This window comes from Arthrobacter sp. D5-1, from assembly GCF_017357425.1.
Taxonomy (GTDB): Bacteria; Actinomycetota; Actinomycetes; order Actinomycetales; family Micrococcaceae; genus Arthrobacter.
The window spans coordinates 2,169,189-2,399,874 of the sequence record NZ_CP014571.1; the positions used below are offsets into that span (position 1 = coordinate 2,169,189).

General features: G+C 62.2%; 206 protein-coding genes and 1 pseudogene (2 of these 207 only partly in view). 106 read left to right on the plus strand and 101 right to left on the minus strand.

The features are described 5' to 3' along the window. The 9 genes from AYX22_RS09870 to AYX22_RS09910 form a co-directional block, all read right to left on the minus strand. A protein-coding gene (locus AYX22_RS09870; protein WP_207597247.1) for a pyridoxamine 5'-phosphate oxidase family protein crosses the window boundary here: on the minus strand, positions 1–60 show its start. Its footprint begins 411 nt before the window's first position; the window shows 60 of its 471 coding nt (coding positions 1–60); the start codon lies at positions 58–60; the stop codon falls past the left edge of the window. Between the two features lie 495 nt (positions 61–555). After that, on the minus strand, positions 556–3,267 hold the full coding sequence (locus AYX22_RS09875; RefSeq protein WP_242703585.1) for an HAD-IC family P-type ATPase: 2,712 nt from the start codon (positions 3,265–3,267) through the stop codon (positions 556–558). 14 nt (positions 3,268–3,281) lie between these two features. Next, positions 3,282–4,064: a polysaccharide deacetylase family protein gene (locus AYX22_RS09880; protein WP_242703586.1), complete on the minus strand. Its 783-nt coding sequence runs from the start codon at positions 4,062–4,064 to the stop codon at positions 3,282–3,284. Positions 4,065–4,231: 167 nt separating this feature from the next. Further along, positions 4,232–5,677: a DUF4389 domain-containing protein gene (locus tag AYX22_RS09885; protein WP_207597250.1), complete on the minus strand. Its 1,446-nt coding sequence runs from the start codon at positions 5,675–5,677 to the stop codon at positions 4,232–4,234. A gap of 2 nt (positions 5,678–5,679) precedes the next feature. After that, complete coding sequence (locus AYX22_RS09890) at positions 5,680–6,444, minus strand: ABC transporter permease subunit (protein ID WP_207597251.1); 765 nt, start codon at positions 6,442–6,444, stop codon at positions 5,680–5,682. Next, complete coding sequence (locus AYX22_RS09895; RefSeq protein ID WP_207597252.1) at positions 6,441–7,424, minus strand: ABC transporter ATP-binding protein; 984 nt, start codon at positions 7,422–7,424, stop codon at positions 6,441–6,443. Before AYX22_RS09895 ends, AYX22_RS09890 begins: the two co-directional genes overlap by 4 nt. Before the next feature lies 1 nt (position 7,425). Then, positions 7,426–7,872: a universal stress protein gene (locus AYX22_RS09900; RefSeq protein ID WP_207597253.1), complete on the minus strand. Its 447-nt coding sequence runs from the start codon at positions 7,870–7,872 to the stop codon at positions 7,426–7,428. Beyond that, positions 7,872–8,339, minus strand: a complete 468-nt coding sequence (locus AYX22_RS09905; protein WP_207597254.1) for a flavodoxin domain-containing protein — start codon at positions 8,337–8,339, stop codon at positions 7,872–7,874. Before AYX22_RS09905 ends, AYX22_RS09900 begins: the two co-directional genes overlap by 1 nt. Continuing rightward, positions 8,336–8,665 carry a DUF3040 domain-containing protein gene (locus AYX22_RS09910; protein ID WP_207597255.1) on the minus strand — a complete coding sequence of 110 codons (330 nt, stop codon included), beginning with the start codon at positions 8,663–8,665 and terminating at the stop codon, positions 8,336–8,338. Before AYX22_RS09910 ends, AYX22_RS09905 begins: the two co-directional genes overlap by 4 nt. Positions 8,666–8,791: 126 nt before the next feature. Here AYX22_RS09910 and ppsA point away from each other — a divergent pair, with 126 nt between their 5' ends. From ppsA to AYX22_RS09925, 3 genes are read left to right on the plus strand one after another with little or no spacing between them, the layout of a single operon-like run. Then, positions 8,792–11,203: a phosphoenolpyruvate synthase gene (ppsA, locus tag AYX22_RS09915; protein WP_207597256.1), complete on the plus strand. Its 2,412-nt coding sequence runs from the start codon at positions 8,792–8,794 to the stop codon at positions 11,201–11,203. A 4-nt stretch (positions 11,204–11,207) separates the two neighbouring features. Beyond that, positions 11,208–14,375, plus strand: coding sequence for an HAD-IA family hydrolase (locus AYX22_RS09920; protein ID WP_207597257.1), 3,168 nt, complete (start codon positions 11,208–11,210; stop codon positions 14,373–14,375). After that, positions 14,372–15,397, plus strand: a complete 1,026-nt coding sequence (locus tag AYX22_RS09925; protein ID WP_207597258.1) for an ATP-dependent 6-phosphofructokinase — start codon at positions 14,372–14,374, stop codon at positions 15,395–15,397. Before AYX22_RS09920 ends, AYX22_RS09925 begins: the two co-directional genes overlap by 4 nt. A 65-nt stretch (positions 15,398–15,462) precedes the next feature. Here AYX22_RS09925 and AYX22_RS09930 read toward each other — a convergent pair whose 3' ends face one another. Continuing rightward, positions 15,463–15,885, minus strand: a complete 423-nt coding sequence (locus AYX22_RS09930; protein ID WP_207597259.1) for an Hsp20/alpha crystallin family protein — start codon at positions 15,883–15,885, stop codon at positions 15,463–15,465. Between the two features lie 220 nt (positions 15,886–16,105). Here AYX22_RS09930 and AYX22_RS09935 point away from each other — a divergent pair, with 220 nt between their 5' ends. After that, a complete protein-coding gene (locus AYX22_RS09935) occupies positions 16,106–16,363 on the plus strand; it encodes a DUF1508 domain-containing protein (RefSeq protein ID WP_207597260.1) in 258 nt (85 codons plus the stop codon). A 239-nt stretch (positions 16,364–16,602) separates the two neighbouring features. Here AYX22_RS09935 and AYX22_RS09940 read toward each other — a convergent pair whose 3' ends face one another. Next, positions 16,603–17,604 carry a zinc-dependent alcohol dehydrogenase family protein gene (locus AYX22_RS09940; protein WP_207597541.1) on the minus strand — a complete coding sequence of 334 codons (1,002 nt, stop codon included), beginning with the start codon at positions 17,602–17,604 and terminating at the stop codon, positions 16,603–16,605. Positions 17,605–17,853: 249 nt separating this feature from the next. Here AYX22_RS09940 and AYX22_RS09945 point away from each other — a divergent pair, with 249 nt between their 5' ends. The 3 genes from AYX22_RS09945 (at position 17,854) to AYX22_RS09955 (ending at position 20,059) form a co-directional block, all read left to right on the plus strand. Then, complete coding sequence (locus tag AYX22_RS09945; protein ID WP_347565838.1) at positions 17,854–19,056, plus strand: GAF domain-containing protein; 1,203 nt, start codon at positions 17,854–17,856, stop codon at positions 19,054–19,056. A gap of 104 nt (positions 19,057–19,160) precedes the next feature. After that, complete coding sequence (locus AYX22_RS09950; RefSeq protein ID WP_207597543.1) at positions 19,161–19,610, plus strand: universal stress protein; 450 nt, start codon at positions 19,161–19,163, stop codon at positions 19,608–19,610. Positions 19,611–19,612: 2 nt separating this feature from the next. Continuing rightward, positions 19,613–20,059, plus strand: a complete 447-nt coding sequence (locus AYX22_RS09955) for a pyridoxamine 5'-phosphate oxidase family protein (RefSeq protein WP_242703587.1) — start codon at positions 19,613–19,615, stop codon at positions 20,057–20,059. Positions 20,060–20,122: 63 nt separating this feature from the next. Here AYX22_RS09955 and AYX22_RS09960 read toward each other — a convergent pair whose 3' ends face one another. The 3 genes from AYX22_RS09960 to AYX22_RS09970 all read right to left on the minus strand — a co-directional run bounded on the left by AYX22_RS09960 (position 20,123) and on the right by AYX22_RS09970 (position 22,969). Next, positions 20,123–20,998, minus strand: coding sequence for a universal stress protein (locus AYX22_RS09960; RefSeq protein WP_207597261.1), 876 nt, complete (start codon positions 20,996–20,998; stop codon positions 20,123–20,125). Positions 20,999–21,097: 99 nt separating this feature from the next. Continuing rightward, a complete protein-coding gene (locus tag AYX22_RS09965) occupies positions 21,098–22,483 on the minus strand; it encodes an MBL fold metallo-hydrolase (protein WP_207597262.1) in 1,386 nt (461 codons plus the stop codon). 123 nt (positions 22,484–22,606) lie between these two features. After that, positions 22,607–22,969: an SPW repeat protein gene (locus tag AYX22_RS09970; protein WP_207597263.1), complete on the minus strand. Its 363-nt coding sequence runs from the start codon at positions 22,967–22,969 to the stop codon at positions 22,607–22,609. A 230-nt stretch (positions 22,970–23,199) separates the two neighbouring features. Between AYX22_RS09970 and AYX22_RS09975 the strand changes: the two genes are divergently transcribed. Beyond that, the gene (locus AYX22_RS09975) at positions 23,200–23,898 is read left to right on the plus strand and encodes a response regulator transcription factor (RefSeq protein WP_207597264.1); all 699 of its coding nucleotides are present in this window, start codon (positions 23,200–23,202) and stop codon (positions 23,896–23,898) included. A 4-nt stretch (positions 23,899–23,902) separates the two neighbouring features. Here AYX22_RS09975 and AYX22_RS09980 read toward each other — a convergent pair whose 3' ends face one another. Continuing rightward, positions 23,903–25,618, minus strand: coding sequence for a GAF domain-containing sensor histidine kinase (locus tag AYX22_RS09980; RefSeq protein ID WP_207597265.1), 1,716 nt, complete (start codon positions 25,616–25,618; stop codon positions 23,903–23,905). Between the two features lie 157 nt (positions 25,619–25,775). Between AYX22_RS09980 and AYX22_RS09985 the strand changes: the two genes are divergently transcribed. From AYX22_RS09985 to AYX22_RS10000, 4 genes are read left to right on the plus strand one after another with little or no spacing between them, the layout of a single operon-like run. Beyond that, positions 25,776–26,246 carry a pyridoxamine 5'-phosphate oxidase family protein gene (locus tag AYX22_RS09985; RefSeq protein ID WP_207597266.1) on the plus strand — a complete coding sequence of 157 codons (471 nt, stop codon included), beginning with the start codon at positions 25,776–25,778 and terminating at the stop codon, positions 26,244–26,246. Further along, on the plus strand, positions 26,243–26,707 hold the full coding sequence (locus AYX22_RS09990; protein ID WP_207597267.1) for a pyridoxamine 5'-phosphate oxidase family protein: 465 nt from the start codon (positions 26,243–26,245) through the stop codon (positions 26,705–26,707). The genes AYX22_RS09985 and AYX22_RS09990 overlap by 4 nt, the downstream gene beginning before the upstream one ends. 49 nt (positions 26,708–26,756) lie before the next feature. Next, complete coding sequence (locus AYX22_RS09995; RefSeq protein ID WP_207597268.1) at positions 26,757–27,824, plus strand: zinc-dependent alcohol dehydrogenase family protein; 1,068 nt, start codon at positions 26,757–26,759, stop codon at positions 27,822–27,824. A gap of 9 nt (positions 27,825–27,833) precedes the next feature. Beyond that, positions 27,834–29,768 (plus strand): heavy metal translocating P-type ATPase, encoded by a 1,935-nt coding sequence (locus AYX22_RS10000; protein ID WP_207597269.1) that lies wholly within the window; start codon positions 27,834–27,836, stop codon positions 29,766–29,768. Here the strand turns inward: AYX22_RS10000 and AYX22_RS10005 are convergent. Next, complete coding sequence (locus AYX22_RS10005; protein WP_207597270.1) at positions 29,707–30,129, minus strand: pyridoxamine 5'-phosphate oxidase family protein; 423 nt, start codon at positions 30,127–30,129, stop codon at positions 29,707–29,709. The genes AYX22_RS10000 and AYX22_RS10005 overlap by 62 nt on opposite strands. Before the next feature lie 208 nt (positions 30,130–30,337). Between AYX22_RS10005 and pta the strand changes: the two genes are divergently transcribed. After that, positions 30,338–32,404 (plus strand): phosphate acetyltransferase, encoded by a 2,067-nt coding sequence (pta, locus tag AYX22_RS10010; RefSeq protein WP_207597544.1) that lies wholly within the window; start codon positions 30,338–30,340, stop codon positions 32,402–32,404. Between the two features lie 2 nt (positions 32,405–32,406). Here the strand turns inward: pta and AYX22_RS10015 are convergent, their stop codons facing one another. Both AYX22_RS10015 and AYX22_RS10020 read right to left on the minus strand, forming a co-directional pair. Further along, the gene (locus tag AYX22_RS10015; RefSeq protein WP_207597271.1) at positions 32,407–32,865 is read right to left on the minus strand and encodes a universal stress protein; all 459 of its coding nucleotides are present in this window, start codon (positions 32,863–32,865) and stop codon (positions 32,407–32,409) included. Positions 32,866–32,932: 67 nt separating this feature from the next. Next, entirely contained in the window at positions 32,933–35,533 is a 2,601-nt protein-coding gene (locus AYX22_RS10020) for a cation-transporting P-type ATPase (RefSeq protein WP_207597272.1), read from the minus strand. 135 nt (positions 35,534–35,668) lie between these two features. On the opposite strand from AYX22_RS10020, the gene AYX22_RS10025 reads away from it, so the two are divergent. Then, the gene (locus tag AYX22_RS10025; protein WP_207597273.1) at positions 35,669–36,175 is read left to right on the plus strand and encodes a pyridoxamine 5'-phosphate oxidase family protein; all 507 of its coding nucleotides are present in this window, start codon (positions 35,669–35,671) and stop codon (positions 36,173–36,175) included. Here AYX22_RS10025 and AYX22_RS10030 read toward each other — a convergent pair. Next, positions 36,172–36,972: a universal stress protein gene (locus AYX22_RS10030; RefSeq protein WP_207597274.1), complete on the minus strand. Its 801-nt coding sequence runs from the start codon at positions 36,970–36,972 to the stop codon at positions 36,172–36,174. The genes AYX22_RS10025 and AYX22_RS10030 overlap by 4 nt on opposite strands. A 164-nt stretch (positions 36,973–37,136) precedes the next feature. On the opposite strand from AYX22_RS10030, the gene AYX22_RS10035 reads away from it, so the two are divergent. The 3 genes from AYX22_RS10035 (at position 37,137) to AYX22_RS10045 (ending at position 41,202) form a co-directional block, all read left to right on the plus strand. Next, positions 37,137–38,210: an acetate/propionate family kinase gene (locus AYX22_RS10035; protein ID WP_347565839.1), complete on the plus strand. Its 1,074-nt coding sequence runs from the start codon at positions 37,137–37,139 to the stop codon at positions 38,208–38,210. Positions 38,211–38,291: 81 nt separating this feature from the next. Continuing rightward, positions 38,292–40,706 (plus strand): phosphoketolase family protein, encoded by a 2,415-nt coding sequence (locus AYX22_RS10040; protein WP_207597275.1) that lies wholly within the window; start codon positions 38,292–38,294, stop codon positions 40,704–40,706. 37 nt (positions 40,707–40,743) lie between these two features. Continuing rightward, positions 40,744–41,202, plus strand: coding sequence for a DUF1003 domain-containing protein (locus tag AYX22_RS10045; protein ID WP_242703588.1), 459 nt, complete (start codon positions 40,744–40,746; stop codon positions 41,200–41,202). A gap of 48 nt (positions 41,203–41,250) precedes the next feature. On the opposite strand, the gene AYX22_RS10050 is transcribed toward AYX22_RS10045, so the two are convergent. Then, complete coding sequence (locus AYX22_RS10050) at positions 41,251–42,735, minus strand: multicopper oxidase family protein (protein WP_207597276.1); 1,485 nt, start codon at positions 42,733–42,735, stop codon at positions 41,251–41,253. Between the two features lie 76 nt (positions 42,736–42,811). Then, positions 42,812–43,138 carry a hypothetical protein gene (locus AYX22_RS10055; RefSeq protein ID WP_207597277.1) on the minus strand — a complete coding sequence of 109 codons (327 nt, stop codon included), beginning with the start codon at positions 43,136–43,138 and terminating at the stop codon, positions 42,812–42,814. On the opposite strand from AYX22_RS10055, the gene trxA reads away from it, so the two are divergent. Then, positions 43,137–43,568 carry a thioredoxin gene (trxA, locus tag AYX22_RS10060; protein ID WP_207597278.1) on the plus strand — a complete coding sequence of 144 codons (432 nt, stop codon included), beginning with the start codon at positions 43,137–43,139 and terminating at the stop codon, positions 43,566–43,568. The two genes, AYX22_RS10055 and trxA, sit on opposite strands and share 2 nt — an antisense overlap. On the opposite strand, the gene AYX22_RS10065 is transcribed toward trxA, so the two are convergent. The 5 genes from AYX22_RS10065 to AYX22_RS10085 form a co-directional block, all read right to left on the minus strand. Further along, positions 43,561–44,724, minus strand: coding sequence for a low temperature requirement protein A (locus AYX22_RS10065; protein ID WP_207597279.1), 1,164 nt, complete (start codon positions 44,722–44,724; stop codon positions 43,561–43,563). The two genes, trxA and AYX22_RS10065, sit on opposite strands and share 8 nt — an antisense overlap. A gap of 77 nt (positions 44,725–44,801) precedes the next feature. Beyond that, positions 44,802–45,008 carry a hypothetical protein gene (locus tag AYX22_RS10070; RefSeq protein WP_242703589.1) on the minus strand — a complete coding sequence of 69 codons (207 nt, stop codon included), beginning with the start codon at positions 45,006–45,008 and terminating at the stop codon, positions 44,802–44,804. 142 nt (positions 45,009–45,150) lie between these two features. Further along, complete coding sequence (locus tag AYX22_RS10075; protein ID WP_207597280.1) at positions 45,151–45,723, minus strand: flavin reductase family protein; 573 nt, start codon at positions 45,721–45,723, stop codon at positions 45,151–45,153. 2 nt (positions 45,724–45,725) lie between these two features. After that, positions 45,726–46,772 (minus strand): methionine synthase, encoded by a 1,047-nt coding sequence (locus tag AYX22_RS10080; protein ID WP_207597281.1) that lies wholly within the window; start codon positions 46,770–46,772, stop codon positions 45,726–45,728. A gap of 20 nt (positions 46,773–46,792) precedes the next feature. Then, positions 46,793–47,785 carry a DUF1852 domain-containing protein gene (locus AYX22_RS10085; protein ID WP_207597282.1) on the minus strand — a complete coding sequence of 331 codons (993 nt, stop codon included), beginning with the start codon at positions 47,783–47,785 and terminating at the stop codon, positions 46,793–46,795. A 120-nt stretch (positions 47,786–47,905) separates the two neighbouring features. Here AYX22_RS10085 and AYX22_RS10090 point away from each other — a divergent pair, with 120 nt between their 5' ends. Continuing rightward, positions 47,906–48,847 (plus strand): LysR family transcriptional regulator, encoded by a 942-nt coding sequence (locus tag AYX22_RS10090; RefSeq protein WP_207597283.1) that lies wholly within the window; start codon positions 47,906–47,908, stop codon positions 48,845–48,847. Positions 48,848–50,045: 1,198 nt separating this feature from the next. Here AYX22_RS10090 and AYX22_RS10095 read toward each other — a convergent pair. Continuing rightward, positions 50,046–51,017 (minus strand): helix-turn-helix domain-containing protein, encoded by a 972-nt coding sequence (locus AYX22_RS10095; RefSeq protein WP_207597284.1) that lies wholly within the window; start codon positions 51,015–51,017, stop codon positions 50,046–50,048. A 186-nt stretch (positions 51,018–51,203) separates the two neighbouring features. Between AYX22_RS10095 and AYX22_RS10100 the strand changes: the two genes are divergently transcribed. Continuing rightward, the gene (locus tag AYX22_RS10100; RefSeq protein WP_207597285.1) at positions 51,204–52,238 is read left to right on the plus strand and encodes a carbon-nitrogen hydrolase family protein; all 1,035 of its coding nucleotides are present in this window, start codon (positions 51,204–51,206) and stop codon (positions 52,236–52,238) included. Between the two features lie 497 nt (positions 52,239–52,735). Here AYX22_RS10100 and AYX22_RS10105 read toward each other — a convergent pair whose 3' ends face one another. The 3 genes from AYX22_RS10105 to AYX22_RS10115 all read right to left on the minus strand — a co-directional run bounded on the left by AYX22_RS10105 (position 52,736) and on the right by AYX22_RS10115 (position 56,054). Then, positions 52,736–54,022: a PLP-dependent aminotransferase family protein gene (locus AYX22_RS10105; RefSeq protein ID WP_207597286.1), complete on the minus strand. Its 1,287-nt coding sequence runs from the start codon at positions 54,020–54,022 to the stop codon at positions 52,736–52,738. A gap of 257 nt (positions 54,023–54,279) precedes the next feature. Continuing rightward, positions 54,280–55,086, minus strand: coding sequence for an amino acid ABC transporter ATP-binding protein (locus AYX22_RS10110; RefSeq protein WP_278251951.1), 807 nt, complete (start codon positions 55,084–55,086; stop codon positions 54,280–54,282). Next, entirely contained in the window at positions 55,083–56,054 is a 972-nt protein-coding gene (locus AYX22_RS10115; RefSeq protein ID WP_207597287.1) for an amino acid ABC transporter permease, read from the minus strand. The genes AYX22_RS10110 and AYX22_RS10115 overlap by 4 nt, the downstream gene beginning before the upstream one ends. Before the next feature lie 454 nt (positions 56,055–56,508). Here AYX22_RS10115 and speB point away from each other — a divergent pair, with 454 nt between their 5' ends. Next, positions 56,509–57,483, plus strand: coding sequence for an agmatinase (gene speB / locus AYX22_RS10120; protein WP_207597288.1), 975 nt, complete (start codon positions 56,509–56,511; stop codon positions 57,481–57,483). Between the two features lie 282 nt (positions 57,484–57,765). Here speB and AYX22_RS10125 read toward each other — a convergent pair whose 3' ends face one another. The 3 genes from AYX22_RS10125 to AYX22_RS10135 are packed head-to-tail and all read right to left on the minus strand — an operon-like array spanning position 57,766 to position 61,035. Continuing rightward, entirely contained in the window at positions 57,766–58,866 is a 1,101-nt protein-coding gene (locus AYX22_RS10125; RefSeq protein ID WP_207597289.1) for a low specificity L-threonine aldolase, read from the minus strand. A 28-nt stretch (positions 58,867–58,894) separates the two neighbouring features. After that, entirely contained in the window at positions 58,895–59,635 is a 741-nt protein-coding gene (locus AYX22_RS10130; protein WP_207597290.1) for an SDR family NAD(P)-dependent oxidoreductase, read from the minus strand. Continuing rightward, positions 59,632–61,035: a DUF6421 family protein gene (locus AYX22_RS10135; protein ID WP_207597291.1), complete on the minus strand. Its 1,404-nt coding sequence runs from the start codon at positions 61,033–61,035 to the stop codon at positions 59,632–59,634. The genes AYX22_RS10130 and AYX22_RS10135 overlap by 4 nt, the downstream gene beginning before the upstream one ends. A 307-nt stretch (positions 61,036–61,342) precedes the next feature. Here AYX22_RS10135 and AYX22_RS10140 point away from each other — a divergent pair, with 307 nt between their 5' ends. Both AYX22_RS10140 and AYX22_RS10145 read left to right on the plus strand, forming a co-directional pair. Beyond that, positions 61,343–62,242, plus strand: a complete 900-nt coding sequence (locus tag AYX22_RS10140; protein ID WP_207597292.1) for a LysR family transcriptional regulator — start codon at positions 61,343–61,345, stop codon at positions 62,240–62,242. Positions 62,243–62,531: 289 nt separating this feature from the next. Beyond that, positions 62,532–62,933: a hypothetical protein gene (locus AYX22_RS10145; protein ID WP_207597293.1), complete on the plus strand. Its 402-nt coding sequence runs from the start codon at positions 62,532–62,534 to the stop codon at positions 62,931–62,933. 39 nt (positions 62,934–62,972) lie between these two features. On the opposite strand, the gene AYX22_RS10150 is transcribed toward AYX22_RS10145, so the two are convergent. Next, positions 62,973–63,887 carry an ABC transporter substrate-binding protein gene (locus AYX22_RS10150; protein WP_207597294.1) on the minus strand — a complete coding sequence of 305 codons (915 nt, stop codon included), beginning with the start codon at positions 63,885–63,887 and terminating at the stop codon, positions 62,973–62,975. 645 nt (positions 63,888–64,532) lie between these two features. On the opposite strand from AYX22_RS10150, the pseudogene AYX22_RS10155 reads away from it, so the two are divergent. The 3 genes and pseudogenes from AYX22_RS10155 to AYX22_RS10165 all read left to right on the plus strand — a co-directional run bounded on the left by AYX22_RS10155 (position 64,533) and on the right by AYX22_RS10165 (position 68,510). Continuing rightward, a pseudogene (locus AYX22_RS10155) lies at positions 64,533–65,950 on the plus strand (amino acid permease). A 789-nt stretch (positions 65,951–66,739) separates the two neighbouring features. After that, entirely contained in the window at positions 66,740–67,417 is a 678-nt protein-coding gene (locus AYX22_RS10160) for an alpha/beta hydrolase fold domain-containing protein (protein ID WP_347565840.1), read from the plus strand. 94 nt (positions 67,418–67,511) lie between these two features. After that, positions 67,512–68,510, plus strand: coding sequence for a hypothetical protein (locus AYX22_RS10165; protein WP_207597295.1), 999 nt, complete (start codon positions 67,512–67,514; stop codon positions 68,508–68,510). A gap of 852 nt (positions 68,511–69,362) precedes the next feature. On the opposite strand, the gene AYX22_RS10170 is transcribed toward AYX22_RS10165, so the two are convergent. The 5 genes from AYX22_RS10170 to AYX22_RS10190 form a co-directional block, all read right to left on the minus strand. Continuing rightward, positions 69,363–70,556, minus strand: coding sequence for an acyl-CoA desaturase (locus AYX22_RS10170; RefSeq protein ID WP_207597296.1), 1,194 nt, complete (start codon positions 70,554–70,556; stop codon positions 69,363–69,365). 62 nt (positions 70,557–70,618) lie between these two features. Then, positions 70,619–71,332, minus strand: coding sequence for a GAF and ANTAR domain-containing protein (locus tag AYX22_RS10175; protein WP_207597297.1), 714 nt, complete (start codon positions 71,330–71,332; stop codon positions 70,619–70,621). A gap of 9 nt (positions 71,333–71,341) precedes the next feature. Next, the gene (locus tag AYX22_RS10180; RefSeq protein ID WP_207597298.1) at positions 71,342–72,028 is read right to left on the minus strand and encodes a GAF and ANTAR domain-containing protein; all 687 of its coding nucleotides are present in this window, start codon (positions 72,026–72,028) and stop codon (positions 71,342–71,344) included. Between the two features lie 164 nt (positions 72,029–72,192). Beyond that, entirely contained in the window at positions 72,193–72,927 is a 735-nt protein-coding gene (locus AYX22_RS10185) for a GAF and ANTAR domain-containing protein (protein ID WP_207597299.1), read from the minus strand. A 72-nt stretch (positions 72,928–72,999) separates the two neighbouring features. Further along, the gene (locus AYX22_RS10190; protein ID WP_207597300.1) at positions 73,000–73,230 is read right to left on the minus strand and encodes a zinc-ribbon domain-containing protein; all 231 of its coding nucleotides are present in this window, start codon (positions 73,228–73,230) and stop codon (positions 73,000–73,002) included. A gap of 472 nt (positions 73,231–73,702) precedes the next feature. Here AYX22_RS10190 and AYX22_RS10195 point away from each other — a divergent pair, with 472 nt between their 5' ends. The 4 genes from AYX22_RS10195 (at position 73,703) to AYX22_RS10210 (ending at position 78,244) form a co-directional block, all read left to right on the plus strand. Continuing rightward, positions 73,703–74,536 (plus strand): aldo/keto reductase, encoded by an 834-nt coding sequence (locus AYX22_RS10195; RefSeq protein WP_242703590.1) that lies wholly within the window; start codon positions 73,703–73,705, stop codon positions 74,534–74,536. Between the two features lie 286 nt (positions 74,537–74,822). Beyond that, the gene (locus tag AYX22_RS10200; RefSeq protein WP_207597302.1) at positions 74,823–75,134 is read left to right on the plus strand and encodes an antibiotic biosynthesis monooxygenase; all 312 of its coding nucleotides are present in this window, start codon (positions 74,823–74,825) and stop codon (positions 75,132–75,134) included. Between the two features lie 60 nt (positions 75,135–75,194). After that, positions 75,195–75,830, plus strand: coding sequence for a TMEM175 family protein (locus AYX22_RS10205; RefSeq protein ID WP_207597303.1), 636 nt, complete (start codon positions 75,195–75,197; stop codon positions 75,828–75,830). Between the two features lie 191 nt (positions 75,831–76,021). After that, the gene (locus AYX22_RS10210; RefSeq protein WP_207597304.1) at positions 76,022–78,244 is read left to right on the plus strand and encodes a catalase; all 2,223 of its coding nucleotides are present in this window, start codon (positions 76,022–76,024) and stop codon (positions 78,242–78,244) included. A 72-nt stretch (positions 78,245–78,316) separates the two neighbouring features. On the opposite strand, the gene AYX22_RS10215 is transcribed toward AYX22_RS10210, so the two are convergent. From AYX22_RS10215 to AYX22_RS10240, 7 genes are all read right to left on the minus strand, one after another. Continuing rightward, the gene (locus tag AYX22_RS10215) at positions 78,317–78,904 is read right to left on the minus strand and encodes a hypothetical protein (RefSeq protein ID WP_207597305.1); all 588 of its coding nucleotides are present in this window, start codon (positions 78,902–78,904) and stop codon (positions 78,317–78,319) included. 12 nt (positions 78,905–78,916) lie between these two features. After that, on the minus strand, positions 78,917–80,065 hold the full coding sequence (locus AYX22_RS10220) for a zinc-dependent alcohol dehydrogenase (protein WP_207597306.1): 1,149 nt from the start codon (positions 80,063–80,065) through the stop codon (positions 78,917–78,919). A 53-nt stretch (positions 80,066–80,118) separates the two neighbouring features. Beyond that, a complete protein-coding gene (locus AYX22_RS24045) occupies positions 80,119–80,646 on the minus strand; it encodes a hypothetical protein (protein WP_242703591.1) in 528 nt (175 codons plus the stop codon). Then, on the minus strand, positions 80,622–81,266 hold the full coding sequence (locus AYX22_RS24050; RefSeq protein WP_242703592.1) for an alcohol dehydrogenase catalytic domain-containing protein: 645 nt from the start codon (positions 81,264–81,266) through the stop codon (positions 80,622–80,624). The genes AYX22_RS24045 and AYX22_RS24050 overlap by 25 nt, the downstream gene beginning before the upstream one ends. Positions 81,267–81,594: 328 nt before the next feature. Then, positions 81,595–81,738 (minus strand): HAMP domain-containing histidine kinase, encoded by a 144-nt coding sequence (locus AYX22_RS10230; protein WP_207597307.1) that lies wholly within the window; start codon positions 81,736–81,738, stop codon positions 81,595–81,597. Positions 81,739–81,828: 90 nt separating this feature from the next. Then, positions 81,829–82,857, minus strand: coding sequence for a helix-turn-helix domain-containing protein (locus tag AYX22_RS10235; protein ID WP_207597308.1), 1,029 nt, complete (start codon positions 82,855–82,857; stop codon positions 81,829–81,831). A 189-nt stretch (positions 82,858–83,046) separates the two neighbouring features. Further along, the gene (locus AYX22_RS10240) at positions 83,047–84,297 is read right to left on the minus strand and encodes an ROK family protein (protein WP_207597309.1); all 1,251 of its coding nucleotides are present in this window, start codon (positions 84,295–84,297) and stop codon (positions 83,047–83,049) included. A gap of 250 nt (positions 84,298–84,547) precedes the next feature. Between AYX22_RS10240 and AYX22_RS10245 the strand changes: the two genes are divergently transcribed. From AYX22_RS10245 to AYX22_RS10280, 8 genes are all read left to right on the plus strand, one after another. Next, positions 84,548–85,684, plus strand: a complete 1,137-nt coding sequence (locus tag AYX22_RS10245) for a Gfo/Idh/MocA family oxidoreductase (RefSeq protein ID WP_089594926.1) — start codon at positions 84,548–84,550, stop codon at positions 85,682–85,684. Further along, the gene (locus AYX22_RS10250) at positions 85,681–86,724 is read left to right on the plus strand and encodes a Gfo/Idh/MocA family oxidoreductase (RefSeq protein ID WP_207597310.1); all 1,044 of its coding nucleotides are present in this window, start codon (positions 85,681–85,683) and stop codon (positions 86,722–86,724) included. The genes AYX22_RS10245 and AYX22_RS10250 overlap by 4 nt, the downstream gene beginning before the upstream one ends. Before the next feature lie 44 nt (positions 86,725–86,768). Beyond that, on the plus strand, positions 86,769–87,887 hold the full coding sequence (locus AYX22_RS10255; protein ID WP_207597311.1) for an ABC transporter permease: 1,119 nt from the start codon (positions 86,769–86,771) through the stop codon (positions 87,885–87,887). Positions 87,888–87,957: 70 nt separating this feature from the next. After that, a complete protein-coding gene (locus tag AYX22_RS10260; protein ID WP_207597312.1) occupies positions 87,958–88,947 on the plus strand; it encodes a sugar ABC transporter substrate-binding protein in 990 nt (329 codons plus the stop codon). A gap of 77 nt (positions 88,948–89,024) precedes the next feature. Next, positions 89,025–89,876 carry a sugar phosphate isomerase/epimerase family protein gene (locus AYX22_RS10265; RefSeq protein ID WP_207597313.1) on the plus strand — a complete coding sequence of 284 codons (852 nt, stop codon included), beginning with the start codon at positions 89,025–89,027 and terminating at the stop codon, positions 89,874–89,876. Next, positions 89,869–90,723: a sugar phosphate isomerase/epimerase family protein gene (locus AYX22_RS10270; protein ID WP_207597314.1), complete on the plus strand. Its 855-nt coding sequence runs from the start codon at positions 89,869–89,871 to the stop codon at positions 90,721–90,723. The genes AYX22_RS10265 and AYX22_RS10270 overlap by 8 nt, the downstream gene beginning before the upstream one ends. Continuing rightward, positions 90,720–92,216 (plus strand): sugar ABC transporter ATP-binding protein, encoded by a 1,497-nt coding sequence (locus AYX22_RS10275; RefSeq protein ID WP_207597315.1) that lies wholly within the window; start codon positions 90,720–90,722, stop codon positions 92,214–92,216. Before AYX22_RS10270 ends, AYX22_RS10275 begins: the two co-directional genes overlap by 4 nt. Positions 92,217–92,242: 26 nt before the next feature. Beyond that, entirely contained in the window at positions 92,243–93,256 is a 1,014-nt protein-coding gene (locus tag AYX22_RS10280) for a sugar phosphate isomerase/epimerase family protein (RefSeq protein ID WP_207597316.1), read from the plus strand. 411 nt (positions 93,257–93,667) lie between these two features. Here AYX22_RS10280 and AYX22_RS10285 read toward each other — a convergent pair whose 3' ends face one another. The 5 genes from AYX22_RS10285 to AYX22_RS10305 all read right to left on the minus strand — a co-directional run bounded on the left by AYX22_RS10285 (position 93,668) and on the right by AYX22_RS10305 (position 100,197). After that, entirely contained in the window at positions 93,668–95,287 is a 1,620-nt protein-coding gene (locus AYX22_RS10285; RefSeq protein WP_207597317.1) for a polyketide antibiotic transporter, read from the minus strand. Beyond that, positions 95,287–96,195, minus strand: a complete 909-nt coding sequence (locus tag AYX22_RS10290) for an ABC transporter ATP-binding protein (RefSeq protein WP_207597318.1) — start codon at positions 96,193–96,195, stop codon at positions 95,287–95,289. Before AYX22_RS10290 ends, AYX22_RS10285 begins: the two co-directional genes overlap by 1 nt. A gap of 198 nt (positions 96,196–96,393) precedes the next feature. Continuing rightward, positions 96,394–97,854 (minus strand): mycothione reductase, encoded by a 1,461-nt coding sequence (gene mtr / locus AYX22_RS10295; protein ID WP_207597319.1) that lies wholly within the window; start codon positions 97,852–97,854, stop codon positions 96,394–96,396. 154 nt (positions 97,855–98,008) lie between these two features. Next, the gene (locus tag AYX22_RS10300) at positions 98,009–99,001 is read right to left on the minus strand and encodes a D-glycerate dehydrogenase (protein WP_207597320.1); all 993 of its coding nucleotides are present in this window, start codon (positions 98,999–99,001) and stop codon (positions 98,009–98,011) included. After that, entirely contained in the window at positions 98,998–100,197 is a 1,200-nt protein-coding gene (locus AYX22_RS10305; protein ID WP_207597321.1) for an aminotransferase class I/II-fold pyridoxal phosphate-dependent enzyme, read from the minus strand. Before AYX22_RS10305 ends, AYX22_RS10300 begins: the two co-directional genes overlap by 4 nt. 430 nt (positions 100,198–100,627) lie before the next feature. On the opposite strand from AYX22_RS10305, the gene AYX22_RS10310 reads away from it, so the two are divergent. Both AYX22_RS10310 and AYX22_RS10315 read left to right on the plus strand, forming a co-directional pair. Beyond that, positions 100,628–101,728: a ferredoxin reductase gene (locus AYX22_RS10310; RefSeq protein ID WP_207597322.1), complete on the plus strand. Its 1,101-nt coding sequence runs from the start codon at positions 100,628–100,630 to the stop codon at positions 101,726–101,728. Positions 101,729–101,741: 13 nt separating this feature from the next. Next, positions 101,742–102,893, plus strand: a complete 1,152-nt coding sequence (locus AYX22_RS10315; protein ID WP_207597323.1) for an acyl-CoA desaturase — start codon at positions 101,742–101,744, stop codon at positions 102,891–102,893. A gap of 63 nt (positions 102,894–102,956) precedes the next feature. Here AYX22_RS10315 and AYX22_RS10320 read toward each other — a convergent pair whose 3' ends face one another. The 7 genes from AYX22_RS10320 to AYX22_RS10350 are packed head-to-tail and all read right to left on the minus strand — an operon-like array spanning position 102,957 to position 109,247. Beyond that, on the minus strand, positions 102,957–103,265 hold the full coding sequence (locus AYX22_RS10320) for a hypothetical protein (RefSeq protein ID WP_207597324.1): 309 nt from the start codon (positions 103,263–103,265) through the stop codon (positions 102,957–102,959). A 57-nt stretch (positions 103,266–103,322) separates the two neighbouring features. After that, on the minus strand, positions 103,323–104,090 hold the full coding sequence (locus AYX22_RS10325) for an SCO1664 family protein (RefSeq protein ID WP_207597325.1): 768 nt from the start codon (positions 104,088–104,090) through the stop codon (positions 103,323–103,325). Then, positions 104,090–104,644, minus strand: a complete 555-nt coding sequence (locus AYX22_RS10330; RefSeq protein WP_207597326.1) for a DUF3090 domain-containing protein — start codon at positions 104,642–104,644, stop codon at positions 104,090–104,092. Before AYX22_RS10330 ends, AYX22_RS10325 begins: the two co-directional genes overlap by 1 nt. Positions 104,645–104,668: 24 nt before the next feature. Further along, positions 104,669–105,361: a histidine phosphatase family protein gene (locus AYX22_RS10335; RefSeq protein WP_207597327.1), complete on the minus strand. Its 693-nt coding sequence runs from the start codon at positions 105,359–105,361 to the stop codon at positions 104,669–104,671. A 58-nt stretch (positions 105,362–105,419) separates the two neighbouring features. Further along, entirely contained in the window at positions 105,420–106,796 is a 1,377-nt protein-coding gene (locus tag AYX22_RS10340) for an aspartate ammonia-lyase (protein ID WP_207597328.1), read from the minus strand. After that, the gene (locus AYX22_RS10345) at positions 106,793–108,208 is read right to left on the minus strand and encodes an aldehyde dehydrogenase family protein (RefSeq protein ID WP_207597329.1); all 1,416 of its coding nucleotides are present in this window, start codon (positions 108,206–108,208) and stop codon (positions 106,793–106,795) included. The genes AYX22_RS10340 and AYX22_RS10345 overlap by 4 nt, the downstream gene beginning before the upstream one ends. Next, positions 108,201–109,247: a homoserine dehydrogenase gene (locus tag AYX22_RS10350; protein ID WP_207597330.1), complete on the minus strand. Its 1,047-nt coding sequence runs from the start codon at positions 109,245–109,247 to the stop codon at positions 108,201–108,203. Before AYX22_RS10350 ends, AYX22_RS10345 begins: the two co-directional genes overlap by 8 nt. 157 nt (positions 109,248–109,404) lie before the next feature. Here AYX22_RS10350 and AYX22_RS10355 point away from each other — a divergent pair, with 157 nt between their 5' ends. Next, on the plus strand, positions 109,405–110,439 hold the full coding sequence (locus AYX22_RS10355; protein WP_207597331.1) for an AAA family ATPase: 1,035 nt from the start codon (positions 109,405–109,407) through the stop codon (positions 110,437–110,439). Between the two features lie 6 nt (positions 110,440–110,445). Here AYX22_RS10355 and AYX22_RS10360 read toward each other — a convergent pair whose 3' ends face one another. Then, the gene (locus tag AYX22_RS10360) at positions 110,446–111,474 is read right to left on the minus strand and encodes a DUF808 domain-containing protein (protein ID WP_207597332.1); all 1,029 of its coding nucleotides are present in this window, start codon (positions 111,472–111,474) and stop codon (positions 110,446–110,448) included. Positions 111,475–111,681: 207 nt separating this feature from the next. Here AYX22_RS10360 and AYX22_RS24305 point away from each other — a divergent pair, with 207 nt between their 5' ends. The 10 genes from AYX22_RS24305 to AYX22_RS10405 all read left to right on the plus strand — a co-directional run bounded on the left by AYX22_RS24305 (position 111,682) and on the right by AYX22_RS10405 (position 122,913). Next, on the plus strand, positions 111,682–111,810 hold the full coding sequence (locus AYX22_RS24305; protein ID WP_278251952.1) for a hypothetical protein: 129 nt from the start codon (positions 111,682–111,684) through the stop codon (positions 111,808–111,810). Between the two features lie 166 nt (positions 111,811–111,976). Beyond that, positions 111,977–113,044 (plus strand): LacI family DNA-binding transcriptional regulator, encoded by a 1,068-nt coding sequence (locus AYX22_RS10365; RefSeq protein ID WP_207597333.1) that lies wholly within the window; start codon positions 111,977–111,979, stop codon positions 113,042–113,044. Between the two features lie 80 nt (positions 113,045–113,124). Then, a complete protein-coding gene (locus AYX22_RS10370) occupies positions 113,125–114,786 on the plus strand; it encodes an ABC transporter substrate-binding protein (RefSeq protein ID WP_207597334.1) in 1,662 nt (553 codons plus the stop codon). Between the two features lie 183 nt (positions 114,787–114,969). After that, the gene (locus AYX22_RS10375) at positions 114,970–115,947 is read left to right on the plus strand and encodes an ABC transporter permease (RefSeq protein WP_207597335.1); all 978 of its coding nucleotides are present in this window, start codon (positions 114,970–114,972) and stop codon (positions 115,945–115,947) included. A gap of 11 nt (positions 115,948–115,958) precedes the next feature. Further along, positions 115,959–116,894 (plus strand): ABC transporter permease, encoded by a 936-nt coding sequence (locus AYX22_RS10380; protein WP_207597336.1) that lies wholly within the window; start codon positions 115,959–115,961, stop codon positions 116,892–116,894. Next, a complete protein-coding gene (locus AYX22_RS10385) occupies positions 116,891–117,853 on the plus strand; it encodes an ABC transporter ATP-binding protein (protein WP_207597337.1) in 963 nt (320 codons plus the stop codon). The genes AYX22_RS10380 and AYX22_RS10385 overlap by 4 nt, the downstream gene beginning before the upstream one ends. Next, positions 117,850–118,944 carry an ABC transporter ATP-binding protein gene (locus AYX22_RS10390; RefSeq protein WP_207597338.1) on the plus strand — a complete coding sequence of 365 codons (1,095 nt, stop codon included), beginning with the start codon at positions 117,850–117,852 and terminating at the stop codon, positions 118,942–118,944. The genes AYX22_RS10385 and AYX22_RS10390 overlap by 4 nt, the downstream gene beginning before the upstream one ends. Then, the gene (locus AYX22_RS10395) at positions 118,941–120,491 is read left to right on the plus strand and encodes a glycoside hydrolase family 32 protein (RefSeq protein WP_207597339.1); all 1,551 of its coding nucleotides are present in this window, start codon (positions 118,941–118,943) and stop codon (positions 120,489–120,491) included. Before AYX22_RS10390 ends, AYX22_RS10395 begins: the two co-directional genes overlap by 4 nt. A 145-nt stretch (positions 120,492–120,636) precedes the next feature. Continuing rightward, positions 120,637–122,061: a glycoside hydrolase family 32 protein gene (locus tag AYX22_RS10400; protein WP_207597547.1), complete on the plus strand. Its 1,425-nt coding sequence runs from the start codon at positions 120,637–120,639 to the stop codon at positions 122,059–122,061. A gap of 123 nt (positions 122,062–122,184) precedes the next feature. Further along, positions 122,185–122,913, plus strand: a complete 729-nt coding sequence (locus tag AYX22_RS10405; RefSeq protein ID WP_207597340.1) for an SDR family oxidoreductase — start codon at positions 122,185–122,187, stop codon at positions 122,911–122,913. Positions 122,914–123,069: 156 nt separating this feature from the next. Here the strand turns inward: AYX22_RS10405 and AYX22_RS10410 are convergent, their stop codons facing one another. Both AYX22_RS10410 and AYX22_RS10415 read right to left on the minus strand, forming a co-directional pair. Continuing rightward, positions 123,070–124,521, minus strand: coding sequence for an SLC13 family permease (locus tag AYX22_RS10410; RefSeq protein ID WP_207597341.1), 1,452 nt, complete (start codon positions 124,519–124,521; stop codon positions 123,070–123,072). 12 nt (positions 124,522–124,533) lie between these two features. Beyond that, positions 124,534–125,652, minus strand: coding sequence for a PrpF domain-containing protein (locus AYX22_RS10415; RefSeq protein ID WP_207597342.1), 1,119 nt, complete (start codon positions 125,650–125,652; stop codon positions 124,534–124,536). Between the two features lie 227 nt (positions 125,653–125,879). On the opposite strand from AYX22_RS10415, the gene AYX22_RS10420 reads away from it, so the two are divergent. Beyond that, positions 125,880–126,818 carry a LysR family transcriptional regulator gene (locus AYX22_RS10420; RefSeq protein WP_207597343.1) on the plus strand — a complete coding sequence of 313 codons (939 nt, stop codon included), beginning with the start codon at positions 125,880–125,882 and terminating at the stop codon, positions 126,816–126,818. On the opposite strand, the gene AYX22_RS10425 is transcribed toward AYX22_RS10420, so the two are convergent. Next, entirely contained in the window at positions 126,819–127,595 is a 777-nt protein-coding gene (locus AYX22_RS10425; RefSeq protein WP_207597344.1) for a type 1 glutamine amidotransferase domain-containing protein, read from the minus strand. A gap of 128 nt (positions 127,596–127,723) precedes the next feature. Between AYX22_RS10425 and AYX22_RS10430 the strand changes: the two genes are divergently transcribed. The 5 genes from AYX22_RS10430 to AYX22_RS10450 all read left to right on the plus strand — a co-directional run bounded on the left by AYX22_RS10430 (position 127,724) and on the right by AYX22_RS10450 (position 133,245). Further along, positions 127,724–128,149: a ChaB family protein gene (locus AYX22_RS10430; protein ID WP_207597345.1), complete on the plus strand. Its 426-nt coding sequence runs from the start codon at positions 127,724–127,726 to the stop codon at positions 128,147–128,149. 174 nt (positions 128,150–128,323) lie between these two features. Next, positions 128,324–129,874, plus strand: coding sequence for an ABC transporter substrate-binding protein (locus tag AYX22_RS10435; protein ID WP_207597346.1), 1,551 nt, complete (start codon positions 128,324–128,326; stop codon positions 129,872–129,874). A 27-nt stretch (positions 129,875–129,901) separates the two neighbouring features. Next, positions 129,902–130,843, plus strand: coding sequence for an ABC transporter permease (locus AYX22_RS10440; protein ID WP_207597347.1), 942 nt, complete (start codon positions 129,902–129,904; stop codon positions 130,841–130,843). Further along, a complete protein-coding gene (locus AYX22_RS10445) occupies positions 130,827–131,672 on the plus strand; it encodes an ABC transporter permease (protein ID WP_207597348.1) in 846 nt (281 codons plus the stop codon). The genes AYX22_RS10440 and AYX22_RS10445 overlap by 17 nt, the downstream gene beginning before the upstream one ends. Beyond that, a complete protein-coding gene (locus tag AYX22_RS10450) occupies positions 131,665–133,245 on the plus strand; it encodes an ABC transporter ATP-binding protein (RefSeq protein ID WP_207597349.1) in 1,581 nt (526 codons plus the stop codon). The genes AYX22_RS10445 and AYX22_RS10450 overlap by 8 nt, the downstream gene beginning before the upstream one ends. Positions 133,246–133,252: 7 nt before the next feature. Here the strand turns inward: AYX22_RS10450 and AYX22_RS10455 are convergent, their stop codons facing one another. Continuing rightward, a complete protein-coding gene (locus AYX22_RS10455) occupies positions 133,253–134,065 on the minus strand; it encodes a hydrolase (protein WP_207597350.1) in 813 nt (270 codons plus the stop codon). Between the two features lie 224 nt (positions 134,066–134,289). Between AYX22_RS10455 and AYX22_RS10460 the strand changes: the two genes are divergently transcribed. The 4 genes from AYX22_RS10460 to AYX22_RS10475 all read left to right on the plus strand — a co-directional run bounded on the left by AYX22_RS10460 (position 134,290) and on the right by AYX22_RS10475 (position 137,850). Next, a complete protein-coding gene (locus tag AYX22_RS10460) occupies positions 134,290–135,756 on the plus strand; it encodes an APC family permease (RefSeq protein WP_207597351.1) in 1,467 nt (488 codons plus the stop codon). A gap of 16 nt (positions 135,757–135,772) precedes the next feature. Further along, positions 135,773–136,336, plus strand: coding sequence for a DinB family protein (locus tag AYX22_RS10465; RefSeq protein ID WP_242703593.1), 564 nt, complete (start codon positions 135,773–135,775; stop codon positions 136,334–136,336). Positions 136,337–136,442: 106 nt separating this feature from the next. After that, complete coding sequence (locus AYX22_RS10470) at positions 136,443–136,652, plus strand: DUF2945 domain-containing protein (RefSeq protein WP_207597352.1); 210 nt, start codon at positions 136,443–136,445, stop codon at positions 136,650–136,652. A 1-nt stretch (position 136,653) separates the two neighbouring features. Further along, positions 136,654–137,850 carry an FAD/NAD(P)-binding oxidoreductase gene (locus AYX22_RS10475; protein WP_207597353.1) on the plus strand — a complete coding sequence of 399 codons (1,197 nt, stop codon included), beginning with the start codon at positions 136,654–136,656 and terminating at the stop codon, positions 137,848–137,850. A 48-nt stretch (positions 137,851–137,898) separates the two neighbouring features. On the opposite strand, the gene AYX22_RS10480 is transcribed toward AYX22_RS10475, so the two are convergent. The 3 genes from AYX22_RS10480 to ligD (AYX22_RS10490) form a co-directional block, all read right to left on the minus strand. Next, positions 137,899–138,792, minus strand: a complete 894-nt coding sequence (locus AYX22_RS10480) for a glucose 1-dehydrogenase (protein WP_207597354.1) — start codon at positions 138,790–138,792, stop codon at positions 137,899–137,901. 143 nt (positions 138,793–138,935) lie between these two features. Continuing rightward, positions 138,936–140,210 (minus strand): cation:proton antiporter, encoded by a 1,275-nt coding sequence (locus tag AYX22_RS10485; protein WP_207597355.1) that lies wholly within the window; start codon positions 140,208–140,210, stop codon positions 138,936–138,938. Between the two features lies 1 nt (position 140,211). Next, positions 140,212–141,456 carry a non-homologous end-joining DNA ligase gene (gene ligD / locus AYX22_RS10490; protein WP_207597356.1) on the minus strand — a complete coding sequence of 415 codons (1,245 nt, stop codon included), beginning with the start codon at positions 141,454–141,456 and terminating at the stop codon, positions 140,212–140,214. A gap of 532 nt (positions 141,457–141,988) precedes the next feature. On the opposite strand from ligD (AYX22_RS10490), the gene AYX22_RS10495 reads away from it, so the two are divergent. Further along, a complete protein-coding gene (locus AYX22_RS10495) occupies positions 141,989–143,737 on the plus strand; it encodes a pyruvate dehydrogenase (RefSeq protein WP_207597357.1) in 1,749 nt (582 codons plus the stop codon). Between the two features lies 1 nt (position 143,738). Here AYX22_RS10495 and uvrA (AYX22_RS10500) read toward each other — a convergent pair whose 3' ends face one another. Next, positions 143,739–146,261, minus strand: coding sequence for an excinuclease ABC subunit UvrA (uvrA, locus tag AYX22_RS10500; RefSeq protein ID WP_207597358.1), 2,523 nt, complete (start codon positions 146,259–146,261; stop codon positions 143,739–143,741). Positions 146,262–146,485: 224 nt separating this feature from the next. Here uvrA (AYX22_RS10500) and AYX22_RS10505 point away from each other — a divergent pair, with 224 nt between their 5' ends. Next, positions 146,486–146,887 (plus strand): nuclear transport factor 2 family protein, encoded by a 402-nt coding sequence (locus tag AYX22_RS10505; protein WP_242703594.1) that lies wholly within the window; start codon positions 146,486–146,488, stop codon positions 146,885–146,887. Positions 146,888–146,917: 30 nt separating this feature from the next. Here AYX22_RS10505 and arfB read toward each other — a convergent pair whose 3' ends face one another. Beyond that, positions 146,918–147,337 (minus strand): alternative ribosome rescue aminoacyl-tRNA hydrolase ArfB, encoded by a 420-nt coding sequence (gene arfB, locus AYX22_RS10510; protein ID WP_207597360.1) that lies wholly within the window; start codon positions 147,335–147,337, stop codon positions 146,918–146,920. A 104-nt stretch (positions 147,338–147,441) separates the two neighbouring features. Between arfB and AYX22_RS10515 the strand changes: the two genes are divergently transcribed. Genes AYX22_RS10515 through AYX22_RS10530 form a run of 4 tightly spaced genes read left to right on the plus strand, consistent with a single transcriptional unit; the run spans position 147,442 to position 151,901 of the window. Then, complete coding sequence (locus AYX22_RS10515) at positions 147,442–148,266, plus strand: ABC transporter ATP-binding protein (RefSeq protein ID WP_207597361.1); 825 nt, start codon at positions 147,442–147,444, stop codon at positions 148,264–148,266. 44 nt (positions 148,267–148,310) lie between these two features. Further along, positions 148,311–149,291, plus strand: coding sequence for an iron-siderophore ABC transporter substrate-binding protein (locus tag AYX22_RS10520; protein WP_278251953.1), 981 nt, complete (start codon positions 148,311–148,313; stop codon positions 149,289–149,291). Between the two features lie 9 nt (positions 149,292–149,300). Continuing rightward, positions 149,301–151,451 (plus strand): iron ABC transporter permease, encoded by a 2,151-nt coding sequence (locus tag AYX22_RS10525; RefSeq protein ID WP_207597363.1) that lies wholly within the window; start codon positions 149,301–149,303, stop codon positions 151,449–151,451. Between the two features lie 54 nt (positions 151,452–151,505). Then, positions 151,506–151,901 (plus strand): hypothetical protein, encoded by a 396-nt coding sequence (locus tag AYX22_RS10530; RefSeq protein ID WP_089594989.1) that lies wholly within the window; start codon positions 151,506–151,508, stop codon positions 151,899–151,901. Positions 151,902–151,962: 61 nt separating this feature from the next. Here the strand turns inward: AYX22_RS10530 and AYX22_RS10535 are convergent, their stop codons facing one another. After that, positions 151,963–152,391 carry a hypothetical protein gene (locus AYX22_RS10535; protein WP_242703595.1) on the minus strand — a complete coding sequence of 143 codons (429 nt, stop codon included), beginning with the start codon at positions 152,389–152,391 and terminating at the stop codon, positions 151,963–151,965. 232 nt (positions 152,392–152,623) lie between these two features. Between AYX22_RS10535 and AYX22_RS10540 the strand changes: the two genes are divergently transcribed. Both AYX22_RS10540 and AYX22_RS10545 read left to right on the plus strand, forming a co-directional pair. Next, positions 152,624–153,106 (plus strand): pyridoxamine 5'-phosphate oxidase family protein, encoded by a 483-nt coding sequence (locus AYX22_RS10540; protein WP_207597364.1) that lies wholly within the window; start codon positions 152,624–152,626, stop codon positions 153,104–153,106. Between the two features lie 6 nt (positions 153,107–153,112). Continuing rightward, the gene (locus tag AYX22_RS10545) at positions 153,113–153,469 is read left to right on the plus strand and encodes a TraR/DksA C4-type zinc finger protein (RefSeq protein ID WP_207597365.1); all 357 of its coding nucleotides are present in this window, start codon (positions 153,113–153,115) and stop codon (positions 153,467–153,469) included. A gap of 1 nt (position 153,470) precedes the next feature. Here the strand turns inward: AYX22_RS10545 and AYX22_RS10550 are convergent, their stop codons facing one another. From AYX22_RS10550 to AYX22_RS10580, 7 genes are all read right to left on the minus strand, one after another. Beyond that, positions 153,471–153,731, minus strand: a complete 261-nt coding sequence (locus AYX22_RS10550; protein WP_207597366.1) for a hypothetical protein — start codon at positions 153,729–153,731, stop codon at positions 153,471–153,473. Positions 153,732–153,749: 18 nt separating this feature from the next. After that, on the minus strand, positions 153,750–154,763 hold the full coding sequence (locus AYX22_RS10555) for a fumarylacetoacetate hydrolase family protein (RefSeq protein WP_207597367.1): 1,014 nt from the start codon (positions 154,761–154,763) through the stop codon (positions 153,750–153,752). Between the two features lie 10 nt (positions 154,764–154,773). Beyond that, positions 154,774–155,850, minus strand: a complete 1,077-nt coding sequence (locus tag AYX22_RS10560) for an amidohydrolase family protein (protein ID WP_207597368.1) — start codon at positions 155,848–155,850, stop codon at positions 154,774–154,776. Next, on the minus strand, positions 155,847–156,971 hold the full coding sequence (locus AYX22_RS10565; RefSeq protein ID WP_207597369.1) for an FAD-dependent monooxygenase: 1,125 nt from the start codon (positions 156,969–156,971) through the stop codon (positions 155,847–155,849). Before AYX22_RS10565 ends, AYX22_RS10560 begins: the two co-directional genes overlap by 4 nt. A gap of 65 nt (positions 156,972–157,036) precedes the next feature. Continuing rightward, complete coding sequence (locus AYX22_RS10570; protein ID WP_207597370.1) at positions 157,037–158,044, minus strand: cyclase family protein; 1,008 nt, start codon at positions 158,042–158,044, stop codon at positions 157,037–157,039. Continuing rightward, complete coding sequence (locus AYX22_RS10575; RefSeq protein ID WP_207597371.1) at positions 158,041–158,982, minus strand: fumarylacetoacetate hydrolase family protein; 942 nt, start codon at positions 158,980–158,982, stop codon at positions 158,041–158,043. Before AYX22_RS10575 ends, AYX22_RS10570 begins: the two co-directional genes overlap by 4 nt. Next, positions 158,982–160,001, minus strand: coding sequence for a VOC family protein (locus AYX22_RS10580; RefSeq protein WP_207597372.1), 1,020 nt, complete (start codon positions 159,999–160,001; stop codon positions 158,982–158,984). The genes AYX22_RS10575 and AYX22_RS10580 overlap by 1 nt, the downstream gene beginning before the upstream one ends. Positions 160,002–160,271: 270 nt before the next feature. Between AYX22_RS10580 and AYX22_RS24055 the strand changes: the two genes are divergently transcribed. From AYX22_RS24055 to AYX22_RS10595, 4 genes are read left to right on the plus strand one after another with little or no spacing between them, the layout of a single operon-like run. Then, positions 160,272–160,931, plus strand: a complete 660-nt coding sequence (locus AYX22_RS24055) for an MFS transporter (protein WP_242703596.1) — start codon at positions 160,272–160,274, stop codon at positions 160,929–160,931. A gap of 18 nt (positions 160,932–160,949) precedes the next feature. After that, the gene (locus AYX22_RS24060) at positions 160,950–161,483 is read left to right on the plus strand and encodes an MFS transporter (RefSeq protein ID WP_242703597.1); all 534 of its coding nucleotides are present in this window, start codon (positions 160,950–160,952) and stop codon (positions 161,481–161,483) included. Positions 161,484–161,512: 29 nt separating this feature from the next. Beyond that, positions 161,513–162,481, plus strand: a complete 969-nt coding sequence (locus AYX22_RS10590; RefSeq protein ID WP_207597373.1) for a LysR family transcriptional regulator — start codon at positions 161,513–161,515, stop codon at positions 162,479–162,481. Between the two features lie 26 nt (positions 162,482–162,507). Beyond that, entirely contained in the window at positions 162,508–163,269 is a 762-nt protein-coding gene (locus AYX22_RS10595) for an SDR family oxidoreductase (protein ID WP_242703598.1), read from the plus strand. 31 nt (positions 163,270–163,300) lie between these two features. Here AYX22_RS10595 and AYX22_RS10600 read toward each other — a convergent pair whose 3' ends face one another. The 3 genes from AYX22_RS10600 to AYX22_RS10610 form a co-directional block, all read right to left on the minus strand. Further along, positions 163,301–163,819: a dihydrofolate reductase family protein gene (locus tag AYX22_RS10600; protein WP_207597375.1), complete on the minus strand. Its 519-nt coding sequence runs from the start codon at positions 163,817–163,819 to the stop codon at positions 163,301–163,303. Between the two features lie 17 nt (positions 163,820–163,836). After that, positions 163,837–165,108, minus strand: a complete 1,272-nt coding sequence (locus tag AYX22_RS10605; protein WP_242703599.1) for an MFS transporter — start codon at positions 165,106–165,108, stop codon at positions 163,837–163,839. A 171-nt stretch (positions 165,109–165,279) separates the two neighbouring features. Further along, positions 165,280–167,190 carry an FAD-binding monooxygenase gene (locus AYX22_RS10610; RefSeq protein ID WP_207597377.1) on the minus strand — a complete coding sequence of 637 codons (1,911 nt, stop codon included), beginning with the start codon at positions 167,188–167,190 and terminating at the stop codon, positions 165,280–165,282. A 181-nt stretch (positions 167,191–167,371) separates the two neighbouring features. Here AYX22_RS10610 and AYX22_RS10615 point away from each other — a divergent pair, with 181 nt between their 5' ends. Continuing rightward, positions 167,372–168,307: a 5'-3' exonuclease gene (locus AYX22_RS10615; protein WP_242703600.1), complete on the plus strand. Its 936-nt coding sequence runs from the start codon at positions 167,372–167,374 to the stop codon at positions 168,305–168,307. Positions 168,308–168,460: 153 nt separating this feature from the next. Further along, a complete protein-coding gene (locus tag AYX22_RS10620; protein ID WP_207597378.1) occupies positions 168,461–169,039 on the plus strand; it encodes a Clp protease N-terminal domain-containing protein in 579 nt (192 codons plus the stop codon). 437 nt (positions 169,040–169,476) lie between these two features. On the opposite strand, the gene AYX22_RS10625 is transcribed toward AYX22_RS10620, so the two are convergent. From AYX22_RS10625 to AYX22_RS10640, 4 genes are all read right to left on the minus strand, one after another. Further along, positions 169,477–171,438 carry an HNH endonuclease signature motif containing protein gene (locus AYX22_RS10625; RefSeq protein WP_207597379.1) on the minus strand — a complete coding sequence of 654 codons (1,962 nt, stop codon included), beginning with the start codon at positions 171,436–171,438 and terminating at the stop codon, positions 169,477–169,479. A gap of 116 nt (positions 171,439–171,554) precedes the next feature. After that, positions 171,555–173,240, minus strand: a complete 1,686-nt coding sequence (locus AYX22_RS10630) for an acyltransferase (RefSeq protein ID WP_242703601.1) — start codon at positions 173,238–173,240, stop codon at positions 171,555–171,557. 195 nt (positions 173,241–173,435) lie between these two features. Further along, on the minus strand, positions 173,436–173,666 hold the full coding sequence (locus AYX22_RS10635) for a hypothetical protein (protein ID WP_207597381.1): 231 nt from the start codon (positions 173,664–173,666) through the stop codon (positions 173,436–173,438). Positions 173,667–173,685: 19 nt separating this feature from the next. Further along, positions 173,686–174,576, minus strand: a complete 891-nt coding sequence (locus tag AYX22_RS10640; RefSeq protein WP_207597382.1) for a helix-turn-helix transcriptional regulator — start codon at positions 174,574–174,576, stop codon at positions 173,686–173,688. A 130-nt stretch (positions 174,577–174,706) separates the two neighbouring features. Here AYX22_RS10640 and AYX22_RS10645 point away from each other — a divergent pair, with 130 nt between their 5' ends. Further along, positions 174,707–175,750: an NAD(P)-dependent alcohol dehydrogenase gene (locus AYX22_RS10645; protein WP_207597383.1), complete on the plus strand. Its 1,044-nt coding sequence runs from the start codon at positions 174,707–174,709 to the stop codon at positions 175,748–175,750. Positions 175,751–175,831: 81 nt separating this feature from the next. Beyond that, complete coding sequence (gene hrpB, locus AYX22_RS10650; protein WP_207597384.1) at positions 175,832–178,480, plus strand: ATP-dependent helicase HrpB; 2,649 nt, start codon at positions 175,832–175,834, stop codon at positions 178,478–178,480. Here hrpB and AYX22_RS10655 read toward each other — a convergent pair. Beyond that, positions 178,477–180,108: an amidohydrolase gene (locus tag AYX22_RS10655; RefSeq protein WP_207597385.1), complete on the minus strand. Its 1,632-nt coding sequence runs from the start codon at positions 180,106–180,108 to the stop codon at positions 178,477–178,479. The two genes, hrpB and AYX22_RS10655, sit on opposite strands and share 4 nt — an antisense overlap. Continuing rightward, a complete protein-coding gene (locus AYX22_RS10660) occupies positions 180,098–181,555 on the minus strand; it encodes an APC family permease (protein ID WP_207597386.1) in 1,458 nt (485 codons plus the stop codon). The genes AYX22_RS10655 and AYX22_RS10660 overlap by 11 nt, the downstream gene beginning before the upstream one ends. Before the next feature lie 160 nt (positions 181,556–181,715). On the opposite strand from AYX22_RS10660, the gene AYX22_RS10665 reads away from it, so the two are divergent. From AYX22_RS10665 to AYX22_RS10675, 3 genes are all read left to right on the plus strand, one after another. Then, positions 181,716–182,333, plus strand: coding sequence for a TetR/AcrR family transcriptional regulator C-terminal domain-containing protein (locus tag AYX22_RS10665; RefSeq protein ID WP_207597387.1), 618 nt, complete (start codon positions 181,716–181,718; stop codon positions 182,331–182,333). 31 nt (positions 182,334–182,364) lie between these two features. Beyond that, positions 182,365–183,099: a M50 family metallopeptidase gene (locus AYX22_RS10670; protein WP_207597388.1), complete on the plus strand. Its 735-nt coding sequence runs from the start codon at positions 182,365–182,367 to the stop codon at positions 183,097–183,099. 159 nt (positions 183,100–183,258) lie between these two features. After that, positions 183,259–185,364, plus strand: a complete 2,106-nt coding sequence (locus AYX22_RS10675; protein WP_207597389.1) for an elongation factor G-like protein EF-G2 — start codon at positions 183,259–183,261, stop codon at positions 185,362–185,364. A 16-nt stretch (positions 185,365–185,380) separates the two neighbouring features. On the opposite strand, the gene AYX22_RS10680 is transcribed toward AYX22_RS10675, so the two are convergent. Further along, a complete protein-coding gene (locus AYX22_RS10680) occupies positions 185,381–186,046 on the minus strand; it encodes an alpha/beta family hydrolase (RefSeq protein WP_207597390.1) in 666 nt (221 codons plus the stop codon). Positions 186,047–186,122: 76 nt separating this feature from the next. Between AYX22_RS10680 and ligD (AYX22_RS10685) the strand changes: the two genes are divergently transcribed. Then, positions 186,123–187,148, plus strand: a complete 1,026-nt coding sequence (ligD, locus tag AYX22_RS10685) for a non-homologous end-joining DNA ligase (protein WP_207597391.1) — start codon at positions 186,123–186,125, stop codon at positions 187,146–187,148. A gap of 30 nt (positions 187,149–187,178) precedes the next feature. On the opposite strand, the gene AYX22_RS24065 is transcribed toward ligD (AYX22_RS10685), so the two are convergent. Then, the gene (locus tag AYX22_RS24065; protein ID WP_242703602.1) at positions 187,179–187,463 is read right to left on the minus strand and encodes a hypothetical protein; all 285 of its coding nucleotides are present in this window, start codon (positions 187,461–187,463) and stop codon (positions 187,179–187,181) included. Here AYX22_RS24065 and AYX22_RS10690 point away from each other — a divergent pair. After that, complete coding sequence (locus tag AYX22_RS10690; protein ID WP_242703603.1) at positions 187,456–188,313, plus strand: serine hydrolase domain-containing protein; 858 nt, start codon at positions 187,456–187,458, stop codon at positions 188,311–188,313. The genes AYX22_RS24065 and AYX22_RS10690 overlap by 8 nt on opposite strands. A 25-nt stretch (positions 188,314–188,338) precedes the next feature. Here AYX22_RS10690 and AYX22_RS10695 read toward each other — a convergent pair whose 3' ends face one another. From AYX22_RS10695 to AYX22_RS10715, 5 genes are all read right to left on the minus strand, one after another. Continuing rightward, complete coding sequence (locus AYX22_RS10695; RefSeq protein WP_207597393.1) at positions 188,339–188,959, minus strand: L-threonylcarbamoyladenylate synthase; 621 nt, start codon at positions 188,957–188,959, stop codon at positions 188,339–188,341. A 20-nt stretch (positions 188,960–188,979) separates the two neighbouring features. Beyond that, positions 188,980–189,846 carry an ABC transporter permease gene (locus AYX22_RS10700; protein WP_207597394.1) on the minus strand — a complete coding sequence of 289 codons (867 nt, stop codon included), beginning with the start codon at positions 189,844–189,846 and terminating at the stop codon, positions 188,980–188,982. Next, positions 189,836–190,807, minus strand: a complete 972-nt coding sequence (locus tag AYX22_RS10705) for an ABC transporter ATP-binding protein (RefSeq protein ID WP_207597395.1) — start codon at positions 190,805–190,807, stop codon at positions 189,836–189,838. Before AYX22_RS10705 ends, AYX22_RS10700 begins: the two co-directional genes overlap by 11 nt. Next, entirely contained in the window at positions 190,804–191,955 is a 1,152-nt protein-coding gene (locus AYX22_RS10710; protein WP_207597396.1) for a DUF2092 domain-containing protein, read from the minus strand. The genes AYX22_RS10705 and AYX22_RS10710 overlap by 4 nt, the downstream gene beginning before the upstream one ends. Before the next feature lie 75 nt (positions 191,956–192,030). Further along, positions 192,031–192,924, minus strand: coding sequence for a BadF/BadG/BcrA/BcrD ATPase family protein (locus AYX22_RS10715; protein WP_207597397.1), 894 nt, complete (start codon positions 192,922–192,924; stop codon positions 192,031–192,033). Positions 192,925–193,127: 203 nt separating this feature from the next. Between AYX22_RS10715 and AYX22_RS10720 the strand changes: the two genes are divergently transcribed. The 5 genes from AYX22_RS10720 (at position 193,128) to AYX22_RS10740 (ending at position 197,623) form a co-directional block, all read left to right on the plus strand. Continuing rightward, positions 193,128–193,859, plus strand: coding sequence for a GntR family transcriptional regulator (locus AYX22_RS10720; RefSeq protein ID WP_207597398.1), 732 nt, complete (start codon positions 193,128–193,130; stop codon positions 193,857–193,859). 1 nt (position 193,860) lies between these two features. Then, the gene (locus tag AYX22_RS10725; RefSeq protein WP_207597399.1) at positions 193,861–194,655 is read left to right on the plus strand and encodes an IclR family transcriptional regulator; all 795 of its coding nucleotides are present in this window, start codon (positions 193,861–193,863) and stop codon (positions 194,653–194,655) included. Positions 194,656–194,832: 177 nt separating this feature from the next. After that, on the plus strand, positions 194,833–195,618 hold the full coding sequence (locus AYX22_RS10730; protein ID WP_207597400.1) for an SDR family oxidoreductase: 786 nt from the start codon (positions 194,833–194,835) through the stop codon (positions 195,616–195,618). A gap of 38 nt (positions 195,619–195,656) precedes the next feature. Further along, entirely contained in the window at positions 195,657–197,330 is a 1,674-nt protein-coding gene (locus tag AYX22_RS10735) for an FAD-dependent oxidoreductase (RefSeq protein ID WP_207597401.1), read from the plus strand. After that, the gene (locus AYX22_RS10740) at positions 197,327–197,623 is read left to right on the plus strand and encodes a Dabb family protein (protein WP_207597402.1); all 297 of its coding nucleotides are present in this window, start codon (positions 197,327–197,329) and stop codon (positions 197,621–197,623) included. The genes AYX22_RS10735 and AYX22_RS10740 overlap by 4 nt, the downstream gene beginning before the upstream one ends. A gap of 51 nt (positions 197,624–197,674) precedes the next feature. On the opposite strand, the gene AYX22_RS10745 is transcribed toward AYX22_RS10740, so the two are convergent. Genes AYX22_RS10745 through kynA form a run of 3 tightly spaced genes read right to left on the minus strand, consistent with a single transcriptional unit; the run spans position 197,675 to position 200,724 of the window. Beyond that, positions 197,675–198,556, minus strand: a complete 882-nt coding sequence (locus AYX22_RS10745; protein ID WP_207597403.1) for a PaaX family transcriptional regulator C-terminal domain-containing protein — start codon at positions 198,554–198,556, stop codon at positions 197,675–197,677. 7 nt (positions 198,557–198,563) lie between these two features. Further along, complete coding sequence (locus AYX22_RS10750; protein ID WP_207597404.1) at positions 198,564–199,802, minus strand: aminotransferase class V-fold PLP-dependent enzyme; 1,239 nt, start codon at positions 199,800–199,802, stop codon at positions 198,564–198,566. A gap of 52 nt (positions 199,803–199,854) precedes the next feature. Then, complete coding sequence (gene kynA, locus AYX22_RS10755) at positions 199,855–200,724, minus strand: tryptophan 2,3-dioxygenase (protein WP_207593486.1); 870 nt, start codon at positions 200,722–200,724, stop codon at positions 199,855–199,857. Positions 200,725–200,832: 108 nt separating this feature from the next. On the opposite strand from kynA, the gene AYX22_RS10760 reads away from it, so the two are divergent. From AYX22_RS10760 to AYX22_RS10785, 6 genes are all read left to right on the plus strand, one after another. Continuing rightward, positions 200,833–201,351, plus strand: a complete 519-nt coding sequence (locus tag AYX22_RS10760; protein WP_207593487.1) for an HAD domain-containing protein — start codon at positions 200,833–200,835, stop codon at positions 201,349–201,351. A gap of 181 nt (positions 201,352–201,532) precedes the next feature. Next, the gene (locus tag AYX22_RS10765; RefSeq protein ID WP_207593488.1) at positions 201,533–202,738 is read left to right on the plus strand and encodes an inorganic phosphate transporter; all 1,206 of its coding nucleotides are present in this window, start codon (positions 201,533–201,535) and stop codon (positions 202,736–202,738) included. Beyond that, entirely contained in the window at positions 202,735–202,956 is a 222-nt protein-coding gene (locus AYX22_RS10770) for a hypothetical protein (protein WP_089595031.1), read from the plus strand. Before AYX22_RS10765 ends, AYX22_RS10770 begins: the two co-directional genes overlap by 4 nt. A 327-nt stretch (positions 202,957–203,283) precedes the next feature. After that, positions 203,284–204,063, plus strand: a complete 780-nt coding sequence (locus AYX22_RS10775) for a hypothetical protein (RefSeq protein ID WP_207593489.1) — start codon at positions 203,284–203,286, stop codon at positions 204,061–204,063. Continuing rightward, positions 204,060–204,947, plus strand: coding sequence for a hypothetical protein (locus tag AYX22_RS10780; RefSeq protein ID WP_242703301.1), 888 nt, complete (start codon positions 204,060–204,062; stop codon positions 204,945–204,947). Before AYX22_RS10775 ends, AYX22_RS10780 begins: the two co-directional genes overlap by 4 nt. Positions 204,948–204,960: 13 nt before the next feature. After that, positions 204,961–205,512, plus strand: coding sequence for a dihydrofolate reductase family protein (locus AYX22_RS10785; protein WP_207593490.1), 552 nt, complete (start codon positions 204,961–204,963; stop codon positions 205,510–205,512). A 4-nt stretch (positions 205,513–205,516) separates the two neighbouring features. On the opposite strand, the gene AYX22_RS10790 is transcribed toward AYX22_RS10785, so the two are convergent. After that, positions 205,517–205,981 (minus strand): hotdog fold thioesterase, encoded by a 465-nt coding sequence (locus AYX22_RS10790; protein ID WP_207593491.1) that lies wholly within the window; start codon positions 205,979–205,981, stop codon positions 205,517–205,519. Positions 205,982–206,141: 160 nt separating this feature from the next. Between AYX22_RS10790 and polA the strand changes: the two genes are divergently transcribed. The 4 genes from polA (at position 206,142) to rpsA (ending at position 212,835) form a co-directional block, all read left to right on the plus strand. Then, complete coding sequence (polA, locus tag AYX22_RS10795; RefSeq protein WP_242703626.1) at positions 206,142–208,784, plus strand: DNA polymerase I; 2,643 nt, start codon at positions 206,142–206,144, stop codon at positions 208,782–208,784. Positions 208,785–208,869: 85 nt separating this feature from the next. Further along, entirely contained in the window at positions 208,870–210,186 is a 1,317-nt protein-coding gene (locus tag AYX22_RS10800; protein ID WP_207593493.1) for a GNAT family N-acetyltransferase, read from the plus strand. A gap of 50 nt (positions 210,187–210,236) precedes the next feature. Further along, entirely contained in the window at positions 210,237–211,169 is a 933-nt protein-coding gene (locus AYX22_RS10805) for a polysaccharide deacetylase family protein (protein ID WP_207593494.1), read from the plus strand. Between the two features lie 184 nt (positions 211,170–211,353). Next, positions 211,354–212,835, plus strand: a complete 1,482-nt coding sequence (gene rpsA / locus AYX22_RS10810; RefSeq protein ID WP_026540604.1) for a 30S ribosomal protein S1 — start codon at positions 211,354–211,356, stop codon at positions 212,833–212,835. Positions 212,836–212,933: 98 nt separating this feature from the next. On the opposite strand, the gene AYX22_RS10815 is transcribed toward rpsA, so the two are convergent. Then, entirely contained in the window at positions 212,934–213,623 is a 690-nt protein-coding gene (locus AYX22_RS10815; protein WP_207593495.1) for a YigZ family protein, read from the minus strand. 22 nt (positions 213,624–213,645) lie between these two features. On the opposite strand from AYX22_RS10815, the gene coaE reads away from it, so the two are divergent. The 4 genes from coaE (at position 213,646) to AYX22_RS10835 (ending at position 219,583) form a co-directional block, all read left to right on the plus strand. After that, positions 213,646–214,884 carry a dephospho-CoA kinase gene (coaE, locus tag AYX22_RS10820; protein WP_207593496.1) on the plus strand — a complete coding sequence of 413 codons (1,239 nt, stop codon included), beginning with the start codon at positions 213,646–213,648 and terminating at the stop codon, positions 214,882–214,884. Between the two features lie 29 nt (positions 214,885–214,913). Next, the gene (uvrB, locus tag AYX22_RS10825; protein WP_011774759.1) at positions 214,914–217,013 is read left to right on the plus strand and encodes an excinuclease ABC subunit UvrB; all 2,100 of its coding nucleotides are present in this window, start codon (positions 214,914–214,916) and stop codon (positions 217,011–217,013) included. A gap of 168 nt (positions 217,014–217,181) precedes the next feature. Continuing rightward, complete coding sequence (locus tag AYX22_RS10830; RefSeq protein ID WP_207593497.1) at positions 217,182–218,207, plus strand: TerC family protein; 1,026 nt, start codon at positions 217,182–217,184, stop codon at positions 218,205–218,207. Between the two features lie 29 nt (positions 218,208–218,236). Then, positions 218,237–219,583 (plus strand): MFS transporter, encoded by a 1,347-nt coding sequence (locus tag AYX22_RS10835; RefSeq protein ID WP_207593498.1) that lies wholly within the window; start codon positions 218,237–218,239, stop codon positions 219,581–219,583. Here the strand turns inward: AYX22_RS10835 and AYX22_RS10840 are convergent. From AYX22_RS10840 to AYX22_RS10855, 4 genes are read right to left on the minus strand one after another with little or no spacing between them, the layout of a single operon-like run. Continuing rightward, positions 219,580–220,938 carry an alpha/beta fold hydrolase gene (locus AYX22_RS10840; protein ID WP_207593499.1) on the minus strand — a complete coding sequence of 453 codons (1,359 nt, stop codon included), beginning with the start codon at positions 220,936–220,938 and terminating at the stop codon, positions 219,580–219,582. The two genes, AYX22_RS10835 and AYX22_RS10840, sit on opposite strands and share 4 nt — an antisense overlap. Continuing rightward, entirely contained in the window at positions 220,931–221,443 is a 513-nt protein-coding gene (locus AYX22_RS10845) for a GNAT family N-acetyltransferase (RefSeq protein ID WP_207593500.1), read from the minus strand. The genes AYX22_RS10840 and AYX22_RS10845 overlap by 8 nt, the downstream gene beginning before the upstream one ends. 48 nt (positions 221,444–221,491) lie before the next feature. Further along, positions 221,492–222,862: a CoA transferase gene (locus tag AYX22_RS10850; RefSeq protein WP_207593501.1), complete on the minus strand. Its 1,371-nt coding sequence runs from the start codon at positions 222,860–222,862 to the stop codon at positions 221,492–221,494. Positions 222,863–222,872: 10 nt separating this feature from the next. Further along, complete coding sequence (locus AYX22_RS10855; RefSeq protein WP_207593502.1) at positions 222,873–225,407, minus strand: DEAD/DEAH box helicase; 2,535 nt, start codon at positions 225,405–225,407, stop codon at positions 222,873–222,875. 70 nt (positions 225,408–225,477) lie between these two features. Here AYX22_RS10855 and AYX22_RS10860 point away from each other — a divergent pair, with 70 nt between their 5' ends. From AYX22_RS10860 to AYX22_RS10880, 5 genes are all read left to right on the plus strand, one after another. Then, positions 225,478–226,257 (plus strand): trans-aconitate 2-methyltransferase, encoded by a 780-nt coding sequence (locus AYX22_RS10860; RefSeq protein WP_207593503.1) that lies wholly within the window; start codon positions 225,478–225,480, stop codon positions 226,255–226,257. A gap of 202 nt (positions 226,258–226,459) precedes the next feature. Beyond that, the gene (locus tag AYX22_RS10865) at positions 226,460–226,840 is read left to right on the plus strand and encodes a GntR family transcriptional regulator (RefSeq protein WP_207593504.1); all 381 of its coding nucleotides are present in this window, start codon (positions 226,460–226,462) and stop codon (positions 226,838–226,840) included. A gap of 65 nt (positions 226,841–226,905) precedes the next feature. Next, positions 226,906–229,833, plus strand: a complete 2,928-nt coding sequence (uvrA, locus tag AYX22_RS10870; protein ID WP_207593505.1) for an excinuclease ABC subunit UvrA — start codon at positions 226,906–226,908, stop codon at positions 229,831–229,833. Between the two features lie 68 nt (positions 229,834–229,901). Next, complete coding sequence (locus AYX22_RS10875) at positions 229,902–230,618, plus strand: HAD hydrolase-like protein (protein WP_207593506.1); 717 nt, start codon at positions 229,902–229,904, stop codon at positions 230,616–230,618. Beyond that, positions 230,605–230,686: the 5' portion of a lysophospholipid acyltransferase family protein gene (locus tag AYX22_RS10880; RefSeq protein WP_207593507.1), read on the plus strand. Its footprint extends 587 nt past the window's final position; the window shows 82 of its 669 coding nt (coding positions 1–82); its start codon is at positions 230,605–230,607; its stop codon lies beyond the right edge, outside the window. The genes AYX22_RS10875 and AYX22_RS10880 overlap by 14 nt, the downstream gene beginning before the upstream one ends.

The following is a 230,686-nucleotide window of genomic DNA, read 5'->3' on the forward strand; positions in this document are numbered from 1 at the left end:
CCTCCAGCAATCGTCCGGTTCAAGTACTTCTGCCTCAGGCACTATGTTCTTGTCGGTCATGTCGAGATCCTACGGTCGCTTTCCGGTCCCCAACAGGGCCCAAAGGCCCAAGTGATCCCGGAACGTCTTCCCCTGGCTCCAGGGAGGCGACTCCAAGCAAAAGCAAGAGCAATCCTACTTCCGCCAAGCCAGCACTAAAGTAGACCGCTTGCAATGCACTGAAGGGGATCAGTGCCATTTGAACGAATATCCACACGAGAATGGAATATCCCGCCGTGGCGGCCGCCATGGATGCCAATCCATGTCGCCTAAGAAGCAGGACGAAGGCCACCGTATGCAATCCACCGACGACAACTGCCAGCAGAAGCCCAGGAACCAGGTAGGTGGTGAATGGCGACCCGTCCAGGTACTCGACTGGGAGCTGGACCTCGGGCCGCAGATTACTCTTGTCCATTCCAGGCCACGATCCCCAGGCCATGACCAGGCCGCCGGCAATCGATGTGACCGCGACCAACGCTTGCACGGTCAGAAGCATCACTCGAATCATCGTTCCTCCTAAATGATGGTGTGTCGAAAACGTTTGTCAGCAGCCACAGCCACGGAAGCAACTACACCGGCACCCAGAATTCCCAACCACGTATCCGGTGCAAGGGGCGCGGTGTGGAAGAGGGCGTTCATGACCGGCAGGTAGGTTATTGCTGCCTGCCCTGCGAGCTGGACCAGGACTCCAACCACCAGCCAGCGATTGCTGAAAGGACGTAGTTTCCAGACGGATCGCGTCAATGACCGGCAGCTGAAGAGGTAGAAGAGTTGGACGACGACGAACAAGTTGACTGCGGCTGTCCGGGCCTCGTCAAGAGATGCACCGCGGGCAAGCTCGAACTCGAAGATCCACCATGTGCCGCTGACCAGGAGTACGGACACCAGCAACGTGCGGAACGCCAACCCCCATGTCAGCAGCGGGCGGTCCGGATCCCGGGGACCTCGGGTCATGAGTCCCGGTTCCTTGGGTTCGAAGGCCAGCATCAGGCCAAGAGCCACGGCTGTGGTCATGTTGATCCACAAAATCTGGGTAGGGAGGATAGGGAGGGGCCAGCCCATGATGATGGCCACCAGAATGACCAAGCCTTCGCCCATATTGGTGGGGATGGTCCAGACGATGAATTTGACCAGGTTGTCGAAAACGTTGCGCCCTTCTTCGACGGCGGCCTCAATGGTGGCGAAGTTGTCGTCGGCGAGGACAATGTCAGATGCCTCTTTGGCCACTTCGGTGCCGGCATGGCCCATTGCGATGCCAACGTTGGCTTGGCGAAGGGCGGGGGCGTCGTTAACGCCGTCGCCTGTCATGGCCACTACGTGGCCGTTGGACTGCAGCGCATGGATCAAGAGGAGTTTTTGGGCCGGAGATACTCTCGCGAATACCGAAGCTTCGTCGACGACGTCGGCCAGATGTTCTGCCGTTTTGCCCTCTAAATCGGCGCCTGTCACGATGTGGTCGCTGCCGCCGTCGAGCCCTACCGCGGCAGCGATGGCCTGGGCTGTCCCCGGATGGTCGCCGGTGATCATCTTGACCTTGATGCCTGCCGTCCTGCACGAACGTACCGCAGCAGCGGCAGCATTTCGCGGCGGATCGAACATCGCTTGCATACCGACAAACGTAAGGCCGCCAAGGCCGGCATCAGGGTCGATGGGGGATAGGCCTTTGGTCCGCGTCATTGCTGTTGCGAGTACCCGGAGCCCTTGGCCTGCCAGGTCGTCTGCAGCCTGAGTGATGACGCCGACATCGAGGGGCTCGGATTCACCCTTACTGCCCATTTGCCCGACGCATAGCTCGAGAACGCGTTCGATGCTTCCTTTCACCAACAAAAGGCCGTCGGCGTATCCCTCGTCGTCCCGATGGAGGGTTGCCATGAACTGGCGCTCGTGGGTGAAGGGGATGGTGCTGATCCTTGGGTGTCGGGCAAGGAACCCCTGAAGGTCTGCATGTCCCTTGCCGGCGGCCACAATCATGGCAGCTTCGGTGGGGTCGCCTCGTATCTGCCAGGTGTCATCCTGCTGGAAGACGGCGGAGTCGTTGCATGCAGCACCTGCAATAAGGCACCACGTCATGCTCGCATCGTTTCCCTCGGGGATACCTCCGAGGTCCCGGTGGCTTTCCCGTCGTCGGACGGAGCCGTCCGGGCCATACCCCACGCCCGTGAGGTCGTACTTGGCAGCGGGTGTCCACAGTGCAGCCACCGTCATTTGGTTTTCCGTGAAAGTTCCCGTCTTGTCGGAACAAATGACAGTTGTGCTGCCCAAGGTTTCGACGACGGGGAGTCGCCTGACAATGGCCCGGCGCTTGGCCATCCTCCCGACGCCGATGGCCAGGGTGACCGACACGGCGGCCGGTAGCCCCTCCGGTATGGCGCCCACGGCCATAGCGACGACGGACGTGAACATCAGTGCGGTTTCCTGCCCTCGTGCAAGCCCAACGACGAAAGCGCACGCGGACAGCGCAAGGATGGCAATAGTGAGCGTCATACTGAACTTAGCCAGCTTGCTGGTGAGCGGTGTGGGCACCGGCCGGACGGTACCGATCAACCGGTGAATCTCGCCGAGCTCGGTTTCCCCGCCGGTGGCAACGACCACTCCGGCTCCGCTGCCCGAAGTTACCAGCGTTCCCCCATAGACCATGTTGCGTCGATCGGCCACCGGAGTGCTGATGGGAAGGACAACCTCGTCCTTGGTTACTGTTTCGGACTCTCCCGTCAATGCTGATTCGTCTGCTTTTAGACCTGAAACGCGGACCAAACGGATGTCTGCGGGGACCTTGTCTCCGGCTTCCATGAGGACCAGGTCGCCAGGGACCAATTCGTCCGACGGGATCCTCAATCGCTGGCCGCTCCTGATCACCATACTCCGGGTGGGGACGAGCGCGCGCAACGCATCCAACGCCGCCTCGGCTCGTACTTCCTGAATCAGGCCAATGGTTGTGTTGACTGCAACTACGCCCAAAATCACGGAACTGTCCACGTACTCGCCCAAGAACACGGTCACGGCCGCTGCCGCAAGCAGGACATAAATCAAGGGATTATTGAACTGACGGGCAGCAGAACGCAGGAGGCTGTCGTGTTGGATGCCGGGCAGACGGTTGGGCCCATAGGTCACGGCGCGTACGGCCACGACATCCGGACTCAGCCCACGTGCGGCGTCCGCTTCGAGAAGCAGGACAACCTCGTGTGCCGGCAAACCGTGATGGGCAGCGTCCGTGGTGCCGTGATTCAAGCCGGCCGCCATGCCTAGCCAGCCAGTATCTGATCGAGGGTCGCTAAACTGTATCCGGCCGTCTTGATCTCTTTGATAATGCCGGGCAACGCGTCAGCATCCAGGGTAGTTCCGTCTTCCGGATTGGAACCTATGTGCATCAGGATGATGGCGCCGGGGCGAAGTCCGTCAACAACGCGCCGAAGGACTGTTTCCTGAGTGGCTCCGCCGCTGGTTCCCTTCCAGCCGAGAGTGTCCACGCTCCAGCGCACAGCAATATAGCCGAGCCTGTTGACCGTGGCGATGACCCGGGAATCCCGCTCGCCGAACGGGAACCTGAAGAACGGCCGGGGATCGCCGCCCGCAGCCAGGATCGCTGCTTCAGCTCCGCGAATCTCCTCGGTGATCTGCGCATCCGTCAGCTGTGTGAAACCAGGATGACTCATCGAATGATTACCCAGCCGATGCCCTTCGGCGAGGATCCGGTGCACGCTTCCGCTGCCTGCCTGGGCCCAGTTGCCCGTCAGGAAGAACGTTGCCCTCACGTGTTCCGCTGAAAGGGTTGACAGGATGCTGGGCAAGGCCGCTGAGTTGGCCCCGGCGTCAAAGGTCAGCGCGACCACATTCCCTGCTCCCGGCATTTCCTCGAGATCCCGTCCCAGCAGTGCTTCCGGCAGCGCTGCAACCGACGGTCCACCAGTCTCAGAGTCACCAGGCTCAGGCCCAACGCTCGGCGATTCATCCGGCTCCGGCGTATCTGTCGACGCACTTGGCGCAGGTGAACGTGAATCCGTGGTCGTGGTTGTTGTAGGCGTCATGGCCGACGTTGTCGTCAGCGGGCTTGGTGCTCCCTGTGGCTGCGCAGTGACCAACAGTATGATCCCTCCGGCGAGAATTACCAGGGCGAGCAAAACCACGACGGCGACCACTCGCCGTCGTACGTTTCTTCGCGACGCCGGTGCTACCGCGGGGGCGCGGCCGTCGTTCACGGCAGGCCGGCCCTTCCGTCAGGATTCGGGGGCTGCAGTGGCTCGGGATCGTAGGCACCCTGGTCCAGGCGGAAGGGCGGATACTCGTCGCGCAGGAGGGCTCCGTAGATAAGCACACGGTAGACCCATCGGTTGATGCCCATGATGAAGCCGAACAGGGGGCGCGGGTAGCTGCCGGTGAACAACAGGATTACCAAGGCGATGATCACCAGCAGACCCAGCAAGGACAGTCCTCCGCCGCGATCATTGATGACGCCGGCGGGCCCGTCCTCGGTTCTCCAAGCCCACGTCGCCGTTCCTGTGAACGCCCCCACGATCAGCAGATGCGGTATGAGCAGCAACCAGGACTTGACAAGAACAAGGCCCCGGGAGACACGCGCCGGATAATCCACCTGCAGGTTCGCCGGGTAGTCCGTCCGGGAGAGGCTGAACGGCGGATAGCGATCAGTCCCACCTACGCCGTAGGCGTAGAAAGCCACGCGCCAGTTCCAACGGAGGACGCCGACGTTGAAGTGAAAGAGGGACAGCGGGTAGCGGCCCGTGAAAAGGATGGCAAACCAGGCAATGATGCTGGTAACGGCGAACGCGAACCAAAGGAATACCAGCACGAAGAAATGGGGGATGGCGAGGAACCATTTCACCAGCCACATCCAGGGCGACAGTGCGGGGTCCAACTGGCCGGTGAAATGAAGCGGTGAGTTCATGGCGCTTGCCGCTGCGGAGCCTTGCGCTGCCGCAGATGTCGAAGGGGGCTGCCCCTGCGATCCTCCACCACGGCCCAGGCCTACGGCGCCCAACACCAGCAGCGGCACGCCGATCAGGATGGTCAGGACGCCGGCGAACAGCAGGCCAGTTGCTGCGGGTTTGATGAGGTCGGAACGGAAACCGGCTTGCAGGTCCGCGGAGACCCCGGCGCTGGCGTCAGCGTTCATCACCACCACCGTCCAATTGCCGGGAGCTATGTTCCACGTGAGCTCTTGCTCGCCCTGGCCGGACGCTGATGCTGCCCAGAACTGCCGGGCACCGGGCGCTGCGGGGGTGGATGATCCTGGAACGTCCCTGTACACAGGCCGGAAGGGCTGGAATTTCACGTCACGCAACTCAGTGCGGTGTACCCCTTCAAGGTATGCGTCCACCTCGTTTTGGGGTGCAATGCCGATGAACACTTCACGGCCGGGATCTGTCGCTTTGGCACGTAGCCTGAGGGTTCCGACGTCGAAAGGGAGCCTTTCGGGCGTGCCCTCGCCCACGGCATCGAGCTGGGGAGAGACCAATGCTCGGGACGAAACCGTGTACCGCTCTGTTGGGGAGGTGAAAAAGTCTCCGTCGTCTTGGGAAGTGGCGAGCCATGCCGCTGCCGCGCCCGCCGCTGCCATCGTGAAGCCGAGCAAAGAGAGAACGATGCCGACAACAAGTAGGACGATGTGACCCGGCTTTTTCATGGCTAGAGTTCTTTCCTGTTGAAGATCATCGTGGCAGCGCCGAGGGCAGCGGCGGCGGCGACAAGGCTGCTCACTGCAGGCCAAGCCGGCGAGACATGTTCCTGGCCGGCGGCAATCGCGGCTGCGATGCCGGGTACGGCTGCCGGCCCAAAGGTTGCGAGCGGATCCCAGGCGGCCCCCACGGCCAGCAGAGCGTAGATCCCCAGCCCTGTTCCAGCTGCCCCGGCCGGTGCCGGAATCAACACCGAGAACAGCATGGTGTAGGACAGTGCCAGTATCCCGTAGAGCAAGAGCAGGAACGCCGCGCCCCACAACTGCCCCGAGGGCGCGCTCCCGAAGGTTAACAGGGTGACGGCCCACGTGGTGAAGGTCCCCAAGGCAAACACGACCGTGATGAACACGGCATGCACGGATGCCTTCGCCGCGATGAAAGTTGCCCTTGATACTGGTTTGGTGAGTATGAAGGCGGCGGTGCCCTCGCGGATCTCGCTGGACACCACGCCGCCATACATGATGATGATGGTGAACAGGACGATTTGTGAGAGATTCTTTATCCACTGCCCGTAGGCGTCACTGAAAGTGGCATCCGGCAATCCCAACGAACCGGGCGCCGCGGCTGTGAGGGATCCCAGAAGTTCGGGAGTAATTTTGGCCAACGGCGGACCAACCACTGCGAAGAACATGACTATTGCGGGCAACACCCAAATCCGCCATGTCCGGCGGATTTCCTGGCCTTCCTTGGCGGCCAGTACCGAGAAAGTGCTCATTGCTTTCCCTTTCCGACAAGCTCCAGGAAGACCTCTTCAAGACCGGATTCAGCGTTTTCCATGCGAATGAGGCCCGTACCCTGTCTGCTGATCAGGCGGGGTATTTCACGCTGCGCGGTCTCTGTGTCCGAAACCCGGACTTCAATTTCGCCGCGCGGTCCGGGTTGGACTGAGACCGCCCAGTCCTGTTGTCCGAAAACTCCGGCGAGCGCTTCCGCCCCCTGACTGACATCGATGAGAATTCGTCGCTGTCCACGACGGGAACGCAGTTCTTCCATGGTGGATTGAGCCAGAACCCGTCCCTTGTCCAGAATTGCCACGGAGTCGCAGATGCGCTCTACGTCGCTGAGAATATGCGTTGAGAAAAATACTGTGGTCTTGCCGCGCAGTGCTTCAATGAAGTCCAAAAGCTCCCTGCGGCCTTCAGGGTCAAGAGCACTGGTGGGCTCGTCAAGCAAAAGCAGCCTTGGGGAATTGACCAGCGCCTGAGCTACGCCCAGCCGTTGGCGCATTCCCCGGGAATACTTGCCGATGGGTTGATCGATTCCCCTGAGTCGGACAAAATCCAGCAATTCCTCCGTCTTGGCATCCAACTCCGGTCCGTCAAGCCCAAACAAACTGCCCGCGAGCCGAAGCGTTTGCCGCGCGTTCATCCATTCATAGAACGCGGGTACATCCGGTAAATAACCTATGTTGTGGCGGATCGACGGCCCGTTTGTCATCGCGTCTTCGCCGAAAAGACGCAGTGAACCAGAACTCGCCCGGGTAAGTCCGCTCATGACCCGGAGGAAGGTGGTCTTGCCCGCCCCGTTCAACCCCAGGAAGCCAAAGATGGAACCCTCGGACACCTCCAGGTTCATGGCGTTGAGCGCGTGATTCTTCCCAAATGTCTTGGTCAGCCCCACCGCTTCAATCACCGCAGGCGCGCCAGTCACCGGTCCCCCTTGAGCTGCTGGGACGGACATCTGCCCTGTGGTCATCTTAGTGACCCTTCTCCGGGGAGTGGACCACCAGAACGGGACAGTGCGCGTGCGCAACGCAGGCCGAACTGACCGAACCCAACAGAAGTCCCCCAAAACCACCGTGACCGCGCCGGCCTACCACCAGAAGTGACGCATGCTTGCTGCCTTCAACAAGCCCGGCACGGGGAGACCGTTGAACAAGTCGGGAACTGACGTTCGGGGGCTTCTCAGTACCGAAAGCCTCCACAACTGCCTTATCGAGGCGTTCCTCCGCATCGTGGGCAAATCCATCTATGCCCATGGCCAGATATCCTTCGTATCCCAGCGGCATTTCCCAGCACCCCCACGCTTCAAGCGGGGCGTTAAGAGCCAGGGCAATGCGCTGTCCTTGGCGTAGGGCCTCCACCGATGCTTGGGATCCGTCGACGCCAACAATGATCTTGTTTGGGTCAAGCCAGCTTGCCATCACGCGCTCCTTTGGATTCCATGTGCTTTGGCAATGGCCAAGAGTTCTTCACCCCACGCAGTTGCGCGGGACGTCTCGCCGTCAAGCAAGGGCCCCTCAGTTCCCTTGACGTAGAAGGCCGCGGGCTTGGCAATAATGCTGGCTCCGGCCTCTTTAAGTGTCTTGGTGATTTTCTTGGCTGCATCACCGTGGATGAACAACTTGACCCTCGTATCAAAGCCGGCAGCAACTACTCCTGAAAGTCCACGGCTACCAAGCCGTGCCAGAGCCTCCATCGTCTTCTGGGTGGGGCGCCAACCATTGATGGGGCTTCCCACCACCAATAGGTCGCCAGAGGAGACATCTTCGGGTCGGAGCTGTCCGACGGGCAACACCTTCGCGTTGAGTGAGTTCAGGCCTGCTGCAATGGCTTCAGCGATCGACTTGGTGTTGCCAAAGCCGGAATCGTAAACGACGAGTGCTTTCATGACTGTTCCTTGTTCTTCTCGTGGGCGTTTGTCCGGGCGCGCGGCCTCCAGCGAAACGGGCGGTCACCCATGAAAAGGGTTGCCCAGTACGTTCCCCCACCCATCACGAGGAAACCCACCACGCCCAACGCCAGACTGCCAAGTGGGAAACTCACCAGCAGCAGTCCGAGCCCGCCGAGCGCAGCAAGGCCGCCTCGCTTAATGCCCTTCCAACGGCGTCGATCAAGGTCTTCCAGGCTCATGAGTGCTGCCAGCCTGGGGTCCTCCTCCAGAAGACCCTGCGAAATGTTGTCCAGTTCGAGCCGTTCGAACTCCGAAAGTGCCATGGTGTGCCTCCTGCCTTCCCTCCCAGCATGTGTGGTGCCGGAACCAGGAAACAGGGCCGAAAGTCACTCCGAGGTTCAGGACCAAAGACTCTGCCCGGGCTGTCCCGCATCGCCAAGAATCAAGGCATGCAGCCAGCCAGCGAAGAGTCACATGTCAAATGGTTTGAGGACATCGGAATGGGGGATGTTCCCGAAGTGGGCGGTAAGAATGCGTCACTGGGTGAACTCACCACATCGTTGCGCTCAGCAGGGGTGAAGGTCCCCGACGGCTTCGCGACGACATCCGGCGCGTACAGGAAATTCTTGGCTGCCAACGGACTCGAAGCGGTCATCAGCCATTCCATTAGTGAGCTTAAGTCAGGCAGGATGACTCTTCGCGATACGGGACATGCCATCCGCGAGTCGATGTTGGCAGGGGAGTTTCCGGGCGGGCTGATCGAGAGCATCAGGCAGAACTATCGGCGCCTGGGCGAACGGGCCGGGCAGGAGCGGTTGGCAGTAGCTGTTCGCAGCAGCGCAACGGCGGAGGACCTGCCGGATGCGAGCTTTGCCGGGCAACAGGAAACAGTCCTGAACATCTCGGGTGAGAGCGCACTCCTGGATGCCTGCCGACGTTGCTTTGCTTCCCTTTTCACTTATCGCGCTATTAGTTACCGGGAGATCAAAGGGTTTGGACACCTCGACGTGGCACTGTCCGTCGGTATCCAGCGCATGGTCAGATCCGACGTCGGTGCTTCAGGGGTGATGTTCTCCATCGATACGGAGTCGGGCTTTCCACAGAGCGTCGTCATCAGCGCGGCATGGGGATTGGGCGAGACCGTTGTCCAGGGAACCATTAACCCGGACAAATACCAAGTGTTCAAACCGTTACTGGAGAACCCCGCCCTGCTGCCAGTAATCGAAAGATCCGTGGGATCCAAAGAGCGGAAGATGATTTACCGCCTCGGTGGGACCGTCTCCACGAGGATGGTGGAGACCACCGACAAAGAACGACGCGCCACTGTTCTCCCGGACCACGACATTATCAAGCTCGCGCGGTGGGCCGTGTCGGTGGAAAACCATTACGGACGTCCCATGGACATGGAGTGGGCCAAAGACGGCGTCACAGGCGAGCTGTTCATGGTCCAGGCGCGACCGGAGACAGTTCAGGCCCAAAAAAGCGGGACGCTCTTCCGTATGTACCATCTGGCACAGGATGGCCGTCTCCTGGCATCCGGCGCTGCGGTCGGGAATTCCATTGCTGTAGGCCCTGTGTGCATCATCCGGGATGCCAAGGACATCGAAGCGTTCGTGGATGGGGCAATTTTGGTAACCCGGATGACGGACCCGGACTGGGTTCCGGTGATGAAGCGGGCAGCCGGCATCGTGACTGACCACGGGGGGCCTACCAGCCACGCGGCGATAGTCAGCCGCGAGCTAGGTGTTCCTGCTGTTGTGGGTACTGGGGATGCAACCGACGTGCTGGCAGGTAGCGAGGTTGTCACGCTCTCGTGCGCCGAAGGGGAAGAAGGCCATGTATATGACGGGATGCTGGACTTCGACGTAGAAGAGGTGGACACCGGGAGCATTGCCACAACGCGCACGGACATCATGGTCAACATCGCCAGCCCCGCCGCAGCTTTCACCTGGTGGCGTCTTCCCGCGGCCGGAGTCGGCCTCGCGAGGATGGAATTCATCATCAACAACTTGATCCGCGTTCATCCGATGGCCCTCATCCATCCGGAACTGGTGAACGATGACGCCGAGTCCGGAATTATTCAACAACTGACCAGGGACTACTCCAGTCCCGAGGAATACTTTGTCAGTGTCCTTGCCACAGGCATAGCCAAGATTGCTGCCCCTTTCCATCCGAAACCAGTGGTTGTCCGACTCAGCGATTTCAAGAGCAACGAGTATGGACATCTCATCGGAGGCAGCTTCTTCGAACGCCCTGAAGAAAACCCCATGCTGGGGTTCCGAGGGGCTTCCCGCTATTACAACAAGCACTACCGTGAAGCTTTCGCGCTGGAATGCCGGGCCGTGAAACGCGCGCGTGAAGGCATCGGGTTTTCAAACGTCATCGTCATGGTTCCTTTTTGCCGCACCGTGGACGAAGCGGACAGGGTGCTCAACGCGATGTCGGAAAACGGACTTGTGCGGGGGGAGCACGGGCTGCGTGTCTACATGATGTGTGAGATCCCTTCCAACGTAGTGCTGGCGGAAAAATTCGCCCGGCGCTTTGATGGATTCTCCATTGGCTCCAATGATCTGACCCAGTTGGTACTCGGCGTAGACCGTGATTCCGAGCAATTGGCGGGGCTCTTCGATGAACGCGATGAGGCCGTGACCACCATGATCTCCGAGGTCATCGGGAAGGCACATGCAGCAGGAATCCGGATAGGTATTTGTGGTCAAGGTCCAAGCAACCATCCGGACTTTGCGGAGTTCCTTGTTGGAGAAGGCATTGACTCGATTTCACTGAATCCCGATACCTTCATCCGGACGGTCCCCTTGATAGCTGCTGCAGAAAAGCACCTCAACCGGCCGGACCCAGTGTAGAGCCATGAAGGAATCACCCACGGCGGCTACGGCGAGACCCCCGTACGACGCGGTCATCTTCGATCTGGATGGCGTTGTCACCCGTACAGCCACGGTGCATCAGCTGGCCTGGCGCGACGCTTACGAGGCGATTATTGGCGATCCCAGGTTTCCCAAGGTCCATCCCGTGCGGCCGTTTACTTCATACGACTATTTGTCCTTGGTGGACGGCAAGCCCCGTGAAGTCGGGCTGATGAATCTGCTGGCGTCCCGGGGCGTCGTGGTTGACCTTGGCGTACCTGGCGATGCAACCGGTGACTGGACCGCTTACGGGCTTGGGAGGCTGAAAAACAGGGCATACCTCGCCCACCTTAAGAAGGACGGTGTGCAGGCTTACCCCGGAACATTGGAACTGCTGGACAGCTTGCAAACGGCCGGGGTTCCGGCGGGAGTGGTCACCTCGAGCCGCAATGCCACGCCTGTGCTTGCCGCAGCGGGAATGACGGAAACCTTTGCCGCCGTGGTGGACGGTACCATCGCCTCAAAATTGGGGCTCCCGGGCAAACCTGAACCGGATGTATTCCTGGAGGCGGCCAGGCGCCTGGGGGTTCCGCCTGGTCGCGCCGTGGTCATTGAAGACTCGGTGGCGGGGGTGACATCTGCCCGTCGAGGTGGATTCGGGCTTGTGGTGGGCATCGACCGGCAGGGGACCCGCCGACAACTCGAAGCAGCTGGTGCGCACGTGGTCCTCAACGATGTGGGCGAGCTGGACCTGGGCCTGGTCATGAGTGATCCCTGGCAGCTCACCTATGAAGGAACAGCGCCGGAACACGAAGGGCACCGTGAAGCCCTCACGACGCTGGGCAACGGATATATGGGTGTTCGCGGTGCTGTTTCCGAGGGCGGCCGGGAGTCGCGATATGCCGGCATGTATCTGGCCGGTGTCTACAACAGGGTGGTCGCCAGGATGGGCGGGGAATCTGTTATCGAAGAGCATATGGTCAACACGCCGGATTGTCTTCCCTTGGACTTATGCCTGGAGAGCGGCACTTGGTGGTCTGAGGGTGGCTTGAGGTTGGTGGAGGAACGGCGGACTTTGGATATGGGTCAGGCTCTGTTGATCCGTCATGTTCTCCTGGAAGCCCCGGACGGTCGGCGACTGGACGTCGTCGAAAGGCGCTTGGTGTCCATGGCGGAGCCGCACGTGCTGGCGGTAGAGACCCTCTTGACGCCCCTGGGCTGGAACGGGACAGTTTCGGTGCGGGCCGGCGTCGATGCCGGTACCAGGAATGCGAACCTGCCCGAGCCAGCCATGGGAACCCGTGTCCACCTGCGCGACAGGACCGCAGGAAGCCGCAGTGGCCCAAGCTGCAATCTCCTGGTCGAAGGTCAAACAAGCCAGAGCCAAATTCGTGTGGCGATTGCCTTCCACGCAGATGCTGCAGGCAATGCCGGGTTGCCTGGAAGGGTCAAAGCGTTCCACTACCTCACCTTTGACGTTGCGTGCACTGCTGGTGCGGCAACCGCCTTTACCAAGGTTGCCGCCGTCGTGACATCCCGGGACAAGCCCATATCGTCAGCGGGTTCGGCCGCTTCGGCCGTTCTGGCGCGGACTGGCACAAACTTTCAAGCTCTGCTCAGCTCCCACGTGGCCGCGTGGAAGCGCACCCTTCGTCCGTTCCTGGTGGAGCTCGACTCTTCCACCCAGGTCCAATTGGTCATGAACCTTCATCTTTTCCACCTCCTGCAAACCCTGACGCATCACACGGCAGAGCTCGACGCCGGTGTTCCGGCCAGGGGCCTTCACGGCGAGGGCTATCGAGGGCATGTCTTTTGGGACGAGCTCTTCGTCCTACCCGTACTTACGGCCAGAACCCCCGAGGTGGCCCGGGCACTGATCGAATACCGATGGCGGCGGCTTCCGGCAGCAAGGCAAGCGGCGTCCAAGCTCGGTTTGCCCGGAGCAATGTTCCCGTGGCAAAGCGGCAGCGACGGCACCGAAGAAACTCCGCATTGGCTCTACAACGCCAGGTCGGGTCGCTGGGTGCCGGACCATTCTAGGATGCAACGGCACGTGGGGCTCGCGGTTGCCTTCAACGTCTGGGAGTACTTTGAAGCCACTGGTGACAAGGCTTGGTTCCTGCGCAAAGGAGCAGAACTCGTTGTGGAAGTGGCGCGCTTTTTTGCTGCCATGGCGGCATATGACCACAACGATGACCGCTTCCACCTGAAGTGCGTTGTGGGCCCGGATGAGTACCACACCCGCCGTCCAGGGGAGCCCGATCCTGGCCTGGATGACAACGCCTACACCAACGTCCTGGCGGCATGGACCTGCGAGCGCGCCGCAGAGATTCACGGGATGCTGAAGGGCCATGAGTTGGCTGACCTCACGGAGCGTTTGTGCATCACGGCCGACGAGGTGTCGTTGTGGAAGCGGGTTTCCCGGAGGATGTTTGTTCCGTTCCACGCCGATGGTGTCATCAGCCAGTTTGATGGATACGACGCGCTGGAAGAACTTGATTGGGACAAGTATCGCCGGGTGTACGAAAACATCGAGCGACTGGATCTCATCCTTGAAGCGGAGGGCGACGACGTCAACCGCTACAAACTCGCGAAGCAGGCCGATGTGTTGATGTTGCCGTATCTCCTGGGCCATGAGGGGCTCCGCGAGTTCATGGGGCGACTTGGTTACGCCATGTCCAGCGAGCAACTGGACCGGACTGTTGAGTACTACTTGGCCAGGACCGCTCACGGTTCCACACTGAGCCGAGTTGCCCATGCCTCTGTCTTGGCTTCTGTGGACCCCGACCGGGCATGGGATAGCTTTCGTGAGGCCTTGGACGCAGATCTCGATGATACGCAGCACGGGACAACAAAAGGGGGCATTCACCTGGGTGCCATGGCAGGTTCCATAGACGTGGTTCAGAGGAGCTTTGCCGGACTGAAGTTGGGGCGGAATGGTTTGTCGTTCACGCCGTGCATGCCAAGGGGATTGCGCGCGGTTGCCTTTCACGTGAGGTACAGGGGACATTCGCTGAAGATCCAGCTGCAGGGTGGTCGCCTCCGGGTATCGTCCGCGGATTGCGAGGCCGCTCCTATTTCTCTTCGAATGGAAGGGCAGTCTGTCATGTTGGCTCCCGGGGAGACCAGGAGTTTCAGGATGAATCCTGGCCAAGGGGTGTCCCGGTCATGAGGCGCTTGGGGATTCTCACAAGTGGTGGTGACTGTCCGGGTCTGAATGCTGTCATCCGAGGGGCAGTTCTCCGGGGGACTATCAGCCACGACTTCGCGTTCGTTGGATTCCGGGATGGGTGGAAAGGTGTCCTGGCTGACGATCTCAGCCCTCTGCCAAGGTCTGCGGTGCGGGGGATTTCCGGTCTGGGTGGCACCATGCTGGGGACGTCCCGGACCAATCCTCTGCGGGGCGGCGGAGCGGCGACAGTGAGCCAATCACTGTCACGGCACGGTGTGGACGGGCTGATCGCGGTAGGGGGTGAAGGCACCCTTGCGGCGGCCCGCATCTTGTCAGAGCGGGGAGTCAACGTCATTGGTGTACCCAAAACTATCGATAACGATTTGGGCGCTACGGATTACACCTTTGGATTCGACACTGCCGTGCAGACGGCTACCGAGGCAATCGATCGCCTGCGCACCACCGGGGAGTCCCATCATCGGTGCATGATTGCTGAGGTTATGGGAAGGAATGCAGGGTGGATTGCCTTGCATGCGGGTATGGCCTCCGGCGCCCATGCGATCCTTATCCCCGAGCACAGGGTTTCCTTGGAGCAAATAGCCGCGTGGGTAGGGTCGGCGCATAAACGCGGCAGGGCCCCATTGGTAGTGGTTGCTGAGGCCTTTGTACCTACGGGTCAGGAGGCGCCGTATTCGCCAAGGGGTCTGGATACCTTTGGTAGGCCACGGCTTGGCGGCATCGGAATGAAGTTGGAAGGTCTGTTGCAGGAGATGACCGGGATCGAGACCAGAGCCACCGTCTTGGGACACATCCAGCGCGGGGGCGCACCCACGGCTTTCGACAGGGTCCTTGCCACCCGATTGGGCATGGCTGCGGTCACTCTCGCGGTCGAGCACAAGTGGGGCACCATGGTCTCCCTGAAAGGCACCGACATCACCGATGTGCCCCTCGCATCGGCTCTCGGGGACCTCAAGACCGTTCCAGAGGCACGTTTCAAGGAAGCAGAAGCCTTGTTCGGATAGCGGGAAAACCCTTGGCAGAAACCTTCTCCTGGATTGGGCCCGGCAGGTTACCGGGCCCAATCGCACTATTCCTTGGTGATGGGGATTCTTGACGCTGACGTCTTTTCGATCTGCTCGGGAATCGGTGCCCTCACTTCAAGCACACCGTCCTTGTACGTAGCAGTTACATCGCTTTCTTTCACTCCCTCCGGAAGCGGTACCCGACGAACAAATGATCCATAACGGAACTCTGAACGGTAGCTGTCCTTTTCCTTTTGTTCCTGCTTTTCCTGACGTTCCGCTCTAATAACCAGCGTCCCGTCGGTGACCGTGATTTCTGCATCCTTTTCCGGATCGATTCCGGGCATCTCGGCGCGGACAACCAAAGTGTTGCCGTCCACTAGCTCTTCCACACGGATCGCGGCTGCGCCCGTATCGCCGTCGAACAGCCGCTCAAGCATGTCGAGGGGTGAGCGTCGCGTATCGAACCACTTCATCACGTCCGTCATTTCAACCTCCTGTGGTATTGCCGAACCGGAGCTTAGGCTCCGTAGTTCCAGAGTCCGCCGCAGGGCTCATGCACTCCAGAGTCCAAGGTCCTGCGACAGGACCGGGAACCGGAGAATCGGGACTTCCGGCCCTTACGACGTATCCCTGTTTGCGGGCATGCTGATGGAAGGCATAGGCGGACCGAATGCCGCGATCGGCAAGTGCAGAAGGGGCGGCCCCATGAATGGGATCTTTGAGCTTTTTACGGACGGCAATGCCAACGTCAGGTTCCGGCTGGTGGACTCCGAGGGACGGGAACTCGCAGTCTCGTGCTCGTACGTAGACAAGGACTCTGCGGTGCAGGGCATCTCTCAGGTGCGTGAGTGCGCAGGGATGGGCTTGGTCCAGGACCATTGTTCGCCTACGATGCAGGCCGACACGAAGTCCTCAGGCGGCCGGATTCCTGCGGATGGGCAGATGCGCAGGGCTGCCGAATGAAGATCGAACGCATTCCTGAGGAACCGGAACTCCGACCTCAACGCCCATCTGAGACGGTCGAGCCAGCGACGGGCAATCGGGGCCGGCAACCGCAACGCGGAAGGGGCCGATCAGTCCCACAGAATCCGTTGGTCCAGCAGTTGTTTCGGCTGGGCAAGCGACGCGAGGACGCGGAAGCGAAGCTCGAGAAACGGTTCGCTAAGAAAAAGAAGACCTAAAGCCCGGAGCACGCTGACCCTTCATGGAATCCTCAACACGGCGGCTCCAGTGATTCTGTCATTCGCGAGGTCGTCCAAGGCCTGGTCGGCAGCTGCGAAGGGGTATGCCGTGGTGGTGGGAATCAATGGCATGTCCGCTGCGAGGGCGAGCAATTCAGTTCCGTCAGCCCTCGTGTTGGCGGTGACGCTGCGTATTTGCTTCTCATAGAAGAGCTCGTCCGCATAGTTAATGGCTGGAATATCGGAAAGGTGAATGCCCGCGACTGCAAGAGTTCCGCTCCTGTCCAACGCCCGCATCGCGAGAGGTACCAAGTCGCCGACCGGTGCGAAGAGAATGGCTGCGTCCAGCTTCGCCGGGGGAGCGTCGAACGCACTGCCGACGTACTCTGCACCCAGACTTCGGGCCAAGACCTGGGCCTCCTCGGATCGTGTCATGACGAAGACCGACGCTCCTGAATGGATTGCGATTTGCGCGGTCAGGTGGGCGGAGCCGCCAAAGCCGTAGATGCCCAATCGGCCACCTGGGGGAAGGGACGCCCGTTTCAGGGCACGGTAGCCGATAATTCCCGAGCACAGGAGAGGCGCTGCCTTCTCGTCGCTGAAGTGGGGAGGGATGGCGTAAGCGAAGTCCTCTCTGACCGTCATCATTTCCGCGAAGCCGCCGTCACGGTCCCATCCCGTAAATACGGGGCTGCTGCACAGGTTCTCGGCACCTCGCCGGCAATAGCTGCATACCCCGCATGTACCGCCGAGCCATGCGACGCCCACTCTGTCGCCGGCTTCAAACCTGCCGCTACCCGGGCCGGACTCCACTACGCTTCCCACAGCTTCATGACCTGGAACAACCCGCGGATGGCGCGGAGGAAGGTCACCTTCAGCCAGATGCAGGTCCGTGCGGCAGACCCCGCACACATTGACCCGGACGAGTATCTCGCCCTCTTCAGGTCTCGGTACGCGCTTGGTCCCTTGCTCCAACGGGTGAGTCGATGTGCTTCCGGGCCTTCCAACCCACCACGCCTTCATCATGTCTGCCATGCATACAAGCGTCACGCTGGCGTGACCCGGCAGCAAGAGTCAAAAGTCCTGCAGGAGATGTTCTTGTATCCACATGAGTCCCTTAGACTCGGCAAAGGAGCACTCTCGCCTGACACTAGGGAGGCACGAGCTGTGGGCGCAGATCAACCGTGGAGGTCCCCCCTGAAGTCGCGTGTGAATACGCTCCTCAGCGAATTCGTGGAGCGGGCCGACGAATTGCTTCATGCCCAAGAGCAAATGAATACGCTACTTGATGCGGTCATGTCCATGGCGGATGAATTGAGCTTGGAAGCCGTCTTGGACCGGGTGGTCACGTCAGCCTGCACCTTGGTGGATGCGAGATACGGTGCCTTGGGTGTCATCGGTGCGGATCAGCAACTTAGCCACTTCATCACTGTGGGAATTGACGACGAGGGCATCAGGTCAATTGGTGATCTGCCGACAGGTCACGGCGTATTGGGCCACTTGATCCGGGAACCCCAGCCCTTGCGACTCCACGACCTTGGCCAGCATCCAATGGCAATTGGATTCCCCAGCAACCATCCACCCATGAAAACTTTCCTCGGCGTACCCATCCGGGTCCGCGACGTCGTCTTCGGCAACTTGTATCTGACGGAAAAGAAGGACGGGCTGGATTTCACCGCTGCCGATGAAGAGTTGGCTGTTGCCTTGGCGGCGGCCGCCGGGGTTGCCATCCAGAACGCCCGTCTGTTCGACGAGAGCCACCGCAGGCAACGGTGGCTCGAAGCCGGTGTGGAGTTGGGGAGCCTGCTGATCGCAAACGACTTCGACGACGGCGGCAGTCACCTTGACCTCGTGGCCGAAACGGCCCTTCGAGCGTCGGAATCCATTCTTGCTGTCGTGGCGGTCCCGGCGTCCGACGGAAGAGTGCTGTGCAGGTCGGCGATTGGGGTGCAGGGCCTTTACGCCGGGCAGGAGCTCACCGGTTCGGAGATCGTGTTATCCGTTATCGAAACCGGGGAATCCCGCGTTGTGAAGGACCCTCATCACGTTCTTGGCATTGACCTGACGGAGAAGCTGGGCCCGGTGCTTGTATCGGCTTTGGGGCATCGCGGAACGGACAACGGAGCTCTCCTGTTGGCCCGCGGTATCGGGGCTCCCGCCTACACCCGTTCGGATGTTGATTCCAGTGCACTTTTCGGCAGCAGAATCGGGTTGGCATTGGATCTTGTCCGTGTGAGCGCCCTTCGGCAACAAACCGTGGTGCTGTCGGACCGAGAGCGCATTGCGCGCGACTTGCACGACTTGGTGATTCAACGCTTGTTTGCTGCGGGATTGGGAATCCAAAACCTCAAGCGATTCTTGGAGGATCCGGCTGCGTTGGAGCGGATGGCGGCCCTGACCGAGGAACTGGACGAGACTATCCGCACGCTGAGGTCGACCATCGAAGAACTCAGGTCCGCAGAAAAGACTCGCTGAGGCCCGCGCTATTGTGACCTTCGGCCCTGTTCCCTGGTAGGCGTTCACGCCATTCTGGCAAGACTGAACGTTATAAGTTCAGGAACGCCAGAGTGCAGGAGGACATGATGGGCATAGATAGATTGCCGGGCAGGGTCGTTGTAGGTGTGGATGGATCGGAGGCATCTATTGAGGCCCTCCGCGAGGCCCAGCGCTTTGCCGTCCCGCTGGGGGCGACCGTTGAGGCTATTGCATATTGGGATTTCCCGCCGGTCTACGAAGGCTACGTTGCCATGGGCATCACCGGTTTTGAGGAGGCTGCCGGGCAAGTCCTGAAGGAGTCAGTCGAAAAGGCATTCGGCATCGACGTGCCTGACAACGTCATTTCCCATCTGGAACAGGGCCATCCCCGGCAAGGACTGATCAAAGCAAGCCGCGGAGCAGAGATGGTGGTGGTCGGGAGGCGTGGCCACGGCGGATTTGGTGGTCTTTTAATGGGCTCGGTCAGCTCCGCCTGCGTCGCCCACGCGCATTGCCCGGTTCTTGTAGTGCATACCCCCGAAAAGGAAGCATGAAAATGAGCATGCCCAGCAGCCAGGAACCTGTGCGCATTGATGGTGCCAGACACGTCAGTGAAGACCTGAGTGAGGTGCAGTGCTGGGAGAAGCTGCATTCGCATGACACAGGACGGGTAGGTTTCGTCCACCACGGTCGGGTCATGATCTTGCCTGTCAACTACCTGGTTCACGATCACGCCGTCTACTTCCGCACCTCGCTCGAAGGGTTGCTTGGTGGGCCGGTGGCAAGAATGCAGACATCTTTCCAGATCGACGATGCCAGGGCTGATCGAAGCGAAGGGTGGTCGGTGTTGGTCAGCGGGTCCTCGTCCCATGTTGTTGAGCGGGAGTTACTCACGCGCCTTTGGGGCCAGATGACGGCAGAGCCGTGGGCCGGAGGGGACAGAGGTCTCTTCATCTGTATCCAGCCCAGCATCGTCACGGGCAAGCACGTATATCTCGCCTAGCTGACACCGACAAAGTGCGGGCTTACCCGGCGAGCCCGCACTTTCAATCCCGCCGTATAGGGTCTAAGTGGTGCTTTCGTCGGAGTGCTTGACCGGACTGATCCGCGCGATAATCGTGGGACACGGTAATTTGGTGAGAACCGCATGCGCTGTCGAACCCAACAAGAGGCGTTTGAAGGTGCCCCGTCCGCGGCTGCCAACCACCAGCAATTGTGCAGTGGCCCCGGCCGCGAGCAGCGCTTCGGCGGGCCGTGTGTGGGTGTCGAGGACCTGGTGCACCACCAAATCCGGGTACTTGTCTGCCAATCCGGCGACCGTCTCGGCCAAGACGACGCGCTCTTCTTCTGTAATGACCTCAAAGTAGTTGGTGCGGGGTACACCGCGGGTAACCCACGGTTCCGGTGTGAGGAAGGCGTGGAGAACAGTCAGCTCCTGGCCCTGGCGGTCTGCCTCCGCCGCGGCGAATGCGACGGCCTGTGTGGACTCTTCAGAACCGTCCACTCCGACCACAATTCCTTTGCGGTTTGTCATGTCGTGCTCACCGATGACTGCTACGGGACAACGTGCCACGGCAGCAACCTGCAAAGCGCGATCGGTCAACGAACCGCCAGCCCAGCCATGGCCGGAACCAATAACCACCATCGCGGCCTTTTTGGACCTCTTGCCCAGGGCATAGCCAGCTCCGCCCGAGACGAGGTCCGTGGTGACCTTGACGGTGGGTTCCATCTTGGCGGCCCGGTCCTTCGCAGCAGCAAGAAAGTTGATGCCGGATTCCCGGATCCACTCGTTGTACCCCACACTATCGTACGCCCAGCGGTCATCCACGGCATGGACAAGCTGTACCGGCAGCTTCAAGGTGGCTGCTCGACGCATGGCCCATCCCATGGCAGCCTCGCTGCTGGGTGAATCGTTGACACCGACGACAATTGCTTCATTCATGGCTGGGCCCGTTCTTCGTTGATGGGTTCCCCGGACCTCGGCCGGGGCCTTGTTGCCAGTTTGTACCGGCGTCATAAGACCGGTTAGGGCCGGAAGTCATTATTCCGGTGTGGCGATGGAGACGGTCTCCTGGTATTCCGGGACGCGGGCCTTCCACCCCAATTCGTGCTTGATGCGGAGGCGAAGCGCTTCGGATGCATCCGGCTCTCCATGGGTGATATACGTCATTCGTGGGGCTTGGGGGGCTGAATGCATCCATCGGATAATGGCGTCCGAATCGGCATGCGCGCTGAAACCTTCCAACTGGACCACCTCAGCCCTGATCTTGACGTCTTGCCCATAGACCCTCAATTCGCGCGAACCCGCCGCCAGCGCTGCACCCCTGGTGCCGGCCGCTTGGTATCCGCTGAGGACAATCGCATTGTTGGGGTCATTGCCGTACGCCTCGATGTGATGCAAAATCCGTCCACCCGTCAACATCCCGCTTGCAGAGATGATGATCATGGGGCCACCCCTGAGGTTCAGGAGCTTGGAATCGTCCGCCGTCCGGGTCATGACGGCCACCTGGTACATATCCTTGAATTCTTCCGGGCGCAGGCGGTGTTCGTCCGGATGCTTCTGGTACATATAGGAAGCATCGATGGCCATGGGGCTGTTGAGATAGACGGGAATATCCGGAATGGCACCATTTCTGCGAAGCCGCGCCAACTGAAGCATGAGCGTTTCGGCCCGACCAACGGCGAATGCCGCAATCAGAATGACTCCTCCCCGTTTGGCCACGCGGGAAACCACCTCGCCGAGTTCAACTTCCGGGCTGCTGGCTGGATGCGTCCTGTTGCCGTAGGTGGATTCCGTCACCAACACGTCGACTGCTTCCAGCTCCCGGGGAGGATACATGAGGGGATCGTCGTCGCGGCCCAGGTCGCCCGTGAAATGAATGGAGTTTCCGCCCACCTGGATCTGAAGCTGCGCTGCTCCCAGAATGTGACCGGCGGGTACGAACGTGGCCTCGACGCCGCCTCCGAGGTCGAGGGGCTCGTCGAACACAACGGGGTGAAAACTGTTGAGCGACTTTACGGCATCGGCCGCTGTATAGAGGGGCAGCGCAGGGGTGTGGATTGACGATCCACGGTGATCGGCGTACCTGGCCTCTTCTTCCTGCAGGTGTCCGCTGTCGGGCAACAAGAGTTTGCACAGTTCATTCGTCCCGTGAGTGGCATAGACAGGACCTCTGAAACCATCCTTCACCAGCTTGGGAACAAAGCCCGTATGGTCCAGATGGGCGTGCGTCAGCAGGACTGCATCAATGGAGGCAGGGGATACGGGGAAGGGCTGCCGGTTCCGCAGGCGCAGCCGTTTGTAGCCTTGGAACAGCCCGCAGTCCACCAGGATTCGTGTTCCGCGGAAGTCCACAAGGTAGCGGGAGCCGGTAACGGTGTCCGTGGCCCCCAGAAAGCGGAGCGCTGCTTGGTTAATGCTGGCCATGGTGATTCATCCATCTTCAAAGAAGTTAACGACGCAAGGCCGCGGACCAACGTCCGGGCTGAAGCAGTTGATTATTAAGCCATTGGCGCCGCGGTGATGCGGCGCCAATCAGCCGTTCGGCGATTAGTGGGTGGACGCCACGTGGTGGTGCCGGTATTCCTCAGTACTGGGTTTGATCGCGAGCGCTGTGACCACCAGTGCCACTCCGCCAGGTATCCATGCGCTCCAGGCTGCTCCTGTTGCCGAAGTGAAATTCCCCACCCACGGGGCCAGCAGGAGGGCTGCTGCCACTATTGCCTGGCCCCACTCGGCGGCGGGCATTCCGGGCATGGCCAGGTTCACGGCACCTCCAATGACCAGCAGGACGCCGAGGATGACCATGATCGCCGTAGACGATCCTTCTTGCCTTGTCCAAAGGACGGACAAAGCTGCGTAGGCTCCGGCAGCGACGACAGTCCAGTCCTGCCATCGAGTCCATTTCTCCATGTGGATCAATCTCCTTTTTATTGTCTGACACTGCACTCTTCACTGGGTGCTTCCTGTGTCTTGTTCTTCCAGCGTCGGCACCTGGTCCCGTTCCCAACAGGGCCGAAAGTCACGTCCCGATGGAGGGTCCTTGGACCCTTGTGGCCATGACTGTCCGTCAGCGAGAATTTGGCAGAGCCGCCCGCACAGGCCAAAGAGAATGCGGTCATTGACCGTGGGACAGGAGAGTCATGGATCGCCCGGAAACAGCTGGCCTAAGAAGCGGTGATTCCCCCGGAGAACCAATCCGCGTCTTCATCCTCGACGACCATGAGTTGGTGCGTAGGGGTCTCCAGGAACTGTTGGAAGGTGAAGGTTTCGCGGTGGTGGGCATGTCCGGATCTGCCGAGGAAGCGACGCGTCGGATTCCGGCGTTGCACCCGGACGTCGCTGTACTTGACGCACGGTTGCCTGACGGGACGGGAATTGAGGTTTGCCGGGATGTGCGTTCAGTCGACCCTTCGTTGAACTGTCTCATACTCACCAGCTACGACGACGAACAAGCCCTCCGCGGCGCTGTCCTTGCCGGTGCCGCCGGGTACGTCCTGAAGGAAATCGGCGGAATGGACCTGCTTGGTGCCCTGCGCAAGGCAGCCAAGGGCGAGTCGTTGTTCGATGAGGCCGTCAAGACGAGGATCATCCAGGGCCTCACGGAGCCGAAGAAACAGGATCCCCGAGTCTCGTCCCTCACCCCGCAGGAGCGCCGGGTCCTTGAGTTCGTTGGACAAGGTATGACCAACCGCCAGATCGGAGAGGAAATGCTCCTGGCAGAGAAGACGGTCAAGAACTACGTCTCATCCCTGTTGGCCAAACTCGGGTTTGAACGCCGAACCCAGGCTGCGGTTTTCATGGCACATTCTCCCGAAGATGACGCCGGGAACCGGCGCTGAGGGATCAGGCTAACGGGACCGACCATGTCAGCGACGTCCCCTTGCCTGGTGCGCTGGCGACGTTGTAAGTGCCGTTCATTTCCGCTGCCCTGCGAGCCATGTTTGTTAAACCGTTCCCCGGCGCCGGATCCTTGAAACCGCATCCATCGTCCACCACTTCAAGTGTCAGCCGGCCTTCCTGGACTGCCACCGAAATATTGATGGACTGGGCTCCTGAATGACGCGCCGCATTGCTGAGGCTCTCGGTGAGAACAGCCAGCAGGTGTTTGATCATGGCTTCGTCATTCAGGGAATCAACGGGGCCGGCCAAGGTCAGATGTGGCGCGTAGGGCAAGGACTTGGCGCCGGCCTGAATCGACTGGAGGATGCGGCCGCTCAATGGCTCCCGCTCATGGGTACTGGCTTGGAGGGAGTAGATGGTGTTGCGTAGGTCGCGGATGCTGGTGTCCAGCTCTTCAGTAACTGAGTCGATCCTGTTCAGGGCAGACTCGCTGGTCGTAAAACGGCGGAGGCTCTGAACACTTAACCCTGCAGCGAAAAGCCTTTGTATCACCAGGTCGTGAAGATCCCGGGCGATCCTGTCCCGGTCGGAGAACACCACCACTTGTTCCCGAAGCCTGTGAATCCTTTCCAGCGCCAGCGCGAGGGCCACATGTGAGCCGAAGACTGCCCCCATTTCGACGTCGGTCTTGGAAAAATTTCCTGTGCCTGGATTACGGGCAAGGATCAGGAGTCCATGATGGGCTCCTTGGGCGCTGAGATCGATGATGAGGAGCTTCGCTGGCCCGCCATTCTCCGCTATACCGAGGAGCTCCTTGGAGTCATCAAGGCAAACAGCCGTCCCATTTCGTCCAACCCCAAGGACCTCCGGGGCTGCCATTGTCAATGACATGCCGGCGAAGTCAGCGCCGGGTTTCCCTGCCGTACCCGCCACTACATAAGCTCCTCCCTGAGAAGTGGGGACCAGGATCAAGGCGAGATGGGATGCAGATTCCCGTAGAGCCCTCGCAGCGATCAGGTCCAGTGCCGAGTTCTCAGCCTGCTCACCTTGTTCGCCGCCCAGCATTCTTCCCGTGATGTCCATGCAGGCTTCGAGCCAGGATGCCCGACGTCTGGCGTCTTCATACAGCCGGGCGTTCTCGATTGCCACGCCGGCCGCCGCAGCCAAAGCCACGGCAAGGTCCTCGTCCTCCGGCGTGAAGTCCCCGCCGCCGTCCTTTTCGGTCAGGTAGAGGTTTCCGAACACCACGTCCCTCACCCGCACCGGAACTCCGAGGAACGACTTCATGGGCGGATGGTATTGCGGGAATCCGTAGGCTTTCGGGTGTTGGCCCAGATCGTGGAGGCGAAGCGGCGCAGGCTCGGTGATGAGCAGGCCGAGCACGCCGTGCCCGGTAGGGAGGGGTCCGATCCGTTCGGCGAGCTCTCTGTCTATCCCCACGGTGATGAAATGGCTGAGTGCGTTGTCCTCGCCAATGACGCCCAAGGCCCCATATCGGGCATGGAGGAGCTGGCAGGCGGAGGTCACCACGCGGTGGAGCACTGCTTCGAGGCTCAGGTCTTCTGCCACGGCGACTACTGCTTCGAGTAGGCCCCGCGTTCTTTCCTGTGCCTGTAACAGCTCCCCGGCTCGCCCAACGAAGTCCTTCAACAGGTCGTCAATCGGGATCCGCGGCTCAGGCTTCGGCTGGCGGGGCCCGGGAGCTTCGGATTCGTTCACCAGTGCCTTTCGAAGAACGTATGAGATTCTGCGACGGGGCCGGGCGGCTCCTTGCTGCCAGACTACTCTGGCGCTTCTGAACCGGCTACGGCGCGGGGCGGCGCGTGCGGGCCTTTGTGCCCTGTTGTCCCGGCGCCCCCAGGCCTACGGTCTAACCATGACGAACAAACCTACGGTTCCGGAAGCTGAGATCCTGGACAACAAGCAGTGTTGGGAGCTGCTGCGCAGTGTCTCAGTGGGCCGCCTCGCAGTCTGGGCGCAGGACCATCCCGACATCTTTCCCATCAATTACAAAGCAGACCACGGCACGCTGGTCTTCCGCACTGGCGAGGGGAGTAAACTCCACGCTGCCCTCAGCGCCACACCGGTAGCGATGGAAGCCGACGGAGTAGACCCAACGTCGGGAATCGCGTGGAGTGTGGTGGTCAAAGGCAGGGCAGAGAGCATCAAGCTGACCCAAGAGGTGCTGGACACCGTCGGTCTGCTGCTTTTCCCGTGGCAGGCCGGGCGGAAGGACCATTTTGTCCGTATCGTTCCCACTTCGTTGACCGGGCGCCGCTTCAAAGTGACACCGCCGCTGACGTGGTGGAGTCCGCTCGACGACGCCACCAGGGCGGGTTTGGAATGAGAACACAGCCAAGCGCCGCCGTCGAACGTCTCGCTCCGGACGAATGCTGGGACCTGTTGGCGCAGACCAACGTTGGCCGGCTGGCCGTCCTGGTGGACGGACATCCCGATATCTTTCCAGTGAATTATGTGCTGGATGGTGACAGCATTGTGTTTCGAACCGGTGTGGGCACCAAGTTTTGGAGCACACTGACAACCCCCTGCGCTCTCGAAAGTGATGGCTACCGGGCCTTGGGCGGAAAGGCGTGGAGCGTCGTTGTCCGAGGGCAGACACACCTGATACTCGACCGTCAGGACAGAGCCGACGTCGACGCCTTGGGACTGGATCCCTGGCAACCAGGCAACAAGGACTGCTACCTAAGGCTGACTCCTGATGCCGTCACTGGGCGGCGCTTCAAGACCAAACGGCCAGACCTCTGGGGGACCCCCTTGAACGACGCCCGACTGGGCGTGTTCCACTAGCGCAAACGCCCAATCTTTCAGCCAGGCACAACAAGGACGGAATCACACAATGAAGGCACTCGTCTACGGTGGCCCCGGAGAAAAGTCCTGGACGGACGTTCCGGATCCCGTCATCCTTCAGGCCACCGACGCAATCGTGCGCATCGACACCACCACCATTTGCGGTACAGATCTGCACATCCTTAAAGGTGATGTCCCTGCGGTCCAGCCGGGTCGCATCCTCGGGCACGAGGGGGTGGGGACTGTCACCGATGTGGGGAGTTCAATCAGTTCGCTCCGCACGGGGGACAGGGTGATCATCTCCTGCATCAAGTCCTGCGGACACTGCGGCAATTGCAGGAAGGGCCTGTTTTCCCACTGCCTCGGTGACGAAGGACAGGCAGGAACCGGCTGGATCTTCGGCCACCTCATCGACGGTACGCAGGCCGAATTCGTCCGGGTTCCCTATGCAGAAAACTCCCTGCACAAACTGCCCCGCGGCGTCACCGACGACGAAGCCGTGATGCTCTCCGACATCCTGCCCACAGCCTTCGAAATCGGAGTCCAGGCCGGGCACGTGGCCCCAGGTGACGTCGTGGCCGTCGTGGGGGCAGGGCCCATCGGCCTGGCGGCTATGGCAACAGCCGGGCTCCACGGTGCGGCAACGGTGGTGGCCATAGATCCCGACGAGGGCCGCCTCGCGAAGGCCCGTGACTTCGGAGCCACGCACACGGTCAACCCCGCCAAACCCGGGTGGATCGCGGAAGTTCTCACCCTCACCGACGGGGCTGGGGTGGACGTGTCCATGGAAGCAGTGGGAATACCGGAGACCTTTGACATGGCCTTGCGCCTGGTCCGCCCCGGCGGGTACGTGGCCAACATCGGTGTCCACGGAAAACCCGTCGAACTGCCCCTCCAGGATCTGTGGATTCAAAACATCAACATCAGCATGGGTCTGGTCAACACCAACACCACCCCGATGCTGCTTCGCCTGGTGGCACAACACAAGCTCCCCGCTGATAAGTTCGCTACCCACCATTTCGGCCTGGAACAGATCATTGATGCCTATGACACGTTCTCGCGCGCGGCGGAAACAGGTGCCCTGAAAGTTGTTCTCAGCCGCACCCCTCACGACTGATCAGCGGACATGACACGACGCCTGCTGCACTCGGCCTTGCGCTTTCCGTTAGTGACAGCAACCTTTGTGGTGCTCGTCGCAGTCGCGGTCCTGACAGTCATCGGACTGATACCGGCGGCCCAAGGGCTGGCGAGCATCTTCGCCCTCAGTGTTGCACTCTACCGGGCAGGCACCATGCTCAAAGGGCTCCTGCACGGACGCTGGGGCATTGATCTCCTGGCCGTGATGGCTATTTGCTCGACAGTTGCGGTGGGGGAATACCTGGCATCCCTCATCGTGGTTCTGATGCTGACAGGCGGCGAGGCGCTGGAACAATTTGCCCAAGGCCGCGCCACCAGGGAGCTCCGTGCGCTCCTGGACCGGTCCCCGCGCAACGCGCACCGCGAACGGCCCGGAATGTCCGTGGAGGATATCCTCGTGGATGCCGTGGTTCCGGGAGACGTGCTGCTGGTCAGGCCTTCAGAGTTGGTTCCGGTGGACGGTACCTTGCTGTCCGACGTCGGAATCTTTGATGAGTCAGCGCTGACAGGCGAAAGCCTGCCTGCAGAGCGAACCAAGGGCGACCTGCTGCTCAGCGGCACTGTCAACGGGGCCGATGCCGTGCGTATGAAGGCCACGGCCACCGCAGCGGATTCGCAGTACAGCCAAATAGTTGCCTTGGTTCAGGAAGCCGCGGCAAGCCGTGCGCCGACGGTACGGCTTGCTGACAAATATGCTGTGCCGTTCACTCTGGTCGCCTTGGTGCTGGCCGGCGCTGCGTGGTTCTTCAGCCAGGATCCAAGACGGTTTGCTGAGGTTCTGGTGGTAGCCACCCCGTGCCCTTTGCTGATTGCTGCACCCGTCGCGTTCCTCGCGGGGACCAGCAGGGCCGCACATGCCGGCATCATCGTCAAAAACGCGGGGACGCTTGAGCAACTCAGTAGAGTCAAGACCGCCGTCTTCGACAAGACGGGGACCCTCACACAAGGCAACCCTTCCTTGGCTGGAATCCGGGTGGCCCCGGCCTCACATCTGTCCGAAGACGCCCTGCTGCAATTGGCCGCCTCCGCCGAGCAGTATTCCACCCACGTCCTCGCTGCTTCAGTCATGGCAGAAGCCCGAGCGCGCAGCCTGGTACTTATACCGGCAACGGGCGCAAGTGAACATGCAACCAACGGTGTCACGGCCGACTGCGGAAGCCACCACGTGGTGGTCGGAAAACCCGCTTACGTAGGCTCCCTGGTGAGCGGATTCGATAAGACGACACTGCCCGGAGGCCATCTCGGGATCTACGTCGGTGTGGATGGCCTGTTTGCCGGCACTCTGATCATGAGCGATCCATTGCGCCCAAATGCGAAGGACACCCTGACGGAACTTCGGAGGCTCGGAGTCGGGGAAACAATGCTCCTGACCGGAGACGCTGCAACCACAGCCCGACATATCGCCGTGGAGGCCGGCATCAGCAACGTCATGGCCGAATGCCTGCCTGCTGACAAAGTTGCCTCCGTAGCCGCACTTCCGCGCAGGCCCGTGATGATGGTGGGCGACGGCGTCAACGACGCTCCCGTACTGGCAGCGGCCGACGTCGGCATCGCCATGGGTGCCAAAGGCGCCACTGCAGCCAGCGAGTCGGCGGACGTGGTGATTATGGTCGATGACCTGTCCAAGGCCGCCGTCGCTGTAGGCATCGGGCAGCGTACGCTTCGAATCGCCCGGACCAGCATTTGGACCGGGATACTTCTGAGTCTCGGTCTGATGGTGATGGCCTCGTTTGGCATGATTCCGGCCGTCGCCGGGGCGCTGCTCCAGGAGCTGGTGGATCTTGCCACCATTCTCAATGCCCTCCGGGCTTTGGGTCCCGGACGGACTGTTGTGCCCGCACGCTCCGGGGAGGTCCGTGAGGTCAGTACCGCTCCGGCTCGTCACCGAGTTCAAAGTGGCGGCCATGGACCCGGGTGGGAGTGATCTCCACATAGGTGTATTTGCGCGTCGGAATCCAAGGCTTCAGGGGAAGCTTGTCCGCTTCGTCGATCTCCGACTGCGATTCGATCACCCTGGCAGTCCCCTTAAGGACAACACTCCAGGCTTCGGCGTCGACGATCTCCTCAACTTCGAAGGCGACCTTCTCATTGACGGTCAGTTCGGCGAGCTTTGTTCCCGGGTTCGTCCTGAGCAGCAGCCGCTGGTTGTGGGCGACGAAATTCAGTGGGTAGATGTCCGGTTCACCCAGGACGCTGACAGCCAAGCGACCATGCTGGTTACGTTCCAGGACCTTCCATGAGTCGGCTTCGGTGAGGACGGTTCCAGGGCGTTCGTCGGTTTCCATGATCTCGGTCTCCTGAGTGGGTGGTGGCTGCTGGCGGATCGCCGCGTCGCCGTTGGTTCGATGCTCCCGAGCCTATGGCTGGCTTCCCGCCCCCAACAGAGTCCAAGGTCCCGAGGGCGAAAGCAGCCACCATGACCTTCGACTCTGGTGATGGGGGCCAGCGGGGAGGAACCTGAAGCATCGGATGACCGGCCCGGAGGAATACACCATGGTCCAAGGCGTTTATGTTCTGTCCACTGCACCGGAATCAGGGAAGTCACTCGTGGTCCTGGGCTTGGCTGACGCGTTGCACCGCAGAACAGGCCGTCTGGGTTTCTACCGGCCAATCGTGAACGGAACAGATCCTGCCCACGACCCGCTGCTCCGGATGCTTCGCAGGCGGTACAAGGTGGAGTCAGTCCGCTGCAGGGGCGGAATGACGTTGGCTGATGCCCGGGCAGCGCTGGCGGCAGGCCGTGAGGACGAGGTTGTTTCCCGGGCGCTCGAGGAGTATGGACGCATCGCCGAAGAATGTGACGTGGTTGTGGTGGACGGTTCGGACCTGAGGGGCCCGGACGCCGGCAGGGAGTTCGACCTGAACGCTCATTTGGCCAACAATCTAGGCCTGCCGGTTCTCGCTGTCATCGGGGCCCAGGGCTTGCGTCCTCGGGAGACCGCACAGGCTGTGGCGGACGCGTCACGGCAGCTCGAGGCAGCCAGATGCGCGGTGTTGTCCGTCGTGGTTAACCGCGCCCGGCCAGCAGGCATCGACACAGTCCGGGCCGTTAGGGCAGCTACGGGAAGCCGTCCAAGCTATGTGATTCCCGAGGTTCCTGAGATATCGGCGCCCACGGTGGCCGATGTGGCGATGTCATTGTCACTTGAACGACTCTCGGGCAGCGCAGAGCTGGACCGGGACGTGGGCAGCGTGCAAGTGTCCGCTATGAACGTGGAGAACTTCCTGCGGGTACTTGAGCCCGGGAGCCTGGTGATTGTTCCCGGGGATCGCGCTGACATCGTCATGGCTTGCATGGCCTCGGCCTTGTCACCGGAGCTGCCCACACCGTCCGGAGTCATCCTGACCGATGGCCTGGTCCCTGCCAGCTACGTGCTGCCTATGGTGGCACATGCGCCATTCCCCGTGTTCGCTGAAACTGCGGATACCTACACTACAGCTCAACGGGTCTCGCACGTCCGCAGCGAGATCCATACCGGAGAAAGCCGCCGGGTGGCCGCCGCTCTGGGCATCTGGGCTCGCTCCATTGACGAAAAGGAGCTGCTGGAACGTCTGGCGCTCCCGCGTCCGGCGACCATGACGCCGCTGCGCTTCCTCAATGACCTCGTGGAACGCGCCCGCCAGCAGAAGAAACGTATCGTTCTGGCTGAGGGCACAGATAGCCGGGTGTTGCGTGCGGCGGAGATTTTGCGTCGCCGGGATGTGTGCCACGTATCGCTTCTCGGGAACCCCTCTGCGGTCCGGGAGCTTGCCGAAGCCGAGGGCATCGAGGTGGGTGGCATCACCATCGTCGACCCCGCCCATTCGCCATTACGTGAGCGATTCGCGATGGAATATCAGCGCTTGCGTGCCCACAAAGGCGTGATCCTGGAACGGGCCAGGGAAGTCATGCTCGACGGCGCCTATTTTGGCACCATGATGGTCCACCTGGGTGAGGCCGACGGGATGGTCTCCGGAGCAGCGCACACCACGGCCAACACAATCCGGCCGGCGTTGGAGTTCATGAAGAGCCAGCATGGCAACGGACTGGTGTCCTCGGTGTTCTTTATGCTTTTTCCTGACCGCGTGCTGGTGTACGGGGATTGCGCCGTGGTGCCGGATCCAACGGACCGGCAACTGGCGGACATTGCGCTCGCATCGGCGACGACGGCGGCGCAGTTCGGCGTAGAGCCCAGGGTGGCTATGTTGTCGTACTCTACTGGCGTATCCGGCGCCGGAACGTCGGTGGATAAGGTCAAGCGTGCCACGGACATGGTGGCGGCTGCCCGGCCGGACCTTGCGGTGGACGGGCCCATACAATACGACGCCGCGGTGGATGCGGCCATCGCGAGTTCAAAACTGCCGTCCTCTGCTGTCGCGGGAAGGGCGACAGTCCTTGTCTTCCCTGACCTGAACACAGGCAACAACACCTATAAGGCCGTCGAACAGTCTTCCGGTGCTGTCGCCGTCGGGCCTATCCTCCAGGGGCTCCGCAAACCCATCAATGACCTGTCCAGGGGATCGACGATCGAAGACATCATTAACACTGTTGCCATCACCGCTGTCCAGGCGCAGGGGTAGATCTAGCCCTTTTCGTCCTGAGTGACCACCAGGACGGGGCACTGCGCGTGGGCCGAGCAAGCCCTGCTGACGGATCCTATGGGCTGATTGAGGAAACCACCGGAACCCCGCCTCCCCACTACGAGTAGTTGTGCCCCATGGCTTTCTTCGACGAGGACTTTGGCTGGTTCGCCGAATTTGACCGTCACTGTTAGATCCTTGGGGCGGTCGGCACCGAAGGCTCGTTCCAAGGCTTCATCGACGAGCCGCTTGGCGGTGTCTTCCAATTCCGTGGTGAACCGGGTCAATTCGGGCTCAAAGCGGGAGGCCATGAAGTAGTCGGACATTCCAATACAGGTGATCACCTCCAGGGGGCCTCCCAACGCAGCTGCCATGCGACCGGCCATCTGCAGGGTGTTGGAGGAATATTCGGATCCATCGACGCCGACAACGATCCGATCAGAGCGCGGGTGTGTATTCATGGGATCAGCCTGCTCTTCCACCTGGCGGCGCCACTAGGGTCGAAGGGCACGGATCCGGCAAGCTGCCTTAATGGGGGAGGGCCCCTCCGTGGCGCAGCCGTTTGTAGAGCCAGTCCGCGCCCAGCACGCCGGGAATCGCCAGGAGGGCAGTGGCAAAGCCAGGGAAGGGAGGAGGAGCCTGACCCAGGATGCCGGCTACGGGAGGTACGTAGAGGAACAGTGCCAACGCCGCCAGTTCCACCCCTACCGCCCACAGCAGCAACTTGTTGGTAAACCATCCCTGCTTCCATGCGGGAGCGGTAGCACTGCGGCAAGCGAAGGCAGTTGCCAACTGGCCAAGGACCACAGCCGTAAATGCTGCCCCTGACGCGCCCATCAGCACACCCGGGTCCAGCGGATCCCCACGGCCCCAACCACTGCCAAAGAGAACCACAGAGAAAGCACCCATGGCGAACAACGCCTCCGTGGGACCCATGACAGCAAACACCCTCAGCATGAGTTGCCGATCCAGAAGATGCCGCTTTTCGGGAGGCCGGCTCAACACGCGTTTGCCTGGTGGCTCCGCCCCGAGGGCCAAGGCGGGAAGCAGATCGGTCCCGATGTCCAAGGCCAGTATCTGGAGGACACCAAGGGCCAACGGGAATTGACCACCGGAAAGTGCCCAGATCACAAAGGGCGTGAGTTCAGCGACATTGTCAGTCAGGTGGTAAGTGAGGAACCGGTGAATATTTGAATAAGTGGCCCGGCCCTGTTCTATGGCGGCGACTATAGTTGCGAAATGGTCATCCAGGAGCACAAGGTCTGCGGCCTCACGGGCCACATCGGTGCCGCTGAGTCCCATGGCCACGCCGATATCGGCTTGACGTAACGCGGGACCGTCATTGACGCCGTCGCCGGTCATGGCAACAACGTGGCCGCGGCTCTGCAAGGCTTTGGCCACCCTCAGTTTCTGTTCGGGAGAAACCCGGCTCACCACCACTCCATCACGGTCCAGGAGGGCCCCAAGGACCTGTTCGTCGTGGGGGAGTTCGGCGCCTTGGAAGACCAGGTTCGGGTGCCTCAGGAGCCCGATTTCCCGTGCAATTGCCGCTGCTGTGGAGGGGTGGTCGCCGGTGATCATCGCAATGCGGATTCCCGCGCCCCTGGCGGCTTTGATGACATCGGCGACGTCCGGTCGGGGTGGGTCATGGAGGCCAATGAGGCCTATTCCTTCGAGGTCCCGTTCAGCCTCTTCTGCGTCCCGGTCGCGCCAACTGCCGGCTGCTCCAGGCAGTTCCCTCGTAGCGACAGCGATGACGCGCAGGCCTTTGGCGGCCATGGTTTCTACTTCTGCGGACAGTTGAGTGGCTTCGACTCCGCAGAGTGGCAGGACCGATTCCGGAGCTCCTTTCACATATAACGTGTTGCCCACAATGACCGATTCCCTCCGACGGTCGGCGTCGAAGGCGAACCGTACCGATGGCTGAAGTTCCTCTGGTGCACTCCCCAAAAGGCGTCGCGCCAAAACATCGATCGCAGCTTCCATGGGATCCCCGCTCGCCACCCATTCGTCGCCGTGGCGCACTGCGCGCCCCTGCGAAGCGGCCCGAGCTGCACAGGCCACCCTGACGGCGGCCGGCTGTCCCGGCCCTTCCACCAGGGCCTGGGGCCCATATCCGTCACCGCTGACATACAGCGGCCCTTCCACCGTGAGTACCTCGACGGCGTTCATCCGGTTTTGCGTCAACGTGCCGGTCTTGTCGGTGCAGATGAAGGTGGTTGAGCCAAGGGTCTCCACAGCTTCAAGATTGCGGACAAGTGCGTTTCTCGATGCCATGCGCTGTGCGCCCATGGCGAGCGACAGGGTAACCGTTGGCAGTAAGCCCTCGGGGATCAGCGCAACCGCAACCCCAATGGCAAACAGGAAGGAATCACGCCACTCAATTCCGACAAGGAGTGAGACCACGAAGAACAGCCCGGCAACGGCGAGCGCCACGGTGGCAATCAAGCGGACTATTCTGCGCAGCTCCATGGTCAAAGGAGTTGGCGGAGACTTCGTGCCGCTGGTCAACGCTGCGATGGCTGCCAGCTTGGTGTCGGCACCGGTGGCGGTCACCTGCCCTTCCGCTTCGCCATTGACCAGGAACGTTCCGCCCCACGCTGTGTCCGTCGCGGATTTGGGGACGGCCTCGCTCTCACCGGTGAGCATCGATTCATCGACGCTGCATGCTGATGCTGAGATGAACTGCACGTCTGCCGGCAACCTGTCACCTGCGGCCAGGACCACCACATCTCCGGGAACCAAAGCACTCGCGTGCACGCTCTGAAGCCGCCTATCCCGTCGGACAGTGACGTCGGCGGGAAGCAGCGCTTGTAGCCGTTCGGCTGCGTGTTGGGCGCGTTCCTGCTGAATATGGGCGAAAACGCCGTTGACAATCACCACGATGATGATTGCTATGCCCAGTTGTGGCATGCCGGCCACATAGGCGAGCCCAGCTGCAGCCCACAGCATCAGCGCGAAAAAGTGCGTCAGTTCCCCGAGCAGCTTTCGCCATTGGGGGACGTTGCTGGCGGCGGGCAGAACGTTTGGTCCGAATCGTCGCAACAGATCACCGGCCGCCTGCGAGCTCAGGCCCTCGGCGCCAGGGGTCTCGGACAGCGAGGCCGGGGATGTGTTCCCAGGGGACATCTTCTCTCCAATACGGGAATGCCTGTTCGATGAAAGACTCCACTGGGGAACTGCCCGCGTCTAGGGTCGAAGGGCACCGTCGGAGAGGGACCTTCTGCCCTATGTGCGTGTCGGCGGAGGGGTTAGGCTCAGCCCATGGAGAACACATCGACGGATCAGGACACCAAAGAACTTAGCGTCCACGACTGCTGGAAGTACCTTCAATCGGTGTCCATCGGCAGGATCGCCCTCATCAACGGTGAAGAGCCTGAGATCTTTCCAGTGAACTTTGTTCCGAACTTCGGAACTGTTCTTTTCAGGACCGGGCCTGGGACCAAGCTCGACGCCCTTCGGGAAGGGGCGGTCATTGCGCTGGAAGCCGATGGGTTCAACCGTTACGGGACCGTCGCCTGGAGTGTCATCCTCAAAGGAGGGCCGGAATTCGTGACGCAGCCTGAAGATATCCAGGAAGCCGTGGATGCCGGTCTTTCTCCTTGGCAGCCCGGCGCCAAGGACGTTCTGGTGAGGGTCACGCCCACGGAGATCAGTGGTCGCCGCTTCGTCATTGCACCTCCGGCGAAGTGGTGGCCGCCGCTGGATCCGACCGCCTCTGACGCGCACGACGGCGAAAGCCAGGAGGTCCCGCCCGGCACCGCTGGCTAGGGTCGGGTCAGGATGATGGGGCATTGCACGTGCAGGAGCACGTGCTGGGCAACGGAGCCCAGCAGCACGCTCAAACCTCCCCGTCCTTTGCAGCCCATGACCAGCAGCTGTGCTTCTCTTGCAGCAGCTATCAGTGCCTCCCCGGGGCTACTACTGGTATCCAGGACTTCCTTCACGACGACGGACGGAAACCTGTGGTTGACCTGCTGGACAGCCGCGCTCAGGACGTTTCCGCCCTCGGCAGGCCCCACCCCGGGACCTGTTGCATGGACAATGATCAATTCATCATTCAAACGTTGAGCTTCCCTGGCCCCTCGGTCCAGGGCGTCGAGTGACTCAGCGGATCCGTCAACGCCTACCACTACGCCGGAACGCTGGTCACGTGCCGGCCCCGGGACAACGGCGACGTCGCTCTTGCTGGTAACAGCAACTTGGAAACTGACTGAGCCGTATCCCTGCCCTTCCGTGCCGGGTCCGCGGTCTGTGCCCACCACCACCATCGAGTAGGCCGGTGACAAGGAAGCAATCGTTGCGGCAGGTTCGCCGGACAACCGCTGTGTCGTCATGCCCACGTTGGGAAAGGCTGCCGCCAGCCGTTGCGCTTCGCTGTTGAGGAGGTCCTCAGCGCGGCTAACCGCCAGTTGATGGTCGTTCTCCCGGGGGTAAGCCCACTCCCCGGGGACCACATTGACCAGGGCTAGGCCGAGATCAAGGGAATTCGCGCGGGCCGCAGCCCAGTCAGCCACGAACGAGCCCGCCCGTGAGCCGTCAAGGGCAACCAGGATTTGTTTCTTCACGAACCGACGTTCCTTTCGGACTGCCAACGGTGGTGGTCTCCACTATCAGCGGGACGGCCCGTCGTTGCAAGGGCCGGAAGGCCCTCCCACTGAACGGCTCAGTGCATTAGGGTCCAGAGGAAAGGCATCCACCGCAGCCTTCCCCGCGGAAGTGAGAGGAGAACATGCGTGTTCTTGTGCTGAATCCCGGCTCTTCATCGCTGAAGTACCACCTGCGTGACACAGCCGCCGCCAACCCGGCTGCCGGCATTCTTGCGTCCGGACAGGTCGACTGGCCACCGGACGAGCGTTCCAGCGCGACGCATCTGCACGCTGCCTTTGAAGAGCTGACTGACACTATGAAGCGCCCCGGTACCGCGCACCCGGAGGCTATTGGACACCGAGTCGTCCACGGCGGTCCGCAGTTCAGCACCCCGGTACTTGTCACGGCGGATGTGGTGTCCGCCATTGAAGAACTCAGTCCCTTGGCGCCGCTCCACAACCCGGCCAGTGTTGCCTGCATTGACGCCGCCGGCAAACGATGGCCGGATCTCCCACAGGTGGCCGTCTTCGACACGGCGTTCCACCGCACCATTCCCGACTTCGCCGCCCGCTATGCCATTCCGGAGGACGCCTACCGGGCCCATCCTGTGCGGCGCTATGGTTTTCACGGTATCTCCGTGGAGATGGCCTGTCGTGACACAGCAGAGTTTCTCGACGTGGCGCCTTTGAATGCGATAGTGGCCCACGTTGGCAACGGCGCATCCGTCACCGCAGTCAGGAACGGGCTCAGCGTGGACACCTCCATGGGAATGACCCCCTTGGAGGGCCTGGTCATGGGGACGCGATCGGGAGACCTGGACCCGTCCGTTGTCCTCCTGCTGCAGCAAGAAGGCGCAACTGCGGACGAAGTCGACCACATTCTGAATAACCAATCGGGGTTGCTGGCCGTTGCAGGATCCGCAGATATGCGGACGGTTGAAAAGGCTGCGGGCAGCGGTGAACCCCAAGCCCTACTCGCCATAGACATGGCCGCCTACCGTCTCGCCAAATACATAGCGGCGTACTCGATGGTGGTTGACCGGCCTGACGCTCTGGTGTTCACCGGCGGCGTGGGCGAGAACTCAGCACTGTTCAGGGCCAAGGTGGTCGCCTGGTTGAGACCACTGGGGCTCGGCCTTGATGAAGGCCTGAATATGGCCAGCCAGGAAGGCATGCGCGAGATCAGCACCATGGACTCCACATTCCTGTGCTCGTAGTGCCCAGCGACGAGGAACGCGCTATTGCAGAATTAACGGCGGCCTTGCTCGCCGCGCCCCCTAAGGAAGGTTGATCGCGACATGAGCATCGACGAGAACGCCACATCCAGCGACACTGAGCCGGAAGTCGAAAACTTTGACCTCCTGCACCGGTATTGGTCCGCGGCCAACTATCTGACCGTCGCCCAGATCTACCTGCAGGAGAACCCGCTGCTCCGGGAACCGCTGCATGCAGCGCACATCAAACCCAGGCTTCTTGGTCACTGGGGCACAAGCCCCGGGCTGTCCCTGATCTATGCACACCTCAATCGCCTTATCCGTCGCACGAGTGTGGAAGTTCTGTTCGTGGCCGGTCCCGGTCACGGAGGTCCTGCCGTCGTCGCCAATACCTATCTGGAAGGCAGCTACTCGGAGGTTTATCCGGCCGTTGGCAAAGACCTGAAAGGGCTTCGGAGGCTTGTCCGGCAGTTTTCGACGCCCGGAGGCATCGCCAGCCACGTCGGCCCCGCCACGCCTGGCTCCGTTCACGAGGGTGGCGAACTGGGCTACTCCCTCATGCACGCCACAGGTGCGGCCATGGACAATCCGGACCTGATCGTTGCCTGCGTCATAGGTGATGGAGAGGCAGAAACCGGCCCACTCGAAGGCTCCTGGAAAGCGCCCTCGTTCATCAACCCGCTCAGGGATGGGGCAGTACTTCCAATCCTCCACCTCAACGGTCACAAGATCTCAGGCCCCACCGTCCTGGGCAGACGCTCGAACACGGTTGTTGCAGCACTACTGGAAGCGCACGGCTGGGATCCCGTCATCGTCTCCGGTGACGACCCCGCCGTCGTCCACCCAGCCCTCGCCTCAGCACTGGACTCCGCTTACGCCTCCATCCGCGCAATCCAGTCCCACGCCCGCGCGGAGGGAGTCAACGGACCCGCACGATGGCCGGCCATCATCCTGCGCACCCCCAAAGGATGGACAGGGCCGGTGACAGTGGACGGAAAACCCGTAGAAGGAACCCACCGCTCCCACCAAGTCCCACTGGCCGGAGTCAGAGAGAATCCGGCGCACCTGGCGCAGCTTGAAGCGTGGATGCGTTCCTACCGGCCAGAAGAGCTCTTCGACGCCGACGGACGCCTTCTCACCGAGCTCGAACAGCTCGCCCCGACAGGCGATCTGCGCATGGGCGCACTGCCGGGCAGCCGCGGAATGGGAAGCCGCGACCTCGCCATACCCTCGCTCGATCGATACGCCATCGAGAGTGTTCCCCGCGGGGGCGTGATGCACCAGAGCACCAAGCCATTGGGCCAGATGCTTCGCGATATCTACATCGACACAGCCGACGACCCGAGGTTCCGCCTCTTCTGCCCCGACGAAACCAGCAGCAACAGGCTCAGCGCAGTCTTCGAAGCCACCGACAGATGCCTCCTCGAACCAGCGGCCGCCACAGAAGCCGCGCTCGCAGACGATCATGTTTCCGCCAGCGGACGCGTGATGGAAGTCCTGTCCGAACACCTTTGCCAAGGATGGCTGGAAGGATACGTGCTGACAGGCCGGCACGGCCTATTCGCCAGCTATGAGGCGTTTGCGATGGTGAGCGCTTCCATGACCGTTCAGCACGCCAAATGGCTGCAGCATTCACGGGAGCTGGAGTGGCGGCGGCCCGTGCCCAGCTTGAACATCCTGCTGACCTCTACCTGTTGGCGGAACGATCACAACGGTTTCAGCCATCAAGGCCCTGGCCTTATCGACACGGTTCTGTCCCTGTCCAGCAGCGTCATCCGTGTCTACTTCCCACCCGATGCGAACACCCTGCTGGTTACGGCCGAACACATGCTCAAAAGTAAGGACTATGTGAATCTGGTAGTGATCGATAAACAGGACCACCCGCAGTACCTGACGCTCGAAGAGGCGCGGGAAAATGCAGCCGTCGGTGCATCCATCTGGGATTGGGCCGGACACGAAATATCCGGGACCCCGTCCGGCCCGGATATCGTCCTGGCATGTGCCGGAGATGTTCCCACGCAAGAGACGTTGGCGGCTGCATGGCTCCTCAGGCGGCATGTTCCTGAGATGTCCGTCCGGGTAGTCAATGTCATGGATGCCATGGTCTTGCCGCCGCCAGAGGCGCATCCGCATGGGCTGTCTGGTGGGAAGTTTGAAGAACTCTTCACCGATGATGTGGATGTCGTGATGGCCTGGCATGGGTACGCAAGGGCACTGCACCAGCTCCTGCATGGTCGCCCGCACCCCGAGCGGTTCCATGTCCGGGGATACAACGAGCAAGGCACCACCACCACACCATTCGACATGGTGGTACTGAACAAGGTCAGCCGATACCACCTGGTGATGGAAGCCCTGCGCCGGACTCGCGGTCAATTCCCGGGGGCAGAGCAACTGCTGGAGCATTGCCGGAAGCAGTTGGACGCCCATTCCCTCTACATCCGCGAGCACTTTGAGGACCTACCCGAAATCAGGGACTGGGTGTGGACGCAGCAGCAGTAGGCTTCCAACACTGTTCCAGAGTTCTTAGTCTGTGCTCATGAGTGAGCGGGAGAACACTTGGCACGGTCAGCATCAAGCCGGCCTCAGCAGGGGAGAGCGTGCCGCCGACTACCTCCGCAATGGCATGGGTAGCTGGATTTTCGTGGGGTGCTACGTCCTGGTGATGGTGGTCTGGGCCGCCGTCAATTCCTACCTGCTGGCCGAGGATGCATGGGACCCTTACCCGTTCATCCTGCTGAATCTCTTCCTATCCATGTTGGCAGGGCTCCAGGGCGCTATCTTGCTCATCGCCGCGAAAAGGCAGGACGCTATAGCGGCAGCCATGGCCCAGCACGATTACGACACTGACGTGCAAGCGAAGACGGAGATCGACCGGCTTATGGCCATTAACAGCCAACAGCTGGAACTACTGGAAGAACTGCGGGCATTGCTGCTCGCCGCGAGGGACCCTCACACCGAAACCGAGGAGACGATCCAGTTGCCGCGCGACGAGTAGGCGTTGCAAAGGTTTGCCGTGTGGGTTTATACGGCTGTGACGTGTCGCTCAGATGGCTTGGACGGTAGCCATCATGCCTTGGTCTTCGTGGTCGAGGATGTGGCAGTGGAAGACGCTGCGGCCGGGAAAGTCATCGAAGGCCACCCGGATTGTCACACGGCCGCGGGCAGGGACATTGACTACATCCTGCCATCTGGGTTCGGTTACTTCGCGGTCCCCGTCATGGATGACCTGCATGGGCCACACGTGCAGGTGGAGGGGGTGGTCCATGGAACTGGTGTTGACCAGGGCCCATTCCTCAACGGTGCCCACTGAGGTCGTCTCGTCGACTCTTTCGGGGTCGAACGTGCGTCCGTTGATGGTGAAAGCCATCATGCTTCCGTGTCCGCTGCCCATACCCATTTCCGAATCTGTCCCCGCACCCAAGGTCAGTGTTCGGGCGGCAGCGAGAGGTTCCTTCCGCAGATCGCGTAGGGGCCGGCCGTTGGTTATTGGCCGGAGATCAGTGCTCGTGATTGGGGAGACGGTCAGAGAACATAGTTCGAGCGTGCCTCCACCGGATTGGGTACCACCTCCTATGGCGCCGCCCATCATGGGACTCATGCTGCCGCGGTCCACGGGGGCGGCGGCGAGCGTGGAATTCGCTTCGCGGGTTTCTACGAGGAGTTCTACCCGATTCCCCGGAGCGAGAACCACCTCAGTGACGCCCTCAGGCTCTGGCAAACGGCCAATGTCACGGCTGAGGAGGAGGACCTGCTGTCCTGCAAGTGACAATCGCAGGTATCGGGAGGGACAGGCGTTGATGATCCGCCAGCGTTCCCGTTCTCCGGCTGCGGCGCGCAATTGTGGACGGATTTGGCCGTTGACCAAGACGATCTGCCCTTCGCGTCCCATCACCTGCTGCATCCGGTCCGCCCGTGCGAGGTTGCCGTCGGCGTCCAGAGACAAATCGGAGATCACCATCAACCTCTCCCGGGTGACCGAAATCGGTTCGGTGTCCTCCACCACAATTGCTCCGTAAAGACCTCCCGCCACCTGGTCGGCGGCGTGGCCGTGGTGATGGGGGTGGTACCAGTACGTGCCCGGTGGGTGGTCCGCAGGCAGTGTGAACTCGTAATCGAATGTTCCGCCCGGGGCAACGCTGACAAAGGGGTTATCGCTATTGCCCTGCGGGGAGACATGCAGCCCGTGCACATGCAGGTTCGTGGGTGCCGGCAGCCCGTTATGCAGGGAGATCCTGATAGTGTCGCCAGGGCTGACCCGCAGGCTGGGCCCGGGCAAGGAGCCGTTATATGCCTGCACCGAAGCTTCCCGCCCGCCGATCTGCACCTGGGCCGGTGCAGCGACTAGCTCTACTTCCAGCACGCGGTCACGGCTGGTCAGTACTTGGGGTTCGGTCAGGTCCAGCCCCTGGGTGTACAGGGGCTGAGCGCCGGGGCCGGTGGTCAGCCAGAGCCCGGCAACTCCGGCGGCCGCAGCGCCGGCCCCTGCTGCACCCAGCACCAGCAGTTGGCGACGCGTCAAAGGTTTCACTGGTTGCTTCCTTCTAGTACTTCCAGTATCCGCCGCAATACCGCATTTTGACTGCGCGAGCTTTGGCGGTAGCCCATCATTGTGCCTTTCGCGGGAACCTGGTCGAGGCGCCACAGGGGACGGCCACCGCTGAACTGCTATAGCCAGCGACGAGCCGGGCCTTGTGCTCGGTCTTGCTGCGGACATCCAACACCAAGGCGGGTTCACGTCGTTGAGGTCTTCGGACGGGAGCTGCGCGGGTGGGCGGTGGGCAGCGCTCCAGGCTGGTCAGATAGCTGGCGACTGATTTGCCGTCGGTACGTTCAAGGGCCTGGGCTGCTGTAATACCGTCGACCACGCTGTTGGCCTCGTTTCCCCTGGCTGAATACAGCACAATGGTGCTGACGGGAGGCCGTAACCTCATGAACAAAGCCATCATTAATTGCCCTCAATGCGGCAAGTCGAACCGCGTTCCAGCCGCCGCCGGCGGTCGGCCGCGCTGCGGGAACTGCCATCACGACCTCCCTTGGGTGGTCGAAGCGGGCGACGACGACTTCAGTGCGATCGCCGAGCGGCCCGGCCTTCCGGTATTGGTGGACTTTTGGGCGGTGTGGTGTGGGCCGTGCCGGGTGGTGAGCCCCGTGCTGGACACGTTGGCACACGAACGAGCCGGGCAGATCAAACTTGTGAAGGTCGACGTAGACCATTCGCCGCAGCTTTCGGCCAGGTTTGCAATACAGGCAGTGCCGACGTTGATGGTCATCGTTGACGGCAAGATCGTCGCGAGACAGGCCGGCGCGGCTCCCGCGCCGGTGTTGAGGTCCTGGTTGGAAGAAGCACTATGCGTCAGTTGATTGGCTGTTTGAATCGGCGGCGACGGATTACGGTGTCGGCAACTGCTACGCCAATGAGGGGAAGCAATGCGCCTATAGCGGCAACGAAGGCAGGCAGGAGAAGGCTCAAACCTGCCAGCACCGCCAAGGTGCCGATGCCGATGAGATCAGTTGGATGGCGCAGGCCCAACACCTGGCGGATAAAAATGCCTCGGCCGGCAAGGAAGAGGGCGGGGCCGCCAAACAAGAGCAGAACGGTGGACAGTTCCGGACGGGCGGACGGATCGCTAATCACAAGCTGATCGCCCGCAGCCACAAGGATCAGGCCAGCCAGGAGCATCAACAAGGTGTTACCCGCCAATATGCCCGGCCGAAAATGATCATCGACCGTGGCGAGCTTGTCCAGGATGTCCCGTTCGAGGCTATGGAAGTAACACCACCAGATGGCGATGCTGCCAGCCAAACCTACAGTCCCCGTCACAAAGATCAGAGGGTCCTCCAGATTCCCCGCTATTGCCAGGCCGGTCGAGAGGATTGTCTCGCCGAGCGCGATCAGGTAGAACAAACCAAACCGCTCAAACATCCTCTCTCCCGGGAGCGGAACCCGGCTTCCTTCGGTTTTGCGGCCCGGCAATCGGTGAGCCAGCATATGGCCAAGAAGGTCAATCGCGGCAGCAACACCCCAGATCATTAGCCGTAGCACCGCATCAAAGAAGACCCCGGCAATCCAAAAGGGCGCGCTCATACACCCCCAGGTCAGCGTGCGCACGAAATGGTTGTGCGTTGTCTTGTCCAGTCCCGCCGTAAGTATCCAAGCACCGCGGCCCAACTGGACCGCCAGATAGCAGGCAACGAACAGCCAGCCGAAAGCGCCAAATGACGAGTCGATGGAGGCGTTCATGAACAGCGTGACCAGCATGACGATCAGCAGCATCCACTGCACTTCCCGCAGCGAACTGTCCAGCAATGTTGCCGACCAAGTGGTGTACACCCATACCTTGTAGACCGCCAGAAGCAGCACGAATGTCTCCCCGGCACCCAGCCAGGACAGATGTTCCAGTAAATGATGGGACAGCTGTGACAGTGCGAAGACGAAGACCAGGTCGAAGAACAGTTCCACGCGGGTAACCCGGTCTCCGGAGGTCGCGGAGCGCATCAGCGACCTGGCACGGTCCATGAGTATCCTTCACTGGACCAGGAATGGACGGATGCCCCTCCTGTTGTCGACAACTGTGGCTGTGGTCAGTAACAAAGTCAAGGGAGGGGAGCCAGCACAAACGTCAGGAGGTTGCAGGCGCGGGAGAGCGGCTCGGTTCCCACGTGCCAGCGGCGTCGCTCCACCAGCATCTCGTCCGTCGGCATTGAGGCCAGGCCTTGATCCAGTGGACGGGTGGTGAGCCGGAAGGAGGCAGAGCGTCCTCTGGGGGGCCGATCCGGTGCATCGCCGCGAGCATGCACCATTCCAGATCCTTGGCGAAGGCAGGCTCCCAAGCCGTGCACTCGGGCTGCTGGACGCTCCGATGTTAACGAGGACGACGGCGGGAGTTATGCTCCCGCCGTCGCGCGTCGTTCTGCTTGCTGCCTCGCATTGTTGGCGCGGCATTCAGCTTTCGTGCTTGGAATGCTCTCCCAGACGGTGCCATGAGCGGTTGTGGTAGACCAGAGCGTCGCCGGCCTCGCCCGCTTGGACGTCACGCATCACGCGGGACTCCAGGGCGTGAACGGCGATGATGGTGGAAGTCCCCACCTCCATGCGATTGATGACGGCGCAGCGCACCCACGCCCGGACATCGTCATAAACCGCTTCGCCGGTCGCAAGGGTCGACCAGCGGTGCGTCTGGTCAAAGCGGTCTGCGCCGGGGGTCGCTCCAAACTTCGCCAAGTCGATGTCATGCGCATCCAGCAGGTGCACGACGACGGTTTCGGCGCGTGAAAGCACCTCAGAGGCAGAGGACAGTGCCGAGACCGAGAAAATCAGCAACGGAGGTTCCGCACTCACTGACACGACCGACGATACCGTCAGTGCCACCGGTCCTTCGCCGGCATCCGCCGTGATGACGGCGACACCTCCCGGGTGGCCACGGAACAGTGCTTTGAATTCGTCGGCCGAGAGGGAGGACGGGAAGCTTTGCTTCGGAGCCTCGACCCAAGTGTCTGGGGGGTAGGCGTGAAACATGGTTATGACACCCGGGGGACGGAGCGGGCGAGTTCCTCGCGAATGATGTTCGTTCCTGCGCTGAGAGCACTCAGCTTGGCCAGTGCGACGTCGCGGGGGAACGGTGCCATGCCGCAGTTGGAGCTGGGGATGAGCTTGTCCGCATCGACGAACTGCAGGGCCTTGCGGAGGGTGTCGGCAACCTCCTCCGGGGTCTCGATGGTCTCGCTTGCGACGTCGATTGCCCCGAGCATGACTTTCTTGCCGCGGAGGAGCTCGATGAGGTCCATGGGCACGTGGGAGTTCTGGGATTCCAGCGAGATGATGTCGATGCTGGAGTTCTGAAGCAGCGGGAACGTTTCCTCGTACTGCCGCCACTGTGAGCCGAGCGTCGCCTTCCAGTCGGTATTGGCCTTGATGCCGTAGCCGTAGCAGATATGCACGGCGGTCTCCGCGCGCAGTCCCTCTGCCGCTCTCTCCAGCGCAGCCACGCCCCAGTCCTTGACCTCATCGAGGAAGACATTGAACGCGGGCTCGTCGAACTGGATGATGTCCACCCCGGCCGCCTCCAGCTCTTTCGCTTCCTGGTTCAGGATCGCGGCGAACTCCCACGCCAGCTTCTCGCGGCTCTTGTAGTGGTCATCGAAGAGCGTGTCCACCATCGTCATTGGACCGGGAAGAGTCCATTTGATAGGCCGGTCGGTGGTTGCGCGGAGGAACTTGGCGTCATCGACGAATACCGGCCGTTCGCGGCGCACTGCTCCGACGACGGTCGGCACGCTAGCGTCGTAGCGATCGCGGATGCGCACGGTCTTGCGCTGTTCAAAGTCGACCCCGCTGAGATGCTCGATGAAGGTGGTGACGAAGTGCTGGCGGGTTTGCTCGCCGTCGCTGACGATGTCGATGCCGCGTCGGGTCTGTTCGTGGATGGCGATGCGCAGAGCATCCTGCTTGCCCTCGAGCAGCTCATCTCCCCCCAGTTTCCACGGGGACCAAAGAGTTTCCGGCTGCGCGAGCCACGATGGTTTCGGCAGGCTTCCGACAACGGTGGTGGGCAAAAGTGTGTTCATGATTGACGATTCTCCGTGGGTCAGTTGACGAGAGCGGGGTATTTGGCGGTCCACCGGTCCAATAGATCCTTGTGGGGAGTGATGAAGTGCTCCTCCGTGTACTTAGCCTGCTTGATCGCGAGCTGACTGCGCTCGACGCGGTCGTAGGCGATCTGGGTCCGTGAGTAGTCCTGCTCTCCCAGGCTCGGCTGGTAGACGACGGCGGCGGCGGAGTTCGCGTTGTAGACCTCCGGGCGGTAGATCTTCTGGAATGTTTCCATGGTGCTGATCGTGCCGATGAGCTGCAGGTTCGAGTAGTCGTTGAGCAGGTCGCCGCGGAAATAGAAGGCGAGCGGGGCAACGCTGCCGCGTGGCATGAAGTAGCGGACTTGCAGCCCCATCTTTGCGAAGTACGCGTCCGTCAGCGAGAATTCGTCCTGCTGGTACTCGACGCCCAGGACCGGGTGGTGGTTCTCCGTTCGCCGGTACGTCTTGCTCGTGGAGACGCTGATGCACACCACTGGCGGTTGCGGGAAGCGTTCCTTGCATGCGGGGGAGTCGAGGAATTGCTGGAACAGTTTGCCGTGCAGATCGCCGAAGTCCTCGGGAACGGTGGGCTTGCCTGACTCTGCTGCTGCCGCTGGCAGTACGACGCTGAAGTCGAAGTCACGGACGTAGGAGGAGAAATTGTTCCCGACGATCCCTTGGTGACGGACCCCATTCAGCTGGTCGACGATCTGGATGTCGAGAACCTCGAACAGCGGGAACTGCTGATCAGTGCCTTCCGCGGTGAACTCAATCTGCACGGAAACGATCTCAAGCGCGAGGGTGTAGCGGTCCCGGTCCGGGTTGTCCCAGCTTGCGAGATCGTTGAAGCGGCGCCGAATCATGGTCAAGGCGTTGCGGAGGTTCTCCTGGCGGTGCTCGCCCCGTGCCAGGTTGGCGAAATTCGTGGTGATCCGCGAGCCTTCCGACGGTGAGTAATCCTCGTCGAAGGGGGTCGTGGTGATGCTGAAGGTGAAGTCGTCTGCCATGTGCTGCCAATCCGTTGATGGGCCGGAGACGGCCTTTCAGAAGGTGATGTATCCATGGTGCAACCTACCGAGGGGTATCGGGTAACTAGGCGTTACTATGCATTCATATAGAATCTTCCTATGGCCCAGATTTCGAGCGGATTGACGCTGCAGCAGCTCCGCTACTTCATCGAAGTTGCAGCTGAGGGGTCGATCTCCGCGGCAGCCGATCTTCTCTACGTAGCCCAGCCGACAATGTCCGCCGCGATGAAGGACCTTGAGGCGCGGGTGGGCCGTGCGCTCCTGGTTCGCTCCGCCCGCGGAGTCACCCTCACCGCCGACGGAGTCGAGTTCCTCGGCTACGCGCGGCAGGTAGTGGAGCAGTTTGCTCTCCTCGAGCAGCGCTACCTTGGCAGGCCACCACGGCGACGTCTGCTCGGGGTGTCAACGCAGCACTACTCGTTCGCGGTGGACGCCTTCGTCCGGATGGTCAAGGCCACTGACGTGGCCGAATACGAGTTCTCACTGCGTGAGTCACGCACCTGGGACATCATCGAGGATGTCCGGACGCTCCGCAGCGAAATAGGCATTCTCTACCGGAACGATTTCAACCGGAAGATCATCGACAAGCTGCTCCGGGAGTCCGGGCTCGCGTTCACTCCGCTTTTCCTCGCCGATCCGCACATTTTCATTTCAAGGAAAAACCCGCTCGCCTCAAAGAAGCGTGCGACTCTCGCCGATCTCGCCGGCTTGCCGCGGCTCACCTTCGATCAAGGTGCGAACAACTCCTTCTACTTCGCCGAGGAGATTCTCTCCACCTTGTCCAGCAAACAGGAGATCCGGGTCTCTGACCGTGCGACGATCTTCAACCTCATGATCGGGCTCCACGGCTACACGATCTCGACCGGCATCATCAGCGGGCAGCTCGACCCGGAAATCGTCGCCATCCCGCTCGACGTTGATGAACGCATCGAGATCGGCTGGATAGGCCACGCAGCGATTCCACTCACCGACCAAGCGCAGCGCTATTTGAAGGAATTGCGGGCCGTCGTGGCGGAGTTCGGCGTGGCGCTGATCGACTGACTGCAGCTGGGTGGGGGGTCTTTACCCTTCAGTGATTGGACTTAGTTGTTTCAGGCGAGCGCGCTGCAGGTGTCGTATATGCCCGACTTCGTCGTTGGCATGGCCGGGGTGGGGAGCGAGGAAACCGTCCTGTTCCAGGTGGTGGCGGTCCAGCCCGAGGACGCCAGCCGGGCTTGTAAGGCCGCGGTGCCTTCGCCTGTCTGTTGCTTGCTACCGGAATCTGCCCTCGGGATTCGGAACGCATCGGGTGTTGCCGCCGAGCGTGGTACCGAAGCCGCTCGTTCCAAGCTGCAAGGAGAACTTGCTATCGCCAAAGCCAGTGGTCGTCTGGTCTCGGTTCGCCCTCGAGAGCTGCGTTTGTACGACTCTTTGCCCTTTGCTCTCAAAGACTTCCTTTACCGCCTTATGTATCCCCCTGTGCTTCCGGTGCAACTTTCGTCCAGCCGCCCGGGGCGAGAGCTTGAATCTCGTTGAAGCGTTCTAGGTAGTTCGGGCTTGTTCTGGTCCCATGGTCTGCTCCACGGTGCTGGTAGGGGAATCCGTGACGGAGTGGTCCTGCACCCTGCAAGGAGCAGAAGAAGGACCGCCGTGGCGGGAAGGGCACGCCAGTAATGGCGGCCTTTCGGGGTCATTGTTTCCTGGAGTTGGTGTTATGTGGTCCTCTCTTGGTTCGTCCGATAGGTCGTGGTTGGCCTACGCCTCTTCATGGTAGGGATGCTGCGCACGATGTGACTTTGGGAACTTGCACTAAAGATCCTGACTTCGGTTCTTTCGTCGGGCGAGAAAACAAACGGGTCTTGGCCGTGTCGTGGGAGCGCACTGCGAAATCAAACCGGACGCGTGCCCGACGCAGACGACCGCTCCCCAGCGGTGCCTACGGAACATTGCAGCTCGTGACATTGCAGCTCGCGCGAATGTCGGCTGAGCACGCCGACGCGGACCAGTCTGCCGATAAGCGCACATATGTCGCGACGGAGAGCATACGGCAAGTTCCGCCTGCCATTAACGGCAGCGCTATACCGCGTCCGACTGCTGCGCTTACGGTTCAGAAAACGTATGGGAACCGCGTCGCCGCTCGGCGTAGGGCTTCCACCGGCTTCAAGAATGGCACTTGGACCGATGTACTCGACCACTGGAAGTGTTGCCAGCAGCCCTGCCCACCGCGCTCACCGCGATTCAGATTAGGAGCAAGTGGCAACTACTGGGTCGAAGGGGGTGTGAAAGGGGATTCGGCTATCGGTCGAAGCAATTGCGAGGGCGCATGCCCATACCGCTGGCGGAAGGCCCGGCTGAAGTGTGCGGGGTCTGAGAATCCCCACGATAGGGACAAGTCCGTCAGCGTGCCGTCATAGCTCCCGGTCAACAAGGTCTCCCGGATCCGGTTCAGACGTTGCTGCCAGACCCAGCCCATCACTGTCTCGCCGTCCGCTGCGAAGGCGCGGTGGATGCTGCTCGGAGACAGGTGAAGCTCTCTTGCGATGGATTTGATGCTCAGGGTCTCGTCGCCGAGGTTTTCGAGGATATGGGCTTGCACGAGCTTGCGCCGGGAGACTCGCTGCGCGTCCGGGACGCAACGGGCGAGGCCGCCCAGGCCGGCAACAATCAGATGCTCCACGCCCTGGGAGACTGATAAAGAGACATCCGAGGGCAGAACGTCAATATCGTTCGCCAGGAACTGCACTGTATTTACCAGCAGACGTGCAACCCCTGGATCCGCGTTTACTGCCAATGCGGTGAGTCTGGCAGCTTCGGGTAAATGTCGCTCCAACGCAATTCGTGGAAGGCGGAGCACAAGTTGCTCAAAGTGGCCGGTCAGCAGCAGCGAATACGGTCGGGTGGTGTCATAGAGCGCGAATCCGCCGTCGTGGAGGGCGGCCGAGCGGCCTTCCTGGGTTACCAAGCATGAGCCTTCGGTTTGGATGCCCACGAGATAGTAGTCGTCGGTGGAAGCGTCGATGGCAGCTGGTGTGCGGTGGACGGATTGCGCGGAAGCACGGACACGGGCCAAATCAAGCGATGCCAGAGTCTGGACGGTTATCTCACCATCTATGGACTCGCGGCCGTCACCCGCCTTGCAGTCGAGGTCAACGAAAGTATCAGAAACGGCCTCCGTCCAGAACGAAACACTGTTCCGGGGAGACACCGCCGCTGTGCTCACAACCTTGGCCATGCCCCATCTTATCGCCGCCCTGCGCCAACTCTGGGGCCGGTTTGCCGAGGCCGATGGGGGTGCGTGCAACGTGACATACGCAGTCAACGTTCCTGCGATTCTCGATCAAGAATCCTTGTGAATTGAGACATAACGTGGAAACACATCCACTTCTATGACTCGCATCACATCCTTTAGGAGATCCCAATGAACCACGCCCAGTTCAAAGCAGCCGTCGTTCAGGCAGCACCGGCATTCCTCAACCTGGACAAGACCATCGATAAAACGATCGCCCTGATCGAGGACGCGGCACGCAACGGCGCGCAGATGATTGCATTTCCCGAGACCTGGCTCCCGGGGTACCCATGGTACGCCTGGCTCGACGCACCAGCCCTGTGGCTGCCGCAATACACCAAACGCTACTTCGATAATTCCCTTGAGTACGGCACTCCCCAGGCGGAGCGGATCTCGAAGGCAGCCAGGGACAACAACATCATGGTCAGTATGGGACTGAGCGAACGCCACGGCGGCAGCCTCTACATCGCTCAATGGTTCATTGACAGTGAAGGACAGACCATCGCCCAGCGCCGCAAGCTAAAGCCCACCTACGTGGAGCGCACCATCTTCGGCGAAGGCGATGGAAGCGACTTGGCCGTCTGGGACACCAAGCTGGGGCGCGTCGGCGGGCTCTGCTGCTGGGAGCACCTGCAGCCATTGTCCAAGTACGCCATGTACGCCCAGAACGAGCAGGTGCACGTCGCCGCATGGCCGAGCTTTTCCCTATATGAAGGTGGTGCCTTTGCCCTCGGCCCTGAGGTCAACACCTCCGCCTCGCGCATCTATGCTGTGGAAGGCCAGTGCTTCGTTCTGGCTCCGTGCGCCACCGTGTCCCAGGACATGGTCGACGAGATGTGCGCCACCGACACGCAGAAAGCACTCCTGAAAACCGGCGGCGGACATGCCCGCATCTTCGGACCCGACGGCCGGCAACTCCACGAATCCCTTCCGGACGACCAGGAAGGCCTCGTCTACGCTGAGATAGATCTGGGCCTTATTTCAGCGTCGAAGGCTATTTCCGACCCAGCGGGCCACTACTCCCGCCCTGATGTCACCCAGCTGGTCCTCAACAAAGCTCCTAGGAGGGCCGTCATCGACGCCGTCCTGCCAGCGGATACCGTCCCCAGTCCTGAGCAACTCCGCCACGTAGAAGAGCCAGCGCTTCCAGTCATGGCGGAACTCTAAATGGCTCCTGACCCCAGCCGTCAGGACCCGGCTATCGAGTCTTCCATCCCGATACACCTCACCGTCGAACGGACGCACCCGAAGCGGGCAGGCGATAGCTACATACCGCCCTACCCGCCCTACTCCGCGCGATTCGCAGAAGCAGGTCATTATTGCCTATGGGGACGACGCCGAGGCTTATGGTCGCTGGTTTGAACACCACCGTGACGCACTGATCGGTGCTGCTCTGGAGCTCGCCGACTACGGCCGCTCACGGTGACTTCCAATTCGTAGACGCCGGCCATGAGGGTTTGGGGTCGGACAGAGAACTCTCCGGAAGCTTTATGGGCCACGACGTGGAGGCCGTAAAACAGCGTCGGGCCGCCGACCCGTAACCTCCAGTACCCCTCCCGCAATCATTGGTTCAGCCCCACCCGGTCCTTCTTCGCCTGGTTGGAACATGAAGACGTAGTTTGGCCAGTCCAGGCACTCGGACTTTCCCGGCCGGGCCGCATCCGTCAGAGCTTGATGGCTTCTGCCAAAACTGGGGCCAGGCGGCGGACGCCTTCGGCAATCGTATCGGGCGGCACTGCGCTGAAGGCCAGGCGGAGCTTGTTGGAGGGGCCGTCGACGGGGGAGAAGGCTGCGCCGGGGATGAAGACGACGCCGGCGTCGATGGCCTTGGCGAGCAAGGGGTACGTGTCCACGCCGTGGGGCAGGGTGACCCAGACGAAGAAGCCGCCGTCCGGGCGGGTCCATGTAAGCCCGGCGGGCATGTACTCATCCAGCGCTGAGAGCAGGGCCTCGCACCGCTCCGCGTACAGCGTGCGGTACGTATCGATCTGGCTTTTCCAGTCATAGTCGCGGAGATATGCCGAGACGATCATCTGGTTCAGTGGCGGCGGGCAGAGCGTCACGGCTTCGGAGGCCAGGTAGAAGCGGCGCTGCAGGTGCGCGGGAACCAGTGCCCAGCCGATCCGGAGGCCGGGAGCGAAGATCTTGGAGAAGGAGCCGAGGTAGATGACATCGTCCGGGTTGGCCGCGCGCATCGGGGCGATGGGATGGCCATCGAAACGCAGGAGTCCGTAGGGGTTGTCCTCCAGGACAATGATGTTCGCGTCCCGGCATATATCGACGATCCGTTGCCTGCGTTCGGCGGCCAGGGTGATCCCGGAGGGGTTGTTGAAGTTGGGGATCGTGTAGAGGAATTTGATGTTCTTTCCCTCTGACTGGAGCGCAGCGATCCTGGCCTCAAGAAGCTCAGGTACCAGGCCGTCGTCGTCCATGTCGATCGGTGCCACCTCGACTTGGTATGCCTCGAACGTGTTCAAGGCGCCCACATAGGTGGGGTTTTCCACCAGGACCACATCGCCGGGGTTGCAGAAGACCTTGGTGGCCACATCCTGCGCCGACTGTGAGCCGGCGGTGATGACCACATTGCCGGGATCAGCGTCGGTGATGCCCTCTGCCGCCATGATGTCGCAGATCTGGGCACGGAGCTCTTCGGTGCCCTGGCCGCCGCCGTACTGCAGGGCCGTCATGCCTTCCTCGGCGATGATGCGGGCTGCGGTCTGGCCGAGCTTCTCCAACGGCAGCGACTGCAGGTAGGGGTTGCCCCCGGCGAGTGAGACAAGGCCGGGCCGCATCGAGATGTCGAAGACATCGCGGACGGCGGATTGCTTGATGTTGGCGGCCCGCGCGGAGAACAGTTCCTCGTGCGGGTGGGCGGCCGTGGCGGCCCGCTCAATGGCGTCGATGGCTTCAGCGGGCAGCGTTGCGCCGGCATCCAATGTTTCGTGGGTCATTCGTCTCCAATACTGGGGTCTCCGGCGTGTTCGCGGGTGTCCTGGTGCCCTTGCCTGACGGCCTGTTGCGTCAGTGCAAGTGGTCGTCTGGTCCCACGCCAGGTGCTTCATGTTGTTCTTCATATGTTGTCAGCCCGGGTGTCTGGCTCGTGTTCGTTGGCGGTACAGCTAGGGGAATGCGCTCCGGTTCTGATCCCAGCCTGACGCCGGGATCAGAACCGGAAAGCGCACCGCAGGTCATTCCAGCCCGGGCTGCGTCAGAGTACTTTGCTCAGGAAGTTGATTGTCCGTTCCTGTTGGGGGTTTGCGATGACGTCTCTGGGATCGCCGGATTCGACGACCACGCCGCCGTCCATGAAGGTCAGGGTGTCGCCGACTTCCCGGGCAAAGCCGATTTCATGGGTCACGACGACCATGGTCATTCCGGACTTTGCCAGGTCTTTCATGACCGTCAGGACGTCTCCCACGAGCTCGGGGTCCAAGGCTGAAGTGGGTTCATCGAACAGCATCAGTTCAGGTTCCATGGCCAAGGCCCGGGCGATGGCTACTCGTTGCTGCTGGCCCCCGGAGAGCTGCGCGGGGTAGTAGTCGGCCCGGGAGGCCAGCCCAACCCTGTCCAAAAGTTCCAAGGCTTTGCGTTTGGCGGTGATTTTGGGCCGGCCTTTGACATGGACTGGAGCTTCGATGACATTTTCGAGTGCGGTTTTGTGCCCGAACAGGTTGAAGCGCTGGAACACCATGCCGATGTTGCGGCGTTGGCGTGCGATGTCCTTAACGTTCAGCTGATGGAGCCTACCGTCCTTCTCTTTGTAGCCGACAAGTTCATCATCGACGTAGATCCGGCCGGCGCTGATGCTCTCCAGCTGGTTGATGCACCGGAGCAGTGTCGACTTCCCGGAACCCGATGGCCCGATGAGAACAGCGACTTCACCTTCTTTCACGGTCATATCGATGCCTTGAAGCACGTGGTGGTGACCGTAGAACTTGTGCAGTCCCTCGATTCTGACCAAGGGGGTGGTCGTCTGGGCCGACGACTTGGTGGTTTCGGCATGGCCTGAAGTCATCGTCCGCTCTCCTCAATAATCTCAGCGGTTTTCGCCGTGGTGTTCGCTTTGGCTGCTTTCAGTGCCGCAGGATTCACTGCGACGGGAGCGAGGTTGTCGATGCCTTTGCCGTAGTGCCTCTCGATGAAGTGCTGGCCGACCATGAGGAGGCTGGTGATGAAGAGGTACCAGGTGGCGGACACGATGAGCAGCGGAATGGGAAGGTATGTGCGATTGGCGAGGGAATTTGTAACGAACGTCAGGTCAAGGGTGAAAGGAACAGCCAGGACAAGAGATGTGGTCTTGAGCATTCCGATGGTTTCATTACCTGTCGGTGGGACGATGACGCGCATTGCCTGGGGCAGGATAATGCGCCACATGATCTTCGCCCTCCTCATGCCCAGGGCTTCCGCTGCTTCCATTTGGCCCTTGTCCACGGACTTCAAACCCGCCCGGAAAATTTCGGCCAGGTAGGCCGATTCGTTCAGTCCGAGTCCGAGGACTGCCGCCCAGAATGCTGTGAGTACGTCCTGGGTGGTGAAGCTGAAGAGCTCCGGCCCGAAGGGAACGCCGACCGCGATTTTTGGGTAAAGCACGGCGACGAGTCCCCAGAAGATGAGTTGGGTGTATACGGGGGTACCGCGGAAAAACCAGACCCAGAACCATGAGGTCCACCTCAGTATGGGGTTATCTGATTGGCGCATGAATGCAAGCAGTATGGCCAAGCCAACGGCCAGAGCCATGGACAGAACTGTGAGGAGCAGCGTCCACCCGACGCCTCGGATCACATTGATGTCCAAGAGGTACAGCCCGACGGTCTCCCAATGGAATTGGGGGTTGGTTGCCAGGTTTTGGCCGATCAGGATCATCACTAGAACGAGGATGCCTGCGCCGATCCACCGACCAGGGTGCCGTACCGGGATTGCGTCGATTAATGCCGGGGCTGTCGCCGTACCGGACACGGAGGGTTCAGCTGTTTGCGTTCTCATGACGCACCTGCCGCATCGTCGAGGGAAGCAGACCGACCTTGTGGTTGGTTGCTGTCCATACCAACGGCGCTGAATGAACGGGCCAGGGGCGCTGTCATGCAAGGCGCTGTCGCCGGCACGCTTAGCGTGTGGACGGTCAAAACCGTACCGAAGGGCCTGGAGGTTGGAATCATGCTCTGCCTTACTTAGGAGGTACATATCGCGGAGAAACGTGCCGGACTTGGATCCTGGCCATCGCCTGCCCCAACCATAAAAAGAATGTGGCTCAGGTCACGCGAGCCCTAATTTTTCTGTGCCTCAACGGCTCAGGGGTGGGTTCAGCCTCAGAAATTGCTGTGACGGGAAGCGCTACGCCTTTGCGGCGTGCCACGATTCAGCAGCATGCCCGGCGGTTGATTTAGTTCCTGGTCACAACCAGTGACAGGCGCCGTGGCCTGAAGAAGAGAGGAAACCAATGACGAGCACGTCAGAAATCGTCGGGCAACGGCACGATCCCGAGGCGCCCAGGTACGCAGGAATCGCGACCTTCGCCCTGCTTCCCAGGCTGGAAGAAGTCCCAAGGGCAGATGTGGCCGTAGTGGGCATCCCGTTCGATTCCGGTACGAGCTTCCGGCCCGGAGCGCGGTTTGGCCCGGCCCACATCCGCGAAAATTCCCGCCAGCTGCATCCGTACCACCAGATCCACGATGCTTACCCGTTCCGTGACCAGCAGGTCGTCGACGCCGGCGACATCGCTGTCGGACCGTACGGAATCGAACGGGCTGTCACGTCGATCCAGGCGGGAGCGGAAAAGCTGACATCCCAAGGCACCCGGATCATGGCACTTGGTGGTGACCACACGATAGCTTTGCCGTTGCTGAGGGCGGCTGCGGCGCAGCATGGACCGCTGGCCGTGCTTCACTTCGATGCCCACTTGGACACCTGGGACGTACTGCACGGAGAATCAATCTGGCACGGCTCCCCCTTCCGTCGCGCGGCCGAAGAAGGACTGATGGATCTGAATCGATGCCAGCACGTAGGCATCCGCGGCGGAGTCTACGATCCAAGCGAGCTGGACGACGACCGTCAAGCCGGGTTCGAGATCGTCCGCAGCGAAGAGTTCCAGGAACGTTCGATTCCCAGCATCGTGGAGCAGGTACGTGGCCGTCTCGGCACGGGGCCCGTGTACATCTCCGTGGACATCGATGTTCTCGACCCCGCACACGCCCCGGGCACAGGGACCCCGGAGGTCGCCGGCATCAACACCCGGGAATTCTTCACCGTCCTGCGGAAATTGCGCGGGCTCAACATCGTCGGTGCAGACGTTGTCGAAGTTGCGCCGGCGTACGACCATGCAGGCGTCACGGGCTTGGCAGCAGCCCACACGGCATGGGAACTCATCACGCTCATGGGCCTTCGGGACACCTCCGGCGGGGAACCCAACTCCTGACGTGACGTTGGTTGCCAGCTCTGCTGGCAGCGAGGCGGCGGACCGAATCTTCGGCCCGCCGCCTTTGTCGTCTCTCCAGGTCCCGATCCGTCAAAGCCCTTGGTCCAAGGCTGCGCCTCCACCTGGACTGTTCACTCAAATGGCCCCGGCACGAGCCGGGGCCAAGGCCAGCATCATCGCGGCGGATGTGGGGGATCCCAATAAACATAGGAACCCACGGCCGGTTTATCCGGTCGTGGGCTCCTATGTTGAGGTGGGGCAGCGCGCAGCTGGGCGCCGCGCCTACAAGGTACCGTGCTGAACTTGGACGGCTGCGCCGACTGCCGCGAGGAAATCGTCCACGTCTGCCGCCGTGGTGTCGAAGGCAGTCATCCAGCGTACTTCTCCGCGTGCCGCATCCCAGTCGTAGAACCTGTACCGTTGCCGCAGTGTTTCGGCTGCCCCCGGTGGCAGGACGGCCAGGACAGCGTTAGCCTGCGTTGACTGGGACAGGTGCACGGCCGGGTTGCCCTCCACTCCTGCGCGCAGCCGCGCGGCCATGGCGTTGGCTTGCGCAGCTGACCGGTACCAAAGGTCCGATTCGTAAAGGGCGGTGAGCTGCGCCGAAACGAATCGCATTTTTGATGCCAGCTGCATGTTCAGTTTCCGCAGGTACTTGACGCCCGCGACGGCATCCGGATTGAGGACGACAACTGCTTCCCCAAAGACCATTCCGTTCTTCGTCCCGCCCAGGGAGAGCACGTCGACTCCGGCTGCGGTGGTGAAGTCGTGGAAGGGACGCTGCAGGTGGGCGGCGGCATTGGACAAGCGTGCGCCGTCCAGATGCAGCAGCATTCCCCGCTCATGGACGAAATCAGCGATTTCCTTGATCTCCCCGGCCTGGTAGGCCGTACCGAATTCGGTCGTTTGCGTGATGGACACCGCAAGGGGCTGGGCCCGGTGTTCATCACCCCAACCCCACGCTTCCTGTTCGATCAGTTCGGGGGTGAGTTTGCCGTCACTGGTAGGTACCGGCAACAACTTCAGCCCACCGATCCGCTCGGGGGCCCCGTTCTCATCGGTGTTGATATGGGCCGAAGCGGCGCAGATAACTGCTCCCCAGCGGGGCAGCATGGACTGCAGCGCCAGGACGTTCGCCCCGGTGCCGTTGAACACGGGGAAGGCCTGGACTTTTGGCCCGAAATGCTGCCGCATGACGTGCTGGAGACGCTCGGTGTAAACGTCCTCTCCGTAGGCGGGCTGGTGGCCCTCGTTGGCTTGGATCAAAGCTGCCAGCACTTCCGGGTGCGCCCCGGCATAGTTGTCTGAGGCAAAGTTGCGCAGACCGGCATCATGCAGGGGCCGGCCCGGGTGAAGGGCTGTGGTGAGTTCTGTAACTGACATGGATGTCCTTCCGAGTACCGGCCAGCGGCTAGATCAGGTGCTGCCGGGTCCCGTTCAAGCTCCCGGCATCCGCGTCAAAGAGTGCCGTGACGTGTTCGGCAAGTTCCTGCACATCGGTGTAGCCGGGGAAGGCACGGTGTGGCGCAGCCTCACGCATGGCGTCATCGACCAGTGCCTTGACGACGAAGACCACTGCCGCTGACTTCTGTCCGACGGGTTCTGCCTTGTTGCCTGTTTGGCTCTGGTGGAAGCCATCGGCGACACCCAGAACCCAGGCCTCGGAGGCTGCCTTGATCGCAGAATAGGCGGCGCCACCAGCGGTCGGTTTCTGTGCCGTCACAGAGGAGACGATCGCCAGACGCCCTTTGTCAGACGATTCAAGATCTTCGTAGAAAGCCCGGGAAGTATTCCGGAGCGTGGTGAGCACGCTGGTGTGCAGAACGTCCCAGTCCTGATCCTGCTGGCCAGTGATGCCATCCCCGCCACGCCATCCACCAACGAGATGGATCAGCCCATCGACAGGGCCGACGTCCGCGCGGACAGTCCGGGCGAGGGTGTCGACCTCCGCAGGGTCGGCAAGGTTGCAGACGTAGGGTGTGACCTCCTGATACTCCTGCGCGAGGGCCCTGACGCCGGCTTCGTTGACGTCGACGGCGGCGATCCTGGCCCCCTGTGCTGCCAAAGATTTCACGACAGCCCGTCCAGCGGCACTCGTGGAACCTGCCACCACCACGTTCAGGCTTGCACGTATTGCGGTGGGGGCGCTCATGCCGCGGTCGCTTCGGAGGTTGTCTGCGCTGTTTCGCCGGTGATGCCGGACGTGGAGGAAATGACGTCCCTCATCTTCTTCTCGAGCGCCTCATAGAACATTGAGTGAGGGAACTCGTCATTGAGGACCAGATCAGTCAGACCACGCGGTGGGCCCTCCAGGGGCAGCGCTTCAGGGCCCTTGGCCCAGATTGAGGCCGGATGAGGCGTTACGGTCGCCGAGATCAATTCGTAGGCAGCCAGCCAGTGGGCTGTTTTGGGACGATCGATTGAACGCCAGTACAGGTCTTCGATTTCCTGTCCGAGGGCGATGACGACCTGGGCGGCACCATCCCAGTCGATGGTCAGTTTGGTGTCCGTCCAGTGCAGAACGTGGTGCTGGTGCATCCAGGCGAACAGCAGCTGGCCACCGAGCCCGTCATAATTGCGAACGCGGCTGCCGGTCATGGCGAACCTGAAGATCCTGTCGAAGATCACAGCGTACTGGACGAGCTTGGCATGTTTGCGCGCTTCCGGAGAAGCGTTCTCGTCTTTTTCGATCCTTACAGACTCGCGGAATGCGGTGAGGTCGCAGCGCAGCTCTTCGAGGGTGTAGAGGAAGAAGGGCATTCGCTGCTTGATCATGAACGGGTCGAAGGGAAGGTCCCCGCGCATGTGCGTCCGGTCATGGATCAGGTCCCACATTACGAAGGTGGACTCGGTCAGGTGCTGGTCATCCAGCAGGCTTGCAGCGTCTTCGGGCAAATCCAGCCGGGTGATCTCCGCTGCTGAACGCAGAACGCGCCGGAACCTTGCCGCTTCACGGTCGGCGAAGATGGCACCCCAGGTGAACTGCGGTGTTGTCCTGACAGCGACGGATTCGGGGAAGAGCACTGCCGAATTGGTGTCGTAGCCAGGGGTAAAGTCGATGAACCGAATCGGCAGGAACAGGGGGTTGGAGTAGTCTCCGGTTTCGAGTTCGTCGATGAACTCGGGCCAAACAACTTCAATCAGAACTGCCTCCACAAAACGGTTGCTGCTGCCGTTCTGCGTGTACATCGGAAAGACCACAAGGTGACGCACGCCGTCGGCCCTGTGCTGCTGAGGCTGGAAAGCCTGGAGGGCGTCAAGGAAGTCGGGCACTTCAAAACCAGCCTCTTCCCACCCTGCGAAAGCGTCCTGCACCTGTTCCAGATACTCCGCGTCGTGTGGAAACTGCGGAGCCAGTTCTGCGAGGGACTTCCGGATGGTCGCGGTAAGCCGTTTGGCTGTTACCTTGTCTTCCGGCTCGGGCACGGAACCGTCCTGGATTTGGATGAGTTGGAAGTCTGTAGCGGCCTGCTTGAGCGCCAACCAGGCGGGAAGCTCACGTAACTGGGCGGTGGACAACGTCACAGCGGCGGAACGTGTGGTCGTGGACATGCCATTCCTTTCAGAGGATAACGATCGGGTGAGAAACGACGCTACAGCTAAGACAGAGACTCTAATGGAAAAGATGCCGAAGCATAAGATATTTTGTGCCTAATTCGCTCGCGGGCTTGCTAAGCCCTCAAGATTCGCGGTCCTGGCTATACAACCGCTTCCCGGTGCCGCATAAAGTTCAGATTGCGTCGATTCCGCCCACACTGGCCTGCGCGACCACCGATACCCAAGCAGAATGTGGCAGTAACAGGGTGGGACCAATGAGGCAAACAGGACAATATAGGAACAGCGAAGCAAAGGAAGACACATGGCCATCAGTTCCAGCCAACTGCAGACATTGCTCGCTGTCATGAAGACCGGCTCCTTCGCCGCGGCCGCGGAAGACGTCGGATACTCGCCCTCGAATGTCTCCCAGCAGATGCTGACGCTTGAACAGGAGACCGGCGTTCGCCTTTTCACGCGACATGCCAGGAGCGTCACTCCCACAGTTGAAGCATTCGCACTGGCCAAGCAGGCCGCGCGTATTTTAGCCGGCGTCGACGTCATGATTTCGAGTTCCCGGGCCGTTCAGGGCACAGGCAAGGAACTGATGCGGGTTGGGATTTTTCCCAGCCTCGCAGCACAGGTACTGCCCCTGGTACTTCGGCATCCTGAGTGGGAGAAGTCAGGCGTGGACCTTCGCGTGTCTGTTGCCGAACCGTGGGAGACTGCGGATGAACTCCGGTCAGGCGGACTCGATGCCGCTTTCGTGTTTCAACTCGGAGAATCCGGCTTGTGGCCGCCGAGTATCGCGAGAGATCAGATTGCCGAGGACCCTTTCAGGGTGGTTATCCCTGCCGCTTGGGGGATTGCTGCACACACGCTGATGAGTGTGGACGACCTCTCCACCAAGCCTTGGATCATGCAGTACCCCGGGGGCAGCGACGGTGTTGTCATCGAGCAGCACTTACGGAACCACAATTTCCGACCCCGCGTGGTCGGTGTCAGTGATGACTTCAACGCCACTGCAGCACTGGTCGCAGCCGGGATGGGCGGCGCCTTCCTTCCCGAACTCTCCCTTCAACGCTCGGAGGGTCTGGTCCGGGTACGCGTGGAAGGCTTGGAGCTGACTCGAAACATCGTCGCCTTGACCTCCCGGGAACGCCCGGGGTCTCGACCTACAACACTGATACGGCTCTTCAAGGAAGCACTCGAAGGCCCTCAGTAATCACCCACCGTCAACAACGGCCAGCGGGAATGCGGCTTTGCCATGAAACGGCCGACGAAGCCCCACGATCCCTGATGCTGGTGCGCGGATTGCCCGGCGGCGAACTACATTTCCCCGTGGGTGCCAAAGTCGGGGCGGCCTTTTTGTTGGCAACGGACAGAGACCCGCGGGACAGTCCTGTTCTGCACATCTGGGCCCTGATTGTTGGGTTTCCGGGACAGAGGCCAACGCTGCAGGAACTTCGACGAGGCATCCGGCATCAACCCACCCCGAGCCAGGGAGCCGAGCAATGACGGACCAGTCGCAGCCAACGCACGTGCCCGCAACTTTCGTGGAGCAACAGAAGACCGCCTTCACCAAACAGTTGACCGTTAAACGCATAGTCTTTGACCCGGCAGGGGAACCCTTTTGGGCACCGCTATCCCACAGCGGTGAAGATGAAGAGCCACTCCGCTACCGGACCGGCCAGCGCGTGAGTTTCTACCTGGACGGCGCCGTGAGAAAAGGCACCATCGATGTCGTCATGCCAGATGGCACCCCGCTGTGGGTGTGGTTGGACGGCGGGGCGGGTCGACGGCTGTTTTCCTCCGATGATTCGACCCTGATGCTGCAGCGGGCAACTACGGCTGGTCCCGCCGTGGCCGGGCTGCCAGTGGACATTGAGAAGCCGGATACGCCAACAGAATGCTGACGTACCCGGCTGCCTTGCTGATAACGCCGCTGGTGCGGACTATTCAATAGTCGTGGGTGGGTTCACTTCGGCCTTGTCCAGAGCCGTCTTCTCCTGACCCCAGGCCTTGAGAATGGTGCCGTAAGTCCCATCAGCGATGAGGCTGTTGACAGCAGCAGCGACAGCCATGGCCAGGGGTTCATTGTCCTTGGCCACGGCGATCCCGACAAGGCTCGGGTCGACGGCGTCTCCCAGGGGCTCAAGCCGGCCACCGGTTTCCGACACGGCGTATCCGGCAGCGGCCGACATGGCCACGAAGGCATCGAGACCTCCATTGATGAGGCGTGTTGTCACGTCCGTCTGGTTGGTGAGGGTAAGTACCTCAATGGCGGGCTTGGCGCTGGCGACGCAGTCATCGGACTGCTTTCTGACAGCCGTCTCCTGTAGCGTCCCTGTCTCAACGCCGACTTTCAGACCGCAGGCGTTCTTGCTGTCGACTTTTTTCGGGTTGTCTTTCTGCACCACCCACTGGGTGCCACCTGCAAGGTAGCTCACGAAGTTGACGGCCTTCAACCTCGTGGATGTCACGGTGAAGGATGACACGCCCAGGTCGTATTTCGGGCCGAGGGAGGGGAGGATGTTGGCAAAGTCGGCGTTCTGGAACTCAGCTTTCAATCCCATGCGGGCTGCAACGGCGTTGGCTATGTCGATGTCGAAGCCCATGGGTGTTTGACCGTCGGCACCTCCGAGGAACTCAGCCGGAGCATAGGTAGGATCGGTGGCTACGGTGAGGACGCCGTCCGCCCGGACATCTGCCGGAACGCTGGCCGAAATCTGCTCATCCCGGCTGACGCTGGTGGGATCAAGGCTTTCCGTCGAAGTCGTTCCTCCTACCTGTTCGGACGTTGTACAAGAGGTGACAGACAACGCGATGGATGCGGCCAGAACAAGGGCCAAGCCAGTTCTCTTCTGCATGATTTGCACTTTCTCTAGGCACATATATGTCCGTTCTTCGGAACGTTGTGGTAACGCTACGGTTCCCAAAAATATGAGCAATCGGCCATAAGAAGGACCGCACCGACAACGCCGTTTCGGCAGTGAAGGCCGAGAATTTCTTATGGACAGCTACGCTGGGCCGGCGGTGGGTTATAGGCCCCAAAGAGGCGCCGACAAGCCCATACGACAAGGACGTAAATCCCCTCAACGTGGCGTAGGGTTTCTGTTCCTCAGTCACATTCCGGAGGCATCATGGCTCACTCTGTCTTACGGTGATGCCGCTCACAGCTAAGAAAAAACTATGCTCAAGGCGCACCGCACCGAAGCGGTGGACCAAGAGCTCCAACAGGAATGGCTTCTACACATGAATGACTAAAGATCGCCAGGCGTCTGCCAACGCGCAGCCCCGGGTCGACGACGACTCCCTCGCGCAGGTCTCCCGCGACGCCATCGACGATGAAGCAACCGCCCGCCCCCAGAACCCGTCAGCGTGTCATCCAGTTGCGGGTGGGCACCCCCCCAGATTGAAAGGCACCCATGGAGAACTCTCCAACACCTGGCACAATGACGTCCCGAGCGGGATTGAGCCTTACCCAGCAAGTACGAACCCGCAAGCCGCTGCACATGCTGAAAAGGGAATCAGACATCCAGACGACCGGTCTCCGGCGGAGCCTGAGCCTTGTCCAACTGACCATGATCAGTGTGGGCGCCACCTTGGGAACCGGGATCTTCGTTGTTTTAGGCGATGCTGTGCCCATTGCCGGACCCGCTATTTGGATTTCTTTCGTTGTAGCAGGCATCGCGGCCATGCTCTCTGCATTGTCCTATGCGGAAATGGCGGGGGCAGTTCCCGTCTCGGGGTCCAGCTACTCCTATACCTACGTCACCATGGGTGAAGGGCTGGCCTGGATCTGCGGATGGTGTCTGCTGCTCGAGTATGCGGTTTCCGTAGCCGCCGTGGCAGTCGGGGCCGGTGAATACCTGTCTGAAGTGGCCAAAGCGTTCGGAGTTGAACTTCCGCATGCGCTTATTCAACCGCCAGGCGATGGGGGAGTGTTCAACGTTCCCGCCGTGGTGATCGTACTGCTGGCTGTCGTACTGCTCATTCGCGGTCCCGTGAAAGCGCCGTGGTCAACACCATCCTCGTCGGACTCAAGGTAGTTGTCCTGCTGCTCTTTATCCTTGTCGCTTTCAGCGCGTTCGATTCACGGAACTTTGAGCCACTTGCCCCCATGGGCCTCGCCGGCATTACGGCTGCTTCCTCCCGGTTGTTCTTCTCTTACATCGGCTTCGACGCGGCCTCCACTGCCGGCGATGAAGCGAAAAACCCCCAACGTGACCTGCCCAGAGCCATCGTGATCTCGATGGCTGCTGTCACTGTCCTGTATGTGGCCGTGGCCGTGGCCGCCGTCGGTGCCCGTCCGTGGGGATGGTTCGACGGTCAGGAATCGGCTTTGGTGCACATCCTTGAAGAAGTGACCGGCACCGTGTGGGTCTCCCTGATCTTTGCCATCGGGGCTGTCATCGCCATCGTCAGCATCGTCCTGGTCACCCTCTACGGCCAGACCCGCATTCTGATGGCAATGTCACGGGACGGAATGATCCCGCCCGTCTTCGCCAAGGTCTCCCGTCGCACACAGACCCCAATCGCCAACACCATGATCACCGGCGGTGCCATAGCTGCCGCTGCAGGGTTGATCCCCCTCGGCGAACTGGCCGACGCAACCAGTATCGGCACCTTGTTTGCGTTCTCTCTCGTCAGCATCTCGGTCATCGCCTTGCGGCGTAACCAGCCTGACATTCCACGTACCTTCCGGGTTCCTTTGTACCCGTTCACGCCGATACTTGCTGTTGTTATGTGCCTGGTTCTGATGGTGAACCTCGGTGGAAGCACGTGGATTGTCTTTGTCGTCTGGATGGCGCTCGGCGCTGGCATCTACCTCGCATACGGACGTCGGAATTCCGTTGTGGCACAAAGTCTCCGGGTAAAAGACGTCGCGACCGAACCACAATCGGCCGAAGTGGATCAACTTCAGAACTGAACATGGCTGGGCGTGGAAGCCTTAGGCCTCCGCCTCGTGACCTGACCAGGCCTGGTCTTGCTCATTCGCGGACGTCAGCGACGCGGTCACTGCACGGTGGAACAAACGCGGTGTCATGGCTGGCACGCCATGACACCGCGGACACCCCGCGGGAAGCCACCTTGCTTCCACCGCGAAGTCTTCCGGGTCAGCCCGAATCAGGTCCTGGAAGTACTGAAGGAGCACCACGTTGAACTGGTCGAATTAACCGGGCTGCCTACGGCCGAAGAGTTCCGTCTCAGCACCCCGCGCAGGGGCTTTGCCCGTCCAGCGCGCAATAACCTCGTCCCAGGTGGTGCCGGCAGCGGCAGTAGTCCGGAGCCACCAATGGTTTCCATTGACCGCCACATGGCGCCCGTAGTCTGCCTTTTGAGTGCCTTTGGCGGGTAACGTATGGCGCCAGCAAGCCTAGGCTTGCTTCAGGTCACGACGAGGTGGCCGTCAGGATGGAGGTTGAGATGTCACCGATGTATAAAGTGCCACCTTTCGATGCTGAGCTGGGTGCCACGCTGGGAGCGTTGGGCGACTTGATAGGCCCAACGTTGACGCCCGACATGATCAAAGGCATGCGCGAAACCCTGGTTGCACCGCCTATCGAGGATCTTCTCGCTGGACGCCCCGTGACACATTTTGAGCGGACGATCCCAAGGTCCGGTGGGCGCTCCGGACCTTACTGTCTCCATCTTCCGCCGGGTCGATCACGCGCCCGGCGGACCAGGCATCTATAACATTCATGGCGGGGGAATGGTTATGGGTGACCGCTTTCTTGGAGCGGATTCCCTCGTTGACTGGGTTGAGTCCCTTGGTGCAGTGGCCGTTTCAGTGGAGTATCGACTTGCCCCCGAACATCCCGATCCGGCGCCGGTGGAGGATTGTTATGCAGGCTTGGAGTGGATGGCCGCCAATGCCGAAGAACTGGGTGTCGATCCCCACCGGATCGTCGTTGCAGGCGCCAGTGCTGGCGGCGGACTCGCTGCAGGGGTGGCGTTGCTCTCACGCGACCGTGGTGGCCCTTTCCTGGCCGGCCAGTTGTTGATCTACCCCATGCTGGATGATCGCAATGAGACCGTTTCCAGCCACCAGTTTGATGGCATAGGTGTATGGGACCGTACCAGCAACGACACTGGCTGGAATGCGCTCTTGGGGGAACGGCGTGGAACCAACCAAGTTTCCATCTATGCCGCCCCTGCGCGCGCTGCGGACCTCTCAAACTTACCTCCAGCGTTCATCGATGTCGCTTCAGCCGAGGTTTTCCGGGATGAGGACATTGCCTATGCTTCAACCATCTGGATGTCCGGTGGGGAGGCCGAATTGCACGTGTGGCCGGGTGGCTTCCACGGTTTCGACATCTTCTTTCCCCAAGCGGCGCTCTCGATATTGGCCCGCGAAGCCAGAACCCGGTGGCTACGACGAGCGTTGGGCGCCTGACCGGCCCAGCCGGCTGGGAGATCTTCGTTGCCGGATTGGCCGGAGTGGCACACCATAGAGTTCGTAGAGACCGACGACGGAGTGGGTGGTATCAGTGCAGGGACTCGTGTGGCGGCTCAAAGCGCTCGATCCGGTAGCCTCGGAAAGCCTCAAAGTCATCGCCTACTTCGATACCCTGATCAACAGCCGGGCCAACGCAGACATGCTCATCCGTGGGGCAGCAGCCCTGTGCGGCTGCCCCGTGGGTTATTCGCTGGAAGGCCGGAGCATCTGTGTAGATGCATCGGGCCAGAGAATCACCAGCGAGCAAGGGCAGTGGCCCTCCCAGCCATTCGGCATTGACGGGAAAGCATGGATTCAACGCGCCAGGCCCGGGTTCGTCAACGACGAGCTGATTCTGGAACGCCTCGCACTCGCCTTGGGCGTCTTTTGGGACCGGACCAGTCCGGTGGCCATCACGCGACGGGCGATGGAGGCGGTCATCGACGGTGATATGCCGGAGGAAAAGCGTTCTGAGGGGGCAAGGCTCCTGCACCTCGAGCGGGACAGGATGTATCGGGTTCACGCAACGCCGGTAACGACATCCATGCCTGGTCCCACTGCATTGGTCCAAACGCCCTTCGGACCCATTAAGGCAGGGATCCGCCCATCCACAGAAGCGCTTGAGGAGGTTGGCCCCACAGGAGTAGGCCTCGCGCGGGCCCCCCGCGAACTCTATTACTCCTGGGAAACGGCCCTGCTGGCCCTCCGACTCACCACTCCACGCCACAGTGTGCAAACGGCTGACGAGCTCGGAAGTCTCATCGTCCTGGCCGGGCGGGCAGACGACTCCGGGCAGGAGCCGACCGATGTCACCAATTTGAGGCAATTGGTGGAGGGTCAGCCGAAAGCGTTGCCCATGCTCGAAGCCATAGCGGAGTCCAGCAGCCTGCGATCTGTTGCCGGACAGCTCCATCTGCACCATTCAAGTGTTCAGAGCCGTGCTGCAGAACTCTCAATCGCCTTGGCTTTCGATATCCGGACGCCAGTTGGGCGGGTTCGCCTAACGCTGGCTCTGGCTCTTTTCCGGCTTGCAACAAATCGCTTCGACTGACGTGCTGCCCATGATGAATCAGATCCTCTCAGGTGCGAAGGGACCTTCAAGTTGCAGTCCCTATCCGCGGTGGCCCGGCGGACGCGCCGGTTTGTCACGGCAAAGGTGGTGGGATATGGGCGCTGGGAGTCGTACCTCCTTGCTCAGGCAGGCAATTCCAGCCGGAAGCCGCAGCTCACGCAGCGCAAAATCTGGGTTCTAAGCTGGACGTCAAGCAGTTGAGACAAGTCATCTCCAGGAATGCTGCTGGCGGTCAGGGTCCGTCGCACTTCGAGGGGTACTCTGGCCATGGGCTCGCTGCAATGAAGGTAGCTGTCGCCGAAGAGGATGAGCCCTTCGAGATTCGTTCCGGTGTTCAGCCGTGCAGCAACTTCGCTGAATCGCGTGAAGTGCGAGAGTATCGAACCGCATCCGGTACAGCTGTAAGAGACCTCTACGACGAGGCCGACTGTGCGGGCCCGTGCTGTTTCAATCGCGTGTAGCACCAGGTAGCCGTCGGTCCGGCACGTCGGGCACCACGTTCTCGACCCTTGGGGCAGGGATGTCCCACCCGATGGAATGGAGTTCTCTGCCATGACGGCTACCGGTCCTCCTCATCCGTGAAAGAGGGGCTGCTTTCCCGGTAGGAATGGACGCGGCAGACTATCGGGCGATTAGTCGGCTTCCCTGCTGTGGCTAGGGCCGTTGGGGGCCGGTTGATGAGCGACAAGATGTTGCCTCCTCGTTGCGCTGGTAAGGCGCTGCCGGGGTCTGGGGCAACAACACCAGCGTAGGCACCAAGGAGGCCGCGAGTCCATAGTAAAGAACCCTGTGAGGGCGAATCCTCTCAAAACAAAGGCCCTGAGCGCTCCGTTAGCTCCGGTGCTTCCCTGCGAGGGGGCAGGTGAACGGGTCAGCCGCGGCGAGACCTACGGTATTGAGGTAGCGGATCACGATTCCGTAGGAGTGCATCAGCCTGGTTTCGGTGTATGGAATGCCCATGAGAACGCAGTGTTCTTTGACAAGTTGGCTTGCTTCTCGCAGATGCTGGCGGGGCATGTCGGGAAACAGATGGTGTTCAATCTGGTAGTTGAGCCCACCCATGAAGAACGTCACGAACCTGCTGCCGGTGATATTGCGGGACGTGAGCACTTGCCGGGTCAGGAAGTCGGCGCGACTGTTTTCGGGAAGTATCGGCATCCCTTTGTGGTTTGGCGCAAAGGTTCCTCCCATGTAAAGCCCGAAAACGGCGACCTGAACCCCGATAAACGCCGCAGCGATCCCAGGGGACAGCGTGAGGAACAACAATCCGATGTAGGTGCCAAAACGCAGGCCCAGCAGGCCAAGCTCAAACCAACGGAACTTCACGGGGCCGCGGCGCAGCAAGTACCTGAGCGAGTCGATATGCAGCGTCCAACCAAGGAACAGTAGCAGTGGGAAGAGGAGGTAGCCCTGTCGTTTGCCGAACGCCCGGGAAAATCGTCCACGGTTGTTGGCCACTTCGTTGTGAAAGACGATGGCACCGGGAGCGATGTCCGGATCCCGGTTAACCACGTTCGGCCGGGCGTGATGCCTGGAGTGCTTGTCGGTCCAGTAGGCATAGCTCATGCCCACCATGAGGGTGGCGATCAGGCGTGCTGTCCACTCGTTTGCCGCCCGGGTGGCAAAGACCTGAAGGTGCCCTGCTTCGTGCCCGACCAAAGCGAACTGCGTGAAGACAACGCCGAGTGCCGCCGCTACTGCAAGCTGGAGCCACGAGTCGCCCAGAAGGAAGAACGCCGCCCAGACGCCGGCACCCGCGATGATCAAGAGCATCAGCAGCAGGATGTAATAGCGGCGGCACCGCTCGAGCAGCCCCGCTTCCTTAACTGAGGTCAAAAGGCTCGCATAGCTGCTGGTGACTTTGTTGATGCGAATTGCGGACGTCGTCTGCCTGGCTGCTGGTTTGACTGTGGGTACGACCGGTGGGGGCTCTTTGATGAGCGACAAGATATTGCCTCCTCGTGTGTGCTCTGAATGCACTGCCGAGGTCTGGGGCAACAACACCAGCGTAGACACGAAGGACACTGTGAGTCCATAGGGAACGGACCCGGGCGGGCAATCCTTTACAGCCGGTCACATGGAAAGTGCTAAATCTTCAGAGTGCGCTTGACGATGCTTTCGGCGACATCGTGAAGGTTTTGCCGCGAGGATCGGGCGTGTGCGCGCAGCACGTTGAAGGCACTGTCCATGTCGAGGTTTTTGGTCTGGGCAATGACGCCTTTGGCTTGCTCGATGAGCACCCGGGTGGTCAACGCGCGTTGGAGTTGGTCGTTGAGGACGCCAGCTTCGCGGATGGTGCGCTCCTGCAGAAGGCTGATAGTGGCAACGTCGGCCATGGCCTGGGCAATGGAGGCGTCTTCGGGGGACAGGGCGCCGGTTTCGGCTCCGAACAGGCCCATGGCGCCGATGACCCTGGTGTGGACGCGCATGGGTACGGCGTGCACTGACCTGAAGCCCATGTCCAAGGCGATTTGCTGGAAGGCCGGCCAGCGGTCACCAAGGGCGCCGATGTCATCGACGGTGATGACTGTTCCTGTGTGGTAACACTCCACGCACGGCCCCGCTCCGGCTTCGAGTTGGAGCAGTTCCACCAGTTGGCTTTGCTCGCTGGTTGAAGCCAGCAATTGCAATTCGCCGTCGGCGTCGGAGAGCAACAGCCCGGCTTGGGCGGCGTCGAGTAAATCGACGGCGTCCTCCACGAGCGTGTGGAGCAAGTCCAGGACGTCGTAGTCGGCAACGAGGGTGTCGGTAAGCTTCACGAACGTATCGCTGAGACGTTCGGCTCTGCTTTTGTTTACCATGTCTGCATTTTACTGTGATCCGGTTTCTGCGGCGCCCGCGGCCGGCGTGAAATCCAGCTTTCGGCTGACAACGTCCAGCGCGGTGTCCTGCAATGATCGTCCGCTGGCGAATGCATGACCGCGCAACAGCAGCAATGCTTCATCGGCGGTGCTGTCGGTCTGGACCAGAACCATGCCGGTTGCCTGGTGGATTTCACGCCGGGCCAGTGGAATGGCCGCCGATCCGGTCTCATTGCCGGGCAATAATCCGCGCAGCAATGTCCAGGCGGTCCGGCTGGCGATTTGTGCGGCCCGGCTGACCTGGGCGGGGCTGAGTTCCCGCGGTGAGGTGCAGTACAGTTCTGCTACCCCGATGACCAGGCCGCCGGCGAGCAACGGAAAAACAAAGAACGCTGCCGCCTCCGTTCTGGTGGCCGCCTCGGAAAAGGCCGGCCACGACCGGACCCCTTCGGCGGTCAGGTCGGGGATCACCACCGGCAGGTGGGTGCGGAAAACATCCCACCGTGGCCCGTCCCCGAGGTCGTACTGGAGCTCATCGAGCCGGCCGGCCGTAGCGTCGGACGCGCACATCAACGTTTCGGCGGCTGAACCACCGAAGACAGATACAGCTGCGCCATCAATAGGCAGTTCCTGGAGGAACGCGGCACACAGATCGCCGTGGGGTGCGTTCCACGGCGCGGCTGTCAGGTCAGGCACGCTTGATCAGAGCTCCCGCGATGGCTCGGCTGCACCAATGACCACCATTCCTGTTTTTCCTGGACAGTCGGACTCTGACTGCTTCCTCAACCATAAACCCGACGGCGGTTGAGGCCCTCGACGGCGGTGGTCGCCACGGTCTGCTCATCACCTTTCGAGAGGCGTTATTTCTCGAAAAAGGTTGAAGTGTCGGACGCGTTGACCCGCTGGACGATGTTTTCGGCGACTACGTGGAGTTTTTGGTTGCGGTCGCTGGAGGCTTTCTTAAGGATTTCCATTGCCCGTACCTGGCTGCATCGGTTCTGGGCCATGATCATTCCGCACGCGAGGTCGATCACGGTCCGGCTTTCCAATGCAGACCTAAGATCGTCGGCCAGCTGTTCTGCCGTCGTGATCCTGACAGCCAGACGAAGGGCCCTACCGGCCATATCGCCAAAAACCCGGGCATCTTCAACGGTGTTCGGAGTGAACTGATCTGCCGGTGCGGCGAAGAAGTCCAGGACAGCGTCGGCGTCGTCCCCCAGCCCAAGGGGGATACCCATGGCACTGCGGTACCCCTCGTCGGTGAGGGTCCTGCAGTAGTTGGGCCAACGTTGGTCGGCCGCAGCATCCGAGACAATCATGGGCTTTCCCAACTCCAGTGCTTCCACGCAAGGTCCTTCGCCGAGGCGTTGTTCGATTTGATCCAGCCAGAGGGCGATGTCGCTGCTGCCGGCGATCGTGGTGCGGCGTTTGCGACGGTGCAGCGCTACCGCGCATTCGATCTGCGTTCCCTCGGTGTGGGTTAGCTTTTCCGACGCGAGCCCAGCCATGCCCTGAAGGAAACCCTTGAGGTCGTCGGTCGACGTTATCAGCCGGTTCAGGTGATCGAAGCCTTCCTCCAGCTCGTTGTCCGTCATGCGTCCAATCTAGGGTTTGGCGTCCTGATTCACAATGAATGGTGGGTGGCGTCCGGTCAGGACGCCGATTGCTTAGCTGGCTAGTGCGTTCTTCTGCCGCGTGGTGATGCTCGATGGTCCGCCGCAGTGTGTGCACCTGATGGTGTAGGACTTGGACGTCGTGAAGAGGGGGACGAAGAACAGGGTGAACTTCGTGGCGCGTTGCTGCAGGTGGTGATGAGCGAACTGGCCGCAAAACCGGCAGGTAGCCATTCGTCCGGGCAATTCCCGGATGGCGGTTTTAAGACCGAAGATGAGAAACATCGGAGATGCCTTTCAGGGAGTTCGTGGGGTTTTCTGGTGGGGACATTCACTTCCGTCGGTACTGCGCGCAGGCAAGCGACCCCAGAGAAGATAAGCAAGCTTTCCTACCCAGTCTACGCATAAAGTCTACATTGTAGAAATGTCTATCCCTGCCGTTCTGGCGAGTGGACTCGTGAAGGCCGGTTACCGAAACCACCACCGCGGTCAAAGTTCCGCACGTTCGGAGACCGGCCGCCGTCGAACCGTGGGCCCAGGTGCGGCCTGCCGAAGGGGCCGGATGGCCAGGCCGGGGATCACCATTCCGACACGGTTGGCCCAGGCGGGGATTCCGGGGGAGCCCCCGGTATCTTTCGACTCCCCCGGCAGTCGCGTAGATTGAACAAACACGGCGCTTGTCGCCATGGTCCGGACGGGAATCATTGGACGCCATGCGGCCGACAACGGGAGCGGGCTCTTTCTGACGGGAGTTACGTTGCGCGAGATATCTCTTCCCTCCGGTGAGGCTGTCCCGGTGCTCGGGATCGGAACGTGGGGTATGGGCGAGAACCCCAGCACCGCCCCGCGAGAGACCGCTGCGATCCATGCGGCCCTGGATTTGGGAATGTCCGTAGTGGATACAGCTGAGATGTATGGCAACGGCGCGGCCGAGGAACTCGTCGGAAGGGCGCTGGCAGCCCGGCGGAAAGAAGCGTTCCTGATCACCAAAGTCCTGCCGCACCACGCGACATTACGCGGAACCATCGATGCTTGCGAAGGTAGCTTGCGCCGTCTTGGAACGGACATCATCGACCTTTATTTGCTGCATTGGCGCGGCGTTGTGCCCTTGGCCGAAACGCTCGAAGCATTTGAACGCCTGCAGGAGGCCGGGAAGATCCGGCACTGGGGCGTCAGCAACCTCGATGTGGCGGACATGGAAGAACTTATGCGCCTGCCGGGCGGACGGAAAGTCGCGACCAACCAAGTGCTCTACAACCTGACCCGCCGAGGTATCGAGTTCGATCTTTTGCCCCGCTGCGGCGACGGGGGTATACCGGTGATGGCGTACTCGCCGCTGGAGCAGGGGAGGATGCTGAATGATCCTGTGCTGGTGCGAATCGCAACCGAACACGGCGTAAGTCCCGCGCAGATCGCCCTCGCCTGGGTGCTCAGGCATCCGCTCGTCCTCGCCATTCCCAAAGCTTCCAGCCCGCACCATGTCCAGGAATGCCAGCGGGCCCTCGACGTTCAGCTTGCGCCCCACGACCTGGCGGACCTGGATCGCGCCCATCCTCCTCCCACCCACAAACGCGTGCTTGAGATGATCTAGGCGGTATCAGGGCTTTTCGGTCAGCGCCCTCGGCGAGGGCGCGATGATGGCCCGCGGAGTCCCGGCGGGGAACTGTACTGAAGTTGGCAGACGGAAACATCCCTTGTGGTGGCCGGCGATCACTGCGAGACTGGCAGTGCATCGCGCCGCTCCCTCGTTACGTGGAGGAGGTGCCACGAGGCCAGTTCGGTCCGCACCATACTCGCCGCAGCACCGTTCCAAGGAGGCTCGCCATGAAAACTGTCGTGCAGTACGGAATCAGTCAGGGCGGGCCGGGTGATGGAGCATGATTGAGGTTGCATTGTTGGTGATCCTTAAGGCCAAACCCGGCAAGGAGAAGGACGTCGCAGATTTCCTCCGCTCCGCGCGTTCCGTCGTTGAACAGGAGCAAGGCACGCGTGCTTGGTTCGCCCTCCAGTTAGACGAATCGACTTTCGGAGTATTTGACGTTTTCCCCGATGACGACGCCCGCCAGACCCACCTCTCCGGGGGAGTCGGGCAGGCACTTGCCGCTCAGGGAGCAGAGTTGTTCAGTGTGGAACCGAACATACAGAACATCGATGTGCTCGCATACAAACTCCCCGGTGAAGGCGGATAGGGGCCGGCAAGCCGTCGCCGCTCCACGGTGCCACGTCATGCGCAGGCTTAGGAGCAGAGGGTGACACGTTCGGACACGAGCCGTGCCGAGGCGTTCAGCGACGCCGTCATCGCGATCGTCATCACGTTCCTTGTACTTGAGCTCACGCCGCCGGAGACTGAGCCAGGCGGGCTGATGGCCGGGTTGTTGGGTCAGTGGCCGACATACTTGGCTTATGCGGCCTCCTACACCTACCTGGCCGTGATCTGGCTCAACCATAAATCAACCTTCTCCCGTATTCGGCAGATGGATATCGGCCTGCAGTGGGCTAACCTTGGCATCCTCGCCACGCTCGCTCTTTTGCCTTGGCCCACAGCGGTGATCATCGATACAGCCAAGTCAGGCAATCTGGCCGATGAGCGGGTCGCGGTCGCGCTGTACGCGATCGTCGGGGCACTGCTGTGCCTGTCATGGCTGGTCTTCTTTTCGCACCTGGCACGGCACCCTGAGCTCACCGAGGAGGAGGTGGAGGATACCTATTTCGCGCGCGAGCGGCCACGTGCCCTTGCCGGGGTGGTGCTTTACCTCGCGGCGGGAACGGCAGGTGTCCTCGTCCATCCGCTGGTCGCATCGGTGATCTTTGTGATCCTGCCTGTTTTCTACGGTCTCACCAGTCACGGGTTCGATCACAGGCCGGCCTTCCTGCGGGGCCCGTAGGCCACTGCTCGTTGCCCCTGTCTACCTCGCCGGTGCAGTTCCCACGCTCCACCCTCATGTCGAGCGGACCTGCGTTATGTGGCCCTACTGACGTTGCAAGCAGGATCCCTGGCCCATAAGGTACTAAGGAAGCTTACCTTTTGGTTGAGTGCAGTAGTCGATTTGCCGATCAACATCGAGGAGAACGCGCAGTGCCAGTTGAGGACAACATCAAGATTCCAGGGACTCCGTCGATTGAGAGCCCCGCGGTTGAAGAGCCAACAGATGCACGGGAGCCGTTGCCGCCGAAGCCTGATCAGCGGGGTCCGGAGGCCGTGTCACCTACGGGGAGCCCCACCGGAGCACCCGTGAACTCGCGTTCGCAGTCCGGCCAGTACCTGACAACGGCCCAAGGTCTAAGGCTTGGAGATACAGACCATTCACTCAAGGCGGGTCCGCGGGGCCCGATTTTGCTGCAGGACCATCACTTGCGTGAGAAGATCACGCACTTTGACCACGAGAGAATTCCCGAGCGTGTTGTCCACGCCAGAGGAGCCGGGGCACATGGAATCTTCCGCTCTTATGGCACGGCTTCAAAAGTCACAAAGGCAGGGTTCCTTGCGCCGGATGTGGAAACCCCGGTGTTCGTGAGGTTTTCCACTGTCCTGGGATCAAGGGGGTCCGCCGATACCGTCCGTGACACCCGTGGCTTCTCCACGAAGTTCTACACGGATGAGGGCACCTACGACCTGGTGGGAAACAACATTCCTGTCTTCTTCATCCAGGACGGCATCAAGTTCCCGGACATCATCCACGCGGGGAAACCGCACCCTGACAGGGAGATCCCGCAGGCCCAGAGTGCGCACGATACATTTTGGGATTTCGTTTCGTTGCACACCGAAGCCCAAGCCCACACGATGTGGAATATGTCTGACCGCGGAATTCCCCGTTCCTACCGGACCATGGAAGGGTTCGGCGTCCACACATTCAGGTTGGTGGATGCGGCCGGTAAGACCACTCTGGTGAAATTCCACTGGAAGCCGAAGCTGGGCGTCCACTCATTGGTGTGGGAAGAGGCCCAGATTATTAACGGCATGGATCCCGATTTCCACCGCCGTGATCTGGCGGATGCGATCGAATCAGGTGCCTACCCGGAATGGGAGCTCGGCATCCAGACTTTTCCGGACACTGAAGATCAAATGTTTGAAGGTATCGACCTTCTGGATCCCACCAAGTTTATCCCTGAGGAATTGGCGCCGGTTCAGCCGATCGGGCTGATGACGCTGAACGCCAACCCGACCAACTACTTTGCCGAGACCGAGCAGGTAGCCTTCCACCCCGGACACCTCGTCCCAGGTATTGATGTAACCAACGATCCTCTGTTGCAGGTCCGGCTCTTCTCCTACCTGGACACGCAGATTTCGCGGCTCGGCGGCCCGAACTTCGCGCAAATTCCCATCAATCGTCCCCACGCCCCGGTCAATGACATGCTGCGTGACGGTATGCACCAGACTGCCGTGCATGGGGGAGTAGCCCCTTACCATCCAAATTCCCTTGATGGTGGTTGCCCCTTCATGGCAGGGCAGGACGTGGGAGCATTTGTGGACGTCCCTGAGGAAGTCGCCACAGGAATGAAGGAACGGCGCAATCCCGCGTCGTTCGATGATCACTTCAGCCAAGCCCGGCTGTTCTTCCACAGTTTGACTCCGGTGGAGCAGGACCACGTGATCCAGGCTTACACCTTCGAGCTTGGCAAGTGCTACGAAGTGGCAATCCGGGAACGGCAACTTATGGCGTTGGCCAATATTGATGCCGGCCTTTGCGCTGCTGTCGCCAAGGGCCTCGGGATGCCCGCTCCCACGGCCACCGTTGACACGCCGGACGTGGAACCGAGCCCTGCTGTGTCCCAGATTGGTGGGAAGTGGCCTGTTGCCGGTCGCGTCGTGGGCATCATCGCGGACAGTGAAAGTGACCTGTCGTTGGTGACAGCGGCACGCGAGGCGCTGGATGCGGCAGACATGGTTCCGCTGGTTATTGCACCGTCCGGAGGTGTGATCGAGTCGGATCAGGGTCCGGACGTGACTGTTCAAAGGAGCTACCTCACTGCACGCTCCACCGAATTCGACGCAGTCATTGTGGCAGGCGGAGGCACTCCGGCAGCCGACGCCATGCCGGGCCGCGACGCCAAGGCCGGTGAACCCGGGGTGACCCTTGATCCGCGGGTGGTCCTGATGGTGTCCGAAGCGTTCCGTCATGGCAAAGCCATTGGTGCCTGGGGTCCAGGTGCCGCAGTTCTTGACGCGGCCGGCGTCCCTCAGGCTGCCCCCGGGATCGTCAGTGGTGAAGGTCCGGACACGGTAATTCCGGTGGTCCGGGAATTGCTCTCCGCACACCGGGCGTGGGAGCGGTTCCCGGTGGCGGGGTCGGCTTCTTAGCCCCCAAGGACAAACTGTTAAGCACGACGGCGGCGGGTTGCCCCTGTGGGCCAGCCCGCCGCCGTCGTGGTGTCAGGCCGGTCGGTGCTTCCGCACCCTCCTCAAGGCGGCTACTGCCCCCAGACCCGCCAGTACCCACGGGGCACCGACAAGTATGGGGTCGATCCACTGATGGTTCAGGTCGGCGCGCTTTTTCCCGAAGCGGGAACGCGCACCATGGTGGGTGAACTCGCTGAGCACGCCGGTTTCGGTCACCGGGTTGTCCGGTTGCAGAGTTGCGAATGCGCGCACGTGGTTTTCCCACGCGTCCACTCTGTCGGCGGCGATCAGCACAAGCCAGTGGGCTGCGCGGCCCTCGCTGTATTTCCCGTACGCGTACTTCCGCAGCGCACCGGAGATGCCCTTGGGAGGGGTTGAGGTGCCAAAGACGGGGGTCACGAAAGCGTGTTCAATGGACCGCTCCCGGGGCCATTTCTCCTTCTGGCGTTCGGGAAAGTCCCAGCGCGCCCCGGTCTCGATACCGGGCTGCTCGCGGGGGTAGGAGGGCCTGTCCGCCGGGTCGAGGTCCACGCCCCATCCCGGGATCCGTGCCCGCAGCTCCTCCGCAGTTTCCTTCAGCGCGGGCGTGCCGGAGGTGTAGGGCGTCGGTATTTCAGCCATTGCGATCCCCTTTCAGACCGTGGTTGCGACGATCAGGGGCTTGATGCAGTCATCAAGCTTCGCCGAGAAGATGTGGTAACCCTCGGCGATGTGCTCCAGAGGGATGCGGTGGGTGACAATGTCGCTGGGTTTAAGATGCCCGTTCTGGATGTGTTCGAACAACCGGGGCCACTGCCTTTTGACAGGGCACTGGTTCATCCGAAGCGTCAGCCCTTTGTTCATCGCGTCACCGAACTTCACGGCGCTGAAGAGCGGTCCGTAGGCGCCCACTACTGACACCGTGCCGCCCTTGCGGACGGAGTCGATGGCCCAGTTGAGGGCGATGGGAGACCCACCCTGCAGTTTCAGCTTGCTGCTGGTCACGTGCTGGAGGAAGTTACCGTCCGCTTCGGCTCCTACCGCATCTATCACGACGTCGGCGCCCAGGTAGTCCGTGGCTTTTTTCAGGTGCACCACAATGTCGTCGTACTCAACAAAGTTATAGGTTTCGGCATGGGCGAACGAGCGGGCCTTTTCCAATCGGTATTCCAGGTGGTCGATGACGATCACCCGCCCCGCTCCCATGAGCCATGCCGACTTTGCCGCGAACAGGCCCACCGGGCCGGCACCGAACACCACAACGGTGTCACCTTCGGCAATGTCGCCCAACTGGGCGCCGAAGTAGCCAGTAGGCAGTGCGTCCGTGAGCAGGACTGCGTCTTCCTCGTCCATCCAGTCCGGAATCTTGCTGGGACCCACGTCAGCGAACGGCACGCGCACAAACTCAGCCTGGCCGCCGTCGTAACCCCCGCAGGTGTGGGAGTAACCGTAAATACCGCCTACGGCAGTGGCGTTCGGATTCACGTTGTGGCAGTTGGAGTACAGGCCGCGTGAGCAGAAGTAGCAGGACCCGCAGTAGATGTTGAACGGAACCATGACCCGGTCCCCGACCACCAGGTTCTGCACCGAGGAACCCACCTCGTGCACCACGCCCACAAACTCATGACCGAAGGTCATCCCGACCCGCGTGTCCGGCATCATGCCGTGATAAAGGTGCAGGTCTGAGCCGCAGATGGCCCCCAACTTCACTTGCACGATCGCATCATTGGGATGTTCGATCTGCGGTATGTCTTTTTCTTCCACGCGTACCTTATAGGGCCCGCGATACACCATGGATCGCATCAGTTCCCCTTCCGGGAAGTAGTTCGTTCCGGCATTGAAATGACCGCCCGGGCCTAGGTGCCGGCGGGGTGGAGGACGACTTTGGTCCAACCGTCGACGCGGTCATCGAAGTTTCTGTAGGCCTCCGGGGCCTTGTCCAGGGGAAGTTCGTGGCTGACCAGGAATGAGGGACTGGCTTTTCCGCCGGCAATGAGGTCGCGAAGGGCCCGGTTGTATTTCTTGACAGGGCACTGGCCGGAGCCCATCGTTTGTCCTTTGAACCAGTAGTTTCCATAGTCGAAGGCCACCTGCCCCTGCTTGGCGAGTTCGTCCGGGGCGCCAGGATCCTGCGGCAGGAACACGCCTACGACGCCTAGGCCGCCGACGAACCGGACGGAGTCCACCAGGCGGTTCAACGTCAGGTTGGGCTGTTCGTTTCCGCTCGGGTCGTGGGCTTGGTACCCGACGCATTCGCAACCCCGGTCAGCCCCGAACCCCATGGTTTGGTCTTTGACGAACTCAACAGGGTCCACTTTGGAATCGTCCACAGGGATAGCGCCGATCTGTTCCGCCAGCTTCAGGCGGTCACTGTGACGGTCCACCACCATGACTTTTCCGGCGCCCTTGATGATGGCCGAGTAGGGGCCATGAGTCCTACTGGCCCTGCCCCGTAGATGACGACCGAGTCCCCGGGGTAAACGCCGGCCATCTCGGTTGCGTGCCATCCGGTGGGGAAGATGTCCGCGACCATGACATAGTCGAGTTCCTTCTCCTCGGCGTCCTCGCCCAAGCGCAGGCAGTTGAAGTCTCCGTACGGCACGCGCAGGTACTCGGCCTGTCCGCCTTGATACGGGCCCATGTCCGCGAACCCGTATGCAGCCCCGGCGAGCTTGGGTTCGGGCTGCATGGTCAGGCAATAGTTTGTGAAGCCACGTTCGCAGTTCTTGCAGAATCCGCAGGCGATGTTGAAGGGCAGTACGACCCGTTCGCCCACCTTGACCTTGCTCACCGCGGAGCCGGTTTCGATCACCTCACCGAGGTTCTCGTGCCCGAAGGTGCGTCCGGTCTCGAAGCTGGTGCGGCCCTCGTACATGTGCAGATCGGAACCGCAAATATTCGACGACGTTATTCGCACCAACACGTCGGCGGGGTGCTCAATCCTGGCATCAGGTACGTCCTCGACGCTGACGTCGTTCGGCCCTTTGTAGACTACTGCCTTCATTTTTCCGCTCTTTTCTTGTTGCCCAAGCCGATCCGACCAAGTCGATGTAGCTTTCCGGGGGCGCAGGCGCAGAAATGGCGCGGGGTCCTGAACGGAATAATGGCGCAGCCGTAACCCAGAAACGGGTGTTGATTCAGCGAGGAAATGGGGAGTGCAGGTTGAGACGCGAGAGTCGCTCAGAAGGGGCCGTAAGGCCCAACGCTTTCAGACCGCAGGATGTCCGGGACGATCCGCCTGCTGGTCCGTCCGCAAACGAGACAATGAATAAGCTTCAATACTAAGCACACTTATTAATACTGTCGAGGTGTAGCGACAGAAAAGATGACGATCAATTTTGCCGGTTGCGTTGGGCGGGAATGGTGACAGTCACGGTGGTGCCCTTGCCCGGCTGGCTGCTGAGCTTGATCGTTCCGCCGTGGGCGTCGATGACGGCCTTGGCGGGGACTAACTGAATTTTGGCCCGAGGTTCCATACATCAGGCTTGCCCGCCAGCCTCAGCCGACACCATCACTATGCGACCACGGAAGCGGCGGGACGGTGCCAAGGCAGGGCCTCCGACGGGTCAAGCTGCTGGGTTGAGCTTCTGCCGCAGTTGCTGCAGTGCCATATGAACGACGGGCTCGGATTTATGGATCTCCCTGACATTCATCCCGGTGAACTCTTTGATGGCCCGGCGCATGCTTTGAACGTTGGTGAATCCGCTCCGTGTCGCAATTTCTGAGTAGGTGATTCTTTGAGCATGGGCTTGAAGCAGAAGCTCCAACGCTTTCCGGGTTCTCAAGGCGCGGATTCGCTCACCCAAACGGAGTTCTTCGGTCTCAAAAAAGTAGAACAGGGAGCGACGGGAGAGGTTGAACGTTCCGGCGATCATTGCCACGTCCAGATTTGGGTTGTCGTAACTGCTCTCAAGGTATTTCTTTACCGCCCGGCTTAGTGCCGGTTTCTGTGTCTCATCGTCGGCCGGCGATTCGAGCAGGGAGCCCACCAGGGTTGCCATGACGGATCGTAGGATCTCACTGGTTCCTGATGCCTCACTGTCGATGCCGGGCCGCTTCCAACTCATCAATGCGGGTATCACGAAGGTGCCCACAATGGGGTGGCTTGCAAGGTCAGGCAGGCGAAGAAGGGAGCGCAGTCCGCCTTCGCTGACATTGAGACTGACGCGGTCCATGTTGAGTTGCTGTGCGTGGAATCCTTCGGGTGCATCGAAACTGCCACCAAGCGAGGTGTCGATGAATCTCACCGAACCCGTTGGAACCGGCTCGGGGGTGCCATTGAGATCGAGGGTCAGACCCGACGCCTTGCGGAAGTAGGCCAGGCGCAAGTCAGTGGAGTCGGGATTCGGCGCCCAAAAGCCCAGCGCGGGGGTGTTGTGCATCTCTATGAGGCTGAAGCCCGGTCCGGCAAGATTAATAGCTGAGGGACTGACGGACGCAGGACTCTCTCCTTCTGACCGCTCCAGCCTCATTGGTGTTTCGACGGCGTTGCCGTACCAGACCCGCCAATGCTCGAACCTTTGTTCTGGAGTGAGCCCTTCCGGTACTGCGTAACGTCGCACACGGGCGCTGTTCCCGTCACCAGATTGAGGCATGCCGTCCTCCTTTACCAGCTGAGCATCATGGCAGTCTTGCGAGCTGGCACGGCGGCTTAGGGAAGCGCTTGCGGTGACTCGTCAGACCGACCGAAAATGAGGTCCGCTGGTAGGTCAATTTTACCTCCGGATGCACCTTCGGCTGGTGCGTTGATGTGTATATGTTTTTCACAGAGGTGCGTCTTGCAATTATTTGGCCAGCGCCTCAAGGAGCGGCCGGTGTGTGGGGAAAGCGGGCTCATTTTCCTGCCGGTTGATAATTTCGTTTCCGTCGAAAAGCGGTCTGGTTGCCAGTTGATTTACTCGGTGGGGGGAGAGGACATACTCGACGGCCAGGATGCTGGCGCCAACCACTCCAGCTTCCGGCCCGGTTTCGGACTGGGTGATTGTCAGGTGCTGGGTCGCTAAAGGCGTTGATCGTGCGTAGACCGTTTCGCGTATCCCTGCCATGAGGTGTTCTCCGGATTGGGCAAGCGATCCGCCCACAACAATCAGGGCGGGGTTGATGAAGCTCACGCACATGTTGAGCATTTCTCCGATGTCGCGGCCCGCTTGGCGGACCGCTTGGACAGCAGCCAGATTCCCGGAACGAACCAGCGAAACGACATCGCTTCCAGTGGTTGCCTCAAGCCCGCTGTCGCGGAGTTGAGCGGCGATGGCAGGTGCGCCTGCAATGGCTTCCAGGCAGGCACTCTTGCCACAGCGGCAGAGAATTCCTGCCCCCCGGGAAACAGCAATATGGCCGACGTCTCCGGCGACACCTGCCGCGCCACGCTGCAGTTCTCCTCCGCTAACCACTCCAGATCCGATGCCAGTGGCGACTTTGAGGAAAATCATGTTCTCCTCGTTGGGCCAACGGGTCGCCCGCTCGCCGAGGGCCATAAGGTTGACGTCGTTATCGACGAGTACGGGTACGCCCAAGGTTTGCTGAATGTAAGCGGGAACATCGAATCCGTCCCACCCTGGCATGATCGGCGGGCTCGTCGGCTTTCCGGTGGAGTGCTCTACCGGGCCAGGTAGTCCGATGCCGACGGCGATGACGTCCGCAGTCGGGCGCGCCAAAAGTTGCAAGTGTCCCTTCACCATCGTCAAAAGCCAGTCCAGGACCGCTTCGGGTCCGCATGAAATCTCCAGCCGCTCAGTGGTTTCCACGAGTATCGTTCCTGACAGGTCAGTGAGGGCCACTGTGGCGTGTGTCGCGCCGACGTCTGCGGCCGCCACCAACTTTGCGCCTGGGTTGAAAGCTAGCCGCGCCGATGGACGACCTCCAGTAGAAGGTGCCCCTGATACGGGAACCACCAGTTCCAATTTCAGGAGCGGCTCAAGGCGGGAACTGACGGCAGCTCGGCCCAACCCTGTTGTTCCAGCCAGGTCTGCTCTGGTTCGTGGTTGTCCGTCCCGCAGGATTTGCAGTAGTTCGCCGGGTCCGCCGTTGTCCATGACACTCCAATTCGGGGCTAAAAAGAGGTTGTTCGTGAGCCTGAATTCTTGACGCGTCGGGCTCACCGGACCCTTAGGGCCCTCATCTCCACTTAGTGTCAAGCGGCTCACTCGTTCCCGTCCACCCGGCGAAGTGCTTAGCATCACAAAGTGCAACTTGGGCGTGCATTCGACCCCCATCAGCGTCAAAAGGTGCAGACTTTTGTTGGGCCCCTGACCAAAGCCACGTGCTGCGTGTCACTGTTTCGACATGGACAACGACAGAACCACGACAGCCCCCTCCCGGCTACGGGCCGGATTCGTCGGCGCCGGGTTCATGGCCGAGGTGCACAGCCGGGCCGCCCGCGCTGCAGGGGCGGATATCGTCGCCATTGCGTCTTCGAGCCGTGCCAGCGCCGACCGCGCCAAAGACCGCCTGGGTGTGCAGCGGGCTTACGATTCCGCCCAGGACCTTTTCGAGGACGACGCGATCGACGTCATCCACATCTGCACGCCGAACGGCACTCATTACGGACTGGCTGAAGCTGCGCTGAAAGCAGGTAAGCATGTGGTCTGCGAGAAGCCATTGGCCACCAACGTCCAGGATGCAGCCGAACTTGTAGAGCTAGCCGCCATGGCCGGGACAGTTGCGACCGTCCCCTTTGTCTATCGCTTCCATCCGATGATCCGGGAAGCCCGGGAACGTATTTCCTCGGGCCAAGCAGGACGGATCTCCGCTATCCAGGGCTCTTACCTCCAAGACTGGTTACTCTCCCGGGAGGACGACAACTGGAGGGTGGACGCCGTTGTGGGTGGGCCCTCGCGGGCGTTTGCCGACATCGGCTCCCACCTGTGCGACCTTCTCGAATTCGTGAGCGGTGAACGGATAACCAAAGTCAGTGCCATGAGCAGGACTCTGTTCCCGGGCCGGGCGAACAACAGGGACATTCAGACCGAGGATCTCGTGGCGGCTGTTTTCGCCACTGATTCGGGCAGCGTGGGAAATCTCCTGGTCAGCCAGGTTGCGCCCGGCCGAAAAAACCGCCTGATGATCGAGATCGCGGGTTCAGAGAGCACCCTCCAGTTCGACCAGGAAGCCCCGGAGACATTGTGGCTGGGTAAGCGGGCGGGGTCCCAGTTGCTTGTCCGTGATCCGGGGGCACTCAGCCCGGAAGCAGCACGGCTCAGCGTGCTGCCAGCTGGTCACCCGCAGGGTTATCAGGATGCGTTCAATGCGTTCGTGGCCGATACCTATGCCGCCATCGGCGGTGACCTCCGCGAAGGCCTGCCGACCTTCCAGGACGGACTCAGATCAGCCGTCCTTACAGAAAGCATCATCAAATCCAGCAAGGACGGCGAGTGGGTCGACGTCCCAAACACTAAAGAACCAGTAGGAGTGCAGCTATGAAGATCATTCAAGTAGGCCTCGGCGCCTGGGGCGCCTCATGGCTGAACGTGATTCACCACAGCAAGAGTTGGGAGCTGGCCGGCGTTGTCGACGTCAACCCCGACGCTGCGAGGGCCGCGGGTGAACAATACGGAATCCCTGCCTACGCCACCATCGACGAGGCGCTGGGACACAAGGACACGTTCGACGCTGCCTTGGTCATTGTTCCACCCGAGTACCACGCAGCGGTGGCCATCCCAGCTCTGGAAGCAGGGGTGCACACACTCACTGAGAAGCCCCTCGCCCACAGCCTTGAAGACGGCATTCGCATCATTACAGCGGCAGAGAAGTCCGGCAAACAAGCCATGGTTTCACAGAACTACCGTTTCAAGCGCGCCGCCCGCACTGTTCAGCGCCTCATCCGCGACGGAGTCATCGGAGACCTCGAGCACGTCTTCATCGACTACAAGAAGAACCCGCCGTTCGAAGGGTTCCGGTTGGAAATGGATGAACCACTGATCGTGGATGCCATGATCCATCACCTTGACCAGCTCCGCGGCATCGTTGGTGTCGAACCCACCGCCGTGCGTGCGCGCTCTTGGAACACTGGCACCTCCAGATTCAAGGGCAACGCCTCCGCCGTGGTGCAGTTCGACTGCGACAACGGGGCCCGCGTCGTCTACACGGGATCGTGGAGCTCATACGGTCCGCAGACCAGCTGGGACGGCGACTGGGAAATCCAAGGCAGCAAGGGCACCATCACCTGGAAGAACAACGAAGTCACCATCAACTTCGCCTCACTGTTTGACACCGTCTTCCTTGCCGGCGCGGTGGAACGCTCCGGCGTCATGCACGTCGATTTGGACCCGTTGCCGGTGGAGGAACGCTTGGGGACCCTCGAAGCGTTCCGCGACGCCATCCAAACCGGAAACAAGGCTGAGACGGATGTCACCGACAACATTCAGAGCTTGCAACTCGTCATGGCCACCACCGACTCCGCCCGCCAAGACGGCGCGCCCATCACCTTGAAGACCAACGCCGAACTCTTCGGCAGCCACTAGCACTTCCGACCCGAGGAAGTGTCGAATTGACTGGAGATACAAACATGCAGCCACAAACAGCCACCGGCTCGTCCGGTCCGGTTTCCGGGAAGGCTGGCCCCGGAAAATCCCACGACGATTCCCGTTCACGGCTTTCCGGCATCGGCGACTTCATAGGTGCGCAGGGCCTGCTGGTCGTCGTCCTGCTCTTCGGTGTACTGCTGACGTTCCTCAGCCCGGTATTCCTGACCACAGTCAACCTGGTAAATCTGTTCTACCAGTGCACGATCCTCGGTGTGTTCGCCATTGGCATGACCTTCGTGATCCTTACTGGCGGCATCGACGTTTCTGTAGGATCGACGGCTGCCCTGTCGTCGGTGCTGTCCATGGGCGTGATCGTCAACATGGATATGCCGCCGGCAATCGGACTACTGACCGGCCTCGTGGTTGGAGCCGGAGTCGGTGCCGTCAACGGACTGATGGTCACCAAGCTGGGGATATCCCCGTTGATCGCGACCCTGGCAACACTCTCCGCCGGGTCGGGAATCGCCTTCGCCTACTCCGACGGCGGCAACATCACACCTGTACCCAAGGTGCTCACCGAGGTGGTCAGCGCCAAAATCACAGGAATTCCCCTGCTCATACCGGCCGTTCTGGTGCTGGTGTTCCTGGCCCATCTGGCCCTGACCCGCACTACCTACGGACGCTCCATCTACGCCGTCGGCGGTAACAAGGAAGCTGCCCTGCTCGCAGGGATCCGGGTAGACCGCGTCACCATGAACGCCTACATCATCGCTGGTCTCTCGGCGGGCATGGCAGGGCTTCTGCTCACCGGCCGCCTGGCCTCAGGAAGCCCGAGGGCGGGCGACGGCATTGAGCTGACAGTCATCGCAGCTGTGGTCATCGGCGGAACAAGCCTCTTCGGCGGCCAAGGAAACATCAAGGGCACACTGCTCGGCGTGCTGTTGATCGCAATGGTTTCCAACGCCGTGAACCTGCTCGGAATCCCTTCCTCCTACGACCGGATTGTCCAAGGCGTGGTGATCTTCGCCGCAGCCGCCCTGGACGTCTACCGCTACAAGTACGTCCAAAAGAACCTGTCACGTAAACGCAAGATCGGACCGCCGCCGTCGAAAGACGCGGACGGCACTCGTGCACCGCAAACTACCGAAGCTCCGGCCTGACGCCTGACGCCCCACGCAAGCAGGCCGCCCCGGCCGGCATGCCCTAGCACCCAACAGAAAGAGTAAGTCAATGAAGACCTCACCCAAACTGGCGGTTCTCGCGGTAGTTTCCGCCGCAACCATCGCCCTGACCGGCTGCGGTGCACCCAGCGCCGCACAGGAATCAAACGACGGAACAAAGACAAAGAAGATCGCCGTCTTGCTCTACAGCCAGAGTTTTGAATTCATGGTTGCCCTCGGGCAGGGCGTCAAGGATAAGGCGGAGGAGCTCGGCGTGGAGGTCACAGTCCTTGATGCCAAAGGCGATTCCAGCACCCAGATCAGCCAGATCCAGGATCAACTCGCCCAGGGTGTGGACGGCATTGTCCTCAGTCCGAACAACTCAGCTGAACTGGTTCCCGGAGTCCAGATGATCCATGATGCCGGAAAGACCGTCACCACCGTGGACTCGGTCATCCCGGGGGACATCGCCGACGCCGCCGTCGCCTTCGACAACGAAAAGGCCGGCAAACTCGGGGCTGAAGCCTTGGCCAAACTGATGGAAGAAAAGGGAACCGTTCTTGAATACCAAGGAGCCAAGGGCGCATACCACGCAACCCTGCGCGGCAAGGGTTTCAGCGAAGGTATCCAACAGTTCCCTGGTATCAAGGTCATCGGCCGTGACGCACAGTGGACTGCAGACAACGCACTGTCACTGACCGTCGATAACTTCACCGCCGACTCAAGTATCAACGGCCTCTTCAGCCACAACGACGAAATGGTGCGGGGAATCGTCTCCGGCCTCTCGCAGATCAACAAGGACGCCCCGGTCGGAGCAGAGAACCACATCCCGCTGGTTGGCGTCGACGGCACACCGCTCGCCCTGGAGCGCATCCGCAACGGTACCCAGGACGCGACGATGGACCAGAACCCGTTCGAGATGGGTGCACTGGCCCTTCAGGCCCAGGTTGACCTGCTTGACGGCAAGCAGGTGCCCAAGATGCAACTGACCGACACCAAGCTCATCACCAAAGAGAACGTCGATGACCCCACTCTCTGGGGCAACATCTTCAAGGACTAGCGCAGCTAACCCCTCGGCTGCCTGGCCAGGCCCCGCCGCTTGGCCAGGCAGCAACACCAATTCCCTCAAGGAGAAACATGTCCCGCTTCAAGTATTCCTACAACGCCATCGTCTACTACCAGGAAGACATCGCCAAAGGCATTGACCGCGTCGCCCGTTACGGCTACGACGCCATCGAACTGGTCGGAGAACCGGCAACGCACAACGTCGACGAGATCAACAAACTGACCAGCGACGCCGGTATCGACGTCAGTTCCATCTGCAGCATCTGGTTTGGAGAGGAACGCGACCTGATCAACCCCAGCGCCGCCAACCGGCAGAAGGCCTTGGACTACGGCAAGTCGGTAGCCGACTTCGCCGCCGCCGTCGGAGCTCCGACCATCATCGTCGGGCCATCCCCGGTGGGCAAGACCGAAGCCCTGGCGAGCGATGAACAGGAATGGGAATGGGCGGTCGAGAATGTCCGCACACTTGGCGAATATGCGGCGAGCGTCGGCATCAACATCACCCTCGAACCGTGGAACCGCTACGAGACGCATTTCCTGAACCGGCTCGACCGGGCTGTGGAACTTCTGGACGCTACCGGTCTGAAGAACGCCGGTGTGCACGGCGATCTCTTCCACATGAATATCGAAGAAGACAGCATCCACGGAGCGTTCGCCCGTGCTGGCGGCAAAGTCAACCACGTCCACCTCGCCGACTCAAACCGAGCTGCCCCCGGCGTAGGACACATCGACTTCCGTCCGACACTGCAGACGCTGAAGGACATCAACTTCGACGGCTACCTGACCTTCGAACTCCTGCCCGCCGCGTCGAACCCCTTCGCCATGATGGCTCGTGGCGGCCACCTGGAGTTCCTGGACCCCTACACCGAAAAGGCCATCAACGAAATGAAGAAGCTGGAACAGGAGCTTTGGCCCCATGAGTAAATACGAATTCGGGGTCAGCACCTTCATCCTGGTCTCCCCGTTCACCGACCGCGACGTTGATCAGTTCGACGTCGCCAAGGAGATGGGCTACGACCTGATCGAGGTCTGTATTGAGGACCCTGCCGTCGTCAGTGCGGAAGCACTGAAGGAAGCCTCGGAACGGACCGGACTGCCCGTATCCATCTGCGGGGCGTTCGGACCGGACCGCGACGTCTCGCACGAAAACCCGCAGAAGCGTCGGCAGGGAATTGACTACCTGAAACTCTGCGTTGACATCGCCCAAGCCGTCGGTTCCCCCCACGTTGCCGGCCCTATGTACTCAGCCACCGGCAAAGCCCGGCTGCTTCCCCCCGAAGAACGCCGGCAGCAGCGCCAGTGGGCGGCCGACAGTCTGCGTGAAGTAGCGGACTACGCTTCCGAACGCGGCGTCACGTTGGCCATAGAACCGCTCAATCGCTTCGAAACGGATCTGGTCAACACTGTGGAGCAGGGTCTGGAACTTTGCGGTCTGATCGGCCGGGATAACGTAGGCCTGATGCTCGACACGTTCCATATGAACATCGAAGAGAAGAGCATCGCGGCGGCCATCACCTCTGCCGGTGACAAGGTCTTCCACTTCCAAGTGTCAGAGAACGATCGCGGAACGCCCGGCAGCGGTCACGTGCCGTGGTCCGAGACCTTTGACGCGCTGAAAACGATCGATTACCAAGGTTCCATTGTTGTCGAATCGTTCCTCCCCACTGTCGAGGAAATCGCCAAGGCCGTTTCGCTCTGGCGGCCGGTGGCACCGTCCATGGATGCGCTGGCCAGAGATGGACTCACGTTCCTGAGGAGGGAACTGCCGTGATTGGGACGCCCGGACGCGCTTCATCAATCGTTGAAGCACGAAATCTCGTAAAACTGTTTCCGGGCGTCGTGGCCCTCTCCGGCATGGACTTTGAGCTTCATGCCGGAGAGGTGCACTGCGTCTGTGGTGAAAACGGAGCCGGAAAATCGACGCTGATCAAGACCCTCAGCGGGTTCTATACTCCCGACGAAGGCGGCGTTTACGTGGACGGCGAACTCATGCCCTCCAGCACCGCGGCTTCCAAAGCCGCCGGGATCGCCACCATCTATCAGGAACACAATCTGGTCCCGGACCTGTCGGTCGCCGAAAACGTCCTTCTGGGAAACTGGGGCGGACGCAAGGGCATCCTCTCCCGTCGCGATATCCGCAAGCGGGCAAGGAAGGCCCTGGACCAGGTTGCACCCCACCTCAACCTCGACACCCCTGCGATGGCGCTCTCAACGGTGGACGGACAGATGGTGGAAATCGCGCGTGCCATAGCCCAGGACGCAAGAGTGATCATCATGGATGAGCCAACCACTGCCCTGACCGAGCAGGACGTGGAGAAACTGTACAAGCTCGTCAACGAACTCCGGGACAAGGGCCTGGCGATCATGTACGTTTCGCACAAACTGGAAGAAGTCTTCACCCTGGCCGACCGGATAACCGTAATCCGCGAGGGCAAAACCGTGGCCTCATCCGTCCCTGCAGATGAGCTCGATGCCCGTTCCGTTGTGCAGCTGATGGTGGGCAGGGATGTTGACCTTTACGAGCACATTCCCCGCGAACGCGGTGAACTTGTGCTTGAGGCTCAGGGTCTAAGCCTTGCCGGTGCCTTTGAGGACGTGAACCTCCAGCTGCACGCCGGTGAAATCGTCGGACTGGCAGGACTGGTCGGTGCCGGCCGAACCGAGGTAGCCCGGTGCATCTACGGGGCCGACAAAGCCGACGCCGGCACTGTGCAAGTAAGTGGCCGGAAACTCAAGCTCCACGGCGCATCTGCCGGCATTGCCGCAGGCATTGCACTTGTCCCGGAAGAGCGAAAGCTGCAGGGCATCATTCCCATGCTGTCCATCCGCGAGAACACTACCCTTACCCTGCTGAAGCAGATCAGCAAGTGGGGCGTACTGCGGCGTGGCTACGAAAAGAAGATGGTGACCAGCTACATTAAGGAACTCGATGTCAGGACCCCATCCGCGGAAACCCCCATCCAGTCCCTGTCCGGCGGCAACCAGCAAAAGGTCATCATCGCACGCTGTCTGGCGAGCAATCCCAAGGTCCTCATTTTGGACGAGCCAACAAAGGGCATCGACATCGGCGCGAAGGCGGAGATCCATCGCCTCATCGAGCAGCTGGCCCGCAGAGGCGTCGCCGTACTCGTGATCTCCAGCGAACTCCCCGAGCTGCTGGAGCTCTCCGACAGAGTGATGGTCATGCGGTCCGGCCGGGTAGTGGCCGAGCTGGATAAGGCACAAGCAACCAAAGAAAACGTCATCGCTTATGCCGCGGCGTAAGCGATCAGACCAGAACGGAGAGAATCATGCCCGATCAACAGACCCGGCCGTTCACCTTGTTTACCGGCCAGTGGGCCGACCTCCCCTTCGAGGAAGTCGCTCGCCTTGCCTCGGGCTGGGGCTATGACGGCCTGGAAATCGCCGTCTCCGGAGACCACCTGGACGCCTGGCGCTGGGACGAACCCGGCTACGTCGAATCCAAACTTGCCGTCCTAGAGAAGTACAACCTGAAGGTCTGGGCCATCTCCAACCACCTCAAAGGCCAGGCCGTCTGCGATGACCCCATCGACTTCCGCCACGAAGCCATCGTCGGCTCACGCGTCTGGGGCGACGGGGAGCCCGAAGGCGTCCGCCAACGCGCCGCCGAAGAAATGAAGCACACCGCCCGCCTCGCCCGCGCCCTGGGGGTGGACACCGTCGTGGGGTTCACCGGTTCTTCCATCTGGCAATACGTGGCCATGTTCCCGCCCGTCCCCGAAAAAGTCATCGAGGCCGGCTACCAGGACTTCGCCGACCGCTGGAACCCCATCCTGGACGTCTTCGACGAAAACGGGGTCCGCTTCGCCCACGAAGTCCACCCGAGTGAGATCGCCTACGACTACTGGACCACCGTCCGGACCCTCGAAGTGATCGGCCACCGGGAAGCGTTCGGCCTGAACTGGGACCCCTCCCACTTCATGTGGCAAGGCATCGACCCCGTGTCCTTCATCTGGGACTTCAAGGATCGGATCTACCACGTGGACTGCAAAGACACCAAGCTCCGCCCCACCGGCCGGAACACCGTCATGGGCTCCCACCTGCCCTGGGGCGACCCCCGCCGCGGCTGGGACTTCGTCTCCGCCGGACGCGGCGATGTGCCCTGGGAATCGTCCTTCCGCGCCCTCACCGCGATCGGCTACAACGGCCCCATCTCCGTGGAATGGGAGGACGCAGGAATGGACCGACTCCATGGGGCACCCGAAGCCCTGGCCGCACTGAAGAAGTTCGACTTCCCGGCGTCGCAGACCTCCTTCGACGCCGCCTTCAGCAGCAAGGGCTAAGTATGTAACCGACGTGATCCGCGCCCTTCGACCCGGCCAGGGCTGCAAGGTGTGGTCGAGTCTGGTTTGACATTCCCGTCGGCCAATTCGCTGCTGTTCGTGGCATGACCTCCGCTCCTCGAAAGCTGTGGAGCGGAGGTCCAAGCCTTTAACCACAGCCACATCGTTTGGGGTCTTGAGGTCAAGCCTGGGGAGAACGGCGAGGAGGGCGGAGCCACGAAGGGGCCCGGGATTGGTCAGGCGATGCCGGTCGCCTTGCCAACGGGTGAGGCTTGGAATCCACCTGAAGAGATAGCGGATTTCCTCGCTGCGGGGAGCCTCCTGTCTATGGTGGGTTCGGCTCTGCCTTGGAACAGATCGCGGGTGCCACGGTTCCGGGTGACATGGTTCACAAGCTTCGTGTCCAGTGGCTCATGCTGCGAGGTCTCGCTTGCTGAGCAGAAAGCCGGCTAGTCCGGCTCCAGCCAGGGCAATGCCGGTCATGGTGAGGGCAGCCAGGGGCTCGAAGGCTTCGACGGGCATCGCCGCCGTGTGGCGGAACGGGCTAAGGTCCTGGAGCCAGGCGGGCAGGCGCATCAGTTCGCCGAATTGCCCCAAAACCAGCCCGACGGCCAGAAACCCCCACCCTAAGGCGATGCTCGCCCGCGGGATAACAGAGAAGGCCACGGCCGTAGCGGCAATGAAAACGACGGCGGCCGGTACGTGAGCCAAGGCGGCGCCGATCAGCAATCCAGGAGGTCCGCTTGCCACGCCCGACACGGCAAGACCTGCGGCGGCTGCGGTTCCCGCAACCGCAGCCACCATCACAGTAGAGACGGTAGCGAGGAGCAGGTTCGCACCGAGCCAGCGTGCCGGGGAACGCGGCGCCGCCAGGAGCAGTTCAGCGCGCCCTTCCGCTTCTTCCGCGCGGAGCCGCAGTACCACCTGTATGCCTGCGGCAGCGGCGAGGACACCCGCGATGCCCAGCAGTGCGGTGGTGAAAACGTCGATGATTTCTCCCCGGCCGCCGGGAACGAGCCGGAAAATCAGCTCGCGAAGCGACTGATTCCCGCCGATGACGTTGGTGACCACGGGCCCCAGCCCACCGGCCATGCCGCCAAGCAGGCCCGAGAAGAGACACCAGCCCAGCAAGATGAATCGTTGTTGGTGCCATGCCAAGCCGAGCAAAGAAGAGGCCCCGGTCGCGGCCCGCTCCCGTCCGGCGCGTTCGGCCAGCAGACTTTCTCCCAGATCTCTTTTGCTCCTGAGCCAGATGACGGCCAGCGCCAGAAGAAGGCTCACCGCAACCAATCCCAGCAGCGGGATGGGATCAGCCACCGAGAACGGCCGGGAACGTTGTCCCCAGCCGATGGGGGAGAACCACGAAAACCATCCACTGGTCACCTGGGTCAGGTCAGCGGACGGGGTACCGAAAGCGTCGCCGACGCCCCGCACGAAATACGCCCCGCCGACCAAGGCGGCAGCTGCGCCGTTGGCTGCCCGGCCTGAGGGCATGATCTGTGCGACGAGTCCACTGATTGCTACGAAGAACGCGCCCACCGCGCCGACTGCCGCCCCGGCAGTGATCGCGCCGGACAAGGGCAACCCTGCGGCAACGTAACCGGCCCCCACGGAGACTGCCAGAAGCAGGTTCGCCGTGCCTCCAAGGATAAGGGTTGCCGTGATGGGTGCGGCCCGGCGGACCGGGACGGAGCCGATCAGTTCCGCTCGTCCGAGTTCTTCATCCGTGCGGGTGTGTCGGATGACCAGGAAGGTGCTCATCAACCCTGCGAGGACAGCGGTGAACGCATAGCCTTGAAAGAACACGACTGCCCCGACTGTGGTCCCGTCGGGAAGTCCCCGGACGAACAGGAACGCAGGGCTTGCCCCGGCAACAGTGATGATGGCTGTCCGGGCTGCTTCATCGCCAAATTCGGTGGCCACGGCATTGGCGATGATGAAGCCAAGAAAGGCAATGCTCAGGATCCACACCGGCAACAGCACCCGTTCCCTGCGCGCCTGCACCAGCAGAAGTCCCGTCACTCCGGACATCAGCGAACCTGGCCGTTCGCGCCGCTGTAGTGGCTGAGGAAAAGGGACTCCAGCGATGGTGGAGACACGGTCAAACCGCTGAGTCCGGCCGCTGCTACGGCCTGCAGCAACGGCGAAAGGTCGGCCGGGTCGACGTCGAACTCAACCACGCCGCCGTCGACTAAGAGGTTCTGCACGCCGGGCAAGGAGTGAAACAGTTCAGGTTCGGTGGCTTCGACCCTGAAATGGGTGTGTTTCAGGTGACGCAATCCGGCCAGGGTTCCTGATTCCACGGTGCGTCCCGAGCGAATGATGGTCACTTTTTCACAGAGCTGTTCAACCTCGCTGAGGATGTGGCTGGACAGCAGCACTGTGGCGCCCTCCGAAATGACGCGCTGAACCTGCCGACGGAAGACCGACTCCATGACGGGATCCAAACCCGCGCTGGGCTCATCGAGCAAATACAGTCGTGCCGGCCGCGCGAACGCAGCAATCAGGGACACTTTTTGGCGGTTTCCCTTCGAATATGTCCTGGCCTTACGACGCGGATCCAATTCAAATTCTTCGATCAAGTCCCGGCGGAGCCGTTCATTGACACCGCCCCGCAGGCTCGTCAGCAGATCGATGACTTCGCCGCCGGAAAGGTTAGGCCACAAGCTCACATCCCCCGGCACGTAGGCGATGTCCCGGTGGGCGCGGACGGGGTCTTGCCAGGGGTCGAGTCCGAAAACGTGGGCCGTTCCTGCGGTGGGACGCATCAAGCCCAGGAGGACACGCAACGTTGTCGATTTGCCGGCCCCGTTGGGGCCCAGGAAGCCGTGGACTTCCCCGTACCCAACCCGCAGGTCCAGCCCGTCAAGGGCGCGGGTCCTGCCGAAAACTTTAACGAGATGCACGGCGTCGACGATTGGTTCTGACGATGATGGCATTGCGGAGATCCTGTCTTCGGTCCAACGACCCAGACGGACGCCGGAGCCGTTCCGCGGGCATTTCACCCAGCGGGCCGACCAGGCTTCCCGGCTCTCCGATCCACAGCCTACGTCTGTGCAGTCCCCCAAGGAAGAGGACCACGCACACCCGTTAGGGCGCGTTGTTCACCTTGCCGATCAACGCGTCAGCCCGCATCCTCAGTGGTCCACGCCGGGGCGTGCGCGGAAGACGGTGTTGGTGCGGTCCGGTTGGTTGAAGGTGAGACCGAGCAGGGCGTTTTCGGTGACCTCGGGTAGTGCGGGGTGAATCCAGTATTGGTTGGCAGCGAACGTGCGTACATCGAGGTCGAAGGCCAGGACGGTGATCATCTGCTGGATCAGGGTTGATGCTTGGGGGCCCATGTAGTGGGCGCCGAGGAGTTTGCCGGTGTCTTTGTCGGCGATGAGTTTGCAGATGCCGGTGGTGTCTTCCAGGGCCCAACCGTAGGCGACGTCCCCGTAGCTTTGGACTTTGGTTGTCACGTTGTGGCCGTGTTCGCGGGCTTGGGATTCGGTCATCCCGACGGTGGCGATCTGGGGGTGGGTGAAGGTGGCGGCGGGGACGTGGTCGTGGGGCATTCTCTGCAGGCATTCCGGGTTGAGCAGGTTGTGCCGCACCGCGCGCATCTCGGCGTTGGCGACGTGTTTGAGCATGTAGGGCGATGAAACGTCGCCGAGGGCCCAAACTCCCGCGGCGGAGGTTGACCGGCCGTAGTCATCGACCTTGATGCGTCCGGCGCCTATCGTCTCGATCCTGCCGGAGGGCAGGTCCAGCAGGTCCCCGTTGGGGATGCGCCCGGTCGCTACCAGCAGTACCTCCCCGGTGGCGGAGGTGCCGTCGTCGAGCCTGACGGTTATACCTTGACTTGTCTGGTCGGCGCCGATGATGGTCCGGCCGGACCGGACGTCGAAGCGTTCGGCGGCGAGGTCGTTAAACGGGTCGTGCAGGTCCTCGTCGAGGTTCCGCAGGAGTGTGGAGCGGGCGATGATTGTGACGTCCGTGCCGAGGGCGTCGAAGACGTGGGCGAACTCCATGGCGATGTAGCCGCCGCCGATGACCACCAATGATTTGGGTAGATGAGGGAGCCGCATGATGTCTTCATTGGTGTGGTACCGCACGCCCGAAGCGGCGATGGCCTCGGGGATGAAGGGGCGGGAGCCCGCGGCGATGACAACCTGGTCACCCGAGATGGTTTTCTGCTGGTTGCCTTGACCTGTTTGCAAGGTGCGTTCTCCGATGAAGACAGCGTGCTGGTCGTAGACATCGATGTTCGGAGTCTGTGGTCCGCGCCGGTATTCCTCACCGGCGGCGGCAATGGGGTCGACGCGGTTCTCGAAGATCCGGCCCACTATGCCAGGCCAGTCTACGGAGTTGACCTCGGCGTGGAGGCCCAGCCGTGCGGACCTGGCGGTCTGCAGCGCGGTGTCGGCGGTGTGGACGTACATTTTTGAGGGGATGCAGCCAGCGTTCAGGCAGGTGCCGCCGAACGTCGCTTCCTCGATGATCGCGATCGACCGGTCTTCGAACCCGGGTCCGGGAATGGAGTTCCCGGAGCCCGTGCCGATGATGATCAGGTCGTAATGCCGATCCACGGCGGCCTTGCTGGAAGTGGTGTGCATGCAGGTGGTCCTCACTCTGGGGTCTTCCCAACCCTACTGAACACAACCTGTCGGGACCCATTACACGGGCCGCACGGCAAGGCAGGGGAGCGCCCGCGAAGCACGGACACCCCCCTGAATACTTACCGGGTCGCCTGATCATGGCGCAGCGGAGTCAACGTTCTGCTCGTTGTGCACCCCTGACGCCCTCAGCGATTGGTGCTGGGGGCTGTTCCCCGCTCAGCACTGCGAGGGCGTTGTCGGCGGCGAGCATGGCCATGGCGGTGCGCGTCTCCACCGTCGCCGAGCCAAGGTGCGGCAGGAGCGCAACATTGTCCAGTTCCAGCAGGCCGGGATGGACGCGGGGCTCCTGCTCGTAAACGTCGAGCCCAGCTCCCGCGATTGCACCCTCCCGGAGCGCGGATGCCAGTGCGTCTTCATCGACAATGGGTCCGCGGGCGGTGTTGACAAGGTATGCCGAGCTCTTCATTTCTGCGAGTTGCCCGGCCCCGATCAAGTGGTGAGTGGCGGGACCGTAGGGGCAGTGCAGTGAGACGACGTCGGAAACGGCCAGCAGCTCGTTGAGATCGACGCGTCGTGCATCCAACTCGGCGGCGACCGTGGGATCGATTTCGCTGCGGGACTGGTACACGATCTCCATGCCGAAGGCCTTGGCCCGACGCGCGGTTGCCTGGCCGATGCCGCCCATCCCCACGACGCCGAGTGTCTTTCCCTGCAGGCTGGACCCCAGCAGGAAGAACATGCCCCACTTCCATGACTCGCCCGACCGGATAAGCCGTTCGCCCTCACCGAGCCGGCGGGTAGCCATCAGGATGAGGCCGAACGCGATGTCCGCCGTAGCGTCGGTGAGCACACCGGGCGTGTTCGTGGCGACGACTCCGCGCGCGGTGCAGGCGGGCACATCGATGTTGTCGTATCCGACGGCGACGTTCGCTACGACTTTGAGCTGCGGGCCTGCGGCGTCGAGCAGTTCGGAATCAACGCGCTCGGTCAGCAGGGACACGATCGCGTCTGTACCGGCTACCCGCCGCAACAGCTCTTCGCGGCTGATGGATTCAGGCCCCGTCCAGGCATCGACGTCGTGCTCGGCGCGGAGCTTTTCAATGGCAGCATCGGGAATGCGTCCCGTGACGAGGACCCGGCTCATGCCGTTGCGATCCAGTCGCGCAGGCGGCCAAGGCCGTCGCGGATGTCAGCGACGTCGATGCCTGAGTAGGCGAGCCGGATGTACTGCCGCTCCTCGCCGGGTTGGCGTCGCCCAAAGTGCTCACGTGTGCAGAAGGAGACTCCGGTTTTGTAGAGTGCGTCGCTGGCGAAGTCGCCCACTGCTGTGTACCCCATTTTCTCCATGACGTCGGTAACGTCGGGGAACAGGTAGAACGTCGATTGAGGTACCGCGACGTGCATCCCGGGGACGGAGTTCACGAGCTCGCAGGCAGCATCCCGGCGCTCACGCAGGATGTCGAGCATCTGTTGGACCGGTTCCTGGGTGCCGCGGAGTGCTTCGATGCCAGCCCACTGCACGTAGTGGGTGGTACAGGATTCGTCGTTGGTGTTGAGCGTGCTGAGGACTTTTGCGATCTCAAGTGGTGCGACTGCGCAGCCCAGCCGTGAGCCGGTCATGGCGAACTTCTTGCTGAAGGTGTACAGAATGACAGTACGTTCAGCCATGCCAGGAATCGAGGCAATCGAGCTCGAGACCCCCTCGTAGCGGGTCTCAAAATAGGCCTCATCGGAGAGAACCCAGAGATCGTGCTCCTGCGCGATCTTGGCGATGGCTTCACGTTCGGCAGCAGTCGACTCGGCGGAGATGGGGTTCTGCAGGTCGTTGTAGATGATTGCGGTGGTGTTCGGAGTGATCGAGGCCCGAACCTGATCGAGGTCGATCGAGAAACCCTGGCTCGTGGGGAGGTAGCGGTACGGTACTGCCTTTCCTCCGAGGTATTCGATCTGCGACTCGTAGATGGGGAATCCCGGGTTCGGGTAGAGCACTTCCTGTCCGGGGTTCATCACGGCCTGCAGGAACTTCGTGATGACCGGTTTGCCGCCCGTCATTACTACTACGTTCTCTGCAGAGAAGGTCACTCCGCGGCGTGAGCCAAGGTCTTCGGCAAGGGCTTCGCGGAGCTGTGGGATGCCCGGGCCGGGGCAATACCCGGTGTAGCCGTCAGCGATTGCCTTGGTCATGGCTTCGACGATATGTGGGGCGGTCGGGATGTTGATGTCGCCGAGATGGAAAGGGTAAACCAGATTTCCCTTTGCCTTCCAGGATGCCGCGGCTTGGGCCACGCTAAAGGCGGTTTCAGTGCCGAGCCGTTCGAGCCGATGCGCGAGTTGCTGCATGCCGTTTACTCCTCGTTGAGTCAAAAGTCTGTCGTAGACATCTAATACTTAACTAATATATCAAAGGCGGAGCGCTCCGCTCAAGGATGCTCGCGTTCGAGCGGCGTCGCCGATGAGCCAAAAATCTGGATCCGGATACGTGGACTACCGCGCTGGCGGTCTTTATTGGTTGCGGGTTTGCATCCCATCCGCTGGGCGTATTACGGTCTAGCTACTGAAACCGGCATGGGCGCAAAAGCCCGGAGGGGAGGGGCGCATCACCGCTGACCGATCCACGTATCGCCCCATTCCCGTTGAAAGCCCCTCCTGAGGGGCTTTCCCTGTGTTTCAAGGGATGAGATTTATAAGTATACTTATGATATTTGCTGGTTCGGATATCCCGGCACATGTTGCTGAGGTCTTCGGTCTCCGTCGTTGCGAGGAGTAGTTCATGGTCAGCTTTCGTCCCCTGGCCCGCATCGCCTCGGTTTTGACCACCCCACTTGCGCCTGAGGATGTCCTGGCGTTGTTCAATCCGGTCTATTCGTCCCGTCAATTGCGTGGAGTCGTCACCGAGGTAGTCCGCGAAACACCTCAATCAGCCACCATTTTCTTCCGGCCCGGCCGAGGCTGGCATGCCCACCTCGCCGGGCAGTGGGCGAGGATAGGCGTCGAAATCAACGGGGTCCGCCAATGGCGCTCCTATTCGCTGAGTGCGCCGGCTGGCAAAGGTCCGGCCATCACGGTCACTGACGTAGGATCCGTATCCGGAACCTTGGTCCGCAAGACCAAGGTGGGTGACGTCCTTTTCCTGGCGCCGCCCCAGGGCGATTTTGTCCTCCCCGAGCATCCCCGTTCGCTGCTCATGCTCACTGCGGGAAGTGGCATCACACCCGTCATGTCAATGATCCGGACGCTTGTCCCAAGCCGCCCTGACGCTGACGTTGTCCTGATCCACTCCTCCCGTGAAGAAGGCGACAGTATCTTCCGCGAGGAACTGGACGAACTTGCCGATCAATTTCCCAACTTCCGCGTGGTGCAGTGGCACACCAGTGGACGTGGCCGCATGAACTTCACGTCTGCGGCCGCTCTCGAAGAAGTGTGCCCGGACTGGCGCGACAGGGCCGCATACGCGTGCGGCCCGGGGTCTTTCCTGGATGACGCCGAAGCTATGTGGAACCAGGCAGCGTTGACTCCTGCCGGCACATCAGGGAAGACAGCAAACGGTGGAACGGGGCAGGGCTCGCTCACTATTGAGCGCTTCAGCACCGAGCTCCTGGGAGGGGACGGCAGCGAAGGCGGCGTGGTCACGTTCGAAACTTCCGACCGGGAGGTCAAGGCCGACGGCGGTGTCCCTCTCCTCGACGTCGGCGAGGACGCAGGGGTCCTGATGCCCAGCGGCTGCCGCATGGGTATTTGTCACAGCTGTCTGACTCCCTTGCTCGCCGGGAGGGTCCGCGATCTGCGCACCGGTGAGATCCATGGGGCACCTGGGGAACTTATCCAAACCTGTGTCTCGGCAGCCGCCGGGCCTGTCAATCTGGAAATCTGAGGAGTACAACCGCATGTCAGTAGTCTCAGCCAAAGGCTCCGTCACCGCCGTCGGATCCAAGACCCGGCCCGGTGCCCTTGCCGATGAGGGAAGGCCCACGGTGCGGCCGCCGGCGGCCGCACATTTGAGCGACGAGCAAGTAGCCAAACTGGGCCGTGAGCTTGATGCAATCCGCGACGAAATTCTTGCCAAGCGTGGCTCCAGCGACGCTGCCTACATCAGGCGGATGATCAAGATCCAACGTGGGTTGGAAATCTCAGGTCGTGCCGCACTGCTGATAGGCAAGAACAAGGCTGCCTGGTTCACCGGCACCACACTTCTCAGCCTGGCAAAAATCCTGGAGAACATGGAACTTGGCCACAACATCCTCCACGGCCAGTGGGACTGGATGCGTGACCCGGACATCCACTCCACCACCTGGGAGTGGGACTTCGTTACCCCGTCGCGATCGTGGCAGCACACGCACAACGACCTCCACCACCGTTGGACCAACGTGGTTGGCAAGGACCGCGACGTCGGCTACAACCTTCTGCGCATGGACCCTGACCAGGAGTGGAAGCCCTTCAACCTGGGCAACCCCCTTTACAACGCTTTGCTTGCGCCCGTATTTGAATGGGGCATAGCCCTCTACGACTTGGAGATCCCTGAGTACAAGGAAGGCCTGAAATCCAAGGAGGCCATGAACAAGGACCTCAAAGCGCTGGGGCGGAAGGCGCTCAAGCAATTCGCCAAGGACTATGCGGCCACCCCAGCCTTGGCCATGCTGACGGGCTCCGGGAAACAAGCCCTCTATGGCACCCTCACTGCCAACGCCATCCGCAACGTGTGGGCACACGCCGTCATCTTCTGCGGCCACTTCCCGGAAGGAACGGATACGTTCACCGAGGAAATGGTGGAAGGCGAAACCCGCGGCGACTGGTATGTCCGTCAGATGATCGGATCCGCCAACATCTCCGGGTCACCGTTCATGCACCTCATGACGGGGAATCTGTCGCACCAGATTGAGCACCATCTCTTCCCTGACCTGCCGTCCAACCGGTACGCCGAGATTGCGCCCAAGGTCCGTGACATATGCCAGCGCTACGGCTTGAAGTACACCACAGGGCCGCTGCTTAAGCAGGTCGGCTCTGCCTGGGCCAAGGTCTTCAAGCTCGCTGTGCCCTAACCCTGCCGGATGAGCGCCCGTCCGCGCCGCGATCCCGGTCCCACGGTCTTGGTGAACCGGTTTCTACTCGGGCTTGAATGGTGACAGCCGGCTTATTCTCTGTCGTGCGTCGGCTATCAGGGGACGTGCTGTCAGGGCTCCTGACTTCACAGAAGAGAACACCTTACTGATGGTGCCGCTGAAGCGTCCCTCGCTTCGCATGTTTTGGGTCAGTTCCCACGTGGTCCGGATGGAGTGCACGGCGAGGACAACGACGAAGAGGGAGATCACCAGGCCGGCAACTGAGGCGGCCACGATCATCACCCCAGTGATGTGCACCAGGAGCACGGCAGAAATCACAACGGTGTGGGCGTCAAAAAGTTCCATATTCATTTCTCGTGGAGTAGAAGGTGGGCTGGTTTCGCTGGGAATCCCTTAGCCGGAATTATCCTAGAACAGAGGCCAGGGCACCGCCGGCATGTCACCGCTCGGAGCCGGGAACCGTCCAAGCAGGCGCAGTCGCTCGCAGCGTGTGGCGAGCGATGCGATTTCTTCGGCGCTCAGCAAGTCCGCCAGGTTTTGACCCAGCCCGCCGTTCAAACCCTCTGCGACACGATCGATGCCTTCGAGTTCCCCGGCGGCCAACGGGTCGCCCAGCCATCCCCACAGCACCGTGCGCAACTTATGGTCATGGTGGAAGGTCAGTCCATGGTCCACGCCGTGTCGGTGTCCGTCCGCCATGGCCAGAATGTGGTCGCCTTTACGGTCGGCGTTGTTGACGATCATGTCGAAGACTGCCATGCGTCTGAGCGCTGGCGAGTCTTCGTGAATGAGGGTGACCATCCGTCCCTTCTCATCCTGTCCTTCGAGAACTTGCTTCCATCCCGTTTCCGGCGCGTGGTCCGTTGCAACCAGATTGACGGCGCGCTGGGCAGGGTCTCGCTCTTGCCACAGTTGGACCATTCCTTCGCCCAACGGGCCATCGCGCAGCCAGGTGCATGGCACGATGTCCCCGCCGAATACCTGCGATACCAGGTACGCGGCCACCTCCCGGTGAGCAAGTTTGCCATCGGGGAAATCCCAGAGCGGACTTTCGCCTGCCATCGGCTTATAAACGACTTTTACGTCCCCGATGGCGCCCAGGAATGTCGAATTTGAAGCCGTCGTGATGCGGCCAGTGAGCGTCAGCTCGGCGGTCGCCAAGTCCGGCGCCGGCATCACGCCTCGGGAAGGGTGCAACTGTGCCCGTCGGCGTCTATGGGGTATCCACAGAGCGGGCACGTCGGGCGCCCGGCTCCGACGATTTCACGGGTGCGCTTGGCGAATGCGCGGGCGGTGCCTACCGGCATGCGCACCAGCAGCATTTCCGCTTCGACTGCGTCGTCCCCAACGTGCGGCTCGTCGTTGTCATCAGCATCGACGTCGGCGATGGGGTAGGCCTCAATCACCACTTGGGCTGTGGTGGGATCCCAACCCAAACTCATGGCTCCAGCGCGGAACTGCTCGTCAACCGCCTCAAGGGGATCGTTGTCGACAAGCTCGATGGGAGTACTGGTCGGTACGCTGAACGGATTCCCCTGAACAGTGATGAGCTGGTCAAGGATCTCGTCGATCTTTTCTGCGAGCTGGGCCGACTGCTGCTTCTCCAAGGCAATACTCACGATCTGCTTCCCTGCACGCACTTGCAGGTAGAACGTCCGCGACCCTGGAAGGCCAATGGTCCCAACTACAACCCGATCAGGCCAGGCAAACTCGTGAACACTTGTAGGCATGCTTGTATTTTAGGCACATAAGGTTCACGGCGCGTTCTGTCCTGCACCGCCGCCCACCGGCGCATCGCCGGAATGGATGCCGTTCGACAGCCATGACAGATCACCCGCATCGGTGTTGGTCGCGTAGACACTGGGCCTGTCAGTGCCGTAGCGCACGATCGATACGGAGGCGGGGCCCACGTTAATACGCTGGAACAGGTCAAGGTGCATGCCGAGCGCGTCGGCAAGGATCGACTTGATGATGTCACCGTGACTCACCGCCACCCAGGTTGCTCCCGGCCCATGCTCGGCTTCGAAGGCTGCATCGTGGCGTCTGATGGCTGCCACGGACCTGGCCTGCATCGCGGCCATGGATTCACCGCCGGGAAACACGACGGCGGATGGCTGTGTTTGCACCACCGGCCACAAATCCTCAGTTGCGAGATCACTGAGCATGCGGCCCTGCCACTGGCCGTAATCGCATTCGGTGATATCGATTTCGACTGGTGCATACGGCGTGCCGGCCTGGCGGTCGAGAATGACCCGGGCGGTCTGCCGGCAGCGCTCGAGAGGACTCGACACTACCCCGACTATCGGCACTGCTGCGAGCCGGTCTGCCGTCAATGCCGCCTGTTCGCGCCCTACCTGGTCCAGGCTCACGCCCGCGGTCCGGCCGGCCAGCAGTCCAGTTGCATTGGCTGTGGTGCGGCCGTGCCGCACGAGAATAACTGTCGCCATCCACTCAGCCTAGTATCCCGCACGTCCCGGCGTGATCCGCGAATCGTTTCTCCCGGTCTCAGGCCATCATCAGGGCCTCAACCTGTTCTGGCAGCATGAGACCTTCAGCGACAGCGACGTCGACGACGCTCTGTCCGGACACGAGCGCCTTGTGGGCGATGTCGGCCGCAACGGCGTATCCCAGCACAGGGAGCAGTGCCGTGGCTTGTGCTGTGGAGGCCCGTGCCCTGGACCGCAGCAATGCTTCGTTCGCTTCGATGCCCTCGACGCATAGGTCCCGCAGAACATCCGTGCTGTTGGTCAGCCAGTTCATTGATTGCAGCAGGGAGTGGGCGATGACCGGTTCAAAGGCGTTCAGTTGTAGCTGTCCGTTGTCGGCAGCCATGGTGACAGTGAGGTCGGCCCCGGCAACGAAGAACGCAACCTGGTTGACGACCTCCGGAATCACCGGGTTGACCTTGCCGGGCATGATCGAGGAGCCCGCTTGGCGCGGGGGCAACAGGATTTCGGCGAGCCCTGTTTGGGGTCCGCTGGAGAGCAGCCGCAAGTCACTGCAGATCTTGGAGAGCTTGATTGCAGTGCGCTTGAGCGCGCCCGAGAATGTCATGAACGCGCCGGTGTCCCAGGTTGCTTCGACGAAATCGTGGGCGCGGACCAGTTGCACTCCGCTCACGGCTGAGAGCTTGTCGATGACGCGCTCAACGTACAGAGGATCGGCCGTTATGCCGGTTCCGATCGCTGTGGCCCCCAGGCTGCACTCGAACAACAGCGCAGCCGCTTCGCGCAGACGGCGTTGGTCTTCGTCAAGTGTCACGGAGAAAGCGGTGAACTCCTGGCCGAGGGTCATCGGCACGGCGTCCTGCAATTGCGTGCGGCCGACCTTCGGGATGGCTGTGAAGGCCTGGCCCCGTTCGGCGAACGCTGCGGAAAGGAGGCCCAGGCGTTCCAGCAGATCCTCCAGGGCGAAAACCAGAGCCAGGCGCACCGCCGTGGGGTAGACGTCATTGGTGGACTGGCACTTGTTGACGTGCCCGATGGGGTCCACGACGTCATAGGAGCCGCGGGGGTGACCCAAGGCCTCCAGCGCGAGGTTGGCGATGACCTCGTTGGCGTTCATGTTGGTTGATGTTCCGGCACCGCCCTGGATGACGTCCACTGGAAAAGCGTGGTCAACATCGCCGGAAGCCACAGTGTCACACGCAGCAACAATGGCCTCCCCGATGGGTGCCGGTATCAGGCCGAGCTCGGCGTTTGTCAGCGCCGCAGCCTTCTTCACATATGCGAGGGCGCGGATGAAGTGCCGGTGGGTTCCCAGGTGGATGCCGCTGATGGGGAAGTTGAGGATGGCCCGCTCGGTGTGGATTCCCCACAAGGCAGATTTCGGGACAGCCAAGGAACCCAGGCTGTCGTGCTCGATTCTTGGTCCTGTGGTCATGAGGTGATCGCGATGACTTTGGGTTGGGTCATTTCCTCGTAGGCGAAGTGGACGCCTTCACGGCCCATGCTGCCGTACTTGGAACCGCCGAACGGCATGGCGTCATGGCGGTAGTCAGAGGAATCGTTGATCATTACGCCGCCTGCGTCGATCGCTTTGGCGGTGGCCAGGGCGCGTCCCAGATCTTTGGTGAAGACGCCGGCCTGCAGGGCGTATTCGCTGTCGTTGGCCAGTTCGATGGCTTCCTCGGCGGTGTCGAACGGTTCAACCAGGACGACCGGGGCGAAGAGTTCCTCGCTCCATGCCTCGCAGCTGCGGGGGACCGCAGTGAGAACAGCGGGTGTAAGGACCGGACCGGTCAGGGTTCCGCCCGTCAGCAGCCGGGCTCCGGCGGCTACGGCTTCGTCGATCTTGCGTTTGGCTTCGGCGGCGGAGGCGTTGCTGATCATGGGCCCGACGTCGGTGTGTTCGTTGCGCGGGTCACCGGTCTTCAGTGCCGCGGTTTGGGCGACAAAGTCATCCAGGAAGGCGTCAAAGATTGATCGATGGACAAGGATGCGCTGGGCGCCGATGCAATTCTGTCCCGCGGCCCAGAAGGAGCCGGAGACACTGGCTTCGACGGCGGCGGGAAGGTTGGCGTCGTCGAAGACGATGACCGGTGCATTGCCGCCAAGCTCCATGGACAAGCGCTTGAGGCCGGCGTTTGCCGCGATCGCCCGGCCGGTTGCGAAGCCGCCCGTGAAGGAGACCATGCGGACCAGCTTGGAGGAAATGATCGTTTGAGCGATCGTGCGGTCGCCGAGAACGACGGTGACGAACTCCGCGGGCAGCCCGGCCTCACGGAGAAGATCCACCAGGAGGATGGCCGTCAGGGGAGTCAGCTGGGAGGGCTTGAGGATGACGGTATTGCCACCTGCGATCGCCGGCCCGAGCTTGTGCGCCACCAGGTTCAAAGCGTCGTTGTACGGCGTGATCGCGGCGATAAGTCCCAGCGGTTCACGGGTGAACCAGCCCTGCCGGTTCTCCGAACCGGCAAAGGAGTCGAACGGGACGACTTCGCCGACGTTGCGGCGCGTTTCCGCTGCGGACAGCTTGAGGGTGTTCACTGCGCGGGAGACTTCTTTGCGGGCCTGCCTGATGGTCTTTCCGGCTTCGGCAACGATCAGCTCGGCTGCCGTCTCCGACCGCTCCTGAAGAAGATCCGCTGCGGTATCCAAAATCCGGCCGCGTTCGTGGCGCGGCATGGCAGCCGCTGCCGGAGCCGCGGAAGCAGTGCGGATCAGTTCCACGCGGACGTCTGACTCGCTGCACTGGGGCAAAGCTGCCAGAACGGAACCGTCAAACTTATTGCGCACCACCAGGTCGTTGGTTGCCACCGGAGAGTTGGTTTCGGCGATCGCTGTTTCAGGCACGGACGGCTCCTTTAACGAATTCGTTGACGGCGATGATGTCGGAAATGAGCGCGTAAGCGGTCTCGACGCGGCCGGCTCCAGGCCCGGAAACCGTGACGGCCCCAAGCAAGTCGGTGGTGAAGGAGACAGCATTGGTGGCGTCGGAAATCCCGGCCAGGGGGTGGTCAGCCGTAAGGGCGAGGGGCTGGACAGAAGCAGTGATACGGCCATCGCTCTCACGGCGGGCTTCACCGACGAGCTTCCAGCGGAGGCCGTTTGCCGAGGCCTGGGCGACGTCATCGCTGGTGATGTCCTGAATCCCTGTGGTGTGAACATCACGGGGATGGATGTTCGCGCCGAGAAGTTCGTTGGCCAAAATAGCGACCTTGAGCCGGACGTCGGATCCGCCGATGTCAGCGGTTGGGTCAGCTTCGGCGTATCCAAAGTCCTGGGCTTCGGCGATGGCCTCGTCCAGCCGCAGGCCGGCTTCCATCCGGCCCAGGACGTAGTTGCTGGTTCCATTCAGGATTCCCTGCACTGCGTTCAGTTCCAGGCCGCCGAGCATTTTGTGTGCCAGGCGGATCACGGGCGTGCCGCTCATGACGGCGCCTTCATACTCAAAACGGACGCCGTTGTTTGCGGCGAGTTCGGACAGTGACGTGCCCTGCAACGCCACCGGTCCCTTGTTGGTGGTCACCACGTGCTTGCCCGACTCGATAGCCCACCTCACGTGCGAAACTGCTGGTTCGCCGTCGATCGGGCTGGTGAAGGTGGCCTCGACAACGACGTCGGCAGGGCAGTTCTTGATGACTTCCTCATTGCGGGGGTCGGAGCTTCCGCCAGGGAGCCCGTCAAACGAAGATCCGCGGGGCATGGCCAGAACAGCTGCAAGGTCGATGCCGTCGCCCTGAACAAGGGAGCCAAAGGCGAGGTCGGTGATGGCTACGACGCGAAGCTCGAAGCCCAGGGAAGCGAAGCGCTGGGGCTCGTCGCGGATCAGTTCTGCCAGGGCGCGGTTAACGCCTCCGAAACCGATCAAGGCCAGGTTATAAGTAGTCACGGGATCTCCTTGGTAGGGCGGTGATGCTGTCCTCTAAGCCTCCGTCCCAGGCGTGTCAGTTACTTATGGGCGAATCGCCCGCCGAAGATGCCGAAACGCCCAAATGCGGGCAGTTTGATCCGTGGCCGCTTCATATCGCGAGGACTACAGTGGATGTATGGCTGCAAGCCGCAATCCGCTCGATGAGCTGAGGGAAACGATTGGCCATCTGGCCAATCAGCTCAAGCTGCCAGGGTCGGAACGCGTTGACGACCTGGTGGGCGATTTCATCGGTGCGCGGCCCGGCCCCGCCCGGCCGCTGTCCGAAGTGCAGGCCGAGCTCGATGCGCTGGTCGGGCTGGAGACCGTAAAGGAACAGGTCAGGGCCTTGGTGGCATTGCTCCAGGTCCAGGCCCGTCGCAAAGCCCACGGACTGCCGGAGGTGGCCACATCCCAGCATCTTGTATTTCTCGGAAACCCGGGCACGGGCAAGACCACAGTGGCGCGCCTCTTGGCCGAAATGTACCGTGCGGTGGGCTTGCTCCAGAAAGGACACCTGGTCGAGGTGGACCGTTCCGGCCTGGTGGGTCAGTACGTTGGGGCAACTGCCATCAAGACGGACCGGGTAATCCGGCGGGCGTTGGACGGCGTCCTGTTCATCGATGAGGCCTACGCGCTGGCCCCGGAGGACGGCCGGATGGATTTCGGCCCCGAGGCGATCGAGGTCCTGCTCAAGCGGATGGAGGACCACCGCCACCGCTTGGTGGTGATCGTGGCCGGTTACCCGCGGCTCATGGAGTCTTTCTTGCTCTCCAACCCCGGGCTGCGGTCACGGTTCGCCCGCGAGATCACCTTCCCCGATTACTCAGTAGACGAACTGGAGACGATATTCCAGCAGATGCTGGCCCAACATGAGTACACGCTGGAGCCAGGCGCGGGTCAGATGTTGCGCCGCATCCTCGCCGGGCTTCACGCAGGAGAAGACTCAGGGAACGCCCGCTTCGCCCGCACCTTGTTTGAGCAGTCACTGAATCGCCAGGCGCTGCGGCTGACGCGCGACGAAGAACCCGGCCTCGACGCACTTGATCGTGAAGCGGTCATCACGCTCACCGAGGATGACATCGTCGGGGCCGCTCTGGCTCTGGGCCAGGAGCCGCAGCCGGAAGCCATCCCGGAACCGGAGCCCTCACGCTGGTGGCGCTGGCTTGCCTGACCTGAATCAGGCCTTATCCTTCTGGCTATGATCGCTTCCGGGCCGGTGACCGGAGATCGCAGCACGGACATCGCCTTCTTTGTGTGCGTCCTTTTTCTTGCCGAACGGCAGCACTTTGAGAAGCGGGTGCAGGATGACCATGATCACCAGGCCCCAGATGGCGCCGAGAATGGCTGAGCACAGCGTGTTGACCAGCCATGCGAGGAAGCCACCCACAACGGGGATTCCGGCAAAGGGTGTCTCAAGGACATGAACAAGGTCGTACGGGCCGTGCCAGCCGAGGTCGTGTGCCCCCTGCAACATGATGTGGCCGCCAACCCAGAGCATGGCGATGGTCCCGATGAGGGTGATCGCGGCCAACACGGCGGGCATTCCCTTGACGAGAAGCCGGCCGAAGCGCTGTGAGCCCGCGGAGTCCTTGGTGGTCAGGTGCAGGCCGATGTCATCCATCTTGACGATCAGTCCTACCGCACCATAGACGATGACCGTAATGGCGATCGCTACGACGACGAGGATGAACGCCCGGGCCCAGAGAGACTCGGTGGCAACCTCGTTCATGGCGATCACCATGATTTCGCAGGACAGGATGAAGTCGGTGGTGATGGCTCCCTTGGTCACCTTGGCTTCGGCCTCAGGGCCGCGTTGGACAGCTGGTGCCTTCTCGGCATCATCAGCATGGCCGCGGAGCTTGTGCCAGACCTTTTCGGCGCCCTCGTAGCAGAGGTAGGAACCGCCCAGCATGAGGATGAACGGAATGATTCCCGGGATGAAGGCGCTGACGAGCAGCAGCGCCGGCAGGATGATCACCAGTTTGTTGCGCAGCGAGCCCCAGAAGATCTTTTTGATCATGGGCAGTTCGCGGGATGGGTCAGCCCCGGACACGTACTGCGGCGTTACGGCGGCGTCGTCGATCACTACGCCGGCAGCTTTGGCCCCAGCCTTGGCGGCTCCCGCTGCGATGTCGTCCACCGAGGCGGCCGCGATGCGGGCCAGGGCAGCAATGTCATCCAACAGGGCGACGAGACCGCCGCTCACAGGGCTGCTCCGTGCTGGTCAAGGCCGGAAGGCTGGGCGTGGATAACTGGTACAAGGAGCATGAAGGGCATGCTCGGATTATACGTTGGCTGGTAAAACCGGGGATGGCCGTGACGCGCCTTAGCCCGGACATTGCCACCTGAAATATACCTATGCGCGGGTTTTGCCTGCCAGGCATCGCCGGCGTGATCCACCTATGCTGGCTTCATGTCTACTGATGAAGAGAAGGATCCTCCCGTACCTGCTGACCTTGAGGGCAAAATGCCGAGAAAGGTCCACGACGCCTCCCGGCACGACGAAAAGGAAACAAGCAAGGAAGAACCTGACGAAAGTTAGTTGGTCGGAGGCGCTCAAAGGAGTGTTGACAGACTCGAAGTAACGCGGGTAACCTAAGTCACATGCTCGCTTAGTAACGCGCGTTACCATGACGCGTTACCAGGCAAGCGAACCAGACAAGGAAGGTCTGGTTCACGACTCAGAACACCGAACACCGGAGCATTCGATGGCGAAAAGCACCACCCCCGGCACTGCGGCCGTCCGGCAGCGCGGAGTCACCATGAAAGACGTCGCCAAACATGCCGGTGTTTCCCGGACGGCTGTTTCCTTTGTGCTGAGCAACCGCGAAAATGCCAGCATCTCAGAGGAAACCCGCACCCGGATCAATGACGCCGTGCAGGAATTGGGCTACCGCCCCAATGCCGGCGCCCGTGCGCTGGCATCACAGCGCAGTGACTGGTACGGAATCGTGACGGAGATCGTCACGGCACCCTTCGCCGTCGACATCATCAAAGGCGCGCAAGACCAAGCCTGGCTTGACCGCCGGTTCCTGCTCATCGCGCCATCCGACCAGGCCGATGCCGTAGGACCCAACCAGGGCCTGGAGGATGCTGCCATCGAAAAACTGTTGGAGCAACGAGTGGAAGGGCTTCTCTACGCAGCCACCTTCCACCGGGGCGTCCGGGTTCCAGAGAGCGCCAACGAAGTACCCACCGTCCTGATCAACTGCTACGACGCTGATGGAAAACTGCCCTCGATCGTCCCGGACGAACGTGGGGGAGGCAGAGTCGCCGTCGAACGTTTGCTCCAAGCCGGCCACTCGCGGATCGGAATCATAAACCTTGACCCGGTTATCCCTGCCGCAGTAGGCCGGTTGGAAGGTGCACGCGAAGCACTTTCCGCTGCCGGACTGGAGCTTGACCCGGACTTGGTGGTGTCCGGATACGCAACGGCGGACGGCGGTTACGACGCCGCATGCCGGATTCTGGACCGCTATCCACCGAAGGACAGGCCAACCGCCCTGTTTTGCCTCAATGACCGCATGGCGATGGGCGCTTATGACGCCATCAAGGAACGGGGACTGACCATCCCCGGGGACATCGCCGTGATCGGCTTCGACAACCAGGAACTCATTGCGGCCTACCTCAGGCCAAAACTGACCACGGTTGCGTTGCCATTCGAAAAAATGGGCGCCTTGGGTGTCCAAACGCTTGCCGCTCTTACAGCAGGACAGCCGATCCTTGCCGACCAGCAATTGGTCGACTGTCCGCTGCTAGAACGCTCTTCGGTCTGACCGCGAAATCAACCTCGAAGAGCAAACCCCTAACCCACCCCTTCACCTTGGACGATGAAGATAGGAAAGAGATAACCATCATGACACAACCCCGATTCAGGGCTGCCCGGATGACGGCGGCGAGCCTTGCAATAGGCGCTATGCTTCTCACCGGTTGCACCGCGAACGTTGCCAAGACCAACACGTCCGACGCCGGCGCGAACGCCGGCGCGTTCCTCACCATCCCGCGTGAAGACATGGGCACGTTCGTGCAGAACTTCAATCCCTTCGCCCCCACGGTGGTTCAGCAATCCATCTACGAATCCCTCCTCATCTTCAACCCCGCCAAGGGTGACACGGTGCCGTGGCTCGCCACCGAGTGGAAGGCCGCCGAGGATGGCAAGTCCGTCACGTTCACCCTCCGTGATGGTGTGAAATGGTCCGACGGGCAGCCTTTCGTTGCAGACGACGTTGCCTATACGTTCGAACTTCAGAAGAAGATCAAGGGCGGCTTCGAGTACTTGGACACCGTCATCGCCGAAGGCAACAAGGTCACTTTCACCTTCAACAAGCCGTGGTCCCCGGCCCTTTACGACGTCGGCCACATCACCATCCTGCCCAAGCACATCTGGTCCGCTGTGCCGGACCCGGAAAAGGATGCCAACGCCAAGCCCGTGGGCACCGGACCATACACCGAGGTTGACAGTTTCCAGGCACAGTCCTTCGTGCTGAAAAAGAACCCCAACTACTGGCAGCCGGAAAAGCAGAAGATCGCCGGTATCAAGATGCTCGCCTTCGCAGGAAACGACGGCGCCAACCTCGCCGCAGCGAACGGCGACGTGGACTGGGCTCCCCAGTACATCCCCAACATCGAAAAGACCTTCGTCTCCAAGGACAAGGAACACCGTCAGTACTGGTTCCCGGCTACGGGTGCCATGATCAACTGGCAGCTCAACACCACCAAAGCACCGTTCAACGATGTTGATGTCCGCAAAGCACTGAGCATGGCAGTTGACCGCGGGCAAGTCACTAAAATCGGCATGAGCGGCTACGCCAAGCCGGCCGACTGCACCGGGCTGTCCGGCAACTACGAGACCTGGAAGAATACCCAGGTCAAGGACAACTGCACGTGGACCAACCACGATGTCCAGAAGGCCAACGAGCTGCTGGACAAAGCCGGCTACCCCAAGGGAGCTGACGGAAAGCGCACGCTGAAGGACGGCAAGCCTTTCGAATTCAAGATCTCCGTGGGTGCTACTTCGTCCGACTGGCTGTCCGTGGCCAACGTCATCTCGCAGAACCTTGCAGAAGTCGGCGTCACCACCAAGGTGGAGTCCCCGGACTGGGCCGCTGTGGTTGCCGGCTACGAGACCGGCGACTTCGACTCCGGCATTGTCTGGAGCGCCAACGACCCCAGCCCGTACAAGTACTTCAACACTTCCATGGGCACAAGCACCGTGAAGCCCGTGGGCACCAAGACGTTCGACAACTACCACCGGTTCGGCGACACCACGGCGGACGCCTTGCTCGCCGACTTCGCAGCGGAGGCCGATCTGTCCAAGCAGAAGGACATCGCCAACAAACTGCAGGAACAGTACAACGACGTCGCGCCGCTGGTGCCGCTGTTCTCCGGCCCTGAATGGGGTGCCTTCAACGACACCCGCTTCACCGGCTGGCCCACCGAGGCCAACCCATACGCCACTCTCTCGGTCCGGTCGCCTACCACGGTGCTGGTCCTGACCACGCTGGAACCGCGCAAGTAGTCCCCACCGCCGCCCTAACCTCGCTGCGCTTCGGCCAGGGAACCCGGGCGGCGTGGGCCCACCCACCGCTTGAGGCCCAGTCGGGCCTCACAGCGCACGCCCGGCGGTTCTACGCCGCTGACCCAGCCGACTCCGCCGGGCGTGCCTCCCATACTTTCCGCACTTCCCGAATGGAGGGAAACCGTGCGCTTCATCCTGCGCCGCCTGGGTTTCTACCTGATCGCCTTCTGGGCGTCCATCACCCTGAATTTCCTGCTTCCGCGGTTCATGCCCGGGGACCCCGTCTCCCGCATGTTCGCCCGTTCCCAAGACCGGATGCAGCCTGAACAGATCGAGGCCCTGCGCAAGCTGCTGGGTGTTGACGACCGGCCCCTCTGGGCTCAATACATCGATTACCTGCACAACATCTTCACCGGGCAGATGGGTGTTTCCATCTCCCGTTTCCCCACCCCGGTGACCGAGGTCATTTCGTCCCAGATCGGTTGGACACTCTTGCTGGGCGGTACCGCACTGGTCATTGCCGCCGTCGTAGGAAACCTGCTGGGCATCCTGGCCGCCTGGCGGCGCGGCGGAGCGATCGACTCCGCGCTTCCGCCGGTGCTGGTGTTCATCGGCTCCTTCCCGTACTTCTGGCTCGCCATGGGCGCTCTCTACCTGTTTGGCGTGGTGCTGGGTTGGTTCCCGATCCGCCACGCGTTCACGGACGGTTTGGAGCCGGCGTTTACTTGGGAATTCATCGGCGACGTCGGTGCGCACCTTGTGCTGCCGGCGCTGACCATTGTGTTGGTGTCCATCGGCGGCTGGATGCTCGGCATGCGGAACACCATGATTGCCACCAATTCCGAGGACTACATCACCATGGCCGAAGCCAAGGGACTCCGTCCGGGCCGCATCATGCTCCGCTACGCAGCACGCAATGCCATGCTTCCCTCCGTCACGAGCTTCGGCATGGGACTGGGATTCGTGGTGGGCGGCGCCCTGCTCACAGAGGTGGTGTTCGCCTATCCCGGCGTCGGCTACCAGCTCCTCAACGCTGTCCAAGGCCTCGACTATCCGCTCATGCAGGGCCTGTTCCTGACCATCACCGCCGCTGTTCTGCTTGCCAACTTCCTGGTGGACATCCTCTACGTCCGCCTCGACCCGCGCGTGCGCAGCAACTAGAGGGACCGATCATGACAACCGCACTTCTGAAGCAGCCAACTCCAACGCCGGTCCGCAAGCCGAACCGCAGCTTCGTCCACGGCCTGCTCACCAACAAGAAAGCCCTGACGGGCATGGCCGTGATGATCATCTTCATCGCCTTGGCCTTACTGGCACCGATCCTGTTTCCCGGCGATCCGTCGCGGATCACGGCCATGGCTTCACTGGAACCTTCAGCCGAGCACTGGCTGGGAACTACGGCCAAGGGACAGGATGTCCTCGCGCTGACCGTCCATGGTTCGCGGAGCTCACTGTTCGTGGGCCTGACAGTGGGCGTGGCATCCACTTTCATCGGTATCCTGGTGGGCCTTGCCTCGGCGTACTTCGGCAAATTCATTGACGAAGCACTGTCCCTGGTCACCAATGTCTTCCTGCTGCTGCCCGGCCTGCCGCTGTTGGTCATCCTGGCCGCGTTCCTACCGCCGGGACTGGGGACCGTAATCCTGGTACTCGTGGTGACCGGATGGGCCGGTTCCGCCCGCGTGCTGAGATCGCAGGCGTTGTCCATCCGTTCCAAGGATTTTGTGGCTGCAGCCGTGGTGTCCGGCGAACGGGCCGGCCGGATCATGTTCCGCGAGATCCTGCCCAACATGGCCTCGATCGTCATGGGTACGCTCCTGGCTTGCGTCATCTACGGTATCGGCGCCCAAGCAGGCCTGGAGTTCCTGGGCCTGGGCGATGTCAGCACTGTCTCCTGGGGCAACAACCTCTTCTGGGCCGGCAACGAAGGTGCACTGCTCACCGGAAGCTGGTGGGTCTTTGTCCCCTCCGGCGTGTGCATCGCGCTGGTGGCTTTCGCCCTCGCCCTCATCAACTACGCCGTGGACGAGGTCACCAATCCGCGGCTTCGGAAGATCAAAACGCCTAAAACAACACCCACGAACACCGAAAGGAGCGCCGCCAAATGACCATCTCCCAAGTTTCTTTCGGCTCCCGCCAACCGGTCCTTGACGTCAAGGACCTCACCGTCAAGTACATCGGTGACACCCGCTCCACCACCGCCGTCGACCGCGTTTCCTTCAGCATCGGCACCGGTGAGGTATTCGGCCTTGCGGGGGAGTCCGGCTGTGGGAAGTCCACCATTGCCAACTCCATCATGAGGCTCCTGAAGGATCCCGCAAAGATCGCAGGCGGAAGCATCTCCTTTGGCGGCAAGGACGTCCTGGCCATGAGCCCGGAAGAGCTGCGGCGCTTTCGGTGGCAGGACGTTGCAATGGTGTTCCAGTCAGCCATGAACTCGCTCAACCCGGTGCTGACCATCGGAGAACAGATCGTGGACATCTTCACCACCCATGCCGGTTACTCCCGTAAAGAGTCGATGAGGCGTGCCGGTGAGTTGCTGGAACTTGTAAGGATCGATCCCGCACGGCTGAAGTCCTATCCGCACCAGCTCTCCGGCGGTATGCGTCAACGTGCCGTTATTGCCATGGCCGTTGCGCTCAAGCCATCACTGTTGATCCTCGACGAACCCACCACCGCGCTGGACGTGGTGGTGCAGCAGGAAATCATGGCCCAGATCAAGGAACTTCAGCGCGAACTCGGCTTTTCCGTCCTTTTCATTACGCACGACATGTCCCTGATGGTGGAACTCTCGCACCGGATGGCCGTGATGTACGGAGGCCGGATCGTGGAAACCGCCAAAGCCCAGGACGTCTACGCCACCCCCCGCCATCCGTACACCCAGGCGCTGATGGGCGCATTCCCGCCGCTCACCGGTCCACGCGTTCCGCTGACGGGATTGCCCGACGGTGTGAAGTTCCGTAACATCCCGGACCTCGCCGAGGTGACACCCGGCCATTTTGTGGCTCCGTTCGGTGGCGACGCCCCGGTGGTTGATTCAGCAAACCTGGAAGGAGCCGCACGATGAGCCACTCCCTGATGAGCCCATCGGCCGTGTCCACGACCGGCACCCCAGCCCTTGAGATTCGAGGCTTGGGAAAGACCTTCCCGATGGGCGGCTTGTTCTCCCGCGGGTCCGTCCGCGCTCTGCATGGGGTTGATCTGACCATCCACCAAGGCGAAATCGTGGCCCTCGTGGGGGAGTCCGGTTCCGGGAAGAGCACCCTGGCCCGCTGTGTCGCCCGTCTGGAAAAGCCGAGCTCCGGGGAGATTCTCATTGACGGCGTCGATGTTCTGAAGCGGGATCGTTTCCAGGCGTCGCGGGGGTTTCGGTCCCAGCTGCAGATGGTGTTCCAGGATCCTTTTGGCTCCTTGAACCCGGCGCACAGGATCGAGCATTTCCTGCGGCGCTCCCTGGCGATCCACGGGAAGAATGGTGGTTCCCAGGAGGAGACCCAGCGGCGGCTTGAGGAGCTCATGACCACTGTTGGCCTGGAGGCCGACATGCTGAACTCGTATCCGCACGAGCTCTCCGGCGGTCAGCGCCAACGCGTTGCGATAGCCAGGGCGCTCGCCGTTGAACCGCAGGTCATCCTGGCCGATGAGCCTACCTCCATGCTGGACGTTTCCGTACGGATCGGCGTTCTGAACCTCATGCGCAAGCTCCGTGACCAGCAAGGCATCTCCATGCTCTACATCACCCACGACCTCGCCTCCGCCCGGTACCTGGCGGACCGGACCGCGGTCATGTTCGCCGGTGAACTGGTGGAGGAAGGGGAGTCCCTGGACCTGTTGGCCAACCCCGCGCATCCGTACACGCAACTCCTGGTGTCGGCTGTCCCGGATCCCGCCCGGGCAGGCTCGTATGATCCCGTCCGTAGAGCCGAATTGCGGCAGGCGGTCATGGCTTCCACACACTGCGCTTTCGGCGGCGACCCGGACCAGGCGTGCTCGGACAAAGCACCCGTCCGTCATCAGGTGGGGGACCCCGAAAACCGTCACTGGGTCCGCTGCCACCTGTACCGCCCATGGGCCGCTGCCGGCGGCCATGCCCTGGCGAGTGAACCACTCCATCCCGGCCACCCGGCGTCGAACGCTCAAGAAGAGGCTTCCGCATGACTGAACTGACCCATCCGCTCGCCACCATTCCGCAGGATGAGTTGGTGGCCCGCGCCGAAGCCGATCCCCTGAGGCCGCGCTTCCACTTTGTCTCACCGGCCGGTTGGCTCAACGACCCCAACGGTGTCAGTCACTGGGACGGCACCTACCACCTCTTCTATCAGTACAACCCCGAGGGCGCTTTCCACCACCGCATCCATTGGGGCCACGCCACCAGCACCGACCTGGTCACCTGGATTGACCAGCCTGTTGCTTTGGAACCCTCCGAGGGACCTGACGCCGAGGGCTGCTGGTCCGGGGTGTTGGTTAACGACGGCGGCACGCCCACCTTGGTGTATTCGGGCCGCGCAGAGGGCACGGAGTTGCCGTGCGTCGCTGTAGGAACCCCTGACCTGCTGAGCTGGACCAAGGACCCCGGGAACCCTGTTATCGGTGCCCCACCTGACGGCGTTGACATCACGGCCTACCGCGATCATTGCGTATGGCGCGAGGGAAGCACATGGCGCCAGCTGGTGGGTTCAGGAATTCGACACCTCGGCGGCACGGCGTTCCTCTATGAGTCTTCGGACCTGCGGTCTTGGGACTACCTGGGCCCGCTGATGATCGGGGATGCCTTGCAGGGCGATCCCGCCGACACTGATTGGACCGGGACGATGTGGGAATGCGTTGACCTCTTCCGGGCAGGGCAAGGATCGTTGGGGTCTGCGCCCGCTGACGGCTCGCCGGATGTGCTGGTCTTCTCCGCGTGGGACGACGGCGAAACCCGCCACCCGCTGTATTGGACCGGCCGCTACGGCGGCGATACGTTCGAGCCGGATACGCTGCACCGATTGGACTTCGGAGGGCGGTTCTTCTATGCACCGCAATCGTTCCAGGATGAGTCCGGCCGGCGTGTCATGTTCGGCTGGATGCAGGAAGGGCGAAGCGATGCCGCCATGGTGGAAGCGGGCTGGTCGGGCGTCATGAGCTTGCCGCGCGTCGCCACGTTGGCGCACGACGGAACCCTGGAGTTCGCACCGGTTCCCGAAGTAGAGAAGCTGCGCAGAAGCCTCTTCAGCGTCCCCGGCCACGTGATGGTGGGGGCGGGTACGTCCGTGGAGACCGGCGTGTCCGGTAACCAGCTGGACCTTGAACTGGATGTGCAACTTGCACCCGGGGCAGAGGTCCGGCTCGGAGTGCTGGCGTCGTCGGACGGGGCCGAGGAGACAGTGATCGTGCTGGACCGGGCCGCTGATGGGACCCCCGGCGGCACCCTTCGCCTGGACCGTACGCGCAGCAGCCTCGACCCCACCATCGATGCGGAAGACAAATCCGGGCCCCTGCCGATGACGGACGGCCGGGTGCGCCTGCGCGTGTTGGTGGACCGGTCCGCCGTCGAAATTTTCGCCAACGGCAAGCCGCTCACGGCCCGCGTCTACCCGACCCTGGGCGGCGAGCGCGTGACGCTGACAGCCACTGAAGGGTCGGTGCGGCTCCTCTCCTTTGATGCCTGGACGATGGCCGGGATCTTTGACAGCGCCCGCAACCTCATCCCGAAAGGACGGTGAACCCGTGGAAATGTCATCACCGGTTACCCGCCGTGGATTACTGACGGGCGCCGGCGCGGTTGCGCTGGGCGGGTCCCTGGCGCTGTCCACCCCTGCAGAGCCCGCCATGGCGGCGGGTGGCCCAGCCTCGAAAGGATCATCGCGGATGCGCCCGGTCTATCACTTCAGCGTGCCTGACAACTGGAAGAACGATCCCCAGCGACCCATCTACCTCGATGGGGAGTACCACTACTACTACTTGTATAACGCTGACTACATCAACGGCGGTGGCGGCACGTCATGGCGCCGTGCCACCACCACTGATCACGTCGCGTTCAGGGACCGCGGGGTCGCGGTACCGAAGTTCAGCAATTCCAACGGCGACTGTTGGTCCGGATGCCTGGTGGTTGATGAGCGGAATACTGCGGGTTACGGGGCGGGTACGGTGGTGGCACTCGTCACCCAGGCGCCGGAGGGCCGGCAGGCACAGTACCTCTGGTACTCCACAGACAGGGGCCGGTCCTTCATATCAGGTGGCCAGGCTCCGGTTTTGCCCAACCCGGGGGTTCACGATTTCCGCGATCCCAAGGTGATCTGGGACGAGGACCGCAACCGGTGGTTCATGGCCAACGCGGAGGGGCAAAAGCTGGGTTTCTACACGTCCCCGGATCTGCGCTCCTGGACGCGGGTTGGCGAGTTTCTGCGCAGCGATTTGGGGCTGCTGGAGTGCCCTGACCTCTTTAGGATGACCGCCGACGACGGCACCCGGCACTGGGTGCTGGGCACCAGTGCAAACGGCAAGGGCCGCGGACTGCCGGCAACCTATGCCTACTGGACTGGAGCTTTTGACGGCAGCTCCTTTGCTCCAGACCATCCTGAGCCGGAATGGCTCGATTACGGCTTCGACTTTTATGGCGCAGTAACATATCCGCATCACGATGCGTCGGGGGTGGAGGACCCAACCCTCCGCCGGGCGATTGGTTGGGCAAATTTCTGGGACTACCCCCACAACACGCCAACCCTTGCCACTGACGGCTACAACGGCGATGACATGATCGTCCGGGATATCCGGCTCAAGCGTGGCAATGGCGCCTATTATCTCGCCTCCGCCCCCACCTCTGCGCTGGGTGACCACGTAACGCGAACACATCGCGTGGGTGACGTGGCGGTTGCGGGTACCCATGACCTGGAGATTCGCTCGACCGCTTACGACCTCACGTGCGAACTGGTGTGGGATCCGGCTGCGCCGCCCGCCAATCTCGGGTTGGAGGTCTGCCGAGCACCCGGTGGCGGCAGGCACGTGGCCGCGGGGGTCTTCCTGGGTGGCCCGTTCACGTACGTCAATCGCCGCCCCACGATCAACCCGACAGCCGGCGAAACGCAAACGCCGGTGGACCCTGCCACAGGCCGCCTCACGCTGCGGATCCTGGTGGATCGAACCAGTGTGGAAGTGTTCGTTGGAGATGGGCGCGTGGTGCACTCGCACCGGGTGTTCCCCCTTGAAGGCGACGACGGCATCCGTCTTAACGCCCACGAAGGAACGGCGACGTTTCGGGATATGACCATCAGGGAACTCAAGGTCACGCCGTAGCACTGGAGGGCGTGGGGGAATAACTACTGAGAGCACTCAGTTATGAGTGAAGTCAATAAGTGGTTTTCCCATCAGGGATCAGTATTCCCCCACAGCCCAGCCCACCAGGAAGAAGTCCCCATCATGCCTTCACTGAACACGTCCGTCTTGACTGATGCAGTTGTCCTTGTCACTGGAGCCAACGGTGGCATTGGCACCCACTTTGTCCACGAGGCTTTGGCCCGCGGTGCGAGCAAGGTTTATGCCACGGCGCGGAACCCGCGCACGTGGGGCGATGATCGCATCGTCCCGCTCACCTTGGATGTCACGGATCCGGCATCCGTTCGGGCGGCCGTCGAGGCTGCGCAGGACACAACAGTCCTGATCAACAATGCCGGTGCCAGCACACCGACGCCTGGCATCCTCAGCCACACGGATGAGGAGATCCGGCACAACGTGGAGACCAATTTCCTTGGGCCGTTGTTCCTTGCCAGGGCCTTCGCTCCGGTCTTGTCCGCCAAGGAGGAGTCGGTGCTCATTGACATTCATTCCGCCCTGAGCTGGTATGCGGTGGCAGGGATCTACAGTGCCACGAAGGCGGCCCTGTGGTCAGCCACGAACTCCCTGCGCCTTGAACTCGCCGCCGGGAACGTGCATGTCGTGGGGGTCCATGTTGGCTACGTTGACACCCCCATGGCCGCGCACTCCGCCGAGCCGAAAACCGCCCCCGCGGACTTGGTGGCAACCGTCTTCGACGCCGTCCAGGCCGGCGAGTATGAAGTCCTCGCGGATGAGACGTCCGTGAACCTCAAGGCCGGACTTAGTGCCCCTGTGGAAGCCATCTACCCACAGCTGAAGCGCGTCAGCGCCTGAAACCAAAGGCAGGGACACCTCAGTGGTGGCCCTGCCTTTGGTGCGTATGGTGCCGGTCCCTGCGCCCGAGGTTCGGGCTTCCTGTTGCGACGGTGTGCAGGTACGGTTCCCTACGCTTGCCGAACCTGTACTTCGGCGGTCAGTGGGGTCCAGGACTTACATGATCCCGGTGGGGACCAGCAGTGCCCAGGCCAGTGCGGGTGCTACGAGGACCACGCCGCCGGCGTACACCATCAGTTGCTTGTAGACACGCTGGCGATCGTCTTCGCGGGCATTGGCGACAACCAGTGCGCCGTCGGTGGAGAACGGGGATACATCGACGACGGTCGCGGCGATAGCCAGTGCTGCCACGGTGCCCGAGGCGCTCAGTGAACTGGTTGCAAGCAACGGTCCCGCCAAGGGGATGAAAGCCGTGAGCAGGGCGGTGGAGGATGCAAAGGCCGAGCCGACGCCGATGACGTAGCAAAGAACCAGTGCAATGAGGAGCGGGGCTCCGAGTGCCAGTGCCTGCTCGGCGAGCGTATCGATGACGCCTACGTGCTGCAGCAGGGATACGTAAGTGATCATGCCGGCGACCAGGAGCACGGTGGACCAGGAGACTCCGCCGATGAACGTCTGGTGTTCCTTGATGTTGACCAGCGCCAAGAGCAGTCCTGCGGAGAGTGCCACGAAGCCGATAGGCATGTGGAAGCCCAAGGCGCAGACAAGCATTGCGACGATCAGTGCCAGCGTGAGGATCTGCTGGCCGTGTGGCCGGGCGGTATGCGTGGTGTCCAGGTCAGCGAGCTGGCCTGTGGCGCCGTCGCGGATCTTGCCCAGGAGGGCAAACAGCACCACTGTCAAAACTGACAGGATGAGGTTCAGCGCAAAGCTTGCGGCGAAGAGTGAGCCCTGCGAGATGGGGAAGCCGTTCTTCACTGCGATGTCGTGGACCAGAACACCCGCCACTGACAGCGGTGAGAATCCACCCGCATGTGCTCCGTTGATGATGAAGGCACCCATGAGGACGGGGTGGATGCGTGATTCATAGGCCAGCCCTATGGCGGCAGGGGCAAGAAGAAGGGCGACGGCGGCAGGGGAGAAGGTGCCAAGGGCTGTCAGCGATGCTGCCAGAAGAAAGAACACCCAAGGCAGGAGCATGGTCTTGCCGCGAACCAGCCGGACACACGTCTGGACGATGATGTCGATGGTCCCATTCCGTTGGGCCATGCTGAAGAAGTACGTGACACCGATGATGGTGATGACGATGTTGGCAGGGAAGTCCGCCAGGATTTCCTTGTCCGTCATGCCCAGCATGAAGTAGCCAACGCCGAAGGATGCTACCAGTCCCATAACCCCGATGTTCAGCGGCCATTTCGTGGCGACGACGAACATCACCACGAGGATGACCAGCGGGATGATCTGGATGGCAGTCATGGTCGGCTCCGATTCCGGGGTGGCCGCCGGGTTGAAGATGGCGCCCCCGAACAGGATGGCAACCAGGCCCAGGATCACGGAAGCGGCAACCGTTACCAGCAGGATACGGCGGCGGCGGTTGGGACTGCCGGAATTCTGATCCCGGGTTTCGCTCTCCGATTCGGGAGCTGGTTGGTAAGTAACTTTAGCCATGGTGGTGTCTCCTCATTGAGTGGCTGATGCCAGCGGGGCTTCGACGGCACTGCCGAGAGCCTCCGGGACGTGAATGATGCTGGTGGCGATGGTGCGGGCGGTCCGGTCGACGCCCACCAGGAGGGAACCGTCCCGGTGTTCGGTCCAGGTTTCAATCACGCCGGCCGGCGTGCGGAGTTTTAGCGTGGGGCGGGAAGGGATACCGGTAATGTGGTTCAGCACTGTTCCCGGGGTGCGGGCGGCCAGTGTCAAAGCGATGCTTCCCGTGATGGCCAACGCCGGATGCGGTTTGCCCATGGAGAGCATCATGACGTTGACGTCACCTTCCAGGTCCTCCCCGGTGGGTGCGCCCACGATCGCAAGCTTGGGGACGGCCCGCGCGGCTTGCGAAGGACTGGCCGCCAGGCCCATCCGGACAGCTGCGAGGCGTCGGATCATGTCCAAAGCATCCAGCTGCAGTTCGACGCCGGCACTCCAGGTTTCATAACGGGCAGTGTCCAGTCCCAACTCCTCGGCACGCACCATGACCACCGGCGCACCGGCGTCGACCATTGATACCGTCCACCGGGTGCCGTTTGCGACAATGACGTCAGTCGGCGCGCCGGTAGGAAGGAGCTTGCCGGTGGTTTTTCCTGCCGGATCACGGAAGCCAAGACCCACCCTGTAGCCAGGAAAAACGACGCCGGGCATGTCTGCATCAGGAATGATCGGCAGTGCGCCCTCGGGGGTCGAAACCCGTTGGATGATGATCTGGCCCGTATTGGTGTTGCGGGTGACGATGCGGGTGGAATCGCCGTCGGGCGAAACCCAGCCTTTTTCAATGGCGTAAAGCCCCACAACCGCGGAGCAATTCCCGCAGTTGCTTCCCCAGTCCACGGCTGCCTCTTCGATGCCTACCTGGGCGAAGGTGAATTCGACATCGACTTCATCGTCGTCGGGCCGACTGAGGATCATCGCCTTGCTGGTGGTGGAGGTGGCCCCGCCGACCCCATCGATCTGGCGGGAGTCCGGGCTTCCGAAGAGCCTGGGAAGCAGCTCGTTGACGTCGGTGCCGGCTTCTTCCAGATGAGCAGTTTCAAAGACCCAGCACTTGCTGGTGCCCCCGCGCATCCATTCCGCTTCTATCTTCATGGTGTTCCCTGCATCTCGGTGATGTTCTTCTTGTACGAGGATGATCGGGATCACAAATGAAGACAATGTTGGATATATGATGGGGGCTGAAGGGATGCTTAATTCACAAAGTTCTCAGCGCACAATGACTGGATTCGGATACGCCAATGTCTGGAAAAGCTGGCTCTGTGGCAAGTCGGTCTCCCGTAAATACAGTGAATGAACCACTTGGACAGGAGCATGAACGCATGCTTAACGATGAAAACGCCGAACTATTCGATATCCGGCGGCTTGCGCTGCTGGTGGAAGTGGTCGAGCAGGGATCGATCACCGCTGCGGCCGACACCATGCTGTATACGCCATCGGCCGTTTCGCAGCAGTTGCGCAAGCTCGAGCAGGAAGTCGGACAGCCTCTCCTCAACCGCCGTTCGCGCGGCGTAGTCCCCACCGAGGCCGGCCAGATACTGGCAGGGCACGCCCGGAAAATTGTTGGGCAGATGCGGGCGGCCCGCGCGGACCTGGATCAGATCGCGGGGCTGCACCGCGGGTCACTGACGGTTGGTACTTTTCCCACGTTGGCGGGATCGTTTCTCCCGCTTGTCATCCGGGCATTCAAGAAGCGTTACCCCGCCATTGGACTTTCTGTGCGCAGTGCCCGCTTCGACGAATTGGTCTCGGACCTTGAATCCGGGGTGACGGGACTGTGTCTGCTGTGGGATTACCCTTGGAACCGTTTCAGTGATGAGTCCATCCGCATCACTGAGGTCTTCCAGGAGAGCACGGTGATTCTCGTGGCCAAGGGGCACCCCTTGGCTGACCGTGAGGAAGTAAGTATGCGTGAACTCCGGAAGGAGTCATGGATAGTGCGCGCTGAAGCTCATCCGGTAGTGGAAGTGTTGCAGCGATCTGCCCACGATGCCGGTTTTGAACCAAACATCGGGTTCCTGGCCAACGACTACCAGGAGGCGCAGGCCATGGTCAGCGTGGGCATGGGCGTGGCAATGGTGCCTAAGACGGCTGTTGCACTCCAACATCCCGATGTCCGCGTCCTCAGTCTGGGCCCGGACGCCCCCTTACGGCGGGTACTTCTGGCCCAGCGCCAGGACAAGGTCTACGCCCCCGCCGAAGTGGCATTCCACTCCACGCTGGTGGAAATCGCCCGCGAACGGGGGCGCGACTACTTGTAATCAGTGGTCGGCGTCGGCATCAGCCTTCCGGGCGCTTTTCTCTGCGTCCTTCTCCGCACGCACTGCTTCTGCCTCGTGTTGCTCTTCTGCCTTTTCCTGGTGGATGACTTCGGCGAAGAGCTTTTCCATTTCCTTGGCCACGCCAGCGGCCGAGGCGGGGTTCTGGCCCGTAACCAAGCGGCCGTCCACCGCTACCTTCTCCTCGAAGACCCCTGCGGAGACGTGGCGGGCCCCCTGTTCCTCGAGCCGGTCCGCCAGGAAGAACGGGATGACCTTGTCTTTCCCCGCAGCCACTTCTTCGTCATTGGTGAACGCGGCTACGTCGCGGCCTTCAACCAGCCTGAACCCGTTGTCCAGTTCTACGTTCAACAGGCCGGCCGGCCCATGGCAGACGGCACCTACCAGACCGCCCGCGTTGTAGACGCTGGCCACCAGATTCTGCAGGCCTTCGCTGTCCGGGAAGTCCCACATGGTCCCATGGCCGCCCACGAGGTAGATGGCATCGTACTGTGCGGGGTCTACGACGTCGACGCGTGCGGTGTTGTACAGGCCGGCGCGCGTTGTCTCATCCTGGGTAAAGGCAACCTGGATGGGATCGTCCGTGTCCACTTCGTCGCGCGGAGGTTGGCCTCCTTTGATGGAAGCAAAATCGACGAAGTGGCCTGAGTCTTTGAAGACCTTCCAGGGATGTGCGGCCTCTGCCACGTTGTAGCCGGTCTTCTCTCCCGTGTCGCCGAGCTCGGAAACGCTGGTTAGTACCATGAGGATTTTCTTCATGAAGTGCTCCTTTCGTCCTCCTCCACCCTACGCCCCCATCAATTCCGGTCCTTTAGTAGGCTGAACGAGCATCCATGCGTCTGCTGTTGCATGCTGTAGTTGTTCCCTGGATCAGGAGAGTGAGTGCCATGCCCAAGACCGGCAAAAACGATCATGCCCGGAAAAACGAGTTGCCATCGACGCTCCAGCGCTCGGATCAGAAGGCCCAGGACACGTTCGCCAAGACCTACGACTCGGCGATGGATTCCTATGATGGCGATGAGGGCAGGGCCGCCCGCACGGCTTTCGCGTCGCTGAAGCACAGCTACGAGAAGGTGGGCGACCATTGGGAACCCAAAGAGGAAAATGGACCTTCCGATGACCACGCGGCGGGAGGGGCCAGCTCGGATAAGCCCACTGCCGGCGGAGTGGACGCCAACGCTTCCAAGGAGCACCTCTACCGGCGGGCCCGCGAGCTGGACATCAAGGGCCGTTCAACCATGAACAAGGATGAACTGGTCCAGGCACTGCAGAAAGCCAATGACGCGGCTACCCGGAAAGCCCGGGAAAGCTGAATCTGGGCGCAGGATGCCGCAGCGGGCGAATGGTTGGGCTGGGTGATGTCAGGCACATTGTGACGCGTCTGCGAAGCGCCCTGTTTTTGCTGTTGCGCCGAGGTAAGGCTAACCTAAATAGTCTCCATTTCCCCATGCCCTCCCGTTCCGGGCATACATCGCAGGCGGTTCCCTTTGCGCAAACTCAGCCGTTCCACAGCAGCCCTTGGGGTCGCTGCACTTCTTTCCCTGACCGGTTGTGGTCTTAGCGGTGGACAGACAGGCGCCACCGGGAAAGTGGCCGATACCAACCAGCGCATCGTCGTGGATAACTTCCGGGCCCCCGTGGCCAACTGGGCCCTGGAGTCCGATGCCGCGTACATTCTGTCGTTGTCCGGCTGCCTGGAAACCCTGACCAAATATGATTCCGCCCAGGGCAAGGTGGTCCCGTTCCTGGCAACTGAGTGGAAGCAGGTCTCACCACTTGAGTGGGACTTCACCATCCGTGAAGGCGTGAAGTTCCAGGACGGTACCGATCTCACCGCAGAGACCGTCGCCGCTTCGCTGAACTCAGTCCTTAAGGCCAAGGTGCCTGCAAGGGCTTTCAGCCCGGGCATTGTCAGTGGAGTCCAGGCAACTGACGCCAAGACCGTTCGCGTCACCACGCCGGTGGAGAATCCGCTGGTGCCGTTCCGCTTGGCGAGCGTCAACACGGGCATCCTCGCGCCTGCTGCCTATACCGGTGCCACGGTGAATCCCTTCGGCCACTGCACGGGACCGTTCACCCCAGTGTCTGAGAAGGCGAAGCAGTCCCTGACCCTGGACCGCAACGAGAATTACTGGGGCGGAAAGGTGCAGTTGGCTGGCGCAGAAGTCCGCTTCATCACCAATGGCGCTACCAGGGCCGCGCAAGTGCAAACCGGCGAGGCCGACATTTCCTTGTCCATTCCCGCCTCCGCACTGTCCACGCTTGAGAGTGCACCCGAGGTGTCCGTCCTGAAGGCAGATTCACCCCGCACGGCCACCCTGTACATGAACAACGGCAGGGCACCATTCAACAACGTGGATTTCCGCAAGGCACTCCGGTCCGCTCTGGACCTGGAAGCCCTGGCCGCCAGCGTCTACGAAGGCGCGGCGTTGCCTGCAGCTGGTCCCTTCGCGCCCTCCGAACCATGGGCATCCAGCGAAGCCAAGACTCCCAAGCAGAACCTGGACGAGGCGAAGAAGCTCCTGGCCGATGCCGGCTACACCGCGGACAGGCCGCTGGAGATCATCGCCATCGTGGAGCGGACGGAGTTCGCCGACGTAGCAACGGTGATTCAGGACAACCTCAAGGACATCGGTGTTCCAGTGACCATCCAGGCCAAGGAATACGCCTCGGCTGAACCGGACGTTCTGGCCGGCAACTATGACATGATCCTGAGCCAGCGCAACCGGCTGATTGACATTGCCGATCCCATTGGCTTCCTGACGGCCGACTACACCTGCAAGGGCACGTACAACCTGAGCCACTTCTGCAACGAAGAGTACGACGCACTCATCACAGAAGCTGCCCGGACCTCCACCACTGAGGAACGGTACAAGCTGTATGGCAAAGCCGGTCGACTCCTGAACGACCAAGCCGTGAACCTGTGGCTGGTCAATGAACAAGCCACGGACGCTGTCCGCAGCAACGTCCTGTCCTACGTTCAGGACCCGCTGTCCCGTTACGTCCTGACCGCGCAAACGGCCAAGGCCGGCTCCTGACAACGGGCTGGGACAACCGAAGCACGTATGATCACGTTCCTTGCGAAGCGGACGGCGACCCTGGTGGCCGCCGTCCTGCTGTCGTCTTTCGCCGTCTTCCTGATTCCTTACGTGACCCCAGGCGATCCGGTCCGGAAAATTATCCGGTCCCGTGTAGCCGGCGATGTGGTGGACGAAGCCACCGTTCAGGCACTGGCGGAAAGCCTGGGACTCAACGATCCGCTTCCCGTGCAATATCTCCGGTGGCTGGGCGACTTCTTCACAGGGGACATGGGGTTGTCGCACATTAGCCGTACACCGGTGATTGATCAGGTGTTGCCTGCCTTGGGCATCACCCTCAGCCTTGTGCTGGTGGCTTTGGGCACGGCCGTGCTGGTGTCCCTCCCATTGGGCATTGTTGCGGCCCTGAAGCAAGGCAGCAAAACCGACAAACTGATCACCACTGTCACACAGTCCTTTATTGCCATGCCGGAATACTGGTTGGCACCACTGCTGGTGCTGGTCTTTGCCCTCAAACTTTCCTGGCTGCCCTCGGCCGGGTGGAATACGGCGTCGTCCATTGTCCTGCCGGCCGCCACGCTGTCCCTTCGGCCCATCAGCTTCTTCACCTCAGCGGTCCGCTCGGGCATGATCGATGCCCTTGAGGCGGAGCACATTCCCGCTGCCCGGGCCCGCGGCCTTAGCCACGTGCAGACTGTCCTGCGGCATGTTGTTCCCAACGGCCTGGTTCCGTTGTCCACGTTGTTCGCGGTGTGGTTCGCCGGTCTTCTGGGAGGTTCGGTCATTGTGGAGGTCATCTTCGCGATCCCCGGGATGGGCCGCCTTCTCTACGACGCCGTGGTCAACAGTGACATCCCCTTGGCGCAGGGAGGCGTGGTGGTTGTGGTGGCTTTGGCTGTTGCCATCACCACCCTCGCGGACTTCCTGCACCGGATGCTGAGCCCAAAGGTGAGTGGCGCCCTTGCGTAAACGGTCAGTGCTCGACGGCGCCGCCGTCGTTATTCTCGTCCTGATAGTTGCCGCCGTCGCGGCTGCACCGTGGCTGGCACCTTTTCCACCGGACGATCAGAACCTCGCTGCACGGCTCGCGCCACCCAGTGCCACACACTGGTTGGGGACGGACCACCTTGGGCGGGATACGCTCAGCCGCTTGCTCGACGGCGGCCGGTTCTCTTTGGTGGTGGCGGCACTGGCCACGGTCCTGACCGGAATCATTGGTTTGGTGGTCGGTGTGCTCAGCGCCCGGCGGAAGGGCTGGGTAGACGAACTGTTCACCCGTACCAATGATGTCTTGTTGGCGCTGCCGGAGATGGTGGTGGCATTGTTCATCGTCGCGGCCATGGGCACAGGTTTTACGTCCCTGCTGGTCGCCCTGACCGTAACCGGGTGGACGCCGTTTGCCCGCCTGGCCCGGACGTTGGCCTACGACGTTTCTGCCCGCGGGTTCGTCGAAGCAGCGCGCGTGGTGGGCTGTTCGCCGTCGTTCATTGTCTTCCGTCACATCATCCCGCACCTCGCAGCGCCGATGCTGGGGCAGGCGACACTGCGTTTCGGACAGCTCCTGATCAGCGTGGGAGCCCTGTCCTACCTCGGGCTGGGCGTTCAACCGCCACAATCCGACTGGGGTTCCATGGTGGCAGCGGCCCAGCCGTATGCGGAGCGGGCACCGTGGGGGATCATTGCTCCGGGCCTCACCATCTTCCTGGTTGCCCTGTGTGTAACGCTGATCGGCCAGCGGACGTCACGGCGGGCAGCCGACCCGGTGGATGTCCTGGTAGTGGAGGGCCAGCATGCCTGAACTGGTGATCGAGAACCTGACTGTGCTGGGCACAGACGCAGGACGCCCGATTCTCTCCGGTGTGAGCCTGGCCGTGCATCCCGGCGAGTTTGTAGCGCTCGTGGGAGGTTCTGGGTCGGGCAAAACCATGACTGCCCGGTCCGTCCTGCAGTTGCTGCCGCAGCCTTTGCGGATTGCCTCGGGGTCCATCCATGTGGACTCCGTAGACGTGTCCCGTGCCTCCGGACTTGAGCTGAACCGCATCCGGGGTGGCCGGTTGGGGATGCTTTTCCAGCAGCCCAAGAAGATGTTCAACCCCAGCAAGACCCTCCGTGCCCACCTGAGGGAACCCCTCCGCCTACATTCAGGCCTGCGCGGAAAAGCTGCGGAGGAGAAGGTGCTGGAGCTGCTGGCTGAAGTGGGATTCGAGGATCCGCAGTGGGGCGCCCGGGCCTACCCGCACCAACTTTCCGGTGGCATGGCCCAACGTGCCATGACAGCCGTGGCCCTGGCGGGCCAGCCGGGGATCCTGCTCGCTGACGAACCAACGTCTGCTTTGGACAAGGTCCTGGAACGCCAGATCCTGCAGTTGCTGGACCGCGAACGGAGCCAGCGTGGTCTGGGGATTCTCTACATCACGCACAATCTTGCCTCTGTTGCGGCCTTCGCAAATCGCGTCCTGGTGATGGAGGCAGGCAAGATCGTGGAGTCGGGCACCACTGAGGAAGTGCTGGGAAGCCCGAAGAGTCCTTACACGCAAAAACTTCTGGAGGCATCAAACCTCCTGCCATCAGGGACTGTGAAGCAGGTGCACCCGGCGCGGAATGTCCTTACCCTCAACAGCGTCGTCAAGAATTTCGGCCGCGGCCGCCGGGGTCGCAGTCCAGCACTTGACGCTGTTTCCCTCGAGCTGAAAAAGGGGGAGATCCTGGGAGTGCTCGGCCAATCCGGTTCCGGGAAAAGCACCTTGGCCAGGTCAATCGTTGGTCTGGAAGGAATGAGCAGCGGCAGCATCACCCGGGCCCTGTCAGCAGACCGGCTTGCCGATCCGACTGCCGTCCAACTGGTGTTCCAGGAACCACATGACGCCTTCGACCCCCGCATGACACTCCGTGCAAGCCTGGAAGCACCCTTGCCACGGCGGCTCCCGTCGAGCGAGAAAACCCAACGGCTGAGCGACGCCATGACGGAAGTGGAACTGGAACCCAGTCTGCTGGACAGGCGTCCGGGCCAATGCTCCGGCGGCCAGTTGCAGCGGGTCACCATCGCCCGGGCGCTCCTGATGGAGCCGGAAGTGCTCATTTGCGACGAAGCAACCTCCGCCCTGGATGCACTGACACAAAGAACCATCCTTGACCTGCTGCAACGCCTGCACCGCGAGCGGGGGCTGTCCCTGATGATGATCACCCACGACATGGACGTGGTGCGCCACATGTGCCAGCGTGTAGCCGTCCTCTATCAGGGGCGGTTGGTGGAACTCACCGACACCGATAAGTTCTTCGCTGACCCGCAGCACCAGCACAGCAAAGACCTGGTCTCGGCCGCGATTCCCTGCAGGGGACTGCATCTGAAAAAGATGAGGACCGCCCCTTAGCAACAGTTCACGTCAGATGATCGAAGTCTCCCCGCACCCAGGCGGCATGCCGTTCAGCGGAGTCGTGCAAAACGGCTTTGGCTCCGGACGATATGACGTTGTTGAAATTCCCATAGATTCGATCGAACCCAAGCGTGTCCAACTGCGCGGCGATCCGCAACACCACGGCTCCGGACAGCGGCAGGCGGTTCGGGTAGCTTCGCATAAACGAGATGGAACGGCGATCCGGATTGGGAAACACGCTGTCACCGGTCAACAGAACCCCCATGCCGGCTGCTCCGGCCGCCCAGTGCGCCACGGCGCTGCCGGGAAAGTGTCCGCCGGTTTGGTGCAGGGTCAGCCCGGGGGCGATCGACATGCTGCCGGACCAGTAGGCAATGGTCGGATCATGGCGTCCCAGCCATTGGCGGTCTGCCTCAGTCACCCATACCGGGGCGCCGCCCAGCCGCCGTGACCATTCGACCTGCACGCCGAACATGTGCGGATGGCTGGCGGCGATCGCCAGGACAGGTCCGTGCTCCAGCACCGCCTTCACAGCGTCATCGTCGATGTAGGCCACCGGATCCCACAGCAACGAGCCCTGGGACGTCACCACCAGCTGGGCCGTCTGGCCGATTCCGACCTTCGGGTCAGTACTGACGCCGATAAGACCTGGTTCGCTTTCCGAGAACGATATCCGCTGGCCGGCCGTCCTGAGTTGGTCAAGAGTGACCCACTGTTGCCCTTCGTCAGGGACGTACTGCCGTTCGTCGGCACAGATGGGGCAGACACCCGGAACGGGTTCATCACGTTCCACCGCACAGGCCGCGCAAATCAGCATGGATGGTCCTTTCGGAGCGGTCAGATTCGGGGCCCACAGTCCACGGCCCGCGGACCGCCGTCCGCCGCACACTGGTGGGCCCAGAATATTGCACGGGTGCGACTCTCCGGAAGGGCAGGTTTCGGGGCCGACAGTGTTGCCAAAGCCAACGGACAGGCTCACAGTGGGTTACGTCAGGTCACTAACACGATCAGGGAACCGTGTATCCGCCGTGGAGGTCAACCATGAGCACCACATCCGACGACGTCTACCAAGCTTCACCCCCGGACGAAGAACCACAGCTCAAGCGGGTTCTGGGGCCCAAACTCCTGCTCCTCTTCATCGTGGGCGACATTCTCGGAGCGGGCGTTTACGCAGTCACCGGGACGATGGCGGGGACGGTGGGCGGCATTGTCTGGTTGCCGTTCCTTCTGGCCTTTATTGTGGCGACGCTGACGGCTTTTTCCTACTTGGAACTGGTGACGCAGTACCCTCAGGCGGCGGGCGCGGCGCTGTATACGCACAAGGCATTCGGGATCCACTTTGTCACGTTCCTTGTGGCGTTCGCCGTGGTGTGTTCCGGCATCACCAGCGCATCAACGTCCGCGAATGTCCTCGCCCAGAATCTGTTCGGAGGTCTGGAAGTCAACGGGTGGATGGGCGCGCCTGACAAAGGAATGATCACACTGGTCGCAATGGCATTCATGCTGTTGCTGGCAGTAATTAACCTCCGCGGGGTTGGCGAAAGCGTGAAGTTCAACGTGGTGCTGACCTCGGTTGAGGTACTCGCCCTGTGCATTGTGATCGGCGTCGGGTTCTTCGTGATGGCGCAGGGAACAGGCAACATCCAGGAAATCACGGTGTTCACCGACTACCAGGACAAGGGGCTGTTCCTGGCTGTTACAGCCGCCACGTCCATTGCCTTTTTTGCCATGGTTGGATTCGAGGACTCCGTGAACATGGTGGAGGAGACCAAGAACCCGGAGCGCATCTTTCCCCGAACCATGTTGACGGGCCTCGGTATCGCAGTGTTGCTCTACATGCTGGTAGCGGTGTCGGTTGTCAGTGTGTTGTCACCCACCGAATTGGGGGAGATCAGGGAATCCGAAGGGGCGGCACTCCTCGAGGTCGTCCACAAGGGCTCCCCGGATTTCCCGATCGATAAGATCTTTCCGTTCCTGGCAGTCTTTGCGGTGGCCAACACTGCCTTGATCAACATGCTGATGGCGAGCCGGCTGATCTATGGGATGGCCCGCCAGCATGTCCTGCCGCGCGGCCTTGGCAAGGTGCTGCCCGGACGCCGTTCACCGTGGGCCGGCATCACTTTCTCCACCGTCCTGGCCCTGGGACTGATCTGGTACGTCAGCATCGATCCGGACAGCAACATCGTGGCCAACCTGTCGGGGACAACCGCTTTTCTGCTGTTGTGCGTCTTCACCGTGGTCAACGTGGCGTGCGTGGTGCTCCGCCGCAAGAGGCACCCGGACCGCAAGGTCTTTTTCACCTCGCCCGGTCAGTTGCCGTGGGTGGCCGCCATCCTCTGCGCCTTCCTCGCTGGTCCCTGGGTGGGCAGGAACCCCATACAGTACCAAGTGGCCGGCGGGCTCATGGCCATTGGTGTCGTGCTCTGGTTCATCACGTGGCTGATCACCAGAAAGTCCACTCCGTCAGCAGGGCCACGCGACCGGGAGCAGGGAACTCCTTCCGGATGAATCACCAGGAGCTGCTGTGAACGATCAAGCAGGCACCACCGAACCGGTCAACACGGAGCCTCCGCTGGACGGCGATGAAGCCGCCACCCTGATGGGCTTCCTTGAGCGACAGAGAGCGACGTTTGCCTGGAAGACGGAGGGACTTGACCGGGACGGCCTGAGGGCCCGGCACGCTCCGTCGTCGTTGACTTTGGGTGGGCTGCTCAAGCACTTGGCCCGCTTCGAGGACGATATGTCCACCGAGTGGCTCCATGGCCGCAGGCAACTTCCCCCGTGGAACGCAGTTGACTGGGACGCCGACCCCGACTGGGACTGGAATTCCGCTGCCGGAGACCCGCCGGAGGAGCTGTATGAAAGGTGGCGTGACGCTGTTGCCCGCTCCAGGGTCTTGTTCGAAGCAGCTATGGCAGAAGGCGGCCCGTCCCGGCAAGGCACCATCGCGTCCCGTCCGGACATCGAGTTGCCCAGCCTGCGCTACATCCTCCTGAACATGATTGAGGAATACGCCCGGCACAATGGCCACGCGGACCTTATCCGCGAATCTGTGGACGGTCTCGTGGGGCAAGACCCGCCCGGCTGAGGCTGCGTCCAGCAACGTGCTCTGGAGGGTTCCGCGAAAAAGATCATCATGCTTACTATTGTGGAGCGCTTGAAGTCAGAGCTGAACACCACACATTGGAGCGGATATGGCACTGGGCAAGGGAACGCGCGTGGAGTGGAACACCTCCCAAGGCAAAACGCACGGGAAGATTGTGGAGAAGAAGACCAGCGACTTCGAATTGGACGGCAATACCCACCGAGCTACTGAAGACGAGCCGCAGTACGTGGTGGAATCAGACAAGACCGGCGCGCGGGCGGCCCACAAAGGCTCCGCCCTGACCGAAAAGAACCAGTGATATGTCCCATCAGCACGATGTAGTCATCATCGGCGGGGGCAATGCGGGAGTCTCCCTTGCGGCCCGGCTGAGCAGATACGGGGTCAAGAACATTGGCCTCATTGAACCCAAGGACCATCACCTCTATCAGCCTCTGTTCTCCCACATCGCCGGCGGCAGGGCTGCGGTCAAGGAAGCCACCCGCAGCCAGGCATCCGTGATGCCCCGGGTGGTTGCCTGGATCAAAGACCATGCGGTGGACGTGGACACCACGGCCAACATGGTGATGCTGGCCTCAGGCAGCACCGTGGGCTATCAACATCTGGTGGTGTGTCCGGGACTCCAGTACCGGTGGGATTCAGTGCCGGGCTTGGCCGAGGCTGTCCATTCGCCGTACGGTGCGTCCCACTATGAATTCGAGCTCGCACCCAAGGCCTGGTCACTCCTGAGCAGTATCCGGTCCGGCACAGTGGTTTTTACCATGCCGTCAGGACCTGTTAAGTGTGGGGGCGCCAGTCAGAAGCCGATGTACCTGGCGTGCGACTACTGGCGCGAGCAAGGTGTCCTGGACAAGATCCGCGTGGTGATGGTGCAGCCATATCCCACCGTATTCGGCATCCCCGAGGTGGACAGGGAGCTTGAGCGGAAAATTGCTGAATACGGCATTGAGCTCCGGACAAACAGCGAATTGGTGGCCGTGGACGCTGCCAGCAGGCAAGCGACCATCCGCAACAACGTCACCAACACCACTGAGGAGCTGGGGTACGACGTCCTGAACGCCGTCCCACCCCAGTCTGCGCCGGAGTGGCTCAGAGCTACGGATCTTCCAGCCCCTGGTGGGCAGGACGGGTTCGTCCACGTGGACACCGAAACATTGCGCCACGTCCGCCACTCCAACGTGTGGTCCCTGGGCGACGCTGCAGCCACCACCAACTCCAAGGCCGGCGGTGCCCTGCGCAAGCAGACCAAGGTGCTGGCGAAGAACCTCGTGGCGGCTCGCCAGGGAAAGCCGCCCGCGATGAAGTACGACGGCTATTCCGTGTGCCCCTTCACTGTTTCGCGCACCACGGTGGTCTTCGCTGAATTCGACGACCACTATCGCCCTATGCCTACCATCCCGAAAGTGCCCACGTGGAAGGAAAGCCGGGTGTCGTGGTGGGTGGACCGCATCATGTTCCCCCAGGTCTACTGGCACATGATCCTCAAGGGCAGGGCTTAAGGACGAGTCCATTCCCACCACGTCAGCCAGGCAGCTGCGGGTTCCCGGCTAGGGGGTGGGGCTGCCACCGTTGACGTTGAGGGTTTCGCCAACTACGTAGCTGGATTCGGGCGAAGCGAGGAATACGTACGCCGGGGCAAGCTCTGCCGGCTGGCCGGCGCGGCCCAGGGGAGTGGAGTGCCCGAACTCCGGCAAGGCCTCTTTGGGCTGGCCGCTGCTCACCTGCAGCGGGGTCCAGATGGGACCGGGTGCCACCGCGTTGACCCTGATGCCCTTGGGGGCCAGCTGCTGGGCCAGGCCCTTCGTGAAATTGTTGATGCTGGCCTTCGTGGTGGCATAGTCCACCAGTGTGGGCGAAGGGTTGTAAGCCTGGATCGATGTGGTGTTGATAATGGTTGAACCAGCGGGCAGGTGGGGCAGTGCAGCCTTGGTCAGCCAGAACATCGCGTACACATTGGTCTTTAGTGTGTGGTCGAATTGCTCGTCGGTGATGCCTGCGAGGTCTTCCTGTGCCACTTGCTTGCCTGCGTTGTTGACCAGGATGTCCACTCCGCCCAAGACCGCGATGGCGGTATCCACCAGCTCCTGGCATGTAGCGGAGTCTTTGAGATCGCCTGGCACCTTGACGGCTTTGCGGCCTGCGGCTTCAATAATGCCGGCGATCCGGGCGGCATCTTCTTCCTCTTCGGGAAGGTAGGAAAGCACGACGTCGGCACCCTCCCGCGCGAAGGCAATGGCGGTCGCCGCGCCGATGCCCGAGTCCGCGCCGGTGACGATCGCCCTGCGGCCATCCAGCCGACCGGTTCCGCGGTAGGTTTCCTCACCAAGATCCGCTGTGGGCGTCAAATCTGCGTCCAGTCCCGGCTCGGGTTGGTGCTGTTTCGGCGGGGAGATTTTTTCGTAGGCGGTGACAGGGTTTCGGAACGTGTACTGATCAGTCATGATGGTCCTCCTGTTGTCTACGGGAGAAGCGCTGCGGGTATCGCGCCCCTAAAGCTAAGGAAGCTTATGAATCCACACTAAGCACGCCTGAGGTCAGGTGCAAAACCGGGTGGTGTGTCCCTGCTGCCCGACGCTGGCTGCGCCTAGGTGCTGCTGCCGGAAGCGCCCGACGGCGGGAGGTCGCCGTCGTGCTTCTGTTTGACTCGGCGTGGACTGCTGTCGGCCGGCAGTGCCGCCGCAGGGGCCGTTGTGGCCCCGCGCTGGAGTTGCAGCAGGGCCAGCAGGGGGAACAACAGGACGGAGAGCATGCCGGCGCCGACAAGTGCGGAGGAGATTCCGCTGGTGATGAATCCCTGCTCCCGTCCGATGGTGGTTACGGCCACGATGATGGGCAGCCCCGTTGCCCCGAACAGCAGGATTGCCCGCTTATGGGCCCATGTCGAGCCCCGGGGCGCCGCCAGCAAGGACGGCAGGCCGCGGATGACCAGCAGGAGCACCAGGAACAGCGGGACCAAAGCGAGGGTAGCAGGGCTTGACGTCAACGCGCCGAGATCAAAATCAATACCGGTATCTATGAAGAAGATGGGCACCAGGAATCCGAAGGCGACCGCATCGATTTTTGTTTCAATGACTCTTCGGTCAGCTTCGGGAGCACGCGCGATGGTTACCTGCCAGAGGACGCCGGCCGCGAAGGCACCCAGCAGCATGTCCAGCCCCAGCACCATGCTCAGGACAACCAACGAGCTGAGGACCAGCATGATGGACCGCATGGCGAATTGGCTGCTGGTGTGGAGGGTCCTGGTGACCTGGGCGTGGAAGAGAGTGTGCCGTGCTTTTGAAGCGAAGTAGATGGATACGCCGGTCAGGAGGACAAATCCCAACAACACCACTGAAGCCGTTCCCACTTGCTTCCCGGAGAAGAAGAGTGAAATCGCAATCAGGGGACCAAACTCGCCTACGGCGCCCAGGGCTGCAACGGCAGTGCCGACGGGAGATGTGGATTCGCCCGCATCGCGGATGATGGGCAGCAAGGTTCCCAATGCTGTGGAGCACAAGGCCACTCCAATGATCACGGCGGCCTCGGGGGCGGGAGCCAGCACAAAGCCGGCGCCGACTCCGGCTGCCAGGGAGATCACCCATCCCGCGGAAGCACGTTTGATGGGGCGCCCGCGGATTGCCGTGAAGTCGATTTCGTTCCCTGCAACGAAAAACAGCATCGCCAGCCCAAAATCAGCCAAGGTGTCGGTGAACGGAGTGGATTCGATCCAGCCCAGCAGGCTGGGGCCAAACAGGATCCCCAGGACAATTTCGAAGACCACGATCGGCACCTTGATCACGGGATCAAGCAGCCGAACGGCTAGGGGAGCTGCAACTGCCAACGCTGCGATGAGGACCAGTGACGCGGACAGGCCTTGCATGTCAGGCCCCGGGCCGTCCGGGCCATGTCTTGCCCGCCCAAGGATCGTAGTCGGCAAGGAGTTCCTCCTGCGGCGGGCGCCCGCTGTCGGGAACGTGCTGCAGGTTGATCCGAACCCTGTACCAGAGCGAGCTGGATCCCCTCATCCCGTCAATAAGGACATCTGCCGGGTGCAAAGCGGAGACGACGTCCGGGTGCCGTTCTTTCCATTCCTCCAGCGCTGCGAGGGCTTCTGGTTTCGTTTTGGTGCGGGCCACCTCGATGAGTGGCATCGTGGGCATCCGGCGGCCTGAGCCGTCCCCGCTTCGCGGAGCCTTTTCTGCCGGGCCGAGCTCGGCAGCCAACGCCAGCAGCCCGTCGAGTGACCCCACGGCGTGGTCGATGCCGGCGTGGGGATCACCCACATCGGCATAGCGGCCAGGGACAGTGAGGACCGTGAACTGGTCCGGCCGGGCTGAGCGTACTTCTGCCCAGGTCAGTGGAGTTGAGACGCGGGCATCGGGGAGTGACCGGACCGAATAGGCGGAGGCAACGGTGCGGTCCTTGGCGTTCTGGTTGAAGTCGACGAACACGCTTTCACCCCGTTCCTCTTTCCACCACCTGGCGGTGGCGAGTCCCGGTGCGCGGTTCTCCACCTCCCTGGCCAGGGTTTCGGCGGCGAGCCGGACCTCGCGGTAGGACCAGTGCGGCGCGATCCGCACCAGGATGTGAAGCCCGCGCGAACCGCTCGTCTTCGGCCATCCCACCAACCCCACGTCGTCGAGGACGTCCTGTGCGACGTACGCGGTGTCCACGATCTGCGACCAATCCACACCCGGCATGGGGTCGAGGTCCACGCGAAGCTCGTCAGGGTGCTCAAGGTCCTCGGCGCGGACGGGGTGTGGATTGAGGTCCAGGCAGCCAAGGTTCACTACCCAGGCCAAGCCCGCGGCATCCCGGATGACCGTTTCTTCAGCGGAGGTTCCGGAGGAGTAGTGGAGCGTAGCTGTGTCGATGAACGGCGGATGGTTTTCCGGCACGCGCTTTTGGAAGAACGGCTCTGCATCGATGCCTTTGGGGAAGCGCTTGAGGACCATCGGCCGGCCGCCGGCTCCCCTCAGCGCACCATCGGCCACTTCAAGGTAGTAGCGGACCAGATCGAGTTTAGTCAGCCCGGGTTCCGGGAAAACCACTTTGTCCGGATTCGAGACACGAACCTCGGCACCGTCAATGTCAAGAATCTCCGCGGGGGTCTTGGAGGGGCTCATGCGGTCACGCTAGCAACGAACGGCTGTCCCAGCCAGAGGAATCGGAGAAAAAGTGGTTCCATGCTGTTGCCGGGGCCACTACATTTACGGAACTGGCATTTATAGTAGCGAAAACGTCTTCTCCAAACCCCGAAAAAACCAGAGGTACCCAGGCGTTTACCCCGCGGGGTGTATCCGTAGCGGTGGAATGCACATTGACGTTTTGAAGGCACATTGATGAAACAAATTTGTCCCGGCATCTATTATGTCTGCCCGGAAGGCTCACTAATGAAAGGGGAATGGATGGGGCTGGGTCTGGACCTTCGACAGAAATTGGCAAAGGTAAATGTCGAGACGGTTAACGGGAGGTTTTTCACGTTTTCTTGAATGACGAGGCCGAATTCATCCCCTGCCCCGGAACGCCTGGTAAGCATGGCGGAACGCCTCTTCGAGACGCGTTTGGCGGCCTGGAGGCATCCAGCCGCCGCCAAGGCAATCCGGCTATATTTGGCCATGTCAGCCCACCACCATCCACTGAGGGAGTCTGCACACTATGGCCAAGGAACTCGCCACCCAGCTCATCGAACAACTCCAGGCTGCCGGAGTGCAGCGGATCTACGGCATCGTCGGCGACAGCCTCAACCCGATCGTGGACGCTGTTCGCCAGACCGGAGGCTCGGCGAAGGGTGGCATCGACTGGATCCATGTACGTCACGAGGAAGCCGCGGCGTTCGCCGCCGCCGCGGAGGCGCAATTGACCGGCAGGCTCGCCGTTTGCGCAGGATCGTGCGGCCCCGGCAATTTGCACTTGATCAACGGCCTGTACGACGCCAACCGCACTGGAGCTCCGGTGCTGGCCATCGCCTCGCATATCCCCAGCAAGCAGATCGGCAGCGGTTTCTTCCAGGAAACCCATCCGGACCGGCTGTTCACGGAATGCTCGGTATATTCGGAACTGATCAGTACTGCCGAGCAGGCACCACGGGTCATGCACAGCGCCATCCAGAACGCCATCGCCATCAGGGGAGTATCAGTGGTTACGCTCCCGGGCGATATCGCCGGTCTCGAAGCCACGGCCCCCACGCCTTTGCCTGCCACGTTCCGGCCCGCAACGGTGGTGCCAGATCCTGCGGGCGTCCAGGATTTAGCCAAGGCCATTAACGACGCCGATAAGGTGGCTGTTTTCGCCGGTGCCGGCGTTGCGGGCGCCCACAGGGAACTTATGGCGCTGGCAGAGCTCATCAAAGCGCCCATTGGACACTCCCTCAGGGGCAAGGATTTTGTCCAGTACGACAATCCGTTCGATATTGGCATGACCGGTTTGCTCGGCTACGGTGCTGCAGCGGAGGGTATCGAGGATGCTGACCTGCTGATCCTGCTGGGCACCGACTTTCCGTACGATCAGTTCCTGCCGGATACCCGGACAGCCCAAGTGGACCGGGCCGCCCAGCGGCTGGGCCGGCGGACCGACGTCGATGTTGCCGTCCACGGCGACGTCCTGCCAACACTTCAAGCATTGCTGCCACTGATCCATGCAAAGAAGAGCCGCCGGTTCCTGGATCAGATGCTCAAGAAGCACGACCGCCTGATGAACAAAGCCGTGGGCGCCTACACCCGCAAAGTGGAGAAGAAGCAGCCGATTCACCCCGAATATGCTGCCTCCTTGCTGGACCAGGTGGCAGCAGAGGATGCCATCTTCACGGCTGACACCGGCATGTGCAACGTCTGGACCGCCCGCTACATCAACCCGTTGGGCACACGGCGACTGATCGGTTCCTTCCTCCACGGCTCCATGGCCAACGCGCTTCCGCACGCGATTGGTGCGCAAGTGGCGTATCCCGGCCGGCAGGTGGTCTCAGTCTCCGGTGATGGCGGCTTGTCCATGTTGCTGGGTGAGCTCATCACCGTTGCCGCGCACAAGCTGCCCGTGAACGTGGTGGTGTTTAACAACTCCACCCTGGGCATGGTCAAGCTGGAGATGCTGGTGGATGGACTCCCTGACTTCGGCGTGGACGTCCCGGACGCAAACTACGCCGAGGTTGCCAAGGCGCTGGGCTTCCACGCAGTGCGCGTCACGGATCCAGCGGACATCGAGGCTGCGTACAGGGAGGCCTTTGCGCACCCCGGACCGTCACTGGTGGAGCTCATTACCGATCCGAACGCGTTGTCCATTCCGCCGAAGATCTCCGGGTCCCAGGTCATCGGATTCGCGACTGCCATGTCCAAAGTGGTCCTGAACCGGGGCGCAGGCGAGGCCGTGAGCATGGCCAGCAGCAACCTGCGCAACATCCCGCGGCGTTGACTCACTGCCGGAGTGCGGCGGCCAGGTAAGGGGCCGTCCGGCTTTCCGTTGAACGGGCGACGACGGCGGGCGGACCGGTGGCGATCACCTCGCCACCGGCGTCGCCGCCGCCGGGTCCCAAATCGATCACCCAATCTGCGTCCGCCACCACGTCCATCTCGTGTTCGACCACGATCACGGTGTTGCCGGCGTCGACGAGCCTGTGAAGCTGCTTCATCAGCAACTGCACGTCAGCGGGGTGCAATCCGGTGGTGGGTTCGTCCAGCAGGTACAGGGTGTGCCCGCGCTGGACGCGCTGTAGTTCGGTGGCGAGCTTAATGCGTTGGGCTTCCCCGCCGGATAACTCCGTGGCGGGCTGCCCCAACCTGAGGTAACCCAGCCCGACTTCCTTCAAGGTTTGCAGGCTTCGCGAGACGGCCGGGAGATCTGAGAGGAACCCGGACGCTGTTGAAACGGTCATTCCCAGGACCTCCGCGATGGTCCGGCCACGGTAGGTAACTTCCAGGGTCTCCGGGTTGAAACGGGAACCGTTGCACTCAGGGCAGGGGCCGTAGCTTCCCGGCAGGAACAACAATTCCACCGCCACGAACCCTTCTCCCTGGCACGTTTCGCAGCGGCCGCCGGCGACGTTGAAGGAGAACCTTCCTGCGCCGAAACCCCGGGCACGGGCGCCATCAGTGGCCGCGAATTCTTTCCGCACACCATCGAAAAGGCCCGTGTAGGTGGCCAGGTTCGAGCGCGGAGTGCGGCCGATGGGCCTCTGGTCCACCTTCACGAGGCGATCGAGACGGTGCAGCCCGGACACGGCCGCAGTCCCCGGTACCGCAGTGGGCGACTCGCTGTCCGTGGACTCCGGGTGCAATTCGGCGCTGACAACATCGGCCAGAACCTGGCTGACCAACGTGGACTTACCCGAGCCGGAAACGCCCGTCACAGCCGTGAGCACACCCAGGGGAAAGTCGACCGCAAGCCCGCGGAGGTTGTGCCGGGTGATTCCTCGAAGTTCCAACGACTCATCCCATGGGCGGGCAGCACCTGTACCCGCGCGGCTGCCTTCGGGGAAAAGGAAGGGTCTGGTCACGGAATCCTGCACAGCTTCCAGGCCGCCCACGGGGCCGCTGTAAAGGACCTGGCCACCACCATCTCCGGCATGCGGTCCGACGTCCACCAACCAGTCCGCGGCCCGGACGAAGTCCATGTTGTGCTCCACAACGAACACTGAGTTTCCGGACGCCTTGAGCTGGTTGAGGACCTCAAGCAAGGGTTCGGCATCAGCCGGATGAAGTCCGGCGGACGGTTCATCCAGCACATAAATGACGCCGAACAACCCGGAGCGCAGCTGTGTGGCAATCCTGAGCCTTTGCATCTCGCCGGGAGAGAGCGTCGGCGTTGCGCGGCCCAGTGCCAGGTAGCCCAGGCCGAGTTCCAGGAGCACGGTAACCCTGGCGAGCAGGTCACGGGTGATGGCGACGGCCACCTCGTTGCCTTCGCCGGAGGTCTGGGTGCGGGACGCCGTGCCCGCGGCCGTGAGCTCGGCGGTGGGCCTGATGATCTCTGCCAGTTGCGTCATGGGCAGGGCGTTCAGCTCTGCGATGGTCTTACCGGCGAAGGTGACTGCGAGCGCGTCGGGCCTGAGTCCGCTGCCGTCGCACCGTGGGCATCGGCCGGTCTCCATGAAGCGCAGCACCCGGTCCCGCATGGTGGTGCTCTTGGAGTCCGCGAGCGTGTGGAGAACATAGCTTTTGGCGCTCCAGAACCTACCCTTGTAGGGCTTGGCAACGCGGTCGCGTTGGGGTGTCACTTCCACCACTGGCTGTTCCTCTGTGAAGAGAATCCAGTCCCGGTCCTTCTTCGGCAGTTTTTTCCACGGCGTGTCCACGTCGTAGCCCAGGTGGGTGAGGATGTCCCGAAGGTTCTTGCCTTGCCAGGCGCCCGGCCACGCGGCTATGGCACCGTCCCTAATGGTGAGGGAGGGGTCGGGAACCAAAGACGCTTCGCTGACCGTGTGGGCAACGCCCAGGCCATGGCACTCGGGGCATGCTCCGGCGGCGGTGTTGGGGGAGAACGCATCTGAGTCCAGTTGCTTGGCGCCTTGCGGATAACGCCCGGCCCGGGAGAACAGCATGCGCAGCGAGTTGGAGAGGGTTGTCACTGTACCCACGCTGGAGCGTGCGGTCGCGGTGCCGCGGCGTTGTTGGAGCGCGACGGCGGGTGGCAGCCCGGTGATGGACTCCACCTTGGGGTTGTGGCCCTGTTGGATGAGGCGGCGGGCGTAGGGTGCCACGGATTCGAAGTAGCGGCGCTGTGCTTCGGCAAAGATGGTGCCGAAGGCCAGGGAAGATTTGCCGGAGCCGGAGACGCCGGTGAAGGCGACGATCGCATCTCTGGGGACGTCCACGTCAACGGTGCGGAGGTTGTTTTCGCGTGCCCCCCGGACTCGGACAAAGCCATCCTCGGGGGCGGCAACCTGCGCTGCCGGCGCATGGGGAACTGGCCGCTGGGAATTTGTCAGTACTCTGTCCATTTCTATGACTCTAGCCGCGTTCGCGACTTGTCGCTTGGACGGGCCGGCTCCCGGCCTTGGCGCTAAGGGGCGGGGATGATGAATCGTGCCTGCCGGCAGGCGTCGCTTTGCTGTTTGGTTGAGGGATCCCCGGACCCGGCTCCGGGCCGGCACTGATCAAGAAGAACTGATCCGGTCCGCTCAAACGGTAGTGCAGCAGGGTCCCCAGGAGGAGAATGCGGATTATGGCTGACGAAACCCTGGATGAACAGCGCACCAACGAGAACGTGGTCAAGCGGCTGATCGACTGCATCAACAATCGTCATATCGAGGTCATGGATGAGCTGTTCCATGACGACGCCGTGATGCATTGGCCTCAATCCGGGGAAGTGGTTCGCGGGGCGGAGAACCGCAGGGCCATCTACAGCGCCTTCCCACAACTCCCCACCATTACGCCGCGGCGCCTCCTGGGTGGCGGCAACCTGGTCACCGCTGAGGCCCTGCTGGACTATGGCGGACCTACCTATGAGACGGTCTTCATCTTTGAATTCCGCGACGGCAGGATTGCCAAGGAAACAGCCTACTGGAGCGAAGCCTTCCAAGCTCCCGAGTGGCGCTCCCAGTGGGTTGAGGTCACCAAGGCCTAGGCGATCCCAGGACCGCCCCGCAAATCGGCTTCACTCTGCTGGAGGCCGGCGCCGTTGCTGCTTGGTTGCGGACCTGATTTCCTTGGCTGCGCGGTGCCGGCGGGCCGAGCCGCGGGTGGGCTTGGAGGGGCGGCGAATAACTTCCGGGACAAGGCCGGCCCTGACGATGTCAGCGAGTTTGGCCAGGGCGATCTCCCGGTTCCGCAGCTGTGACCGCTCCTCGGCGGCCGTCACTGTGATCACTCCGTCGACAAGTCGTGGCCCAAGGCGCCTGAGCAGCATCTGGAGCTGCCCATCCGTCAGCGCCGCAGTTTTGGCAACGTTCCACATCAGCTCTGCGCGGCTGTCTGTGGTGTTGACATGCTGGCCGCCGGGTCCCGACGAACGCGAAAAGCGCCAGGACAGCTCCGAGGCGGGAACCATCACTGTGGGGGAGATGCGCAGGTCCATGGGTCTAGCCTCGCACGTCCCGAGCCGTGCCGGGTCGGCAAAGGCAGGGACATCCTCCGACACGGTTTTAGAAATTAGGTAAGGCTAAGCTAATCTTTCGTTTTGTGATTGAACTGAGTGAACTCTCCGGGCTTGAAGCCACAGAGCTGGTCCTCCGCTATGGGGACAAGGACGTGGTGCACGGTGCCGGGCTCCACCTGGAGCCAGGCCGCATTGTGGCCTTGGTAGGTCCGAACGGCAGCGGCAAGTCCACGCTGCTCCGTGCGCTCGCCCGTCTGCATGAGGCTTCCTCCGGAACAGTGACGGTCCGGCCCGCCGGCGGAGAAGCATCCGATGCGCTGTTGATGAAGCGCAGTGACTTCGCACGCCACGTAACGTTGCTGTCGCAGAGCCGGCCTGTGCCGCACGGACTGAGCGTTCGTGACGTCGTGGAGTTCGGTCGCCATCCGTACCGCGGACGGTGGCGTGCTGCCGATCCCGAGGGCCCCGCTGCTGTCCACCGTGCCATGGAACTGACAGGCGTTGCTGAACTTGCCGATCGTGGTGTCCAGGAACTCTCCGGCGGACAACTGCAACGGGTATGGCTGGCAAGCTGCCTGGCCCAGGACACGTCGGTGTTGCTCCTCGACGAACCCACCAACCACCTGGACCTCCGGTACAAAGTGGAAATTTTTGACCTGGTCTACGACCTCGCCCGCGTCCACGGTGTGGCGATTGGCGTGGTTTTGCACGACCTCGATGAAGCAGCCGCGCTGGCCGACCACGTGGTGGTTCTCTCGGAGGGTCGGATTGCAGCGGCGGGTCCAGCCCACGAAGCCCTCGATGCAGCGCTGTTGAGCGACGTCTATTCAATCCCCATCGTCACCCATACTGACCCGCTGACAGGCAGGCTGCGCACCCGCGCGGTGGGCCGGCACAACGACAGCTGAAGACTTCCAAGACAACGTCAGCACCCCAACACGAAAGGGACCCCGTGTCCATGAAGATTCACAAGGCCTTGGCCGCCACTGCTGCCTTGGCAGTCCTGCTCACCGGCTGCGGCACTACCGAAGGACCTGCCAGCCAGGCGTCCAACACTGCGGCGGCCGGCGAAGCCATCACCGTAACCGACGCCCGCGGCACCGAAGTCAAGCTCGACGGCCCAGCCAAGCGAGTGGTGGGCACCGAATGGAACGTGGTGGAGAACCTGACCACCCTCGGCGTCATGCCGGTTGGCGTTGCAGACGTCAAGGGATACAGCGCCTGGGTTACCGCCGGCACGCTGGACAGCACTCCCACGGACATTGGAACCCGTAACGAGCCCAGCTTCGACACCATTGCGTCGCTGGATCCTGACCTGATCGTTGCGACCACTGATCTTGCCGAACCAGTCATCAAGCAGCTCGAAGAGTTGGCTCCCGTTGTGGTGGTGAAGTCTGCCGATGGCAGCCGCCAGATTGCTCAGGCTGAAGACAACTTGAAGCTGGTCGCCAAGGCGACCGGCACGGAGAAGAAGGCCGACGAGGTCATCGGTGCGTTTGATGCCGCCGTCATCAAGGGCAAAGCCGATCTCGAGAAGGCCGGCCTCGGCGGTTCCCGCGTGGCGTTCGCCGACGGCTGGGTTGCTGACGGCAAGGTTTCCATCCGCCCCTACACCAAGGGATCCCTGCTGGCTGACATTAATACGGAACTGGGGCTCGTCGACCCCTGGACAGTTGAAGGGGACCCTGCGTATGGCTTGGGCTCCACAGACGTCGAAGGCCTGACTGCCGTCGATGCCGACCACTTTGTCTACATCACCAACAGTGCCGACGGTGACTTCACCGAGCAGTTGACGGACAACGCTGTGTGGAAGTCCCTTCCGTTCGTGACCTCCGGCAACGTGCACCGCCTTGCTGATGGCATCTGGATGTTCGGTGGCCCTGCCTCGATGACCCAGTATGTCGACGCGATCGTCGCGTCCCTCACCAAGTAGTCCCACCTCATGACCGACACTGCGAAGAGGCCCGTCATGACCGTACCCACGGCCGTGGCGGGTACTCCCGTCCCCGCACCGCCCACCGGACACGGCGCCCGGCAAGGAGCCCGGCGTCTTGCCGGACCGGTCCTTGTGGCTGCGGCCGGGATGGTTGTCCTGGTGTTGTTGTCGGCGCTCCACCTCACGCAAGGAACGGCCGACGTCGGCCCGTTGCAGTTGCTGGGGCTGGTCACCGGTGGCGGAACTGACCAGGACACCGCAGTGTTGGTCGCCTCGCGCATACCGCGGCTTTTCGCCGGCCTGTTGGTCGGCGTCGCGTTGGGGGTGGCCGGTGCAGCCCTGCAGTCGGCCACCCGCAACGTTCTTGCTTCCCCGGACACGCTGGCGGTCAACGCCGGAGCCCACTTTGCCATCGTGGCAGTTGCCGCCTTCGGGCTGACGCTGCCGGCGCTGCTGTCGGGCGGTATTGCCTTTATCGGCGGTCTGGCTGCGGCGATGCTGGTTCTGGCATTGTCCGGCGGGGGAGCCAACGGCAACGGCGGTCCCATCCGTTTGGTGTTGGCCGGCACGGCGCTGGCCCTCGGCCTGCATTCGTCCACCAGCGCGCTGTTGCTGTTGTTCAGCCAGGAAACCACCGGTCTCTACGCCTGGGGGCAGGGCAGCCTTGCCCAGTCACGCACCGATGAACTGATCCAGTTCACACCGGTCATTCTTCTGGCCATTGCAGGCTTGTTCCTCCTCGCCCGCAGGATGGATTTGCTCGGTCTGGGCGACGACGCCTCCCGGCTGGCAGGTGCGGATCCGCGCCTGGCCCGGGTCGGCGCCGTCGTACTTGCCGTCGTCCTGTCCGCAGCGGCAATAACGATCGCCGGTCCGATTGGCTTCGTGGGTCTCTGTGCCCCGGCCATTGTTCGGCTGCTGGCCTCCCGGCTCCGCGGCCTTGGCCGACACCGGGCGTTGCTGCCAATCTCCGGTGTGGCCGGTGCAGTGGTGGTCATCGGGGCCGACGTTCTTGTCCGTGGCCTCTTCGGTGCCCAAGCCGGCGTCGAAGTTCCCACCGGTGCAGTCACTACGGTCTTCGGCGCCGTTTTCCTGGTGGCACTGGCCATGCGGATGTCCGACGCCGGCTTGAGTGTTGCAGGCGACGCTTTGGCGCGGCTGCGTTCACGCCGGTTCTTCCTCACGGTATTGATCGGGCTGCTGGTGCTGCTCACGGGCTTGCTGGTGGCGGGCGCGTTGCTGGGCGATGCGAAACTCTTGCTCGGTGATCTGGTCAATTGGCTCACGGGCCAGTCCGGAAACCGTGTCAGTGCCGTGCTGGGTACCCGCGTGCCGCGGGTCCTGGCAGCAGTTCTTGCCGGAGCTGCCCTGGCTCTTGCCGGTGCGCTCATCCAGGCAGTCTCCCGGAACTCCTTGGCCGAGCCTGGGATTCTGGGAGTCTCCGGTGGCGGCGGACTGGCGGCAATCATCGTCATCACCACGGTCCCCACCGCGGGCTCGTGGGTCATCACCGGCTCTGCGCTGGGCGGCGCGGCATTGTCCGCGCTGCTGGTCTTCGGCCTCGCCTTCCGCGGAGGGCTGCAGCAGAACCGCCTGGTATTGATAGGCATTGGTGTCTCCGCGGGATTGGCCGCGATGATTACAGTCCTCCTGGTGAGTACGGACCCGTTCAACCAGACCAAGGCGCTGACGTGGTTGTCCGGCTCCACGTATGGCCGTAATTTCGCGTCGGTCCTGCCTCCCCTCCTTGCTTTGCTGGTCTCGCTGCCTGTGCTGGCGGGAATGCGGCGGGATCTGGACCTTATTGCGGTAGATGATGATTCTCCCCGTGTGCTGGGCATCGGGCTGTCCGGATCACGCCTGCTCCTGTTGTCGGTCGCAGTGCTCTTGACAGCGGGTGCTGTCTCATCGGTGGGCGTGATCGCATTTGTTGGTTTGGTGGCCCCCCACGCAGCCCGGACCCTGGTGGGGGCGCGGCATTCCCGCGTCCTTCCCGCAGCCGCCCTTATTGGGGCCGGCACGGTGGTGTTCGCAGACGTGATTGGCAGGACTGCCATAGCACCCGCACAGATCCCCGCGGGAATCATGACGGCCTTGGTGGGAGCGCCGTACTTCGTCTATCTGCTGTGGCGGTCCCGGGTGGACCGAAACGTCTGACCTCCCGCTCCAAGACCTCCCGGACACTGGCCTCCACCACATAGGATCGACTGTATGGCCGGTACAGTGGACGTTCTTGGCCCCATTCTGGAAATGATGACCTGGGTGGGGTTCGTCCCGGGCGTGCCCTTGCTGATCAGTGCCTGGATCATCGCCAAGCGCCGATGCGTTTGGGTGACCGCGGACGGTGAACGCTTTGCCGCGGGCGGATTCATGGGCCTCCACTGGGTGGACCAGTCAGACGAGGAACGCAAAGTCCTGCTGGATGTCCCGGCTGGTGCCGGAGGCTATGAGCCGCGGGCAGTAGTGGTGCATTATGACGTCTGCCATCCTTCGAGATGCTCGCTTGAACCACCGCGGCACGACCATACAGTGCTGATTGTCGGTTGGATCCTCACTGGCGTTGGCATCCTGAGCACGCTGGGCGGATTTGCCCTCCTGGTGCTTTAGTCCTGAACCCCTCGAATGACTCTCCGGACCGGATAAGGGAATCGTTGGGGAGACAGGATTTTCACCGTGGTTGCTCAACCCGATCGTCAAAGAAGGGGACCAGGCAGTCCGCGTAGTGGTTCAAGGCCTCGGTAAAGGAGAGCAGCCGGATGGTATCCGAAGTGGCAGTTTCCGTTGCGTCGGCGCGAGCTTCATCAACAAGGCACAGCAGCGGTTCTGCACTGAATCCGTTCGCGGTCAAGGTGGCAATTCCCCAAGGATGGTGGGGATCCGCCACCGAGATGCCAGCAGAATCGAAAGTGTCCCGGAGGACATTGCCCGTCACTGTCCGCCACGACTGGAGGTACGGCGGCCTTAGTTGTTCGATAAGGTCCTCGTCGTTGGCCTCATAGGCTGAACGCAGCGCCGTAGTGAGACCGTCCCACTCCTGGGCGTCGCGGACCATGAGGTGCGCGGCCCGCAGGTGGGCAAGTGTTTCGTCCAACGTCATGGCAGTCCCCAAACTTCCCGTCGTTTGCGTGCCCCGGACAGGCATGCCTGACCGCCGTCGGCCGTCATCATCAAGGAGAACGGACAACAGGCCGCCATGATTCCCGGCAGGCCGGGTGCTGTGCATTTCCGGCCTTTACCGACATTCCTTGGCCGCCTAGTAAATCAGTAGTCTTACTATTAGGCTGGCCGTTTGGGGAAAGTCCCCGGCACGGAAAAGAGCGAGGCGAGGCATGACTGAAGAGCAGGACATCAAGAAGGTCACGGACATCATCAACGACTCCAGGATCGGAATGCTGACCACCATCAACGAAGACGGCGCGCTGGTCAGCCGTCCGCTCGCCGTACAAGACGTCAAGGACGACGGCGACATGTGGTTCTTTACGGGACTGGACACCTCGCAGGTCGCGCATGTCCGGCAGGATGCCCGGGTGAACGTGTCCTTCGGCAAGAACACGGAGTGGGTTTCAGTAGCGGGTACGGCTGAAGTTGTTACGGATCGCCGGAAAATCCGCGAACTGTGGAACCAAGTGGTGGAAGCCTGGTACCCGGATGGACCGGATACTCCGGAAGTGTGCCTGCTGCACGTCGATTCGGACTCGGCTGAATACTGGACCAGTCCGGGTGGAACAGCCGCTACGGTACTTCAGTGGGTCAAGTCCAAGGTCACCAACTCCCGGTTCAGCGTCGGCGAGAGCGGAACAGTGGAACTCTGAACCACCGTGGATGACGCAGAGCGGTTCAAGGTCCTCCTTACGGAGGAACGGGACCGAAAAATGAAGCTGGTGGAAGCACTGCGCAGCGACATCACCTCGGTGAGCCTCGCACGGCAGGACTCCAATGTGGATGACGAACATGATCCCGAGGGCAGCACCATCGCGTTTGAGCTTTCGCAGGCTGAAGCCCTCTTGGAGCAAAGCCGCGCAGGCCTGGAGGAGATCAATGCTGCCCTGGAGCGGATTGTCGAGGGCAGCTACGGGAGGTGCCAGGTGTGCGGCGCGGACATTCCGGAGGCCAGGCTCGAGGCCCGGCCGTGGACGCCCTTCTGCGTGGAGCACGCCTCCAGCCGGCGCCGGTGAGCTACCCGGACATGCCCGGCGAGACGGGGATGAACTCGATGGTTTGCTGGACCTTCTTCCGGGGTCCTCGGTTGAACCCTTTCGCGTCCAGGTTGTTGCCGGCGCGATAAGCAGCCAGCGCCTCGTCGTAGATGTCGTTGAGCCGTTGCCCGGTGAAAACTTCCTGGGTTCCGTCAGTGAAGAGTATGGACACTGAAGCACCGCCAGGGAAGTGTCTCTTCATCCGGACGAAGCCCTCAGGGTCTTGCTGCAGGGAGATCAAAGGTGGACCGCGCTTTCTTTAGTGGTTAGTGACAGTTTCCCGCACTTTCCGGCCACCGCCGTCTTTGGTACCTGGCCGGTTGCGGGCAGGAACCCGGGTGACGGCTTCGCGCCGTTCACCAACAGTGTTGAGAATCGAGCCGATGCCATCCACCCTCATTCCCACGGAATCCCCTGTCTTCAAAGGCGGGGGAGTCCTGGCGCCGTTCCGGCCCCAGAGTTCGGCCAGGCAGCCGCTGCCGCCGGTTCCTGAACCCAGGACGTCGCCTGGCCGGACCACCGAGTCCTGGGAGGCATAGGCCACGAGCTCAGCGAAGGGCCAGCCCATGTTGGACAGGAGGTCCCCGCCAATGGCCTCACCGTTGACCTCCACCGCCATGGCCAGGGGGAGAAAACCCTGCTCGTCGTGCAGGTGCTCGAACTCATCAGCGGTCACGATCCAGGGCCCCAGGGTATTGGCGAAGTCCTTTCCTTTACAGGGGCCAAGGCTGACCTTCATCTCCCGCCTTTGAAGGTCACGCGCCGACCAATCGTTGAGAATGGTGTAACCGAAGATGTGGCGGTGCGCGTCCGGGGCGGACAGGTTCCTGCCCTCACTGCCTGGTACGTGTCCGACGACGGCCGCGACTTCGGTCTCGAAGTCCAGCTCGCTGCAACCCGCAGGAATGCCGATCACCTCGCCGGTGCCGGTCACCGTATGAGGATTCGTGAAATAGAACGTCGGCGCTTCGTACCATTCGGCCACTACGCCTGCCACACCGTCGATGCTCTTGCGAACCCCCTCAACATGCTCCTCGAAGGCAACAAAATCCCTGATGGTGCCCGGTAGCAGCGGGGCCAGCAACTGCACGTCCCGCAAGGCAACAGGACGTACGGTCCGGCGCGTTTCCGCGGCGATGGACAGAGTCTCTTCCAGACCGGCCTGCAGGAGGTGCTGGACGGTGCGTCCCTCGGACAGCGCAAGGCAGTTGTCGTCGTCGACGAACCCTTCCCGAGTACCGCCGTCGTAGTTCCAGCGGGCAATCTTGACCATGGTTTCTTCCTTAGACGGTGGGGCGGGCGGCGGGGGCTGCCGCGGAGGTGATACCGAGACGGCCGGCGTTGCCGGCAAGTACCCGGGTGATATCGGCGTCGGAGAGGCCGGCGGCATGAACCTCCGCAACAGGGTGGTCCGAGCCCATGTCAAAGGGGTAGTCAGAGCCGAGCATCACTTGGGTGGGCCCGGCAGCTTCGATGAGCGCCCTGAGTTCGCGGGGATGGTGGACCAGCGAATCGAAGAAGATCCGCCGAAGATAGGACGACGGCGGTTCGGCGCACTGCCGCGCCTCGGGCCGGACCTTCCAGGCATGGTCCGAACGGCCGATCGTGGTGGGAAGGTAACCCCCGCCATGGGCGGCGAGGATCCGCAGGTCCGGGTACCGGTCCAGGACCCCGCTGAAGATGAGGTGGGACAGGGCCACAGCGTTCTCGGCCGGCTGGGACACGGTGTTGGCCAGGTAAAACCGGTCTAGACGCTCGTCCAGGGAACAGCCGAACGGATGCAGGAAGACCAGGGCACCCAATTCCTCCGCCCGGCTCCAAAAGGACTCCAACCGGGGATCCGACAGCTCCACGGTGGTGCGCTCCGCAGCCTCGGGCGTGCCGGCGAATGATCCGATCTCCACACCAGCCAAACCGCATTCCGTCACGGCGTGCTCCAGCGCTTCGACCATGAGATGGGGATGCTGCAAAGGAACGAGCCCGAGTCCGTTCAGCCGGTCCGGAGCCCTGTCGATGAGCTCACGGACTGCCGCATTCGCCTGCTTGGCCAACGCCAGTGCGAGCTCCGCACGGGCAAAGTAATAGAAGTGCGAGGGTGACGGGGAGACGAGTTGGACATCCACGCCTTGGGCGTCCATGTCTTTCAGGCGTCGGGTGAGGTCAGTGAGCTGTTGCCACCGCTCCTTGATCATGGCGCCTGAGGTGGCCATGGATTCAGGACCGTTTCTCAGGGCTTCCAGGGCCTGGAGGGCCGCGAATCCCTCCGGGTCACCTTCCGCCACTGCTTGTTGGAGTGCCGGAATGAGGACGTGCGCGTGGACATCGATGACGGATTGGTGGTCTGTGGCAAGGGTGTTCATGCAGGTTCCTTCAGCATGGTTGACAGGGAATTCATCAGTCCGGGCACATCGGCGTCCCGGACGCCGTCCAGCATCCACTGCCCCAACTGGACCGATGCCTGTACCACGGCTGTCGCCCGCTCCAAGCGTCGATCCGTGAACTCTTTCCATAAGGTCTCGGTGAGGTGGTCGGCGGAGATCAGGAGTTCCGCAAGCACTGCCGCATCCTCCAAGGCCATGGCGGCCCCTTGGGCGACCGTCGGGGGGCAGCTGTGGGCGGCGTCCCCGATGATGACGGTGCTCCCGCGATTCCACGGGCCTTCCACCAAGTGCGAGGTGAACCACGTGTAATTGATGCGGGCGCTGTGGTCCAGGTTGTCCCTGATTTCGTTCCACGGGCCACCGTAGGCCGCAGCAAGTTCTGCCATGACCTGTGGGCCGTCTTCGTGCCTGCGTTCCTGCGCCTTTTCCACGAGGTAGGCGTAAATGGTGTCCGGTCCGGTGGGGCAATAGCCGGCAATGAAGCATGGGCCACCGTAGGTGAGATCGGTCCGGACTACGTCTTCGGGCCGTTCGACGAAGGCGCGCCAAATGCCCATGCCGGTGGGTTTGGGCTCGACGTCGATGCCGATCGCTGTGCGGACTGCGGAATGGAGCCCGTCAGCGCCTATGAGGAGATCATAGGAGGCACTGGAACCATCGGCCGTGCGGACCGTGACGGTGCCGCCGTCGTCAGCTATGTCGGTGACGGTTTTGCCATAGCTGATGCGGGCGCCTGCTTGTTGGGCCCGGTCCCGGAGGATGGCGGTCAAGTCCGGCCGGTACATTCCGAGCGTTGCCGGAAGATCGTCGCCACCGGTCCGGATGTCCTCCAGGACTGCGATGACTGTGCCGGCGGGGTCGGGGGCGCGCAGGCCAAGGGTGCTGAAAGCGTACCCTTGTGCTTGCACCTGATCCCAGACTCCCAGGTTGCGGAGGATTCGCAGGGCGTTGCCTTGGAGCGTTATCCCTGAGCCCAGGGTTTGCGGTTCCGCGGCCTTCTCCAGGACCTCCACCTCGATACCTGCATCGGCCAGGAGGATGGCGGCAGTAAGCCCCGCGGCTCCCGCTCCGACGATTCCGACCCTCTTTACTGCTGCCATCTGAAGACTCCTTTGTGTCGACGGCGTTGCTGCCTGGTGTGCTGCCTGCGGTGGTGGACGGGGTGTCAGCGGACCGCGATGGGATTGACCGGCGAGCCCACAGCCCCGGTGATGGGGAGTGGGGCCGCAGTGAGCATGAAGTCATACCTGCCGTCGGCGGCGCACGCGTGAGCCAGTGCGTCAGGATCCCACATTTCCCCGAGGAACAAACCAAGGTTGGGAATGGCGATCTGGTGCAAGGGCTGGAACGCGCCTTCAAACTCATTGGGCCGGACCTCGAAGCCCCAGGTATCTGTGGCGATACCGGCAATTTCCGAGGTATGCAGCCATTCCGCGGTGCTGAAGGACAGGCCCGGTGCGGACCCGCCGGCGTAATCGCCCCACCCGTCGCGCCGGACCCGTGTGTACTGACCCGTTCGGATCACCACGATGTCGCCCCGGCGAACAGGGGAGCTGGGACCCTGACGTTCAATGGTGCGTTCCAGGTGTTCGGGGGTGATCGCGAAACCGTCGGGCAGTTCACCATCGGTGCGCCCCAGCTCCGCGCCGAGTGCGCGGCCGACGTCCAGCAGCACGCCGCGGGTGACGATCTTCGCCGCGGCGGTTTCGATCCCGGTGACGAGGTCGCCCTCGGAGGTGACCACATCTCCGGCTGCACGCCCGTTCCAAGCCTTGCCGCGATCAAAAATATGGCCCAGCCCATCCCATTGCGTGGAGCACTGCAAAGGCATGGCAATGACGTCATCGGCGCCCCCGAAGCCGTGGGGGAACCCTTGGTTGCCCCGCTCGGCATCCACACCGGTGTCCGTCATTGTGTGCACGGGATTGGTCCGGCGACGCCACCCCTTCTGGGGGCCGTTGGTGTCGAAGGGCTGGGACAGGGAAAAGGCCTCGCCGGTGGTGACCAACGCAGCGGCCTCCACGCGCTTGGCCGCATCAATGAAGTTCAGGGTGCCGAGCACGTCGCCTTCGCCCCAGCGGCCCCAGTTGTTGAACTGCCTGGCCGCGGCGGCGATACTGGCCAGCGGATCTTTCCGCTGGATCAGGGAAACGTTCACGGCATCGGTGGTCACTGTTCGTCCTTGCAGTGGATGAGCTGGGTGCCCAGCCCGGTGATGGTGCCTTCCATGACGTCCCCGTTCTGCAGGAGCCGTCCCCAGTGCTGGCCATTACCGGCAGGGCTGCCTGTCAGCACCAGGTCGCCTGGCTTCAGCGGCATCGTTTGGGAGGCTTCGCTCACGAGTTTGGCAACGCCGAAGATCATGTCCTGGGTGGACTCGTCCTGCATGGCTTTGCCGTTGAGCTTCAATGTGACCTGGACGTCCTGCGGGTCACCGAAAAACTTGGCCGGTACCAGCAGGGGACCGGTGGGCAGGAACCCCGGTGCGTTCTTGGCGCGGTACCAGTCCGAACCGATGGCGGGCATGTCCTTGCGGAAGACGTACTCGCGGGTGGTGATGTCATTGACCATGGTGTAGCCGTACACGTAGTCCAGGGCTTCCTCGGGAGTGACGCGGAACGCGGTCCTGCCGATGACTGCTGCCAGTTCCAGCTCCCAGTCGTGGGACTTGCTGTAGGACGGCAGGGTGAGATCATCTGTGGCCGACGCGATCGCCGTCGGAAGCCCGATGAAGAAGTACGGTGTGCCCTGACCGGCGCGCTGATCCATCATGGCGGCGGTCTTGGTGCGAACCTCCTCGGCATCCTGGCCGGCTTCGCGGTGGGCTACAGCGAGGTCGATCACGTGCTTGCGGTAGTTGGCCCCTGTTTGCAGCACTTGCATGGGTTCCACGGGAGCAAGGACATCAACGCCGGACAACGCCAGGCCTGTTTCGTCGCCCGCTGAGGCAGCCAAGGCGTCCAGTTCGCTTTCGGTGGTGTCCCAGTGCTGGATGAGCGAGTTGATGTCGCCGTCCAGGGGGAGGACACGTTCTCCCACCACAAGACCGACTTTGGGTTTGCTCTCTCCGGGCTCCTGAAAGCGGATCAGTGCGTAGTTTGGCTGCGTCATTAGCCGCGGCCCTGCTTTGCGTAGGGGTTCAGGAGTGCTTCCTTCATTTCAGCGGAAGCACCTTCTTCCGTTGCGGTGAAGCCTTCGGCCGGCGGGAAGGATTCGGTCATGGAGTGCGGCATGGCGCCGTTCTTGTAGAAGTTGTTGGATCCTTCAGAAGGCTTCCAGGTGTTGGCGTCCCAGTCCGGGACGTAGTTGCGGTATCCGCCGGAGTTGAGCTCGACGCGGAGACCTGAGGGGTCGCGGAAGTACAGGAAGTTCTGCTCGCCCACGCCGTGGATGGAGGGTCCGTATTCCATGGGGGTGCCGTGTTCCATCATGACGTCTGCAGTGCGGAGCAGGTCTTCGGTGGCGTCCACCCAGAAGGCGATGTGGTTGACGCGCCCGGCGCGCTGGGAGGTGTCCAGGACCACTCCGAGGTCGTGGGACTTCTCGTTGGTGGTCAGGACTGAGAAGACCGTGATGGGTGCTTCATCCAGGTCCACGAAGGCCATGACGCGGAACCCCAGCGCTTCGTTGTACCACTGGGCGAACCCCCGGACGTCGGAGGCAGCCACCGTGACGTGGTCCAGGAAGCGTGGAGCGGCTGCGTGGCTGCTGCGGCGCTCGGGACGGTCCGGGTAGGTGGATTCGAAGCCGGGCTCTGCAACGAACTTCTCTACGTCGTAAAACAGGCGCATGTGGTGGCCGTAGGGACCGGTGAACTCATAGGCCTTGCCAAAGCCGTGACCACCCGCAGTCCACGTGCCCTGCACGCCGGTTGCTTCAACACGGGCTGCGGCGGCTTCGAGTGCGGCCCGGGAGTTGGTGCGCCACGCCATCCGGCCCAGGGATGCCTCGGGGCCTTCAGTGATGACCAGGCTGTAGCGGTAGTAATCGCCCCAGCAGCGAAGGTAGACATTGCCCTCCACGCGGTCGATGATGCGCATGCCGAACTTCTCCTCGTAGAACCGTGCCGAGGCGTCGACGTCCGGAGCGGTGATCTCGAGGTGGGCAAGATGGGAGAGGGGAGTTTCCACGATGAATTCCTTCTATGTACTGATGGCTCGGACAGTTCTCTGCAGGGTCCTGTAACCACCATGAGCCACATCACGTATCCGGAGAAGAGTAAGTATCTGATAGGAGCTATCCGTCAAACAAATAGTTGGAGTCGGTGCGGCTATCAGCCGTATGAATACCAGCTATACCCAAACAGCTATTCTCCGATGGATTGAGGCTTGTCACAGTGATGGAAATCCCCTCGGCGACCCTGCCGGTACCAGGGACTCTTCAATGGCGAAGGAACACCCATGAGCATCATTGATCCCACTGCGCTCGAGTCGCGCCGTCCGGTCTCCACCCGGGAAGCGGGCAAGGCGCAAGCTGCACTTCTTGTGGCCGGAAGCTGTATGCCGGTCCTGGGCGCCGTTTTGCTGGCACCTGTCCTGCCCACCCTGAACCAGGTTTTCGCGGACACGGCGGGTGTCGCAATTCTTGTGCCGCTGGTCCTGACGCTTCCAGCGTTGTTCGTGGCATTGTTTTCGCCCTTGGCGGGTTACGTCGCTGACAGGATGGGCCGTCAGCAGTTGTTGATCTACGCCATGCTGGCCTACGCACTTTTTGGCACGGCACCGCTATGGCTGGACACCCTTGAGTCCATTGCCGCATCAAGGATCGGCGTAGGTATTGCAGAGGCAGCCATCATGACGTGCTGCACAACCCTGATCACCGACTACTATGCGGGGCAGCAACGGAACAAATACCTGGGCCTCCAAACCATGGTGAGCGCACTTGCTGCGACGGCATTCTTTGCGCTGGGTGGCGCCTTGGGCAGTATCAGCTGGCGGACGCCCTTCTGGCTGTACGCAGTCAGCGCCGTCCTGGCGGTCCCCATGATCTTCAAGCTCTGGGAACCAGCCAAGAGCCAAGCCACGGGCCTGGCAGCGAAACAGCCGGTGCCCTGGCGTTAGATCGGTGTACCTGCTGCTGTGACACTGTTTGGCGGCATGGTGTTCTACGCGTTGATAGTCCACCTGCCCTACGTCATCACAAGTTTGGGCGTCCAGGATGCCGCCCTCATTGGTGGTGCGGCTGCGATCGCTTCGCTTGCAACGGCAGCAGGGGCAATCTCCTTCCGTTTCCTGGCCAAACTGGGCACCCGAAAACTGTTGGCAGGCGCTTTCGGCCTCGCCGCCGTCGGGCTCTGCGTTGTTTCCGTGGCGGGCAGCGTTCCGGTGGCTGTCCTTGGGGCAGTGATCGCCAGTGCGGGCACGGGTGTTTTGTTGCCGACGCTGCTGACGTGGGCGGTCAACGGGCTGGACTTCTCCCAGCGCGGCCGGGGCACCGGTATCTGGACCGGAACCTTGTTCATCGGCCAGTTCCTGACGCCTATAGTCCTGGGCGCGACAGCCGCTGCTCTGGGCAACCTGGGCCTTGCGCTCGGGGCGCTGGGCCTGGCCTGCGCGCTGGCGTTGCTGGCTGTGCTGATTCGTGGGCCGCGGCTGGTACCTGTCAGCCACTGATGAAGACCGTGGCTGGATAACCTAGGAGGATGAAGAACCTGGACCTCAACCTGTTGCCCCAATTGCAGGTGCTGTTGGAACTGCGGAACGTTTCCCGGGCGGCCGAGCGGCTCCAACTCAGCCAGCCTGCAACCAGTGCAGCCATGGCCAGGCTCAGGCGGCATTTCGACGACGAACTCCTGGTGCGTCACGGCCGCACGTACGATCTCACACCCTTTGCGCAGTCGTTGGTCCCGCTGGTGGATGAAGCCATGCTTCATGTCCAGCGGGCCACGCGTGTCCGGTCCGGATTCGATGCCACCACAAGCGAACGCGAGTTCGTCATTGCGGCTTCCGATTATGCAGCTGCCCTCATTGTGGGGCCGCTGCGGGGCATCCTGCAGCAGGAAGCACCACGCGTGGTGGTGGACTTCGTTCCGACCTCCGGACTTGAGGGCACCATGGCCGAATACTCCAAGATGGACCTGTTGGTGGGGCCCACTGGTTACAAGATGCAAGGCGACTCCAAGCAGCTGTTCCGTGACAGTTTTGTAGCAGTGGTCGATGCCGCGAATCCTTTGCTCCGGATGCCGGCCATGACGTTGACGGATCTTATTGGCGTCCCGCACGCGGTGGGGTACTTTGGCGAGGGGATCAGCACCCCGGCTGACAAACTTTTTGAGTCCCGGGGGGTTCGACGGCGGGTGGCAGCGACAGTGGCAGGCTTCCTGTCCCTGCCCCTCCTGGTGGAGGGTACGGACTTGGTGGCCTTGGTGCCGAGGATGCTGGCGTCCAGGGCCCAACGCGGGGCAAGGATCGAGGTTCTGGAGTTCACCGGAGACTTGGAGGCCTCATTGGTCGAGGCAATGTATTGGCATCCATCACAGACCGAAGATCCAGCCAACGCCTGGCTGAGGTCAGTGGTTCAGCGGGCCTGTTCCCAACTGCACGCTCTTTTCCCGGTGACGGCACATCCCATACCCGTCGCAGCAACGTATCCCGTTGGGGCGGACGGATGATGCTGTGGACGAACAGGATGCTTGATATGACAGACGCCATGGTGGTGATTACAGGCGCCAACGGTGGCCAAGGCCTGGCCGAAACCCTGCTGCTGGCCACTACCGGGGCGACCGTGCTCGCGGCAGATCTGACCGCGGAGCCATCCGCAGCCCTGAAGGCCGTAGCCGCTTCACACCCGGACCGCATTGTCTACCGCCAACTCGATGTCACCGAGCCGAGTGGGTGGGCGCACTTGGCGAAGCTCCTCCACGACGAATACGGCCGGGTGGACGGCTTGGTCAACAACGCCGGCATCACCCGACGCGGCCGCCTGCTCGAGGCAACACCGGCCGATCTCGCCGCCGTATCGGAGGTGAACGTTACTGGGGCTCTGCTGGGAATGCAGGCCTGCGTTCCGTTGATGAAGCCCGGGGCTTCCATCGTCAATGTTGGATCAGTGGCGGCACTCAGCGGGCATTACCCTGTTGCTTACACCGCCAGTAAATGGGCGCTGCGGGGGCTTACCATCGCCGCCGCCACGGAACTCGGGCCGCAGGGCATCCGGGTTAACTCGGTTCATCCTGGATTTATCGAGACGCCCATGACGTCCGGAGCCAACCCGGCTTTCAGGGAAGCCAGCATCGCCGAGACGCCGCTGGGGAGAACCGGGACTCCCGAGGAAGTTGCGGCCGTCGTGCTTTTCCTCCTGAGCCCAATGGCCGCTTTTGTCACGGGAGTGGACCTGCCGGTTGACGGCGGACAGAGCAGCCACGGCGGAGCGAAATCAATCTCAGATGCGGTGCGTTGACCGATAAAACGTGGCTGGCGCCGTTGAACTCCTAGGTCCCCGGGCCCACCAACCGGTAGTTCAACAGGACGATTCCGGACGGGTAATGACGGCACTCCATGAGTTCCAACTTCGTCCACTGACCCACCCGGCCGAAGAACGGAATGCCACCGCCCAGGATGACGGGGATCACGGAAATCCCCAGCTCATCGATCAAACCCTGCTCGATGAATTCCGTCACCAACTCACCGCCGCCAAACAGGCAGATGTCTTTGTCCCCGGCAATGGTTTCCTTGATATGCGCAACGAGTTCCCGCAGATCGCCGGAGAACAGTTCGGTAGTGCCCTTGGTAGCGAGAGTTTGATGGTGGGTGACCACGTACGTTGGGACCTTGGACACCCCGCCGCCCATCGCTGACACCTCACGGTAGGTGTTGGCCCCCATGATGTAAGCCCCGGTCCTGCGCTCGGTGGCTTCAAATCCGTAGTCTTCGTCCCTGGCCATGGCATCGTTCAGCCATGAAAGATCGCCGCCCTCTGAGGCGATGTATCCGTCCAAGCTGGAGGCCATGCCCCCGAACACCTTACTCACGGCAAGGATTCGGTGTCCGGGGCGGTTTCAGTTGTGACGGCCGTGTCCGCCGCTGCGCCTTGCTTTCGGCTTGCCAGCAGGAACGGCACCGCGATCAGCTCGATGACGCCGGCCACAGCCAAGGATGCCGGGTAGCCGTAAAGATCAGCCCCCCGGCCAAGGAGTGGCTGGATGACCACGCCACCGCTTGAACCCATGAGCGAATCGAAACTGAGTACGGTGGCCCGTTGCTTCGAAGGGATCATGTCATTGATATACGCCTGTCGGACCGGAGTTGCGGCGGCGCCCACTACGCCCCACAGGGCCAGGAGCACCAACGCAAGCCAGAAGTTGCGGGTGAACCCGAGGATCAGCAGGATGACGGCACCCACCAGGCCACCGAGAATCAGGACGGACGTGCGTTTGTGGAACAGTGTTCGTGCGTGGGGAGCGAGCCAGCCGCCCAGGATCTGCGAACCAGCCACAATGGCGGCAGCCAGTCCGGCGATGGAGTAGGCGCGCGGGTCGCCGAACAGATCAAGCAGGAACGGCTGAAGGGCGTAGAAAACATAGATTCCGACGCCGGCGCTGAACGGTGCGGCGAGCATCACGTAGCGTACTGGCGGTTTTTTCAATCCGTTCTCAATGGACGCGGAAAGCACTGCGCGGGTAGCACGAAGGGGGTGCGTCGAGCGTTCAGGCGAGAACCCGACGTCGTGCATTAGGGCGAACGCTACTGCGAACATCGCTGCCAACACAGCTACCCGGAGGATGAACGGCACCCCGAGATTGCTTGCCTGGGCTATGACGCCGCCGGCCACGGAGCCGAGCAACATGGCCACGCCTTGCACCATTTGCCCCCTGCCCAGCACGGACTCGAGCCCGCCTTCGTAACCCGAGAAGCGCAATGCGTCCACTAGCCAGGCCTCCACAGCCCCGGAGAAGAACGTAAAGCCCAAGCCCAGCAGGACGGAGACCACTGCCCACATCCAGAATGGCGCCGAGATCTGCCACAGCACAAAGTACAAATAGGTGGAGACGGCCAGCGTCACCGTGCCCAGCAAGAAGGAAACCCTACGGCCCCAACCGTCGGCGATGACCCCGGTAGGAACCTCGAAAAGGACCATCCCTGCTGTGAAGAACGCATTGGCGGCGAATGCCTCAAGGTTGCTCAGCCCGGCATCAAGCAGGAAGAGAGTGTTGATACCCCAGATGAACGAGGCAGCAATGGTGTTTCCCAGCGTCAGCGTGAGGTAGACACGTTGAATCTTGCGGGCTTCCTCGTTCACCTTGCCCACCTGCACCATCGACCGAGGGCCTTTTGGGCGGCCACGTCCGCCTGCAACCCATGCTGATCGCCCATAGAGCCGTTCTACGCCGAAGCCACCGCGAATGCCAGACCACGGAGAAACTGCCGGTGGCTTTCGAGTCCACCGGCAGTTTGTCCAGCGTTGAAGCTTCTACGCCTGGACGAGTCCAGCGCCCGGGTGTGAAGCCAACAGCGGCGCGAAAAACCGGCCAAGTTCGGCCGTCGCGGTCAGGGGCAGCACATTGGCGACGTACTGGTCCGGGCGGACCACCACAACGACGCCGTCCCGGCTGAGTCCGCGCAGGTCGAAGATGTCGTTGTTGGGGTCGGTACCGAACACTTTTTCGAGGTAGGTGAGCTTGAAGGGTCCTACCGTGGGTTTGAAGGCCTCGGGTACGGCGTTGATGTCCACGTTGGTGTGGTCTTGTTGGTAGATCACCTTGACATCGAACCAGGCGTCGCGGTCAGCGTCCGACGGCGTCGCGGCCAGCGGCGATTCCGGTGAGCTCGCGATCCACTCGGCGAAGTCGGCTACCGGACCTGGGCTGCCCGCTTGGGCAGTATCGGCAAAGACGTAGATGCGCCATCGGCCATCTGCTTTGGCGTGATGGCCAAGGTGCATGGGGTTGGTGTCGCAGACACGGAGGACGGGTGCCGATTTGAAGCGTTTACCGACGGGGAAGCCGGTGGCGAGCTCCTGGTGCTGTGCCTCGGCAACCAGCATGGACGGGGCATATTGGGTCATGAAGCCGGCCGGGAATTCTGCGGTGCTGGTGTAGAAGGTCTCCAGTTCGGCGGGGTCTTCGAATTCTTCTGGTTTCTTGGCCATCAGTGTGGACCATTGCTTGTCGAAATCGATCAGGTTCTTGGCCACCACCTGGCGTTCGGCCGAGTAGCTGTCCAGTAGGCTTTCGGGGCTGCGGCCTTCCAGGACGTGGCCGAGTTTCCAGCCAATGTTAAAGCCATCCTGCATGGAGACGTTCATGCCTTGGCCGGCTTTCGCGCTGTGGGTGTGGCAGGCGTCGCCGGTGATGAACACCCGTGGCGTGCGGGTACCGCGGTCCTCCGGCAGAACGTCGTCGAACCTGTCTGTGAGCCGGTGTCCTACCTCGTAGACGCTGTGCCAGGCGACATTGCGGACATCCAGGGTGTAGGGGTGGAGGATGTCGTTGGCCTTGCCGATGATTTGCTCGATGGTGGTTTTCCGCACGGCGCCTTTGTCGTTGGGATTAACTTCGCCCAAGTCCACGTACATGCGGAACAGGTGGCCACCTTCGCGGGGGATCAACAGGATGCTGCCACCGGCGCCGGACTGGATGGCGCACTTGGTGCGGATGTCCGGGAAATCGGTGACGGCGAGGACGTCCATGACACCCCAGGCGTGGTTGGCCTGATCGCCGGCAAGGTGGCAGCCGATGGACTCGCGAACTTTGCTGCGGGCACCGTCAGCCCCCACCACATATTTTGCCCGGACAGTGCGCTCCCGGCCTTCCTTGGGACCGGACGTATGGGCCAGTGTGACGGTGACAGGGTAGTCGCCGTCTTCGGTGACTTCGAGGCCTTGGAATTCGTAGCCGTAGTCCGGCGTCATCCGCGTGGGGGAGTTGGCCATGAACTCGGCAAAGTAGTCCAGCACGCGGGCCTGGTTCACAATCAGGTGCGGGAACTCACTGATCCCCGCGGGATCGTCCACAGCCCGGGCGGCCCGGACAATGCGGGAGTGGTCGGCCGGGTCCGGCTTCCAGAAGGCCATCTCGGTGATGCGGTATGCCTCCGCGATGATTCGTTCGGCAAACCCGAATGCCTGGAAAGTTTCGACGCTGCGGGCCTGAATGCCGTCGGCCTGGCCGATGGCGAGCCGTCCGGGGCGACGCTCCACAATGCGGGTTGTGATGTCAGGAAACTGGGACAGTTGCGCCGCGGTCAACATTCCGGCCGGGCCGGTGCCCACAATGAGAACGTCAACTTCGTCGGGCAGCTCGGCGGGGCGGTTGATGCCGACGCCGGCGGCCGGTTCAACTCGCGGGTCACCGGATACGTATCCGTGGTGGTGGAACTGCACGGGCTTTCCTCACTTCTTTGTGGGCCATCAATCAAGGTGTTCGATAATAGAACAGCCTGTTCTATTATCGCTCACACAATAGTAATGCCGCTCACAGTAGGCTTCAAGTGTTCGCAGTGACCCACCACCGAATCTGCCGGAGCTTCCTGCCCAAAGGGCTGTGGACGTGTCAGGATCAGGTATGCCGCGACTGATGCTTTTGGACACTGCCTCTTTGTACTTCCGCGCCTTCTACGGCGTGCCCGATTCCATCCGCCGATCCGATGGCACACCTGTGAACGCGGTGCGGGGGCTCATGGATATGATCGCCCGACTCACCACCGACTACGAAGCCACGCACTTGGTCGCCTGTTGGGACAACGATTGGCGCCCGCAATGGCGCGTGGACCTGATTCCCAGCTACAAGTCGCACCGGGTCGCGGAGATTGTTCCAACTGGTCCGGATGTGGAGGTTGTCCCCGACCCTCTTGAGGCGCAGATTCCCATGATCCGGCGAGTACTGGACCTCGCGGGGATCGCTGTGGTGGGCGTTGACGCGCATGAAGCGGATGACGTCATAGGGACCTACGCGAGCCAGTCCCGGATGCCGACGGATGTGGTCACGGGCGACCGCGACCTGTTCCAGCTCGTCGATGATGACCGTGGAGTCCGCGTCATTTACACAGCACGCGGAATGAAGAACCTGGAAGTCCTCACCGACGTCGTTGTGGTGGGCAAGTACCGTGTGCTGCCCCAGCAATATGCCGACTTCGCAACACTCCGGGGCGATGCCTCCGACGGACTACCCGGCGTTGCCGGCATCGGAGAAAAGACGGCGGCGTCATTGCTTGGCGAACACGGGTCATTGAAGGGGCTGCTTGAGGCGGCGGAAGCTCCCGACGGCGGGTTGTCGGCTTCTGTGCGCGCCAAGCTGTCCGCGGCGGCTGACTACCTCAACGTGGCGCCTACGGTCGTAAATGTGGTGCGGGACTTGGAAGTGCCGACGCTTGATGAAGCAGGTGCCGAGCTGCGTCCCGTCACCGGAGACGCGCGCACGGAACTGGAACAGCTGGCGACGGAGTGGAATTTGGGTGGATCGGTCAAGAGGCTGTTGGAGGCGCTGGACCGAGTCCGCTGACATCCACCCACAGGCTCCGGTTCACTTTCACAGCCGAATGACAGGTTCGGAACAGCCGGGGCTGTGGTGGGTCTCTCATCGTGTTAAGGAGGACGGAAGCTTTGACCGTCCCTCAGACACCAGCCGTACCGACGGCTCATTGAGGAGAGGCACATGTCTAAAGTCAAGAGAATCACGCTGGGCGTAGCAGCCGGAGCACTGGCATTGGGCGCAGGCTTGGGCGCGACGAGTATCGCGACGGCGGCCACCACGCCGACGCCGAGCGCCACGGCGTCCCCAAACGGCACATCGTCAGCGGAAGCAACCACCCCTTCAGACCGAAGCGGAAAGCCAGGCGGACACGGACGCGATCGGGGACAGATGGCCGCTGAGCTGGCAACCAAGCTCGGTGTGGATGAGGCTAAGGTCACCGAGGCTTTGAAGGCATTCCGTGAGGCCAACAAACCCACCACGCCGCCTGCTGAAAGAACAGACGGAGCCGAAGGAACCAAGCCGGACCGGACGGAGCAGGACGCGGCACTGGCGAAATCTCTTGCTGCCGCCTTGGGCGTCGACGAAGCCAAGGTCACCACGGCACTGGAAGAAATCCGGGCCGCGGGCCAAGCGGAACGCTCCGCTGCACTGAAATCCAAGTTGGACAAGGCGGTCACGGACGGCAAATTGACCCAGGCAGAGGCAGACGCCGTGACCAAAGCCGTGGAGGCTGGAGTCATTGGGGGAGGCGGCCGCTGACACTGCCAAGCTGACCAGCTGACCAGCTGACCGGCTGAAGCAAGGGATCCCCCGGGCGATATCCGGGGGATCCCTTGCGGTCTGGTCCGTACCTTGCTGGACGCACTTGAGCTGTGCTCGAACGCCGCCGAACGTACTGCGTTGGAGCGAAAGATCGCCGAACTGGCCGAGCAGTGAGGCCTCACGCCAATACGGCAGGGCCGCTTGAAGCAAGCCTGAAACGCCGGTGCCCGAGGACTGTCGCGCTTAATGTGGCTCTAGCCAGCGCCTTTACCACCCAGGAATCGGGCCGGGCCAGACGTGGGGTCAGGACATCACATACGGGGGCGCCGCCAGCATCAGGCCCGACCCGCCGCCCATCAATTTACAGGACAGTCCCCCCGTTATTCGGACAGTCCAGGGCGCCATATATGGGCGTGTTGTTGAACCCGGGCCTCCTATGTTCTGTGGGGTGTGTGGTGGTGGTTGCGTCGGGGTGTTTGGTGTGGGTCGATGTGGGGTGGGGGGATGAACCAGGGGATGCCGGTTTTGATGTCGATGCGCCATTGTTCTTTGTGGATGAGGTGGTGGTGGTGGCTGCAGAGCAGGGTGCCGTTGTCTGTTGAGGTGGTGCCGCCGTGGGACCAGTAGGTGGTGTGGTGGGCTTCGCACCAGGGTGCGGGCATGGTGCAGTCGGGGAAGGCGCATCCTTGGTCGCGGGCGGTGATGGCTTTGCGGATGTGGGGTGGGAAGATCCGGGTGGTGCGGCCGATGTCCAGGATGCGGGAGTCGCTGCCGAGCACGACGGGGAGGATGTCGGCGTCGCAGGCGATTTTGCGGATGGTGTTCGGGTGCATCGGGCCGGTGAAGGTCGCGGTGCCTGTCCCTATCCCAGCCCCGGTCCCTATCCCAGTTACTGGCGCTGTCCCGGCCCCTGTCCCTAGCCCAGCCGCTGTGCCGGTGCCGGTGCCGGGGTTGTGGTGGTGGTTGTGGACTTGTTCGAGGAGTTCTTGGTATCCGATGGTGACGGTGAGTTGGGGTGGGAGGCCGCCGTTGGCGGGTAGTTTTTCGGTGCGCATGGCGAGGCTGCAGGCGCTGGTGAGGCCGTTGAGGAGTTTCTGTGGGCGGCTGCGCCGGTCCAGGTCCAGGTCCGGGCTGGTGCCTGTGCCTGTGCCTGGGCTGTTGTGTGGGTTGTTGTGTGGGTTGTCCCCGGTTTCGGTGTTCTCCGTGGTGCCTGTGCCGGGGGTGGTGAGGCGGGGGTTGGTGGCGACGTTCATGGCGGTGGTGAGGATTTCGTATTGTTCGTCGGTGGCGAAGATTTCGAGGTGGTGGAGTCCGTGGCGGCGTTGGCGGCGGAGGAACACGCCTTGGAGTTGGCGGAGGATTTCTTCGGTGGGTTCGGGGCCGTCGTGGTCGATGGCGTCGATCCAGCGTTTGGCCATTGTGGTGACGAAGTCCGGGTCGGTCTCGACCGCGGTGGTGGTGAGGGCGTGTTCCATCCGGGTGAGGGTGTCCTCGTCGGTGAGGTTCCGGACTTTGTCCAGGGCGGTGCTGATGATCGAGGCCGAACGGGAAGGCACCAGTGCGGAACCAACCGCTTGGGAGAGGATTGCGTGGCGGGCCGGGATGTTCTGCCCGGCCATCCCGGTTTGGGGGAGGACGTCCGGGGCGAGGGCGAGCCGGCGCTTGGCTTCTCCGATGCCGATCCGCAACCGTGCGCGCAGGAACTGGGCCGCGTTACGGTACCCGTCATCCAGAACACTGGCCGCTCCCGGAACCGTTACGCCCGGATCCGTCGCCTCTGGAACCGTTACGCCCGGAGCCGTTGCGTCCGTGGCTGGTTCGGTCCAGCCGGTCCGCCATTGCGGTGCTGCCGCCGAGGGTCCGGGCTTGGTTTGCTGGGCTTCGGTCCGGGTCCGTTCCACAGCCTGCGCCGCGACCACCTGCAAGTACTCCACCGACCGGGCGATCTCCTCGACCTCGCCGGCAAAATCCGCCGCTTCAACAAACCCAAACAGCCGCGCCTCACCGGCAGCGGACACGCGCGCGGAGTCCAGAAGTGCCGCGCTGTCGTCAAGGAACGCCGCCAGGTCCCGGCTGCCGGCCGCCTTGGGATCAGGGCGCTGGGAGTCGGGACGTTGGACTGGCGGGACGGTCGGGATTGATCCTGGACTTTGGGCCGAAACGCCAGCCGGGGCGGGGTCGGTGAGCGATGAAGCCCGGGCGGACTTCGTCTGACTGTTGGGCAGCCCGGCGCCGTGGAAGTGGCCAATCCAAGTGACGGTCGCCGTCGAATCCTTGAACCCGGCCTTCAGCACGTCCGGCATGCTCAAGACGCGTCGTGACCGGACAGCGGTCAGGGCAACCACAGCAGGGGAAAATTGCGCCCTGAGTGCTGTCGACTGCCCTGGTTTTTCCATAAAAACAGCATGTCAGGGGGCTCTGACATTATTGCGCCGGTCGATGTCGCCACGTGCTTTCGGCATCAAGTGAGAGCGTTGGAAGGGAATCAGCCGACATGGTGATGTGCGGAAAGCTACAGACCAGGCAGCGACCACGCGGGTTCGGGCCGGTGGACGCCGCGGGGTCTGTATCCCAGTGCTTCAGCGCTGTCCAGGATGTCGGCGAGGTACCAGATGATGGCCAGCCACATCTCCGTTCCTTGAAGTGTTGGGAGATGGTGGTCTCCGCTCTCTTCCGCAGCGCTGAAAGCCATTCCTTGGCCTGGATGCCACAGGCCCAAGGCCTGCTTCAGCTGGGCTCCGGCCCAGCTGTTGATCTCTGCCCGGCGATATGAGGTCTGCTTGGACGCCAGCCACAAAGGATGGACGACGTCCAGGACGTTGCAGGCATTCTGCCGCCCGGGGGAGAAATAGCGCGGATCCGAGGAGTGCTCCATGACAGTGTCCACGAGGCGTTCAACGTGGGGGACCGGTACCCCGAACTGCGCAAAAGTGCCACGAGTCAGGCGGTAATACCCATTGACGACCTTCATCCGGGTATCTGTCGTGGGCGTACCCCACGTTCCAGCCAACGGATTGACGTGCGTCAGCAGCCAGCCGAACAGCGCCTCCAACGAACCCACGGAGTTGGGATGATTCCGCGCAAGGTTCCAGTAAGCGGCAGTGCCCCATGCGTCCACCCAAGCACCTGATCCCCAGGCTTCCTTTCGCCACGGCAGCGCGTCCAAGGAAGAAATCAGCATTGCCGGGTCCATGTCGGCGATGCAGTACACCGGATGGCGGAACCGGCTCCCCAGTAGATCTAGGGCATAGCCTGCCGAGAGGACGTGATAGGTGGCTGGTCCCTCGCCAAAAATCAGGGGTGCACTGGTGGTGGAGCGGGCGGAGCCCAACTCCGGCACCAGCCCGGAGGTCGGATCCTGGAGTGCCTGGAGCTGCTCGATGTGATCCGCCCGGGTGAGCTGCGGTGGGACGGAACCCAACAGGAGGTCCGCGATTTCAATGGCATCGCAGTGCGCCCTGACGGTCGGCGATGTGCCAGGACGGTCCACATAGCAGCCGCCATCGGCGGAGGTCCAACTCCTTGAAAGAATCAGCGGAGCATCGGTGCGTGCCGCATCGGCGAAGGCTCTCAACTCTGCCAACAGCCCGCCGTCGGCCGCGGTCATATCCCCCAACGTCCTGGCCGGAGCGGCGTCCCGCCTGTCGCGGATCCTGCGGGCGGGGTTTCCGCCCACGATGCACCATTCGGGAACATCCTTGGTGACCACGGCGCCCGCGGCCAGAACTGCGTGCGAGCCAACTGTGACTCCGTCAAGGACCACCACGTTGGACCCAATCCAGACGTCGTCTCCGATGCGGATACCTGTGCTGGTCAACGGCTGTTTAAAAACGGGTTCGGCGGGATCCATGGAGTGGTTGAAGCCGAGGATGGAGGTGTGGGCGCCGATCCTCACGCCGTCGCCCATGGTGATGTCGCCTCGAACCACGGTAAAGGCGTTAACCGTGCAATCGTCACCAATGGTGACGGTACCCGTGACGTAGGCGTGGGCGGCTATGAAGGAGTCTGCGCCAATGGACAGTGAGTCGGGGTCAATACTGGCCATCGGAGACAGGAAAGCCCGCTCACCTATGGTGACGCCATCGCGTGCTGCGAAGCCATTTTGGTATTCGTGCTGCGCGTCCCGTTCCGCCTCCGAGGCAGAACTCCAAAACGTCCAAGGAGAGTAGTCAAAATTGAGGTGGTGCTGGGGATTCACGTCGTAGGCTCCGCGGTGACAGGTAGTGGAAAGCGCTTCCCCCATTATTTGCGGCCCCTCCCACCCCGGTCAATGTGTCAGACGGAAACAATCAGGGTCGATCACTCCGGGTAGCCGTACTCCTCATCGGTGACCAACCCCACGCCGTCTCTGAGCCATCGGTAGCGCCGGCGGTTTCCCACCTAGCCAAATGACTCATGAAGTGATCCGGGGCAGCGCCATGCCAGTGCCACTCGCCAAGGGCGTGTAGACGGTTTTGCCCGCCGCGTGGGTGTGCCACGCTGTCCGGGAACACGGCGCGAACCTGACGATGTTCATCCTTAACTGCGATGGCTCTTCGCCCTTGGCGAGGACGTCAAAATAGACGTCGCCGGTGAAGAGCTCCGCAGGCCCTTTGGTGCTGGTGGTCGCGGGCGGGATATCCATGAATTCCTTGATGAAGGTCTCAGTGATGGTGACGGATGGGCTCTGAGTCCGCGGCCGACGCGGGAGTGGTCGCAGCCCAGCTTGCGAGTAATTGAAGGGCGTCCGCAGTGCCCGTACCGGGTTCGGCGTTGTAGACGGTCAAGGTCAAACCGGCGTCAGCGGATAATTCGAGGGCCTCGTAGAGCAAGTGCAGATCACCGACTATCCGGTGCCGGAACTGTTTCTTCCCGGTGAAATGCTGGCGGACATTGTGGGATGCCCAGCGGACACGGAATTCCTCGCTGCGGGTGGACAGCTCGCCCACAAGGTCGCTGAGCCCTCGGTCATAAGGATCACGGCCGGCCTCCGTTCGCATGATGGCCACGGTGTCGTTGGCGGCGCGTTCCCAGTCCGTGTAGAAATCGTGGCTGCGGGGATCAAGGAAGAGGAAACGTGCATGGTTGGGCGGTCCGGACGGGCTGTCGTAAATGTCTGCGTACAGGGCCCGACCCAAGGCGTTCGTTGCCAGAAGGTCCAACCTGCCGTTGCGGATGAAAGCCGGCGAGCCGGTGATCGCATCCAGCGTGAGTTGCACCCCCGGCCGGATGGCCTGCTTCCGGACAGGACGACGCCGGAACTTGCCGCCATCGCTTGCCGCGCGGGCGAGGTCATACAGATGGGCGCGTTCGGCGTCGTCCAGCTGCAAGGCGTTGGCCAGCGAGTCCAGCACACTTTCAGAGACCCCGGAGAGGTTTCCCCGTTCCAGCCGGGTGTAATACTCAACACTCATGCCTGCCAACATGGCCACTTCGCCGCGTCGAAGTCCGGGGACCCGACGGTTGCCGCCATAAGCTGCCAGTCCCGCTTGCTCCGGCGTGATTTTCGCCCTTCGGGTGGAAAGAAAGTCACGCGTCTCAGTCCGGTTGTCCATGGTTTCAACGGTATGGCTTTTGTCCAGCTAAGGGAGTCCCTGTCATTACCCCTTACAGCAGTAACTCCTTGCGTCCAGGGAAACAAGGTTAGATGGAAATATCCACCAACGTTCACAACGCAGGAGAAACATGCCTACCGCTAACGCTTACGCTGCCCCCTCGGCTACGGGCGACCTGACCCTGACCACCATCGAACGTCGCGAGGTCGGCCCGAACGACGTCCACATTGACATCAAGTTCGCCGGCATCTGCCATTCCGATATCCACACGGTCCGCGGTGATTGGGGGCCGCAGCAGTATCCTCTGGCCCCCGGTCACGAAATCGCCGGCATCGTCACCGAGGTTGGCTCCGATGTGACCAAGCACAAGGTGGGCGACCGCGTTGGCGTCGGCTGCATGGTCAACTCGTGCAAGGAGTGCCGGAACTGCCTGGCCGGAGAGGAACAATACTGCCTCAAGGGAAACGTGGGCACCTATGGTGCCGTTGACCGCGACGGCACCATCACCCAAGGCGGATATTCCAGCCATGTGGTGGTGAATGAGGACTTCGTCGTCACCATTCCGGAGGGCCTGGAACTGGACGTTGCTGCTCCGCTGCTCTGCGCAGGCATCACCACCTACTCGCCCCTGCACCACTGGGGCGCCGGTCCCGGCAAGAAGGTTGCGGTTGTCGGGCTTGGCGGACTCGGCCACATGGCCGTCAAGATCGCCCATGCCATGGGCGCTGAGGTCACGGTCCTTTCGCAGTCATTGAAGAAGATGGAGGACGGGCTCGGGCTTGGCGCGGACCACTACTACGCCACCAGTGATCCCGCCACATTCGAGCAACTCGGCGGCACCTTCGACCTCATCATCAACACGGTCAGCGCTTCGATCGATATCAGCGCGTACCTTCAGTTGCTGACACTTGATGGCACATTGGTCAACGTTGGCGCCCCGGCCGAACCGCTGCCGGTGAACGTGTTCTCGCTGATCACAGGTCGTCGCCGGTTCGCTGGTTCCGCCATTGGCGGCATCCGGGAAACGCAGGAAATGCTGAACTTCTGCGCCGAACATGCCCTTGGCGCCGAAATCGAGGTCATCCCGGCCAGCAGGATCAACGAGGCGTACGAGCGCGTGCTCGCCTCCGACGTCCGCTACCGCTTTGTCATCGACGCTTCCACCATCGGCTAGAAACACTGCACGAGAGGAAAGGCCACGCCGGGTTCACACCGGCGTGGCCTTTCCGTACCACCGAACAGGGACAATGGTCTGGTGACTTTCAGACTGGACACCATCGGTAGGGGGCTGGTCTTTGCTCAATCCCTCGCGGACCTGACCGCGGCGCTGGAACGCCAGGGCGATGGCGGCGTGGCAGTCGTACAGGCGCCGCCCGGCACGGGCAAGACCACGCTCGTGCCTCCGCTGCTGGCCAACCTGCTGGCCGAACGGCAATCCGGCCAGCCACGTATCGTCGTCACCCAACCACGGCGTGTTGCTGCGCGTTCGGCTGCACGCCGGCTGGCGGCATTGGACGGCAGCCGCTTGGGCGGCAGAGTGGGTTACACCGTGCGCGGGGAGAGCAGGGCCGGCAAGGATACGGTGGTGGAATTCGTCACGCCCGGCATTCTCCTCCGCCGCCTCCTCAGCGATCCCGGACTGGAGGACGTTCACGCCGTGGTCCTGGATGAGGTGCACGAACGCGCGCTTGATACCGATCTGTTGATTGGCATGCTTGCCGAGGTCCGTGAGCTCCGTGGCGACCTGACGTTGATTGCAATGTCAGCAACCCTCGACGCCCCGCGTTTCGCAGCCCTCCTGAAGCAAAGCGGGACAGCTCACGACGACGGCGGCCCGGCTCCCGTGGTTGACTGCCCTTCTGCGCTGTACCCGCTGGAGGTTCAGTGGGCCCCCTCCGGTGAGCACCGCCTCAACGAACGGGGAGTGGCCCGCACGTTCCTGGATCACGTGGCCCGTACCGCCGCGACCGCCCACGGACTGGCTTTGGCCGCCAACCCTGAAGCTGATGCTCTGGTCTTCCTGCCGGGCGCCCGTGAAGTGTCCGACGTCGCACATCGCCTTCGCGCCCAGGTTCCCCGGAACGTGGAGGTACTTGAGTTGCACGGCCAGATCGGTCCCGACGCCCAGGATCGGGCTGTGTCCGGGCGTGAGCCCGGCGGCCCGCCGCGGATCATTGTGTCGACCTCGCTGGCTGAGTCATCCCTCACCGTTCCCGGCGTGCGGCTCGTTATTGATTCGGGTTTGGCCAGGGAACCGCGGAGGGACTCGGGGCGTGGGATGTCGGGCTTGGTGACCGTCTCCTGCTCACGGGCTTCGGCCGACCAGCGTGCCGGACGCGCGGCACGGCAAGGGCCAGGCGCGGTGGTCCGCTGTTACGACCACCAGTCTTTCGCAGCGGCCCCGGCCCACCAAACACCCGAGATTTCGGTAGCCGACCTCACGGGAGCCGCGCTGGTCCTCGCCTGCTGGGGCGCTCCGGGAGGCATGGGCTTGCAGCTGCCTGACGCTCCACCTTCAGGAGCCATGGACGAGGCTGTGGAAGTCCTCCGGGAACTGGGTGCAGTGGCCGGGGACGGATCCGTCACCGCGCTGGGCAAGTCACTGGCACGCATTCCGGCCGATCCTCGCCTGGCCCGGGCCTTGCTGGATGGAGCTGCAGTGGTCGGCACGCGGGCAGCGGCGGAGACCGTAGCACTCGTGGCTGGTGACCAGCGCGCACCCGGTGCGGACCTCACCGCCTTGCTGACGTCGCTGAGGTCCGGTTCCGATCCCGCCGCGCGACGTTTCGCGGAGGAGGCCAAGCGGATGGAGTCGATGGCCTTGCAGGAGGCGTCCGGCGTCGTGCCTTCACGACTCCCAGCGGACGTTCCCGCCAGGGAAGCGCCCGGCTTCGTGGTGGCGTTGGCTTTCCCGGACCGTGTGGGGCGTCGCGTTCCCGGAGATGGATCCACATACCTGTTGTCCTCCGGGACACGGGCCGGGCTTCCTGCCGGAAGTCCGTTGTCCGGGCATGAGTGGCTGGCAGTGTCCGAAGTGTCGCGGGCACAGGGCCGCGACGCTGCGGGAACGGGCGCGCTGATCCGCTCAGCGGCGCCGTTGTCCGCGGAACTTGCCCACGCTGCTGCCCCCGATCTCATGGTCACCAACGTGCAGGCGAAGTTTGACCACGGGAAGGTGACCGCCCGCCTGGAACGTCGGTTGGGAGCGATCGTCTTGTCCTCCACGCCTGTGCGCCCCAGCGCAGAAGCCGGACGCCATGCGGTGGGTGAGGCCTTGGCAAAAACCGGGTTGTCCATGATCGGGTGGTCAACAGCAGCCGACACCCTGCGGAGGCGGCTCGCGTTGCTGCACCACGAGCTCGGTGCGCCATGGCCCGACGTCCGTGAAGCCAGACTGCTGGCCCGACTCGAGGACTGGTTGACCCCGGAGCTGGAACAGATGGCTACCGGGACGCCTGTTAAGTCGATCAACCTTGCGGAGCCCTTGCGTCGGCTGCTGCCGTGGCCGGAAGCATCCCGCCTGGACAGCCTTGCTCCCGAGCGTCTGCAGGTTCCCAGCGGTTCGCGGGTCAGGATCGATTATCCGGAGGTGTCGGAGAAAGGCCCGGAAGAGCACGACGGCGCCAGGCCGGTGGTGGCGGTCAAACTCCAGGAATGCTTCGGCTGGGACCGCACGCCACTGCTCGTCGACGGCAGGGTCCCTGTGCTGTTCCACTTGCTGTCTCCGGCAGGCAGGCCATTGGCCGTCACTGACGATCTCGCTTCCTTCTGGTCCGGTCCCTATTCCCAGGTCCGGGCCGAGATGCGTGGGCGCTACCCCAAGCATCCCTGGCCCGAAGACCCGTGGACTGCGCCGGCCACCGCCAGGACCAAGAACAGGATGCAGTCCGGCCACTCCAGCTAGGTGAGGCGCTCCAGCATGAACTGGATCTCGCCGTCGACGAATGTTCCCAGGACCGCACTGGCAGCCAACTCGTCGGGGTCGGTGGTCAGGGGGTCGAGTTCGAAAGCCGTGAAGTCTGCCCGTTTGCCCACCGAGATGGAACCGGAGGCATCCCAGAGGCCTGCCGCTTTGGCAGCATGCGAGGTGTAGCCCTCCAGTGCCTGGTATGCGGTGAGACCTTGCGCCGGCGCGATGGGCTCTTGCTCGGGATGTCCGGATCGCCGGCGCAGTTGCGCATCAGCGATGATGGGAAGGGGCTCAAACGGTGCGATCGGCCAGTCCGAGCCGATGCCCAGTGTCACTCCCGCCTCGCGGAGGTCCCTGCAGCGCCAGGCCCGGTCCGCTCTCTCGGCGCCCAACCGGGTGGACCAGTTGTCGCTGTGGTCCGCCGCTGAATAATGGGTGCAGTGCGTTGGTTGCATACTGGCCACTACACCCGCACTCCTGAAGCGCTCCACGAGCCCGTCCGGAACTGTCTCGATGTGTTCAATGCGGTGGACGGTCCGGCGCAGGACATCAGCCGGCACCGCGCCGGGCAATGACTCCAGCGCATTCAACACGTGTTCCACGCCCGCATCACCGATCGCATGCGTCGCCGTCGGGATGCCCCGGGAGGCGAAGTATCGGACCGCGGCCGAGTATTCCTCCGGCCGTGGCCAGAACGGCGCAGTGGATTGGCCGTAAGCGTCGGGTTCGTAAAGCCAGGCGGTTCCGTTGTCCACGGTTCCGTCGACGAACAGTTTGATGGCCTCAACAGACCACCGTCGCCCACCGGTCCCCACGGTGCGGGCCAGTTCCTTCCAATCGGATTCATCGGTGCCGGGCATGCACCACGGGGCGCTCCGCAGGCGCAGCGGCAGCCCGCCGTCAATCTCCAAAGCCCGGAAAAGGCGGGCGGATTCGTCGCTGTGGTCCATGATGTGACCGCCGGTCAATCCTGCTCGGGCAAAGTCCTCCAGCAAGGCAGCGAGCCTGGCTTTCCGTTCGTCGAACGTTTCCTGGGGGATGTGCCGTTGGACAAGTTCCATGGCGGCTGCTTCAAGGAGGAGGCCGGTCGGAACACCGTCGGCATCGCACACCACCTCGGAAGCCTGCTCGAATTCATGCCTGCCTCGGATGCCTGCCAGGTCCAGCGCCCGGCTGTTGGCGAGGGCTGAATGACCGTCGAACAACCGGATCAGCGCGGGCTTGTCACCGCCGACAGCATCCAGAACGCTCCGGTGCAACGGAACTGTGCCAAAGGCGTTGGGGTTCAGTCCCCAGCCACGCAACCAGCCGCCGTCGTTCGCTGATTCCGACTGGAGCAGGGCGCGGACTTCCTCCATAGTGGCAGCACTGGACAGGTCAACACCGATGGTCAGGTCCAGCCCGAACACCGGATGGATGTGGCAGTCCACCAGGCCCGGAGTCAGCGTCGCGTTCCCAAGGTCAACCACGCGGGTGCCCGCGTGCGCCCAGTCCTGTGCTTCAACCCGGCTTCCGATGGCGGTAATCACTCCGTCGCGCACGGCTACGGCCTGGCGGAAATCGCCGCGGTGGCCGTCCATGGTGTGGATGGTGTCGGCAAGGACGATGAGGTCAGGAGTCATGTTTTTCGAAGCTTCCAATCCGGGCAAAGACGTCAGGGCGGGTGGTGCGCAGGCGTCGTGCAATCAGCAGGCCTGCCAGGAAAACAACTGGTGCGACCAGGAGGAGCGCGGTGTTGGTGAGGGGATCGGCAAACGTGAGGAGTTCGATGTTGATGGCGATCAACGCCACCACCCCGAACAACAGGATGGCCGAGGCCACGCTCACTGGAATGAGGAAACGGTTGGTCACGGCCGCCGGATGGCGGCGCAGATAGATGAAGGCGGCCACGGACACCAGGCCCTGCAAGGCAACGATTCCGACGATCCCCGGAGTGTTCACCCAGATCAGGAGCTGCTTGTATGGGTCGGCGCCGGCGATCGCACAAATGATGATGACGACGGCGGCCAGGATGGTCTGGATCTGGCCGGCACGGTGCGGGGACTTGTACCTGGGGTGGGTCCTGCCCAGGAACGCCGGGAGCACACCGTCTTCAGCGAGCATGTAGACGTAGCGGTTGATGGCGTTGTGGAAAGCCAGTTGTGATGCATAGACGCTGGTCACGATCAGGACGTACATCACCACCTCGGCCCACGGCCCCACGTACTGGTTGATGGTGGCGAAGAACATTCCGTCGGCCAGTTCACCGGCTGCGGTGACCACGTTCCCGTCGCCGAAGGCCTGAATGACTGTCCAGACAATGAAGGCATAAAACACGGACATGAATCCAACGGCGATGTACGTTGCACGCGGGACGGACTTGTCCGGGTTGCGGGCCTCGCGCCTATACAGCACGGTGGATTCGAAGCCCATGAATGCCGCGAAGCAAATAGCCAGAATCGCCAGGACACCCGGCGTGAAAGCGTGCTCGGGGGAGAAGGAGGCGAAACTGATGCCGGCAGCTCCGCCGCGGGCAAGGATCGCTGCGCCCATGATCCCCAGGATGGCGGTTTCGGCGATGAGCAGGACTCCGAGGACCTTGGCGCCGACGTCAATGCCGCGGAATCCAAGTAGCCAGACGGCAGCGATGGCAACCAACGCCACAACGGGCCATGGCACGTCCAGGCCAACGAGCGAGCGGAGCATGGCCTGGGTTTGGACGGCGAACAAACCGTAGACGCCGATCTGCAGGCAGTTGTAGGACACAATCGCCAGGATGGCCGCGGCCAGCCCGACTGTCCTGCCCATGGCAAGGCTGATGTACGTATAGAAACCGCCGGCAGCTTTGACGTGTTTGGTCATGGCCATGAAGGAAATGGCGAAAACCAGCAGGACTGCCCCGGCAATGACGTATCCCATGGGGGCGCCAATGCCCCCGATGCCGATAGCCACAGGGGCTACGCCGGCCATCACTGTCAGGGGGGCTGCTGCGGAGATCACCAGGAAGGCGATGCCGCCGGTGCCGATGGCATTCCGTTTGAGCCCATTTCCGGCATTTGCTGCTGGAGGTCGGGTTTCGAGGTCAGACATGGGGATCCTCAGGGGTATTGGGGGGAAGGAATGTTCAAGGAGTGAAAGTCATTAAGCGAAAGGCTTTCGTTTAGCGTAGGGCCTGGTGATCCAGAGCACAATACCTCGGTGCAAAGTTCTGGCTAGAGTCGTAACAACAACCTTGAATGGAGACACCCGTATGGCACGCCCGCTGGTCCCACTGATATCCATCGATGCCCTCGTCACCGCAGCCCTGGAGTTGGTGGACGAAGCCGGGGACTTCAGCCTGCCCAAACTGGCCAAGCGGATCGGCGTCAGCCAGTCCTCCATCTACAACCATGTGAGCGGACGGGAGGAAATCCTTGAGCTGATGCGTGGCAGGATCATCGGTGAGAGTCCTTATGTCCTGGAGGACGAGCAGGACTGGGAGGCGTCCCTTCGCGCCATTGTCCGGAGTTATCGCGATGCCTTCGCCCGTCATCCGAAACTCGCACCGCTGCTGGTGCTCCAAACAGTTCAAGACGATAAAGTGATGGCCCTCTACGAGAACCTTGCGGTTGCCCTTGGAGCCGCCGGGTTCCGGGGCCGGGACGTGATGTCAGCGATTTCCACCATTGACAGCTTCGCCCTGGGTTTCGCCTTGGACCTGGCAGCGCCGGACGTCGTCTGGGCTCCACCTGCGCACGGGTACCCGGCCCTGACCAATGCCCTGGCACAGGCTGGACCTGCTGTGGAGCGTGGCGAGGCAGCTTTCGACTTTGGCCTTGAGATCCTCATCGCCGGGCTGCATTCCCGCCTTCAGTCGACACGGCTGTGAGGCCGTCGGTGGAGGGCATCCGGAAGGCGCAATGACCCTCTTTCAAACGTGGTGGGACGCGGTGGTCCGCGGTTTCACCGAAACGCACACCACTGCGGTGCCACTACCGGCCTTGCTGGGCATCCTTGCGTGTGCCGTTGTCCTCAGCATTCCGCGTGTGACCTGGCGCTGGTTCGGCCTGTACGTCACGTTCGTCCACGAGCTCGGCCACGCCTATGCGGCACTGATGACAGGACGTTTTGTGCACGGGCTCCGTATCGGGCTCGACCATTCGGGACGCCTTGTCAGCAGTGGCCGGAGTGCTTTTGGTGCGGCCTGGTCCGGGTTTTGGGGATACCCCGCACCAGCAGTGGTTGGCCTCGGGCTGATCGCCGCGTTTGCGGCAGGCCGTTCCGGCGCGGCGATGTCCGTCGGGGCCTTGATCCTGCTGGTGTCGCTCATTTTCCTTCGGAACCTCACCGGGATTCTCGTGGCCGTCGTGAGCGCTGCGGTAGCCCAGCTGCTGATCCTGTTCGCTGCCCCGGCAACAATGAACTATGTGGTCCTTGCCCTTGGCGTCGCCCTGTCAGTGGGCGGTGTCCGCGACCTCTTCAAACTGGCCAGTGTGCACACCAGCCGCCGGGACCGGATTGGGGCCTCCGACGCCTTCATCCTGGGCCGCACCACAGGCCTGCCGGCCTTCGTGTGGTTGACGGGGTTTACTGTGGTGATCCTCGGATGCGCAGCAGCATCTGCCTGGTTGCTGTGGGGGATGCTCGCCCTGTAGTTCGTAGTTCTTACCGCCACCAAGGACCCGACGGCGGTTGGCCGGTTTTGCTGGCTGCCAGCCCTTGCCCTGTGGTCACCTCAGGGTGTCCAATCCTGTTTAACGTTCGAACAGGATGTGTTCGGACTCCGTGCCGGGATCCAACACCAGGAGGTGCCCATGTCCGCGAAGGGCACGCGCGAAACGCCAAGGGGAGCCGGGCCCGGCATGACTGAAGCCCGACGGAGTGACAACGGCCCGGCCTTGGCACCAAGGGACCCCTCCCGAATCCGGAATGTTGCACTCGTGGGGCATTCTGGAGCCGGCAAGTCGATGCTGGTGGAAGCGCTGCTCGCTGCCACCGGAGCCATCACCAGGATGGGATCCATCAGCGAAGGCACCACTGTCAGCGATTCCGATCCTTCCGCAGTCCATCAGCAACGCTCGGTGACCATGTCTGTCGCGCCAATTCTGGTGGGTGATATCAAGGTCAACCTGATCGACACCCCGGGCTACACCGACTTCACCGGCGAATTGCGCGCTGGTCTAAGGGCCGCCGACGCGGCCCTTTTTGTTGTCTCGTCTGCCGACGGTATCGACGCTGCCACCATTGCGCTGTGGGGCGAGTGCGAGAAAGTCCGCATGCCCCGGGCGGTGGTGCTCAGCAAACTGGACCATCCGCGCGGCGACTTCAGTGCCGCCGTCGTGCGGTGCCAGGAAGCTTTTGGTGAGTCGGTGCTCCCCTTGTACGTTCCGGCGGTGGGCAATACCGGCCTGGTCAGCATCCTCAATGGGCCGGCTGATGGGGATCCGTCATCGATGCCGGATGGTGAGGAGGCGCGGGGCAACTTGATCGAAGGGATCATTGCCGAGAGCGAAGACGAAACGCTCATGGACCGGTACCTCGGTGGCGAGGAATTACCACTGGCAGACCTCATCAAGGACCTGGAAACCGCTGTGGCCAGGGGGAGCTTCTTTCCGGTCATTCCGACGTCGGCGGAAACCGGGGTGGGCCTTCCCGAGCTCATGGCCTTGTTGACCGATGCCTTGCCATCGCCAGTGGAACGCATCACCCCCGCGGTGATGAAACTGGACGGTTCGCCCATGAAACCGTTGGAATGTGATCCTGCGGGGCGTCTGGCCGCAGAAGTGGTGCGGACCACCGTGGATCCATTCCTTGGCCGCGTGTGCCTGGTCCGTGTCTTTTCCGGGACGTTGCGGGAGGATTCCGCCATCCATGTGGGCGGCAGGGGACTGGCGGACAGGGGCCATGAGGACCACGACGCCGATGAACGCGTCACCCACCTTTATTCGCCGGTGGGCTCCAGCTTGAAGGCCGTTCCACAGTGTATTGCCGGGGACATTTGCGCCATCAGCAAGCTCGCCAGCGCCGAGACCGGCGATACCGTGTCCGACAGGGAAGCGCCGCTGCTGATCGAAACGTGGAACATGCCCGAGCCACTGATGCCCATCGCCATCGAAGGTGCTTCACGGAGTGATGAAGACGCGCTGGCAAAAAGCATCGGGAAGGTCGCGGCCGCAGACCCGACGCTTCGATTGGAACGCAACCAGGACACCCACCAGCTCATCCTCTGGTGCATGGGAGAAGCCCACGCCGAGGTAGTCCTGGACAGGTTGCGCGGCCAGGGCGTCAAACTGCAGACCGTGGACGTTATTACTCCGCTCAGGGAGACTTTCGCCGGCAAAGCTGTGGGACACGGACGGCACGTCAAGCAATCCGGGGGCCATGGGCAGTTTGCCATCTGTGACATCGAGGTAGAGCCCCTCGCCAGAGGTGAAGGTTTCGCCTTCACTGACAGGATCGTGGGCGGGGCGATCCCTGCAACGTTCGTTACCAGCGTGGAAAAGGGCGTCCGTTCCCAAATGCTCAAGGGCGTATCCGCAGGATTCCCGGTGGTGGACATCAAAGTGACGTTGGTGGGCGGAAAAACCCATAGCGTGGACTCATCGGATGCGGCCTTTCAGGCAGCCGGGGCGCTGGCCCTTCGTGAAGCTGCGGCAGCCACCAAAATCCAGTTGTTGGAACCTGTCTCATCGGTGGTTATCAGTGTCCCTGACGAGTACGTAGGTGCCGTGATGAGTGATCTTTCGGGCCGGCGCGGCCGGGTTACCGGCACTACCGCGACCGACGCCGAGGGAACGGACATCACTGCCGAAGTGCCGGACCAGGAACTTGTGCGCTACGCCATTGAACTGCGTGCCCTCACCGCCGGAACCGGTCGTTTCCGCCGGTCCTACCTCCGCCACGAGCCCCTGCCAAAGTAGTGCCCAGGGGACAGGCTTAGGAGTTGGCCCGCAGGAACGCAGCCACCACGGGCGCCAGCGACGCCCCGGTCTCGGCCGCCCCGCGTTTGACACCCTTGACCGCGAACGAATGGTCACCGCCTTCGCTCCACTGGAGCGTCGCTGTCGGGCCTATCTTGCCCACCACGGCCTCCAACAGTTCCGGTGTTGCGAACGTATCCCGCGTGCCTTGGAGGAAGAGCATGGGCGTCGTAACTCCGTAGAGGTGTTCGTCGCGCAGTTTCTCCGGCTTGCCGGGCGCATGCAGGGGGTAGCCGAGGTACACCAATCCGCTGGCAGGCATGCCGTCGGCCACTGCCATGGACGCCATCCGACCGCCGAAGGACTTGCCCGCCGCCCAGAGGGGCTCACCATCGCTTAATTCAGCGGCCTTGTCCATGACGGCGCGCCACGTGGCGATGGCCAGGGGAGGGCGGTCGGGGAATCGCCGGCCTGCCTCGCGATAGGGAAAATTGAAGCGGAAGGTAGCCACTCCTTCGCCCGCCATCGCCTCGGCGAAACCCTGCAGGAACGGATGTTCCATTCCAGCTCCGGCGCCGTGCGCCACCACCAACGTGGCAAACGGGCTCTCCGGCCTGATATGGAGGGCGGAAATGTTGGATTCACCAACCGTGACGGTGACAGGTGTTTCAGTGTTGGGCATGTAACCATCATTGCCCATAGCACCGAAAACGCCGTGGGTGCTGACGCGCAAGCCCTTTACGGGGTAGCTTGTGCCCATGGCGAGCGAAGCAACCACTGTCACTGTTCCCGGTCCCGACGGCCCCCGGGAGGTCCGCATTTCCAGTCCAAGCCGGGTGATGTGGCCCGAGGCGGGACTGACAAAACTGGACCTCGCCAACTATCTCATCGACGTCGGAGACGCGTTTGTGGCCGCCAACGGAGGCCGGCCCGTCAGCCTTCAACGCTATTCAGGCAATATTGAGGGCGAGATGTTCTTCTCGAAAAATCCGCCCAAGGGCGCGCCGGAGTACGTCCGTTCCGTCCCGGTGACCTATCCCAGTGCCCGGTCCCATCCGCAGCTGGTCATCGACGAGCCTGCGGCTGCTGTGTGGGCAGCACAGATGAACACCGTGGTGTTTCACCCATGGGCCTCGCGTGCCGGCGATCCCGATAACCCCGATCAACTGAGGATCGACCTCGATCCCCAACCGGGCACCGATTTCGACGACGCCATCCCCGCTGCGCAGGAGCTCCGGTCAGTGCTGGAGGAAGCCGGGTTGACGGCGTTCATCAAGACATCGGGCAACAGGGGACTCCATGTCTACGCGCCCATCCACCCCAAGCATGAGTTCCTCGACGTACGCCATGCTGTGATTGCCGCAGGACGCGAGTTGGAGCGACGGCAGCCGGACAAAGTCACTACAGCCTGGTGGAAGGAGGAACGCGGGACCAGGATCTTCGTGGACTTCAACCAGGCAAACCGGGACCGAACCATCGCCGGGGCTTACAGCCCCCGCGCCGTACCCACGGCACAGGTGTCCTGCCCGCTGACGTGGGATGAGCTGGAAAGCTCGGATCCCGCGAAGTACACCATCACCACAGTCCCGGACCGTCTGGCGAAGACAGGCGACCCGTGGGCATCCATGCACGATCACCCCGGCGATATCGATGTGCTGCTCGAATGGTGGGAGCGGGACGTCAAGAACGGCCAGGGCGAGATGCCCTTCCCGCCTGAATTCCCCAAGATGCCGGGTGAACCCATGCGCGTGCAACCCAGCCGGGCCCGCAAGCCCGAGGAGTAAACCTGGAGTCTGCTTGCCGCGACGCCCAGCTCAGGGGGTAACGAGCCTCGCACTTGCGTGCGGGTTGCTTCTTTGTGGGTGCACCGGCACGCCGGACCCCCTGCCGACGCAGGCCACTACGCCGGCACTGCCTTCGGTGACGGCAACGGTGGCACCAACGACGACGGCCCCACCTTTGGTGCCGGCGGTCACCCCAACACCAAGCGCGCTGCCCACGGAGACCACCTTAGTTTCGCCGGCCTTCCAGGAGCTCCGGGCCACCTTGGAGCTCTTCTCCCGGGAGAAACTGGAGGAAGGAGCCTCAGCGGTGCTCATCAAGGCAAAAGTTGGCCGGCAGGAGTGGACCAGCGCAGCGGGAGTAAGGAGCCGGGAAGCGCGCACTGCTGTGCAGCCCAGCGACAGTTTCCCTGTGGGCGGGCAACTCCGGACCATGCTGGCAGTGTCCATCTTCAAGCTCGCCGATGAGGGACTGCTGACGCTGGACGACGCCGTCACCACGTACCTGCCGGGTTCCGTTGCTGCGGGTAGCCCCCTCACCATTCGCCAACTCCTGGGAAGCACCGCAGCTCTCCCGGACGTATCGCCGGCCCAGGCCGATGCCTTGCTGGGACGGGTGGTGGAGCAACTCCGTGGTTCCCCGTTGGAGGCCGTCCTGCGGGCCGACATCCTGACGCCCCTGGACCTCGGGGCCACCCAGCTGTTGGCTCCGGGCTCCACCGTGCCGGATGACCTTGTCCACGGTTACATCCAGGAGGGCGGGGAAACCGTGGACGTGACGTTTCCCTCAGCGCCACCAGGGGTTGCACCAGGTGGCCTGGTGTCCAGCATCGGGGACATCAGCGCCTTCCAGGACGCCTTGCTCAGGGGGCGGTTGTTGGCGCCGGCAAGCCTCATCGCCATGAAGGGCACAGTGTTCGCCGAGTACGGCCTTGGCCTGGACCATTGGGACGACCGCTGTACGAACGGCTCCTACTACGGCCATGCCGGAGATGTTCCAGGCTACGGAAGCGTTGCCCTCAGCAGTGCCGACGGCAACCGACAGTTGGCCATTTTTGTGGCCTATCCTCCGGAGCCCCTTATGACGCAACCGTCCGCACTTTCCCTGGAGATGACGGGTGTTGCGCAAGTGGCCTTGAACTCAGGCTGCCGTTTCCAGTTCCGCTGAACGTGCCTTCCAGGCATCCGCGCGGCTATTCGAAGCGCGAAGTATCGCCCATTCCGCGACGCACAACCTCGGCCACTCCGCTGGAGAAGTCGATCACGGTAGTGGGCTCTGAGCCAGTATCGCCGGCGTCGATGACGCCATCCACCTGGTTGTCCAGGAGCTCCTTGATTTCCCATCCCTGGGTCAAGGGTTCTTCTTCATCCGGCAGCAGCAGGGTGCTGGACAGCAAAGGCTCGCCGAGTTCGGCCAACAGCGCCTGGACTACCCTATGATCGGGAATGCGCACCCCCACGGTCTTCTTCTTGGGGTGGAGCAGCCGCTTGGGGACTTCACGCGTGGCCGGGAGGATGAAGGTGTAGCTGCCGGGAGTGACGGCCTTGATGCTCCTGAAGATGTCGTTGTCCAGCATCACGAACTGGCCCATCTGGGCAAAGTCCTTGCACACCAGGGTGAAGTGGTGTTTGTCGTCCAACTGCCGGATGGTCCTGATCCGGTCCAGCGCTTCCCTGTTGCCGATCTGGGCCCCCAGCGCGTAGCAGGAGTCGGTGGGGTAGGCGATCAAGCCGCCGCCTTGGAGCATGCTCACCACTTGGCCGATGGCGCGTGGTTGTGGATCTTCCGGGTGCACGTCAAAGAATCTGGCCATGGGAAGAGCCTACGACAAAGCTAAGACAAGACGTCCTTGTTTGAGAATTTGGCGTAGGCCAGCGCGCCGCACACTGCTATGTACCCGGCCTGGAGAAGCGCGTTGTCGCCGAACGATGTCCAGGAGATGGGCTGCCGCAGAAGATCCGCGAAACCCAGCCAATGATGGCTGAAGAGCCAAGGGTGCAGCCATTCAAGTTGGGGGAGGTTGTCCAGAACTTGCGAGACCACCGACAGGACGATCGTGGCCGCCATAGCCCCCACCGGTACGTCCGTGAACGTCGAAATGAGCAGGCCGATCGCCGACAATCCCAGCAGCGACACAGTGATGTAGGCAGCGATCAACAGCGATCTCATGGCCGACTCGCCGACGCTGATGGTGTCGCCGGACAGCAGGGTCACAGGCCCCACGGGAAAAAGTACGACGCCGGCCAGGGCGCCGGAGGCCGCGACAGTCGCCGTTGCGGCGAAACAGAAGGCAACGGCCCCGGCATACTTCACCAACAACAGCCGGATCCGTCCTGCGGGAGCCAGTAGAAGGTACCGCAGAGTTCCAGTGTTGGCTTCTCCTGCAATGGTGTCTCCGGCCACCACGCCAACGGTCAGTGGCAGGAACAGTGGAACGCACACCACTAACGCAGTCACAGCCACGAAGAGTCCGTTCTGGGTGATGCGGTCCAGGAAAAGCGGTCCCCGACCGGGCGTCGTGGGCCGGGACGACAACTTCACCGCCACGGCAATCAGCACGGGAACTGCAGCCAAGGCGATCAGCATGGCCCACGTGCGGAGCCGGCGGAACAGCACGGACAGCTCAGAACCCAGCAGTGCCCATCCGGCTCCGGGCCGGCCGGCGGCCGAGGTAGCGGGCGCCGCAGGTTCAGCCGACAACGTCGAACCCCTCTCCGGTCAGTGACACAAAGCGATCTTCGAGGCTCGCGTTTTCCACGGCGAAACCGCGGACCCGGACACCCTCGGCAACCAGTGCGGTCACGATCGTTTCGGGTTCCAGTCCATTGAGCCCAGTGCCCAACAACGCTGTGGTTCCCCAGGGGCTGCCGGTACCAGGAGCCTGGCCGGGAACCAGTCCCAGGCGAGCCAGGACGCCGGCGGCACGTTCGACGTCGGGGGTGTGGACCACAACGTGGGCCTGGCCGGCGGAACGCAGCTCTTCCAGAGGACCTTGAGCAACCAGACGGCCGGCACTCATCACGGCCACGTGGGTGCACATCTGTTCCACCTCAGCCAGCAAGTGGCTGGAAACGAACACGGTGGTCCCGCCTGCGGCCAGGGCCCGAACCAGGCCACGCACCTCACGCGTGCCCTGCGGATCCAGTCCATTGGTTGGTTCGTCGAGGACCAGCAGTTTTCGTGGCCTCAGCATGGCGTTGGCCAGGCCAAGGCGCTGTTTCATACCCAGCGAATATGCCCGGACCTTCTTTCCTGCGGCGTGGCCAAGCCCCACCCGCTCCAAAGCGTCGTGGACACGTTGCCGCCTGGTGGACGAGGCAGCATGGCGGTCGGCGGTGTCCAGGCGCATCAGGTTGCCCGTACCGGAGAGAAACGGATAGAAGCCCGGCCCCTCCACCAAGGCCCCGACGTCCGGCAGGACGGACGCCAGCGACTGGGGCATCTCTTGGCCGAGCACCCGGATGTCCCCACTGCTTGCCGATGCCAAGCCCAGCAGCACCCGGATGGTGGTGGTTTTGCCTGAACCGTTGGGCCCAAGGAAGCCGAAGACAGAACCCCGGGGGACCGCGAGGTCTATTCCATCAACGGCGGGTCGGTGACCGAAGAGTTTGACCAGGCCACGCGTTTCTATGGCGAAGTCGGAGGGTAAGGATCCGCTCACTGGGCGGCAGCGGCTGACTGGAGCCGCTCCAGTGGCACCATGCCCGCGTAAACGCGGCCGTCGTCGAGAATCAAGACACTGACCAGCGACGTCGTTAACGCACGGCCACCGGCGACAGGTTGCAGTGCCTGGGACAGCTGGGGGTTGGACGTCAGCCCGGCCGGGGCAGAGCCTGCCGGCAAAACTACAACCGACTCCCAACCCTCACCAGTGACGGTGGGGCGTGGGCGGTTAGCCTCAGGCGCGACCTCCGGTGTGGGTGTGCCGGGAGCGGCCATGGTGGGTACCGGCTTAGCAGGGAGTGTCTTCTCCGTCACGGTGGCGCCCGGTGGCGGGGTGAACTCGAACAACGCAGAATCCGGAGTGGACAGGTTCAACTCAGTGAAGCCCAGTGAATACGCGGGGTCGGTCTGGCCCTTGGCCCGCACTTCGACACCCAGGGGCAGGCCGGTGTCAGCATCAACATCGATCGCCACCGAGTCAACCAAGGTCGCAGTGTTGCGGGGATGCAGGCTGATCCGGTACGCACTTCGGCCGGCAACCGAGGAGGAGTCGCCAACGGACACCTCGGTGGTGTCGTCGATTGCCGCCAGGAAACGGCTGGCCATTGCCTCGGGCGTCGGCAAATCCCGTGAGGACATGTCCGGTGAAGGCCGTTCCGGTGTGGAGGTGGGCGGAAGCGACGGCCTGGGGCCCGCGAAGGACGGGACCTCGGCTGGAGATGGCTGCGGCGCAATTAACCGCGTGGCGCTGTTGTCGGCCGAGTTGTAGAACCAGGCGTCCCGCCCGTTGATCACCACGTCACGCTCCGCCATGCGGTCCATGATCTGCAACCGGGCCTTGGACGGACCGTCGAGGTAAACCCTTGCTGTGTGGGAGCCGGTCAACAACTCCATCGCCGAGGCAGCCCCGGGGGCAATGCCCGGGCCCGCAACGGGGATTTCCGGCAATCCCAAAGCAGCAGTTTGTTCTACGGTGCCGGACAACGCCCGGACCTCTGTGCGGGCAATCATCGCGAGGATTTCGTCAGCGGTCTTGGCCGGGAGGGAAACGGTGGCACCCGCTTGCACCGAGGCGAACATGGCAGCCATCGCTACAACAAGGGCGATCACGCCGACAGGCAGCCACCGCTGCTTGTACCGCGCCATTGTTACCAACCACCGATCGTGAAAGGCATGAACCCAGACTACTCCGGTTACCTGCGCGGATCACCTGTCCGGGCATCAGTCCCTTATGAGTTGGCGTGCCAGTTCCACCGCCCCGTGGACCGGGGCTTGGGAGAGGATCCGGATCGATGACGGATCTTCCAAGGAGACCTTCCGGGCAACCGAGCCAGCGAGCTGGCTGTGGTTCACCAGTAAGCTGCCGGCCATGACCAGTGGCAGCTCGAGGCCGAGCTCTCCCAGTACCTGCCTGGCCAAACTTGCCAAATGATGGGCGGCCTCAGCCTGAATCCGCATGGCTGCCGAGTCGCCTTCGGCGGCGAGTTCCAGGACCAGCGGGGCGAGAGTCGCCCAGTGATCCGGCTCCGGCTTGGCGTAGAAGGCATCCATGAGCTGCAAGGCGTCCACATTGGCCGTTGCGGCCATCAGCGAGCGGACCAGCGTCCCGGGTTCCAGGCCTGCATAATATTCCCGGAGGGCTTCACGCACGGCGTCCCGCACCACGGAGTAGCCACCGCCCTCGTCGCCAAGCAAGTAGCCATAGCCACCGCTGCGGGCCTCCGCCCCGTCTGCGTTCCGGCCCCAGGCTACCGAACCGGTGCCGGCAACCAGCACAACTCCGGCATCCAGGCCTGCTGCGGCGAGGACGATGCGCGTGTCATGGACCACCTCAACGCGGGCGCCCGGAAAGTGCTCGGTCAGGAGCGCGGACAGCACAGCCCGGCTGGCTGGGGTGTCGGCGCCGGCCGCGCCGGCACATACGGCTTCGATTCCGCTGCCCACACTCGCGGCAATCCTTCGCAGAACTGCGTCGGCTCCTTGGTGGCCCACTGAGGAAAGATTGGCGCTCGCTTCGGTGATTTCGACGCCCCCTCCCTCCGCGTGGGTTCCGTCCCAGCGAACGGCATGCGTCTTGGAGCCGCCGATGTGCAGGCCGAGAACCGCCGGCGTCATCGCCGGGCCGCCGTTTCATCTGCCCCGGTCAACGGGGCGACGGTGGTATTGGAGCTGGCCCCGGACCTCTTCCCGCCGTTTTCACGGAACTTCTTTATATCCTCCAACTGATGTCCCTTCGTTTCCTGGCTTTGTCAGGTCAGCGTGGTCCTCATGAGCCCAGTTCACATTGGCATAGACCAATTCCGTTGTCTACAAGTAGGATGTCCAATATGCCCACAGACGTCGCGCCGGCAACGCCGAAGTACTACTTCCTCAAGACTGAGGTTCTGGGGCTCATCGCGGGCCTCCAGCCAGGAACGCTGATCCCCACCGAACGTGCACTGGCCGGGAGGTACGCCACGTCCCGTACTACTGTCAGGCAGGCAATCAGCGAGCTGGTGGCCGAAGGAAAACTGGGACGCATCCAGGGGCATGGAACCTTTGTGGCCCCACCCAAGGTGACGCATGTCAGGCAACTGACGTCCTTCTCCGATGACGCCCGCAACCAGGGGCTGCGGCCGGATTCCCGGCTGCTGGCCCTGGATGTGGTCGGCTCCGATGCCGGCGTCGCAGACCAGTTGGGACTTGCGCAGGGCGAACCTGTGACCCGGCTCGAGCGCATCCGGTTGATTGAAGGGGAGCCTCTGGCGCACGAGGTCGCCTGGCTTCCCGGCAGGCTGCCGCGCTTCAAGTCCAATCTGGCCAAAGCCGGTTCGCTGTACGCAGTACTGGCCGATGTCTACGGCCTCCGCGTCGCCGACGTTGAGGACACTGTGGAGACGGCCCTGGCTGGGCCGGAGGATGTCAGGCTGCTGGGGATCGAGATGGGTGCGCCATTGTTGGTGGTCCACCGGCTGGCCCGTGACGCCAACGGCGCCCCGCTGGAATGGACCCGCAGTGCGTTTCGCGGCGACAGGTTCCGGTTCGTATCCCGCGTGAAGTCGGGAGGCTGAGGTGGCCAACTCGTCCTCTGGAGAGTCAATCATCCGGCGTCTGGTCCGGCTGGTGGGAGCGTTCGACGACGCCCACCTCACCATGAGCGTCGCCACCCTGGCCAGGCGCTCCGGGCTTCCGGTAACAACCACCTACCGTCTGGTGGACGAACTCTTGAATGAAGGTTTGCTCGAGCGCGGAGCCAACGGGGAGGTGCGGATCGGCACCCGGCTGTGGGAGTTGGTGTCCAGGAGCTCACGCATGGTGGGCCTCCGCGAAGCGGCCCTGCCGTTCATGGAGGATGTGCAGTCAGTGGTCCAGCACTCCACTACTTTGGGAATCCTGGATTCGGACGAAGTCCTGTACATCGAACGGATCGGCTCCAGGGATTCCCTGGTGGACATCACCAAAGTTGCCGGCCGCCTTCCGGTTCATGGAACCTCGTCAGGGCTGGTGCTGCTGGCCTATTCGCCCCCTGCTTACCAGGACCTGTTCCTGGCCCGCACGCTGGAGAAGTTTACCGATGCAACCCTGACCCAGCCCACTGACCTGCGACGTCACCTGGCCAACATCCGGCAACAGGGGTTTACTTCCATGCCCGGAATCATCGTGCCGGAATCCAGCGGAATCGCAGTCCCTGTCTTTGGCCGTGCGAATACGGTGGTCGCCGCCCTGAGCGTCGTGGTCCCCAGAAATGAAGAAAACGTCGCGGCCCGGGTTCCGGTCCTGATGACTGCTGCGCGCGGCATTTCACGGGCGCTCGGCTGGCGGGGCGAGCTCAAGGGCGCTGTCCGGCAAAGCAACGGAAGTATCTGATTCCCGTTCATCGGTAACCCTGTGGTTACACTCACAACCGCGCTGGCAGAGTAAAACCAAGCAGGGCATCACCGCCCAAATCTCCACCTCATCAGGGCCCCTGGGGCTCTGTTCCGTGCTGCCCTGCGTTGTACCTGGGTTTCAGCAGCCGCAGCGCCGCGGCAGGAGGAGTTGGTCATGGAAACAGCAAAGCAGGCTGGGCAGGAGTCCGTCAGCAGGAGGGTGGCCGGCAAGGTCGCCGTGGTGACGGGAGGCAGGGGAGACCTTGGCGGTGCCACAGCCCGTCTGCTCGCCCAGCACGGAGCAAGTGTTGCCAGCCTGGACCGGGCGGGAACATCCACCACAGCAAGGCACCCGGGGATCACTGAATACGACGTCGATGTCACCAATGAAGCCAGTGTCGCGCAGGCCGTGCAGCAACTGACCGCTGAGCTCGGCGCACCGGACATCCTGGTCAACGCGGCAGGAATCATCGGCCCGGCAGGTGCCAGCCACACTGCCAGCGTGGACCAGTTCAACCTCGTCTTCGACGTCAATGTCAAAGGCGTGTGGCTCCTGACCAAACACGTTGTCCCGGCCATGATCGCCAAGCAGTCCGGCAGCATCATCAACTTTTCCTCCATCCACGGACTAACCGGCGGGCGCAACGTTCCCCTATACCACGCCACCAAAGGAGCCGTCCGACTCTTGAGCAAGTCAGACGCAGCGGCCTATGGCACCTACGGAGTCAGGGTGAACTCCATCCATCCCGGATCCATGAACACGCGGATGAGCAGGCACTCTGCAGAACAGTCGGACATCGGAGCAGAGGCCTACTACCAGCAACTGGTGGGCGGAAACCCGCTCCCGCGCCAAGGTGAACCGGACGAGATCGCCTACGGAGTGCTCTATCTGGCCTCCGATGAGTCCCGTTTCACCACCGGCTCCGAGTTGGTCATCGACGGCGGCTACACGGCCGTCTGACAGCCCCCAATCCATCACGCCCCTTGAGAGGTACCACCATGAAATACCTGAACGGCACACCCTCCACTGCCTACGACGTCGTCGTCGTCGGCTCCGGTGCCGGCGCTTTAACTGCAGCCGCCACGGCCGCGCGTGCCGGCAAGTCCGTCGTCGTGCTTGAAAAGACCCACTTGCTGGGTGGAACAACCGCCGTCTCGGGAGGCATGCTGTGGGTTGCTGACAACCATCATGCCCGCGAAGCCGGGCTGAGCGACTCCAAGGAAGCGGCAGCCCGGTACGTCCGCGCCGTTGCCCGGGGACGGAGCCGCGAAGAACTTCTGGAAGCGGCCCTGACCTACGGCGACACGATGCTTCGCTTCACTGAAGACGAATGCGGAGTCCGGTTGATCTTCCTGGACAACTTCCCGGACTATCGGCAGGACCTGCCCGGTTCCGTGGAAGGCGGCAGGACAGTTGAACCCGAGCTGTTCAACATTCGTGAAGCGCTCGGCGGCCTCGCCGCCCATGTCCGGTCCGATGGCCGGGCCCCGTTCACCATGCAGGAGTACGAGACCTGGGGCGCATTCACCAAGTTCCCGTGGGCGCAACTGAAGCAGCGGCAGGAGCAGGGGCTGGTTGCCAAAGGCCAGGCTCTGGTCTCCATGCTGCTGGCCAGCCTGGTGCGGGATGACGCTGCGCTGGTGGTTGGCGCCCGCGGGCATCGACTGCTGAACGACGGCGGCAGGGTAGTGGGCGTGCAGCTCACGTCAGGCGAAACCTTCCATGCCAACGACGGCGTGGTCCTCGCCACGGGCGGCTTCGAATGGGACAGGGCGCTGGCTGACTCGCTGCTGGCCTCACGCCTGTACATCATGTGCTCGCCGCCATCGAATACCGGCGATGGGCTCAAGATGGCCCAGCGGGTGGGGGCCCACACCCGGGGAACCCGGGAAGCCTGGTGGGCTCCCATGTCCATCACGGGAGACACCCGGGACGGTGAACCGGTTGGTACGCTTCTGCGTTTTGAGCGGCAAGGACCGGGATCGCTCATGGTCAACCGTCATGGCCGGCGGTTTGCCAACGAATCCCAGAACTACAACGACCTCGCCCGGTGCCTCCAATCGTGGGATTCACCCAACAACCAGACCCTGAACACTCCTGCCCATGTGGTGTTCGATCACAGCTACCTGGAGCGCTACGGTATCCTGGCCCACCGGGCGGGCCAACCGACGCCGGCTTACCTGACGGAAGCCCCCACGTTGGCCGAACTGGCCGCGAAGATCGGTGTCCCTGCCGATAACCTCGCGGCCACCGTTGAACGCTTCAACCACTATGCAGTCAAAGGCGAAGACCCGGATTTCGGCCGCGGCGAAAGCGCCTACGACAAGTACTGGGGTGACGACGACTGCCCTTGGCCCAACCCTTCCCTCGGTCCACTGCAGTCCGGTCCGTTCTACGCGATGGAGGTGGTCAATGGCGCCTTCGGCAGCAACGGAGGTGTTGCCACGGACGCCTTGGCGCGGGTCCTGGACGTCGACGGAGAGCCCATCCCCGGCCTGTACGCCGCCGGAAACACAACGGAGAACGCCTACGCTGCGGGCTACCCTGGGGCCGGTGCCACCCTGGGGCCCATCATGACCATGGGCTACCTGGCAGGACGCACCATTGCAGGCGAGCCGGCGGAGTACACGCCCTCGGCATATAGGGGCGCAGCAGCAGGAGTTGAAGCATGATTCGCCACGTGGTGCTCTTCAAGTTCAAGGCCGGCTTTCCCGAGGCGGACAAGGCTGCCTGGCAGGAGGGCCTGGACAGGATGAAGGGCAATATTCCCGGCCTGCTGGAGCTCACGCACGGGCCGGATGTCCTCCACCAGGATCGGTCCTTCGACTACGCCATTGTGGCTGACTTCAGTACGGTCGAGGACCTCGAGGTCTATACCACGCACCCATTGCACGAGCCGCTGAAGAAGTACTCCTATCCCAACAGCGGGCAGATCATTGCCGTGGATTTCGCGCTCCAGCCTTGAGCCGTGCAGTCGCGCAGTGCTGAGCACGTCAGTGAAAGCACTGGAGTCCAGTCAGGCGATGGCAGCGCCTGCCGTTTCCTTCAAGGTCCGGCGAACGAACTCCGCACTGGGCTCCGCATAAGCGGCAACCGTCCGGCTGAACAGTGCCGAACCTTCGGCCCCGGGCCAGTCCTCCGGCAGAAATGCAGGAGGCAGCCCGGGGTCCAGATACGGGATGATCCGCCAGCGGTCGATGCACTGCACGTAGGTGGAAAAAGCTTCAGCAGAAGGCTCCACCGTCCGCACGGGAGACGCAGGAGCGCCATCAATGGTCGCGCCGGCCGAACCGTGCTCACGGATAAAGTCCCTGTGCAGCGCGGCCACTGCTTCCAGGTCCCACCACTTGGAGGCTGCGTCGCGAAGGCTGCCGCCAACCATGGGTGTTCCCGTGACGAAGATCGTCGCCATGTCCCGGAGCGACAAGTCCATCAGGATTTCCTCCACTTCGCCTCGCAGCGAATCAGGACAGATCCACAAACCCGCTGCCACGGTCCCGCAACCGATCCAGTGGAGCCGACGCCGCAGCTGGTGCCGCTTTTCGCGTTCCGTCTCAGGAATGGAGAAGGAGATCAGGCACCAGGGATCCTCCAGTGACATGCTCCGTGGGTTGTAGATCCGGCGGTCTCCGCGCGCCAACATGGTGGCGGCCCCGTCTGTAAGCGTGAAACCGGGGACCCCTGCGCGCGTCTCCTGAAGCACCACATCCTTTTTACGCAACCGGCCCAAGGCGGTCCGGGTTACTGTTCCTGTCGTGCCCAGGGCCTCCATGAGTGCCACGATGTCCTTGGCGGACATCCATCCGCCGGCGTCGCGCAGGTACAGGCCGATCACGGTACGCAGCAACGACGTTGTACTCCCTGGGCGGGAGTCCATGTCATCGAGGACAGCACTCATTTCCGGCTCACTGCGCTTGGGAGAGTGCGTCGCGGATGGCTGCCACTCCCAGTTCAACTTCGGCAAAGCTTGTGCTCAAGGGGGACAGGCCAATGCGCAGGCCGTGCGGGGGACGGAAATCGGGGATGACACCCTTTTCCCAAAGCCTCGCTGTAACATCTGCGAACAACGGGTGGTCCACGGTGATGTGGGAGCCGCGCTCGGCCACATTCCGGGGGCTCACGATTTCCGCGCCGAGAGGCACCAGGAGCTCCTCTGAGAGTGCGATTGCGTACTCCGTGAGCTTGATGGACTTTTCCCGGACCGCGTCCATCCCTACGGAGGCAATCAGTTCCAGCATGTCTTTCATGGGCTGCATGGCCAGCACGGGAGGTGTTCCCGTGATGAACCTGCGTATCCCTTGCGCGGGACGGTAGGCGTCCGTCATGCCAAACGGGTTGTCGGCCCCCATCCAACCCCAGATGGGTTGCTGCAAACGGTCCTGCTGGGAAGCGTTGACGTAGGCGAAGGCGGGCGAACCGGGGCCACCATTGAGGTACTTGTAGGTGCAGCCGACTGCGATGTCCACGCCCCACTTGTCCAGCTCCATGGGCACGGAACCTACGGAGTGGCAAAGGTCCCAGAGCATCAGGGCACCTGCTTGATGAACCTTGGCAGTGATGCCCTCGGCGTCGGCCAGGAAGCCTGACCGGTACGCAACATGGCTGAGGACCACTACGGCGGTCCTTTCGCCCAGCAGTCCGTCCAGGTCCTCCGGGCGAACACCGCTGGCGGGGTTCGCAGCGATCCATTTGATAGTCGCCCCACGCTCGGCGGCGATGCCCTCGATGATGAACCGGTCGGTGGGGAAGTTGTCGCGGTCAATGATGATCTCATCCCGCCCCGGCTGGGCATCCACTGCCGCGCGGATCATCTTGTAGAGCATCACGGAGGTGGAGTCGCCCACGGTGGTCTGCCCAGCGGCAGCGCCCAAGGTCACCTCGCCGATGCGGTCGCCAACGACCGTCGGCTCATCCATCCATTGCTCGTCCCAACCCCGGATCAGCCGGCTGCCCCAAGCCTCGTGCACAAACGAATCGAGGTTCCCTGCCGTGACCTTCAGCGGGCGGCCCAGTGAGTTGCCATCCAGATATGAGGTGAGTTGGGCGGCGTCGGGCGCGTAGAAGGCCTCGCGCTGGGCGGCGAGGGGATCAGCGGCATCCAGTTCGGCCGACGTTGGCCGTTGGGTTTGCTGTGCTGTGGACATGGTTCCTCCTGCGGAAGTGTTGGGCGGCAATGCTGGATGTTTGCCTGGGTGCTTAGTTACCGATTTCGGTGCGTACGGCGTAGAGCTCGGGGAAGAAGGTCAGGTCCAAGGCGCGCTTCAGGAAGTCCACGCCCGAGGATCCTCCGGTGCCGACTTTGAAACCGATGGTTCGTTGAACCGTCCGCAAATGGCGGAAGCGCCATGCCTGGAAGTTGTCCTCAATGTCCACCAGGTCCTCGCACGCTTCGTAAAGGCCCCATGGGGTGTCATCGGATTCGTAGATCTTCTGGAAGATGGGGACCAGGTCCTTCCGGAAGGTCCACGGCTCGCTGGTGTCCCGCTCAAGGATGTCGGCGGGAATGTCATAGCCGGCGCGGGACAGCACTGCCAGGAAGGCGTCATACAGCGTGGGCTCCTCCAAGAGCTTGCTGAGCAAAGCGTGGGCCTCGGGTTCGCTTTCGAATACGCGCAGCATCCCGCGGTTCTTGTTGCCCAGCAGGAACTCGACACCGCGGTACTGATAGGACTGGAAGCCGGACGAGCTGCCCAGGAACCCGCGGAACTGGGCGTATTCACGCGGCGTCAACGTTCCCAGGACCGACCATTGTTCAGTCATGGTGCGCTGGATGGCCTTGACGCGGGCGATGCACTTCAGTGCCTTGCCCAAATTGTCCGCGTCAAACAGCCTGCGGGCTTCCAAAAGTTCGTGAAGGACCAGCTTGAGCCAGAGCTCGCTGGTCTGGTGCTGGATGATGAACAGCAGTTCATCATGGTGTTCCGGCTCGCTCAGGGGGTGCTGGGAGCTGAGCAGGTGATCGAGGTCCAGGTATCCGCCGTAGGACATCGCGTGACGGAAATCGGTGCGGACGGTGTCCTCGATGTCCCGGACGCTGTGGGCGGAATGGACTGTGGGCTTTTCCATGGTTTGAGATTATCACTTCCATGACGCACGTCAAGGTATTGATTTCCGGTTCGCAGGGGGCCACCGTCACGTAGGCTGAAGCACGACCATTGGGGAAGGGGAGTGCGGATGGAAAGTGTGGAAAAGGCTGCCGCGCCCGTGTCGATCTACCTCGACGTCGATGGCGTGGTGAACCCCTTCAGTCCGGTGGGAACCACTGATTGGGGTGGCGAATGGACCACCGCCGACGCCGGGATCCTGGAGGTTGCCTTCGCGCCGGAACTCGTGGCGGGACTTAATGACCTTGCCCGCCATCCAGCCGCGCGTTTCGTGTGGCTGACCACGTGGGAGCGCCTTGCACCCGAGTTCCTCTGCCCGGCTATCGGCCTCCAGGGGGAGGACTGGCCGGTACTGTCCAGCCAGGGCTGGGACCAAGGCCCGGAGTGGTGGAAACTTGTCGCCCTCCAAAAGGATCTGGCGGCTACGGGGAGCCGGCGGATCGTGTGGCTGGACGACCAGCTCAGCCGGGAATCCGACGCCCGCTCCTGGGCTGAATACCAACAGGACCGTGTGCTTTGCATCTCACCCGATCCCCGCAAGGGACTGTCCCCGAGCCACCTTGCAGCAGTAAGGGAGTATCTGGGCTGAGGGGAAGGCCGTGTACGTTTGTCCGCTCACTGGATGCCACGTAAGATTCTTAAGGTTTCAAGCCCGCCAGAGTGAATTCCGCAAGCCCGGTCAGTTGAACACTTGCTGAACTATGCTGTGGATGGCAGGTACGGGGAAGTGAAACTGCTGAACGTCGACGACTCTGCAGATTGGGCAACAGGTGGATATCACCTTCATGGTCGCGCTGGTAATAGCGTTGGCCCTTTTCTTTGACTTCACCAACGGGTTTCACGACACAGCGAATGCGATGGCCACGCCTATCGCCACGGGGGCGATCAAGCCCAAGACGGCCGTTGCCTTGGCCGCTGTGCTCAACCTCGTCGGCGCGTTCCTCTCCACGGAAGTGGCCAAGACCATTTCCGGTGGACTGATCCGGGAAGGCTCGGATGGTATCCACATCACTCCGGACATCATCTTTGCCGGACTCATGGGCGCAGTTCTCTGGAACATGGTCACGTGGCTCAAGGGCCTGCCATCGAGCTCCTCCCATGCCTTGTTCGGCGGCCTTATTGGCGCGGCAGTGGTGGGCATCGGGCTCCATTCCATCAACTTCGAGACCGTGCTGCAGAAGGTGATCCTGCCCGCGATCTTCGCGCCGCTGATCGCCGGCCTGGTGGCTTACATCTGCACCCGCCTCGCCTACGCACTGACCTCGCGCCACGATCCCGAAACCGGCGACAAGCTCACGCAGAAACGCGGCGGCTTCCGCACCGGACAGATCTTCACGTCCAGCCTGGTGGCTCTGGCGCACGGCACCAACGACGCCCAGAAGACCATGGGCATCATCACCTTGGTTCTTATCGCCGGAGGAACCCAGGCTCCGGGCAGCGGTCCGCAGTTCTGGGTAATCGCGGCCTGTGCCTTCGCCATCGCCATCGGAACCTACGCGGGCGGCTGGCGGATCATCCGCACCATGGGTTCCGGCCTGACCGAGGTCAAGCCCGCCCAGGGTTTCTCTGCCGAAACCAGCACGGCTTCGGCCATCCTCGCTTCGTCCCACCTCGGCTTCGCCCTGTCCACCACACAAGTCGCTTCGGGATCGGTCATCGGCTCGGGCCTGGGCCGTAAGGGCACCTCGGTTCGTTGGGGTACCGCAGGCAAGATCGCGTTGGGCTGGCTCTTTACCCTCCCGGCCTCGGCCATTGTCGGTGCACTGACGGCGCTCTTGGTGAGCATCGGCGTCGTGGGCGTCATTATCGCGGCAGTTGTTGGAACAGCAGCGGTGCTCTTCATGTTTGTTGTCTCGCGCAAATCGCATGTGGGCCACCACAACGCCGTCGAGGTTGAAGAAGCCGGCCATGCCGTCCGGTTCCGCAAGAAGAAGAAGACCCGTAAGACCACCCAGAATGAGGATGTGCGGCGATGAAATGGTTGGAATTGCTGCAGGTAGGAGGAGTCACCCTCGTGGCGGCCGTGACTTTGGTGGTCCTTTACTCCCTGGGGGTCCGCCTCACGGCCATCGCCGGTGACGCCCAGCAGAAGTCGCCTGTCCTGGTCCGGTCCCTGGCCTACGTTTGCTTCGGCGTGTGCGCCGCGGCCGTCCTGTTCGGGATCTACCTGATTGTTCCCTACTTCGGAAAGTAGCAGCCTCTCTGGCAGTCGGGGGCTTTCGGGAGAATAATCAGCAGTGTAGTTATGCACATAACTGCGTGGTTGTGATCCGGCAGATGCGGGGCTGTCATGAATTGCCCATCCCGAAGCCATCTCATCCGACTGGCTCTGGTTCCGGCCTTGATGCTGGGCCTCTCCGCCTGCCTTCCGCCCGCAGCTGAGGGCGGCGGATCATCGCCTCCGGTTTCCAACCCCTCCACAGCCGCCACCACTGGGCAACCAGTACCAAGCACGATCGCTCCTACCGCCACACAACCGGTTGGTCCGGCAGGCCCCGGGGCGCCACAGGCGGATGCTCCAGTGGTTCGCTGGGTCCCCATCGGACCGATTGGCCCGAACGATCCCACCTCCGGCCAGCGATATCTTTTGCTCCAGCAGTTCCAATGCGATGCCTTGGTCCAGAGCGTGGAGGGTGCCGACGACGCGGCAGTCTGGCTGGCCGGCGCCGCCGTGTGCAAGGCACTTCAGAGCGGGAGTCAGCAGGATTGGCAGCGGGCTTCCATTGCAGTTGCTGCCACGCCGCGGATACCGCAAACCCAGTGCCTTGAATTCCGGGTCGCCGCCACTTCGGCGTCGCTGCTCGCCCAACACCGCAGCAATCCCGACGCTGTCTTCATCGTGGAGCCGGGACAGGGCGAAGCATGCCCGAGGCAGTTGGTTGGATTGACCGTGGTTGACGAAGAGCTCAGGCCGATCCCAGGGCTGGCACGCGCCTCCGGGCCCAGCAGTGGTGGCACGATTGTTCGCTTGGACGGCTACTACGTCCGGGTGGGCGATGTCCTGTTCGACGGCGTTCCCGTGGACGCTGAGTTTGTTGGCGCCAGGGACGACTACCAGCCCGTCTATCTCCGGATGCCCTCGTCAGCCGGCCGGGACTCGATCCGGATCTCCATCACGGACACCGTGGATATTGCCGGAACGGTGACCTTCTTCTACGACGATCCCGGTACCGCCACCGGTTCCGTGCCACCCCCGGAGACCGCAAGCCCGGGCACAGGTTTGCCCGGCCGCAGTCCCTCCGCCACTCCACCCCCAACTGCGCCGCCGTCAGGCGCTGCCTCCCCAACGGCTGCCCCGTGAGCGATACACCCGATACCGAAGAAGGAGTCAACAACACACGCTGGCAGCGGACCCTCGAAGTCCTCTCGGTCATCGGCCCGCCGTTGACCATCGTCACGGCGCTGCTGGTCTATTTCGGTTGGGCCCGCACTGACGCGCAGGCCAAAGCCATGGGCCTCGATGTCAGCCTGTTCGGTTACACAGTCCAGGACTTTGTCCTGAGGAGTATCCAGTCGCTGTTCCAGCCGTTGGCGTGGCTCGTGGTCATCGGTTTGCTGTGGTTCATGCTGGACCGCGCAGTATCGCGGCTTCTTGAAGCCGGGCGGCACAGAAAAGCCGTCCATCTGACCGCCACCCTTGTGATGTTGCTCGGCTTTGCCTATGCCGCGGCCATGTGGCTGGCCGTTTCCGCACGTCCCGGCCAGATCGTGCTGTACGCGCCCTTCCTGATCGCCGGGGGATTGGTGGTGGGGGCCTGGGGCCTGAGTGTGCGACGCCGGGCCGTTGAGCGCGGCCACCCTGCGCAGAGGACCACCCCAAGGGCCCTCGAGAGGTCCCTGGTGTTCGTGCTGGTCACGCTGCTGCTGTTTTGGGGTACGTCGGATTACGCGCAGGCACTGGGTCGCGGTGCTGCCCTCGACTACCAGGAACGTTCCAGCCTCTTGCCCACGGCGGTGGTCTACAGCAAGGAACGTCTTGCGGTCGGTGCCCCGAACGTCCGCGAGGAGTCTGCGGGCTCGGATACGGCGCCCCTGTATAGGTACACCGGGCTGCGGTTGCTGGTGGTCAGCGGCGGACGGATCTTCCTGCTCAACGAAGGCTGGTCCCTCGAGCGGGGCCGGGTGGTGGTGCTGCAGGACGACGGCAGTGTCCGCGTGGAGTATGGGAACCCGGCGTCGGACTGACTAGTCTGGGCCCATGTCGACGTTTCAGTACTACGTAGCTTGCACCATCGACGGCTTCATAGCCTCCCCGGACGACGACCTCGGCTGGCTCCTGCAGTTCGACCGGGTTGAGGGTGTGAACCAAGGCATTGAGTCCTTCATGGCGGGCGTCGGGTGCATCGTCATGGGCGGGGACACCTACCGCTGGCTGATGGAACACGAGCCCGGCCAATGGCCCTATCCGGACACTCCCTGCTGGGTGTTCACCCACCATGAGTACTCGGCTCCAGCCGGAGCGGACATCACCTTCGTCCGCGGAGACGTCCGCGAGTTCGCCCCGGACCTGCTCAAAGACGCTGGAGACAAGAACGTCTGGTTGGTGGGCGGAGGCGACCTCGTGGCCCAGTTCGCCAATGCCGGGCTGCTGGACGAGATGATCGTCACGATCGTTCCCGTGGTGCTGGGTGCGGGGAAGCGGCTGTTGCCGCTGAAAGGCCCGACGGCGCCACTTGAGCTGGTCTCGCACAAGATCATCGGCGGGGCCGCGGCCGAGCTTCACTACAGGCTGCCCAAGGGCTCGGATTAGGTGGTCAGTGCCGGTTGTCCCGGATCATATTGGTGATCCGGGCGGTCGAAAGCCGCCGGCCCTTGTCATCGGTCATCACGATCTCATGGGTAGCAAGGGTGCCTCCCAGGTGAATCGCCGTGCACGTGCCCGTCACTAGGCCGCCGGCAACTGAACGGTGGTGTGTTGCGCCCACTTCGATGCCTACCGCATGGCGGCCCCGGCCGGCATGGAGGGACGCCGCGAACGATCCCAAGGTCTCGGCGAGGACAACGTGGGCCCCGCCGTGAAGGATGCCCGCTACCTGCGTGTTTCCTTCCACCGGCATGGTGGCGACCATTCGTTCAGCACTCATTTCCGTGAACCGGATCCCGAGCTTCACCACCAGTGCACCCACACCGTGTGCCGAGAGCCAATCGTGGAATTCTTCGGGCACCCCTGCCTCGGCGAGCTCATCGGCAAAGGGGTTCGGCGTGAAATTGTCCATCATGCCAACTAGGCTGGCACCTGTGAGTGAAACAACCAAACCGGACCAGGTTCCAACGGCCCAAGCTGCTGCCATTGCGACAGCCCCCACCCCCTCTGCCACAGTATCGGCCAGCACCGCGGGGGAGGGCCGGCCCAGGCTGCTGGTCCTTGACGGCCACTCCATGGCGTTCCGGGCTTTCTATGCGCTTCCGGCCGAGAATTTCTCCACTGCCAGGGGCCAGTACACCAACGCAGTCCATGGCTTCACCTCCATGTTGATCAACCTGATCAAGGACCAGAAGCCCACGCACGTCGCCGTAGCTTTTGACGTCTCTGACGACACCACGTTCCGCAAGGCCGAGTACAGCGAGTACAAGGGCGGGCGCAACGCGACGCCTGCAGAGTTCGCGGGCCAGATCGGTCTCATCGCCAAGGTCATGGAGGCCTGGGGCATCAAAACGATCGCCATGCCCGGATACGAGGCAGACGATGTCCTGGCCACGCTGGCCGCGCAGGGCGACGCCGCAGGCTTCGAAGTCCTTCTCGTTTCCGGCGACAGGGATGCGTTCCAGCTGATCAACGACAACGTCTTTGTGCTCTACCCCAAGCAGGGCGTGAGCAACATTCCCAGGATGGACGCTGCGGCGATTGAAGAGAAGTACTTCGTCAAGCCCGGCCTGTACTCGGACCTCGCCGCCCTCGTTGGCGAGACCGCTGACAACCTGCCAGGCGTCCCGGGCGTTGGCCCCAAGACAGCTGCAAAGTGGATCAACCTGTACGGCGGCCTCGAAGGCATCCTGGAAAACCTTGACTCCATCGGCGGCAAGGTGGGCGGTGCGCTGAAGGAGAACCTGGAGAACGTCAAGCGGAACCGCCGGCTGAACCAGTTGCTGACCGACCTCGACCTTCCCCTCACCTTGGCTGACTTGCACGAGCCACGTCCGGATCGCCAGGCGATCGAGGAACTCTTCGAGGAACTCGAGTTCAGGACCCTCCGTACGCGGCTGTTCGATCTCTACGGTGATGACACCGCAGGAGAGGCTCCGGACACCATTGAGGCCCCGGACTATTCGGTCCTCACGGACGCCGCGGGACTTGAGTCGTTCTTCGCCGCCGGATCCGGTGTGCGTTCGGCACTTGCAGTGCAGCTTGTCCCCGGACGCATCGGTGATGATGCGGGCGCCCTGGCTGTTGTCAGGAACAACGGAGCGGCCTATATCGAACTGACGGGGCTGGACGCCGCAGCTGAGTCGGTCTTGGCCCGCTGGCTCAAGGACCCCGAAGAAGCCAAGGTGCTGCACGAGTTCAAGTCGGCACTCAAAGCTCTTCATAACCGTGGCCTCGGCCTGGAAGGCGTGGTGGATGACACCTCCATCTCCGGCTACCTGATCCAGCCGGACCGCCGCAGCTACGATCTCGCAGAACTCGCGCAAGTGCATCTGAAGATCTCACTTACCGCAGCCGCTGCCCAGTCCGGGCAGCTGGAGCTCGACCTCTCAGGTGAAACAGACCAAGCCGCCGCCGCAGCGCTCGTCCAGCATGCCGCCGTCGTACACGCCCTCAGCAAGCACTTCGAATCGGAACTGTCGGACATCAAGGCTGATGCCCTGTTGACGACGCTGGAACTTCCCGTTGCACGCGTGCTGGCGCAGATGGAACTCACAGGAATCTTTGTGTCCACGGGCCGCATGGACGAGCAACTCGCGGACCTCACCAAGGTGATCGAGAACGCCCAGGAGCAGGCGTTCGCGGCGATCGGACACGAGGTCAACCTCGGATCACCCAAACAGCTCCAGACTGTCCTCTTCGAGGAACTCGGGCTGCCCAAGACCAAGAAGATCAAGTCCGGCTACACCACCGATGCCGCGTCCCTCAAGGGCCTGCTGGAAAAGACCGGCCACGAGTTCCTGGTCCAGCTCATGGCCCACCGTGAGTCCTCCAAGTTGGCCCAGATGGTGGAGACGCTCAAGAAGTCGGTCGCGGAGGATGGCCGTATCCACACCACGTACGCCCAGAACATCGCAGCCACCGGCCGCATCTCCTCCAACAATCCCAACCTGCAGAACATCCCGGTCCGCAGCGAAGAAGGCCGGCGGGTCCGCGGAATTTTTGTGGTCAGCGAAGGCTACGAGTGCCTGTTGTCGGCAGACTACTCGCAGATCGAAATGCGCATCATGGCGCACCTTTCCGGTGACGAAGCCCTGATCCAGGCGTACCGCGACGGAGAAGACCTGCACCGTTTCGTGGGTTCGCGGATCTTCAATGTAGACCCGTCCGAAGTCACCAGCGCCATGCGATCCAAAGTGAAGGCGATGTCTTATGGCCTCGCGTATGGACTCACGTCCTTCGGACTCTCCAAGCAGTTGGAGATCTCCGTGGACGAGGCACGGACTCTCATGAAGGACTACTTCGACCGCTTCGGCGGCGTGCGCGACTACCTGCGTGGTGTCGTCGACCAAGCACGGACTGACGGCTACACGGCCACCATCGAAGGCCGCCGCCGCTACCTCCCTGACCTGACCAGTACCAACCGCCAGGCGAGGGAAGCGGCAGAACGCATCGCCCTCAACTCGCCCATCCAGGGCTCCGCGGCAGACCTCATCAAGCGCGCCATGCTTGGCGTGTCCGCCGAGCTCGCCAGCCAGGGCCTGAAGTCACGGATGCTGCTGCAGGTCCACGACGAACTCGTACTGGAAGTGGCACCGGGAGAGCGCGAAGTCGTGGAGAAACTGGTCATCGAGCAGATGGGATCAGCTGCCGAGCTGTCCGTTCCCCTCGATGTCCAGATCGGCGTTGGCTCCAGCTGGTACGAGGCCGGACACTAGTCCGGTCCCGGAATTCCGGGTATCACCGCAGGACGCGCCGCCGGGATGGTGGCGCGCCCTGCGGCGTCTGGCTAGGCTCGGGATCGTGGCTGATCCCAATGAACCAACCTCCCGGAAATATTCCGTCCAGCGTTTCCCCGCTGTGGCCGACAAGGACGACGCCGATGCCTATAGCCGCTGTGCCACCTGGGTGCAGGCTGTATCGCACGGATTTCACCAGCAACGTCGTGATGACGAGTACCTTGCAAAGACCCTCGCCGCCTACCAGGCGGACGGGCGTGAGCTGACAGGTGTCTACGTCAACGGCGTCGTACCAGAACACTCCCTCGAGGCGAATGTCCCGGTGGCAACCTACGCCACCATGCGCAAGGACCTGAATATCGGTTTTGGCCGGCAGCTCGAGTCCAACCTGGTGACGGCTGTAACGGTCCGCGGAACACACCGCCGCCAAGGAATCCTGCGTGGCATGATCACGGCTGACCTGGCGGGCGCCAAGGATGACGGCCTGGCCATGGCGGCACTGACGGCTTCCGAAGGATCCATCTATGGTCGTTTCGGTTTCGGCGTTGCTACCTTTGAGCGCAGCATCAAGGTCGACACCGGACCCCGCTTCCGGATGAAGGGGCGACCGGAGGGAACTGTGGAAGTCGCGGATCCTACCGTGCTGCTTGACGTGGCGCCCCGGGTGTTCGAGCGCGTCCAGCGGCTGTCGCCGGGATCGGTGGACCGGCAGGAGTATTACCGGCTTGCTGCCTCCGGCTCCCTTGGGCAGGACGGCAAGCCCGACACCAGCGTCCGCTGTGCCCTGCATTACGACCTTTCCGGAGCGTTGGACGGCTACGTCTCATACCGGTTCAAGGGTTGGGACCACAAGCCATACACCATGGAAATTGTGGACCTCGTTGCCGCTACCAACGCTGCCTACCTGGATCTGTGGCGTTTCCTGGGCAGCATTGACCTCATCGAGGACGTGACTTGGGCTGAAGCCCCTGTGGATGATCCCTTGGCATGGGCATTGGAGGACCCACGGTGCATCGAGGCCTCCGAGGTCCGCGACATGCTGTGGCTCCGGATCCTGGATATCCCGGCCGCCTTGCAGGCACGCCGCTTCGCCTCCGCAGGACGCCTGGTCCTGGAAGTGACGGACTCACTGTCGCTGGCTGGCGGCACCTGGGTCTTGGAGTCCGACGGTGGGGCTGCGGCGGTCGTGACTGAAGCCTCGGGCGAATCAGCGGATCTGACGATGGACGTGGCCGACCTCGCGTCCATCTATCTTGGTGCGGTGTCTCCGGTAACCCTTGCTGCTGCGGGACGCGTCCGTGAGAAATCAGCCGGTGCCGCATTCCTGGCCCAGCAACTGTTCGCGGTGGAACGCCCGGCGCATTGCCTGACGCACTTCTAAACTGCACCACGTCATCAAAAGCACATAGACACACCTAGTTAAGGACATCCATGGGGGATTCCACGCGGCGGCCTGTGGCCGGCCGGCGATCAGTGCTGCTTGGAATGGCGGGCCTCGCATCAGCTGCGTTGGCGGCTTGCGCATCGGTGGAGGGGCCGTCAGGAGCGGCATCACCATCGGTTGCGCCGCCGACAGGCCCGGCCACGCCACCGCCGTCGATTGCTGCCGCATCAAGCCAGCAGGCCGCTGCTGCCCTAGCGCCAGCGGCCATCGCCACAGTGCCCGGCAAACAGCAGATCCTGGCCGAATTCGCTGGCAGGCGGCCCAGCGAGTGGGGGCTGCACATTACGGGAGTGGTGAACAATTCGCCGTCGAAGCACGTGGCGTTGACATTCGATGCGTGCGGCGGCCCTGGGGGTACTGGTTGCGACCACGCCCTGCTGACGACACTCCGCCGGCTCAATGTCCCGGCGACGCTCTTCATCAACAGCCGCTGGCTCCACGCCAACCCATCGCTGGCCGCCGAGCTGGCCGCCGACCCACTGTTCGAACTTGCCAACCACGGCACCCTGCATCAGCCGCTCTCCGTCAACGGGAGGTCTGCCTACGGGATCCCTGGGACGGCCAATGCCGCTGCTGCCTACGACGAGTTGATGGGAAACCAGGCGCTGATGCGTGAACTCGACGGCTCCGCTCCCAGGTTCTTCCGGCCGGGAACCGCCTTCTACGACGATGTCGCTGTGGAGATGACACGCAGGCTTGGGATGCTGCCGGTCAACTTCACCATCAACGGGGACGGTGGGGCCACCTATCCGGCGGCCACCGTCGCAGCCGAGGTGGCTCGCGCAGCTGCCGGTGACATCGTTATTTCGCACTTCAACAGGCCGGCGGCGGGCACTGCCGAAGGCTATGCCCGGGCTCTGCCGGGGATGCTGGACCGGGGCGCCACGTTCGCCCGCCTGGGAGACGTGCTGACCACGTGACACTCCTTTTGACCCTGCTTTGCCAATGCGACTAGAATAAACGGGCGTGTACTACGTGCATGCATCCATTTTGTATTAATCCACAAATCAGGATGACCCGGTATTTTGCCGTGTTCTGCCGTCCGGACCCGGACGGCAGCGGTTTGCCTGACCGACTCACTATCCACAACGGAGCCCCTACTACATGACCATCACCTCCACCGAGAAGCCCGGTACCCCCGTAGTCGCTATTAACGACATCGGTACCGCTGAGGACTTCCTCGCAGCTGTCGACGCCACCATCAAGTACTTCAACGACGGAGACCTCGTCGAAGGTACCGTCGTCAAGGTCGACCGCGACGAAGTCCTGCTCGACATCGGTTACAAGACCGAAGGTGTCATCCCTTCCCGCGAGCTTTCCATCAAGCACGATGTTGATCCCGGTGACGTTGTCGCCGTTGGCGATCAGGTCGAAGCTTTGGTTCTCACCAAGGAAGACAAAGAAGGCCGTCTGATCCTCTCCAAGAAGCGTGCTCAGTACGAGCGCGCCTGGGGCGACATCGAGAAGGTCAAGGAAGAAGACGGTGTCGTCACCGGTACCGTCATCGAGGTTGTCAAGGGTGGCCTCATCCTGGACATCGGCCTGCGTGGCTTCCTGCCCGCATCCCTCGTCGAGATGCGCCGCGTCCGCGACCTCGCTCCGTACATCGGTCAGCAGATCGAAGCCAAGATCATCGAGCTGGACAAGAACCGCAACAACGTTGTGCTGTCCCGCCGTGCATGGCTCGAGCAGACCCAGTCCGAGGTTCGCTCCACGTTCCTCAACAAGCTGGAAAAGGGCCAGGTTCGTCCGGGCGTTGTTTCCTCCATCGTCAACTTCGGTGCCTTCGTGGACCTGGGCGGCGTAGACGGCCTCGTTCACGTTTCCGAGCTGTCCTGGAAGCACATCGACCACCCCTCCGAGGTTGTCGAGGTTGGCCAGGAAGTCACCGTCGAGGTCCTCGAAGTGGATCTGGACCGCGAGCGTGTCTCCCTGTCGCTCAAGGCTACGCAGGAAGATCCGTGGCAGACCTTCGCCCGCACCCACGCCCTCGGCCAGGTTGTTCCGGGTAAGGTCACCAAGCTGGTTCCGTTCGGTGCGTTCGTTCGCGTCGAAGACGGCATCGAAGGCCTCGTGCACATCTCCGAGCTGGCTGTCCGCCACGTGGAGCTCGCCGAGCAGGTTGTCTCCGTTGGCGACGAACTGTTCGTCAAGGTCATCGACATCGACCTCGAGCGTCGCCGTATCTCCCTCTCCCTCAAGCAGGCTAACGAGGGCGTTGACGCTGACAGCACCGAGTTCGATCCCGCTCTGTACGGCATGGCCGCTGAGTACGACGAAGAGGGCAACTACAAGTACCCTGAGGGCTTCGACCCCGAGTCGAACGAATGGCTCGAAGGCTACGAGACCCAGCGTGCAGCTTGGGAGCAGCAGTACGCTGACGCCCAGACCCGTTGGGAAGCCCACAAGAAGCAGGTTGCCCAGCACGCTGCTGACGACGCTGCTGCTGCAACGTCCGGTGAGAGCGATTCCGGCACCACGAGCTACTCCTCGGAGCCGGCTGCTGCTGAGTCCAACACCGGCGGCGGTACCCTGGCGTCCGACGAAGCACTCGCCGCACTGCGTGAGAAGCTGACCGGCAACTAATTCCGCCTCCCTCACGGGATGTGCTGAACAGCCAAAGAAGGACCCCTGCCTCCGGGCAGGGGTCCTTCTGCTTAAAGCCTTCGCGATGCGGGAACTGCTCAGCGGCGGACGTCTACCCACTCAGTTCCCTGGGGCCGCAGCTCAAGATGTCCAGCCGTGAGGGAAGCCAACCGCGCGCGTGCCTCGGAGATGGCCGTTGCCTCGTCGGGCAAGGCGAGGTGAAGCACCGTGTGCTGGGGTTCGTATCCGGTGTCCGCCATGACGTACCCGGCGCCGCGAAGCTCGTTTTCCAAGCGGCCGGCTTCGGCATGGGGGACGTCGATGGCGCACAGACGCAATCTTCGCCGGAGAACCAATGGAGCCTCGTCCAAACCAGCGGACACCGATTCGGAGTACGCGCGGACCAGTCCGCCCGCGCCCAGCAAAATCCCACCGAAATAGCGCACGACGACGACACTGACGTCGCTGAGGTCCGTCACCCTTGGTGAGGTCTCCCGTTTGATGAGCGCCTCCAGCATGGGGATACCCGCAGTTCCCGACGGTTCCCCGTCGTCGCTGGAACGTTGGATCATCCGATCCGGACCTATGACGAAGGCTGAGCAGTGGTGTCGGGCGTCGTGGAATTCACGCCGAAGATCATTGACCAGTGAGCGCGCGGTTTGCTCATCAGGTGAGCGCCGAAGGACTGTGATGAACCGGGACCGCCGGATCTCCAGTTCGTGGCGGAAATCCGGACCAACCGCGAGGGTCGTATACGTTGTCGCGCGGCTGTCATCCTCATTTTCCACCGCTTCAGTCTAGTGTTGGAGGGTGCTGAAGATTGGGTTGACGGGCGGCATCGCCTCGGGGAAATCGCTGGTGGCGTCCAGATTGCGGGAATTGGGTGCAATCCTTGTGGACGCTGACCTCCTTGCGCGGGAAGTGGTGGAACCTGGAACTCCTGGGCTGGCCCGCGTTGTGGAAGCATTCGGCCCTGGAATCCTCGACTCTGATGGAAGGCTTGATCGGCCCAAACTCGGAGCTATCGTGTTCCACGATCCTTCGCAGCGCGAGGTGCTCAATGGCATCATTCACCCGCTGGTCCGCGAAGCAGCAGGGGCGATCGTTTCAGCAGCCGGCCCCGGCTATATCGTTGTCCAGGACATTCCACTGCTGGTCGAGACCGGGCAGGGCAGCAACTTCCACTTGGTGGTGGTGGTGGATGCGCCGGAGCCGGTGCGCGTCCAACGCATGGTGGATTTCCGGGCGATGACTCCCGACGATGCCCGAGCCCGTATCGCGGCCCAGGCCACGCGGGAAGAACGCAACGCGGCTGCCGATGTTGTCCTGGTCAACGACGGTGACCGCGAAGAGCTCCTCGCGAAGGTTGAGGCGTTATGGACGGACAGGCTGTTGCCTTTTGCCAGGAATCTCAGCCAGGGAACAAGGGCTGAACGGCACGTAGGGCCGGTCATGACGCCATACAACAGCGACTGGAGCAGGCAGGCTGACCGCCTCGCCGCCCGTATTGCCGTTGCTGCCCCCCAGCAGATCCTCGCGGTGGACCACGTCGGCTCTACATCGGTGCCGGGACTGGCGGCCAAGGATGTGATCGACCTTCAGGTGGCGGTGGCCGATCTCGAGGCCGCCGATCTGATGGCGAATCAACTCGCTGCAGCAGGGTTCCCGGCAATTCCGGGAGTCAACCGGGACACACCAAAACCCGCCCGGCCCGATCCCGCAGAATGGCAGAAGCGGTTCCACGCCAACGCCGATCCCGGCCGGCCGGTGAATCTGCATGTCCGCGTGGCCGGGTCGCCGGGGTGGCGGTATGCCCTGCTGTTCCGTGACTGGTTGCGCTCTGAACCCTCCGCTACCGCGCTGTACGAGGCGCACAAGCGCACGTTGGCGGCCACGTTTGCGGGGGAGAGCGGCACCGCTGCCTACGCCGATGCCAAGGAGCCTTGGTTTACCGACGTTGCCTGGCCACTCATGGATGAGTGGGCCAAACGCACAGGCTGGCTGCCGCCGTCGTATTTGTCTTCAGCTGAAGGCAAACGCGGACAGTAGCTGTCCTGGGGCAGGGGTAGATTGGTTTTATGAGCCTTGCCCAGGAAATCAACCGTGTCGTCGCACCTTTCGAAGTAATCAGTGAGTTCAAGCCCGCCGGTGACCAGCCGACAGCCATTGCAGAACTGACGGAACGCATCAACAACGGTGAAAAAGACGTCGTCCTCCTCGGCGCCACTGGTACGGGTAAGAGTGCCACCACGGCGTGGCTCATCGAACAGGTCCAGCGACCCACCTTGGTGATGGTCCAGAACAAGACACTCGCCGCGCAGCTGGCCAATGAGTTCAGGGAGCTGCTGCCCAACAACGCAGTGGAGTATTTTGTCTCCTACTACGACTACTACCAACCCGAAGCATATGTAGCACAGACGGATACCTTCATTGAGAAAGATTCCTCCATTAATGAGGAAGTGGAACGCCTCCGGCACTCTGCCACCAATGCCCTGCTGACCCGTCGCGACGTCATCGTGGTGGCCACGGTGTCCTGCATCTACGGTCTGGGCACGCCCGAAGAGTACATCGCCGGCATGGTGACGCTCCGCAAGGGGGCGGAAATGAATCGGGACCACCTCCTGCGCAAGTTCGTCTCCATGCAGTACGCCCGCAACGACATGGACTTCCACCGGGGAACGTTCCGCGTCCGTGGTGACACCGTGGAGATTATCCCCATGTACGAGGAACTGGCCATCAGGATCGAGTTCTTCGGTGACGAGATCGAGAACATCCAAACCCTCCATCCCCTGACCGGAGAGGTTCTCCGCGACGAAGAGGAGATGTACGTTTTCCCGGCATCGCACTATGTTGCCGGTCCGGAGCGCATGGCCCGTGCCATCAAGCGCATCGAAGATGAACTCGCTGACCGTTTGAAGGTCCTCGAAGGCCAGAACAAGCTGGTGGAGGCGCAGCGCCTCCGGATGCGCACCACGTACGATCTCGAGATGATGCAGCAGATGGGTTTCTGCAACGGCATTGAGAACTACTCCGTTCACATTGACGGCCGTAATCCCGGGACCGCCCCGCATTGCCTCATCGACTACTTCCCGGACGACTTCCTGCTGGTCGTCGACGAATCACATGTCACCATCCCGCAGATTGGTGCCATGTATGAGGGCGACATGTCACGCAAGCGGAACCTCGTGGACTTCGGCTTCCGCCTCCCATCCGCCATGGACAACAGGCCACTGAAGTGGGATGAGTTCCTGGAACGCATCGGCCAGACGGTGTACCTGTCCGCAACTCCCGGTAAGTATGAGCTCGGCAAAGCTGACGGTTATGTGCAGCAGATCATTCGTCCCACCGGCCTCATCGATCCCGAGGTAGTGGTCAAGCCCACCAAGGGTCAGATCGACGACCTGCTCGGTGAAATCAGGACCCGCACGGAAAAGAATGAACGCGTTCTGGTCACCACGTTAACCAAGCGCATGGCGGAGGATCTCACAGATTACCTGGTGGGCCACGGCGTCAAGGTGGAGTACTTGCACTCCGACGTCGACACCCTCCGGCGCGTGGAACTGCTCCGTGAGCTGCGAATGGGCGTGTTCGATGTCCTCGTAGGCATCAACCTCCTCCGCGAAGGCCTTGACCTGCCTGAGGTTTCCCTCGTCAGCATCCTCGACGCTGACAAGGAAGGTTTCCTGCGTTCTTCCACCTCGCTCATCCAGACCATCGGCCGCGCAGCGCGTAACGTGTCAGGCCAAGTCCACATGTACGCGGACCGGATTACCGACTCCATGGCCCACGCCATTGAAGAAACCAACCGGCGCCGTGCCATCCAGGTGCAGTACAACACGGACCATGGCATTGATCCGCAGCCGTTGCGGAAGAAAATTGCTGATATCACGGACCAGTTGGCCAAGGAAGACGCAGACACCCAGGAACTGCTCAACAACAACCGACTCGCCAAGGGCGGCAAACGCGGCAAGTCGGCAGCCAAGGGTGCGGCGACAGTTCGGCAGGATGGCCTTGCCGCCGCTCCCGCCGAGGACCTGGTGGGACTCATTGAGCAACTCACCGAACAGATGCACGGGGCGGCTGCTGAGCTGCAGTTCGAAGTCGCTGCCCGCATCCGTGACGAAGTCAAGGAGTTGAAGCGCGAATTACGTCAGATGCAGTCCGCCGGGCACGCCTAAGGTAAGGTTTAGGTCACGTAGGGGAGTATCCCAAGCGCTACGTCCGTCAGCACGCAAGGCACAGATGCCTCGCCGGATCTAGCGGGCCGCCAATTCTTGCATTCACCGCACCCTGGCAGGCCGGAGAGACTTACACCGCTTTCCCGTACCCTGCGAAAGGCACCTTTAATGCAGCTTCCCGTCTGGTTTGAGATCGGCTCGTTTGTCGTTCTCGGAATCATCCTGCTGATCGACCTCCTGTTGGTCGTCAAGCGTCCCCATGAACCTTCCATGAAAGAAGCCGGCCTGTGGGTCGCCTTCTATGTAGGACTGGCACTGCTCTTTGCCGTGGCCATGTTCATCTTTGCCGGTGCAGAGTATGGCGGCCAGTTCGTCGCCGGCTGGGTCACTGAGTACAGCCTGAGCATCGATAACCTGTTCGTTTTCATCATCATCATGGCCCGCTTCTCGGTGCCCCGTAAGTACCAGCAGGAAGTGCTGATGGTGGGCATCATCATCGCCCTGATCCTCCGCGGTATCTTCATCGCGCTGGGTGCCGTGGTCATCGAGCAGTTCAGCTGGGTCTTCTACATCTTCGGCGCCTTCCTGCTGTGGACTGCCTGGAAGCAGGCGAAGGACTCCGGCGAAGACGAGGAAGACACCGAGAACCCTCTCATTGCCCGCCTTCGCAGGGTCCTGCCGATGTCCGAAAAGTTCGACGGCAACAAGATCCGCACCACCGTGGACGGCAAGAAGGTCTTCACCCCCATGCTGATCGTCTTCATCACGATCGGCCTGACAGACCTCCTCTTCGCAGTGGACTCCATCCCGGCGATCTTCGGCCTGACGCAGAGCGCGTTCATCGTGTTCACCGCAAACATCTTCGCACTCATGGGCCTGCGCCAGCTGTACTTCCTCCTCGGTGGCCTCATGACCCGCCTGGTGTACCTCAAGCACGCACTGTCCGTCATCCTGGCGTTCATTGGCGTCAAGCTCGTCCTGCACGCCATGCACGTCAACGAGCTTCCGTTCATCAACGGCGGACAGCACATCGAATGGGCACCGGAGATCCCCACCTACGTTTCCTTGGCGGTCATCGTTGGAACGATCGTCGTTGCGGTTGTAGCCAGCCTCCTGAGCCCTGCAGCACGCCAGGCCAAGATCGATGCCCGGTTGGAAGAAGACGCACGAAAGAGCTTGAGCGAGGCAGAGTAACTCTCCTTGGAAAGTTGTAGTCTCGTGAAGTGACTACCACTTCAACTACGGCGCTGGACCCACAACGGGTTCAGCGCCGTACTGTTTTCCTGCTCAGTTCCGCACAACTTCTCAGCGGCGTCGGCAACGGAGCCACGCTCTCCATCGGATCGTTGCTGGCAGTGGACCTGTCAGGGTCAGAAGCGTGGGCCGGCTCCATCACCACAGTGCTGACACTGGCCGCAGCGATCGCGGCTCTTCCCCTGGCGCGGCTGGCAGAAACGCGGGGACGCCGGACAGGTTTGGTGACAGGACTGGTGGCCGCGATGATGGGGGCGCTCCTGGTTATTGCGTCCGTGGTGGGCCAGTCCTTCGTGCTGCTCTTGTTGGGCGCAGCTTTACTGGGTCTTGGAACCGCCGCGAACCTGCAGGCGAGGTTCGCCGCCGTCGACCTCGCTGACCCGGAGCACCGCGGACGGTCATTGTCCACCGTGGTCTGGGCCATCACCATTGGTGCTGTCGCCGGCCCCAACCTGATCCAGCCGGGTGCAGTGGTTGGGGAGGCACTCGGGCTGCCGCCCATTGCCGGCCCCTTCGTATTTTCTGCGGCCGGCCTGTTCCTTGCAGCCGTCCTGTTGTTTGCGGGCCTTCGCCCGGACCCCCTGGTGCTGTCCAGGCGGCTGGCATCCCAGGCAAACGGCGACGCAGGCGAGGGCGCGCTGCCCGTCAGGGGTACCATCCGTTCAGGATTGCGCGCCGTGCGCTCATCACCGTCGGCGATGCTGGCCCTGGCCGCCGTTGTGGCCGCGCACGGCGTCATGGTGGCCGTCATGTCCATGACGCCCCTGCACCTGCAGCAACTCGTCGGCGGTTCCCATGCAGGACACCATGGCGGAACCACGGACAGCGAGGATGCCTTGGTGATCATCGGCCTCACGATTTCGCTGCACATTGCCGGAATGTTTGCTTTGTCGCCTCTCTGGGGGTGGCTCACTGACAAGGCAGGGCGCCTGCAAACCATCGCCATGGGCCACGGCCTGCTGCTGGTTGCCGTGTTCATTGCCGGTTTTGGCCAGCACGAGCCTGGTCTCGTCACCGCTGGCCTGATCCTCCTGGGCCTGGGCTGGTCCGCCGCAACCATCTCCGGGTCAACGTTGCTGGCTGAAAGCGTCGCCCCCGATGCGCGCGTTACCGTTCAGGGCGTCTCTGACACCCTCATGGGTGGCGCCGGCGCCATTGGCGGCGCCACCTCCGGTCTGCTGCTCGCGTGGATCGGATACCAAGGCTTGAACATCGCCTCGGGCGCCCTGGCTGCCGTAGTGCTGGTTTTGACGCTCGTCATGGCCGTACGGTCAGCACGGGCCCAGGACGCGCCGTCGCACCAGCCGCCGGCCTAACGGACCGCCCGAACCATCCCAAGGAGACGTGCGAAGATTCCCTCGCCATCTTCCCCGATACCATCGTGGTGGAAATCCGCGGTGACCCATGGTTGAAGGCCCCGCACTGCAGCCGCAGTTTCCAGGGACAGGTCATGGTCCACATAGATATCGTCCTTATAGACGGCGGCCGCTACGGGGACAGTGTTTACCGCCAGCCGTTCGGGGCTGTACAGGGGCTTCCAGTCCTTCTTGGCCGCCAAATGCCCAGCCACGTCCCGCAGGGGAACCAAGGCCGGATCCTGTTCGAAATACCAGGGGTAGACCATCTCACCGGTGAGCAGTGGCTCGTTCGCATCGGGTTTAAATTCCGGATGGTCCTCCAGTACCCGCCACGCGGCCCAGTTGGTTGCCTCACCCTGTCCGTAAATCGACTCATGGACGACGGCGTACAGAGGGTTGGCCGCGCGACTCACGAGGCTCCGCACTTGTTCAAGGAACGCCTCGGACAAGCGTGGACCGGAGGGCGTGTCAATAAATGCATCCTCCAGGAGGTAGTGCAGCGCATCCACCCGGGTGTTGCCCCCGAGGAAGGACCCGACCATCTGGAAACGCTCGGTCGTGAGCCTTTCGCCGCTGGCGAGGAACTCAGCATGCTGGTCCAGGTGGCGGGCGATCCGGGTGACGATGTCCCGGTCTTCCGGGTACCAGGAGAAGTATTCCGCGTTCCGCAAAGCGACACGGTGGAACGTGGCCTGGTACACGCGGTCCGCCGGACCGTGGAGCGGCGCCAGCCCACCAGTGATAAGGACCTCGCGGAGGCCCTCCGGCGCGAAGGAGAGGTACGTCAACGCGCAGAAGCCGCCGAAACTCTGGCCGAGGACAGACCATGGACCGGAACCGAGCACACGGCGGATGTACTCAGCGTCAGCCACGATCGAGTCGGCACGGAAGTGGGTCAGGTATTCGGCTTGTGCTGAAGGGTCGCCCCGGAGTTCGAGTGACTGTTGTTCAACGGGTGTGGACAAGCCTGTGCCGCGTTGGTCGAGCATCAGGATGCGGAATTCCTTCGCGGCCGCCTTCATCCAACCCGACAACGATGTGACCCGGTTGCCGCGGCCGCCCGGGCCGCCTTGCAGGAACAACAACCAGGGCAGCCTGGCGGCTTCCTCGGCCGTGTGGTCGGTGGATGAGTATTCCCTGGCAAAGACCGTGATGGTCTCGCCGGCGGTGGCTGATTCATCCGGTACGTGCACCAAGGGAACGGTGAAATAGTGCTCCGCCGTTCGCAGCCCGCGGAACTCGTGGCGTGCGTGGACACTGTGCACGCCGGCAGTGTTGCGGCCGGCGGTCTGTCCGGGGGACTGGTCAGCCACGGGCGAGAGCCTCGTTCGCCTGGCCCGCGTTCGTGCCGAAGGCCTCAAGGGCCTCGCCGGTCAGGCGGAACGTGGACCACTCTTCCATGGGGAAAGCGCCCAGGTTCTTGTAGAACGTGATGGAGGGTTCGTTCCAGTCAAGGACGCTCCACTCAACACGGGCGTAACCACGTTCGACGGCGGTGGCCGCCAGATGCTGCAACAGCGCCTTGCCATGGCCCTCGCCACGTGCTTCGGGGATCACGTAGAGGTCTTCCAGGTAGATGCCGTGGACGCCCTCCCACGTGGAGTAGTTCAGGAACCAGAGGGCAAACCCTTGAACTGCGCCGGCACTGTTTTCGGCCATGGTGGCGTAGACACGGGGGTTCTCGCCGAAAAGTACTTCGGTCAGCATGGCCGGTGTATTTTTGACTGCGTCCGGTTCCTTCTCGTAGATCGCAAGATCATGGATCATCCGGAGGATGGCAGGGACGTCGTCTACAGTGGCTGGGCGGATTACACTCATGGCTCCGAGCTTACTAGGGGAGCCGCGCCTGCCGCTCCCGGTTCTTCCTTACTGCCAAGCCAAGGCGGACGTTCCGTACTTCACCGGGGCCTTGCGGTATTGGAGGGGGACACCGTCCACGGTCAGGGGTGGCCCTACGAAGCGGAGTGGCCCGTAGGGGCTGTCCACCAGACGGAAGTCCGGGATGGGCATTCCGCCGACGCCGCTGGCGGGCCCGGGCACCGACAGGCGGAAGAGCACCTCCGCCGTGCGGACCAGGGAAACGTGTGCCGATCCTCCTCGTCCAGTGTGGAGGCGCTCTGACAGGAGAGCCAGGGCGGCTGCAGCAACACCGTACCCCGTTGCGTGGTCCAGTGCCTGGACGGGCAGCGCGCCGGGTGTCCACCCGTCGTCGACGTTTCCGTATCGCTCCGCGATTCCGCAGGCTGCCTGTACCAGGCTGTCGAAGCCGCGCCGGTCATTCCACGGTCCTGAGTCGCCCCAGGCGCTTAATGTCACCACCACCAGATCAGGCCTGGCGGCCAGCATCCTGTCCGGGTTCACACCGAATCTGTCCAGTCCACCGTGACGGTAGCCGGTCACTGCGACGTCGGCCGCCGAAAGCAGGCGGTGCACCACGTCCAAAGCCTCGGCATTGTTGAGGTCGGCTTCGGCACTGCGCTTATCGAACCCGGAATCAACAAAGGCATCAGTGAGCTCAGGAAGACCCGGCGGATCGATCCGCAGGACATCCGCACCCAGGGCGCCCAGAAGTCGGGTGGCCGTGGGCCCCGCTATGACGCGGGTCAGGTCCAGGACCCTGAGTCCGGCCAGGGGACGGAATGGGTCTGTTGAGGGAACCCACGACGACGACCGCGGACTTTCAACCGGCGCTGCAGGAGACGTGAATCCAATCCACGGTCCCGTGCTTGCCGCGGTATGCATGGGTGTGGCAGTCCACTCTTCCCGACTACGGACGGCCGCGGCCACACCCCTCCCGGCAATAATTGCTTCCTCTGCCTCCAGAGCGGTCATGGAAAGCAGCACTCGGTCAAGCCCATCGGGCGTCGAAATCCGAAGCGTTTCCATCAGCCGCGCCGCATGGTGCGGGTAGTTGGCATGCAGACGGATCCAGCCATCTGCGGTGGGACGGAACCCGGACATCGGAGCAAAACCCTGGGGTTTCCGGCCCGAGATCCTCAGGTGCCCCAACGAATCAAAAGACGCTGCCGTCAATTCTGACGACACCGCGTAACGGCCCGTAGAACCCGTCAGGGATTCGAGGGCAGTGGCTGCTGCCTGGACGGACCCCAACGCGAGCCCTTCGACGTCCAAGCTGCCACCCCACCACCAGCGCGGACCGATGCAGGCTGCCGGCTCTGCAGTAGCGAAGGCGTCCAGCAACCGCAGGCTGCCGGTCAGGTCCGGGACCGGTTCCACAGCGGTTGGCCTAGAGCCTGCCGGCGTCTGTCACGCGGACCACGGCGGTACCGGTCTCGTCAGATGCGGCCAGGTCAACTTCGGCCGAGATTCCCCAGTCATGGTTGCCCGCAGGATCATCGAAGATCTGCCGCACTTTCCAGCTGCCGGGTTCCTCGGTGATGATGAGCAGTCCCGGGCCACGGGCATCAGGACCCGTGCCGATGTCGTCGTGTTCATCAAAGTAGTCATCCAGGACTTCTTCCCAGCGTTCTGCGTCCCAGCCGGCATCGCCATCCAGCTCGCCCAGTGCCGCTGAGTCCTCATCAGCAAAGAGTTCAACCCGGCGGAACATTTCGTTCCGGACCATCACACGGAAAGCCCGGATGTTGGACGTCAGGAGCGGGGGCGGGGGAGGGGGAGCGTCGTGCGGTGTGGGGGCAAGCCCCGAAGTGAGCTCTTCCCATTCATCCAGCAGGCTGGAGTCAACCTGGCGGACCAGTTCTCCCAGCCACGCAATCAGGTCTTCAAGGTCCTCCCGCAGCGAATCCTGGGGAACGGTCTGGCGCAGGGCGCGGAACCCGTCCGCCAGGTAGCGCAGGACGATGCCCTCCGAGCGGGCCAGGCCATAGAACTGCACGAACTCACCAAAATTCATGGCGCGCTCGTACATGTCCCGGATGATGGATTTCGGCGCAAGCTCAAAGTCGCCCACCCACGGCGCAGCCTTGCGGTAGACCTCAAAAGCTTCGCCGAGAATGTCCGCCAAAGGCATGGGGTACGTAACTTCGTCAAGCATGGCCATCCGCTGGTCGTACTCGATGCCATCGGCTTTCATCGCCGCAACGGCCTCGCCGCGTGCCTTCTTCTGCTGCGCCGAAAGAATCTGGCGGGGCTTCTCCAAGGTTGACTCGATCACGGAGACAACGTCCAGGGCGTAGGACGGCGACTCGGGATCAAGCAACTCCAAGGCGGCCAACGCGAAGGGGGAGAGCGGCTGGTTCAGGGCGAAGTTTGCCTGCAGGTGAACTGTCAGGCGTACGGAGCGCCCCTCAACTTCCTGCTCCTCCTCCGGGATGCGTTCAACCACACCTGCGGCCAGCAGCTCGCGGTAAATCCCCAGAGCCTTCTTCATGAGCTTGAGCTGGGAAGCGCGGTTCTCGTGGTTCTCGCTGAGCAAGCGCCTGGTGGCCTGGAACGGGTCACCCGGGCGCTCCATAAGGTTCAGGAGCATCGCGTGGGTCACAGTGAAACTGGACGTCAGCGGCTCAGGCACGGACTCCACCAGCCGCTTGAACGTGGGCTCACCCCAGGAGACAAATCCCTCAGGAGGCTTCTTCTTCACCACCTGCCGCAACTTCTTTTGGTCATCGCCGAACTTGGCGGTTGCCTTGGCCATCGCCTTGGTGTTTTCCACCACGTGGTCCGGCGCCTGGACGACCACCGTCCCGGCAGTGTCGTACCCCGCGCGTCCGGCGCGTCCGGCAATCTGGTGGAACTCACGTGAGTTAAGCGATCTGGTGCGTACGCCGTCGTACTTGCTCAGAGCAGTCAACAACACGGTCCGGATGGGCACGTTGATGCCCACCCCCAAGGTATCGGTACCGCAGATGACTTTCAGCAGCCCGGCTTGGGCCAGTTGCTCCACCAAGCGGCGGTATTTGGGAAGCATGCCGGCGTGGTGGACACCGATACCGTGGCGGACCAGCCTGTTAAGGGTTTTTCCGAAACCGGCGGCGAACCGGAAACCTGCAATGAGCTCAGCGATCCGGTCTTTCTCCGCGCGGCTGCACATATTGATGCTCATGAGGTTCTGGGCACGCTCAATGGCTTCGGCCTGGCTGAAGTGGACCACGTACACCGGGACCTGCTTGGTGGACAGCAGTTCTTCCAAGCTCTCGTGGACCGGGGTCAGGTGGTAGTAGTAGTGCAGCGGGATAGGACGTTCGGCTGAGCTCACTGTGGTGGTGGACCGGCCAGTGAGTTCAGTCAGACCGGTTTCGAAGCGTGTGACGTCGCCCAGGGTCGCGGACATCAGGAGGAACTGTGCCTGGGGGAGTTCCAGCAGGGGTACCTGCCACGCCCATCCGCGCTGGGGATCGGAGTAGAAGTGGAATTCGTCCATGACCACAGAGCCGAGCTCCGCCGTCGAGCCTTCGCGGAGGGCAATGTTGGCCAGGATTTCAGCGGTGCAGCAGATGATTGGGGCATCCTGGTTGACGCCGGAATCGCCCGTAATCATTCCCACGTTCTCCGCGCCGAAGATGTCGCAGAGGGCAAAGAACTTTTCGGACACCAATGCCTTGATCGGAGCCGTGTAGTAGCTGCGCTGGCCCCGTGCCATCGCCTCGAAGTGTGCCGCGATGGCCACCAACGATTTTCCGGAGCCCGTGGGGGTGGCGAGGATGACGTTGGCGCCGGAGGCAAGCTCCATGATCGCCTCGTCCTGGGCCGGATACAGCTGTAACCCGCGGGTTTCCGTCCACTCCACGAACCGTGTGTAGATTTCGTCCGGGTCCAGGGGACCGGTGGCGGTGGAACCGGGAAGCTGCTCAAGAAGTTTCATTGGTTTCCAGCTTAGTGCCCGCACGGTTTAGGCTCGGCCCAGCAATGGTGGCAGATGCGAGGAGGCTTTGATGAAGTGGGATCCGTCCAAGTATGTGGAATTCGGAAACCATAGGGACCGTCCATTCCACGACCTCGTCGCGAGGGTCCAGGCCAGTGAACCCCGCACGGTAGTGGACCTCGGCTGTGGCCCCGGAAACCTTACTGCTACGCTCACCGAGCGCTGGCCAGGCGCCCGCATTGTTGGCCTGGACTCCTCTGCGGAGATGCTCGCTCAAGCAGGCGCCCTCACGCAGCAGTTCACGCATCTGGAATTTATACAGGGTGATATCGCGAAATGGTCGCCCGACGCCGATACCGATGTAGTTGTCAGCAATGCGGCGCTCCAGTGGGTTCCCGGTCACCAGGACATGCTGGCCGGCTGGCTGCGGGCCCTGCAGCCCGGGGCATGGTTTGCCTTGCAGGTTCCCGGCAATTTCACCTCTCCTTCCCACACCCTGATGCGGCACCTCGCGGAATCGCCCCAGTGGTCGGCCCGGCTGGACGGCGTTCTTCGACATGACGGTGCAGTAGGGAGCCCGGCGGACTACTTGGGAATCATGCTCGACGCCGGATGCTCGGCCGACGCTTGGGAAACCACCTACCAGCAGGTACTGCCGGGCAGTGACCCGGTCCTGCAATGGGTCCGCGGCACAGGTCTCCGTCCCTTGTTGGCGGCATTGTCCTCTGAAGAAGCTGCCGACTTCGAGACGGAGTACGCCGCAATGCTGCGCGAGGCCTATCCCGCAACAAGCCATGGAACCGTCTATCCGTTTCGACGCATTTTTGCCGTGGCACGGAAGAACGCGTGACGCCGTTGGATTCCCCGGGAGGGGAGGCAGCGACCTTCTTGCGCCGTGAGCTGCATGGTGATCTGCCTGGTCCTCGATGTGGATGTGCCTGTCGTCATGGCTTGTCCACTGCCGTCGTCGCTGGTCTAATTCTCGGCATGGACCAAGGACGCTTCCGACATCAAACGCCCCGCCACATGCCGGCACCCGGGCGGAGGTCGTTGTGACTCCCACCGGCGATTTCCCGGGCACCTGGCGGCCCAACACCACCAGCGCTGTCGCCCTCTTTGAACAGTTAAGGTTGCGGATCATCGAGCTCGCTGACTCGGGAGTCCTGGCGGTTGGAGCGAAACTGCCACCCGTGCGCAATCTGGCCGGCGTACTGGACGTCGCACCCCACACCGTCGCCCGGGCTTACAAAGAACTGGAAGCCGCGGGCGTCGTGGCAACCCGCGGTCGGAACGGCACCGTGGTCTGTGCCCGGGACGATCGCTGGGGAGCGCTGGCCGAGGTGGCCGGGCAGTATGCGTCCGCCGCGAAGGCACAGGGCGCCTCTTTCGCCGAGGCAGTCCAGCTTCTCGCCGCAGCGTATGACGCGGATTGATACCGATCGGTAGCATGTGAGGCACGACATGGAAATTCGAAGAAGTTTTCGATTAGCATTGGTAAGTGCCCAAAGCCTTAGCTGAAGATACCGCCATCGAATCCCCGAACAGCATCCCTGTGGTTCCTGACTCCAAACCCGCGAGGCCAGACCTCTCGCGGCTGGTGGTCAAGGGTGCCCGGGAACATAACCTGCGCAACGTGGACGTCGACCTTCCGCGCGATGCCATGATCGTGTTCACGGGACTCTCGGGTTCCGGTAAGTCATCGTTGGCTTTCGACACCATCTTCGCCGAAGGGCAGCGCCGCTACGTAGAGTCGCTGTCCGCGTACGCGCGCCAGTTCCTGGGCCAGGTGGACAAACCTGATGTCGACTTCATCGAGGGATTGTCGCCCGCGGTCTCCATCGACCAGAAATCCACCAGCAAGAACCCCCGTTCCACCGTGGGTACCATCACGGAGATCTACGACTACATGCGGTTGCTGTGGGCCCGCGTTGGCCGCCCGCACTGCCCCGTATGTGGCGAACCCATCGCCCGCCAGACACCGCAGCAGATTGTTGACCAGCTTCTGGAACTTGAGACAGGCACACGTTTCCAGGTCCTCGCCCCGGTGGTCCGCGGACGCAAGGGCGAATTCGTCGACCTGTTCAAGGAACTGACCGCCAAAGGCTATTCCCGTGCACGCGTTGACGGCGAGCTCGTCCAACTGAGCGATCCTCCCAAGCTGGGGAAGCAGTTCAAGCACACCATCGAAGTGGTGGTTGACCGCTTGGTGGTCAAGGAAGACATCAGCCAGCGGCTCACGGATTCCGTGGAGACCGCCCTGGGCCTGGCGGAGGGCCGTGTCCTGGTGGAGTTCGTGGATCTTGACCCCGCGGATCCCGGTCGTATCCGGGCTTTCTCCGAGAATCTTGCCTGCCCCAACGAGCACCCTTTGGCGATCGATGAAATCGAGCCCCGCTCGTTCTCCTTCAACAACCCCTTTGGTGCCTGCTCGGCATGCAGCGGCATCGGAACCAAGCTTGAAGTCGACGAAGAACTCATCGTCCCCAATCCTGAACTCTCCTTGGGTGAAGGCGCCATTGCCCCGTGGTCCTTGGGAACGGCAACCACTGAGTACTGGAACCGCCTCCTTGAGGGCTTGGCCCATGAGCTCGGTTTCTCCATGAAGACGCCTTGGGAGAAACTCTCCAAAGAAGTCCGGAACACCGTGCTGCATGGCAAGGACCACAAGGTTGTTGTCCAGTACAAGAACCGTTTTGGCCGTGAACGCAAGTACAGCACGGGCTTTGAAGGCGCTATCCAGTACGTCCACCGGAAGCACGGTGAAACCGATTCCGACTGGGCCCGTGACCGGTACGAAGAGTACATGCGCCAGATTCCCTGCCCTGAGTGCAATGGTGCACGCCTCAACCCGGCATCGTTGTCCGTGTTGATCAACGGCAAGTCGATCGCAGCGGTTGCTGCCATGCCCATGCGCGAATGCGCTGAGTTCCTGGGCAGCCTGACCCTCACCAGCAGGGAAGCGCAAATCGCTAATCAGGTGCTGAAGGAGATCCAGGCCCGCCTGACCTTCCTTCTGGACGTGGGGTTGGAATACCTCAATCTCGAGCGGCCGTCAGGAACCCTGTCCGGCGGGGAGGCCCAGCGCATCCGGCTGGCAACCCAGATCGGTTCCGGCCTGGTGGGCGTCCTGTATGTCCTTGACGAGCCGTCCATCGGCCTCCACCAGCGTGACAACCGTCGACTCATCGAGACCCTTACCCGTCTCCGGGACCTCGGCAACACGCTGATTGTGGTGGAGCATGACGAAGACACCATTCACGAGGCTGACTGGGTGGTGGACATCGGACCAGGCGCCGGTGAGCACGGAGGCCAGGTGGTGCACTCAGGTACCTACAAGGAGCTGTTGGAGAACACGGATTCCCTGACGGGTGACTACCTGTCAGGACGCCGGAAGATCGACATTCCCACCAAACGCCGTAAGTACGACAAGAAGCGTGAGCTCAAGGTTGTCGGTGCCCGTGAGAACAACCTGAACAATGTCGATGCCACGTTCCCGCTGGGGCTCTTTACTGCGGTGACCGGCGTCAGCGGTTCCGGTAAGTCCACGCTGGTCAACGAGATCCTGTACAAGGTCCTCGCCAATAAGCTCAACGGTGCCAAGCAAGTGGCAGGACGGCACCGGACGGTGGCCGGCCTGGAACACCTGGACAAGGTGGTCCATGTCGATCAGAGTCCCATCGGGCGTACTCCGCGCTCCAACCCCGCGACGTACACCGGGGTGTTCGACAACATCCGCAAGCTCTTCGCCGAGACCACCGAAGCCAAGGTCCGTGGATACCTGCCCGGACGGTTCTCCTTCAACGTCAAGGGCGGTCGCTGCGAGGCGTGTTCGGGCGACGGCACCTTGAAGATCGAGATGAACTTCCTGCCGGACGTCTATGTTCCTTGCGAGGTCTGCCATGGTGCCCGGTACAACCGGGAAACCCTTGAAGTCCACTACAAGGGCAAAACCATTGCTGATGTCCTCAACATGCCCATTGAGGAGGGTGCCGAGTTCTTTGCCGCCTTCACCCCCATTGCACGCCACTTGACTACTCTGGTGGACGTTGGCCTTGGCTACGTGCGTCTGGGACAGCCGGCAACCACGCTGTCCGGTGGCGAGGCCCAGCGCGTGAAGCTTGCCGCAGAGCTGCAGAAGCGCTCCAACGGACGCAGCATCTATGTCTTGGACGAGCCCACCACGGGCCTGCACTTCGAGGACATCCGTAAGCTCCTGATGGTGCTTCAGGGCCTGGTGGACAAAGGCAATACGGTCATCACCATCGAGCACAACCTCGACGTCATCAAGTCCGCGGACTGGATTGTGGATCTGGGCCCCAACGGTGGCTCGGGTGGCGGAAAGATTGTTGCCACCGGAACACCCGAACAGGTGGCAACATCCACGGAGAGCCACACAGCAACGTTCCTGGCCGAGATTCTCGGATAGGCGCCAGAAGTATTCCGGTAGCGGCATGCGAGTTTCAGGCATGCCGCTACTCGTGAGAAACTAACCCGGTGACTCAAACAACGGTGCCCGTAATATTCGATCTGGACGGCACCCTTGTCGATCCAGCCGGCGGTATCACGGGAGGAATCTCCGAGGCCCTCCGTGAATTGAACCTTCCCGTTCCTGGGCAGGCCGTGCTGAATTCCATGGTGGGTCCCAAGCTCAGCGATTCCCTGCTGCATTTGGCCAACGTCCCGGAAACCCTGGTCAATGAAACCATTGAGCGTTACCGGCGCCATTACAAGGAAACGGGTATCGGGCAGAGCAAGCTTTACCCCGGGATCTTCGAACTTCTTGAGTACTTTGCTGAATCCGGCCGGGCTGTAGCAGTTGCTACTCAGAAGCCGCAGTCCATTGCGAGGCTCGTCCTCGAACACCATAAAATTGCTGATTTCTTCGTGTCCATACGCGGGGCGGCTGACAACGAGTCCCTGGAAGCGAATACGGCATCCGGCAAAGTCGAGATTGTTGGGGCAGCCTTGGCTGACCTGCATTCACAGCCGGCAGTGATGGTGGGAGACAGGCATCAGGACGTCGCAGGAGCCATGGCAAACGGCCTGGATTGCATCGGGGTGGCCTGGGGATTCGCCCCGGACGGTGAACTCGAAGAAGCCGGCGCTGTGGCCGTAGTGCAAACCGCAGCCGAATTGCGGATCAAAATTGAAGAACTTGACGCTGTCCGTGCGGCAGCCCTGAGCGAGGTACAAAACGATGGCAGTCTTTGATGCGATCCGGTGGACAACCCGTGGACTGATTTCCTCCACGTGCCGGCCTACTGTCATTGGTTTGGAGA

Bases quoted from the DNA above. Each gene is read 5' to 3' on its own strand.
- AYX22_RS10145 (WP_207597293.1), top strand. From the start codon at position 62,532: ATGACGGACCAGTCGCAGCCAACGCACGTGCCCGCAACTTTCGTGGAG.
- AYX22_RS10270 (WP_207597314.1), top strand. From the start codon at position 89,869: ATGAGTAAATACGAATTCGGGGTCAGCACCTTCATCCTGGTCTCCCCG.
- AYX22_RS10505 (WP_242703594.1), top strand. From the start codon at position 146,486: ATGGCTGACGAAACCCTGGATGAACAGCGCACCAACGAGAACGTGGTC.
- AYX22_RS10640 (WP_207597382.1), bottom strand. From the start codon at position 174,576: ATGGACAACCGGACTGAGACGCGTGACTTTCTTTCCACCCGAAGGGCG.
- AYX22_RS10110 (WP_278251951.1), bottom strand. From the start codon at position 55,086: ATGACTTCAGGCCATGCCGAAACCACCAAGTCGTCGGCCCAGACGACC.
- AYX22_RS09950 (WP_207597543.1), top strand. From the start codon at position 19,161: ATGATGGGCATAGATAGATTGCCGGGCAGGGTCGTTGTAGGTGTGGAT.
- AYX22_RS10045 (WP_242703588.1), top strand. From the start codon at position 40,744: ATGAGTGAGCGGGAGAACACTTGGCACGGTCAGCATCAAGCCGGCCTC.
- AYX22_RS10085 (WP_207597282.1), bottom strand. From the start codon at position 47,785: ATGGCAGACGACTTCACCTTCAGCATCACCACGACCCCCTTCGACGAG.
- AYX22_RS10220 (WP_207597306.1), bottom strand. From the start codon at position 80,065: ATGCGATCCATGGTGTATCGCGGGCCCTATAAGGTACGCGTGGAAGAA.
- AYX22_RS10460 (WP_207597351.1), top strand. From the start codon at position 134,290: ATGAGCACCACATCCGACGACGTCTACCAAGCTTCACCCCCGGACGAA.
- AYX22_RS09945 (WP_347565838.1), top strand. From the start codon at position 17,854: ATGAATACGCTACTTGATGCGGTCATGTCCATGGCGGATGAATTGAGC.
- AYX22_RS10260 (WP_207597312.1), top strand. From the start codon at position 87,958: ATGAAGACCTCACCCAAACTGGCGGTTCTCGCGGTAGTTTCCGCCGCA.
- AYX22_RS10025 (WP_207597273.1), top strand. From the start codon at position 35,669: ATGGAGAACACATCGACGGATCAGGACACCAAAGAACTTAGCGTCCAC.
- AYX22_RS10135 (WP_207597291.1), bottom strand. From the start codon at position 61,035: ATGTCCACGACCACACGTTCCGCCGCTGTGACGTTGTCCACCGCCCAG.
- AYX22_RS10540 (WP_207597364.1), top strand. From the start codon at position 152,624: ATGACTGAAGAGCAGGACATCAAGAAGGTCACGGACATCATCAACGAC.
- AYX22_RS10140 (WP_207597292.1), top strand. From the start codon at position 61,343: ATGGCCATCAGTTCCAGCCAACTGCAGACATTGCTCGCTGTCATGAAG.
- AYX22_RS10130 (WP_207597290.1), bottom strand. From the start codon at position 59,635: ATGAGCGCCCCCACCGCAATACGTGCAAGCCTGAACGTGGTGGTGGCA.
- AYX22_RS10430 (WP_207597345.1), top strand. From the start codon at position 127,724: ATGCCCAAGACCGGCAAAAACGATCATGCCCGGAAAAACGAGTTGCCA.
- AYX22_RS10715 (WP_207597397.1), bottom strand. From the start codon at position 192,924: ATGACGCCGGCGGTTCTCGGCCTGCACATCGGCGGCTCCAAGACGCAT.
- AYX22_RS09985 (WP_207597266.1), top strand. From the start codon at position 25,776: ATGACGAACAAACCTACGGTTCCGGAAGCTGAGATCCTGGACAACAAG.
- AYX22_RS09895 (WP_207597252.1), bottom strand. From the start codon at position 7,424: ATGACCACAGGGCAGATGTCCGTCCCAGCAGCTCAAGGGGGACCGGTG.
- AYX22_RS10645 (WP_207597383.1), top strand. From the start codon at position 174,707: ATGCCTACCGCTAACGCTTACGCTGCCCCCTCGGCTACGGGCGACCTG.
- AYX22_RS10380 (WP_207597336.1), top strand. From the start codon at position 115,959: ATGACAACCGCACTTCTGAAGCAGCCAACTCCAACGCCGGTCCGCAAG.
- AYX22_RS10035 (WP_347565839.1), top strand. From the start codon at position 37,137: ATGCGTGTTCTTGTGCTGAATCCCGGCTCTTCATCGCTGAAGTACCAC.
- AYX22_RS10385 (WP_207597337.1), top strand. From the start codon at position 116,891: ATGACCATCTCCCAAGTTTCTTTCGGCTCCCGCCAACCGGTCCTTGAC.
- AYX22_RS10080 (WP_207597281.1), bottom strand. From the start codon at position 46,772: ATGAACACACTTTTGCCCACCACCGTTGTCGGAAGCCTGCCGAAACCA.
- AYX22_RS09940 (WP_207597541.1), bottom strand. From the start codon at position 17,604: ATGAAGGCGTGGTGGGTTGGAAGGCCCGGAAGCACATCGACTCACCCG.
- AYX22_RS09965 (WP_207597262.1), bottom strand. From the start codon at position 22,483: ATGGCCAGCATTAACCAAGCAGCGCTCCGCTTTCTGGGGGCCACGGAC.
- AYX22_RS24050 (WP_242703592.1), bottom strand. From the start codon at position 81,266: ATGAAGGCAGTAGTCTACAAAGGGCCGAACGACGTCAGCGTCGAGGAC.
- ligD (WP_207597391.1), top strand. From the start codon at position 186,123: ATGGCGAGCGAAGCAACCACTGTCACTGTTCCCGGTCCCGACGGCCCC.
- AYX22_RS10670 (WP_207597388.1), top strand. From the start codon at position 182,365: ATGACCCTCTTTCAAACGTGGTGGGACGCGGTGGTCCGCGGTTTCACC.
- AYX22_RS10285 (WP_207597317.1), bottom strand. From the start codon at position 95,287: ATGTCCGGAGTGACGGGACTTCTGCTGGTGCAGGCGCGCAGGGAACGG.
- AYX22_RS10265 (WP_207597313.1), top strand. From the start codon at position 89,025: ATGTCCCGCTTCAAGTATTCCTACAACGCCATCGTCTACTACCAGGAA.
- AYX22_RS10255 (WP_207597311.1), top strand. From the start codon at position 86,769: ATGCAGCCACAAACAGCCACCGGCTCGTCCGGTCCGGTTTCCGGGAAG.
- AYX22_RS09910 (WP_207597255.1), bottom strand. From the start codon at position 8,665: ATGGCACTTTCGGAGTTCGAACGGCTCGAACTGGACAACATTTCGCAG.
- AYX22_RS10150 (WP_207597294.1), bottom strand. From the start codon at position 63,887: ATGCAGAAGAGAACTGGCTTGGCCCTTGTTCTGGCCGCATCCATCGCG.
- AYX22_RS10175 (WP_207597297.1), bottom strand. From the start codon at position 71,332: ATGGTAAACAAAAGCAGAGCCGAACGTCTCAGCGATACGTTCGTGAAG.
- AYX22_RS10415 (WP_207597342.1), bottom strand. From the start codon at position 125,652: ATGAAGATAGAAGCGGAATGGATGCGCGGGGGCACCAGCAAGTGCTGG.
- AYX22_RS10525 (WP_207597363.1), top strand. From the start codon at position 149,301: ATGACCGACACTGCGAAGAGGCCCGTCATGACCGTACCCACGGCCGTG.
- AYX22_RS10425 (WP_207597344.1), bottom strand. From the start codon at position 127,595: ATGAAGAAAATCCTCATGGTACTAACCAGCGTTTCCGAGCTCGGCGAC.
- AYX22_RS10675 (WP_207597389.1), top strand. From the start codon at position 183,259: ATGTCCGCGAAGGGCACGCGCGAAACGCCAAGGGGAGCCGGGCCCGGC.
- AYX22_RS10055 (WP_207597277.1), bottom strand. From the start codon at position 43,138: ATGAGGTTACGGCCTCCCGTCAGCACCATTGTGCTGTATTCAGCCAGG.
- AYX22_RS10495 (WP_207597357.1), top strand. From the start codon at position 141,989: ATGGCCAAGGAACTCGCCACCCAGCTCATCGAACAACTCCAGGCTGCC.
- AYX22_RS10215 (WP_207597305.1), bottom strand. From the start codon at position 78,904: ATGGCTGAAATACCGACGCCCTACACCTCCGGCACGCCCGCGCTGAAG.
- AYX22_RS10600 (WP_207597375.1), bottom strand. From the start codon at position 163,819: ATGGCCTCCAGCTTGGACGGATACATCGCCTCAGAGGGCGGCGATCTT.
- AYX22_RS24055 (WP_242703596.1), top strand. From the start codon at position 160,272: ATGAGCATCATTGATCCCACTGCGCTCGAGTCGCGCCGTCCGGTCTCC.
- AYX22_RS10230 (WP_207597307.1), bottom strand. From the start codon at position 81,738: ATGGAACCTCGGGCCAAAATTCAGTTAGTCCCCGCCAAGGCCGTCATC.
- AYX22_RS10405 (WP_207597340.1), top strand. From the start codon at position 122,185: ATGCCTTCACTGAACACGTCCGTCTTGACTGATGCAGTTGTCCTTGTC.
- AYX22_RS10480 (WP_207597354.1), bottom strand. From the start codon at position 138,792: ATGACTGATCAGTACACGTTCCGAAACCCTGTCACCGCCTACGAAAAA.
- AYX22_RS09905 (WP_207597254.1), bottom strand. From the start codon at position 8,339: ATGAAAGCACTCGTCGTTTACGATTCCGGCTTTGGCAACACCAAGTCG.
- AYX22_RS10250 (WP_207597310.1), top strand. From the start codon at position 85,681: ATGAAGATCATTCAAGTAGGCCTCGGCGCCTGGGGCGCCTCATGGCTG.
- AYX22_RS09995 (WP_207597268.1), top strand. From the start codon at position 26,757: ATGAAGGCACTCGTCTACGGTGGCCCCGGAGAAAAGTCCTGGACGGAC.
- AYX22_RS10185 (WP_207597299.1), bottom strand. From the start codon at position 72,927: ATGACGGACAACGAGCTGGAGGAAGGCTTCGATCACCTGAACCGGCTG.
- AYX22_RS10070 (WP_242703589.1), bottom strand. From the start codon at position 45,008: ATGGTGCATGCTCGCGGCGATGCACCGGATCGGCCCCCCAGAGGACGC.
- AYX22_RS09990 (WP_207597267.1), top strand. From the start codon at position 26,243: ATGAGAACACAGCCAAGCGCCGCCGTCGAACGTCTCGCTCCGGACGAA.
- AYX22_RS10680 (WP_207597390.1), bottom strand. From the start codon at position 186,046: ATGCCCAACACTGAAACACCTGTCACCGTCACGGTTGGTGAATCCAAC.
- AYX22_RS09920 (WP_207597257.1), top strand. From the start codon at position 11,208: ATGAAGGAATCACCCACGGCGGCTACGGCGAGACCCCCGTACGACGCG.
- AYX22_RS09975 (WP_207597264.1), top strand. From the start codon at position 23,200: ATGGATCGCCCGGAAACAGCTGGCCTAAGAAGCGGTGATTCCCCCGGA.
- AYX22_RS10845 (WP_207593500.1), bottom strand. From the start codon at position 221,443: ATGAGTGTAATCCGCCCAGCCACTGTAGACGACGTCCCTGCCATCCTC.
- AYX22_RS10190 (WP_207597300.1), bottom strand. From the start codon at position 73,230: ATGTTTCTCATCTTCGGTCTTAAAACCGCCATCCGGGAATTGCCCGGA.
- AYX22_RS09925 (WP_207597258.1), top strand. From the start codon at position 14,372: ATGAGGCGCTTGGGGATTCTCACAAGTGGTGGTGACTGTCCGGGTCTG.
- AYX22_RS09890 (WP_207597251.1), bottom strand. From the start codon at position 6,444: ATGAGCACTTTCTCGGTACTGGCCGCCAAGGAAGGCCAGGAAATCCGC.
- AYX22_RS10635 (WP_207597381.1), bottom strand. From the start codon at position 173,666: ATGGATATCCCGCCCGCGACCACCAGCACCAAAGGGCCTGCGGAGCTC.
- AYX22_RS10105 (WP_207597286.1), bottom strand. From the start codon at position 54,022: ATGACCCACGAAACATTGGATGCCGGCGCAACGCTGCCCGCTGAAGCC.
- AYX22_RS10340 (WP_207597328.1), bottom strand. From the start codon at position 106,796: ATGACCACAGGACCAAGAATCGAGCACGACAGCCTGGGTTCCTTGGCT.
- AYX22_RS10245 (WP_089594926.1), top strand. From the start codon at position 84,548: ATGGACAACGACAGAACCACGACAGCCCCCTCCCGGCTACGGGCCGGA.
- speB (WP_207597288.1), top strand. From the start codon at position 56,509: ATGACGAGCACGTCAGAAATCGTCGGGCAACGGCACGATCCCGAGGCG.
- AYX22_RS10450 (WP_207597349.1), top strand. From the start codon at position 131,665: ATGCCTGAACTGGTGATCGAGAACCTGACTGTGCTGGGCACAGACGCA.
- AYX22_RS10310 (WP_207597322.1), top strand. From the start codon at position 100,628: ATGGTCAGCTTTCGTCCCCTGGCCCGCATCGCCTCGGTTTTGACCACC.
- AYX22_RS10300 (WP_207597320.1), bottom strand. From the start codon at position 99,001: ATGAGCCGGGTCCTCGTCACGGGACGCATTCCCGATGCTGCCATTGAA.
- AYX22_RS10620 (WP_207597378.1), top strand. From the start codon at position 168,461: ATGTCTAAAGTCAAGAGAATCACGCTGGGCGTAGCAGCCGGAGCACTG.
- AYX22_RS10160 (WP_347565840.1), top strand. From the start codon at position 66,740: ATGGGTGACCGCTTTCTTGGAGCGGATTCCCTCGTTGACTGGGTTGAG.
- arfB (WP_207597360.1), bottom strand. From the start codon at position 147,337: ATGGACCTGCGCATCTCCCCCACAGTGATGGTTCCCGCCTCGGAGCTG.
- AYX22_RS10020 (WP_207597272.1), bottom strand. From the start codon at position 35,533: ATGTCCCCTGGGAACACATCCCCGGCCTCGCTGTCCGAGACCCCTGGC.
- AYX22_RS10805 (WP_207593494.1), top strand. From the start codon at position 210,237: ATGGGGGATTCCACGCGGCGGCCTGTGGCCGGCCGGCGATCAGTGCTG.
- AYX22_RS10065 (WP_207597279.1), bottom strand. From the start codon at position 44,724: ATGGACCGTGCCAGGTCGCTGATGCGCTCCGCGACCTCCGGAGACCGG.
- AYX22_RS10090 (WP_207597283.1), top strand. From the start codon at position 47,906: ATGGCCCAGATTTCGAGCGGATTGACGCTGCAGCAGCTCCGCTACTTC.
- ppsA (WP_207597256.1), top strand. From the start codon at position 8,792: ATGCAGCCAGCCAGCGAAGAGTCACATGTCAAATGGTTTGAGGACATC.
- AYX22_RS10420 (WP_207597343.1), top strand. From the start codon at position 125,880: ATGCTTAACGATGAAAACGCCGAACTATTCGATATCCGGCGGCTTGCG.
- AYX22_RS09900 (WP_207597253.1), bottom strand. From the start codon at position 7,872: ATGGCAAGCTGGCTTGACCCAAACAAGATCATTGTTGGCGTCGACGGA.
- AYX22_RS10720 (WP_207597398.1), top strand. From the start codon at position 193,128: ATGTCCAATATGCCCACAGACGTCGCGCCGGCAACGCCGAAGTACTAC.
- AYX22_RS10365 (WP_207597333.1), top strand. From the start codon at position 111,977: ATGGCGAAAAGCACCACCCCCGGCACTGCGGCCGTCCGGCAGCGCGGA.
- AYX22_RS09970 (WP_207597263.1), bottom strand. From the start codon at position 22,969: ATGGAGAAATGGACTCGATGGCAGGACTGGACTGTCGTCGCTGCCGGA.
- AYX22_RS10575 (WP_207597371.1), bottom strand. From the start codon at position 158,982: ATGACGCAGCCAAACTACGCACTGATCCGCTTTCAGGAGCCCGGAGAG.
- AYX22_RS10305 (WP_207597321.1), bottom strand. From the start codon at position 100,197: ATGCAGCAACTCGCGCATCGGCTCGAACGGCTCGGCACTGAAACCGCC.
- polA (WP_242703626.1), top strand. From the start codon at position 206,142: ATGGCGTTCCGGGCTTTCTATGCGCTTCCGGCCGAGAATTTCTCCACT.
- AYX22_RS10740 (WP_207597402.1), top strand. From the start codon at position 197,327: ATGATTCGCCACGTGGTGCTCTTCAAGTTCAAGGCCGGCTTTCCCGAG.
- AYX22_RS10760 (WP_207593487.1), top strand. From the start codon at position 200,833: ATGGAAAGTGTGGAAAAGGCTGCCGCGCCCGTGTCGATCTACCTCGAC.
- AYX22_RS10015 (WP_207597271.1), bottom strand. From the start codon at position 32,865: ATGAATACACACCCGCGCTCTGATCGGATCGTTGTCGGCGTCGATGGA.
- AYX22_RS09885 (WP_207597250.1), bottom strand. From the start codon at position 5,677: ATGAAAAAGCCGGGTCACATCGTCCTACTTGTTGTCGGCATCGTTCTC.
- AYX22_RS09955 (WP_242703587.1), top strand. From the start codon at position 19,613: ATGAGCATGCCCAGCAGCCAGGAACCTGTGCGCATTGATGGTGCCAGA.
- kynA (WP_207593486.1), bottom strand. From the start codon at position 200,724: ATGGAAAAGCCCACAGTCCATTCCGCCCACAGCGTCCGGGACATCGAG.
- AYX22_RS10235 (WP_207597308.1), bottom strand. From the start codon at position 82,857: ATGCCTCAATCTGGTGACGGGAACAGCGCCCGTGTGCGACGTTACGCA.
- AYX22_RS10665 (WP_207597387.1), top strand. From the start codon at position 181,716: ATGGCACGCCCGCTGGTCCCACTGATATCCATCGATGCCCTCGTCACC.
- uvrB (WP_011774759.1), top strand. From the start codon at position 214,914: ATGAGCCTTGCCCAGGAAATCAACCGTGTCGTCGCACCTTTCGAAGTA.
- AYX22_RS10470 (WP_207597352.1), top strand. From the start codon at position 136,443: ATGGCACTGGGCAAGGGAACGCGCGTGGAGTGGAACACCTCCCAAGGC.
- AYX22_RS10440 (WP_207597347.1), top strand. From the start codon at position 129,902: ATGATCACGTTCCTTGCGAAGCGGACGGCGACCCTGGTGGCCGCCGTC.
- uvrA (WP_207597358.1), bottom strand. From the start codon at position 146,261: ATGGACAGAGTACTGACAAATTCCCAGCGGCCAGTTCCCCATGCGCCG.
- AYX22_RS10100 (WP_207597285.1), top strand. From the start codon at position 51,204: ATGAACCACGCCCAGTTCAAAGCAGCCGTCGTTCAGGCAGCACCGGCA.
- AYX22_RS10565 (WP_207597369.1), bottom strand. From the start codon at position 156,971: ATGGCAGCAGTAAAGAGGGTCGGAATCGTCGGAGCGGGAGCCGCGGGG.
- AYX22_RS10485 (WP_207597355.1), bottom strand. From the start codon at position 140,210: ATGCAAGGCCTGTCCGCGTCACTGGTCCTCATCGCAGCGTTGGCAGTT.
- AYX22_RS10125 (WP_207597289.1), bottom strand. From the start codon at position 58,866: ATGTCAGTTACAGAACTCACCACAGCCCTTCACCCGGGCCGGCCCCTG.
- AYX22_RS24065 (WP_242703602.1), bottom strand. From the start codon at position 187,463: ATGAGCACCGCTGAGGCTCCTTCCTCCAGTTTCTCCCGGGAGAAGAGC.
- AYX22_RS10370 (WP_207597334.1), top strand. From the start codon at position 113,125: ATGACACAACCCCGATTCAGGGCTGCCCGGATGACGGCGGCGAGCCTT.
- AYX22_RS10855 (WP_207593502.1), bottom strand. From the start codon at position 225,407: ATGAAACTTCTTGAGCAGCTTCCCGGTTCCACCGCCACCGGTCCCCTG.
- AYX22_RS10655 (WP_207597385.1), bottom strand. From the start codon at position 180,108: ATGACTCCTGACCTCATCGTCCTTGCCGACACCATCCACACCATGGAC.
- AYX22_RS10390 (WP_207597338.1), top strand. From the start codon at position 117,850: ATGAGCCACTCCCTGATGAGCCCATCGGCCGTGTCCACGACCGGCACC.
- AYX22_RS10355 (WP_207597331.1), top strand. From the start codon at position 109,405: ATGGCTGCAAGCCGCAATCCGCTCGATGAGCTGAGGGAAACGATTGGC.
- AYX22_RS10005 (WP_207597270.1), bottom strand. From the start codon at position 30,129: ATGGAAACCGACGAACGCCCTGGAACCGTCCTCACCGAAGCCGACTCA.
- AYX22_RS10560 (WP_207597368.1), bottom strand. From the start codon at position 155,850: ATGAACACCCTTGCCACAGACCACCAATCCGTCATCGATGTCCACGCG.
- AYX22_RS24305 (WP_278251952.1), top strand. From the start codon at position 111,682: ATGTCTACTGATGAAGAGAAGGATCCTCCCGTACCTGCTGACCTTGAG.
- AYX22_RS10590 (WP_207597373.1), top strand. From the start codon at position 161,513: ATGAAGAACCTGGACCTCAACCTGTTGCCCCAATTGCAGGTGCTGTTG.
- AYX22_RS10475 (WP_207597353.1), top strand. From the start codon at position 136,654: ATGTCCCATCAGCACGATGTAGTCATCATCGGCGGGGGCAATGCGGGA.
- AYX22_RS10455 (WP_207597350.1), bottom strand. From the start codon at position 134,065: ATGCTGATTTGCGCGGCCTGTGCGGTGGAACGTGATGAACCCGTTCCG.
- AYX22_RS10280 (WP_207597316.1), top strand. From the start codon at position 92,243: ATGCCCGATCAACAGACCCGGCCGTTCACCTTGTTTACCGGCCAGTGG.
- pta (WP_207597544.1), top strand. From the start codon at position 30,338: ATGGTCCAAGGCGTTTATGTTCTGTCCACTGCACCGGAATCAGGGAAG.
- AYX22_RS10745 (WP_207597403.1), bottom strand. From the start codon at position 198,556: ATGAGTGCTGTCCTCGATGACATGGACTCCCGCCCAGGGAGTACAACG.
- AYX22_RS10290 (WP_207597318.1), bottom strand. From the start codon at position 96,195: ATGCCATCATCGTCAGAACCAATCGTCGACGCCGTGCATCTCGTTAAA.
- AYX22_RS10075 (WP_207597280.1), bottom strand. From the start codon at position 45,723: ATGTTTCACGCCTACCCCCCAGACACTTGGGTCGAGGCTCCGAAGCAA.
- AYX22_RS10535 (WP_242703595.1), bottom strand. From the start codon at position 152,391: ATGACGTTGGACGAAACACTTGCCCACCTGCGGGCCGCGCACCTCATG.
- mtr (WP_207597319.1), bottom strand. From the start codon at position 97,854: ATGCACACCACTTCCAGCAAGGCCGCCGTGGATCGGCATTACGACCTG.
- AYX22_RS10860 (WP_207593503.1), top strand. From the start codon at position 225,478: ATGAAGTGGGATCCGTCCAAGTATGTGGAATTCGGAAACCATAGGGAC.
- AYX22_RS10040 (WP_207597275.1), top strand. From the start codon at position 38,292: ATGAGCATCGACGAGAACGCCACATCCAGCGACACTGAGCCGGAAGTC.
- trxA (WP_207597278.1), top strand. From the start codon at position 43,137: ATGAACAAAGCCATCATTAATTGCCCTCAATGCGGCAAGTCGAACCGC.
- AYX22_RS10400 (WP_207597547.1), top strand. From the start codon at position 120,637: ATGCGCCCGGTCTATCACTTCAGCGTGCCTGACAACTGGAAGAACGAT.
- AYX22_RS10785 (WP_207593490.1), top strand. From the start codon at position 204,961: ATGTCGACGTTTCAGTACTACGTAGCTTGCACCATCGACGGCTTCATA.
- AYX22_RS10320 (WP_207597324.1), bottom strand. From the start codon at position 103,265: ATGAATATGGAACTTTTTGACGCCCACACCGTTGTGATTTCTGCCGTG.
- AYX22_RS10530 (WP_089594989.1), top strand. From the start codon at position 151,506: ATGGCCGGTACAGTGGACGTTCTTGGCCCCATTCTGGAAATGATGACC.
- rpsA (WP_026540604.1), top strand. From the start codon at position 211,354: ATGACCATCACCTCCACCGAGAAGCCCGGTACCCCCGTAGTCGCTATT.
- AYX22_RS10115 (WP_207597287.1), bottom strand. From the start codon at position 56,054: ATGAGAACGCAAACAGCTGAACCCTCCGTGTCCGGTACGGCGACAGCC.
- AYX22_RS09935 (WP_207597260.1), top strand. From the start codon at position 16,106: ATGAATGGGATCTTTGAGCTTTTTACGGACGGCAATGCCAACGTCAGG.
- ligD (WP_207597356.1), bottom strand. From the start codon at position 141,456: ATGAGCCCCTCCAAGACCCCCGCGGAGATTCTTGACATTGACGGTGCC.
- AYX22_RS10595 (WP_242703598.1), top strand. From the start codon at position 162,508: ATGACAGACGCCATGGTGGTGATTACAGGCGCCAACGGTGGCCAAGGC.
- AYX22_RS10410 (WP_207597341.1), bottom strand. From the start codon at position 124,521: ATGGCTAAAGTTACTTACCAACCAGCTCCCGAATCGGAGAGCGAAACC.
- AYX22_RS10395 (WP_207597339.1), top strand. From the start codon at position 118,941: ATGACTGAACTGACCCATCCGCTCGCCACCATTCCGCAGGATGAGTTG.
- AYX22_RS10770 (WP_089595031.1), top strand. From the start codon at position 202,735: ATGAAATGGTTGGAATTGCTGCAGGTAGGAGGAGTCACCCTCGTGGCG.
- AYX22_RS10695 (WP_207597393.1), bottom strand. From the start codon at position 188,959: ATGGCCAGATTCTTTGACGTGCACCCGGAAGATCCACAACCACGCGCC.
- AYX22_RS10735 (WP_207597401.1), top strand. From the start codon at position 195,657: ATGAAATACCTGAACGGCACACCCTCCACTGCCTACGACGTCGTCGTC.
- AYX22_RS10660 (WP_207597386.1), bottom strand. From the start codon at position 181,555: ATGTCTGACCTCGAAACCCGACCTCCAGCAGCAAATGCCGGAAATGGG.
- AYX22_RS10730 (WP_207597400.1), top strand. From the start codon at position 194,833: ATGGAAACAGCAAAGCAGGCTGGGCAGGAGTCCGTCAGCAGGAGGGTG.
- AYX22_RS10240 (WP_207597309.1), bottom strand. From the start codon at position 84,297: ATGGACAACGGCGGACCCGGCGAACTACTGCAAATCCTGCGGGACGGA.
- AYX22_RS10555 (WP_207597367.1), bottom strand. From the start codon at position 154,763: ATGGTCAAGATTGCCCGCTGGAACTACGACGGCGGTACTCGGGAAGGG.
- AYX22_RS10325 (WP_207597325.1), bottom strand. From the start codon at position 104,090: ATGCCGGCGCCGGACTTGGCGACCGCCGAGCTGACGCTCACTGGCCGC.
- AYX22_RS09960 (WP_207597261.1), bottom strand. From the start codon at position 20,998: ATGAATGAAGCAATTGTCGTCGGTGTCAACGATTCACCCAGCAGCGAG.
- AYX22_RS09880 (WP_242703586.1), bottom strand. From the start codon at position 4,064: ATGACGCCTACAACAACCACGACCACGGATTCACGTTCACCTGCGCCA.
- AYX22_RS10000 (WP_207597269.1), top strand. From the start codon at position 27,834: ATGACACGACGCCTGCTGCACTCGGCCTTGCGCTTTCCGTTAGTGACA.
- AYX22_RS10335 (WP_207597327.1), bottom strand. From the start codon at position 105,361: ATGGCGACAGTTATTCTCGTGCGGCACGGCCGCACCACAGCCAATGCA.
- AYX22_RS10790 (WP_207593491.1), bottom strand. From the start codon at position 205,981: ATGATGGACAATTTCACGCCGAACCCCTTTGCCGATGAGCTCGCCGAG.
- AYX22_RS10615 (WP_242703600.1), top strand. From the start codon at position 167,372: ATGCCGCGACTGATGCTTTTGGACACTGCCTCTTTGTACTTCCGCGCC.
- AYX22_RS10710 (WP_207597396.1), bottom strand. From the start codon at position 191,955: ATGGCGCGGTACAAGCAGCGGTGGCTGCCTGTCGGCGTGATCGCCCTT.
- AYX22_RS09930 (WP_207597259.1), bottom strand. From the start codon at position 15,885: ATGACGGACGTGATGAAGTGGTTCGATACGCGACGCTCACCCCTCGAC.
- AYX22_RS10625 (WP_207597379.1), bottom strand. From the start codon at position 171,438: ATGGAAAAACCAGGGCAGTCGACAGCACTCAGGGCGCAATTTTCCCCT.
- AYX22_RS10200 (WP_207597302.1), top strand. From the start codon at position 74,823: ATGATTGAGGTTGCATTGTTGGTGATCCTTAAGGCCAAACCCGGCAAG.
- AYX22_RS10830 (WP_207593497.1), top strand. From the start codon at position 217,182: ATGCAGCTTCCCGTCTGGTTTGAGATCGGCTCGTTTGTCGTTCTCGGA.
- AYX22_RS10330 (WP_207597326.1), bottom strand. From the start codon at position 104,644: ATGCCTACAAGTGTTCACGAGTTTGCCTGGCCTGATCGGGTTGTAGTT.
- AYX22_RS10315 (WP_207597323.1), top strand. From the start codon at position 101,742: ATGTCAGTAGTCTCAGCCAAAGGCTCCGTCACCGCCGTCGGATCCAAG.
- AYX22_RS10095 (WP_207597284.1), bottom strand. From the start codon at position 51,017: ATGGCCAAGGTTGTGAGCACAGCGGCGGTGTCTCCCCGGAACAGTGTT.
- AYX22_RS10750 (WP_207597404.1), bottom strand. From the start codon at position 199,802: ATGTCCACAGCACAGCAAACCCAACGGCCAACGTCGGCCGAACTGGAT.